Below are 217,182 nucleotides of genomic sequence, written 5' to 3' on the forward strand. Positions count from 1 at the left end.
GCGTAGCGGCGAACAGTGCGAAGAAGGCGCTCTATAGCAATGTGTTGGCCCCTGTCGGCACTGAGGGCACCTATCGCATACTCATCGCCGGTGGCATGATCGAAAGTTCGAGCTATCCCAACGGCGGGATCATGACGGACAAAACCGATGCCGGCACCAGCGGACTCATGACCGATGGCGTCGTCGCCCTGGTCAAGTTCACCGTTGCCAACACCGCCAGTGGTGCAGTCACGGTACAGACCACTCCCGGCGCTGTCGATCCCCTGGCGAACGCGGTGACCGTCACCGGGGCCGTCGTCGACATGGTGGCCGGGGTAGCCGGCGATTGCAACGGGGACGGCAATGTTAACGTCTTCGACATAGTCAACACCGTCAATATCATTTTCAACAAGCCAGGTTTCACCTTCAACAAAAGATGTGACATCAACATGGTGAACGGCGTCTGGAACCCGGATGGCGGGGCCAACATTTTCGACATCGTCGCACTTTCCAATGTTATCCTCGGCAAGTGGAATCTCCCCGACCCCAAACCTTAAACGGAGGTTATAAGATGAAAAGATGGCTTATTCTGCTGTGTGCGCTGTTCTCTTTATACAGCCCGCAGTCATTGCTGGCGGCTACCGCAGCCTTGACCATTGGCACTGTGCAGGGCACTGCTGGCCAGAGCGCCTCTGTGCCTGTGAGCATCAACAACGGAGGAGCGCAGGTAGGCGGCCTTCAGTTGCAGATCGCTTTCGACCCGACGAAGTACTCCGCGCTGCCTACGGTAACCAAGGGCGCGGCTGCCACCGTTTCGGGTATCGCATTCTCCTCGAACGTGTCCGCTGCCGGGACCATCACCATCCTGGCTTACGCGGACGGCTCTGTTGACGGCGCCGTGATCGCCAACGGGACCGTTGCCAGTCTGAGCTTCCCTGTGAAATCCGATGCCGTCGGCACCTTGCCCATCACCTTCGGCACTGCTCCCCTGGTGAGCGACCCGCTTGGCGCCGCTGTCAGCGTCACGGCCACCAACGGCGCTATCACCGTATCCGATACGGCGGCCCCGACGGTTTCGGCCTTCACCATCCCGGCGACCTCAACCTCCAGGACCATTACCAACATCGGCATCACCGCGACCGACAACCTTGCCGTCACCGCATACAACGTTTCCGAGAGTGCCACCGTACCCACAACCGGCTGGAGCACTACCGTTCCGACGCAGTACAACGTTACCGCGAGCCTGTCGACCGGCGTGGCCAAGAGCGTCACTCTCTACGGCTGGGCTAAGGACGCCGCAGGCAACGCCGCGTACAAGACAGCCGCGGTCACCATCACGCTGCCCGACACCACCGCTCCGACGGTCACCGGCGTAACCATCCCCTCGACCTCGACCACGCTTCAGGTTGCCGTCTCCGGCTTCACCGCGACCGACACCGTTGGCGTTACCGGCTACCTGCTGACCGAGACCTCGAGCACCCCGGCTCTGACCGACACCGCCTGGAAATCCACCGGTAGCGCATGGACCAGCTTCACCTTCTCCTCGGGCGGGGCCAAAACCCTCTACGCCTGGGCCAAGGACGCTGCGGGCAACATCTCCACCCCGCTGACGCGGAACATCACGATCACCCTGCCGGACGCAGAAGCGCCGGTGGTCTCCGCCTTCACCGTCCCGGCTACCTCCATCACGACTGTCATCCCGGTCAGCACCTTCACGGCGACCGACAACAAGGCGGTAACCGGCTACCTCGTGACCCAGAGCTCCACCAAGCCCACCGCCGCCACGGCCGGCTGGACCACCACCGCGCCCACCAGCTACACCGTGACCGGCACCATATCGCAGGGCGTAACCACGAACGTGACCCTTTACGGCTGGGCGAAGGACGCAGCAGGCAACGTCTCCGCCGGTGTGAGCGACGTAGTCGCCATCACCCTCCCCGACACCACTAAGCCGGTGGTCGGCACCTTCACCGTTCCTGCCACCGCCACCAGCGCTACCGTGACCGTCACCGCCTTCACCGCCACCGACAACCTCGCCGTCACGGGCTACCTGGTCAACGAGAGCGCTACCGCTCCGGCGGCCGACGCGACCGGCTGGACCGCAAACGCCCCGACCAGCTACACCTTCACCGGCCTGCCGCAGGGGACCAGCAGCAAGACCCTTTACGCTTGGGCCAAGGACGCCGCAGGCAACGTGTCGCTCAGCAAGAGCGCGTCGGTTTCCATCACCCTGACCGGCCCGACCCTGACCCTGACCGGCATGCTCGCCGACGGCGCGACGACCAAGAACCCGGCCCTCACCGTGGCCGGCACCGTGACCGGCACCTCGCTTTCGGGCCTCACCGTCAAGGTGAACTCCGGCGCGGCGCAGAACATCACCTACGATCAGAACGGCGCGTTCTCCACCGCGGCCACCCTCGCGGAAGGGGCTAACACCGTCGTAGTAACCGCCACCGATGCCAACGGCCAGACTTCGGTGACCAGGAACATCACCTACAACCCGAACGCTGCCGACCTCGCGGTGACCACGCCGGTTTCCGACAGCTTCGTCAAGAGCTCTCTCGTCGACGTGACCGGCACGGTCGGCGCGCCGCAGACCACCACGCTGACCATCGCGCTGAACGGCGGCACCCCCGCTACTGTCGCCCTGAACGGCGGCAACAGTTTCACCTATCAGCTGACCCTCGTTAAAGGGGTCAACACCATCGTGGTCACCGCTACCGACACGGTGAACGGCCCGCACACCCAGTCCATCACCGTCACCTACGATCCGGATGCGCCGGTCCTCGCGGTCACCGCGCCGGCCGACTCCTTCGCCACCGCCAAGTCGAGCGTAACGCTCAGCGGTACCGTGACCGATGCACTCACCGCCCCCGCTGTCGTAGTCAAGCTCGACGGTACGAACATCCCGACCCAGCCCGTGGTGGGCACCAACGGCTCGTTCAGCGCGACCATCGACCTGCCGACCGTGAAGACCTACTCCGTCACGGTAACCGCCACCGACGAGTCGGGCAACAGCTCGACGGTGACCCGCACCGTGATCAGGAAGAACCCGAGCGGCAACCTCACCGACGGCGTTTCGGCTCCGACCATCACCGACGTTCAGAACGTGCTGAAGTTCGCCCTCGGGCTCGCAACCGCAACCGCCGATCAGAAGACCAACGTCGACGTAGCCCCGCTCGTCAGCGGCAAGCCGGCCCCGGACGGGGCGGTGGACGCAGGCGACGCCCTGGTGATCCTCGAGAAGATCACCGGTACCGTCAGCTGGCAGTAGGCCATCAATAACTAACAGGAGAGAAACCTATGAAAATCTGGAAAGGACTATTCGTCGCAGCTCTTCTGATGCTCACTGCAGCCTGCGGTGGCGGCGGTGGGGGAAGTAAATCCACCACGGTCACCGGGGTCGCTGCCGCCGGTGTCATCAAAGGGGGCACCGTCAAGGTCTTCGCCCCGTACAGCAGCGCAACCGGAGCCGATAAGAAACAGCTTGGCACCACAGCCACTACCGATGCCAACACCGGTGTCTACTCCGTGAACATCGGGAGCTACACCGGCCCGGTGATCGTCGAGGTGTTCGGCAACTACACCGATGAGGCGACCAACCAGACCGCCACCATCCCGTCCACCGCTCCGCTGCGCGCCATGGCGGTCACCACCTCGGGTAAGGTCGATGTCGCCGTCACGCCGCTCACCGAGCTCGCCGCGCGGCAGGCCGTCACTCTTTCCGGTGGCGCCGGCAACAAGGTCACTGCTGCCAACATCGACACCGCCAACGCCCAGATCTCGGATCTGTTCAAGGTGAACGACATCATCGCAACCCAGCCGCTTGACGCCAGCGCACCGCTCACCGGGACCTCGGACCAGAAAAACTACACCCTGGTGCTCGCCGCGCTTTCACAGTTGGGGGTGATCAACAGCACAAGCCTCTCCGCGACGCTCGACACGGTGGCCGCCGGTATCAACACCTCCGGGGTCATGACCGCTCCCGTGGCGACCAGTATCACCGATGCGCTCGACGCCTTCGTGACTAACACCAACAACAAGACCGGGATCACCGCCACGACGCTTCCCGGCGAGCTTGCCGACATCGGCACGACCACGGTGACGCTTACCATGGTACTTACGGGAACCGGCGTGAAGAGCGTGCAGACCGACATCACGCTCCCCGCCAACGTGAGCGTTGAGACTGACAACACCGGCGCCTTTGCCTCCGGCGTGCTGACCAACCTGATCGGCGGGACCAACGTCTCCCTCGTTGGGAGCGAGCTCACCGCGAGCAGCGTGCGCGTGATCTTCAACCGGGCAGACGTGACGCCCATGCCGGCCGGTGATATCGCCACCGTGAAATTCCTGGTGGCCCCCGGTGTGGCCGAACCCGCCGCTACCGCCTTCACCACCGCCAACACCATGCTGAAGGACGCAAATGGTGCGGTAGTGACCGGCGCAAGCCTCGCCCTCGTCAAACGCTAGCGAGGCGGCCTTCGGGCCTGAACCTGCCGTAGTACAAAAAAGGACCTTCCCTGCCGGGAAGGTCCTTTTTTATTGGTTCTTCGATGGAAGTGGGGACACGGGTGAATTGTCTTTGTTCCCATCAGCCAAGTGGCAGGCATCTCGCGTCTGATCCCGCTGCGTGTGCCATGGGCTTTTCAGTTGGTGCTTGTTTGGAATGACAAGGCTAAATCCCCCCTGTCCCCCCTTCGCAAAGGGGAGAACGTGATGCCATGCTCACCGCTTCGAAACTAAGCGCGCATGCTTCCCCGAAATCCCCTGAAGAACCTTCGCAAAGGTGAGGCGTGATGCCATTCACGGCTTCGAGACTAATGCACAGACGCTTCCCCGGATTTCCAGAAGAATCTTTGCAAGGGGGGCGCGGAATGGCAACGGAATTCGGAAACAGCGATCCTTACGGAGCCAAAAAAAAGAGGGGCCTGATGGGCCCCTCCTTGGTGCTGCCGTGATGCCTTGCGTCTTTACTGGTCTTCGTCGAGCACCAGTCCCCTGGAGAACACGATGTTCTCGAAGGTGCGCTTCAGGCTCTTGCTGGTGAAGCTCGGCATGATGTTGCCGGGGAAGATGCTGATTTCGGCACCGTTCTTCAGTTTGGTGACGGGAATGGCGGCCCAGGTCTTGCGCCCGTCCTTCTCAAGGCAGACGTAGGTGTAGCCGTTGGAGTCCAGGGTCTCAACGACCTTCCCGGAGAGAACCGGCTGGTATGCCGGCTTGGCCTCCGCTGCGGGCTGTCCCATCGGCGGGTGGTTTGCCGGCATCGCGCCGGCAGCCTTGGCGTCACCCGCAGCCTGGTTGAGGGCAGGGTGGTTGGAGGGCATACTAGCGGTCTGCCCAGCATGGTCCTTTTGCTGCGGCACTGCGTAGGGTTTGCCACCTTTGACCCCGGCGGAAAAATGGATGTACGGGAAAGTGCGCCCGAGCGTCATGCTCTTGAAGTTCACCATGTCGATCCCCGGAACCAGGGCGATCTGCTCACCGGTCTTCACGTCGGCCAGTGGGATGGCGGACCACGTGCTGCGTCCGTCCTTCTCGATGAGGAGGTAGGTGTAGGAATCGACGTTCACCATATCAACTACTTTCCCCTCCAGCACCGGTTCCGGTACCGGTGCCTCTGCCGGCGCACTCTGCGGCTCCGGTGCCATGCGTGCATTCTTGGTGGTCCCTGCGCAACCGGTCATTGCAGCCACGGCCACAAGGCCTACGGCGATTCTCATAGCAGTTTTCTTCATTCAATGCTCCTTCTCTGGTTAAATGGGACCGGCCGGTGGATGTACCGTAAGCGACGGGTGACCGGCGACACGCCCACTATTTTTACCTCATTTCCACTATTTTTAAAAGATTATTGTGCCGCCGAAATTATTCTGATGCCTGCTCTTTGCTGCCTCCATCTCCGGCGCTTCTGTCACAGCGTTCGTTCCTTCTGAAGCAGATCATTTTCCAGAATTTTATGACAATTTTCTCGCCAGCCATGCAGCGACCTCGTGGCGAGGGGGGCGACGGACCGGGCAGTTCAGATTTTGCTCACCACCGCCCCGGCGGCTGCACACCCACCGTTACCGGCACTGCCAGCCACTTGAATAGCCACCCGTCCCGGGCCGGAGCGCCTGCTGTTGCAGACTCCCCGTGCTGAGGCAGGCGTGGCGACGGGCTCCTGCCGGGTGGGTCGGAGGATAGGGGAGATTCCCTTGCCTCACGGGCTTGAGAGCGGGAAGTGAAAAAATAGGTCGGGTAAAAGTGTGCAGCTCTTGAACAGGAGGTTTTTGAAAACAGGATTCATCAGAGTCAGACTGGTGCATGAAATAATGAATAATTTGAAGCGCTTATAAAATTTTGATCGGCATCCCATGTTCCGGTATCCCCCTTGTAATGGGTAAGACAAACACCCAAGGAGGTAACGGAACATGCGAGCTAACAAAAGAACAAACAAGATCGTGTTGACGGCCGCTGTTGCGATGACCCTTTGCTCTGCCATTACCCAAGTGAAGGAATCAGCGGCTTTCCAGCCCATCGGTGTGGCCTCCCGCGGTAACGGCGAAACCTGTGCGCTGACCGTGCAGATGCAGAACAAGCAGTTCCGGGCGCGTTACATGCAGAAGGTGGCGCAGTATCAGGACGGCGCGGCCCCGAAGGTGGCGAGCGTCGAGGAAATGTACCAAAACATCGAACCGGCCTCCTTCTTCCCCGACGACAACGAGCCCGTTTCCAACACCATCGGTGTTGATCCTCTGAGCCTCGACTGCCTCGGTTGCCACGACGGCTCCAGGGCAAGCGACGTCACCATCAACCTAAGAAACGACCCCTTCCGGCGCCAGCAGATGCAGGGCACTGCGAAGGATCACGCGATAGGGATGGATTACGCAGCCTATGCATCCAACCCCCGCGATTTCAAGCCGGTCTTCGGCAATTCGAAGATGGTCTTTGTGGACGGTAAGGTCGGCTGCCTCACCTGCCATGATCCCGCCAACCAGGAACGCGGCCACCTCGTCATGAGCGACCGTCGCAGCGCGCTCTGCCTCACCTGCCATAACAAGTAACGAAAAAAAGCGGCGCGGGAATTTCCCGGCGCCGCCTTTTATCTGCAATTGCTTCCCCTTTTAGGGCGGGGTCACCTCGATGGTGGCCCTTCTGTTTTTCGACCTTCCTTTTTCCTCTCTGTTGCTCTCGATCGGCAGACGGCATCCAAAGGCCTGCTCGGTAAGCTTCACCTTCACCCTGCCGATCTTCTTGACGAGCGCCTGCCTTACACTGATCATGCGCGCTCTCGATAGGTCGACGTTCTTGTCTGAAATACCGTTGCGGTCGGTGTGCCCTTCGATGTGGACCTCGCTTCCGGGGTGCTTCTTTACATAGGCGGCGATCCTGTTGATTTCGGGCATGAACTGCGGCTTTATCACGGCACTGCCGTTGTCGAAGAAGATGGTCGTCGACGGTTTCTTAAGTACCCTCTGCTTCTGCGTCGCCGGAGGATCGAGGGGGCATAGGATGGATTCGATCATCTCCTGGGAGGACGCTTCGGGAAGCGGCGCCGCGAACGGCTCGGCAAGCTCGACCTTCACCGGCACCTTCGTCTGCGGGGCGGGCTCGGGCTGGGGCTGGGCCTCGACCGGTTTCGCAGCGGGGGCTACCGCCTCCTGCGGCGCTGCAGTCTTTGGTTGCTCCGGCTGGCTCAACAGACCGGTGACCGCGGCGACCGGTGCCGCGATAACCGCAGCGGGAAGCGGAACCTGCGCCGGTGTTTCCGGCTCGGCCGGTTTCTCAGGTGCCTTCTTACCCGGCTCCTGCTGCTTGTCGAAGTCGATGACCGGGACGGCGGGTGCCGCGGTCCCTTTTCTCTCTGCCGGTGGGGGAGGAGGCAGCGGCAAGCGCCTGATCTTCGTGTCGCGGTCCATGAGGAAGCTGAGGCCGAGCATGTACTGGAAGTCGTTGCGGCTTCCGACGTTGAACAGGATGTTCTGGCGCACGTCCAGCCTCAGGGCCAGGTACTCCGTGAGGAAGTACTTCATCCCGCCGCCCCAGGCCAGTAGCGGTGATCCCTCGGTTGCGGTCGGGCGCTCGATCACCATACCTCCTGCGCCAACGGCGAGAAAGGGGACCAGGCGCTTACGGGGGAGAAACGGATAGATGGCGTCGATCCTCATCAGGTAGGCGCGGGCCTTCGTGTTGTCCTTGGATGAGGTGGAGGAGGCGTAGGAGAGCCCCCCCTCGATGCCGAAGCTGTCCACAATGCTGGTGCCGACGATGTCGTAGCCGAACCTGATGTCGTACACGAGGCTGTGGCGCAGTTCATCCTGCCCGGAGAACTTAAGGCCGCCGGCGGAGACGTTCAGGGTGTAGTCGTGCGGGGTCTCAGCCGCCAGAACCTGGGACGTGTCGGCCAGCGCAGCGAGGAAAAGCAGGGCGCACGCCGCGGCCCTGATCCTTGATACCGGTTTTCTAGCGGTTTTTTGCATAGGTGGCACTCTGTGGATGGTTATCTGCAAAAAATGTCAAGGCGCGTTGCCGCGCTCCATGTCACACGTATTTCTCGATGAGCTCCTCGAGGATCTCGCCGATGGTGGTTCTGCGGTAGGCGGAGGCGATCTTCAGCTTCAGGTGCAGGTCCTGGCGGATGTTGGCGGTGAGCCGTACGTCCCCCTCCGGTACGAGCCCCGAGACACCCTTTGGCGCCGCTTTCGAGAGGGGGGCCTTCTTCCGCCCGGGGGCGGCACCCTTTCTGGGGCGGGAGGGCTTAACGAGCGCCTCTCGTACCGTTGAGGCCGGGCTATCCTCCGGCGCCTTGGGAGCGGGTTGCGCTGCCTGCATGGCCGGAGCAGGGGGAGGGACCGGCGCCGGGGCAGCCTCGAAGAGTCCCATCTGGTTTTCCATGTCGGACATAGGTGTTCCTTTGCGAAAAATCCCCGGCACTATAGCAAGCAACCCCTTGCCGGGGCAACTGTTTTTCCGTATCCAACGGCACCGGATCAAGGCCTCCCGCGTCGGCAGCAGTCTCGCCCCGGGAGAAAGGAGGGGCGTGCGCGTCGCGTCGACCTCAAAGAGCCTTTGACCGGGTGCTTTCGCTGCTGTGTGTGCCGGGATACGGCTAAGGGGACTGGCGCCGTTTCTGCAGCTCGGCGTAGGCTGACTCGATGCGCTCCAAAATCGCCTCCATGCTGAAGTTGGCGGTGACGAAGTCGTGGCCGCCTTGGGCCAGGCGCCCCCTTTTCTCTTCATCTTGCAGCAGTGAGATCACCGCGTCGGCGAAAGCCTCAGGGGTGTCCGCCACCAACAGATGCGCTCCCGGAGAGGCGTTGATCCCCTCGTTGCCGATGCTGGTGGTGACCACCGGGGTGCCCGCGGCCAGCGCGTCGAGGATCTTAACGATGATGCCGCCGCCGGTAAGTATGGGGGCGACGAATACCGAGGCACTCTTGTAAACCGGATCGGTATCCTCGACGAAACCGGTGACCTTGGTGCCGGGGTCGGTCTCTGCCAGCCGCAACAGCTCGTCGGGAGGGCCATAGCCTGCGATGACGAATTCCGCCCCTGGAAACTCGCGGCGCACGAGCGGCAGCACGCGAGAGTGGAACCAGAGCGCGGCCTCTACGTTCACCGGCCGGTACCGGTACGAGGCGAGGAAGAGCAGGCGCTCGGGGATCCTCGGATAGCTGACATCGGTCACGTCCATTCCGGCCGGAATGGGAACGGTAGAGACGTCCAAGCGCGGCGCGAGTTCCAGCAGGTAGCGCCGATCGAATTCGGACATGGTGAAGATCCGGTCGAAGCGGGACATGATGGCGCGTTCCACGCCACACACCAAGCGCCAGCGCAGGGCGTGCCAAAGTCTTGCCGCACCGCGGGAGCGCTCGAAGGCGCGCTGTGCCGGCTTGGTGATGACGTCGTGGGCATCGAGTACCATAGGGGTTCTTCCACGCCGGATGAAGAGGGCGGTCTCCACCCATTCGACCTGTACGAGGTCGTAGTCGCCGGTGCGGATGAGCCGGTCGGCGAAGCGGCTGAAGGCGAGGTAGTTGGCCACAAGGCGCAGTGACCCAAAAATTCCCCTGCGGGAGATGCGCGGGTAGCTGAAGGGATGGATGCGGGCGCAGTAGGGGGCCAGCTCGGCGAGGGATGCTTCCTCCCCCTCTTCGAACCGGGTGGCGAGGTGGATCTCGTGCCGCTCCGAGAGCCGGCGCAGCAACTCATTGACGTAGCGTCCCCCGGCATGGTAGGCGTTTTGCTGCGGCAGGAACAGGGAAACGAACAGGATCTTCATGGCGGGGCGTGCTCCGCTTGCGGGGCGGCGCGTGGACGCCCGGGTGATGTTCTCTGGGGCAACAGAGTAACCCGATTGCGGCGCATTGGTAAAGCTAAATCTCTGAGGGGAGAGCGTCGGAGTTGTTGACACTCTGGGCTCCCCATTTAGAATGTTTAATCATGCAGGCAAGTCACAACGACGCGGAGCAAGACATGAATCCGGATCTGACAAGGTTGACCCCGGGACAGAAGCTGATGAAGCAGGCGATCCACGAGATCGACGATTATTTCGGCGAGGGAGTGGCCTTCAAGAACATCGATTTCCTGGGAGAGTACATGCAGGCCCTTGCCATCCTCGAGCTCAAGGAGACGCTCAGGAACAAGCTGTAGGGCGCCACCTCGCGGGGTCACACGGACGGCGGGGGTGTTTTCGGAAGCGAGAACCAGAAGCTCGCGCCGCCGTCCACGGTCCCTTCGGCCCAGACGCGTCCTCCGTGTCTCAGCACGATGCGCTGGACGATGGCAAGCCCGACACCGGTACCCTCGAACTCCTCGTTGGCATGCAGGCGCTGGAACAGCCCGAACAGCTTGTTGGCGTAGGCCTCGTCGAAGCCGACGCCGTTGTCCTTCACGAAGATGTCGGTTTCCCCTTCCAGTTCCACCGAACCAACGGCGATTCTAGCCACCTCTCTCCCGCGCGTGAACTTGACGGCATTGCCGATCAGGTTGATAAGCACCTGCCGCAGCATCGCCGCGTCGCCTAGCACCACCGGAAGCACGGTCACGTCCCACTCGATCTTCCTGTCCTGCGCGTCCGCCTGCTGGTCCGCCACGATCTCCCGCACCAAAAGACCCAGGTCAACCCACCCCTTCATCATGTCGCTGCGTCCCATGCGGGAGAAGGCGAGCAGGTCGTCGATCAGCATCCCCATCTTCGTGGCGGCGCCGCTGATCACGTTGAGGTAGTGCCTGCTCTTGTCGTCGAGATTGGTCCCCCCCTTCGCGGTCAACAGGTCGACGAAACCGATGATGTGCCTTAAAGGCGCGCGCAGGTCGTGGGAAACCGAGTAGCTGAAGGATTCCAGCTCCCGGTTGGTCGCGGCGAGCTGGTCCAACTGGTTCCTGAGGGTGAGGTTCAGTTCCAGGATCTTCGCCTCCCCCTGCTTTTGCAGCGTGATGTCGCGGATGACGGCGAAGACCCAGGTGGCGTCCTGCGCCGCGATCGGGTTCAGCATGATGTCGACCGGGATCTCCGCGCCGTTTTTGTGGCGCCCGTAGAGCTCGAGGCCGATTCCCATCTTGCGGGCCCGCGGGTCGCCGAAGTAGTTGCGCAGGTGCTGGCGGTGGCGTTTGTGGAAGCGCTTCGGGATGAGGAGCTCGATGCGCTGCCCGAGCATCTCCTCGCGCATGTAGCCGAAGATCACCTCGGCCTGCTGGTTCACCTTGCGGATCACCCCGCCGCCGTCCACGACGACGACGGCGTCCGGCGCCGTCTCGAAGAGGCGTTCCAGCATGTTGCGGCTCTTCACCATCGCTTCTTCCGAGGCGCGCCGCTCCGTGTTGTCGTGGAGGATGAGGGAGTAGCCCAGAATGCTGCCGGTATCGTCCTTGAGAGCGGTGAGCGCGATGGAGGCCCAGAAGCGGCCGCCGTCCTTGCGAAGCCGCCAACCCTGCAGCTCCAGGCTCCCCAACGACCCCGCTACCGTCAGTTCCCGCTGCGGTGCGCCGGACTTCACCTCTTCCTTTGGATGCAGCAGGGAGTAGTGCCGTCCCAGTACCTCGTCCGGTTGGTACCGGGTGACCCGCTGGGCGCCACTGTTCCAGGAGGCGATATCCCCTTTGGCGTCCAGAAGGATGAGGGCGTAGTCCCTTACCTGATCTGCCATCAGACGGAAGAGCTGGTCCCTTTCCGGCGTAGGTGCCTGGGATGAGCCAGCGGCTTTCATTTCCATGTCGTCTTTGTCTTTCATGACGTCCGCCCCGCCGTTTCTTGCCGCCGCCTGTGCGCGCGGGCTTTTGCTACCTTGCCGGGACCACCGTGACGAAGCTCTGCATCCAGTTCATGCCATCTCCCTTGGCGTCGCCACCGTCGCTTCCCCAGTACTTATAGGTGAAGCGCAGCCGCTCGCCCGCTGTGACGGGGACGGGGAGCTTGACGGTGAAATCGGCGCTCTGGTCAAGAGGCAGGTCGTTCGGGATGATGTAGGTCACGCTGCGCGTGATTTCCTTTCCGGCCGGGTCAAGGGGCACCACCCAGATCTCCAGTCCGCGCATCATGAAGTAGCGTACGTTTTTCACCATTCCCTGCACGATGGTCCCGCCGTCGGAAGGTTTCACTTCCCATCCCATGACGAGATCGAACTGGCTGTACCGCTGCGGCATGGACTGCAGGCGCTGCTGCTGCGGATCCGGGTAAGTCGCGCAGGCGGAGAGGAGGGCGGCTGCTAATAAAAGAATCGCTGTCGGTCTTCTCATGACTTTGGCCTCCTTTTTACCAGTGCCTATTTTACGCTAGGGGATGGTAATGCACAATGCGGGGGGGCGCAATGAAAGGCCGAAAGAGGTGATGGGAGTGATGGGAGTGATGGGAGTGATGGGAGTGATGGGAGTGATGGGAGTGATGGGAGTGATGGGAGTGATGGGAGTGGCCTGGAGTGGCCTGGAGTGGCCGGGAGGGGAGCTCTCATCCGGTCCCCTCCCGGCTCCCCCCCAGTGGAGAAGTTGCACGAGCGGCGTGCCTCGTTCGGGGCTAGCGCTCCTGCTCGAGGCACATGCCGCCCATGCCGCGCCCATTCTTCAGCTCCTTGAACTTCGCTGCCTGCTCAGGCGTCAGCAGGGCCAGGACCTGTTTGGCGACCGCCGCACGGGCCACGGCGAGGTCAGCCTGCAGAGCGGCGACCTTGGCGGACTGGGCTCTGATCGCCCCCTCATCGGCACTGCCTGAGTGCACGAGGTCACGGAGCGCGCGACGCTCGGTGCCGAGTGCATTGAAAAGCGGAGCATTCTTCTTCCGCTCTGCCTCTAAGAGCGTACGCACCTGCTGTTTCTGGGCGTCGGTCAGGCCGAGCTCGCGGGCCATCTTTCTAAACATCCCGCCTTGCCCCCTGTGTTTTTGCTGTTCGCACCCCCCCATGCGCCCTGCTCCCCCCGCGCCATTGCCGGCGAAGGCACTCTGACTTCCGAGGACGGTGGTGGCGGTGATGCAGGCGAACAGGACCAGGCGCTTCATTTGTCTTTTCATCTCGGACTCCTTTTGTATTTCGTTTGGTGCTAAGACTCTCGGTTGCTGTCGAAGATGGAAATACTCTACCTCCCGAATGTGTAGACAATGAGGAAGAAGTGAGGAAATGACGGGAAAGGTCACAGGAGGCTGTCCTTCGCTCAAAGGCGGCAGCACTCGTACTCACGGCGGTTTTTTTTGCCTGTGGGGTTCTTGCCATCGCCTCGCGTATTGCTAAGATGTCTTAACGATGCGTGCGCGGGTGCTAGTACTCTCAAGGAGGGAAGCTATGAAGATTCCGGTTGTGTTTGCAGATGAAAGACGCGGGCTGGTAAAGGCGGAGGAACTCCAGAAGCTGATAGAACAGGCGGCGATCGTCTCCTTCCTGCGTAGTGACGGCGAGTGCGTTCAGGTCGGCGTCGACAGCGTGCGGGGGATGGGGGGCAGGGTCTATCGCGGTCCCGAACGCAGGGGTAACGTGCTGTTCTGTTGAACCCTTTCAGGCGCCGCACGGCACCGGGCCGGCCCCCACGGGAGCCGGCCTTTGCTTTTTCTTCAGTCACCGTCTCACCACACACCTCTTTACCTGTTATACGAATCCGCCAATATTTTCAATTTTGCAAAACATGGTGCGCCCCTTTCGCATATTTGCGAAGCGCCTCGGCGGGTCCGTCTCTCCGGACCAAGCTGCTGATATCACGCATCATACTGGGAAAACAGTACCGGAAACGGGCGCGAACCGCTTTCGCCGTTGTGCGAAAAGGGGACGCGATGAAAAATCGCTCCGTGACCATGCGCTCCGCCGTAATGTCCCGTAAACGCAGCGGAAATGAAAAATATACAAAACTTTAAAACATTGGTATGCAGGTTGCTAAGGTCTGTGGCAAGAGTCGTAAATCCAACTATGGAGGTATAAAGGCATGGCACAAGCATCATCTAACAAGGGCTGGCAGGTAGTCTCCGCCGGAACCGGTATCAACCTGGCGCTCGGGGTGTTGTATGCCTGGAGTATCTTCAAGGGGGCCATCAAGTCGTCCATCGAAAAGGGCGGCCCCGATGCCTTCCAGTGGAGCTTGAGCTCCATCAACGATCCCTACGCACTCTGCTGTCTCGCGTTCGCCTTCTCGATGATCCTCGCGGGCAAGTGCCAGGACAAGATCGGTCCGGCCAAGACCGCGCTGATCGGCGGCATCCTCGTCGGGGCGGGCTTCACCCTCATGGGTTACTCGAACAGCTACGCCGCCTGGGTCACCGGCTTCGGCGTCCTTGCCGGCTCCGGCTTCGGTTTCGGCTACTCCGCCGCCACCCCGCCGGCACTCAAGTGGTTCTCCTCCAAGAAAACCGGCCTCATAGCAGGCATCGTGGTCGCCGGCTTCGGTCTGGCACCGGTCTACATCGCCCCGCTCTCAAGCTACCTCTTGGGCGCCTACGGCATCCAGCAGTCCATGTACATCCTCGCCGCCGGCTTCGCCGTCATCGTCTGCGGCCTCTCCTTCGCCCTGGTCAACCCGCCCAAAGGGTACGTCCCGGCCGAGCCGGTACTGAAGGGTGAGGGGCAGGCGGCTCCGGCGAAGAAGTCCGGTTACGACGCAACGGTCAGTGAAATGCTCAAGTCTCCCAAGTTCTACATGCTGTGGGCCTGCTTCTTCATCGGTGCCGGCGCCGGCCTCATGGTGATCGGTTCAGTGGCCGGTCTCGCCAAGCACAGCATGGGCTCCATGGCCTTCGTGGCGGTAGCCATCATGGCGATCGGCAACGCCTCCGGCCGCGTGGTCGCCGGTGTCCTCTCCGACAAGATCGGCCGCCGCGCCACCCTGACCATCATGCTCGGCTTCCAGGCCATCCTGATGTTCGCCGCGGTCCCCGTGGTCGGCTCCGGTTCCGCCGTGATGCTCGTTATCCTTGCATCGCTGATAGGCTTCAACTACGGCTCCAACCTGACCCTCTTCCCCTCCTTCGCGAAGGATTACTGGGGCTTCAAGAACTACGGCCTCAACTACGGCGTGCTCTTCAGCGCCTGGGGCGTGGGCGGCCTCGTCATGGGCCGCGTCTCCGAGATGATGAACGCCCAGCCGGGTGGCCTGAACAAGTCCTTCATCCTCGCCGGCTCCTGCCTGGCCCTTGGTACCGTGATCACCTTCTTCCTGCGTGAGAAGAAAGCGGTCGAGGTCGAGGCAGCCGAGGTGGCGGGCGAGAAGGTCGCCGTCAAGGTTTCCGCCTAGGATGCTTTTCAACTGATGTTGTAAAAAAGAAGGGCCATGCGATTTCCGCATGGCCCTTTTTCGCGCGATGATGCTATTATGTCGCACCCGGCTGTAACAAAACACCGCCCCATCTGGAGATCCCCGTGTCCGGAGAAGATTCAGCCTTCGATACCAGCTACGTCACCATCATGCTGGTCGTCTTCCTCGTGGTGACAGGTCTTGCCATCGACATCGGCTACATGTACGTAAGCGAAGAGGATCTGCAGCATTCCGCCGAGATGGCGGCGTTGACCGGTGCCCAGAACATCAAGCAGCGCTACCTCCAGCAGGCCCAGACCGACCCCAGACTGCTTGCCGGGGTCGCGAACGACCTGGTGCAGGCGCAGGCGCGCAGCGCCGCGGTCGATCTCGTCACAGGCAAGCACGACGCCGCGGCCCTCGTGGGACTCCTCAACAACAACGGCAACGCGCTCACCGGCGACAACGACATCACCGTCGGCTTCTGGAACATGAGCAGCCGCAGCTATACCCCGGGTGCCACCCCCGTGAACGCCGTGCAGGTTAGAACCAGGCGCACCGCCGAGAGCAGCTCGGTAGGCCTTGGCACCCTCGGGACCTTCATCGCAAAGATCAGCGGTACCGACAGCTTCGGTACCACCCCGGTCGCCACCGCGGCCCTGGTCCCCGGGACCCGCGCCAACATCGCCATCTGCGCCGAGGCGACCCCTGCCTCCTGCACCTTCCCGGAGATCTGCAGCATCCCGGAGCGGCGCATGAGCCACGCTCCGTGGGACGCGCAGGAAAAAGGCGTCCTCGCGAACCGTTATCTCTACACCTCCCTTTTGCATCCGGTCACCATCACGAACGCCATGTCCGATCTCGTTTGCCAGGAGATGCCGGTCCAGGAGGTGTGCGGTCTCCCGATCTTCACCGCGGCAAGCGGCAGCGATGCGATTCTGCGTGACATCAAGGCCATGATGTACGATCCGCAGGTGGACCGCTCCAACAAGGAGTACGACAAAAACGGGAGGCTTGTCGGGTGGTGGCTCATCGTTCCCGCTACCGACTGCTCCGCCTTCGAGCCCGGCGGCAGCTATCAGCAGCACACCGTGACGCGGTATGCGCTGGTGCGTATCAGCAGGATCTGCACGACGGGAGCACCGGGATGCGGCAAGGCGCAGGCACAGGCGGACCAGCCGGCCAACGCCTGCACTCCCGGCGGGGAAGGGCTCTACATCGACCGGATCTCCAGCGTCGCCTGCAACGATCCCAATAAGCGCCTCCTCCCGGGGTTGCGTCCGGTGCTGGTCGATTAGCAATGGTTGCCAAGGCGTGAGGTGCCCCATGGATCCGTGCCGGGAAGAAACCCCGCAGGAACTGCTTCAGGCAATCGAGGAGTTCAACTCCGGCGCCTGGTTCGAGTGCCACGAGACGCTCGAAGAACTCTGGGTGGGGTCCAAGGGGGAGATGAGGGACTTCTACCAGGGGGTGCTGCAGATAGCCGTAGCGCTGCACCATTGGCGTAACGGCAACTTCAAGGGGGCCGAGGGGCTTTTGGAGCGCGCCTGCGACATGCTGCGCCGGGTCTCCGCGGCTTGCCAGGGGGTGGACGTGGCGCGGCTTGTGGAGGACGCAGGGGTGATGCGCGCGGCGCTTGTCTCCCTGGGGGCGGAGCGGATGGCCGAACTGGACCCCGTCCTGGTCCCGACGCTGCACCCGCCGCCCCGCGCCGGGGACGCACCCTGACCAAAGCGGCAAGACGCAAAAGAGCCGCCCACCTTTAAAGTGGGCGGCTCTTTGATTTTCAACGTGCTGGGCTACTTGAGCAGGGTGACCTTGCCGTCGTCGAGGTCGTACTTGGCGGCGACGATCTTGATCTTACCTGCCTTCACTTCCTTGGCGAGGAGCTTCGACCGCTTGGGAAGCTGGGCGGCAACCGCCTTCGCGTTGATCTCGGAGGCGCACTCGATGATCTCCTCCTTCGCCTTACCCTTGCACTGCTCCTTCGCCTTCTTGGCGGCGGGGGCGATCTCCTTCACGATGGCGCCGATGTTTCCTTCCGGCTTGCCGCCGGCCACGGTCGCGGTGACGGCGCCGCAGCGCTCGTGCCCGAGCACCATGATGAGCGGGGTGCCGAGGTGCTCGGCGGCGTATTCGACGCTCCCCAGCACGAGCGGGTCGGCCACGTTGCCGGCGACGCGCACCACGAAGACCTCGCCCAGGGCCTGGTCGAAGATCAGTTCGGGGGGGACGCGGGAATCGGAGCAGGAGAGGATGATGGCGTAGGGGTGCTGGCTCTTCGCCAGCTTGCCGCGCGCCGAAGCGTCGCACAGCGTCCCGGCGGTCATCTTGCTTTCCACGTAGCGGGCGTTGCCGTCCATCAGTTTCTGCAGGGCCTGGTCGGCGGTGACGCCGCTTCCCTCGCTGGAGGCGAAGGCGATACCGGCCATTGCCGCCAGGGCCGTTGCCGCGATTGCGATCCTGCGTGCTAGCTTGCTGCTTTTCATGTGAACTCCTCCTTTTGATGTGTCGGGTAGACCCCGAAACTATTTCAGCCGCCGGCGGACCGGGGCAATTGCAGATCATTGGAAAAAGGGGTGGCCTATTTTACATGAAACTAAGGATTATGCCACTCCAATATGGCGGCTCTAAATGAGCCGGATGCCACGCGATATGTTCGCTAAGCGGCGGGATGGTTGACAAGTGGGAGCGCTTTGGGGCAGAGTGGGGCGGCAAATCAACGCAGCGAGGTGAGGATGTTCCTGTTGAACCTGTTGGGTATCGGGATACTGGTGACGGTCGGCATCGCGGCCATCGCGTTTTTGGAAGAGAAGCTCGTGAGCGGGCCGCGCCGCAAGCAGATCGCCGAGCGGGCGAAGCAGAAGCTGGCCGCCTCGAAGGAAAAGAGGGAAGGCTAGTCCCCCTTGCCGAAGTAGATGCCGGCGGCCATGGCGCAGAGCACCACGATGGAGAAAAAGGCGAAGTGCCAGTCCCGCTCCTTGGTGAAGATGATGCTTGCCGCCACCACGCGCATCACCGGGGTCCCAAGCAGCACGAGCAGCCCGGCGGTGATCAGTTTCGGTGCGAGGACGGTCATCCCCATCGTCATGAGCGCTATCCCCACCGTGAGAAGCGCAGCGGCGATCAGGGAACCCAGCCGCAACAGCCGCGCGAGAACCAGCTCGATCGGGTGCACCTCCGCGCCCGCCTCGTGATCGTTTCCTACCACCACTTCACCCCCTTGTAGATCATCTCGATCGCCGTATAGGCCAGGATCGGCATGAAGAAGAGCCTGATCTTGCTCGCCTTCATGTGCACCATGAGGCGCGCGCCGAGGATCGCCCCGATCAGCACCCCCAGAACGACCGGCCCCGCCACCAGCGGCTTCACGTCGCCGCGCGCGAAGTAAACCACCGCACCCGATGCCGCGGTAACCCCGATCATGAAATTGGACGTGGCACTCGAGGCCTTGAACGGCATCCCCATCACCTGGTCCATGGCCGGGACCTTGAAAATCCCCGCCCCGATCCCCAAGAGTCCCGCGGCCGCTCCCGAGAAGTACATGATGATGAGCCCCGGTATGGTGCGGCTCACCTGGTAGTCGACCCGGCGTCCGAGCGCCTTGTCGTAGTAGGAACCCCTGAGCCTCAGCCGCTGCGAGATGGCGTCGGGAGTCACCTCCTCCTTGTGCTCCTCCTTCCTGGTGCGGAACATGTTGTAGGCCGAGTAGGCGAGGAGCACTCCGAAGAGAATGAACAAAAGGCGCTGGTTCACCCAGCCGGCCAAGAGTGCGCCGGTCAGGGCGCCGGTGGCGGTCCCCATTTCGAGCCAGATGGCGACTCGGGTGTTGGTGAGCCGATCCCTCAGGAAGGCGACCGCCGCTCCCGTCGAGGTGGCGATGATGCAGACCGTGGAGGCCGCCACCGCGGTGCGCATCGGCATGCCGAAGCCGAGAGCCAGGGCGGGAACGATGATGATGCCACCGCCAAGGCCGAGCATGGCCCCCACCACCCCGGCAACGATCCCTAATACGAAAACGAGTATGAAGGTGATGACCACTTTTAAACCCCTCCGACCCGGCAACCGCCGGCGCGTTGCAACCGGCACAATCTACCTTTTCCGCGCATCCTTTACAAACAAAAAAGGCTAACAGCAACCCAATGTTACGCGCTCCGAGCCCCGCTCCTCACGGGCGCCGGTGCGCAGGTGAGACTGCTTAAACATTGGGCTTCTCTGCCTCTTTTTTGCCTTCGTCCGGCGCTGGTGCCACATCTGCGCCTAATGATTACTGGTGGTTAGCCGCATGGATAGAAACTGGCACGGCTCCTGCTAATTACAGCGCACGGTACGAAGCACAGCGTAGTGCACGTGGCCGAAGAATGACAGGCAAAGGCGCCTCTCCATTACGGGTGAGAGGCGCCTTTTTTTATGCAAATTCAGTGAAAGGGGGAGGTTCAGTCGGAAGGCTGAAAGTCTGAGAGAGTTTGTTGCAAAGAAGATAGAACAAAAAACAATTACAAAGGAGTAACGACATGAAAAGAATCACCAAAAGCCTCATCATGGCAACGGCGCTGACCATCGCAACCACCGGGATCGCAATGGCGACCCCCTCCACCCAGATCTGGATCCCGTCCACCGACGTGCAGGCCTTCAAGTCGCTGCACCTTGGCATCGACAACTACACCCGGACTTCCTCCGGCGGTTCCGAATTCCGTCCCAACGTCTACGACCTTGGGCTCACCGCCGGTGTGCTCCCCTTCGAGAAGGTTCAGGCCGAGGTCGGCGTGGACTATATGACCTACGGGATCAACGCGCTTGACAGCAACCCCCTCTCCTTCAACGCCAAGCTAGGCACCCCGGAAGACTCCCTCTTCTCCGGCTCCCCTGCGCTCGCTTTCGGCGGTTACGGCTTCGGCACCAAGAAGGACCTGACCGACAGCAACATCGTGTACGGTCTCGCCGCCAAGACCCTTCCGGTAGTGGGGCGCCTCTCCGCCGGCTATTACGTCGGCAACGACAAGGTGATCGGCGACAAGAACGACGGCGTGCTCCTCTCCTGGGACCGCACCATGAGCGAGATCTCGGACAAGCTCTGGGTTGCCGCCGACTATCAGGGTGGCGACAACACGGTAGGCGCTTTCAGTTTCGGCGCCTCCTGGGCCTTCACCAAGAACGTCTCGGTGATTCTGGGCTACGACATCTACAACGACCAGTCGATGGCCGGCAAGAACACCTTCACCACCCAGTTGGACATCAACTTCCCCTAAGCCGTGACGGCGTGGAAGGCTGCAGCATAGGCGGGGGAGGTGCCGTGGCATCTTCCCCGTCGCTTTTTGTGCAGGGTGCCCGACTGATGTTTTCGGCATCGTCGAATTTTTTTTTGACAAAAGGGTTGACTCGGCTGTGAAGGCTGTGTTACAAGTTGGGACTCAATGACGCGGGGTGGAGCAGTCTGGTAGCTCGTCGGGCTCATAACCCGAAGGTCACAGGTTCAAATCCTGTCCCCGCAACCAAAACATACAAGGGGTTAGCTGAATAGGCTAACCCCTTTTTTGCGTTCTGTGTGTACCAGTCTGCTCGTAGCGCTAAACGTTGTGCGGTTTTATTGATGCAGATCAAGGAAATGTCACTGTCAAAGTGCTATTCCTGTAATCATGAGCGTCATTCGCATGACCATACGGAACGTTGCCATCATTCTCCTGATGCTTGTTCTGACTGTGCCTGCCACTGTTCGTGCATACACTCTGGAAATGCCGGCAGCGCAAACGGCGCACGCCGACTTGTGTCATGATGCGGACAGCGGCGCCGATCACGGCTCGACCGGCGATCATCAGTCCGATATCCGCTGCTGCGAACTTGATTCCCCTTACCTCCTGCCATCTTCCCCATCCCTTGTGACCCCAGCCGTGACCGGCATGCTTGCCTCCCCTTTCTACTGCAGGCAACTTGACGGTTACGCCCGAAGGCTATATAAGCCTCCTCGATAATCCGGTTGTTGCAGTTAATTTCCTACCTAAAAGGCATAACTAACGTGCAAAACAACAGGAGATATTCGACATGAAAACCATGCATATTCTTAAGATGACCTTGGCAGGAGTCGCCGCAATCGCGGCGGTTTCCTTCGGATTGCCCCGTTATGCGGCGGCGCACTGTGACACGCTTGATGGTCCCGTCATACAGGACGCGCAGAAGGCGTTGGAGGCAAAAGACATCACCCCCGTTCTCAAATGGGTAAAAGTGAAAGATGAGAAGGCGGTCAAAGCTGCCTTCAACAAGGCGCTGGCAGCGAAAGGCGCTCACAGTGAAGCCGCCCACCACAAATTCTTCGCCACTCTCGTGAAGATCCATCGTGCGGGGGAGGGCGCCCCTTTCACGGGACTGAAACCTGCGGGGGAGGTGGAGCCTGCGGTAGCGGAGGCTGACAAGGCTCTTGCCGGCGGTTCAGCTGATGCCCTCGTGAAGCTCGTTACCGATGATGTTACGGCGGGCATCAAGAAGCGTTACGACCGCGCCGCCGACGCCTACAAGTACAAGGACGAAAGCGTTGCCAAGGGGCGCGAGTTCGTCGAGGCGTATGTCGAGTTCACGCATTACGTGGAAAAGCTTCACATGGACGCTACCGGCAAAGGCGCCCATGGCGAACATAAGGAACATGAAGAACATAAAAGGCAGCACGGCGGCCACGCCGAGCACGGCACCGACAAGCATTGACGTATAGACGTAATAGGCGACTAGCCTGAGATGAAAAAGGAAGTGCCAGTTGCGATCCCCGCAACTGGCACTTTTCTGTATACGACCAGCGTTCTCAGCCCGGGCCTGTCGCTCAATGAGTTCGGGCCAGCTCGGTGAACCCGCAGCGATTAGCGCTCCTCGAACGGAATTCCTCGAGGTGCAGTGAAGAGGAGAGTTGTCGGCGGACTATGGAGCCTTGCACGGCTGGAGTGGACATCATCCCCATCAGAAACCGCTCGAAAGCCTTGTCGTGGGTTCCGATGTGGTGCAAGACGACTTCGCGCAACTCATAAAGATCGTCCATCCTCTGCTGGGAGCGGGACCACCGCCAGCAAAGAGCGGCGATGGTTTTGCAGATCACCATATGATCAAGTTCATGTCTCGTCCTCTCAGGATAGTAGGTAGCCAGCATGGCCGCATTTTCGGCGCGGGCGTGGTCCAGGGTGTTGCTCAGTAGACGCTGGAGCCTCTTTCCCGACCTTTCCGCACAACCGTGCTCTGCATCGAAGATGACGTCGTCCATGACTTCGAGGATATTGGCGTATCTGCTGTCGTATCCGTACCCGAGGTTATCGCGTAGCTGCAGCTGCTGTTCCATGACTTTCCCGTCTCCATAGTATTTCCCGACATTCGCCAGGTACGTCGTCCCGCCCTGATGCTTTACAAAAGGTCGAAGGTCTTGCTCAGTTTCAACTCGATGCGGTACCCCTCGGACGGAGTATTGGCTTCATACCAGCGGGCGAAGGGGAACATGGCCGCCAGTCCCGCCGCGAAGCCGCCGGGCTTGTACTTGAACGCCACCTTGGGCCCGGCATACCACTCGTTCTTGGAGTCGTTCTGACTCTTGCCGTCCTTCTCGCTGCTGGCGTTCCAGTCGAACTGCGATTCAGCCCCCATGTCGAAATACTCGTTCACGGCATAGCCCCAGGCGCTGGTGCTCCTTATGTAGGTCGGCTTGCGGTAGGAGTGGGAGCCTTCGGTGAAGGTGTAGACGTGGATCTCCTGGTCGAGGCGGTGCGACCCGGTCGAGTAGGTGAGGCCCACGGCGCCGCCGGTGCCCCAGGCACCGTTGCCGACAAAGTCGACGCTCTTGCTGTTGACGTCCGTCGTCGGCACCACGAGGCCTACGTCGACCGCCAGGTCGAAAAGCGACCCTTTGGATTGGTTCATCAGCACCTTGTGCAAGGCGATGGCGGTGTCGCCTATCCACCCCAGATGCTCCCCTGCGCCGGTCACGTTGTTCTTCTTGTAGACATCGTAAAGTGGGGTTGCCGTGCGGACGTCGAGACCTTCGATAATGCCGTAGCGCAGTTTCACCACCCCGACATTCTTGGTCAGCTTCACGTTTTCGTTCACTTCGTTGCTTCCCTTGCGGATGCCGTCGGTCTCACAGTACTGGTAATTGAGAAGGACGCCGAGCTTCCCCACCGGGAACCCGGTGCCGGCGGGGCCGAAGGCCGAGATGGTCGGCCCGAAGGGGCGGGGGGCGGCGGGGGCATCGGCGCCCCAAGATAGGCCGGCGCAGGTGCAAAGTGCCACGAGGGAAAGCGGGATGATGCGCTTGCTGAATTTCATGACTTACTCCTTCGATCTGTGTCGCGTCGGTTGCTTACCGAACTGCGGTGAATGAAGCGTTGTCCTGCGGAAAAGGCACCAGCCTGACGCCTGCCTCTTTCGCCCTGGTCACCCCGCCGTCGACGTTCGTCACCGAGGTGAAGCCGTGATGCGCGAGGTACCGGCTGACCTTGTCGGAACGGTTCCCTGTCCTGCAGATGATGGCGATCCTATCGTTGGGGGTGACGTAGCGCTTGAGCTTGGCCAGAAAGGCCTCGGCATCGTAGCTCTTGTCCTCCCGGAAAAAGGTGAGGCCGAGGGCGCCCTTCACGACGCCGGTTTCCCGCCATTCTTTTTCCGTGCGGATGTCGATGATTTTCACTCCTGACGAGAGAAGCTCCGGAGTGAGGGGGGCGTAGCGGACCTGGTTGGCGGCCTGGGCGGCCAGACTGCTGAGGATCAGGAGGGAGACGGTAAGGATGAAAGTTCTCATGGTGATATGCCTCTTTACGATGGATTCAGACGCCGGCCGGGAGCCACTGGTAGAGCACGGTGCTCATGGTGTTGAAGAGGCCGAAGAAGAGCAGGATCCCCACGACCATGAGCAGCAGCCCGGTGAAGAACTCCATCTTCCTGATGTGCGTCCTGAAGCGTTTGAAGAAATCGAGAAAACTGTGGAAGAGCAGGCCCGAGACGATGAACGGGATGCCGAGTCCCGCGGCGTAGCTCCCCAAAAGGAACATGCTTTTGCCGGCCGAACCGGAAGTGCCGGCGGCCATGGCGAGGATGGCGCCGAGGATCGGACCGATGCACGGGGTCCAGCCTGCGGCGAAGGCGATCCCGACGAGGAAGGTGCCCACAAGTCCGCTTGGTTTGCTGTGCAGCTGGATCCGTTTGTCCCCGAGGAGGACTCCGAAATGGAACAGCCCTGACATGTGGACCCCGAAGAGGAAGATCAGCAATCCGCCGGCGCGCTGCAGCCAGACGAGCCCGTCCTTCATGACCGACTGGAAGGTGGTGGAGGCGACCCCGGCGATAGCCCCCATGCCGATGAAGACCGCGGAGAAGCCGAGGACGAAGGTGACCGAGTGGAGGAGGACGGTCAGGCGCACCTTCCTGGCCGGGTGGGCTTCCTGCAACTGCCCGAAGGAGAGTCCCGTTATGTAGGTGATGTAGGAGGGGATCAGCGGCAGCACGCATGGGGAAAAGAAGGAGAGAAAGCCCGCCGAGAATGCGATCCAGAAGGTGATGTCCGAGCCGAAAAAGGTCATGGCTGTCCCTCCGCTACAGCGACTTCAGGTAGCTTACGACCTGGGAAGAATCCCACGGGATCCCGCCGGTCACCCGTTGCCGCAGCACTCCCTTGCGGTCGACGATGAAGGTTTCGGGCAGGCGGTTCGCGCCGTAGCGCTGCTGCACGAACCCGCTCGCGTCGCTGAGAAAATCGAAGGCGAAGGGGAGCTTGCGAAACCTTTCCGGGACCTTTTTCTCGACGTTGACCGCGAGGATCACGAGGTCCCCCTTGGGGAAGGACTTGACCAGCCGGTCCATGGAGGGCATCTCGTCGCGGCAGTAGGGGCACCAGGACGCCCAGAAGTTCACGAGGACGATCTTGCCGCGGTACTGGGCGAGGCTTTTGCCTTCGCCGGCGAGGCCGGGGAGCCTGAAGTCCGGGGCCGGCGCGCCGATCCGGACCGAAGCGTCATCCTGGGCTTTGCCCGGTGCCGGCACGGCAAGCACCGTCAGGGTCATGAGGCAGGCGCAGATGTAGCGGACCAATCGTTTCATGGTGACAACCTCTCTGATGCGGTTTCCGGGGTGGTGGAGTTGTGCGGTGCCTCAGGCTGAAGGAGATCCTTCAACCTGAGGCGTTTTTGCAGGGTGATTACTTGTTGGTGAAGGCCTTGTCCACGCTGAACGGCATGGCCTGGTAGCCGGTCGTATCTTTAAGCTGGATCTCGACCGCCGGCTCTTTCTCGCCGTAGTTGAACTCCATGATGTACGGGTTCGGGTCGGTCTTGAATGCGCCGGTGGTGATGTCGAAATCGGCGCCGGCGGTCGCCGAGTAGACGAACACGGAGTCCTTGTCGGTCTGGTATTCGGTGAGCGAGGTCACCGGGCTGTACCAGCCGTTGCCGCGCTCTTTGCCGAATTCCCAGATCTGCTCGACGGTCATCTTCTTCTGGTCGATCTTGTAGATGACGGCGCGGGAGTATTTCATGCTCGGCAGGGCGGGCTGCTCCATGCCGCGGCTGTCGCCGTTGTCGAAGACGCTCACGTAGATGATGTCACCCTTGGACTTGCTGTCGATCTTGAACGCGGTGTGCTGCGTCCAGGTCCAGTCGAAACCACCCTCTTCGTTCTCGTAACCGGGGCACTTGGAGCCGCCTGCCTCGCATACGATCTTGTTACCCTTGGAATCGACAGGGGTCAGGAACTTGCCCTGGTATTCCTTCTTCCACCCCTCGGGGCTGCCCATGATCCACTTCACCTGCTTGTCACGGCCGATCTTGACGACCGCCGACTGGTGGCGGGAGCTGATGATGATGGAATCGTCCTCGGCGTCATGGTCGACGCTGTTCACGTGCGCCCAGTTCCTGCCCGGTCCGACGCCGACGATGTCGCCGAACTTGTCGCTCGCGTCCTGCTTGGCGAGTTCCTCGGCGCTCATGGTGTGGCCTGCCTTGCTGGCGTCGATGTTGAGGCACACGGCACCCTGGTCGAGCACCTTCATGTTGACGTCGCGATACGGGTCGAGAATGTCGAAGAGGCGCCACTCGTCCTTGACGAGGCCGGTGTCAGGCTCGACCTCGATGATCACGTCGCGCACGGTGCGCACGTTTCTGCCGTCGGCGCGCTTCAGGTTGGAGCTCGCCACGCGGAGGAAGTAGTTGCCGTTGGGGGAGTTGTCCATGGAGTGGGAGAAGTCGTTGTAACCGGCGGGAAGCTCGCGGTTGAAGACTTCCTTGCCCATGATGTCGTACTTCACGTAGCGCTGGCCGAAGCCCCAGCTCATGGCACCGTCGTTGTTCTGCTTGAAGCCCATCATGACGCCCGCGTTGTAGATCGACTTCAGATCGTAGATGGTGTCGGGTTTCATGTACCAGCGGACTTCGCCCTTGGTGTCGACGATGAAGTTCTGCGGGTAGTAGTTCCACTCAAGTGCGCCGCCGGTCGGGTTGTTCCAGACCGCCCTGGTCCCTTTGCCCGCCTTGTGCAGGAAGTTGTTCACGAAATAAAGTCGGTCGCTGAACTTCTTGTCCACCTTTTTGACGTTAGCCCCGGAGAAGAGGGCGGCCTTCAGCGTCTTGGTGGCGTTCGGCTCGGAATACACCGGGGGGGCGTAGAGGGTGTAGCTTTCCTTGGCGTGCTCCCACTTGCCGTTGAAGAGCTTCGAGTACTCGACCTCGACCGTATTGACGTAGTCCGCATATAGACCGAAGACCGGGATGCCGCCGTGGGTCAGAAGATGCTTGTTGGCGACGCGGTACTTGATTTCCTGCCCGTCCGCCTTCGGGACGATCCGTACCGTGACGTCCTTGAGGACGTACCCGCCGTTTTTGATGATCGCGGTCAGGGGCGCGAGATCATAGGGGTTCATGACGACCTCGCCGAGTTTACCCTGAACCTGGTAGTCGACATGCGGGCCGCTCGCACCGCCGATGGCGAGCGCCATGGTCGGTACCGCCGCTCCGAGCATGGCGGAGCACAACACGAGCCGCGCCACTCTTCCGGTTTTCACCAATGCTGCTTTTCGACAGTTCATACTGATCTCCTTTTTTGTTGTCGGGGGCGGACATGCCGCCCCTCACGCCGAGATTGTCGTTACGCCAAGTTGCCGGTGTAGCTGGACGTTTCTACGTGTGCTGCGGCTTGGCGCTTGCGCACCAGGGTGATGATCCAGCAGCCCGCCGCTACCAGAAGGGCCAGTAGGATGACGCCGAAGGTGATGACGGTGCACTGCGCCATGTTCATGAAGTGTGCGGGCGGCCAGAGGTACCACCCTTCGGAGTAGAAGTCGGTGATGGCCTTCTGCATGGAGCTCAGTTGCGCGCCGTCGGGAATGATCGGGTTGTCGTAGCCGCAGTCGCCCGTCGGCTTGAACCATTCCGGAGACCACTTGTCGAGCGGCAGGTGGAACGGGAAGGTGGGCTCCGGGGAGCACCCCTGCACGCCGAAGAGGTCGTCGCTGTGGGCGGCGTGGTGGATCTTGTTGAGCTTTATGCTGTAGAGAACACCCTTGAAGCTTCCCCAGATGGCGAACAGGTAGCCGGCGATCTTCAAGCCGGTGTTCGAAGGCTTGATGGCGGCGAGGATGCCGCCGAAGGCCATGGCGAAGAAGGCGAGCCTTATGTAGACGCACTGCTCGCAGGGCCTCATGTAGAGCCAGATCTGGAACACCGAGTGGGCCAGGATAACCATGAAGAGGCTGAGCCCCGCCATGAAGATCCAGAGAAACCGCTTGTCCTGCCAATTGCTGATGGTACCTACCGGGTCCGACCTGAAGTTGCCGATCATTTCTGAGAGTTTCACGACGCGTCTCCTTATTTGGTCTTCAGCTCGTTGATAAGCTTCAGCATGCCGTCTATGGAGGTGATGTTCTTGGTCATGATGAGGTACTTGCCGTTGACGACGAAGCCGGGGACGCCCTGGACCTTGGCGACGTCATAGGACTGGTCCCACTCTTTCAGCAGCGCCTTGACCTTGGGATCCGCTTTTGCCTTGTCGAACTCGGCCTTGCTCATGCCGACTGCGTCGAGACCGGTCTTAAGGTAGGCGTCGGGGCCCGCATCCCAGCGCTCTTTCTTGTCGTGGTAGGCGGTGTAGTAGGCCATCTTCGCTTTTTTCAGCAGGGATTTTTCGGTGTAAAGATCGCGGTCGGAGAGGCCGGCCTTCTGGTCTTTCAGGAGCAGTACTGCGAAGAGCTCGCTACCTTGAACGCCGTATTTACCCTTGGTCTTCAGATGGAAGGGGCGGAACTTGAGATCGCTCGGCAGCTTGGGAACCAGGTTCGGAGTGATCTTTTTGTCGTACTTGTAGCAGAAGGGGCAGTCGTAGCTGAACACCTTGATCAGGGTGCCCTGGGCGTTCGGGATCGGTTTGGCGAGCTTCACGTAGTCGGTCCCTTCGGTGAAGGCGAAGCTGGTTGCGGCGAAAAGGGCTACGAGGGCAAAACTTGCGGCGATTTTTTTGACGAATTTGAACATGATCTCTCTCCTTTGTGACTGTGACGTATGGTTGTTAATGCTGTTCCTGGCCTCGTTCGGTATCGTTTGACATGCGGTTGCGGTGTCTCCCTCCTTTCCTCCTGGTGCCGGTTTGGTGATAGTGCTTGCCGTGTTTATACTGTTGTTGTGAACCTGACTGCTGATTTGTGCGGTTAGCTGGCCTTGCTGGTTTCTTTTGAGGTCATATTTTGCTTTTTGGTTTATTTAACAAAACCAAAAGCTGGTCGTCAAGCATTTTTTTTACGTTTTTTTTGCTGCCGCCGCTGCCGCTTCCTGCAGAAGCATTTCCGTGCTCTGCTGGTCCGCGAGCGAGAGGTTGGTAAGTCAGCTAAACTGAGGGGTTACGGGGAAATTGAGCTGTGTGTAAAGCTGGTTGGTAAGTGCAGTCGCGTGATGATGGGGGAGGCTTGAAGGGGATTAGGACTTTTCGGTTTACATCGTTTGTTATATTGAAGTAAACTAAATCGGCTTTCCGGCGCAGTCAGCTGTGGATGCGGAAGCTTTTGTGCAAGCCGGACATGCCGTTTCACGAACCAGCGAACAGTTTTGACGAGGGTGCCCTATGAAGCAATTTCTCGAAGCGAGCAAAAGCCGTATCGTTATCGTCACCTATGTGCTGCTCTTCTGCATGTTCTGCTTCTTTTCCTTGATGGATCTGCACAAGAGGACTTCCGACTACGCCTACTTCGCCAACAAGATCAATAGTTTCATCCAGCATGCGCATGACAGTGAAGCCGAGTACCTCTGCTCGCGCCTGGTCAACTACGTAAGCACCATCGCAAAAGAGAAACACTTCGCCGAACTGCTGAAGGCAGGCGATGCGAAAGCCCTGGAGAAGGCGGCAGAACCGGTTTTCTACGATTTCGGGAAACGCTACGTTCCGGTCATCTCGGTTCTGATCTATGACGGCAACGGTAAACTCAAATACCACATGACCCCGCCATCCATAGAACATGATCCTGAAAGCTTACGACCCAATGTGAGCAAGGATGTCTTCGCCACTAAAAAATACACCTACGGCTATGAAACCAACCTCGTTCCCCTCTACTTCTGCACCGTTCTTCCGGTGCGGGACGCTCGCTCGGAAGTGGTGGGTACGATCGAGATCGGTGTGGACCTGTCGTTTTTTCACTACAACCTGAAATGGTTTTTGCACGACGTGAAGACGGCCATCTTCTCCGACGGAAAATTCCTTGAAGTTGACACCGGGTACAAAACGGATTCCGCAGAATACGTCTATGACTATTACAAAAGACTAAAAGCCAACGACGCCGCGTTCTTCAACCAGATCAAAAAACAGATTGATTTCCGATGGACGAAAAACGATATTCAGATCGGGAACAAGTACTATCTGGTGAGCACCTCCCAGGTCCTGAGAGACAACGCAGGGCGTGAAGTCGGCAAGTATCTTGTCGCCTACGACATGACGGAACTGCGGAACCGGCACTGGGGCTATTTCTATGCATGGCTGCTGTTCTTCGCCATCACCGCCTGCGTCATGCTCTGTATCAACTTGGTCGGTTTCAGAAAGTATGAGCGTATCATCACGGATCAGAGTAAGATGCTGTCCCAGCGCTCGAAGCAGTGTGCACTCGGCGAAATGCTGGGACACATAGGTCACCAATGGCGGCAGCCTCTATACAACCTGTCTCTCATCGTTCAGAACATCGGGCTGCAGAACCAGTTCGGTAAACTGGATGACGCCATGCTCAACAAGCAGATCACCCAGGCGAATCAGAACATCGAGTACATGTCGAACATAATCGACGACTGGCGTTCGCTGCTTATGTCAGGCAGCAGCCGGACCTTGATCGAGCTGCAAAGTTCCGTCGAGCGTGCCATTGCTATGGTTGCACCGGTCATGGAGCAGAGCCGGGTCACCATCGAGAACCGTATCACGGCGCCGGTGTACACCATGGGCTTCGTGAACGACCTGGTTCAGCTGACCATTAACGTGCTTTTGAATGCGCGCGACCAGCTCTCTATGCTGCAAGGGGACCGCTTCATCCTGCTTTCCTCAAGCGAGGAGGCTGAAGGGGTGGTGACGGTCACCTTTCAGGACAACGGCGGCGGGATCCCCGATCACCTGTTGAAACGCATCTTCGAGCCTTATGTCACCACCAAGGACAAGGCCGACGGCACAGGACTTGGACTGTATCTGTGCCACCAGATCGTCGACAATCTCGACCATGGCAAAGTCTGGGCGGAGAACCGGTCCTTTGAACTGCATGGGGAAACGCGCTATGGCGCCTGCATCTGTCTGCAGTTCGCCAGAACAACCGAGGGAGGTAAATAGTATGAACGTCACCGCCTTGCAACAGATGACGGTGCTCTTTGTTGATGACGAGGAGACTGCGCGGGAGCAGATGAAGATGGTCCTGAGCAGTTTTTGCAAAAACACGATCTGCGTGGGTAGCGCCGATCAGGCCCTGACAGCACTGGAGGAGCATCACCCGGATATAGTGCTCACCGACATCCGTATGCCCGGCTTGTCAGGTATAGAGCTCCTCAATGCCGTGAAGCAGAAGGACCCGGCGGTCGCCGTAGTCATGGTTTCGGCCCACTCGGAGTCGGAGTACCTGCTGGACGCGTTTCGCTACAAGGCGGACGGCTACCTGCTGAAACCGTTCAACTTCCACGACCTGCTCGAGCTGCTTTCCGACATAGCGACAGAGAAGGTAGCCGCCGGCAAGGACTCCGGCAACGGCCCGGAAAAGAAGGAGTTCGTCCTCAGAATTCTCGATACCCTCGGTGGAAGACGCGCCGAGATCATGGAGTACGTCATCAACCATCTCGACGAGGAGAACCTGTTCCACGGCACCTACGACGAGGTTGCGGAGGCGCTGAGTGCCAGCAAGCCCACCGTGGTGGCTACCTTTCAGATCATGCTGGAAAAGAAGGTGCTGACCCGGCTCAAGTACGGAACGTACCGCATGAACGTGGAGGAGCTCTCCGACTGAGCTTGAACCTGCACCTTCCTGGTCACCCTCATATGAATGACACCGTCTATTCGACTTACAGCCACATCTACGCCGTGGTTGCCGCGATCCCGAAGGGGAAGGTGGCGACCTACGGCCAGGTGGCGCTTTTGGCCGGCCTGCCGGGGCGGGCGCGCCAGGTGGGCTACGCCCTGCACGCACTTGCCGACCCGTCGCTTCCCTGGCATCGCGTGGTGAACGCCAAGGGAGAGATCAGCCTGCGCTCCGGCGGAAGCGAGGGGGACCGTGTGCAGCGGCTGCGTCTTGAGGCGGAGAGTGTCGTTTTCGACCGGTGCGGGCGCATCGATCTTGAGCGTTACCGCTGGCGGCCATGATGCTCACCCCGTCTCGTTTCTTGCACGTGCTCTAACAACCCATCACGCTGTAACTGTCACGCCTGCAGAATGCAAATCTTTTCCCCCGCAATGACAGTAGCGTTACCTTTACCGCTAAGTCTTATCCCCCCTATGCCTTCCGCTGGCCCGCTTGCGATACATTCAATTTCTGCCGTTAGACAGGCACATACCTCGGCGCTATATTTCTATGACAGTAAATTCCCTGGTGAAAGGAGCCAATGTCATGAGTACGCAAGAGAAGTGCCCGGTAACGGGTAAGATCGGCAGGCCTGCCGCCTCCCGCGGCGCGTCGAACCGGGATTGGTGGCCAAACCAGCTGGACCTCAAGGTCCTGCATCAGCACTCAAGCCTGTCGAATCCGATGGACAAAACCTACAACTACGCAGAGGAGTTCAAGACTCTCGATATCGATACCGTTAAGAAAGATCTGTTCGAACTGATGGCCGATTCGCAGCAGTGGTGGCCGGCGGACTACGGCCATTACGGCCCGCTCTTCATCCGCATGGCGTGGCACAGCGCGGGCACCTACCGCATCGGTGACGGCCGCGGCGGTGCCGGGATGGGGGCGCAGCGCTTCGCCCCGCTCAACAGTTGGCCCGACAACGCGAGCCTCGACAAGGCGCGCAGGCTCTTGTGGCCCATAAAGCAGAAGTACGGCCGGAAGATCTCCTGGGCGGACCTCATCATCCTTGCCGGGAACTGCGCCCTCGAATCGATGGGATTCAGGACCTTCGGGTTTGCCGGTGGGCGCGAGGATGTCTGGGAGGCGCCGGAGGACATCTATTGGGGGATGGAGGAGACCTGGCTTGGGGACAAGCGCTACTCCGGGGAGCGGGAGCTTGAAAATCCCCTCGCCGCGGTCCAGATGGGGCTCATCTACGTTAATCCGGAAGGGCCAAACGGCAACCCTGACCCGGTCGCCGCGGCCAGGGACATACGCGAAACCTTTGCGCGGATGGCCATGAACGACGAAGAGACCGTCGCGTTGATCGCCGGCGGCCACACCTTCGGCAAATGCCACGGCGCGGGGCCGGCCTCACACGTCGGGCCCGAGCCGGAGGCTGCGGGTATCGAGGAGCAGGGGCTGGGCTGGAAGAGCAGCTTCGGCACCGGGAAAGGACCGCACGCGATCACGAGTGGCCTGGAAGGCGCGTGGACCCCGGATCCGATCAAGTGGGACAACGGCTATTTCGACGTCCTCTTCGGCTACGATTTCGAACTCGTCAAGAGCCCTGCCGGCGCCCACCAGTGGATCCCCAAGGACCCGGCGGCGCGAAGCACGGTCCCGGACGCCCACGACCCCGCGAAGCGGCACGCGCCCATGATGCTCACCACCGACCTTGCCCTGAAGGTGGACCCGGTCTACGGGCCGATCGCAAAGCGCTTCCACGCGCATCCCGACCAGTTCGCCGACGCCTTCGCCAGGGCCTGGTTCAAGCTGACGCACCGCGACATGGGACCGCGTTCGCGCTATCTCGGCCCGCTCGTTCCCTCCGAAGAGCTGATCTGGCAGGACCCCGTTCCCGAGCGCACCTATCCGCTGATCGATGCCGACGACATCGTGTCCCTCAAGGGAAGGATCCTCGCCTCGGGGCTTTCCGTCGCGCAACTGGTAGCGACCGCTTGGGCCTCGGCCGCCACCTTCCGCGGCTCCGACAAGCGCGGCGGGGCGAACGGGGCGCGCATCCGGCTCGCACCGCAGAAGGATTGGGAGGTGAACCAACCGGCCCAGCTCGCCGTCGTGCTGCAGGCCCTGGAAGGGATCAGGACGCAGTTCAACGGCGCCCAGTCGGGCGGAAAGCAGGTTTCCCTGGCCGATCTGATCGTCCTGGGGGGCTTCGCGGCGGTCGAGGAGGCGGCGAAGAGCGCCGGCTGCAAAGTCGCCGTCCCCTTCATCCCAGGGCGCACCGACGCCGCGCAGGAGCAGACCGACCCGGCTTCCTTCGCCGTGCTCGAGCCGGTCGCCGACGGCTTCCGCAACTACTTAAGGAAGAAGTACGCGGTTCCGTCAGAGGAGCTCCTGGTGGACCGTGCGCAGCTGCTGACCCTGACCGCGCCGGAGATGACCGTACTGGTGGGGGGGATGCGCGTCCTCGGCGCCAACGTGGGACAAGCGCCGCACGGGGTGTTCACGAAGCGGACCGGGGTGCTCAGCAACGACTTTTTCGTGAACCTGCTGGATATGGGAACGGCATGGAGTGCGGTGCCGGGGGACGACGAGGTCTTCGAGGGGCGCGACCGGGCGACCGGCGCGTTGAAGTGGACCGGCACCCGCGTCGATCTCATCTTCGGATCGAACGCGCAACTGCGGGCCATAGCCGAGGTGTACGGCAGCGCCGATGCCCAGGAGAAGTTCGTGCACGATTTCGTGGCGGCATGGCACAAGGTCATGAACCTCGACCGCTTCGACCTCGCCCGTCCTTGATTTAAGGGGAGCTTGCGGGACGCGAGGTTTCGCGAGCGCAGCAGCTGCCGCAGCGTACCCGCCCCCGGAGGGGGAGGGACGGGGAGGGGGAGCGTAGCGGCTTGATCCGGCTTCCGCCTCCCCCCCGGGGGGAGGTGCATGTAGCGTGCACAGCTGATCAGGAAAAAGAAAAGGCACTTGGGAAAGTCCCAAGTGCCTTTTGTCGTTTTATCGGAAAGGGCCGCTACGGCAGCTCGGTCTCTCCCATCAGGAAACGGTCGCACTCGCGTGCGGCACCGCGCCCTTCGTTGAAGGCCCAGACGACGAGGCTCTGGCCGCGACGGCAGTCACCGGCGGCGAAGACGCCCTCGACGCTGGTGTTGTAGCGGTTGAAGTCGGCTTTGATGTTGCTGCGGCCGTCACGCTCGAGGCCGAGCGCTTCGGGAAGCTCCTGCTCGGGGCCCAGAAAGCCCATGGCGAGCAGCACGAGGCTCGCTGGACGGACCTTCTCGGTGCCGGGCACCGGGACCGGGATGTACTGTCCCTTCTCGTTTTGCTTCCATTCCACCTCGACGGTGTGCACCGCTTTCACGTTGCCGTCGGCATCACCCTCGAACTTGGTGGCGGTGGTGAGGAACACGCGGGGATCGGCGCCGAACTTCGCGGCGGCCTCCTCCTGGCCGTAGTCGACCTTGTGGACCTTCGGCCACTCCGGCCACGGGTTGTCGGCGGAGCGGGTGTCGGGGAAACGGGGCATGATCTCAAGCTGGGTGACCGAGTTGCAACCGTGGCGCAGCGAGGTCCCGACGCAGTCGGTGCCGGTGTCGCCGCCGCCGATGATGATGACGTCTTTGCCTTTCGCCGAGATGAACTCGGCTCCCTCGTTCAAGACCGCCTTCGTGTTGGCGGTGAGGAAGTCCATGGCGAAGTGGATCCCCGAAAGCTTCCGCCCGTCGATCGGGAGGTCGCGGGGGAGGGTGGCGCCGGTGGCGAGGATGACCGCGTCGAACTCCTGCTTCAGCTTCTCGACCGGGTACTCGGCGCCGCCGATGGCGGTGTTGCAGACGAAGTTGATCCCCTCCTGCTCCATGAGCTTCACGCGGCGCAGCACTACTTCGCGCTTGTCGAGCTTCATGTTGGGGATGCCGTACATGAGAAGGCCCCCCGGGAGGTCGGCGCGCTCGAAGACGGTCACCTGGTGCCCCGCCTTGTTGAGCTGGGCGGCGGCGGAGAGGCCTGCCGGGCCGGAGCCGACCACGGCGACCTTCTTGCCGGTTCTCACCTGCGGCGGGTTCGGGGCGATCCACCCTTCGGCCCAGGCGCGGTCGATGATGCTCACCTCGATGTTCTTGATGGTGACCGCGGGGTCGATGGAGCCCAGGGTGCACGACCCCTCGCACGGGGCGGGGCAGACCCGGCCGGTGAACTCGGGGAAGTTGTTGGTCCTCAGAAGTCTCGCCAGCGCCTGCTTCCAGAGGCCGCGGTAGACGAGGTCGTTCCACTCGGGGATCAGGTTGTTGATGGGACAGCCGCAGGCCATGCCGCTCACCAGCATCCCGGTGTGGCAGAAGGGGATGCCGCAGTCCATGCAGCGCGCCCCCTGGGTGCGGAGGTGATCCTCCGGCAGATGCAGATGGAACTCGTTCCAGTCCTTGAGCCTCTCAAGCGGCTCGCGGTCGGCCGGGAGCTCGCGATTGTATTCCATGAATCCGGTAGGTTTTCCCATAGCTATTTCCTATCTGAAGAAATCAGTCGATCTTCTTTTCTAGTGCGCCGCCTGGCGTGCGTTCTCTTCGAAGGCTGCGGAGAGTGCGTCGTCGCCGGTAAGCCCGGCCGCCTTGGCACGCTCGATGGCCAGGAGCACCCGCTTGTAGTCCGTCGGCATGACCTTGACGAACTTGTGGGCGTGGGTTTTCCAGTCGTGCAGGATGCGGGTGGCGCGTGCGCTGCCGGTCCTTTTCGCGTGCTGGGAGATCATCTCCTTGAGGGTCTCGAGGTCCTGCTCTTCGAGCTGCTCAAGTTTCACCATCTCGGTGTTGCAGCGCTCCTTGAAGTCCCCCGCGCTGTCGAGGACGTAGGCGACCCCGCCACTCATCCCCGCCGCGAAGTTCCTTCCTGTCTCGCCGAGCACCACGACGGTGCCGCCGGTCATGTACTCGCAACCGTGGTCGCCGACGCCTTCCACCACCGCGCTCACGCCCGAGTTCCTTACGCAGAAGCGTTCACCGGCGATCCCGCTGATGTAGGCGGTGCCGCTCGTGGCGCCGTAAAGGGCGACGTTGCCGGCGATGATGTTCTCCTCGGCCTTGAACGGCGAGCCGTCCGGCGGGTAGACGACGATGGTGCCGCCGCTAAGCCCCTTGCCGACGTAGTCGTTCGCGTCGCCGGCAAGCTCGAGGGTCATCCCTTTCGGAACGAAGGCGCCGAAGCTCTGGCCTGCGGAGCCGTGGAACTTGAGCCTGATGGTGTCGTCGGGGAGCCCTTCCGCACCGTAGGTACGGGTGACCTCGTTGCCGACGATGGTGCCGACCACGCGGTCGACGTTGGTGATGGCGACCTCAGCGCTCACCTTCTCGCCCTTCTCGATGGCCGGCTTGCAGATATCGAGGAGCTTCGTCATGTCGAGGGACTTGTCGAGACCGTGGTCCTGGCTCTCGGTGCAGTAGCGGCTTCCCTTGATACCCATCTGCGGCTGGTACAGCACGTTGCTGAAGTCGAGTCCCTGTGCCTTCCAGTGGGCGACGGCCCGCTTGGGCTCCAGGCGGTTCGCGCGGCCGACCATGTCGTTGAAGGTGCGGAAGCCGAGTTCGGCCATGATCTCGCGCACTTCCTGCGCGATGAAGCGCATGTAGTTGACCACGTACTCGGGCTTGCCCGAAAAGTTCTTCCTGAGCTCCGGGTCCTGCGTCGCGACGCCGGCCGGGCAGGTGTTGCTGTGGCAGACGCGCATCATGACGCAACCAAGGGTAACAAGCGGCGCGGTGGCGAAGCCGAATTCCTCGGCGCCCAAAAGCGCGGCGATGGCGACGTCGCGGCCGGTCTTAAGCTGGCCGTCGACCTCGACGATGATGCGGCTTCTCAGGTTGTTGAGGACCAGCGTCTGGTGCGTTTCGGCAAGACCCAGCTCCCAAGGAAGCCCCGCGTGCTTGATCGAGGAGAGCGGGGAGGCGCCGGTGCCGCCGTCGTAGCCCGAGACGAGTACCACGTCGGCGTGCGCCTTGGCCACGCCGGCCGCGATGGTGCCGACGCCGACCTCGGAGACCAGCTTCACGCTGATCCTCGCGCGGCGGTTCGCGTTCTTCAGGTCGTGGATCAGCTCCGCCAGGTCCTCGATGGAGTAGATGTCGTGGTGCGGCGGCGGCGAAACGAGGCCGACGCCCGGGGTGGTGTGGCGGGTCTTCGCAACCCACGGGTACACCTTGTGTCCCGGAAGCTCGCCACCTTCGCCCGGCTTGGCACCCTGGGCCATCTTGATCTGCAGCTCGCTCGCGTTGGAGAGGTAGTTGCTGGTGACGCCGAAGCGCCCCGAGGCGACCTGCTTGATGGCGCTGTTCTTGGAGTCCCCCTCGGCGTTGGTCCAGGTGAAGCGCTCCGGATCCTCGCCGCCTTCGCCGGTGTTGGAGCGGCCGCCGATCCTGTTCATGGCGATGGCGAGCGCCTCGTGCGCCTCCTGGCTGATGGAGCCGTAGGACATGGCGCCGGTCTTGAAGCGCTTCATGATCTCCTCGACCGACTCGACCTCTTCGATGGGGACAGGGATGCGGATCTCGGTGTTGAAGTCGAGAAGGCCCCTCAAGGTGTAGAGACGCTCGTTCTGCTCGTCGATCAGCTGCGAGAAGACCTTGAACTCCTTGTAGTCGTTGGTCCTGGTCGCCTTCTGCAGCGCCTGGATGGTGAGCGGGTTGAAGAGGTGCTCCTCACCCTCCTTGCGCCACTGGTACTGGCCGCCCGGGTCGAGGGTCGGGTCGGCCGGGACGCGGTGCGGGTACGCCTTTTTGTGGCGCTGCAAAAGCTCCTGGGCGATGCCGGAGAGGTCGATGCCGCCGATCCTGGACGGGGTCCAGGTGAAGTACTTGTCGATCAGCGACTGGTGCAGGCCGACTGCTTCGCAGATCTGGGCGCCGCGGTAGCTCTGGATGGTGGAGATACCCATCTTCGCCATGGTCTTCACGATCCCCTTGATGGAGGCCTTGATGAAGTTCTTGACGCCGGTCTTGTAGTCGATGCCGGTGAGCATCCCCTCCTTGATCATGTCGTCGATGGACTCGAAGGCGAGGTAGGGGTTGATGGCGGTCACGCCGTAGCCCAAAAGGACGGCGAAGTGGTGCACCTCGCGCGGCTCGCCCGACTCGAGAATCAGGGATGCGTGGGTCCTCGTCGCGGTGCGGATCAGGTGGTGGTGCAGGCCGGCCACGGCGAGCAGGGCCGGCAGCGCCGCGTACTCCTCGTTCACGCCGCGGTCGGAGAGGATGAGGACGGTGGTCCCCATCTCGATGTGGCGGATCGCGCTGGAGAAGAGGCTGTCGAGCGCCTTCTCCATCCCTTCGGCGCCGTCGGCGGCCTTGAAGAGCAGGGAAAGGGTGGCGGTCTTGAAGCCGGGGCGGTCGAGGCTCCTGATCTTCTCCATGTCCTCGTTGGTGAGGATCGGGTGCTCGAGGCGGATGACGCGTGCGCTCGTCGCCGACGGCTTCAGAAGGTTCGACTCGGAGCCGATCCTGACCGCGGTCGCGGTGATGATCTCCTCGCGGATCGGGTCGATCGGCGGGTTGGTCACTTGGGCGAAGAGCTGCTTGAAGTAGCTGTAAAGAAGCTGCGGCTTCTCGGAGAGGACCGCGAGCGGGGTGTCGGTGCCCATGGAGCCAAGCGGCTGCACGCCGGAGGTCGCCATGGGGCCGATGATGGTCTCCTGGTCCTCGAAGGTGTAGCCGAAGGCCTTCTGGCGCTGCACGAGGGGGGATTCCTCCTCGCCCTGCGTCTTCGCCGCTTTCGGGAGGTCGGCCAGCAGGTGGTGGTTCACCTTGACCCAGTCGGCGTAGGGCTTCGCGGTGGCGAGGTCGTTCTTGATCTCCTCGTCCGGGATGATGCGACCCTGTTCGGTGTCGATGAGGAACATCTTGCCCGGCTGGAGGCGACCCTTCTTGATCACCTTCGCGGGGGATACCGGCAGAACGCCAGCCTCGCTCGCCATGATGACGAGGTCGTCGTCGGTCAGGTAGTAGCGGCAGGGACGCAGGCCGTTTCTGTCCAGCACCGCGCCGATGATGCGGCCGTCGGTGAAGGTGAGGGCGGCGGGGCCGTCCCACGGCTCCATGAGGCAAGAGTGGTACTCGTAGAAGGCACGCTTCTCACGGCTCATGGTCTCGTGGTTCTCCCACGGCTCCGGCACCATCATCATAACGGCGTGGGGGAGGGAACGGCCGGTCATGAGCAGGAGCTCGAGACAGTTGTCGAACATCGCCGAGTCGGAGCCGTTGGTGTTGATAACCGGCAGGAGCTTCTTGATGTCGTCGCCGAAGAGCTCGCTGTTGAACATGGACTGGCGCGCGTGCATCCAGTTCACGTTGCCGCGCAGGGTGTTGATCTCGCCGTTGTGGGCGAGGTAGTGGTACGGGTGCGCACGGTCCCAGGAGGGGAAGGTGTTCGTGGAGAAGCGGGAGTGGACTACCGCGATGGCGCTCTCGACCGCCTCGTCGCGCAGCTCGGGGAAGTACTGGTCCAGCTGGGCCGGCATCAGCATCCCTTTGTAGACTATGGTGCGGGTCGAGATGCTGGCGACGTACCAGTACGGATCGACCTCCTCGTCGCGTATCTCGTGGATCGCGCGCTGGTTCACGAGGTAGAGCTTCCTGTTGAAGGCGTCCTCGTCGGCGCACGAAGCGTCGCGTTTGAAGAAGATCTGGCGCACGAGCGGCTCGCCCGCCTTGGCGGTGTCGCCCAAGGACGAGTTGTCCGTCGGCACCTCGCGCCAGCCGATCACCTCGACCCCTTCCTCTCTTATGATGCGCTGGAAGACGTGCTTCGCCGCGCTCCTTTCGGTCGCCTCGGGGGAGGTGAAGAGCATGGCGACGCCGTATTCGCCCGGAGCCGGGAGTTCGAAGCCGAGCTCGGGGCATGCCTTGCGGAAAAAGGCGTCGGGGATCTGGATCAGGATGCCGGCACCGTCACCGGTGTTGTGCTCGCTCCCCACCGCGCCGCGGTGGTCGAGGTTTTCCAGGACGGTTATCGCCTGTTTGACGATCTCGTGGGATTTCTTTCCCTTGATGTTGGTGACGAAGCCGACGCCGCAGGCGTCGTGCTCGAACTGGGGATCGTACATCCCTTGCTTCTTGGGTAATCCGATTGTTTTCATGATGCAACCTTTTGCGAGGTAGTGATCGTGCGCTGCGTCTGCGAAAAGGAGCAGTTACTGTGCCAACTCGGCAGAAACAGGCGCGGAAAAAATGTTTACGGTGTAAGTGGCGGCTTTCCCGCCATCCCTGCGTGGCCGCTGGTGGCGAGGTGGCCGCGTGTTGTAATACAAAGTGACTACTCTTGCTACTCAGGAGTGTACTCATCTGCCCGATAGTAGTCATCCATCTGACGCAAGGAAGTCAGAAAAAAACGCCCTGCCTTGATAACGTGCTAAAGAAGGGGGCGATGCTTCCGAAGAGAATACAATGAAATGTAACACTGTTATTGTCGCGGCGCCGAATAAGAACAACAGTCGAGGAAAATCATGAAATTTCTCTTTGGTCTCTACCTGCACCTGCGCATCCGCACCCGCATCATCCTGCTCTGTGTCTGTTACAGCTTCTGCATTGTCTTCGCCGTAGGAGCGGGACGCTCCTTCTCCCTGTCCATCTCGGTCATATCCACCGCGCTCTTTCTCATTGCCGGAGCTTTCTTCAGTTCCCTGCTTTTCTGGTCGGTGAACGACGCACTGAAAAGGATCATCGGCATCCTGGAGACCATGATCAGCGGGGACCTCACCAAGCCGATCCAGGCCAAGCGCAACAACGAGATCAGCACCATCATCCGCTCCATCGACACGCTGCAGACCACGATGCGGGACATGATCCGCCGGATTCAGCAGAGCTCCGAGCAGGTGGCGCTCACCTCGCACCAGTTGCAGGACAACGCCGACCGCATCTCCGCGGGGACCGACGACGTCGCCTCCCAGACCAACGCCGTGGCCGTCGCCAGTGAAGAGATGGCCGCGACCTCAGGCGACATCGCGAGAAACTGCGTGCACGCCGCCGAGAACTCGACCCGTGCGAGCCGGACCGCGAGCTCCGGCGCCGACGTGGTGCGGCAGACGACGCTCGGAATGGAACGGATCGCAAGCCGGGTGCAGGGGGCGGCCAAGACCGTGGAGGAACTGGGCGCCCAGTCGGACCAGATCGACCAGATCATCGGTACCATCCAGGAGATCGCGGACCAGACCAACCTGCTCGCTTTGAACGCGGCGATCGAGGCGGCGCGCGCCGGAGAGCAGGGGCGCGGTTTCGCCGTCGTTGCCGACGAGGTGCGCGCCTTAGCCGAGAGGACGACCCGGGCGACCCGGGAGATAGGCGAGATGATCAAGGCGATCCAGGGGGGGACGCGCGGCGCCATCGCCGCCATCGAGGAAGGGGTTGCCGAGGTGGGAAAAGGGGCGGAGTATTCGGCGCGATCGGGCGAGGCGTTGGAGGAAATCCTGGCCCAGGTGGGCGTGGTGAGCGATCAGATCAACCAGATCACCACGGCTGCCCAGCAGCAGACCTCCACCACCGACGAGATAACCCGCAGCATCCAGAGGATCACCGACGTGGTGCAGCAGACGGCCCATGGCGTCACCGAAACCGCCGCCGCGGCGTCCACACTCTCCCATCAGTCGGAAGAACTGCAGCGCCTGGTGCGCCAGTTCAGGCTTTAAAGCCGGCCGCAGGCGGCCCTTTGCGGGCTTCGGAACGCTAGCCCGTACGCCTGACGACCTTTGAGAGTCAGGGCCGCAGCGCTCTTTCGATGGCCTCCTTCAAGCATCTGCTTGGTGAGGTCGGCCGCTCGTTGCGCGGATCTCGCAAAAAAAAGCCGCCCGAGTGGGGCGGCTTTTGCCAAAACAAGCGCGGTGCGTCAGGCCCGCACCCTGCGCCGGCCGTAGACGGCAAGTCCCAGGAAGCCGACTCCAAGCAGCAGGAAGGTGCCCGGTTCCGGCACTGGGGCCAGTTCCGCATCGAAGCTGGTGCTGGCGTGACCGGTATGGGTGATTTCCAGCGCCTGGGTCAGGGAGTAGGGAACGTCGAGGCCCAGTGCGGAAGCGGTGTTGACGTCGCTGAAGGCGAGGCCGCTGTACAGTTCCTCGGTCAAAACCGTGCTCATGGCAAAGGCGGTGTTGGCGGCGTCGAAATAGGTGCTGTACTTGACCGTTCCTCCCGTGGTCCCGCCGATGGCGGCCTGGAAGCTGGAAGCTGCGCCGGTAAAGCCGGTGTCGGTGAGGTAGATGTAGAGCTTGCTGGTGCCGCTCGAGCCGCTCGTCACGTCGACCGAGTTCAGCTCCAGCCACGGGGAGTCCAGGCTCCCGAGGATAGGGTAGGAAAGCCCGGTGCTCACGTTGGTGGTGAAGGCACCGATGCTGCCGATGTAGGTGACGGCGCCTGCCGCGGGGTTAACGTCCCCCACCCCGTTGTCCCCAATGGTGACGGTATTGACGCCGCCGTCCGTCAGTCTTATGGATAGTGCGTTTGCAGATGTGGTCATCAGCGTCAGGGTGAGCATGATGACCGCCAATCCTCCTCTTCTCATGCGCATGGGTTACCCTCCTTGAGGTGGTACTTTATGTAACGCCCATACGCTCAGCATCATGCATGCCAGTCTCTGGTAAAGCATAAGGTTTCAGATAGTTATGTCTGTGATGCCTGCTTGACTTGCCCCCCTTGTTTTACTGCGCATGCTGCCGTGACCGGCGTAAACTGCGTGAAATCAAGAGCTTGCCGGCCCGAGACCGTGCTGCTGGCAAGCGCGTCAGGCTGTCCGTGACCGTAGCGGCTTTACACACCTCCTTTACACTTTGAGGGAACCACACGAAAAAAATGAACCGTGACCGCTGTTTGTGCCTCTGAGAGTGGTGTCGGAAAATTAGACACGCTGTGTGTCCAAAAAGAAAGGGACCGCCTCTGGGCGATCCCTCGTTGGTGTGTGCCGCTGTTCCGGACCGGCGCACCCCTGCATCATTGACCGATTGCTTGTCCGACGCAGTAATCATGGGAGTCGCTCTTTACCCCCCAGCGCCGCAGGCCGAAGCTGACCGCACGCATGAGGTTGGTCCTGTTGTACGGCTTCTGGTTCAGGAAGAAGTGGGGATCGTCGCCAAGGCGCATGTAGAACTCTCCCGGAGCCTCGGGAGCCCCGGAGAGCGCGCATACCGTGGTGGCGGGGAAGCCCCGAGTTTTCCCCTCCTCCTGGCGGATGAGCTGCGCCGTCTTTGCGCCGGAAATGCCGGGGAGGTTGTAGTCCAGACAGACGAGCCCGTAAGGGGTCTGCTCGCCTAGGGCCGTCACGAACTTCTGCAACGCCTCTTCCCCGGTTGCCGCGCAGTCCACGTGGCAAAACGGCTTCAACACCCGTTCCAGAAGCTTGCGGTCCAGTTCGTCGTCGTCGACTATGAGCGCACGCATGGTTCCCTCCTCCGTGTCCGATTGCGTTATGGTGCGGGAAAGAGGCCCGTCGATGGTCTCGCTCCCTTGTGTAGTGCAGGTGGTGGCGCCGGCTGCATCGGGGCATCCTATCCCGTTCCTCGGGGCCGGGCCGGTTGCCTGCCTGATTGTGCCGATAGTTGATGTTTCGGGATGGCTCACGCCGTCGTGGCCTTGCGCGATGGTCTCGACCTGGGGCAAAAGCCGCGTGAAAGCGGCCACGACGTAGGGGTCGAACCGGACTCCGCTCATGGAGACGATGTAGGCGCTCGCACGCTTCCACGAAAAGGCCTTCTTGTACACCCGGGAAGTGGTCAGGGCATCGAAGACGTCGGCCACCGAGACGATGCGCGCGGCAAGCGGAATGGCCTCCCCCGCCAGGCCGTCGGGATAGCCCAGGCCGTCCCAGCGCTCGTGGTGCCAAAGCGCGATGTCGGCGGCCATCTGGAAGACGAGGGCGCCCTCCTCGGGATTGCAGCAGGCCCCGCCGCTGTCCCTGTCGGCTGCGGCGATGATGTCTCGGCCGATGCGGGTGTGGGTCTTCATGACCTCGAACTCTTCCCGGCTAAGCGAGGCGGGTTTGAGCAGGATGCGGTCCGGGATGCCGATCTTCCCGATGTCGTGCAGCGGGACCACCCTTACCAGGCGCTCTATCCACTGCCGGCTCAGCAGGGAGGAGTACGGTGAGTCGAGCTTCAGCGCGTTCCCCAGTGCCAGCGTGTAGTCCTGCACCCGCTTTACGTGGCGCCCGGTCTCCCGGTCCCGTGCCTCGGCGATGCTCGTCAGCAGGTCCACCGCCACCTCGCACGCGTGTCTTTTCTCACGGCGGTGGCGCTCGAGTTCGCGCAAAAGGCGCAGGTTCTCGGCCTCCAGCATCAGCATGGGGTGGTCCTTTGCGGCCTTTTGCCGCTCTTGCGATGTTGGTACCGGAGTAAACACCTGCGTCTCCTCATGCATACCGCCATGTGCGCAGGGGCACCGTTGAGGTTCCCTCTGCGTCTGCCCCGTTGCCGGGGGGTGGACGATGGTCTCATTAATAGCAGGGACTTGTTTTTTTGTATGTCGGGCGCGGGACGTTAAAGGTGAGAGACTTTTTCCGACATGCAGCGGGAGCGAGAGGGGAGGAGCGCGCTCCGCGGCGGGAGAGGCGAAGGGATCCGCCTCTCCCGCCGGGGGATCAGGCGTTGTCGCACAGAAGTCCGTTTTTTACGACGTAGGTGGTCAGTTCCGCGTTGTTCTTCATCCCCATCTTGAGCAGAACCCGGGTCCGGTAGGTGCTGATGGTCTTGACGCTCAGGGCGAGCTTGTCGGCGATGCCGGTCAGGGTGAGCCCGGAGCCGATCATGCACATGATCTGGTACTCGCGGTCGGAAAGAAGCGTGTGCGGCTCCGCTCCGCGGGGATTGGCGAGCTCGGTGAAGAGTCGCTCCGCGAGGTTCGAGCTCAGGTACTTGCCGCCGGTGTGGACCTTGCGGATCGCGTGCACCAGTTCCTGGGAGGCGGTCTCCTTGGTGAGGTAGCCGGCGGCGCCGGAGCGGATGGCGCGGATGGCGTACTGCTCCTCCGGGTGCATGCTGAGTACCAGCACCGGCGTCGTAATCCCCTCGGCCTTCAACTGCTTCAGGGCGTCAAGACCGCTTCTGCCGGGAAGCGAGATGTCGAGGACGATGACGTCGCAGGCCACACTCCCCAAACGGGCGAACAGCTCCTGGATGTCCCCCGCCTCGCCGACCACGGTGATGTCGTCGGTGTCGTGCAAAAGCCCCTTGAGCCCCTCGCGCAGTATCTTGTGATCGTCAGTGAGCAAAACCCTTATCATCTCTTTTTCCTCCTTCGTTCCACGGGCATCTCAACCCGAATCGTAGTTCCCTTACCGTGCACTCCCCTGATCTCGGCCGTCCCTCCCCAGCGCAGGGCCCTCTCCTTGATCCCTAGAAGGCCAAGCGACTGCAGGTTGTTGATCTGTTCCTCGTTGATGCCGCGGCCGTTGTCCTCTATCTGCAGCACGATGCCGTCCTCACTTATGTCGAGGAGGATCTCGGCCTTCGTCGCGCCGGAGTGGCGCATCACGTTGGTCATGCTTTCCTGGAAGATGCGGAAGAGGGAGTTGGCCCGTTCCGGGTCGACCTCGGCGTCGCGCTGCGGGACGATGAACCGGCAGTCGATCTGGCGCTGGCGGTAAAGCTCCAGCTGCTCCTCGATGGCGGCGACCAGGCCGAGCTCGTCCAGCATGCGGGGGCGGAGGTCCCGCGTGATGCGGCGCGCGCACTGTATGGTGACGTTCAGGAGCTCGTTCATCGCCTTCACCTTCGCGGCGTACTTTTCGTCCCCTTCCGGGATGCGCTTTTGGAACCAGGCGACGTCCATCATGAGCGCGGCAAGCAGTTGCCCCAGCTCGTCGTGGATCTCCTGGGCCACCGAGGCCCGCTCGTGCTCGGCTACCGTCTCTATTCGCTCCGCCAGTCGCCGCAGGTCCGCGGTCCGCTCGGCCACGGCGCGTTTCAGCTCCTCCTTCGCCTCGTGCTGCGCCGTGATGTCGCGGGCGATGCCCAAAATCCCCAGCTGGTTCCCGGCGCGGTCCAGCATCGGGGTTTTCTTCGTTTCCAGCAGGATGCGCCTTCCTCCGCTGCTGTCGGTCAGCCATTCCTCGTGAGCGATCTGACGGCCTGCCGCGAGCACCTCACGGTCCCTTTTTACGAAAAGCTCGGCCTCTTCTGCGTTCCAGATGTCGCGATCCGTCCGGCCGATGATCTCCGCTTCCGGGTGCCCCGCCATCTTCTGAAATGCCGGGTTTGCCGCGAGAAACACGCCGTTTACGTCCTTCAGAAAGATCAGGTCCGGGATGGTGCTGATGATGGTACGCAAAAGCGACCGCTCCTGCTCCAGTTGTTCCTCCATCCGGATGCGGTCGGTGATATCACGGGAGATGGCGAAGATCCCGGTCACGGCGCCGGCATGGTCACGGATCGGCCCCTTCACCACGTTGAAGACGCGGGACTGCCCCAGGTGGTTGCGGCGGGATTGTTCGAAGGAGACGATGGCGCCGGTTTCCAGTACGCGCCGGTCGTACGCGAGGATCACCTCTTCCTCTTCCGCCCCATAGATGCGGGTTTCCTCACTGCCGATCGCCTCCCGTCCGAGAAACTCCAGCCCCGCCTTGTTCATCATGAGGTAGGTCCCCTGGCGGTCCTTGACCGAGATCGGGTCGGGCGTCGTTTCGATGACTGCGTTTAAAAGCTGCCGGCTTTCCCTCAGTTGCGCGGTGCGCTCCTCGACGCGCTGCTCCAGGCTCTGGTTCAGCTGTTTGAGCGCCGTGTGCGAGAGCAACAGCTCCCTCGTCATCACCTGCACGTTGTCGGTGAGCCCCTTGAACTCGGTGGTCACCGGAGGAGGCCACTCGATGGTGGTTCCGGCCGCGATCTGGGCGGGAAGCTCGCGCGTCACGCGCTCGAAGTCCGAGAGGATGGAGGCGATCCTGCCGGCGAAAAGCCGTGAGCAGAAGACCAGTAACACGAGCAGCAGACCGATGCCGGAGAGCGCCGCGGTGATCTTTTCGGAGAGCGCGGTGATGGGGCGCTTGAGCGGAGACTCAACCACCAGCTTCCACCCCGGGTACCCGTCCAGCGGCATCTCCTTCACGTAAAACGAGGCAAGCCAGCGCTTGTACGGGCTCAACCCGGGTTTGGGGGCCGGGATCCAGTGGCGTATCCCTTTGGCCACCGGCATCAGGGAGCCCCCTGCGGGAAGGACGTAAGGGGTGAGGGGCCTTAACTCCTGCTTGGTACTCATGACCACCATCCCCCGGTCGTCGACGAGGGTCACCTGCACGGAGTCTTCGTGCACGAGCTTTTGCAGGAGCTCCGTCAGGCTGCCGAGGTCGGCGACGCCGAATACGGCGCCCCGGTAACCTTCCTTTTCAAGCACCGGCGCGACCAGGATGAGTCTCGGCCCCGGCGCGCCGATCCTCCCCTGGAAGAGCTCCATCACCTCGGGGTAGGGTGGGGTGGAGACCTTCTTCAGGTAACTGCGGTCCGACAGGTCCAGTCCGACGGTGGTCGCGCCGTTCTCGTCCACGGCCGGGGAGAAGGCCACCGTGATGCCTCGCTCGTCGGTCATCCCGAGGCGCCTGAAGTCGGTGAGCGACTGGCGCATGTTCTCCAGGTCGCGCCGCATGTGGGCCACCGGTCCGCTGCTGGAGGAGGCAAGGAAGCGGATCACCCCGAGGCTGCTGTCCAGCCAGGATGCCGCTCCGGTCTGGGCCGCGGTGGCGATACGAACCGTTGCCTCCTGGTGCCGTGCGAGGTCCTGGCGCATCGTGTGTCTTATGTCCAGGTAGAGGAAAAGCAGGGTCGGGATGGTGACAAAGAGCGATATGGCGACGAAGATCAGCTGGCGCAGCCCGGGAAGCCTTTCCTGGCGCCGCCGGTAGAAGCCGTAGCCCATGTGGAGCGCGGCCGCGATCAGCGTGTTGACGATGCCGTTGATCCCCTGCTTGAGCCCCATCACCATGGCGGGCAGGAGAGGGAAGTGCATGACACCGGCGTAGAAGAAGAGCACGAGGGCGATGCCGCCGCTGAACCAGTAGGCTAGGTTGTTAAGGACCGGGTCGCGGTCTTTGGAGAGGTTCAACCGCGCGGTGCAGAGCGTCTCGGCGCAGAAGATGATCACCGCCCAGGGATGGTGCCAGAGAAACCAGGTGCAGCTGGCGGCGATGAGCGTCGCCGTCATCCCGGCAACGAGACCGAAGCGCATCAGGGCGAACATGGAGAGGATGGAGCCGAAGATGAAATCGACGTTGAAGAAGAATTCCAGCTTGAACCAGTTCAGTACGAATCCGGCGAGGCCGAAGGCGATCCCGATGGCTGCCTGGTGCCGGCAGTTCGGCCGGGATGAGTACGTCTTTTGCGCTTTCTGGTCCGGCATGGCCTACTCCTGAGGCGGTTGAGCGTGTCGGCGTGGGCGTCGATGGATCATTAATAGCAGAAGCTCTCTCGCTTATGGATCGGCCTTCTTCCTTTTTTTCTGTAGTCTTTTTCCTACAAGCGGACGATGCCGGAAGGGGGCGTCTGTAGTCGCAACCCCTACGACACTTGCAGCCTCTTTCGGATTTACAGGGAAGCGCCCCGGGCGGTAAAGGTGGAGCAGGTGGAGAGTCACCGCTCAGAAGGAGGGGGAAATGGGTGCACCAGGGCAAGAGGCGGGGTGGAGCACGGTGGATGAGAAGGGGGACGGCGTCCCGGCGGGAAGGGGGGAGCGCGTCGACGCCAGGATCGCCATCTTCGAAGGTCCCTATCAGAAAAAGCTGGTATTGAACTATTCGGTCAACGTGAGCCGGGGCGGTCTCTTCCTCGAGACTTCCCACCTCCGCCCGGTGGACACCCTTTTGACCATCAAGTTCAAGCTCTCGGACCGTGACTCCGTCATCTCCTGCCAGGCCCGGGTGGCCTGGGTCCGCGAGCGGGGAAGGAAGAAACATAAGCTCCCCTCCGGCATGGGCCTTTGTTTCGTGGGGCTTTCCCTTGCGGACCTGCATGCCCTCAGAAGGTTTTTGGAGCGCTCCAGCATCATCCCGGTCTGGTAGTCACAAAGGGAGCGAGGTTCTGCTCACCACGGTGCGCAGCGCGAAGGACGACTGCACCCGTAAAACGCCGGGGAGCCCGGTCAGCTTGTTGTGCAGGCGCAGGTAGTCGTCCGTGTCCTTCACCGCGACGCGCATCAGGTAATCGACGTCGCCGGACATGAGGTAGCACTCCATCACCTCGGGAACCGTGGCGATCGCCTCCTCGAAGGCCGAAAGCCTCTCGCGCTGCTGCCCGTCAAGCGTCACCCGCACGAAGACGTTCCCCGGTTTGCCCGCTCGCCCCTGATCCACCAGCATCACGTAGCGGTCGATGATGCCGCTTTGCTCCAGAAGGCGCACCCGGCGCAGGCAGGCGGACTCGGAAAGCCCGACGAGCTCGGCCAACTGCACGTTGGTCAGCCTGCCGTCCCTCTGCAACTCGTTCAGGATGGCCCGATCAATCCTGTCTACGGCTGTTTCCGCAAGATTCCTCATCGATTGCCCCTTATAGTGAAACATCCTGCGAAAAAATACCGTTTTTGTCGCTTGTTCGCAAGAAAAAATCCCGGCCGATCTGGTATGCTGAGACGCCGGTCTAATGAACCCGGCCCGGACTGCGGTACAATGCTGACAGTCGGCACACTCATCAAGGGGAGAGGGAGCGCAGATGGTCGTCGGGATACTGAAGGAAATCAAGGTCGAAGAGAATCGTGTCAGCATGACCCCCGCCGGGGTCGAGGTCATGGTGGGGCACGGGCACACCATGCTGGTCGAGAGCGGCGCCGGCAACGGCAGCGGGTTCTCCGATGACGCCTATCGCAAGGCGGGCGCCGAGATCGTGGCTGAACCGGCCGAGATCTACGCACGGGCCGAGATGGTCATGCACGTGAAGGAACCGCAGCCAAGCGAGTACGAGATGATCCGCGAGGGGCAGATCGTTTTCACCTACTTCCACTTCGCCGCCTCGGAGGGACTCACCCGTGCCTTCATGAAGAGCGGGGGGGTAGCCGTCGCCTATGAGACCATCACCGGTCCCGGTAACACGCTCCCGCTGCTCACCCCGATGAGCGAGGTCGCCGGCCGCATGGCGGCGCAGCAGGCCGCCAAGTACGCGGAGCGGGCCCAGGGGGGGCGCGGCATCCTGTTGGGAGGCGTTCCCGGCGTCGCACCGGCCACCGTCGTCGTGATCGGTGGCGGCGTGGTGGGGACCCACGCGGCGCAGATGGCCTGCGGCCTGGGTGCCAAGGTCTACCTCCTCGACATGAACCTCGAACGCCTGCGCCACCTCTCCGAGGTCATGCCGAAGAACTGCTTCCCGGTCATGTCTTCTCCCGCCGTCATCCGCGAGCTGGTGCAGCAGGCGGACGTGGTGATCGGCGCCGTGCTCGTGCACGGGGCGAAGGCGCCCAAGCTTGTGACCCGCGACATGCTGAAGGGGATGAAGCCGGGCGCGGTCTTGGTCGACGTCGCCATCGATCAGGGGGGGTGTTTCGAGACTTCGCGCGCGACCACGCACCGCGAGCCGACCTACCTCGAGGAGGGGGTGCTGCACTACTGCGTGGCGAACATGCCCGGCGCGGTGCCGCTAACCTCGACGGCCGCCCTCACCAACGCAACACTCTCCTATGCCGTGTCGCTGGCCGAACGCGGCTGGCGCGAGGTCGCGCGCGAGAGCGCCGGCGTGCGTGAGGGGATCAACATCGCTTTGGGCCAGGTCACCTACCGCGGCGTCGCCGACGCCTTCGGGCTCCCCTACACCCCGGTGGAGGCGCTGCTGGGATAGAAGGGCATTCGAAAGTCCCCCTTTGCGAAGGGGGATTTAGGGGGATTTAGCTGGCTGGCAAAAGCAAATCCCCCGCCCCCCTTCGCAAAGGGGGGAGCCTATAAACCGAAAAAAAAAGAGGCCGTCCCGGAAGGGGCGGCCTCTTTTGCGTCAGGGGCGTTAAGGGGAGGGGGGCTTCAAGTGCAGTTTGCGCAGCACGCTCTCGTTGACCTGGAGCCGGACCTTGCGCGGGTCGACGATGGGGACCCGGTGCCCCCCGCTGGAACGCAGGAGGGACTGGGCCATTTCGCCCGCCTGCCATCCGAGGTCGTGTGGGTCGATGTCGAGAGCGACCGCGGCGCCGTTTTTCAGGTACTGCCCGGTGAAGCTCACCGCCGGGACCCCCTGGGTCATGGAAAAGACGAGGAGCGCCTCCAGGTTGACCGTGGTGATGGCGGTGCTGTCCGGCAACAGCCATAGAAGGTCGATGTCCCCCTTCAGTTGCTCCAGTTTCCCCTGCAGGTCGCGCGGGTTGCGCAGCGTCTCGGTGACGATGGTGACGCCGTAACCCTCCGCCTCGGTGACTGCTCGTTTGACGTAGAGCCCCGAGAGCCTCGGGTCGTAGAGCACCCCCACCCGCCTGACCCGCATCTGGGAGAAGAGTTCGAGGTAGCGCTCCGGCGCGGCGGTCATGGCGATGCCGCCTACATGATCCGGGACCGCCCTCTGGGTGAGCGCCAGGGATAGCAGGGCGAGCACCGGGACCTCCCGGGTCTTGCGGCATTCGCTCAGCGCGCGGTCCCCCAGCGCGATCAAAAGCCTCGGGCGCTCCTCCCTGACCAGGCGCTGCACGTCGACGTCGGAGTAGTCCGAGAGCACGAGGGTCTTCGAGTCGAGTTTGGCCGCGCCGTGCAGCCCGCGCAGCGCGTCGGTATAGACGGGGCTGCGGCCGCTTTGCAGGATGAGCACGTCCAGGGCCTCGGCCGGGCGTGGCGACACCAGCATGATGAGGAAAAGCAGCATTAAGGGGATCGGTGCGCGCATCAGAAGCGTAGCCTCCCCCCGAACTCAAACCACCGCGGTGCCGCGGGGCGGAACTCGTACTGGTACAGCTTGGTGTCCAGGATGTTGCGCACCGAGAAGAAGAGCTCCGGTGACCGGTCCGAGGACGACGCGAGCTTCTGGGTCACGTGCAGGTCCAGGAACGTTGCAGTCGAGTCGGCACCGGGCGTGGCGAGGTTCCAGTCGCTGTAGTTGGCGGTCAGGACCGAGGTGAGACCGATCTCCTCGTTCTGGTAGGTGAGTGCCCCCTTGACCGCGTGGCGCGGGCCGCTCTCGCCGCCGCTTAACTGCTTCCCTGTTTTTTTGTCGCGGGCGTCGGTGAAGGTGTAGCCGCCGCTTAGCATGAAGCCGTACAAGGAAGAGGTGCGCCATTCCATGTCGACCCCTTCGCGGCTCTGTTCGTCCCGGTGCAGTACGTTGTAGCGGTCGATGGTCTGGATGTTCCAGACCTCGTTGTCAAACAGCATCACCTTGAGCCACAGGTATGGGATCGCGGTGCTCTCGATCCCCGCTTGTACGGTCCGTATCTGCTGCAGTTTGTGCGGTACCTGTCCATCGGTGGAGCCGTAATTGCTGATGAGCGGCATGCTGTAGCCGTACGCCGCATAGCCGCGCAAAAGGGTATTGTCGGTCAGGCGGTAGGTGGCGCCAAGGGTGCCGCTCAGGGCGTCATCCAAAAGGTTGAAGCGGTCGAAGCGGGCACCGGGGAGCACGGAGAGCTTTCCGAGGGTGTAGGTGCCGTTCAGGTACGCGCTGTAGCGGGTGAGGGTTTTATCGATGTTGAAGTCGGGGATCGGCATGAGGAGTTCACGCTGCCGCACCTCGGTCTGCTCGTACTCCACCCCGGCCTTGAGTCCCCGGTTCGCGTCTCCCCAGTTGAGTGCCGTCTCGTACCCCTGGTACACTTCGCGCGCCGTTGCGTGGACGAAGGGGGCGGGTTCGGGGAAGAAGTTCCCGATGACGTGCGCGGTGCTGCGTCTCCCCCCGCGGGCGTTTGCCTCGAGCGATAGACGCTCGGCGAGCGGGTACTGCACCGAGAAGTAGCCGTTCAGATAACGGGCCATCCCGGTTTCCCAGAAGTTGTAGAGGTAGGACTCGCTGAGGCCCATGTCGGCATCGCGTGCGTCGACTGCGAGGATTGCCCTGCCGCCGTTTAGGAAGTCGTAGCTCAGTTTCCCGAAGCCGTGGTTGAAATCGACGTCGTTTCGGGGGATGAGGCCGTCTGAGAAGAGCTTTCCGCCGGTCAGGTAGTACCCGAGCTGCTCTACGGTGCCGCTGACCTCCGCCCTCAGGTCAGTGGTGGCGTTCTTGCCGATGGAGGCTGAGGCGAGACCGGTCGCCGGGGTATCCTGTGCGGGGAGCTTGGTGATGATGTTGATCACCCCGCCAAGGGAAGAGCCCCAGGCTGCCGAGGCTGGCCCCTTGATGATCTCGATGCGCTCGATCATCTGCACCGGGATGCTGCCGATGTGGGCGAAGTTGTCGGAGCTTACGAAGTTCTGGGGCACCCCGTCGATCTGAACCAGGACGTGCCGGCTCGAGCTGCCGAGGATGTCGTAAAGGACGACGTTGCCGGGAGTCTGCAACAGGTCCACCTGGGCGCCGGGGACCGTCTGAAGCACGTCGGCCACGGTGTGAGCGTTAAGCCGGGCGATCTCGTCGGCGTCTATTACGGTGACGTTTTCCGCGATGAGCGAAGCGGGACGGGGGGAATGGGGGACTGCGACGGCCTCTTCGCCGGACAGGCCGAGCGAGCGTGTCACCTCGTCCGTATCCTCGGCGCGAAGCTGGGTGACGGCCATCGGGGACAGGACCATCAGGGAGGCAAGCAGTATTGTGATGAGCTGTTTTGCTGTCAAAAGGGTTTCCCCGGAAAAGAGCCGTTGACAGTTGCAGAATTCTTAAAAGAACTGGCACAGAGATTGTTGCATACCTATCAGTTTGATGCTTCTCTGTCAAAGGAATTTCGGTAATACAGTGCTTATGCGGTTAATGATGGACAAAGTAGTTACTTATTACAGTTGAATCCCGCGACATATCTGGTATAGTCCTCCGACAGACTCCATGTAAAGCCTCGCGTACAAACATTCACACTGCCTCAGGTCCGCAGCCTGCAGCTCAGCTCCAAAGCTCGCCCTGCACGCAGCTGTTACACACAACAATGAAGCCGCCGTCTGCACCAACCGGCCACGATTCGGCCGCGGCGCCGACCCCAATAAAGGCCTTGCCATGGACACGCCTTCTCCCGCCGGACGCTTAGGCGCCCTTCGCTCGAGCTTCCAGTACAAGCTGTTCCTGCGTTTTACCCTCTTCTCCGCGCTGATCACCATCGTCTGCGTCACACTCTTCGTATTGCACCAGATCAACCAGAACAAGCGGCACGCCGCCGAGATGCTCCGCCTGCAGGCCCATGCCCTGGCCGACTCGGTGCGGCTTCCCCTTTACGCTGAGAACACCGACCTGCTTCAGTCCCACGCGCGCCAGGCGCTCACCCTTCCAGAGATCCGGGGCGTGGAGATAGCAGCCGCGAGCGGCAGGATCATGGTGCGCTTAGGGACCAACGCTGGGGCGGACCTGATCCAACAGAGCGTGCAGGTGCGGGGCAATCCGCTTACCGTGCTTCCCGAGCCGGGGCAAGGCGAGCAGCGGCCGGGTGAGCTTATCGGCGAGGTGCGCCTTTTCCGTGGCACCCGGGACCTGTGGCGAGAGGGGAGGCGGCTTGCCTTTCTGAGCGTAGTGCTGGCCACGGCGAGCTGGCTCTTCATCCTCTTCTCCTGCTACCTGATCCTGAAGAGGGTGACCGCATCGTTCAACTCGCTGATGCAGGGGCTGGAGAACGTCCACTGCGGCGACTACGTCTCACGCATCGCCGTCCTCTCCGATGACGAGCCGGGGAGGGCCTCTGCATCGCTCAACGATCTGGCCGAGTCGCTCAGGCAACGCGAGGAGGAGAACCGTCGGCTGCATGCGGAACTGCTGGCAGCCATGGAGTTCGAGATCGCCTCGAAGCAACAGCTGGTCACCATCAACCTGGATCTGGAGAAGGAAATCGAGCAGAGGACCCAGGCGCGCCAGGAGCTGAAGAACCTGGTGGAGCAGCTCCCCATGGGGATCGTCTGGTCCGACGAGCGGGGCGGTGTCGAGTACCTGAACGCCTTCATGACGAAGAGCTTCGGTTATCGCCAGGACGAGGTTCAAGATGTCGACCAACTGCTCGCCCTGCTTTGCCCCGAACCGGAGTACCGCGAAAAGGTCGCCGGCAAGCGCCGCGCCGCCATCGAGGCATGGGAGCAGGGGAACCGGGTCACCTTCTTCGAAGTGAACGCGCTTTGCAAGGACGGCACCGTCAAGCATCTGAACTGCAGCAACCAGCGCTCCGGCGCGCGCATCGTCGACATCATGATCGACATGACCGAACGCGAGCTTTTGCAGCAGCAGATCGTGAGAAACCAGAAGCTGGAGTCTATCGGCGTTCTCGCCGGCGGGATCGCGCATAACTTCAACAACGCCCTGACCGGCGTGCTCGGCTACATCTCCTTCGCAAAAAAGTTCATCGATCCGTCGCACAACTCCCACGAGCTTTTGCAGCAGGCCGAAAAGGCGACCATGCGTGCCGCCGGGTTCGCGAACCAGCTCCTTAGTTTCGCCAAAGGGGGAGCCCCCCTGAGAAAAGCCGTCCCGGTCGCGAGGCTGGTGGAGGAATCGGTGCAGCTTGCCACGCGCGGTTCCAACGTTACCTGCCTCCTTGATCTGTCGCCGGAACTCCCCCCGGTGTACGTGGACGACGGCCAGATCCGGCAGGCTTTCAACTGCATCTGCATCAACGCGGTGCAGTCAATGCCGGACGGCGGGACGCTGACCGTGCGCGGGAGAATGGTGTCGACCGACGCGGAAAGGCTTCCGGCCCCCCTGAGTGGCTGCTACGTCGAGCTCTCGTTCCAGGACGAGGGGTGCGGCATCCGCGACGAGCACAAGTCGAGCATCTTCACTCCCTATTTCACCACCAAAGCTGCACTTGGCACCGGGCTTGGTCTTGCGACGGTCCATTCGATCATCACCCGGCACGGCGGGGTGATCACCTTCGACACCCTCTTGGGAAAAGGGACCACCTTCACCCTCTATCTTCCCGTTTTCTGCATCGAATCGGCACAGCCGAAGCTGGAAGCCGACGCGGAGCGCGACGCGCAGCAGGCGCTTGTCGGCTGCAGCAGAAGAGTCCTTGTGATGGATGATGAGGAGATGATTCGGCTCCTCGCCGCCAAAGTCCTCGCGGCCAAAGGGTACGAGGTGACCCTCTGCGCGAGCGGCGATGAGGCCGTCGCCATGTACGGAAGGGCATCAAAGGAAGGGACGCCGTTTTTGGCGGCGATTCTGGATCTCACGGTGCCTAATGGGATGGGGGGTAAGGAGGCGGCGCGTCTTATTCTCGCACAGGACCCGGCGGCGCGGCTCATCGTGTCCAGCGGCTACAGCAACGACGAGGTGATGGATTCGTACCGGGATTACGGGTTTTGCGGGAGTGTGGTGAAGCCTTACGATTCCGACAAGCTCTGCGGGGTGCTGGAGGCGCTGTAAGAAGGGAGGGGGCGTGGCCACGTAGCGTGGCATTAGGCCTAGCGTTCCCCCTTTGCGAAGGGGGAGCCTGCCCCCCGTAGCATGCCTACGCGAAGGGGGGACAGGGGGGATTTCGTCTATATCAGAAGCTGCGTCTACTCGCTGAGTTTCCTCAAGATCCCCGCGAGTGAGCGCTTTTCATCGCAGTCGGCGCTGCAGGCGTCGTCCTCCACCTGGCAGCTCTTCTCAAGGATTACCCGTGCGTCGGGTGAGGCGGATTCGATCGACTTCAGGCAGTCTGTGTAGTCAGTGGTGCATTTATCCCTGCAGGAAGGGGAATCCTCCGCATACGCCGTAACGGCGGAAACCAGTACTGTCAGAGAAAACGCCAATACTCTGATGCTTTTGCTCATATCTTTTCTCCCACTGTCACAGCGAAAAGTGACGTCACTATATCACTTCCGCCTTTGCTTTACCATTTCAATGTCGTCCTACAACTGACATACCTTTAGTCTTTTTTCTCAAAAAATGTTGTTCCCTTCTCCGCCGCCTCGGCGTACCGCAAATGGATCATGCAAGTTAATGTAATTCCTTGGCGGAGTCCTTCGTGGAGTGCCGGGAAACGCGAAGCACTGCTTTCCGCGAAGCGCTGTGCGAGCCCTAATGTTCCCCCATTTGCGGGGGATTTGCTTTTTGTCGGCACTTGCAACTCCTCGGTGCTATGAACGGCGCGTGGCAGGGGGATGGGGTACCCCTCTCAATCGAGCTTGATGCGACAAAAAAAAGCCCGGAACTTTCGTTCCGGGCTTCGAAATTACTGCAATGCATCAATCAAGTTGCCTGCAAGAGACAGGACTTAGGGGACTTCTACAATGACAGACTGCGAGGAGACCAGGGTCGACCCGTTGAACAGCTGGATCGTGGTCTTGAAGGTGTACTTGCCGGTACCGGACTTGAAGTACTTCTCGTAGCGGTTGTACACGTGAGCCACGCCGCCTGCACCGTTGGCCGTTGCGAAGTCGGCAGCGGTAAGGGTGGTGGAGGAGCTGCCGTCACCCCAGAAGAACCTGACCTTGTCGTAGGTGGTGCCTGCGACGACGGTTACCGGCACCTTGGTTTCCTGCACGGTGTAGGTGTATGCCGGCCTGGTGGCGGTCGCCGCGATGGTCTTGACGACGGGGGCGGTGGCCGTGCCGGTTACGGAGATCAGTACCGGGTTTGTGACGTTGACGAGCTTGTAGCTGGTTGCGGTAGCGCCGTCGACGTTGGTCACGGTAAGGGCGACCCTGTAGGTGCCGGCCTTGTTGAAGCTGATGCTGGTGCTTGCTGCGGTTGCGTCGGTGATGCTCGCTGCGGTGCCGGCGTTGGTAGCCCACTGGAACCTGGCGCCTGCAGCCGGTGTGCCGGTGGCTGCGATGGCGTAGGAGAGGTCCTTGACCAGCGGAGCCGCGGTGGTGCCCGACTCGCCGTTCACTGCTGCGATGCCGGCTACCGGGGTGGCGCCGACGCCGAAGGCCGACGCGGTGATGCTGTTCAGGTAGGTTACGTACTGGGCGCGGGTTGCATAGCTGTTGGCGCCACGAACGATCGGGGCGGTTTTCCAGAGAGCGCCCTTCAGGCCGAACGGACCCACGTCGGAGAGCTTGTTGATGCGGATCTGGTAGCCGGCAGCGGCGTCCAGCTTCACGCCGCCGTTGGCGGCGGTGACGGTGAAGAAGGTGCTGCCGAATTTACCGGCGTTGTCAAGCAGGGTTACCAGCTGGTCAACGGTGGTCACCTTGTCGTCGGTGATCTGGACGGTGCGGCTGGTGATCACGCCGTTGCTGTCCTTCACGTCCACCTTGAGGGTCCAGCCGAGGGTGGAGGTGGCGCCCTTCTTGGCGGCGTTGAAGATGTACGCCGGATCTTCACAGTAGAACGGGCTTGCGGCGCTGCAGGCTGCCGCGATGGCACCGCCCTGGATGCTGGTTACCCAGTCCTGGTTGATGGTCTGGAAGGTGTTCTCGTAGAGAACCTCGCTGCGGTCGATGTTACGCAGGGTCTGCCCCGGGGTCGCGGTCTGAACGTAGGGACCGTCGAACTTGGTGAGGATCGGGATCGGCAGAGAGCGGGTGCCGTCTTTGGTCACGACGTTCGGGTGCGAATCGGTGATGTCGACGAGGCCGTTCACCTTGGTGAAGGTGGTCACCTGGTTGGAGTCGAAGCTGAACTTGCCGTCCATGTTGCCGTTGATCGGGTAGGCGCCGTTGTAGAAGCCTGCGTTGGCGGCATGGCACTCCTGGCAGCCGTTCTTGCCCCACGCCCTGTCGGCGGAAGCGATGTTGTGGCTCGCCTTGAAAGGAACCATGAGGAAGGAGACCTTCGGCAGGAACGCGTTGGTCGCCTGGGTGGTGGTGTTGCCGAGCTGCCCCCTGATGCCTGCCGAGAGGGCGGCTTGCTGGGTGGCGATTTCGGCGGCGTTCACCACGCCGTCAGCGGTGAGGGCGTGCAGGCCGTTTATGCGGTTGATGTTGGCCACATGGGTCTGCAGCAGCGGATCCATGCCGGCCTCGCGGCCGTCGTTGTTGGCGTCGAAACCGCCGTTGATGGTCTTAAGGCCGTTCATGTCGCGCCAGAAGAAGGAGGTCAAGAGGTTGGCGGCGTAGATCTTGCCGTTCTGCCAGTGCAGCGCGACGCCGTTGTTCATGTTGCCTTTGGCGACGTACTCGGTGTCGTGGACTGCCAGACGCCCTTCCTCGTCGGCGCCGGTGCCGTCGACGAACGCGCCGCCGCTGAAGCCGTCCTTACGGATGTGGCAGGCGGTGCAATCGATGAGGTCGATGTGGCTTACCTGTGCGCCCGCCTTATCGTAGGCGATCTTCGCGGTCAGGCCGGCCCTGTCGTGAGCGCCCTTGGAGTTCGGTGCGCCGAAGGTGGCGAAGGCCGGAGCGGTGGCGTACTCGTGGCAGCCGGAGCAGTCCTTGAACTCCACCTTGTCCATCTTGTTCCACATGGCGTCAAACGGAGAAGCGCCGCCCTTGGCGGGGTCGCACAGGCCGAGCTTGTTGTCGCCTATGTTGCCGCTCACGCCGACTTGGGCGGTGGTCCCTGCGGTAGCGCCGGTGCGCTCATGGCAGCCCATGCAGCCGATGGCGCCGTGGACGTCGAGGATGGTGCCGTTCTGGCTCCACATCTCGCCGCGCTTCTTCCAGTCGACCTGGTATTTCTCGCCGCCGGTCACGGTCACTACGCCGGTGATTGCATCCTTGGTCTCGATGGTGTTGCCGAGGTGACAGGAGGAGCACTGGTTGGAGGTCGGCTTGCCGACGATCTTGTACTCGAGGTTGGCGACCAGGCCGGCCGGGGTGGCGGTTACCGAGGTCGAGTTGTAGAAGACGTTCACGCCGTCCTTCGCGGAGAAGGCCAGCTTGGAGCCGACGGCGCGGGAAGCGTCGAACTCACCCTTGCGGACCGCGTCCTTGCGCTTTTCCCAGCTGTAGTCGTTCTGGTGGCAGATGAGGCAGTCCATCTCGAGAACGCCGGTCTGGGAGTAATCCTGCACCACCACGTTGCCGCGGTTGGCCGGGGTGTCGTTGAAGATGTCGATCAGGGCGTTGAAGGCGGTGACTGCGCCGCCGAAGACGTAGTCGCGGAGCGACTTGCGCTTGTTGGCGTCGTAGGTCCCGGAGGTGGCTGCGCTGTCGTCGACCATGTATTCCATGGCGCCGCCGCCGACGTGGCACTCGCCGCAGTCGCGCATCTCGCCGGCCACGGAGTTGTCCGCCTTCTGGGCGAAGGTGGTCGCGTCGGTGAAGTTGTACGGCTCGTAGTACTTGGTCGCGCCGCCAACGAGGTTGGCCACCCTGGAGGTGCCGGAAGCAACCTCACCGAAGAGAACGGTTTCAAACTGGGCCGTGGTCGCGTTGTAAACCGCACCTGCACCGTCTTTGTACATTCTCGCCAACTGGCGAGCAGACGGCGGTCACCAAGACCCCACATGCCCGGGGCTCTGCACCCAGTTTTTACCCTGGGGGCCTGCGCCGGTGCGGAAAGCGTCGGACGAGTCGATGTTGAACGGGTTGAAGCCGCGGATCTCGTTCGCGCCAAGCTGTGCGTGGTAGGAGTGCTTTTCGATGTCGTCGTAGGTGTACTTGAGGACGCTCGAGGTGCCGGCGGCAGCGTCACCGTGGCAACCGGCGGTGCCGAAGCAGGTCGTCTTGATGCTGTAGGCTTTTGCGGAGCCGTCGGCGTTCTTGGTGATCGCCTGGCCTGCCGGATCCTTGAGCGGGATCTGTTTGTGGGCAGAGACGGAAGCCATCGCCATCCCCGTGCCGACCCCGATAAGGGCGGCGCAGGAAGCGGCGGTAAGCAGCACCGTCTTCTTGGTGGGTTGTTTCATCATGGGTCTCCTTTGTCTCGATTCAATGGAAGTACGAATCACATCTTGCGTCCGGTATGGGGGTACCGTTCGCCATCTGCAGTCCTGCTTCAGCTTTAGAGAGCCTGGATTCATCATTAGCACGGGGTGTGCCGCTATTTTATTTTTCTCACTAAATTTTTAAAACAGTAGTAATTGCTAAAACTTCCGTGACGCGTTTCATTGGGACGACAGGGGGGGCGGAAGGGGATGGGGTGTTTGTTGGGGTAAATACCCCAAGTTCACCCAGTGACTGGGGGGCTTTTACCCCAATGTGGGGGTAGGGTGGTGTAAACGGCAAAAGAGCAGGTGGGGGAGCCCCTCCTGCTCTTTTGGTGTGTGTAAGTGTTTGCGATTCTTAGGCTTTTTCTATCTTTGCCTTTTCTCTGAGCTCCTTGAGCAGGGCGGGGATCTCCGCGCGTACCTTTTCGCGCTTCAGGTACTCCACGATTTTCGCCTTAACCTCGTCGAAGGGCTGTACGCTGGGCGGGAGGGCCTCGGTGAGTTTGATGATGTGGTAGCCGAACACGGTGGAAACGACCCCGCTGATCTCGCCGGGTTTCAGCCCGAAGGCCGCTTTTTCAAACGGGGGAACCATGTCCCCCTGGCCGAAGACCCCCAGGTCGCCACCCTTCTCCTTGCTGGGGCAGGTGGACTCCTTCCTGGCGATCTCGGCGAAATCTTCGCCTTTCTTGATGCGCTCCAACAGGGCCTCGGCTTTCGCCTTGGCCTCGTCCTTTTCCTTCTGGGAGGCGCTCTGGCTGACGCCCACGAGGATGTGGCTTGCCCTCACCCTGGCCCCCTGCTCGAAGTACTTGGTACGGTTGTCGTCGTAGAACTTCTTCGCATCGCTTTCCGCCACCTGCACCTTGGAGCCGAAGCGGACTTCGATCATGTTGTTGATGGCGATGTCCTTGCGGGTGAATTCCTCAAGGTCCTTAGGGCTCATGAGCAGCTCGTCCATGGCGGCCTTGTATTCGGCGTCGCTCTTGAACTTCGCTCGGTTCTCGGCGAGGGCCTTCTTCACCTGCTGGTCCAGGTCCTTCATCTCGACCCCCTTAGACGCCTGGTACAAGAGCTCCGAATCGGTGAGTTGCTCGAGGATGGTGTCCTGCGCCTTCTTGAGCGCTTCGGGGACGAGTTGCTTGGTGCCGGTCTGCTTCAGCATGATTTTCAGGGCGCGGTTGACTTCCTTGCGGATGATCGGCGTGCCGTTCACCTTCACCAGCGTCTCGTCGGGTGACGGCTGCGCCGCCTGCGCTGCCTTGGCCGCCAGGGCCGCGGCGTCTTTGACTGTGGCCTCTTCCGCAAACGATGCACCTGCGCCCATGGTCATGAGCATGATTGCGGCAACGGTGGACGATACGATCTTCTTCGGGTGCGGCATGGTTGATTCTCCTTGTCTTTGAGCTGCTCCAGGCGCGTCTTGCTCCCGACGTCGGCCCGAAAATCCTGTCCCTCTACCAAAAAGGGCCCGGAACTTTCGTTCCGGGCCATGGATTTACATCACTGCATGTTCATCGAAGTTCCATTGTTGCATTACTGTACTTCTACCTTCACAGACTGCGAGCTGACCAGGGTCGACCCGTTGAACAGCTGGATCGTGGTCTTGTAGGTGTACTTGTTGGTAGTAGCGTTCAGGTACTTGCTGTACCGGTTGTACACGTGCGCCACGCCGCCTGCACCGTTGGCCGTTGCGAAGTCTGCAGCGGTGAGGGTGGTGGAGGAGCTGCCGTCACCCCAGAAGAACCTGACCTTGTCGTAGGTCGGGGGGGTAAGCGTGAAGGTTACCGGCACCTGGGTCTGCTGTACGGTGTAGCTGTAAGCCGGCCTGGTGGCGGTGGCAGGGATGGTAGTGGTGACCGGTGCGGTGGTGGTGCCGGTTACTGCGATGTACACCGGGTTGGCTACGTTGACGAGCTTGTAGCTGGTTGCGGTAGTGCCGTCGACGTTGGTCACGGTAAGGGCGACCCTGAAGGTGCCGGCCTTGGTGAAGGTGATGCCGGTGTTTGCTGCGGCCGGTGCGGAGATGATCGCGCCCGGTACTGCAGGAGGAACTGCGGTGTCACCAGCGTTGGTTGCCCACTGGAATTTGGCGCCGGCTGCCGGGGTGGTGGCGGGGGCGAAGTTGTAGGAGGTCCCCTTGATCAGCATAGCTGCGTTGGTGCCGGTCTCGCCGTTCACTGCCGCGATGGTTGCGACCGGTTTCACGCCGAGGCCTGCTGCGGTTGCGTCGAAGTTTTGGGCGATGGACTCCATGTAATCGGCGTAAGCAATGCCGTTCACAGGGGTTGCGCCAGTCTTGATGCTGCCGTCGTCGTTGGTGTCTGCGATCTTGTAGTAGATGGCGCCGTCTTCGGGCGGATACAGGATGTCTGCACGCTCAAGATCGGTGGTCCAGGTGTAGTTAGCATCGCTCTTCTGGAACTTCACGGTGCGCGGCTGGCCGAGCTTGTTGAAGCCTTCGAATGCGGTGCGGAGGTCGCCGAGTTTCGCCTTGACGCGTACCGGCTCGAGCGGACGACCCATCAGGTTGCTGGCGGAGTCGAGGCTCGGGATGCCAGGGATGCGGGTGACGGTGCCGCTCGTCTGGTCGATGGAGACCTGCGAGGTCGGGTTGAAGGTGTGGTCGGCCGGGATAGCGGTGCCGACCATGTCGAAGCCGCCTTTGAAGAAGCCTGCGCCCGGTGCATGGCAGTCTGCGCAGCTCTTGCCTTTAACGTACTGCTGTACCGGCTTCACGCCGTGGGTGACCATGAACGGAGCGCCGATGTAGGCGAGTTCGGTCTTGGTCCAGTCCTTGCGCAGTGCTGCCGGTTTCATGCTCTCAAGCTGGTTGCGGTAGTTCTTGTAGTCGGTGATCTGGTAAGGCTCGGTGAAGTTCACCGCGCCGCTCCAAACGCTGACGTACTTCCAGTAGTTGGCCGGAGAGAAGGTGCCGTCCGGCATGAATGCGGAGCCGGAAGCGGTGCTCATCGGGTCGTTGAAGCCGATCGAGATGACGGAGAGGGCGGAAGGACCGAAGTTCATGCCGGCCTTCAGGTCGCGCTGGATCCACGGGTCGTAGATCGGCTCGCCGTAGCCCTGGGTGTTGTTCTCGTGCGGCGGCAGGCCGTCGAAGACGTCGGTGTAGCCGACCAGCGAGGGCTTGGTCGGGACCAGGTCGCCGCCGGGGACGGTGTCGCCGTTTGCATCGACGTTGGAGTCGGTGTTGTTCCAGATGACTGCGGAGATCGCGTTGCTCAGGTAGATCTTGCGGCGGAACTTCATGCCGCTCTTGTCGCTGTTGCCGAAGCTGAGCGGCGCTTCCATGTTGCCGAGTCTCTGCCAGAGGTTGAGCGGTTTCCACTCTTTGAGCGCGCCGCCCACCACGTGGGTGCCGGCCGGAATGGGCGCCTGGTAGCCAGGCATACCTTCGGTAAGGCCCATGGCCTGGTTGATTGCTGCGAACATCTGGTTGTACTGAGCGACTGCGCCTGCGTTGAACGCATCGGGAGCCGGATCCTCGAACAGGCCGATCATCCCCTTGGAGGGATCGGTGCCGACGATTGCCGGGAAGCGCATACCGGAGGTGGCGTCGAGGGCGCGTACCGCCATGCTCTTCTTCTGTACGTGGCAGACGGTGCAGTCCATGACGTCGAGGTGGTTGCCGCGGCCGAGCTTGTTCTTGTCGGAGGTGAAGTTGGTGTGCTCGGGTACGCCCTGGCCGCCGAAGCCGGCCTGCTCGGTGTCGAACTTGTCGACGATCTGGACGATGTTGTTGTTCAGGCCGTACTGGGTGTGTGCCGCATCCGGGTTCGGCGCGCCGAAGGTCTGGATGGGGTTGCCGTAGTAGTCCTTGCCGGTGATGTGGCAGAACTCGCAGCGCTTGACGGTGTTGCGGGTGTCGTGCTTCTGAACGGCTGCGGCAATCTCGCCACCTACGGCGAGGACCGGCTTACCTTCTGCGTCGTATTCCTTCACGACCTGACGCTTCCAAAGCGGCGGAACGCCGTCCTGGGTGGTGCTGGACATGTCGAAGCCGCGGCCCGGGTCGCACTGGTTCTTGTTGGTGCTGTTGCCGGTGAAGTGGCAGCCGGCGCAACCGAAGGAACCGTGGACGTCCTGGCCTGCCTGCCATGCGTCGCCACGCTTGAACCACTCTGCGCGCGGGAACGGCATGGTGGAACGCTTGAGCGCGTTCTGGTCAGGCATGGAGCCGTCGGAGTTGTAGTAGTAGAGCGGGCCGGACTGGGCCGGGTTGCCGCCGCCCATGAAGCCGGTAGCGCTCGCAGGGCTGTAGAAGGTCTGCTGCGCCTGCACGTACGGCATGCCGGGCATCATGTACTGAGTGTAGTTGTCCATGGTGATGACCGGGGAGGACCCGGTGGACATCCACATGGCGTTGATGTCGAAGGAGGTCATCCTCTTGCCGTTGGGGCCGACGCCGTTGTTCGGGTCGAAGATCATCGGCGCGGAGGAGAGGAAGCCGCTGCTGGTGCCGGTGACGCCGAACATCTCGGGGAGATTCTTCAGGGTCTTGGTGGCGTGGCACTGCATGCAGTTGTTGGAGTCCGGCGCGCCCTTGATGCGGCCGAGCAGGCTGGTGGAGAGCGACACGGTCTGCATCCCGTTGCCGGCATCGGCGAAGGTCACGTTGCCGTTGTACTGGCTGTAGCCCATGTAGGTCGGGCTGGCCGGGTTCATGTCGAAGAGCATGGCGCCGGCGGCCGGCGCGGCGTTCAGGCTTCCTGCCTGGGTCATCACGGAGGACATGACGTTGTCGTAGCCGGAGAGGTGGCAGAAGAAGCAGTCCATCTCCTTAACGTTAGGCACCATGAGCTGCTTGGCGTAGACCGGCATCGCTTTGGTCGCGTCGCCGGGGAAGTTCGGGTTCGGCATGCTCATCGGCTGGCCCCAACCGCTGGGGGCGATGATCGCGCCGTTGTTCGGCTTGCTCGGGTCAGGCCTGTTGCCTGCGTAGGCCGGGTAGACCCACGGAGCGATGGTTGCGAAGGAGGATTCGATCCCCTGCGCGCTGAAGTTCTCCCACACGGTGCTGGTGAAGGGGTTCACGTCGCCCATCGCCATGTCGGTGAGGGTCTTGTAGGGGAGCCTGTTGCCGTTTCTGTCCTCTTCGTAGGCGATGCCGCCCGGATGGCAGGTGCCGCACATGGTCGCCTGGTCCCACAGGGAGAGGTCGACTTTCGGGTACGGTTTGCCATCGGCGCCAGTGCCGCCGTTAAGGAAGAGGTAGAGGCTGGTGCCGGGGGTCTGAGAATCTCTTACCGCGTCGCCGGTGCTAGGAACGGTGCCCGGGTATGCGATGCCTTTGCCGTCTGCTTTTTTCTGTAAGTCCGCCACCTGGCGGAGCGAGGGGGTTCACCACTTGCCGTTGTGGCCGTGGGACTGCAGCCAGGGTTTCTGCGGGTTGAGGCCCGTCTGCTTGCCGTTCTCCATGAACAGGCCGCTGTCGGAGTTGTCCATCCACTCGGCGGTGCCGAGGGTGGCGTGGTATGCGCCCTTGGACATGTCGGTGTAGCTCTTGAGCCCGGCGGTGTTGCCCGGGGTGTGGCAGCCCATGGAGCCGCCGCCCATGCAAGTCTGTTTCGGGCTGTAGGGCATGCCCTGTTTGGAGGTCGGGTCCACCATGACCGGCATGGCGGGTGCGCCGTACTGCTGCGCTACCTCCTCATAGGTATAAAGCTGGATTGCCGGGTGTGCCGCTTGGGCAATCGTCCCGCCTACGGTGAGGCCGGCTACCGCCGAGGCCCCCGCCAAAAGCGAGATTTTCAATCCCCTTTTTTTCATAGGTTGTTTCCCTCTCAGTCTCTTGATTGGATTTGAAATAAATTGCACTGTGCTGCCTCTTTGTTGCTGCTACTTCGGACCTTCAGGTCGCCGTGTGAATGGGGGCACATGACGACTGCGCCGGACCAGGTTTAAGGCATCACCGGTACGGTGTGAAGAGAGCTTGTCAGGGTAATAGCAATTGTCGTACCTGTGATGCCGATCACTGCGTCTCCAGCCGCAAAAAAAACGCATGCGGTCGGGCTGATGAGGAGATCGTGCTTGGAAACTTATATAATAATTGATATATTGCACTCGACCTCCGCCTCAGCAATTTTCAGTATGGGCACAGCCCTGGTTCCCCCTTCCGTGGCAGGCTCTGAAAAAAGGTGCGAAGAGTGCGGTGATTTCCCCCGCATGGGGGAACGCTGGGGTGAAATCGCCCACGTTCGACAGGTGCAGCCGGCGGTGCGATGGTTTATGACGGCACGGCAAACCGGAAAAGCAGCGGTGGGGCGCATCTGTAACGCGGCGCTGCTCGCGCGGCTGGAAACGTTCAAGTTGGCAGAGAGGTTGCACGTTTTGCGTGCGGTATTTTATTCATATCAGGAGGTCAGATGATGAAGAGGGTTGGTTTGCTGGTTCTGGGCGCGTTTTTGGGAGGGTGCATGCATGCCGCACCCGGGGAAGTGAAAAAGGAAGCCGCGCCTGCTACGGTGCAGGCGCCTAAGAAGCTGGAGCTTAGCGAGGCTTCGCTTGCGGAACTGATCGTGAAGGATAAGACCACCAAGCAGGAGATCTTGGCGGCATTCGGCAGTCCTATTACCGTCGAACCTAATCAGCGGCAGCTTTCCAAGGAGATGCTGGCCACCATCAAGATCGCCCTGCCTCCCATTGCCCGCACCAAGGAATTCTGGAAGTACAACGCACTTCCCTTTAACGCCGACGGCTCGATGAAGAGTAAGGTTCTGAGCGCCATGATCTTCATTGACGACAACGGCGTAGTGGTCGACTACATGACCTCATACACCCACGTCGCTCCTCCCCAGTAGTCAGTCCATCCCGGGGAATGCCCCGCACTCGCCCTTCGGGCAAACTTCCCCCTTGCGGCGCGAAGGCCCCTAGGGGGTGAAGTCCGCGGTGCGAGAGACGAGGTCGGCGAAATAAGCGACGGCAACAAAAAAGGCTCCTCTTCGAAAGAAGAGGAGCCTTTTTTGTTGTATCCCGGTGCCGTTTAAAGCTGGGGACGTGACCGTTGGGGATGACAGCTGACGGACGCACCTCCCGCGCATCCTTGCATCATACCGACTGCCGCATCCGCGCCCCGGCCGGCGGGCGCGCTTTTCAGGCTCACCTGCCGCTCCACCCCCAACGGGGCCATCTCCACCCTTGGCGCAAGCCCGATCCCCGCTGCGAGGCAGGTGAGGGCGCCTACCAGGATCGCCGTGCATTTCTTGCTGAGTCTTTCCATTGCCGCTGCTCCTTACCCCTTTGCTACCGTGTCGGCAGGTTTTTTTGCACCTGCTTGAAGGTTGATAGCTCGTCCACGGGATAACCCGCCACCGGTTTGGCGAGGTTGTACGTCTGGGTCGGGTCGACCGTGGACATGATGTTCTTGTCGGTCACCGTGTTGCCGTCGAGTTCGAAGACGGTCCAGGTGTTACCGGACTTGTTGGGGACGGTGTAGCTCTTCACGAGGGTGGTGCCGCGGAAAAGCTTGAGCTGGGCGCCGGACTCGGCGAGGTAACCGGTGGCCGAGTTGTTGTAGACGTAGAAGCGGTAGACGCCTGCCTGCTGGGTCAGGATGGTGAAGGTCTCGCTGCCGTTGTCGACGCCGTGGTTTGCCTGGTCCTGGTCGAGGTATGCCTCGGTGGTCGCACCGGGGAGGTTCCTGAGGGTCGTGCCGGTGATGGCGCTGCCGTACGGGTAACTGGTCTGGGGGTCGGCGGTGCTGGTGCCGACGTGGAACCTCGGGGTGTTGTTGGACCCTATGGTGGTGAAGGTGTCGTCCGGGTTCAGGGGGCCGGTTACGTGGAGGTCGAGGTCGCGCTCGGCGCTCCCCCAGCTGAGGACGGCGCGGTAGGTGGTGGAGGGTGGCGTCCCGGTATCCACGGTGAAGTTCTGGCTGTTGTTGTAGGTGGACACCCCGGGGACGGAGTAGACGGTGAAGTAGCCGTAGCTGGTCTCCACCCCGTCAACGAGCTTCACCACCTCCGCCGTGTAGCACCCGGCGGGGAAGTAGTCCTTGTAGTAATACCCGTAGCCGTCGGCCGTCTTGGCCAGGTAGGTTCCGGTGGTGGCGCCCAGCCCCGGGCGGAACCTGACCGTCAGGGCCGCACCGGTGTTGTTGGAGGCGTTCAGGACATAGCCGTTGATCGAGGTGGTGAGCGAAGCCTTGTCGGTCGTGAGCATGAGGACGGTTTCAAGTGCGGTGGCTGCACTCTGGCTCGGCTTGACGCCGTAGTAGTTCACGTCGCCGTAGCCGGTTTTGCTGAACACGAGCTGATAGGTGCTGGCCGCCGAGAGTCCGGAGAGACTGTAGCTGCCGGTGCTTTGCACCGTGGCGGTTGCCGCGGGGGTGCCTGCGCCGTCGGCGTACGCCGTCACGGTCGCCCCGGTGACGGCCAGCCCGGAGATCGGGTCCTTCACCGTGCCGGTAACGGCGAGCGCCGGGATCATGACCGGGAGCCCGAGGTAGGCGTTGACCACGTTGCGCAGCTCTGTTATCGTGACCGCGCCGCTTTGGTCGGTGTCCACGCAGGACGTCGCGGTCTTGGTGCCGAGGAACATGTTGATCGCCCCCTGCACCTCGATCATAGTGACGCTTCCGTTCCCGTCGCAGTCCCCGGGTAGTGCGGTTGCGAACGCGGAAAGGTTGGAAATGAGGAGGGCGGCGCAGGCGAGCGCGACGATGAGTCCCCGTTTGTACAGGTCTGCCAGCTTCATGTAGTTTCTCCTGCTTTGCGGTGCGGAAAATGGCCCGCGCGGCCCCGCTGCGGCGCCACTGCGGCTGCCGTTTTCCAGCAAATACGGTGCCACTTGCCCCGTGCGCCGTCAGTGCCTCCCCCGCGCGGGTTTGCGTGTTTCGCCCCATGGGGCTATGGGGGATATGCCCCAGTTTTTGTCAGGCGTTGAGGTTATAGGTGGGGCAAATCGCTCGATTGTGCCCCGGGAGCGGGGCTCACCCCCGTCTGCAGGCACCTCCGGCGCTCTGGCGCAGGTTTTGCTCCGCTGCATTCATTTACGGCGAGGTGATCATGAGTACCAACCTTTTTACCAGCATCGTGCTTAACCTGACCGACGGGATCTACGTGATCCAGGAGGGGAAGGCTATCTTTTTGAACGACCGCTTCGGGGCGATTTTCGGCTACCCGAGCGTCGAAGGGCTGATCGGCCGCGACATGTACGCCGACGTCTATCCCGACCGGCAGAGCGTCGACCTGTTCCGCCACGTGCACGAGCAGCTCTTGAAGGGGGATCGCTCCGCGGTCTCCTGGGGGCAGCCGTCGGCGCGGCTTGACGGCAGCGTCTTCTGGATCGAGGTGGAAGCGCGTCTCATCGAGGTGGAAGGTAAACCCGCCATCTTCGGAACCTTCCTGGACCGCACCGACTGCAAGCTGATCGGCGAGGCGATGCATGCGACCCAGGAGACCCTGCGGCTTCTTTTGGACGCCATGGAGGACCGCGTTTACGTCGTCACCGACGACTACCGCATCGTCTACGCGAACCGCAAGATGCGCGAGGGGCTTTTGGGGGATCTCGAGCAGGACTTCTGCTACCAGGTCTGCCGCGGCCAGCAGACCCGCTGTGAGGACTGCTGCGTCGACGACGGGTTCTTCGACTCCGAGCGCCCCCTGCACAAGGAGTTCTACAACGAGGTGACCAAGCTTTGGTACTCGGTCATCGAGCTTCCCGTCCGGATGCCCGGCATCGAGCAGCGCACGAAGCTCGCCGTCGCCCGCGACATCACCGTGCGACGGGAGGCCGAGAACAAGGTGCGCGCTCTCACCCGGAAACTTCTGAGCGTGCAGGAGGACGAGAGAAAGCACCTCTCCAGGGAGCTGCACGACGACCTCGGGCAGCGCTTGAACGCCGCGAAGATCATCGTCGACGTTCTCGCCGAGGACCTCGCTTCCTCCCCGGGTGATGCTCCCGCCCGGATGCGTCATCTCTCCGAGGTGCTGAAGGACAGCGTGCAGTCGATCCGCACCATCTGCGCCGGCCTGCGCCCCTCGCCGCTTGAGAAACTTGGGCTTGTCGACGCCATCCGCCACGACTGCGACAGTTTCTCGACCCACCACGGGGTGAACGTCCGCTTTTCCGCCCATGGACTGGAAGGGGTGCGCCTCCCCCATGAGGGTGAAATCACCCTGTACCGGGTATTCCAGGAGGCGCTGCATAACGTGGTGAAGCACGCGCGGGCAAGCGAGGTGGCCATAAGCCTCGTCGTTTCCCACCCGGTGCTCAGGATGCGCATCACCGACAACGGCAGGGGATTCGATCCCGCTCGCGCGGTCCCCGCCGGAAAAGCGGGGCTCGGGCTCGTCGGCATGGCCGAGCGGGTCGAGCTTTTAAACGGCTCCTTCGAGCTCACCTCCCGCCCCGGGAAGGGGACGCGTATCGCCGTGGAGATTCCCATCGCCTAGCGCCCTCGCGGCGCCGGCTTCAATTCGAGGAGGTTTTTTGCATGGAAGGAAAAAGCAGGGTCATCATCGTTGACGATCACCCCCTGTTTCGTGAAGGGGTGAAGGGGCTTGTGGAGCGAACCTCCGAGTACACCTGCATCGGTGAAGCGGGAAGCGGCGCCGAGGCGCTGGCGCTGGCCAGGGAGCTGAAACCCGAGCTCATGACCATGGACATCTCGCTTCCAGATGTAAGCGGCATCGAGGCGGTGCGCCAGATCATGCGCGAGGTCCCGTCGGTGAAGATCCTCATGCTGAGCATGCATCCCAAATTCGAGTACGTGGCCGAGGCCCTGAGGGCCGGAGCGCGCGGCTACGTGATGAAAGAGGCGACCAGTACCCGACTAGTGGCCGCCATGGACGCCCTGCGGCGCGGCGAGTACTTCCTGGACGGGCAGGTCTCGCAGGACATCGTGGCGAACCTGGGGAATTCCGGTCAGGGGGAAGCCACGGTGTGCGACGAACGGTACGCGCTTTTGTCCCCCAGGGAGCAGCAGGTGATGCGACTGGTCGCCGAAGGCGGGGTGATACGACAGATAGCGTCGGATCTGGGGCTCAGCGTGAAGACGGTTGAGAACCACCTCACAAACCTCATGAAGAAGCTCGATGTGCACAGCAGGATGGAACTCGTGCGCTATGCGGCGCGTCTTGGGGTTATCGATCTGGAGCAGTGGAAATAGGTAGGAAGTTAGAGGGCCCTGCCGGCAGAGGATGGTCGCTGCCGGCAGGGCCATAGCGGTTGTTACAGCTTTGCGGTTGCGTCTTTCTTGCCCTGCTGATCCTGCATTTCCTGCTGTCTCTTGCGTTCCTTGAGGATCTCCTGGGCCTTGTGCTCCCTTTCCTCCGCCGCCTTGCGGTATGCGGCATCGTAGTCGACCCCCTTCAGCTTGCCAAGCCCGTAGACCCCGATCTTGTTCTCGCCGAACTGGTTCGCCACGAAGATCACCTCGGAGAGTTCGAAGTCCTTCTGGGCCAGTTTCTGGAAATAGTCCAGATCCCTTTTGCTGATGGAGATGTCGCTGGGGAGGTTCATCCCCCCGACCGGAAGCTTCGCCGAGCCGAAGTAGCCCAACAGGCGCCCCTTGTCGCTGAAGATCTGCACGTTCTGGTGCCCGGAGTCGACCACGTAGACGTAGCCGTTCTCGTCCGTGGCAATCCCCTTCGGACGGGCGAACTGCCCCATGCCGTCGCCGAACTTGCCGAAGGTGCCGAGGAAGTGGCCGTCGCGGTCGTAGGAGGTCACCGTCCCCCTGCCGGCGTTGGTGACCCAGAGGACCCCTTTGTCGTCGAGGCTCATCCGGGTGGGGAGGCACAGGGACTGGTTCGGGTCGTCCATCTTTCCGATCTCGCGGATCTGCGCTCCCGTCATCGGGTTCAGCACGCGGATCACGGATTTCCTCGTGTCGAGCACGTACAGGTTCTCGTCATCGACCGCGATGTCGGTCGGCGTGAAGCCTAAGTCCCCTCCGATGGATTTCAGGTACTCACCGTTGTTGTCGTAGATGAGGACCTCCTTGCGTTCGATGTCGGACGCGAACACGAAGCCCGTGCTGTCCACGGCAACGCCTACCGGTTTCTTCAGCTTGCCCATCCCGTCGTTCCCCTTTAGCTGTTCCATCTTCTTGTTGGGGAGGTCCACGACGAAGAGCTGACCGGCGATGTCGGTCACGTAGAGCTTGCCGTTTTTGGTGGTGATACCGCTGGGCTTTATGATCCTGCTCACCTTCTGCTCTTCCTGTTTGCCGAAAGAGACGAGCGACACCGTGTCGGCGGAGCTCCCTGTTACGTCGGCGGAGTTGCTGAAGCTGGTCAGGTACTGGAGCCTGGGAAGGTTCGGAGCGGGAGGGAAGAATACGGGGCCGTGGCTTTGCTGGGTCGGACCGGTCGCACAGCCGGCGGTTAGGGTGAGAACGGAGGCAGCGAGGAGCGCTACTGCGGAACGAAAAAGACGACCATGCATGTCTTGTACTCCTGTTTCTGTGTTGCTGTTGCCTGCTTCTCTATTTTTACCGTCCCGGGGTCGCCCCCGGGACGGTAGCCTGCTTGTTACTTGTCGTGGCACATCACGCAGAACTGCGAGTTCAGCTGCTTCTCGTAGAGGAACGCGGTGTCCTTGTTGTCCTTGTTGTGGACGTCGTGGCAGGAAGCGCAGGTCATGAGCATCTGCCCTTTGCCGTTGTTGAAGCCGAGGGTGGTGATCGCCTGGTTGTTGAGCGTGCTGTTGTTCGGGGCCTTCAGGTCAGCCCTGATGCCGGGGTCGGTGGTGTGGATGTTGGTCAGGTCGAACCCGATCGGGTGGTCGTTGGAGAGGTCGGAGAACTTGCCGATGGCGATGTCGCCGAAGCCGTCAGCGGTGATCTTGCCGCCCAGAGCGGTGCCGGTGTTGCCGTAGTGCTGGTCGACTGCGATGACGCCGTCATGGCAGCTCATGCAGAGGCGGCTCGGGCCTGCGAGCGGGTCGCCTGCGATGGTGCTGTTGAAGGTCACGGACTCGTACGGAGCGAAGCTCGTGTCAACGTTCACTTTGTGGGACCAGAGCGGGTTGTAGTCGAGCTCGGTAGCCTCGACCTTGTGGTGCGGGGTGTGGCAGAAGGCACAGACGCGGCCCTGGGAATCCGGTGCGGCACCAGAGAGCATGTTCATGTCGTGCTTGGAGCCGACTACCCCGCCGCCGTCGGCAGTGTAGCCGTAGGCGAGAGAGGCACCGAGGGTGAGACCGGCAATGGCGGTCAGGATGGTGATCTTCTTCATAGAGAGTTTTCCTCCGTCTTTTTCATTGAATGTAGAAAAGTTTTCAGCTTGCCTACGCAATGCTGCGGCTCTCTTCCGCTGCACCTGCCGACATGCCTCCCCCCCAGGAGACGCGCCGGTTGCCAAGCGGGATGCAATGTTGGTGCCCGCATCATGCCGTTTTTGCAAGACTCGGTAACCACTGGTGTTTTCCCTTCGTGTGACGGGAGTCCCCGGGAAAGCCGGGGCGGTTGGGGGGGATTTGCCCCCATCACCCTCGGCGTTGTGGGTGAAATGTCTCACACGGATCGGTGCATCCCGCTTCCCTCAAACCCGTTTGCCCGACTGCGGCGGGGCTGATGGGGTACTTTCCTCAAGGCGGCACGGGTGGCAAGGTCCTTGCTGTCACGGGAGAGACTATTTAAGAATCCTCGGGAGGTGACATGAAACTTGTAACACTGGCGGCGGCAGCGCTTCTGGCGGCCCTGGCCGCGGCGCCTGCATGCGGGTACGACGGCGTCGACATAGTGCAGCTGAAAAAGCAGGCCGCGGCGGGAAGTGCCGAGGCCCAATCCCGTCTTGGTGTGCTCTACGCGACCGGGGTGGGGGTCCCCCGGGACGTGCAGGAGGCGGCGCACTGGTATCGGAAATCGGCGGATCAGGGGTTCGTCCTCGGGCAGTACAACCTCGCCATGCTTTACCTGCGGGGGGAGGGGCTTGCGGAAGACCCGGTCAAGGGGCGCGAGCTCCTTTTGAAGGCGGCCGAGCAGTGGCTTCCCGCGGCCCAGTACGATCTCGGCGTTGCGTGTCTCTACGGCGTAGGCGGGGAGAAAAACCGGGACGAGGCGGAGAAATGGCTGCGCCGCGCCTCGACCCAGGGGTACCGCGCGGCGAAGAAGAAGCTCGAGGAGCTTGCCGACGCGCGCTAGTGGGAGAGATTTAACTTGCCTGCCTTTGTAAATGCCGCTAAGTAAATGGGGGGGATGGCCCGGTGCCGTTTTCCCCATTGCTTTTAGTGGCGGCATGAAGAGCGGGAGCGCGCATGACTGTTCGCCCCTGCAGGTAGCGCAGCCTGAGATTAGGGACACAAGGGTGTGCATATGAAGACGCGACAGTTCAAGAAGATCGAGTTGGCTGCTCCCAAGCGGGAAAAGGTCTGCACCCCTGCCCAGGACCCCGACGCCCCCCCTTGCTGAGGGCCGCGTACCTCCGCCGGTGGCGGAGAGATCACGGAAAAGGTGCCCGGGTTCGTGCGCTGGCTCAAGACTGGAGGAGGGCGTGTCCCGCAGGTCACCTCCCGCCTCACCCCGGCCGACCATCTGGGTGCCTGCAAGGCCCGCTGGGGCATCAACAGGATGCACTTCCTCGTTCCCCCCGGCCTCTACGCGGTGGGCGAGCCCGACGCACAGGCGCCGGTCGTGGTGACGGCGAACTACAAGATGACCTACGACATCGTCCGGCGTACTCTTTCCGGGCGCAGCGTCTGGCTCCTCGTGCTGGAGACCTACGGGATCAACGTCTGGTGCGCGGCCGGTAAGGGGACCTTCGGCACCGGCGAACTGGTGCGGCGTATCGAGGCGGCCAGGCTAAGCGAGGTGGTCGGGCACCGGCGCCTCATCCTTCCCATCATGGGGGCGGCCGGCGTCTCGGCGCATCGGGTGAAAAAACAGAGCGGTTTCGAGGTGGCCTACGCCTGCGCCTACGCCGCCGACCTCCCCGAGTACCTGGACAACGGCCAGGTCACCACGCCTCGCATGCGCGAGCTCTCCTTCAACTGGTACGACCGACTGGTCCTGATACCGGTGGAACTGGTTCTCGTGGTGAAGTCGATCGCCCCGGTTGCGGCCCTCGTCTTCCTCGCCGGCTGGCTCCTCTTCGGGAGTGCCGCCGCAACCGCCGCGACCCTTGCCTTCCTGGGGGCGGTCTTCACCGGGGTGGCGGTCGGGCCGGCACTCCTTCCCCTGCTTCCCTCGCGCAGCTTCGCCGTCAAGGGGGCCTTTGCCGGGCTTGTCTACTGCGCCCTGCTCCACCTTTTTTGCGGGGGGAACGGGTGGGGGGTGACGACGACGCTGGCCGCTTTCCTCGCCCTGCCTGCGGTCTCCTCCTTCTACACCTTGAACTTCACCGGCTGCACCACCTACACCTCGAAATCCGGGGTGAAAAAGGAGATGCGCCTGGGGCTTCCGGTCATGGCGGGGGCGCTTTGCGCCGCGCTCTTGGTCCTTATCGCCGGCCGGGTGCTCACCTGGGGGATGTCATGAAAGGATTCAGGTACCTGGCATCGGTGGTGACGCTCGAACTGAGCCCTCCGCTTTGCGTCGGCTGCGGCAGGTGCGTCGAGGTTTGTCCGCACCAGGTGTTCCGCATCGAGGAGAAAAAGGCGGCCCTTGCCGACCGCGACGCCTGCATGGAGTGCGGCGCCTGCGCCCTCAATTGCCCGACGTCCGCCATCAAGGTGGACGCAGGGGTCGGGTGCGCGAGCGGCCTCATCAACGAGTGGCTGAGGGAGAAGAAGCTCCCCGGCTTGAAGGGGTCGGGTTGCTGCGAGTAGCGGCGCCCCAGGCTCCGGCTTGACTATCCAAACCGGTCTGTTAAAACTCCCCATGCGCGAAGGGGGCCGAAAGGAGACAGACTATGGAAAAGCAGATGGTCAAGATCACTTCCTGCAACGTTACGCAGTGCGCCTACAACAAACACAATTCCTGCCACACGCTCGCCATCACCGTTGGCGGTCCCGGTGACACCTGCCCCGAGTGCGATACCTTCATGCAGGGCAGCCAGAAAGGGGGCATCATCGATGTCCAGGGGGGCATCGGGGCCTGCAAGGTGGAGACCTGCAGTTACAACCAGTCCCTCGAATGCACCGCCTCCGCTGTTGATGTCGGCATGCACGAATCGCATCCCGACTGCTTTACCTACAAACCTAAGTAACCATCGTCGCGGCGCTTCCACGTGAACCGGCCCCCTTCCGCATACCTATTGCAGCACGCGCCGCGATCGTTAGACTTTTCCCCGCCATCGTGTATCTTTTACCCGTTTTGATCATGGCAAGCGCGAGGGGGGAGACCATGGGGAGCGAGCCGTACGTGGATCAGGAGATATGTATAGGATGCGGGCTTTGCGTCAGCATCGCGCCGGAGGTGTTCCGGCTGAACGAAAGCGGCGTCTCCGAGGTCTACGCCAATGACCCGGGGGAACGTGAGAAGGTACAGCAGGCGATAGACAGCTGCCCGGTCAACTGCATCAGCTGGCGCTAGGCACCGGGAGGGGAGGGGGCGATGACGAACGAGCTGCGGGACGAGAGGCTGAGGGAGCTGGCCGAGAGCAACTACGTGATGCTGAAGCAGACCTACTGCTCGATGCGGCAGCTCAAGGATCTGGTGGACCGGCTCCACGAGCGGTACCTCCAGCAGGGGACCACCTTCGAGATGGATGCGGTGAGCGCGCTCAAGCTGACCGCCGATGGCGCTTTCGAGGAACTGGAGCGTTACCTGCGCCCGGAATGCGACCCGGACAGCGCCGACGACAAGGCCCGGGCCGAATGAGCAAGGCGCCCGTTTGCATGGAAAAAGCCCGCCGTTACGGCGGGCTTTTTTTTGTCCTGAACCTTATTTTCGCTACAGCTCCCTTAGGTTGCTGAACTCGCCCCATTCCAGGTAGGTCCTGGGCGTCTCCACGAAGGAGTAGATGTTCTCGATCTTCTCAAGATGCCGGCGCTCTTCCGCCGCCAGCACCTTGAGGGTCCTGCGGGTCTTCCGGTCGGGGGCCGCGGCCGCCAGTTCCTCGTAAAAGCGGATGTCCCGCTCTTCGTTTTCCACCGCGAAACGGTACAGGTTCGGATCCCGCTCGCACTCATCCAGGAGTTCACGCTGGCTGAGAAGCGGCCTAAAGCTGCAGGCTCCATGGTTGAGCCCCGTCACCGCTCCCCCTTCCATCCGTTTTTTCAGCCTCAACAGCCTGCTTTTGTGCTCCTCTTCCGAGGCGGCCAGCATGGAGAAGAGCATCTTCATCTCAGGCTCCATGGCCTCCTCCTTCAATCCCTCGTAATATTCCCTCGTCTCTTCCTCTATCTTGATCGCGCAATCGAAAACGTTCATCGTGTTCCTCCTTTTGCCGTGACAGTGCTCCAACCTGTCCATGCTTAATTATACCAAAACGAGCGCGATTAATGATAGATCAACGGCCTGTTGTGAGATGAGGTAAACACGGTGGAAAAGCTGGCGTGATTGAGGTATCTTTGTCCTCCACCGCGGCCGTGGCCGCGCAAAAGAGCAATTGCATCATCGGGAGGTCCCTTTCATGGCACAGGAAGAAAAAAAGGAGCCTTGGCTCAACTATCTCGCCCTCACCACCGTGGTCTTGGCCGTTTGTGCCACCCTGGCCACCTTCAAGGGGGGCGGCTATTCAACCCGGTCCATCCTGGTGCAGAACCAGGCCTCGGACCAGTGGGCCTTCTACCAGGCCAAGAGCATCAAGCAGTCGCTGGCCGAGATGGACCGCGGCCTTTTGGAGCGCGAAGCGCACCGCGCCGGGCAGGCCGATCCGATGCTGGCGGCGGGCCTTAAGGGCAACGCCGATCGCATCGCCAAGTACGAGCAGGAAAAGGCGAAGATAAAGGAAAAGGCGGAGCAGCTGGAAAAGGAGCGGGACGAGGCCCAGCGCCACGGGCGCCCGTTCGGGGTGGCAGTCATCTTCCTGCAGGTCGCCATCCTGCTCTCGTCGATCGCCGCTTTGTTGAAAAAGAAGTACGTCTGGGTCACCGGGGTCTCGGTTGGCCTCATCGGTCTCGTCGAGTTCGCGAACGGCTTCCTCCTATTCATGTAAGGGGACTTCCGCCGGAGTTAAGGAGTGCGGCAGCGCGGGCCTTGAACCGGGAGGAGGGAAAGTGCAGTTTTCATCCGGACAACTCTGCGCCGTTCTTGCAGCCGTCCTGTTCGGCGTGTCGCCTGTCTTCTGCAAGCTCGTCATAGGTGAGATGTCGCCGGCCCTCCTCGCCGGGCTTCTCTACCTGGGTTCCGGGCTCGGGCTGCAGGTGGTGCTCCTCGTACAGAAGAAAAGCTCACTTCACGAACTGCGCGGGCTCTCCCTGCGGCATCGGCTGAAGTTGGCCGGCGCCGTGGTCGCTGGAGGCGTCATCGCCCCGGTCTGCCTAGCCTTCGGCATCAAGCATGGCACCGCCTCCGAAGTGTCGCTGCTTCTAAACCTGGAGACCGTCGCCACCACCCTCATCGCCTGGCTCGTTTTCAGGGAGTACATAGGTCCATACGTCTGGTCCGGCAAGGTGCTCATCTTGGGCGGGGCGTGCCTCGTGGTCCTGAAGGCGCAGGGGGGGCTCGCCTTTTCCCTGCCTGGACTCCTGGTGGTAATCGCCTGTATCTTCTGGGGGATCGACAACAACTTGACCCGCGACGTCGATGAGATCTCCTCCACGGTGCTCGCCTCGGTGAAGGGGCTTTGCGCCGGTGCCTTCTCCGTGCTCCTCGCCCTCTTATTCCCCGGTGGGGCGGTCATGGCGGGACAGGTGCTTGGGGCGATGTCGATCGGCGCCGTGAGCTACGGGCTGAGCCTCGTTCTTTTCGTCGAGGCGCTGCGCAGGATCGGTGCCGCCAGGACCGCGACCTTCTTCTCCGTGGGACCCTTCTTCGGGACGCTCCTGTCGGTGGTCCTTTTGGGGGAGCGCCCTCCCGCTGCCTACTGGGTTGCCACCGCACTCATGCTTTCCGGGATCTTCCTGCTCTACTTCGAGGTGCACTGCCATCGCCACACCCATGAGGAACTGGCGCATGCCCATCCCCACGTGCACGACGAGCATCACTTGCACGAGCACGAAGAGGGGGAGGAAGACGAACCGCACCATCACTTGCACGTCCACCATCCCGTGACCCACTCCCACGTCCACGCACCCGACCCGCACCACCGGCACGGGCACTGAGCTACAGCCAGCCAAGCCGCTTCGATGCGCCGTAGACGAGGTAGATGCCGAGGCCGGTAAGGAAGACCCCGAACATGAGGCGCAAATGCGGTCCCTTCATCTGGTTGGCGAGGTACGCCCCCATCCACGCCCCGACCAGCATGGTCGCCGCGATGAGTAGCGCCGCCTTTATGTCCACGTTGCCGTGCCGGTAGTACTCGAGCGCCGCGGCGAGCCCTATGGGGGGGAGCAGGACTGCGAGGCTCGTGCCGGTCGCGCGGTGCTGGGAAAAGCCCGCCCAGTACACCAGCGCGGGGACGATGACGATTCCTCCCCCCACCCCGAAAAGCCCCGACGCCACCCCACCGCATATCCCGATAATGCAAAATAACACCCATTGAGGCATGTGTTCCCCCTCCCTGTGCTGACTCATTAGTCCCCGGCACAACCGCCTTTGAGAGTACCAGATGCGGTGACCTTTTCACCTCCGTGCATGCAGCCACCTACCGCGCGCACATCGGTTTGGTTGGAAAAATAAAATTAAAGTTTGTAAATTTGTATCCGATATCCCACCCATGCTCTTGAAACTGCGCGGGAGCGGCCGGCGTCCGCGCACCACGACAAAGCCAGGGAGGGTATATGTCGCTCGCTTCGAGGTATTCGTTGGCAACCAAGTTGGGAGTGGGGCAGGGGGTGGTGATCATCGCCGTTATGGCGGTTCTGACCGCGGTCATCACCGCCGCTGTGAGCAGGCGGGTCACCGGGGACGCCGAACAAAACCTCGCGCAGCAGACCGAACTACTGGTAAGCTCCATCTCTTCCTATCAGGGCGCGCTCAGCGACGGTGCCGTGAAACTAGGCGACCTCTTCCGCTCCGGTTTCCCCGGAAGCTTCGAGGTGGACCACTCCAGCACGGTCAGGACCGGAGAACGGGAGACCCCGGTGATGCTTTCCGGCACCACGGTGCTGAACGGGAACACCGGGATCGTCGACCGCTTCACCAAGGCGACCAGGGGCGTCGCCACCGTCTTTGTCAGAAGCGGCGACGATTTCATCCGCGTCGCCACCTCTCTTACCAAGGAGGACGGCAGCCGCGCCCTCGGGACCACGCTCGACCGCAACCACCCCGCCTATCGGCGCCTTCTTAACGGCGAGGACTTCACCGGCAAGGCGACCCTTTTCAACAAGGACTACATGACGCGCTACCTGCCGCTTAAGAACGGACAGGGGAGGGTGATCGGGACACTGTTCGTCGGGCTCGATTTCACCGACGGCCTGAAGGCGCTCAAGGAACGGTTCAAGGGGACCGTGGTGGGTAAATCCGGTTACGCCTTCGCGCTGGAGGCGAAAGAGGGAGCGGACCAGGGGAAGATGGTGATCGAGCCAGGAAGTGCCGCGGCACTTCCAGCAGAGGTCGGGAAGTCGGTCCGGGATATGGTGCTCAGGAAGTCGGGGGTGACCCGTTACGCCGCGGCCGGGACGGGGGAGGAGAGGGTTCTTTTCTTCCGGTACTTCCCCGAGTGGAACTGGATCGTATGCATCGGCGCCGCCGATGAAGAGCTCCACGCCGTGGCCCACGTGGTGCGAACCACCGTTGTCGGGTCGATCGCCGTTGTTTGCCTCCTGCTTGTCGGCGTATCCACCCTGCTCGTGCGCCGGTGGGTGACCCGCCCGGTTGTGCGCCTGCTCGACGGGACCGCCCGCTATGCCGCCGGGGACTTTGCCTCGGTGATCGAGGTGGCGGCGGACGGGGAAGAGCCGGTGGATGAAGTGGAGCGCCTCACCAGGGGGGTGGATGGCATGGCGCTTTCGCTCAGGCGGATCCTGGTCCGGGTGGCGGACTCCGCCAGTGAGGTGAGCGCGGCCGCGGCACAGGTGAGCGCTTCGGCCGAGCAGATCGCGACCGGCGCGGACGAGGTGGTGGGCAGGACCGCAGGTGTTGCGACCGCCGGGGAGGAGATGTCGGCAACCTCCAACGACATCGCCCAGAACTGCCAGATGGCGGTTGAGGAGGCCCAGCGGGCGACGCAGTCGGCGCATAGCGGCATGGAGGTGGTGGGGAGAACGGTTGCGGTGATGGACCAGATCGCCGCGAAGGTGCAGGAGTCGACGGCGACCGTGGCGAGCCTCGGCGCGCGCAGCGACCAGATCGGGGAGATCATCGGTACCATCGAGGACATCGCGGACCAGACGAACCTCCTGGCGCTGAACGCCGCCATAGAGGCCGCCCGTGCCGGGGAGCAGGGGCGCGGCTTCGCCGTCGTCGCCGACGAGGTGAGGGCACTCGCCGAGCGGACCACCAGGGCCACCCAGGAGATCGGGGTGATGATCAAGGCGATCCAGGCGGAGACCAAGGACGCCGTTGCGGTGATGGATCAGGGAGTGCAGGAGGTGAAGGCCGGGACCGACGAGGCCTCCCGCTCGGGTGCCGCGCTCGCCGGAATCCGGGAGCGCATCGAGGCCTTCACCATGCAGATAAACCAGATCGCCACGGCGGCCGAGGAACAGACCGCCACCACCTCCGAGATCTCGCAGAGCCTCCTGCAGGTGACCGACGTGGTGCAGGGGACGGCGTCGTCGGCTCGCGAGTCCGCCGTCGCCGCAGCACAGCTAAACGGCACCGCGCAGGAGTTGCAGCGCCTGGTCGGCCAGTTCCGACTCGCCTAATGCGCCGGCATCACGTGAGCGCGCCGTTGAAACGTAGACCATCGAAGGTAGCACTTTCCAGCCGCTGCATCTGAACACCCCCCGGATGTCTATAGTTGTTTGACACAGAAAACTGTATATGGTATTGAAGTACGCAAATACCATTATATTGGTTTCGTGGAGCAGCTACGGGGGGCGTTCAGAGGAAGCGGGCCATGAAAAAGGGGAAGGAAAAAACAGACTTCAACCGGAGCGTCATCCGGGCGCTCGACGTTCTGGAGCAGTTCCTCGGGGATGATCACGAGATCAGCTTGACGGAGTTGAGCCGGCGCCTAAGGCTGCCCAAAAACAACATATTCCGGTTGCTGGCCACGTTGGAACTGCGCGACTACCTCGGTAAGGACGCGTTGACCGAGCGGTACCACCTTGGCTTCAAAACGGTCGAACTCTCCCAAAAGGCCTTCAGGCAGCGAGGGCTCGGAAGGTCGCGGGCGGTGATGGAGCGGCTGGTCTCCGCCTGCAATGAAACCGCCTGCGTCTCCATCATGTCCGACTACAGCGTGATCAACCTTGATGCCGTGCAGTGCGATCATAACCTGCGCGTCATGCCTCCCCTCGGCGTGCAGCTCCCCGCCTACTGCACCGCGCCGGGCAAATCCCTCCTGGCCCACTTCGCCGAAGACGCCATCGTCAGGTACGCCTCCACCAACAAGTTTGAAAAGCACACCCCCCACACCATCGTCGATCCGGAGCGCTGGAAGCATCAACTGCGGTTGATCGCCCAACAGGGGTACGCGGTCGAGATGGAGGAATTGAACGAAGGCGTGACCAGCGTCGGTGCGCCGATCCGCGACTACACCTCGCGCGTCATCGGTGCGCTCAGCATCCTGGGACCTTCGCAGCGTTTCCCGCTCGAGCGGATGGAGCGGGAACTGGTGCCGTTGTTGAAACAGGGCGCCGCCGACATCTCCGCGAGGTTCGGTTATTAAACGCCCGGTTGCACGACGGGAACGCACGGTGCCGATTGGCATCCCGAAAGGAACAACCATGACGGAAACGAAATTTGCCGGAACAGAATCCTACATCGCGACGGACGACCTGAAACTCGCTGTCAACTCGGCGATGGTTTTGGGGCGGCCGCTGCTGGTGAAGGGTGAGCCGGGAACGGGCAAGACCATGCTCGCGGAGGAGGTGGCCCGCGCCCTAGACATGCCGCTTTTCCAGTGGCACATCAAGTCCAGCACCAAGGCCCAGCAGGGGCTTTACGAGTACGACGCGGTCTCGCGCCTGCGCGACTCGCAGCTTGGCGATGCGCGGGTGCAGCAGATCGCCAACTACATCGTGAAGGGGAAGCTCTGGGAGGCTTTCGAATCGGAGCGGCAGGCCGTCCTTCTGATCGATGAGGTGGACAAGGCGGACATCGAGTTTCCGAACGACCTGCTGCGAGAACTGGACCGGATGGAGTTCTACGTCTATGAGACGAAGGAACTGGTGCAGGCGAAGCACCGCCCGGTCATCATCATCACCAGCAACAACGAAAAAGAGCTGCCCGACGCCTTCCTGCGCCGCTGCTTCTTCCATTACATCCGCTTTCCGGACCGGGAGACGCTGGAGAGCATCGTCTCGGTGCATCATCCGGACCTGAACCGGACCCTGGTGAAGGAGGCGCTGGAGGTGTTTCTTGGGGTCCGGGAGATGCCCGGGATGAAAAAGAAGCCGTCGACCTCCGAGCTTCTCGACTGGCTGAAGATCCTGGCCGCGGAAGGGGTATCGCCGCAGGCGCTGCAGGCAGCAGCAAGGGAGAGGGGAATGCCTCCCCTGCACGGGGCGCTCCTGAAAAACGAACAGGATCTGCAGCTGTTCAATGCATCGTCCCGGCGCGTCGGCCTGGGATTCAGGGGCTGAAAACGTGCTGATCGAATTCTTCCTGGGGCTTAAGCGGGCCGGAGTGCCGGTCACGCTGTACGAGTTCCTCACCCTGCTCGAGGCTTTGGAAAAGCGCCTAGCCTTCGGCGACGTCGAGGAGTTCTACGATCTTTCCCGCCTCATCCTCGTGAAGAACGAGGTCAACTACGACAAGTTCGATCGCGTCTTCATGGGGTTCTTTCAGGGGGCTATTTTCGCGGCTGATGAGTTCTTCCCCGAGATCCCCGAGGAGTGGCTCCGCAAGATAAAGGAGAAATTCCTCTCCGAGGAGGAAAAACGCCAGATCAAGGCGCTGGGAGGGCTGGACAAGCTCCTGGAGACCCTGAGAAAGCGGCTCGCCGAGCAGAAGGAGCGCCACCAGGGGGGGAGCAAGTGGGTCGGCACCGGCGGCACCTCCCCCTTCGGCGCCTATGGCTACAACCCGGAGGGGATACGGATCGGCCAGGCGGAGTCGCGCCACCGTCGGGCGGTTAAGGTCTGGGACAAGCGTGAATTCCGCAACCTGGACGGCTCGGTCGAACTCGGCACCCGAAACATGAAGATGGCCCTGCGCCGGGTGCGCGATTTCGCCCGCGAGGGGGCACGGGAGGAGCTCGACCTTCCCGGCACCATCCGGGCCACCGCCAACAACGCCGGCTGCCTGGATCTGCGCATGGTCCCGGAGCGGCACAACAAGGTGAAGGTGCTTTTACTGCTGGACGTGGGAGGGTCGATGGATCCGCACGTCGACGGTTGCGAGCAGCTCTTCTGCGCGGCCCGCAGCGAATTCAAGCACCTGGAGCATTTCTACTTCCACAACTGCGTCTATGAAAAGCTCTGGCACGACAACCGGCGCCGTCATCAGCATCACCTCCCCACCTTCGACCTGATGCACCACTTCGGCCCGGACTGGAAGTTGATCTTCGTCGGAGACGCCACCATGGGGCCCTACGAGATCGAGTGGCCCGGCGGGAGCGTCGAGCACGAGAATGCGGAAGCGGGTTCGGTATGGATGTCCCGGCTGCTGGCCCAGTACCCGCGAGCGGTCTGGCTGAACCCGGCGCCGCAACGCGAGTGGGAGTTCAGCGCATCGGTCCGCATCATCCGTCGCCTGATGGGAAACCGCATGTTTCCCCTGACCCTTGACGGGGTGGGGGCGGCGGTGGAGTTGCTGAACAGGTAACGCGAGCCACAGGAGATCGTCATGCGAGCATACGCCGGATTCGAACAGGGTCCCATCCGTCCCCCAAGCGAGGCAGAAAGCCTTCTCATCCGCGTGAACCGGAACTGCCCCTGGAACCGTTGCACCTTCTGCTCACTCTACAAGAAACGGAAGTTCTCCATCCGTCCGCCTGTGGACGTCATCCGCGACATCGACTCCATTCATCGCTTCACGGAGAAGATAGCTGCGGGGGAACCGCTTCAGTCGCTGGTCGGGAACCGGCAGGAGGTGATGGCGGCCTGGAGCTGGTACTGTTCGGGAATGGAGTCGGTATTCCTGCAGGACGCCGACTCCCTCACCTACCGGCCTGAGCACCTCGCGCGGATCCTTCGCCACCTGAAAGAGCGGTTTCCGGAGGTGAAGAGGATCACCTGCTATGCGCGCTCCGCAAGCCTCGCCCGCACCCCGGACACCGCCCTTAGAGAGCTCGCCGCGGCGGGGCTGAACCGTATCCATGTCGGGATGGAGACCGGCTCCGACACGCTTCTCAAGCTGGTGCAAAAGGGAGGGAGCAAAAAGGAGCAGATCGTGGCGGGCCTGAAGGTGAAGGGGGCAGGGCTGGAGCTCTCCGAGTACTTCCTTGCCGGGCTTGGCGGGACGGAGCTTTCGCGGGAACACGCCGAGGAGAGCGCCGAGGTGATCAACAGGGTCAATCCCGACTTCATCCGCTTCAGGACGCTTCACATCCTGGAGGGAGTGGAGCTCTTCCCTGCAAGCGGCGGCGTCTTCCGCTTTGCGCCGGACCTGGTGCTCGCGAGGGAGATCCTCACCTTCCTGGAAGGTCTCGACGGCATCACCAGCTCGGTCAGAAGTGACCACGGCTATAACCTCTTCCAGGAGCTGAACGGCGCCTTCCCCGGCGGCAAGGAGCGAATGACCGCGGTGCCGAGGAGGTTCCTAGAGTTGGAGCCGGAGCAGCGGATGCTTTTCCAGGTGGGTAAGCGGACGGGGCACCTGCTGCGGCTGGACCAGTTGAAGGAGGCGGAGCGGGTTGCTGCCGTACGCGACATCTGCCTGCAAAACGGCGTCACTCCTGCCAATGTCGATGAGCGGATGCACGAGTTGATGCAGGAGAGGATGAGAAGAGGGATCTTTTAAAGAAAAAATGCCAGTCGCCCATTCGCACGTGTTTGGCCTGGTGCCGTCGCGAGGAGGAGATGTTTGAGGAGCTGTTCGTCCGGCAGACCACCGGGTACGGTGTTGCGAAGCCGGCCAAACACTGAGCGTTCCTTCCAGCGGTCCCGGTTGCCAGACACTCAATTCCCGATATGCTCATTAGCAATGCAGCAGCAAAACTTTGTGTCGTCAGAGAGAACGTCCCCTCCCCCCGAAGGGGGGAGGCTGGGAGGGGGGAAGATGGAGCGTACGCCCGCTCCCCCTCCCTGACCCTCCCCCTCCGGGGGAGGGGAACCACCGGCACGGAAAGTTTTTAATATCGGGAGGGGAACATGGAACTGGAAAACCTGTTGCTGGAAGTGACGGACCGCATCGCCACTGTAACGATCAACCGCCCCGCGGCCATGAACGCCATGACCCGGGGGACCCTTGAGGAACTAGAATGCGTGGTTGCCGAGATCGAGCGCGACTCCGAGATCAGGGCAGTCATCGTTACCGGGGCGGGGGCGAAGGCGTTCGTAGCGGGTGCCGACATCGCCGTTATGCGTGACATGATCTCGGCCGAGGCGCGGGAGCTGGCGCTGTTGGCGCACCGCATTTACGCGGCCATGGAGGCTTCCTCGAAGCCCTTTATCGCCGCCGTCAACGGCTACGCCCTTGGCGGCGGGTGTGAACTTGCCCTCGCCTGCGACATCCGCCTCGCCTCGCAAAACGCCAAGTTCGGCCAGCCCGAGATAAACATCGGTATCCTCCCCGGCTTCGGCGGCTCTCAGCGACTGCCGAGGCTTATCGGCAAGGGGAGGGCACTGGAGATGATCCTGACCGGAGAGATGATCGATGCGGAGGAGGCGCTGCGCATAGGGCTCGTGAACCGGGTGGTACCTCAGGAGGAACTGCTTGAAGAGGCGCGTAAGCTGGCGGCGAAGATCGCCTCCAAGGGACGCGTCGCCACGAGGCTTTGCAAGGAGGCGGTCGTGCACGGCATGGAGATGGACCTTGCGCGTGCCTGCTTCTACGAGGCGGAGCTCTTCGGCTACAGCTTCTCGACCTTTGATCAGAAGGAAGGGATGGGTGCGTTTTTGGAGAAGCGGCCGCCGGTGTTTCAGGACCGTTGACAGGCGGAGAGGGCGAGTGGGATCAGGCGCTTCTCTTGATCACGAAGAGAGCGCGGAACTCGGCGACCCTGGTCTCGCCGTTGTAGATGTCGGCCTCTCCGGCGATCTTCCTCTCGCCCTGACGCGCGGCACGCGCCTCGGCTCGGACCGTTCCCTCTTGTACCGGGGCGAGGAACTTCAGGTTCATCTCTACGGTGACGAAGTCGGTCCCCTCGGGGACCATGCTTTTGATGGCGATTGCAACGGCGGTGTCGGCGATCGCGGTCACCGCGCCGCCGTGCATGAGCCCCTTCCCCTGCGCGAGCTTCACCTTGAACGGCATGCTTAGTACGGCGCGGCCATCCCTCGCCTCGTCGATCCGCATCCCCAGGTATTCCTCGAAAGGGGCGCAGGCGATCCATCCCGGTAGCCGGAACCCCGGCCGTTCAGCGCTTACCAGCTCCTCGTAGTCGTACATCTATCGGTTTCCCCCGTTCGTCATCTCTCCCCACCGCCGCACATGTTCAGCACCTCGTCCATGGCTTTCTCGTCGATCCGGTGCCCGGTGTCGCAGACGACGTGGCGGTACTCCAGGGCGCGGCTGAAGCTGAGCCAGGCGTAGCAGTCGAGGATGTAGTTATTGGCGAAGATCTCGATGACGCGGCACCCCGGCTGCGACCAGACCACATTGGCAAGGCCGGCTCCGTGCGTCCCCACCACCATCTCCGCCTCGTGAAAGACCCGTATCTGCTCTGCGAAGGAAAGCTCCTCGCAGTGGAGGATGGTGAAGCCTATCTCCTTCAGCCGCTTTTCGAGCAGTTCCTCTCCGGCGAGCCGCCGCCTGCTTTTCCTCCTCGAGACGTAGAGCCTGACGCCTCTCCCGGTACGCGGTCGAGCCCCGTCTGCCGTTACCTTCTCCTTGACCGTGCTGTGCAGCAGGGCGATCACCTGGGGATCGGTGAATTCCGGCTGGGTGTGGTACTGCGGCACCACCAGTCGCTCGACCCGCACCGGCCCCGGGCAACGGATGAAGCGCTTCTTCGCGTCGGTGCCGAGCGCGGTGAAAAGCCCTTCGCTCACGTAGCGCGGCACTTCCTCCGGGAGCACGATCTTCACCTCGGGGAACATGGCAACCGTGAACAGCAGGTTCGGCAGCACCTCCATGAGCCAGTGAAAGTAGTTCGCGGGATGGCAAACCACCACCGGCTCCGCGCTCGCAAGTGCGGTCACCGGCAGGAGCGGCTCGTGCAGCATGTCTCCCCAGTCCATGATGCGGCGCAGGGAACCGACGCTCTCCTCGATGATCCGGTTCCCGATCCAGGCCATGCCGGAGAAGGGGGAAACCGTGGCGTCCTTTAGCAGGTAGAGCTTGCGCCTGTTGAAGACCGCCTCTGTTCTTATGAAGGGGGGATACGCGACGCCGGTCTCGTGTTTCACGATGCGCGCGTCGGTGACCGGGATGATGTCGAGGATGTGCCTGCGGATGTTCGGGAGGTAGGATGCCTTCTCAAGCGACTCGATGCTCGATTTCGGCATCTTGCCCACCACCGGCCCGAGCAGGTCCCTTGAGATGAAACGCAAAAGCTGCTGGCGCCTTTTTGCCGTTTTCTCGCTTGCCTTCATCGTCTAGAGCCTGTTCGCCTCGTTCTTGTGGTAGACGTCGAAGAAGATGACGCTGTTGTCGGAGACCTCGGAGCAGAAGCCGCATTGGGAGTGAAGCTTGTGCCCTTCCTTGCGGCAGAGCTCGCACCAGTGATAGATGAGCCGGTAGTCGCGCCGCCCCACGTATTTCTTCAGGCGGCCTTGGTACTCGCCGTGCATCCAGCCGTCGGCGTCGCTCGGGTTTAAAAGGAGCCGGTCGATGACCGACTGGATGCGCGCGTGACCGGGCGGGTCGTGCTTCTCGATCTTCGCGATCTTCGTCTTGAAGGAAGGGGTGGCGAAAAAACTAAAGGGCGTCATAACGACCTCTTCGGCATCGGGCGGCTCCTGGAGCCGTCGGGGATTTTCCTGACGTGCGGCCGGCCCGATGCTAGCACACCGTATCGCTTCTTTCAATGGCCTCCCTGCAGCCTGAAGGCGCCGGTTCCCTCCCGCAGGACGCCGACCTGGCCGGTAAGCTCCGCCGCCCCCGCCTCGAGAAGCGCCGCGGCCTGCAGGCAGCGGTCCGCATCGGCGTTGATCTCGGCCACCGCCGCAGCGATCTGGGTGCTCTCCTGGGCCTGCACCGCGCAGGCCTTTTCGATCTTCTGCGACATGTCTGAGACGTCCATGATCGAATTCGAGATGTCGCGCCCCACCTTGCTCTGCTCGCGGGTCGCCCACTGGAACTGCGCGGCCAATTCCTTCATCTGCTCCGAGGCAACCATGATCGCCTCCTTGGCGCCGGACTGCTCCCTGATGGCGCGCTCGATCCGCTCGGTCATGTCGGTCACCCGGTCCATCGCCTCCCTGATGAGGCTCGTCCCCTTCGCCTGTTCCGCCGTGGCCCGCGCGATGCCGCTTATGTGGCTTCTCGCGGTGGATACGCCGCTCACGATCTTTTCGAGGGCGTCACCGGAGCGTGAACTGAGCTCCTCTCCCGCCGCGATGCGCTGGTCCGTCTCCTTGAGCGCGTTCACCGCCCGCTCGGTCTCCTCCTGCACCCCGGCGATCAGGCCGGCTATTTCGCTCGTGGAGCGGGCGGTGCTCGAGGCGAGCATCTTGATCTCCTCGGCGACCACCGCGAAAGCCTTGCCGTGCTGGCCGGCCTGGGCCGCGATGATGCTTGCGTTCAGCGCGAGGAGCGAGGTCCTCTTGGCGATGTCGTCGATCACGGAAGATATCGCCCCGATCTCGTGCGTCCTCGCGGTGAGCGTCGCGATGACCTGGTTGGTGACCCCGGATGAGGCGCGGATCTCGCTTATCCCCTGGCGCATCGCCCGTACCGCCTCGACCCCCTTGAGGGCGTCTTGTTCCACGACCTCCGCCACCTCTGCGGTGAGCACGGCGTTTCCCTTCACCGTGTTGGTGGCCGCTTCCATCTCCAGGATCGATGACGCCGTCGACATGGAGGAGGAGACGAGTGCCACGGTGTGATCGCCGATTTCGCCGCTGGCCGTTGCGCTCTGCATGATCGAGGCGGTCACCTCGGCGATCAAAGAGGTGAGTCTCTCCGCATTCAGGGCGACCTCCTCCGTCGTCGCCGTCATCTCGAGGATCGATGCGGAGGACTCCGACGCCGCCCGGGCGAGTCGCTGCGTTTCGTTCTCGATCTCCTCTGCCTTGCCGGCGATGGTCGCAACGTAGGAGGACGTCTCGATAACTTTGCCCTGCTGGCGACGCGCGGCCGCCACAGCACCCGCGGCTTCTGCGGAGAGGTCGGTCGATATTCCCTGTACGCTTTCCGCGGACCCGCTCACCCTGCTGATCATGTCGCGCAGCTCGGTCACCATGGCCCGCAACGACTCGAGGAGCTTACCGGCCTCGTCGCCTCCACCCGCTGGAATCGCCACGGTGAGGTCCCCCGTCGCCACGGCCTCGGTGATGGAGACCGCCTTCTTCAGTGGGGCGAGCAAAAGGCGTGTGAACCAGGCGGCGATGCAGCTGGCGAAGAGGGTGAAGGCGACTGCCAGGGCGATCACCGTGGTTCGCGTGTGTTCGAAGGACTGGAGGAAATCCGCGGTCTTCACCCCTACGTATAAAGCGCCGATCACCTGGCCGCTGTTGTCACGGATCGGATCGTAGGCGGTGAAGTAGGGGGTGTTGAGGATCGGCGCGACGCCCCGGTACCCTTCCCCCTTCTTAAAGAGAGCATCATAGGCGGGACCCTCGAGCCTTGTCCCCACCGCTCGGCTGCCGTCCTCCTTCACTACGTTGGTGGCCACCCTCACGTCATTCATGAAGATGGTGGCCGTCCCGCCGCAGATCTTCGCCACCTTGTCGGGAAGTTCGTTGTTGCCGTTCAGGACGCAGTCCCCAGCCATCAGGCGGTTCCCCTCGACCCGGAAGGCTCCCTTTTGCCTGAGCAACTCCCAGAAGGTGTTGATCCTGCTTTCCTGTGACGCAGTGGCCACGCGCACCATCTCCCGCCTCATCTTGGTCAGGGAGACGTACGTGGTGACGCTTACCGCGGTAATGACGATGGTGACGGTCAGTATGGTGCCCTTCTTTACGATGCTCAAATTCACCTGTGATCCTTGTCGTAACTTTGAAAGCGGCAGTTGCCGGTATAAGAGTGGGGTATTGTCGTGCAGAAAAAGCTTTTTGATAAATTGTGCACCATTAACTATTTCACTTGATGAAGATCATGACGCAGATTGTAATGCACTATTCAGTAACGTGATTTTAAAATTACGTATATATCACACGCCGAATAACAAAATAAAGCGCGATCCGAGTGTTTAACGTATACGGTATCTCGCCTGTAACTAACTGTCAGTCAGTATGATTTTTCAATAACAGGTGTCGGCTGGTCAATAACTTCTTACATGACGAAACGAAGGAGCACTACGGGGTGGGGAAGGTACTAAGGTTCTTTAGGGGATTCCGGTAACGGGAGTGCAGTTGTCGACGAAGCACTGTACGAGCACAAGGTCCCCCCATTTGCGAAGGGGGAGCCTGGGGGATTTGATTTGAGGGGGGCCTAACTCAGGGGCTGCTTCTTCTCAGGCATCCGAGGGAGATCCCCGCCGCGATGAGAGAGGCTCCGGCCGCGCAGCGCAGCAGTCGGGAGACGCCCGAACCGACGCCGCAGCGACCTAAGCGCGCGGAAGACGCGGCGTAGATGATGAGCACACATGAAGCGGTGGAGAGGTGTATGAGCGCAAGCGCGGCAAGTTGGCCGGCAATCGGCTCGCCCGTCGTCACGAACTGCGGGACGAGAGATCCGAAGTACAAAAGCGCCTTTGGGTTCGCCGCGTGGAGGGCGAAACCACCCAGGAAGGAGCGACCAGTACCGTTGTTGGCAGTGGCAGCCTGCCGCGCCAGCGAAGCGGAGAGCCCCGAAAGTACGATCCGCACGCCGAGGTAGACCAGGTACACGGCACCGGCCCATTTCATTATGGTGAACAGTCGGTAAGATGCGGCGAGTATCGCGGAGAGCCCCGTTACGGAAAGGACGATATAGAAGGCGTCGGCGGCAAGGATGCCGAGTGCGGCCGGAAGTCCCGAGCGCATCCCCCCGCGCATCCCCTGCGTCGTCACGTACAGGACGGCGGGACCGGGGATGGCGGTTGACGCCAGTGAGACCAGAAAGAAGAGGGTGAGCAGTTTCATCACAGCACGCTCGTCAGTATTCCTTCGGGGGCTCGACGTAACCGCACTCGGGGTTTTCCTGGAGGTGGACAAAATGCGCGATGTGCTTGTCGCCCGCAGCGCGCGGTCGGACCGGTTTGCCGCACTTGTCGCATTCGAAAAGAAGAGAGTACTTCTGTTCTGCCGTAGCGCCGTCGCGTATGGCGAGCGCTTTGTCCACGCTGATGATGTGGCCGAAGAACTTGCACTGCAATGCCATGCCCATTTCCTGCTCCTTCACAAACTCGTTCAGTTTTTTCGGGTGGATAGCCCGGTGCTGCGAGCCATGCTCCCACCGGAACACCGCCTCTCCCGAAAAAGGGACGGCAGCCCCCCCGGAAAGCTAGAACAATGTATTATTTTTCGTTGGCATTGTCAACGGCTGTCACTCGCTCAGTTCCGATAGAAGTCCATGAACTGGTTTCTCAGCCGCTCATCCGGGTTCTGCTCGTAGAACTCTTCTTCCGTGAAGGAGAAGCGGTACCCGGCGACGTACTCCGACACGATCCGGTAGGCCGCGTTTATCAGGCGGATCCTTTCCGGGTCCCCCTGCGCACCGGCATCGGGATGATGGCACTTGACCAGCTCCCGGTGCCGGGCCTTTATCTCTCCCAGCGTCGCCCGCTCCCCCAGCCCCAGTATCCGCAGCGCCTCCTGCAAGTCCGCGTAGGTCATGTCAGTGCGTCCAGTCGATGATCTTTACTTCGGGCCCGACCTTCGCTTCCACTGCCGCCTTCATGGCAGCGAAGTGAGGGCAGGGGTAGCCGATGGGGTTTCCCTTCTTCATGCAGGAAGCGAAGACGATACCCTCCGCTCCGCGATCCACCATCATCTTGGCCCGGGTGACCGCCTTCTTTCCGGAACAGCCGCCGCAGGACAGAAAGCCAACGATCTCGACGGGGCCAGTTTCCTCGAATGCCTGCGTGCCTTCGCCGGCCACCTTGAAGTCCACCGTTCCCGGGCACATATCCTCAGTCAATTGACAACGAATGATTCCCACCTTCATGCTATTTCTCCTTGCCGTTCTTTATCGTCTTTACGACCGCGAACCCGCCACGCCCATGCCCTTCGCTGACGGACAACCCGGCGGGAGCCGGCAAAAGGGTCTGCCGGTAAGAGAACCCCGAGAATCCCGCCTCGGTCAGAAGCGCTTCAAGCTCGGCCGCGCTGCGAAAGGTAGCTTCGCGGTAGAAGTCGCTCCCGCTTTTTTCCCGCTCATAGCTTTCCCCAAGCGCACTCTCCCGGTCGATGAACCCTATGATGAGGGAGCCACCCGGCTTCAGTACGCGCCGTACCTCGGCCAGCACGCGTGAGACGTCCTCTACGAAACAGAGCACGGTGACGATCACCGCGTAGTCGAAGCAGGCATCCGGCAGCGGGAGGGCTTCCGCCGTCCCTGACAGAACTTCGATCCCCCGTTGCCGCGCAAGCTGCGCCATTCCCGGTGAAGGCTCGACGCCCAAGGCGATACCGAGCGGTGCCGCGAAGCGGCCGGTCCCGACGCCGATCTCCACGCCGCTTCCCTGCGCCGGGACGAGTTCCCGCACTGCCGCCAACTCCGCCTGATAGATGTCGACGTGCCTGTCGAACCAGGCGTCGTACTCCGCGGGATGGCGGTCGAACGCATTCATTTTTGCCATGACCTTCGCCTTGCTCTCGGCTTCACGATCTCTCCTTCGTTCAACCGGCAATCCCTCCGGTTACATTCGGATATTTAGATATCATCCGGTCAAGCGCGGGGCAAGGGAAAAGAGGCGGGGTCAGCGGCTCCGCAAGACGGCTTCCAGCGTCGCGTCGATCTCGGCCAACACCTCGTCTGGCAAGCGCTCTATGTGCACGATCCGCTGCACGAGATCGGCCTGGACGAAGTCGGGGAGGAGCTTCACGATCTCGCCGGCATCTTGCGCCGGGAGACGGGCTAAGAGGACCGCCATGGTCTGCGGCTGTTCCTGCAGCAGCTTTTTCGCTATGGCTCGATAGTTCATGCTCTGCTCCTTTGCGGCGGGGCTTCCGTCCGCTCAGCATCACACAAGCTCGGCCTCCCGGCGTGGCGCGTTCTTGAGGAAAAGCGCCGCGAGCAGGGGGAGGGTTAAAAGGAATGCGTAGAAGAGGAAGTAAAAACTGCGCGCCACGCCCGCCGCGTCGGCCAGCTTTCCCACCAGCGGACCGCTCACCACGAAGAGAAGCCGGAAGGAAACCGACTGCAGGGAAAGTGTTGCCGCGCGGTTGACGCTCGTCGACTCCTTCTGGGTGTGGGACAGCATCATCGGCCCCCTGAAACCACGCATGCAGGTCAGAAGGTAATAAAAGAGGAATCCCCAGATCCCGCCGCTCAAACCAAGCCCCAGATAACCGACGGCGACCAACCCCAGGAAGAGAAGGACCATGCCGCGGTCCCCCAGGCGGTTGTGCAGCCGGTGACTTGCCAGGGCGCAAAGCGCGACGGTCAGGTTCGCGCCGGCCCATACCGGCCCAAACCAGGTGACCGGCACGCGGGCGTGCTGCATGTAGGGTTGGATCAGCCAGACCGGGTAAAAGGAGGCGACCCCCAGCACCGTGTTGAGGAGGATGGTGTAGCGCAGGTGACGGTTCTCCCTGAAGGCATAGCGGGCCGTGGCGACCGCCTCGGCGAGATGCGAGCGCTGCGGCGCATGCTCGCGCGGCGTTTCCGTGAGCCGTGAGGTGACCAGGAGCCCGGCCCCCCATACCGCGACCTGCAGGACGAAGGGGAGCCTCGGCTCGAAGGCGTAGATCACGCCGGCCATCACCGCTCCGGCTGCCTCGCCGATCTGGGCGAAGCCGTGCATGCGCCCCTGGTGCCGGGCATAAGAATGCTCATCCCCCTGCGCGCGCAGCGTCTCATACAGAAGGGCGCTGTCCGAGCCGCTTATGAAGGAGAGCGACATCCCGAGGGTGATCTCCGCCAGCAGCACGGTAGTGAAGGAGTTCGCATAGATGTAGATGCCCCAGCCTGCCATGCCAAGGGCCGCAGAGATGTTGAGGGCGCAGCGGTAGCCGACCCGGTCGCTTATGTAACCCGCGGGGTAATCGAGTGCCAGGGTCGCCACCGAGAAGATGCTCTGCAAAAGCAGGATCTGGGTCAGCGACAGGCCGATGTGGTCCTTCCAGAAGAGGGTGATGATCGCCATCGGAAACAGCATCATCTGCAGGAAGGAGAAGACGTACAGTTTTCCTATGTTACCGGATAGACTTTTCATCACAGCATCCGTACCCGCTCGCGTGCGAATTTGCAAGGAGATTATGGAGGATCGGCGGCCTCCCTCGATCGTTGCGAGCACGAATCTGTTGACATTCAAGAAGTTGTATATATATGATTGGGCAACGGAAGTACCGGGGGGGAATAAGAAGCACTGGTCCCCACGAAGCGCTGCATGAGCCTGACGTCCCCCCCTTTGCGAAGGGGGGACAGGGGGGAGCTAGGAAGGACAGTTCTACGGGAGGGGCATGGCAGTTCTTATCTTCATCATGTGCTGCATCTGGCTTGCGATCGCGCTTATAGCGCTATTCTGCAAGTCAGATTGCTTCACCAGGTGGTAGGGGGCGTCATGGAGGCGTTACACGAGAAGATGGAGACCTGCTGCAGGGAGCTTCGGTCCGCACCGCTCCGCGTACGCCGCCTGATCGGCCTGCAGCGGGTGACTCCGGTCGCCATCGAGGTGCCCGCGTGGTACTTCCGGCTTGAAGAGGCACCCGGTGCGTACCTGCTGGAGTGTGTCGGTGCCGGGGAACTGGGTGGGAAGGGGAGCGTTTCCCTGGCCGGAAATTTCACGGTCCGTTTTTTCCCGACCCCCGGGGTGACACCGGTCGTGCTGAGCAGGAAGGAGTGCATCCTGCGCAGAAGCCGGGCCTTCGACGGGGACGGCTTCCCCCGCCCGGAGTACCTGGAGCTGATCAGAAGACGCGACTATTTCGCCGCCGGGGATATCTCCATCATCTTCCCGCCGCGTGGCGGTGCGCTGTTTCACCTCAATGAGGATGACCGTTCCGGCGCGGGCTCCGATCTGTTTCACACCCTGGTCCGCATGTTCGTCTTTCATCTGCATAGCACTCCGGCCGTCTGGACCGCGGGCACGGGATGGCAGGCGATCTCCTTTCTTCCCGCTCCACATCTAAACGGCGGTGCAGTCCGCGAGCCGCTCCCAGTCTGGCAGGAAATCCTTGTCGCACGGGCACGGGAAGCGGGTGAGGACTCCCCCGACTGCCGGACCGCCTCCCCTTGTTGACGCCCACATGCAAAGATGCTAGGGTTGGGGACCGTAACGACTAAAAGATTCGAGGAAAACATAGCCGTGATCTCAACCCGTCTTTTTCATGCCACCCTTTTTACCCGCCTGACCGCAGCCGCGTTGCTGCGCGGTCTCGCACGTTCTATGTCGGTGCCGGAGGGAAGGGTTTAGCTTTTATCGTACAGACCAACACCAAGACCCCCGCCGGCATGAGCCCGCGGGGGTTTTTTATTGCCCGAAAAAGGAGAAGAAAATGAAGCAAAGCGGAAAGGGTAGACAGATATTCATCACGGAGTTCGACCTGGAGCGTCTTGAGGAGATGATCAGCAGTGTCGAGCAAAGGTCGTCGCGCGACGGCAGATATCTCGCGGAACTGGAGCAGGAACTGACGAGAGCGGAAGTGGTCCCCTCCGCGGGCATCCCCCCGGACGTCATAACCATGAACTCGCGGGTGCGTCTGCAGGATCTCGATTCCGGCGAGGAGTTGGAGTATACCCTCGTGTTCCCGCCCGACGCCGATCTGGAAAAGGGGAAGATATCGGTGCTCGCCCCGGTAGGGACCGCGCTGATAGGCTACCGTGCCGGCGACCGCATCGCCTGGGCGGTGCCCGGCGGAAAGAAGAAGCTGAAGGTGAAGAAGGTCCTCTACCAGCCTGAAGCGTCGGGAGATTTTCACCTGTAACTGCGGTCAGAGCAAGCCCCGCCGGAGGCGCAGTCCCGGCGGGGCATGGCCCGGATGGGTCAGGCGGTGAGGCGTGTCAGCCAATAGACGGCGGGGATGGTTCCGAAAGAGAGGATGATGCCTATCCCTATCATGGCCACGGCGAGGTCGGCCTCCATCCCGGCAACGACGGCGAGCGCACCGGCCGTCACCATAGGCGGCATGGCCGCTTCGAGGATCGAAACGTCGACCACCATGCCGGCAACCCCCGCCATCCGGCAAACGAGGAGGGCGATGAGCGGTGCCGCCGCGAGCTTCAGCGACAGCCCGAAGGCAAGCGGCCCGAGCACCCGGCGCGGCAGTCTGAGCCTCATCTGCAGGCCGATCGCCGTCATGACCACGGGGACGAGGGTTAGAGAGACGTTTTGCAGCGCCTGGGCGAGCTTCTCCGGGTAAGGGAAGGCGCGGGCGACCAGGCCTACCAGCAGGGCGATGGTGGGCGGGAAGAGAAGCATCTTGCGCACCATCGCCGAGAGGCGCACCGACCCGTCCTTGCCGTACAGGGCGAGAATCATCGAGCCATAGGTCACCATGATGATCATGGTTCCCAACTGGTCGTAGATGATGAGGTAGGGAAGGCCCGCCGCCCCGAAGAAGGCCTGGACCATCGGGACGCCGAGAAACGAGGTGTTGCCGAGCGGCACCACGAGGAGCAGCACCCCAACCGATGCACGATCCCAGCGCCACAGCCGCGCCGCGCCGAGGACAGCGGCCACCGACAAGAAGAGCATCCCCCACGGCACGAGCGCGGCGGTGATGATGTCGCGCGAGAAGACGATCTGCGGCACCTTGAGGAGGATAAGCGCCGGCAGCGACACGTAGAGGGCGAACATGTTCAGTACCTGTGCCGAGTCCTTCGGGAAGGCCTCGAGACGGCGAAAGAGCATCCCGAGCAGTACGAACACGCCGATGATGATGAAATTTTCCATTCCTGCCTGATTCTCCTGCAATGCCGCAACCGGCAACTCAGATCCGGTTCACGTCTATCATCGCCTCGCCCATGACGTACTCCGTCTTCGCGTCCCGGGACGCTTCGGCCAGTCGCGCCACGATGCGGCGGATCTTGTCCAGCTCAAGCTGCATGTCCGACAGGTGCGCACGGACCTTTTCCTCATCGCTGACATCGCGGGAGGCGAGGCGAAGGTGCCAGAGGATCGCAGTGAGCGGGTTGTTGAATTCGTGGCTTATCGCTACCGCCATTTCCCGCAGCAACTTGAGCCTTTCGAGCTCCAGGGCCATCTGCTTCTCCCGCCTTGAAGCTAGGTGCAGTGAGACGCGCGCCAGGAGTTCCTCGGGATGGAAAGGCTTCACGATGTAGTCGTCCGCTCCTGCCTCGAACCCCTTCACCTTTTCCCCTCCGGAATCGCAGCCGGTGAGGAATATGATGGGGATCTCGCGCGTCCTCGCATCGCCTTTCAACTGCCGGCATACGTCATAGCCGTTCATCCCCGGCAGGTTCACGTCGAGCAGAATCAAGTCCGGGGGCATTTCCATCACGGCGGAGAGCGCCGATGCGCCGTTTTCTTCCACCGTGACCTCATATGCGCCTTCCAGGATGTCGCGCAGATGGGCCTGCGACACCTTGCTGTCTTCTACGGCGAGTATCTTTTTCATAGGCGCTCCCGAAAGACCCGATTTTCCGCTAGGCCAAGTACCATTTCATAAAAAGGGGCGTTTGCCAATGCAAAAAAGTCCGATGGTCAAGTGACTCTCGCTGGGGGACCGGCGCGTTGGAATAAAGGGAACGGCTGGGTCGGTCGGTACGGGCAGCGCCGAGACTTTTGCAAAGGCTGGAAAAGTGGGGGAAGAAAAAAGGAGAACCCGCCGCCGCGGGTTCTCCTTTAAGGTCTCTTGCGGGTGCTGTGGAGCTGTCAGGTGTCTAGATCTCCGGAGCGTAGCGCTTCTCGCACTCTGTTTTGAGTTTCAGGTACTCATCCTTTGAGATGGTCCCTGCTGCCAATTTGGAGTCAAGCGTGGCAATCTCTTTGTTGCGTTTCTTCTCCACCACCGAAACCGTGCTCATGTAGTTGAGCGTTTCGGCACCGTTGTAGCCGCTGACCGGGTCCCATACCACGGATATCGGCCAGCAAAGCAGGTTGACGATGCCTATGCCGTAGTTCCTGGTATAGAAGGAGCCACCCCCAGGAAGAATGCCCAGCCATGCCGCGGTAGCGGGATCCTTCTCCTGGACCGCTAGTCCGTTGTTGCGGTACCACTTGAGTTCCGCCTTTTGTGGTCCGCTCAGCTCCGTGGCGCAACCGGCGAGCACCGCGAGCAGCAAGATCACCGCTGTCGTCATTGAGGCAACTGTCCCTTTAGATCTCATGATCGTCCCTCCTTTTCCGATTTCGGTGCGGCAAAAGGGTGCCGGGTTTTCAGACCCGGTCGACGCCCCTTATTGCTTAAAGTCGGGGAGATCTGTATCAGTGGAGCAGCGCCTTGTATCTGGCAATGACCAAAGAGGACCATGCATCACAGACCTCTGTCAAAAGAGTATGTCTTAGTGAGATGAAGTCAAGCGACTTGATGTATGAAAAGGACGGTAAGCTTTTGATTACCGACATGAATCGCAGAGGGTGGGGCAGGAGATGGCATCAGGCCAGACGGCAAAAACCGGAGCTCCTCTGCGAGAGGCTCCGGTTTTTGCATCCGGTCACTTGACCAGCTCAGACAGCGCCCGTTGCGCGATGATGGAATGCACCTTCTCCGTTGGATGTATGCCGTCCCAGAAGAGGAAGGTGTTGGGATTGCTACAGGCGTAGGGGGCGAAGCCGGGCGTGACGCAGGTGGCGTCGACGACGCTGAGTCCGAATTCGGCCGGGTTGCCGGCGACCTCTGTCAGCGTGCTGAAAAAGTCGACCCTTACCACCTCCATGTCGGCGAGCTGGGAAGACATCGAGGTCACTAGGTAGTCGAGCAGGTAGTTGTAGTATTGCGACATCTGGCGGGCTGCGGTAGCCGCTCCCGGCATTATTTTGTCGGTAGCGATGAGCGCCGGGGTAAGAGAGAGATCCGGAGCGAAACACACCAGGAATTTCCTGGCTCCGGCGTTGTAAAGGGCGGTGATGTTTGACTGTATCGACGATATCGCCTGATTGATGACCCCGGGATCCTGCGCCTCGATGGCGTCCCTTATGTCATTGCCTCCAAACTCAATGACATAAAGGGCATCTGCCGGGGCGTGGCCGCCGAAAACGTTGAGGAAGGTGGTTACCTCGTAGGTCATGGTCGCCTTTTCTGCCCTGTCGCCTGCCCTGGCCCCGCCGATTGCGTAGTTGGTAGCGGCGCCACCGAATTCGCGGAAGGCCGGACGGGTGTTGCCCGAAAGCGAGAGCTGACGTGCCAACTGCTCGATCCAGGTCATACCGTTGCTGAAGTGGTGGCCGCCTCTTGCGTACGGCCTGTCGGGAATCAGGAGCTCGTCGAGGAACTGGTAGGGAGGTGTGTTTGCCATGCCGGAGATGGCAAACGCGTTGCCGGGGTCGGAGAGGCTGTCGCCGAACACGATGATCCGGTTGAACGATGTCTGTGCCCCGGCCCACGCAGGTACCATGAGTAACAAGACCAGAAAAAGCCCAAGTGTTGCCTGCAGTTTGGGACGAATCGTTGCCATAGAATCCTCCTTTTGAGTGACTGCTTATGATAGCAACCAGAGATCAATCTGCTTACGCCGCCTACCCTCCTTTTTGCAGGTGCAATGAGTGCAAGTCTATGACTTTTAGTTCTTCCTGCAACTTTCCCTGATACAGCAAGCCCACATCTTTTCTCCGGTCCGCCTGAGGCGGCACCACTTCCGTCCCTAGTTCGCCCCACGACCTGCCAGCCAAACCCCGGCTGCAGTCAGCATCGTTTCGATTCCGGTGCGCAGGGTCGGGTGCAAGGCGGGCGCCCAAAACGGCGAGTGAGGGCCTGGCAGTTGCTCGATCTCACCCGCCTGCAACGCCTTGTCGTACAGTTCCGGCGCGCACCCCCCCACGAACCAATAGGTGTAGGGGGAGTTCCAGGCTTTTCCGAAACGTCCGAAGTCCTCGCTGGCCCCTTGTGCCGGCATCTCAACGAACCGCTCTCCGAAGTAATCTTGAAAGGCCTCCCTTATCTTTCTGGTCGTCTCGGCGTCGTTCACCGTCAGGGGGAAGTTGTTGATTTCCTCAAAGGCGGGATCTCTCGGCGCGTTGGACGCGCGTGCCTCGGCGACGCAGATCCGTTTTATCGCCTGCAGTACATGGTTGCGCACCGCTTCGTCCGTGGTCCGGACGTTCAGCTTCAGGCAGGCTTCGGCGGGGATGATGTTCTCGGCGGTTCCGGCGTGAAACTCACCGACGGTCACCACCGTCTGTGTCTGCGGTGCGATCTCGCGGCTGACGATGGTTTGCAGCCGCAGCACCGCGGAGGCTGCCATCACGATGGGATCTATGCCGTTTTGCGGCATTCCGCCATGGGCGCCTTTGCCGAAAAAGCGCACCAGCAGGCTGTCGCCGGACGTCAGGACTTGACCAGCTCGGCATCCAACCGTCCCTGCGCGGCATTGCAGCATGTGCTGCCCCATGATGACGTCCGGGCGCGGGAAGCGCTGGGTCATGCCGTAGTCGAGCATCGCCTGCGACCCTTGGCCGGTCTCTTCCGCCGGCTGGAATACGGCCATGAGCGTGCCGCGCCAGGAGTCGCGCGCGAGCGACAGCACCGTTGCCGCACCGGTCAGCCAAGTCGTGTGCATGTCGTGGCCGCATGAATGAGCCACAGGGACCGTTTCTCCTTTTTCGTTCGCTACCTCGATGCGGCTCGCATAGTCGAGCCCCGTCTCCTCCTTCATCGGTACGGCGTCCATGTCCGCGCGCAGCATGACCGTGGGGCCGGCCCCGTTTTCCAGTACACCGACGACACCGGTGGCGCCGACCTTTTCCGTCACCTTGAAGCCGGCTTCATGCAACTTCCCGGCGATGATCTTAGACGTGCGGAGTTCTTGCATAGGGAGCTCCGGATGCTGGTGCAGATCCTTATAGAGATCCTCCACCATAGGCAGAACCGCTTCAACCGTTTTCAAAAGTCCATCGACGAACTGCGACATGTTCCCTCCATTCCTACGGCAATGCTTGCAAGGTTACCATAAACTCAACATCTGAGTCAGAGCACCTCCGTTACATCGCTTCTCCAGACGGGGGGGCGGCACAGTTCTATTACTGACCACCATTTCTCCTCAGCAGGTTTGGGGCGGGCGGAAGTTGACGTTTGTATCGCTTGACGGCATGGGATAATTTGATAAATTGGTAAAAATTAATCTTAAAGGGAGGAGAGAAATGAACGCTTCGGACCGATTCCTGATGAACCACGCCGCTATGGCCCCCTTGCAACTGGCGACATGGCTCAACGATGCCGCCACATTGCAGGACGCACATTCCAAGATCAGCACACAGATCGACCATTGGGTGCCGTGGTCCCCGCAATTCAGGAGCCACAAAGAGAGTATCGAGAGTGAATTACAAAAAGCTCTGGCGCTTGACGTGCGCACGACGAAAGAACTCCAGGCGGCCATCTCGGCGGCGGTCGACGACGTGAATATAAACGCCGCCTACCTGGTGATCAGGGCGAAGTGTGAGAAAGACGAAGCTTGGCTCCACAACAACGGATATACCCTGAAAGAAAAAGCGAAGAGGGTTTACGACAGGCCGGTTTCCACCTCTTCCCTGGCCCTTAGAGTGAAAAACGGGCCGAATGCCGGGCAAGTCATCCTCAGTTGGACCAGAGATCCCGGGGCAGGTTCCTATCAACTGCAGATCTGTAAGGGGCATCCGCAGGGGGAAGAGTCGTTTGTGGATTACGCGTACCTGACGAAAGTTCGGACCACAGCTGACAGCCTCGAGCGCGCAAGCTGGTATTACTTCAGAATAAGGAGTGTCGGGAACAACGAAAACGGCCCTTGGAGCGAGGCCGTCGGCATCATCGTGACCTAACCTGCAAAAAAATCCGGCTAACGGCCGGTCCCGTGGATGCGAGACCGGCCCCGCCTCTTTTTTCCGACCCCTCCCACGGCTTAAACCGACGAAACGCATCGAAGACGTGGGGATACGCTTCCCCGCAGCATGGATGACAAACTTTACGCAGCGATAGTGAAGCGCACCGCGGAGATCGCAAACTCCGCGCCGCGATAGCGAAGTGCGCTGCGGAGATCGCAAACTACGCGCGGCGATAGCGAAGTGCATCGCAGAGATCGCAAACTCCGCGCGGCGATAGCGAAGTGCGCCGCAAAGATCGCAAACTCCGCGCGGCGATAGCGAAGTGCGCCGCAGAGATCGCAAACTCCGCGCGCGATAGCGAAGAGCGCCGCAAAGATCGCAAGCTCCGCGCGGGGATAGCGAAGTGCGCCGCAGAGATCGCAAACTCCGCGCGGCGACAGCGAAGTGCGCCGCAGAGATCGCAAACTCCGCGCGGCGATAGCGAAGTCCGCCGCGAAGATTGCAAACCCCGCGCAGCGATCGCGAAGTTCGTGGCACAGGTCGTAAATCTCGCCCCTGAGTTAGCGACGTGCTGCATGTATGGCAACACGCCGACAGCACGCACCAACTGCGCGACCGGTTCCTCTGAACAACAACACGTTGAGACCCCGTTTCGTACAAAATTGCTGTAATTTCAACAATGCTTCCGTCTTTGTAGTAAATATTTAATGTTGTAATGCCTGTATGATCTGTTGTATTGAAATATCTTTACTTCGTTCGACCTATATCCACGAAGCTGCGGATGTGGGGGGGACGTTGGTATGAATTTCGATGTAAGAGGAGACTGCTACATGAAGAAAATGATTACGGCGGTACTGGGGGGAGTGCTTCTGACTGCGGCAACGGCCCATGCGGAGCACAAACTGCTCGTCACGGAGGTTCTCGATAAGAGCCAGGTTGAGGCACAGGCGCAGTTCGAGTATTCTCACGCAAGCGGCGACGTGAAAGGCGCTTTAGAATCAGGCAAAATTTTTACGAACACGACGGAATCCATCTACTCCCTCGGTCTCGGCCTTGGGCACGGCTTGGAAGTGTCCGCCTCCATGCCGTACGTATTCAGCGAGCGTGTGAAGGTGCAGGTTGACGGACTCGAGCCCGAGTATGAGAAACGGGACGGCTTCGGGGACTTCGCACTCCAGGCGAAATATCGCCTGCTCGGTGGGGAGGAGCAACCGGTCACCGTCGTTGCGGGCCTGGGCCTTAAATTCGACACGGCAGGCAACGATGACGCCGGCACCGGCACCACCGACGTGAGCCCCTTTATCGCCGCGAGCACCAACCTGGGTGACCATAACACTCCCTATGCCATCTATCGCGCCACCATCCGCAATCACGGGGAGCAAGACACCCACACCATTTCGTTGGGCCTGGAGAAGGAACTCAACCACACGGTGACCCTCGACGCGAAGATCGACGCCAATTTCAACACCTCAACGAGCAATCTGACAGCCAATGAGGAGTTCAACTTTGAACTCGCCAGCTACATCCAGATGGCGCACAACCTCTATCTGCTTCCGAGCGTTTCCTACGTAATCGCCACCGACCAAAAGGAAAAGAATCTGGACATCCGCCTCGAATCCATGGACGGTTACCGCGCCGGGCTTTCCCTGTATTACCTCTTCTAGCAGGAAGGAAGAATCAGGTAGTAGCCGCCCGCTTCAGAACATGCTGAAGCGGGCGTTTTTTTTAGCACCGCTGATCACTCATTACCTCGAGGTCTTACATTGCATGGCTTAGCTGGTATAGACTAATTGCTTCACTCACAAGTGGAAAATCTACCTTGTTGTACGCTGAGGTGTAGGGGGGGGCATCAGGGAGGAAGTGAATCGAGGGACTGGTTCGAAAACGAAAAGGGGGGCGCACATATTTGCGGCCCCCCTTCGTTTTTTGCTACTTCTTTTTTACTCTTTGCTCGGCGCGTCCTTTTAAGACCCCTCGCAATTATCTCCTTCAACTACCTCGCTACGCGCACTCGGAGTAGCCGCAGACGCGGCAGACGGCGCAGCCGCCTTCGTGCTCCACGACGCCGCCGCACTCGGGGCAGGCGCCTTTCTCGAAGGCGGGAGCTTCGATGACTTCACCATGGCCGGTGATCGCCAGGTGCGACTGGATCGCCTTGGCGACGGCGTCGGCGCAGGAAAGGATCTTGTTGTCGCCGAAACCGCTCGGGCTGTGGCAGGAGATGCCGAGGAGCTGCTTCACTACCTGGCGTGCCTGCACGCCGCTTCTCCAGGCAAGCGATACCATGCGCCCGATCGCCTCGGACTGGCTCGCGGCGCAGCCGCCGGCCTTGCCCATGGTGGTGAAGACTTCGAAGAGGCCGGTGGCGTCCTCGTTGATGGTGATGTAAAGCGGGCCGCAGCCGGTCTGCATCTGGTAGGTCCACCCCTTGAGCGCCTTCGGACGCTCGCGCTTGCTGCGCTTTTCTTCCGCGGTCATCGCTGCCACGACCTTCGGCTCTTCCTTCTTGCCGACGGAGAGAACCTGCTCGTCGCGGGAGCCGTCACGGTAGATGGTGACCCCCTTGCAGTTCAGCTCGTAGGCGAGACGGTACACCTTCTCGACGTCTTCGATGGTCGCTTCGCGCGGGAAGTTCACCGTCTTCGATACGGCGTTGTCGGTGTGACGCTGGAAGGCGGCCTGCATGGTGATGTGCTCTTCCGGGGTGATGTCGTGAGCGGTCATGAACACGTCGCGTACGTCATCGGGGATCGCGCTGATGTCCTGCACGGTGCCGTGCTCGGCGATCCGCTGCATCAGCTCGTCGCTGTAGAAGCCCTGCTCCTTGGCGATTTTTTCGAAGAGCGGGTTCACTTCGACCAGGATGTTCTTGTCCATCACCTGACGCACGAAGGAGACGGCGAAGAGCGGCTCGACGCCCGAGGAGGCGTTGGCGATGATGGAGATGGTCCCGGTCGGCGCGATGGTGGTGACTGTGGCGTTCCTGACCGGTGCGGCGCCGGGGAGGTCGTACATGCTCCCCTTGAAGTTCGGGAACGCACCGCGGATTTTCGCGAGCTCGCGGGAGGCGGCGTGCCCTTCATCGTTGATGAACTGCATCACCTTCTCGCCGAGCTCGACGGACTCCTCGGAGCCATAGGGGATGCCGAGCAGGATCAGCATGTCGGCCCACCCCATGACGCCAAGGCCGATCTTCCTGTTCGAGCGGGTCATCTCGTCGATCTGGGGTAAGGGGTAGTTGTTCACCTCGATGACGTTGTCGAGGAAGTGCACGGCGCTCTTCACCGTCTCCTTCAGCTTGTCCCAGTTAACCTTGCCCCCCGCGACCATCTTGCCGAGGTTGATGGAGCCCAGGTTGCAGGATTCGTAAGGGAGCAGCGGCTGCTCGCCGCAGGGGTTGGTCGACTCGATCTCGCCTATGTGCGGGGTCGGGTTGTCCTTGTTCAGACGGTCGAGGAAGATGATGCCCGGCTCGCCGTTTTCCCAGGCCTGCTTCACGATGCGCGCGAACACCTTCCGGGCGTTTTGGCTGCCGGCCGGCTTCTTGTCGCGCGGGTTCATCAGGGTGTAGTCGCGGTCCGCGTCGACCGCCTTCATGAACTCCTCGGTGATGCCGACCGAGATGTTGAAGTTGTTCAGCTGGCGCTGGTCGTTCTTGCACATGATGAAGTCCATGATGTCGGGATGGTCGACACGCAGGATCGCCATGTTCGCACCGCGGCGGGTGCCCCCCTGCTTGATGGTCTCGGTGGCGACGTCGAAGACGCGCATGAAGGAGAGCGGGCCGCTGGAGATGCCGGTGGTGGACATGACCACGTCGTTCGCCGGACGCAGGCGGGAGAAGGAGAAGCCGGTGCCGCCGCCGGACTTGTGGATGAGCGCTGTGTGCTTGACCGATTCGAAGATCTCCTCCATGCTGTCGCCCACCGGAAGCACGAAGCAGGCGGAGAGCTGCCCAAGCTCGCGACCCGCGTTCATCAGGGTCGGGGAGTTCGGGAGGAACTCGAAGTTGGTCATCATGGCGTAGAACTTGTCGGAGAGCGCGGAGAGGTCGGCTTTCTTGTCGAAGACGGCGTCGGCCTGGGCGATCGCGGTCGCCACGCGACGGAACATGTCGGCGGGGGTCTCAAGAGGCTTGCCTGACTGGTCCCTCTTCAGGTAGCGCTTCTCTAGTACGGTCTGTGCGTTCTTGGTGAGGCCCGGGATCTGTCCCTTTTCGGCGGTCTTCTTCATAACGTTTCGTTCTCCTTGGATAAATTATCATGTCGCCATGCGAATCGCTTAATACCACATTTAGTGGGCGGCGAGAAATAAACCACAAGATGTATGACGAAGTCAAGCGTTAATAGATTAAAATTTCGGGCCATCATAAAAAACGAAATTGCCGGTGTTTACACCTAAGGAGCATTTACAACGGGAGCCTCGCTGTGTTATTAATGACGGGTTAATTTTTCCTCCCGGAGCTTCCATGAGCCAGTGTGATTGCAATAGCCAAAAGGAGTCGCTTGAGTCCCAGGTAAAGGGGCTAAAGGATCTGATAGAGGTCGCCAAGGCCGTCGTCTCTACGCTGGATCTGGACACGGTGCTGCAGGCGATCCTGACGAGCGCCATGCGGTTCGCCGGCACCCCGGCGGGGAGCGTCGCGCTCTACTACGACGCGAGGCGCGAGCTTAGCCTGCATGCGCACTCGGGGCTCACCGCGGATTTCGTGAAGAAGGAGCGCTGGGAGGTGACCCCCGGAGGGCTCACCGAGCAGGTGCTTCTGGCCGGCGAGATCTTTTATATCGAGGACACCCAGCAAACCCCGTTCTTCAAGAACCCGATCGCCCTGAAGGAAGGGATCCGCTCGCTTGTGTGCGTCCCGCTCGTCTTCCAGGAGCGCATCGTCGGTATCCTTTATCTGGATGACTTCGAACCGAGATGTTTCGATCGTGATAAGTTGAACCTCCTCTCGATCCTTGCGTCCTTCGCCGCGATGGCGATCCACAACGCGACGTTGCACAAGCGGACCAAGCTTCTCGCCATTACCGACTCGCTCACCGGGCTGCACAACCACCGCTATTTCAAGCAGTACTTCCGGCAGGAGATGGCGCGCGCGAAGCGCTACCACAAGCCGTTCTCCATCATCATGATGGACGTGGACGACTTCAAGAGTTACAACGACAGCTTCGGCCACGCCACGGGCGACCGGCTCCTCGAACTCATGGGGGATTTGATCCTGCAGACGATCCGTTCGGTCGACGTCGCGTTCCGCTACGGAGGCGAGGAGTTCATCGTGCTTTTACCGGAGACCCGCCTGGACCAGGCGATCCTCGCTGCGGAGCGTCTGCGTGACAGCGTGCAGCAGGGGACCGCAAAGAGGCCCGTTGACGGGGCGAGCCGCGGCGTCACCGTGAGCATCGGCGTTGCGAGCTACCCGGACAACGCGGACAAGATGGACGAGCTGTTCAACATAGTCGACTCCCTGCTCTACCTGGCCAAGCGCCGCGGCAAGAACAAGGTCTATCACCAGGAAAGCCTGCAGATCCCAAAAAAATGAAGAGATATCACATACTACTTATTCACGGGCTGCTTCTGGCGGCCCTTTTTTGCCACCAGGCCGCGGCCGCCGATACTCCGTCCACCGCCGCGCCGTCCGCACCCGCTTCTGCTCCCGTTCCCGCTCCCGAGCGTGTCGAGGCGCCGTTCAAGCCGCAGAGCACCTTTGCCGATCGCGTTCTCGCCGAGGACACCGTCTGGAAGGGGGAGGTGCTTGTCGAGGGGGCGGTGACCGTGGCGCCACAGGCGACGCTCACCGTCGAGCCGGGGACCTTGGTCCGCTTCAAGAAAGGGGCGGGGGAACCGGTCCTCGTGGTGCAGGGACGGCTGGTCGCCTCCGGAAGCAAGGAGGAGCCGATCCGTTTCTCTTCGCTCTTCGCGGCGCCCTCTGCCGGTGACTGGCAGGGGATCGTCCTTCTCGGCAGCGACAAGAACAACCTTCTGGAAAACTGCCGCATCGAAGGGGCGGCGACCGGGGTCGAGGCGCTTTTCGCGAACCTGACCCTGAAGGGGGTGCGTGCCGAGCGCAGCGCCACCGGGATGCGTTTCCAGGATGCGCTTCTCACCATGGAGGGAGGGGGAGCCTCCGACTGCGACACCGGCATGAGCTTTATCCAGAGCGAGGCGACCGTGCGCGGCGTGAGCGTGGTCGGCAACCGGGTGGGGATCGAGGCGCGGCACACTTCGATCTACCTGCAGGACGTAAGTCTTGCCATGAACCGCTCCGCCTTTTCCTGCGACAGCTGTCGGTTGAAGCTTGCCGGCGGGGCGGCGCTCGACAACGGCCGCGGCGTGACCCTTTTCGAGACCGAGGGGAGCGTGACCGGGGTTAAGCTCGCGAGAAACAGCGACTACGGGCTGTCGCTGACCGGTTCGCGGGTGAGGGTGAGCGACAACGTGATCACCGGCAACGGTGCGCAGGGGGTGCTCGTTTTCGACGGCTCCGCCGTAGCGTGGGACAACGTGATCTCCGGTAACGCGGGGCATGATGTCTACAACGCAGGCAATGAGGAGTTCCGCGCCCCCAACAACCGCTGGGGCGAGGGTGGACCAAAGATCTACGACAACGGCGGACGGGGCAGGGTGAACGTGAACCCGAAGAGGTAGAGCCGTTCAAGGTTCAGCGTTCAACGTTACGGCTTTGACCTTTGCCGGAAGCAGGGGCGGCGTGGCGGCACGGACCGCTGCACGAGAAAATGATGATAACCGCGCTTATTCGAGCGGACATATAGGACCATGAAACAAGTAACGTAAATGCTGCAAGGTTGGCAAACGACACGTTGAACGCTGAACGTTGAACGTTGAACCGGTTTTAAAGGAGAGTCATGACACGCAGAAACGGCCGTGCGGCTGATGCATTGAGGGAAGTTAAAATCACGCGCAATTACCTGAAACACGCCGAGGGCTCGGTGCTGATCGAGTTCGGGGACACGAAGGTAATCTGCAACGCGACGGTCGAGTCGAAGGTCCCTTCCTTCCTGAAAGGGAAGGGGACGGGCTGGGTCACCGCGGAGTACTGCATGTTGCCGCGGGCAACGCACACGAGAAACCAGCGTGAGTCGGCAAAGGGAAAACTCTCCGGACGCACCCACGAAATCCAGCGCCTGATCGGCAGGTCGCTGCGCGCGGTGGTCGACTTGGAAAAATTGGGCGAGCGCTCCATCCTCATCGACTGCGACGTGATCCAGGCCGACGGCGGCACTCGCACCGCTTCGATCACCGGTGCTTACGTCGCGCTGGCCGACGCCCTGCAGACCCTGGTCGACGCCGGGGAGCTCTCCAAGAGTCCGCTGCGCGAGGCGGTCGCCGCGGTGAGCGTCGGCATCGTCGACGGCACCCCCTTCCTCGACCTCGACTACCCGGAGGATTCGAGCGCCGAGGTGGACATGAACTTCGTGATGACCTCTTCGATGCGTTTCGTCGAGGTGCAGGGTACCGCCGAGGCGGAGCCTTTCACCCTCGACCAGATGGACGCCATGCGCGGCCACGCCATGCTGGGGCTCACCCGTCTCTTCGAGATCCAGAAAGAGGCGCTTCAGGCATGAAAGAACTCCTGGTCGCATCGGGAAACAAGGGGAAACTGCGCGAGTTCGGCGAACTGTTGCGCGGCGTGGTGGATACCATCCTCTCGCCTGCTGACTTCCCCGATCTCCCGGACGTCGTGGAGGATGGGGCGACCTTTGAGGAGAACGCGATAAAGAAGGCGCTCTCCGCGGCGCGTTGCACCGGGCGGCCGGTTCTTGCCGACGACTCGGGGCTCTGCGTCGATTATCTCGGCGGACGCCCCGGCGTCTACTCGGCGCGCTTCGCCGGTGAGGGGGCGACCGACGCCGACAACAACGCACTCCTGCTGCGTGAGCTCGCGGGCGTTCCCGCCGAGAAGAGGGGCGCTGCGTTTCACTGCGTCATAGCGCTCTGCCTTCCCGACGGAACCTGCCGGACCTTCGACGGCGCCCTTGCCGGGGTGATCCTGGAGGCCCCGCGGGGGGAGGGTGGCTTCGGCTACGATCCCCTCTTCATGGTGCCGGAGTACGGGCAGACCTTCTCCGAGCTTCCCATGGAGATCAAGAACGCCATCAGCCACCGCGGACGCGCCATGCAGATGCTCAAAGAGGCGCTCACGCAAAGCCGCTAGGGCGCACACAACGGCCAAAGAACCAAGGCTTTAACGCAAAGACGCCAAGGCGCGGAGACGCAAGGAAGGCAGGATTGGGGGGCTTTTTGCGATTTCATCTTTGCGCCTTTGCGGCTCCGCGTCTTTGCGTTGAAGGGGGGGGTAAACGGCTCCGATAAAATCTTGGCGGGGATAAAAAAGGTGTTGCGCGGCTCCAGAGGCTATGCTATAAACGTGCTTCTTGAATCGGGGTGTAGCGCAGCCTGGCTAGCGCACCTGCCTTGGGAGCAGGGGGCCGGAGGTTCGAATCCTCTCACCCCGACCACTCAATTGCAGGCTTTACTTCTGCGCCTGTAGCTCAGTTGGATAGAGCAACGGCCTTCTAAGCCGTAGGTCAGAGGTTCGAACCCTCTCAGGCGTGCCACAACTGAATATGGTGGGTATGGTGAAGCGGTTAACACAAACGACTGTGACTCGTTCATACGTGGGTTCGAATCCCACTACCCACCCCAAATAAATCGTAACCTGTTGTTTCTGCAGGTGACCTTTAAAGGCTTGCTTCCGAATTAGCCCCATTGTGGACTACAGGAGTAAGCCTTTATGCGTTTCAGCTATCTGGTTCAAAGAGGCACAACTTTCTATTTCCAGTGCAGAATCCCCACCGATGTTAAGTGTCACTTTCCCTGCACACAAATTAAGAAATCGCTCAAGACCTCTAACTGGAAGCACGCTGTTTCCCTTGTGAAGGTGTTGACGGCGAGAACGGAGAGGGTTTTCTTTATGGCGCGTTCAGGTCTACTTACCGCGAAGGTGATCGAGAGTCTAGTCAAAGAATATTTGGCAACTCTGCTTGATCAAGACAAGGCAGAGCGCTACAGCATTGCCGAAACTCCTCTTGATGCTGCCGTGATGCAGATGGGCCAAGATTTCCGTGCACGATACCACATGGACTGCCGGAAAGATTATGAGCTGTTGAACGATGAGACTGGTGAGATTGAGGAGGTCTCTGGCGCTCGAAACCTCGCCTCCTATTACCGAGTGCTCGCCTCGCGGTATATGGAGCAGGCGCGCAAGCAGGACTATTCCGAAATAGCGCCTACTGCATCTGCGCTTTTAGCGTTAGAAAATGTCCAGGCATCAACAAGCTCGCCGGAATTTAAGATGCTGTGCGATGCCTTGCTTGCGAAGGAGATCGAGGCCAACGAAGTGCTTGCGCAAAGGGCAGAACGCGGCTTGAGCAACCCCTATGACGGTGGGTCCGCAACTGTCGCCCCTCGCCGTAAAAGGCTGAGTGCACTGATTAACAAGTACTCTGAGGTTCATAAAGAGAACTGGGACAGGGACAGCAAAAGGAAGATGGATAACCATTTTGAAAAAATTCTAGAGCTTACCGGCAATCCCTACACAGATGAGATTAACCAGGATATGCTCGTTCGTCTCTTTGCAAACTTGGAGATATACCCGACGTTCCGCAGCCATCCTCACATGCAAGGCCTGACCTTGGAGCAATGTCAGGAACACCCCAAATACAAGCCTCTTGGCTCAACGACCTTAAAACAAATTTGGTTTGCGCTAGGGGGATTACTGACATACGGCAGTGAAAGTGGTGAGTATGGCATCGCTAGAAATTATTGTAGCGACAAGGTGTTCACCGTTAAGAAGAAGGTTCATAAGAAAAAACGAAATGATACTTTGAAGCGGTTGCCATACAACCGCAACGATACTCAGCGCCTTATCAACGAGCTGGGGGCAATGAGTATGAGGCGCAAGAAACTCGACCCACACATGCTCTGGATTCCGTTAATAGGGTTGTATAGCGGGATGAGGGAAGAAGAAATATGTCAACTTTACTGTGACGATTTCATGGTCGTCGATGGACTTGATTGCTTCAGGCTACGGGACTATGAACCACGACACCAAAGTGTTAAGAACGAACAAAGTCGGCGCACTATTCCCATTCACCCTACACTTTTAGAATTAGGGCTTATGGACTTCATAGCTTCAAGGCGCAAGTTGAAATATAGTCGGCCTTGGGAGGGCGGTACTACACGAAAAGTGTTTTACTATGAAAATTCAGACAGTTATTCGCACTACTTTGAAAAATGGTACAATGGCACGTTTAGGAAGTATGTGATCGTTGACGAAGAAGAACGAGCAAAGAAACCATTCCACTCTTTACGGCACACATTCATAAACTGGTTTTTCCAGAACGTGAGGTCGCAAGACCGGGACAACTCCGCTGTTAAGGGGCTGGTAGGACACCTTGAGTCAGAGGAGCAGAGAATGATCGCTGCTTTGCTGCAGGGAATAACCTGGGAGACCTATAGCCAAGAGCTAAACCCCGTGCCCATGATGGAGACACTGAAGCTGCTGGATTATGGTGTTGATCTTACCCCTTTAAAGCTGCCGTTGACGTGGTAACTGAATGTTATGTAACGTAAAATTCCCCTCCACGGGTCGGTGCGGCCCATTTCTAGAATGAGTTTCCAGAATCAATTACGAAGGCCGGGTGGGATGGGCACTCGAACGTAAAAAGAAAGGTATGTAAGCCCCGTCACCTCTATCATGGGTAAGCAATCCCCAAACGCGCTTTTGGAAGTCGATCTCATTGCGCCTGCCGCCCCCACCTCTGAGGATCGCTTGTAGAGGGTGTTTAGGATTGGGTGAGGGGGGGAGGCCTCAATCAGAAGGTGTCCGGCTTAGGACTTGATACTTAGGATTGCCAGGGACTCGCTTAGCAGCTTTCTTGTTGCCAAAAAGGGAGCTGAGCAAGCAGTTCTGCGCTTCGACGCGCAAATCATGAATGTAACTACTCAAGTCCATGTTCACTTCAGTGCAGGCTCTTGAGAGAACTTTCATAGCGGAAAGCGCTTCTTTATCAGGCATAGGTGGACACACCACTTTTGCACCACCAAACTTATGTCTATCTGATTCCTCTATGTCAACCGGTAGAAACTGTAGCGCTAGACTGTTAAATTGGTTGGTCACGCCGTTAAGTTTTTTGCCAGTTTTAGATATTTCCTCTTTCATTCCATAGAACTCTGTAAATGCAATTTCATATTTATCCATCACTCCGATTACACCTGACAGCGTCCTGAGAATTTCTTGCTGATCGAACACAAGAGTAGGATACCGCTGGAGGATCGGATAAGAAGACTCAGTTTTCCCCTCTAACACCGCCTTTTGATCCTCGACTATTTTCATCTCGAAGAAAGATGGAAGTGTCAACACGGTAGCGTGTGCCTTTGACAAAGCAGACTCGCACATCTCTATCTTGTCCGCTATCTCTTTATAGATCGTCAGATGCAACTCATCCAACTTGTTCGTCCGTTGGGCCAGGATCGTCTTTGCGAACTGCCGATTAATCTGCCAGGCTGCGATACCCACTGTAACAGGCACCATCAGGAGGGTAATAATCCAAGAATGTTTGTCCAACATCTCAAAAAACGACATTGAGTTTCCCTTTCCAGGTGTTAGGTGTGGCAGACATAACTCCGGCAGCAACCTACGCTATACAGCCTTTTGCTTGATATGTCCACTTTGCTACACATCGGATGTGTAAAAACGGTATACCGTTAGGCCACGTTTTATGTACACACTTTTTATGTGTAAAAACGGTCCTTGTTATATTTTGTTGACACGCTGACTGAATGGTCTTAGAGTGTTTTTACACACTTTGTTGACTGGAGGGGATCAATGGGACGGGTAATCGGTTACAAGCGGGTAAGCAGCCTGGAGCAGAATCTGGAGAGACAACTTGAAGGCGTTGAGCTTGACGTTGAGTTCCTGGAGAAGAAGAGCGGAAAAGACAGGGAGCGGCCTGAGCTGCAGAACCTGCTGAAAACTGCCTGGAAAGGCGACCACATCATGGTCCACTCCATCGACCGTCTTGCACGCAACATGGTTGACCTGCTGGGTATCGTGAAAGAGCTGGTAAACCGGGGCGTGAAGATCACCTTCGTCAAGGAAGGGTTGACCTTCACCGGGGATGAGAACGACATCTTCAAGAACCTAATGCTGAAGATGCTGGGTGCGTTTGCAGAGTTTGAACGTGACCTGAGCAAGTCCAGGCAACGCGAGGGGATCGAACTGAAGAAGGCTGCAGGCGGGTACAAGGGGAAGGGCCGTAAGAAGTCGATCACCGATGAGATGGTGGCGAAGATCAAGGAGCGAGTGACGGCAGGCGAGAAGAAAACCAAGATCGCGGCAGACTTGGGCATCTCCCGGGAGTCGATATACAAGCTGCTGAAGGCGTAGTACCGAGGGGCTGGGTAATTCCCGTGCCTTTGTGCCGCCAGGGCTACGAAGGTAGACTTTATTTTGTTGCTCACCTTGACTGTTCCTCACAGCGTTACTATTTTTATCGAACATTTCAACGAGGAGGTGGCTATGGGACAGGCAAAGAAAGAGTTGGAGGACCACGAAGCCAAGATTGAAGAAGCGAGGATGTACTGCAAGAACCTTGGTGCCATCAAAGAGTGTGACATCCACGAAGGGGAGTACAGAGACACCTTACAGTATACCAAATACGAGGAGCTGACAGACGACATCCTCACCCACTACCCCGATGCCATAGAGACTTTTTCTGATCGCGACGACCTGGTGGAATGTGTAACGGATGTGATGACTACGACTGGGGATGATGACTGTGGCTACTGTGCGCGCTACAAGGAGGATGACTAATGAAAGAGAAGGAACCAAGGATCATCCAGATAATACCGGCGGCAGGCTGGTATGCAGTATATGGTGAGGGAACCCCTGCAGAGGAACGGTCGCCACTTGCGTGCTGGGCGCTGACCAGCGACGGGGAGGTGATCGGACAGGTTCCGATTGAGAACTGCATAGACAACGCGGAGGATTTCAACAATTTTAGCAGGTATCGGCATGAGTCAGAGAGACCTTCAACGGAGCAAGACTCTCAACTAACTGAAGAGGAGCTTGCTGCAAAGAGAGCCTATGAGGAAGAGGCGGTTGCTGCCGCTGAAAAAGCACTAGGTCTATAAATTTCCTAATACAGTCTGAACATCATCCACGAGGAGAGCATTGATGGAACACACTTTCAGGAGCCTGTGCGTAAGGCGTGCAGAATGCGGACGAGTAGAAGACATGGTAAAGAGCAAGTTGCACAACTTTCTGATCCCTACCCTTGCATCGATGTTGCAGTGCGGGGCTGACCTCCTAAAGGTCGAGGACTTAGCTTTTTCCCGCGTGGACGGAAAGGTTCTGGGAGCGTTCGACATCTCAATTAAGCTTCTTGACCCGATGACAAGCAACAGGCTAGATACGGCGACATTGACCGGGTTGCATGCTTCTGCCACCTCTGTAAGTGGTCCTGTCTTACTGGAACGTACAGGGTTTGAGAGTGCACCGTTTGCTCTTGGTGACCGGCTATCAGCGATCCTGGAGGACGCGATAGGAGAATATGCCAAAAATCTCGTACCCCCTCCAGGGGCGTGAGATGGTGATGCCTTACCGAACAATCGGGGAAGTTCCCAATGGAACGACCTATACCATAGATTAGATAGAGCCTACCCTGCGAGGACGTGTGCAATGAGGCTTCCTTCGGACCTGGAGATACTACGGCATATTTACGATACCTACCTGGAAGGCTTTCGCTCGTTTGATCCAGAGAACGCCACTAGGGGCAGCCGAACGTATGTTCCCATTGATATTCGGCAGATTGCTACAGACTTGGAGACTGACCCCTATATTCTGTTTGGACGGCTGTACTATCACCTGGATCACAAATATCGGTATACTCAAGAGGATGGCTCGCTTGTGTTTCTGTTCCTGTTCAGTGCTGGAGAAGATATACAAGCAAGGCACAGCATCCACTTCCCGTATCTCGCAAGCGTGGTATCTGAAAAGACGGTAGAAGATACACGAAGCAAAACAGCGATAGTGCTCTCCCTCCTGTCTCTGGGAGTTGCCATAGCATCCTTGTTCATCAAGCGATGACGGCAAAAGCCGCGCCCGATCAACGAGCGCGGCTTTTGCCGTCCCCCCCCCTTCCGCCTACAATCTGCCTCCACGTACCACCATACAGCCTGCCTCAAGGTAGGGGCACCATCCTTCCGCAACTGGGACAGGGAAGGCTCTCTGGTCAACTTCGTGGATGGCCTGAACTTGCACCGCAGTCACCTTACCGCGAGCCAGAAACCAGCGGTCCCCCTGGAGGTACGCATTAGAGGCGAAGGAGCGGCAGAGGTGGAAGAGGCAACAAGAAGGAAAAATCCCTAATCGAGGAGACTATCGCCAGGGAAGGGCGAAGAGGATCGAGCTGTCAAGATGACGGCCACGGAAGCTATACGGGAGGTGATGCCGCGAGGCACACAAACAGAAAACGCCTCACCTAGTCCATCGGGTGTGGCGTTGTCGTTTGGGACGAAAAAGCTCTGCTTCTCTGCTTCATGAGCACCGAAGCAGTCTCGGCCTTTTGGGAACCTCTAAGCCATCAGCTTCAATTTTTGCGAGTGAGATTCGATACGATCTCAAGTACGCTACCACGCAAAGATTCTGGCACCTGCTTGAATGCCTTGAGCAGTCCCATCTCCTCTTCGGAAAGGCGATACACAGTTAGAGAGGATTCCTCAAAGAAGGCCGATGCTGGTACGTCTAGAATGCCAGCGAGTTGCTGCAATCTCGTAAGGTTTACCTTGGTCGTTCCCTTTTCGTACTTCTGGACCTGTTGAAAAGTAATCCCCAACTTCTCTGCGAGCTGTTCCTGGGTGAACCCCGCCAGCAGCCGAAACTCCCTTATTTTTTTACCGATAGCAGCGCTGTCCTGAACTGTATGCATATTTTTAGCCCTTTGGGAGGGAGCATACAGCTGCAAGGTTGTGGGTGCCACGCACAAGTGGTAGATGTTGCCGTTGATTATACAGCCAATAGGGTGTATAAAGCTGATTCGCCCCCAACGGGTAGCTCCCATTTGAAGGGAATCTGCGGACACGGTATTTTAGCAGTTGTTCGGTCGTGCTCAATAATCGGGTTGGTGCTCAATGGATAAGAAAATAGAACTGAGGCAGAACAAGCCTACCATGCAGGCTTATAATGACGTAGTTGAGGCATATAACAGTTGTAATGATCCGATTTACCAGATGACCAAAGCATCTGCAGAAACCATAATGAAAGCTATCAATGATAATTTTTATTGCAAAAAAGCAAGTCATTACAGAAGCATTCTTTATGATTCAATGCTTGCTGTTGGAATGATTCCAGTTAATCCTGAAACAGGCAAACCATACATTTTGCGAGATACTGCCAATTTATTAGCAAATAAGACAAATAAATCTGTCGAATTAGTTAGATCGATTGGCAAGTTCTACCAAAATGTTAGATATATGATTGAAGATTATGAACGCCCTGCCCGCCCGACGTATTTGACTCTAGAAAATTTGAGTGCTCTTAAAAATTCAGCTCCAAATGATCTAAAATGGTATCAAATGGTAACAGAACTTGAACTATATGCTAGAAATAACAATATTCTTAGACAGCAAATAGGGGCCAAGATTACAATTAATGGCAAGGCCCCTGACGAGCAGTGTAATGTCTTTATCAACTTTCTTGCAAAGAAGCACCCAGTTGACAAAGAGATAGTCTATGTCTTTGAAAATCTTGACTACATCTCCTTAAATGGTCGTACCGGAACCGCTGTCATGGTGGCCTCTAACGTAGGCCCTGTCAAGATCAGGGTAGCAGCTCTGGCGATCAAGGCTAATATTGGTCTCAGAGGAGTTCTCCGAGCTTTGGCCCGTGAATATTGTCATGCCCTCCAGGAGTACCGAGACGGCCTGAATTATAAAGACCGCTTTGACATGAAGCTGATATTGGCTGCCGAACGTTTCAGTGAAGCAGAAATTGATGCTGCGATAGAAGCTGGATTACTCACTCTCGGTTGACATAAAGTCGGGGATTCGATGGCATAATTCGCAATAAGTCGTCAGTCAACCAACCAGTCACAGGCAAAAGCTCCGGCGCACACCCGTAGGAGATTTAGATGGTCGAGATCAAGGGCAACCCCGCAGACATAGCTCGTACATTCATAGCTTGGCTATCCGAGAAGCACCCGGTGGCCAAGGACGTGGTCTATGTTTTCGAGGAGAAAGAGTACATCAGGTACGGTGGCACCAACAATAAGGGTGTCGCGTACTACAATGAGACCGGCCCGGCAAAGATCAGGATCGCGAACGTCATCACCCAGAAGAAGTACGGTCTATTCTTCCACCTTCGGACCCTCGCTCACGAATATCGGCACATCCTCCAGCGCTACCGCGACAACCTGACCTACCGGGGAGGTCACGACCAGGCCCTTGAGATAGATGCCATCGAATTTGCCAACAAGGAGGTTTACGCCGCGCTTGAGGCCGGAATCGTTGATGTTACCCACTATTAGCAGTGGCTATCACTATGAACAAGCGTGCACAAGCGAAACCCACAAAAAAAAATTGACAGATTCGGAAAGTCGTGTTCTTCTAAAATAGTATCATGGGCGCCGCGTTGAGGCTCACCCCCCCCCCTCACACACACAAGTCACCCGAGGCGTGGCACATCAAAATCGAAGGTATCGTGGAGCGCCACCGCAAATGGCGCTCTTTCTATTTCTAAAGTACTAGTAATCGCTTCCGTTGTAGCGGCATAAATAACTGCAAACGTAAGGCGTGAGAAGCTGAAAAGCACACTCAGGCCTTTTTGCGTTCAAAATCCAAGAGGAGGTCAAATGTTGAGGTGTTCCAGTTTTACCGTGCAGTTGAATGTTTCTTGTCAGGTAGCGCCAACCGTGCAGACGGGGGTGCGTTTTGCTTAAACCCGTGTTTACGAAAGAGCATCGTTATGAGGTCTGTGTGCACGAAGCTGCACATGCTGTAGTTCATGCATTAGTAGGCACATACGTTCATAGCCTAGAAGTTCACCCTTTGGACGTTGAGATGGGAAGTTCCTTCAAAAGTATGGGGGAAGAACCGCTTGAAGCGGCTGGAGTTTGTCGTACAAGTCGAAATCCGGTATGGAGATTCCTGGAGTGGGATCAGGAGGAGTATTATATGAAGTCAGACGTTGATGGGTTCAGAGCCTACACAAAAATGATAGGGACCAATATTCCGAATGGTAGGAACGTGACAAGGCAGCTACGTCGGGAAATGCGAGGCTGGGTTTGTGCGGTAATAGCAGGGGATATTGCCACCCAGATTCTTGAGGGGGTAAAGGAAGGCGAGATTTACCTTGATTCTGCTGATGAAGAGTTTCCTTGCGACATTGACAAGGCATACGGTATATGTGGATTGCTTCCTTTCCGGTTTAGCAAAGAATTTGATAACTTGGCTGAACAGACAGAGAGGATTTTGAGAACGCCAGAGGTATGGGGGAGAGTGTTGAATCTTGCAAACTTGCTAGAGGACAAGGGAGTTGTCGGAGAAGAGGAGATGATACCTTTTTTACCCCATCGCCTAAGCGATTGGCCCAAGGCTCCTCACCGGCAGACTGCAGCATCACTGCAACCGGAGTTCAAGCTCGCGGCGTGATTCTCATGGAGACAACTACGAGTATCAAGAAGAGGTGCATTTTCTAAACCATAGCCGCTGTCAGCCCCGACACGACGTACAAAGCCCTGCCATGGAAGTTCATGGACCAGGGCTTTGTTGTATCTGAGTTCACCTTTACCCCGCAGCGAAGAGCCTGCGGTCTAGGAACAGAAGCGTAACCAATCTAACCAGAGGAGGATAACATGCAGCAAGAGTTTAAATTAGTAATGTCAGCAGTCGCTGAAACGGGAAGGATTTATCGAGAGCTACGGACACAGATGGATTTCCACCATGCAGCCATAGAACTGTGGCGCGACATAATAGGTCCCGCCAAGGAAGGTACTGCCTTGGCTTGGAAACTAAGTAGTCGGTGGGGCGTGAACGGGCTAGGGAGTGAGAAATTTAATGGTATGGCATTCCAGACGATTGTCGAGGCATACCGCCGTACCCTTGGCTACGAGCCTGGTTCGGTAGAAGGTGTCTCCGAAAATGAGCTTTGGTTTGATGTTTCTGAAATCACCCCGCATCAGCTATTGCAGATACTTGGGAATGGTCCGATCTACCTCGCCTTTAGGTGGTCCCGTGCACTACAGTGAGTTTGATAACTCAATGCCGCTAAATGTAGACCTCGACACGGATAACGACAGCTTCAAGGAGCTATTTCAACAGATAGAGGCTGACGTGAGTCCAGCCTTTGATCCGAAGAAGTATCTCTACGGAAGATATTCTCCGCACCTCAAGTTGGTCCTTCTCAATTTACTGCGCGCTTTCCGACAAAACAGAGGGCGATATGTCGCCTATCATCGCAGCAGGAAGTGGTTCTATCCTCAAAGGGTGGGGGCACAAGGGGTGAAACTCAGTTACGAGCCAATGATGAAGATTGTGGAAGCCTTGGCTGATAAGAGGTATATCGAGACCAAGCGAGGCGTTCATTTCAAAAATCGCAGTAGCATCTCCCGAATGAGAGCTACTGACAAGCTCCGTAAGCTATTACAGGCTGCTCGGGATACTTTCCCCGACGAGAACACAATCGTTCTTTCAAATATTGAAGGGGATCGCATCTCGTACCAGGAGACCCAGGAAACCAGACGAATGCGCGCGAATCTAGAGAAGATCAACCAGCGCCTCGAACATCATTTCATCGGTCTTTACGTCCCGGATGATCAGGATAAGGCCATCGCGAAGAAGCTCTTGAAGAAGAAGCTGGCCCTCGACTGCAGTAAGGTCAGGCTTCACCGCAGCTTCAATAGGGGGTCCTTCGATCTCGGAGGAAGGTTTCATGGTGCTTGGTGGATCACCCTCCCGAAAGAGTTCCGCCCTTTCATCCGAATAGACCACGAGGAGACGGTTGAACGGGATTTCACCGGGACGAGCATAAACCTCGCATACCTTGCTCTTTGCTTGGACCTACCTACGGACGACGTGTACATGATGCCGGAGGTGACACACGAGAGAGGGCGGGATTTCATGAAGGACATAGCGCAAGCTATACTGAATAGTTGCGACCGTGGGACTGCAATCAAAGCCATACAATCTGAGCTTAACCGAGGCGGGAGCGTCCACATTCCTTTAACCGCAGAGGAGGTTCTGGACAGGTTCGTCCTGAAGCACGCGCCGATCCGACACATGTTCTTGAGAGATGCCGGCCTCAGCCTTCAGCGGCGCGAGGCCGATCTGGCCGAGGCGATCCTGCTGCGTTTGGCAGATAAGGGGATACCTGCGCTCCCCGTTCACGATGCATTCCTGGTGAAGAAGTCGGACGCCAACTACCTGGAAACTACCATGATCGAAGAGGTAAAGGTGCGATACGGGAGGCCGCTGCCTTTCAAAGCCGGGAAAAAATCGCCGCTCGAATTTCTTCACCTCGGAGGGGAGGATGAACGGGTGAGGTACGCCGGATACTTTCAGTATTGGGATGAATGGCTGCAGGAGCATCCCTTGGCTTCTGACGGAATTGTTATGGCTGGGTGAACTCTCGTTCCCTTTTTTCTCTTCATATAACTAGTACTCAAAGGAGACAATAATGGTCTCTTTTGAGTCTAGTACAGGTGGGAACCGAGGTGCTAAGGGGGTACAGACTCATGCCGCAATCTCAAACCTGAGCATGAGCCGCACCCGTCGCTCAGACTGACCATGCCAGGTCATTTACTCGATAAAGTGGTTATCACACCTGCTCAGCTGTCACCACCACGTCAAACGGCACTCCAAGAGCATCGAAGTGCTTCTGTCCGCAGCGAACCCTGTCGGCTTCGCTCGTGCGCAATTTTAGGAAGTCCCGTGTCCCCTTTGTCTCACGAACTAGATACAGCGCCTCATCATCATGCTTGACGATTGCCCAGTCGGGATTGTAGGTGCCGACCGGTGTGTCGATCTTAAACCAGCCGGGCAGCTTAACGAAGAGCTTAATGTCTTCCCGCTCGTCCAGGCGTTTGGCGAACTCGCGCTCCACTTCCGAATCGTAGGAAATGTACTCGTAAACTGACTTCTTGACCTGCACCGCCGTCAGGTAATTGATCAACTCCTCGTTCTTGAACAGGAGCATCTCCCACTCGGCTTCCGATCCCACCCCGTCGATCTTCTCGTATTTAATGCCGTCCACCAGCAAGCGGTGCAGTTCGTATTTGAGCACGCCTGCGACGGAATCCAGGAACCGCTGCGGATTGTGGAAGAACTCGCTCAGCCGCCCTGACTCCTTGAGTATGCGAGTCAGCGTGGAACGAGTTAGTTCCGTTTCGTTTTGCAGATAAGCTAGAATGTCTGGCACGGGATGATCGCCGAACTCAATCTTCTCTTCGGCCACGCTGACAGCGGTGGCATCAACGCCGCCTTTCTTCACTCCAATCTGTCCAGCGGCAACACGTATAAGTGGGGTCTCAATGCGTTCCATACGTTTTAGACCGTCAACGGCCCTTTGCACTAGTACTTCGGTTTCAAACTCAACCCGGTATGTAGTCTTAGGCTTGAGGCGGTCCCAAAGAGCCTGGAACTCAGGGCTTAGGGTCACTTCTTTCTTGAGCTTGTTAGGACCATCGTCCTTGTCCCGACGAATATGCCGCTCTATCTGGTAAGACGACAGAAGGTCGATCACAGCTGGGGTCAAGTCGCGATACTCCTCTGGAAGGTCCAGTTTGAAGTCCTTTCCTTTTGGATCGAAGGCGGGCAGAATGCGCCCTTCCGCGCTCAGCATCTTCTGGGTGACCAGAGCAGATTGGATAACCTGCGCGGTCTCCGGTCCGATTGGCACCTCATTGCCGTCGACCACCTGTACCAGCTTCGCGAAGGCGGTCAGCGGCACCTTGCCAAAAGTCACGCCGCAGTCGTCCTCATACTCCGTCTGGAGTGCACGGGCGAACTCGTCATAGCTCTCGTTGGCCATGACGTACAGCTTGTTTATAGATTCATCGAAGACACGGAAGCCGTTCTGGTCTACCGGCAGGCGCAGACCTCGACCGATCTCCTGCCGTTTTTTCACGGCACTCCGGCTTTCGTTAAGAGTGCAAATCTGGAAAACATTGGGGTTATCCCACCCTTCTCGCAGCGCAGAATGGCTGAAGACAAAGCGCAGCGGTTCGTCCAGGGAGAGCAGAATTTCCTTTTTTGTCATGATGAGGTTGTAGACTTCGTCATCGGCTTGGGTGTCGCCGCGAGTATCTCTCAATACTCCCTTCTTGTCCTGCGCGAAATAGCCATTATGGAGCTTCTCCATAGGCTGTTTTAGCCACTCCAGCTCCTTGTAACGCTCCTCTTTTGCAAGAGCAGTCAGCTCTGCCTCGAAGACTTCGGCGAACTTCCCCTTAATGGGCTGCCCTTCCCCGTCATAGTCTCGGTAGTTCGCGACACGGTCGATGAAGAAGAGGCTGAGGACCTTAATGCCGTGCTCGCGAACCTGCAGCTCTTTTTCCAGATGCTTCTTGATGGTGTGCTTGATCTGGGTGCGCCACACATCGGTTCGCATTCCACCGATCTCTTCTCCCAAACGGAGGGTGCGGCCATTATTGAAACGGATGAACTCGCTGCCAGGCTCCGCATTAATTTCGGCAACGGAAAACCCATGGGCATAGCAGGCACGCTCGTCTGAGAGAGAGAAGAGGTCAGCACCATTCTTTACGGTAATTAGCTTCTCTTTTGGGCCGTCGTTGGTCTGAACATGGATGCGCAGCTTGGCCTTGATGCCCTTCTTGTACTCGATCTGCTCAACCCTGACGAACGCATCATTTGCCGATCCCTCGGAGACGGCACTGGCTACAACAATTTGTTTCACCAGCTTCAGCTCGAACGCACGCACCGGGTCGAGGCGATAAACCAAGTTGTACGGATTGCGGTGGGTGGCGGAGTAGCGCAGTGTGCAAAGAGGGTTCAGAGCCTTTATCGCCTCCTGCGCCTTATCTGTGGCGTCAACGCTCTGTGGCTCATCAATAATGACGATTGGCCTGGCGGCCTGAATAAACTCGATGGGCTGGCGGCCGGACAGTTTGTCACTTTCCTTGTAGATGACGTTGCTCTTTTGCTCGGCCTCGGTGCCGGTAAAGTTCTTGCGGAAGGCATCTATATTAATGACAAGAATTTGCAGGGTGTTGCTGGTGGCGAACTGGCGCAGCCGGTTCACCTTCTTTGCATCGTAGACGAAGTGCTCGAAAGGGAGGTTATTGTAGATCGCCTTGAAATGGTCGGCGGTAATCTTGATATTCTTGAGCACCCCCTCTCGGATCGCGACACTGGGCACTACGATAATAAATTTCTGGAAACCATACCGACTCGACAGCTCGAAGATGGTGCGAAGGTAAACGTAGGTTTTGCCGGTACCTGTCTCCATTTCAACTGAGAAATGGGGGCAGCGACGGGCTTCGTTAGCCGGAGTGTCAAACAATTCCCACGCTTCCAACGGCGCATCTAAGCCCGCAACCTCAATGTCGTTGGCGGATTGGATCGCTCTGGTATTGGCAATTAGCTTGTCTTCAGCTAGAAGCAGACGATTCCCCATGCCGAGTTCTGTCCCGTTCTGCCCCGCAAATAGTCCTTCCATGCTGCCCAAGGTTATAATTGCATACTCCGGTGCACCTTGCGGCTGTCCCTGGAACAGGTTTGTGATGGATGCTACAGCGGCAAGTTGGAATGGCTGTTTTGGGTCAAACTGTATCTTCATGTGTAGTCCCTTATACCGTTTTGAAACTGGTGACGCCTTTCGTCTTGAAAATCTGTACAGCGTTAGCCTTTAGTTGGTCATTTCCGGCAAAGCCTTCATCTAGGCACACAATGCGTTCTGGTCTTGCCTCTGCCATGGCACGAATCAGTTCCAACGTTAACTGTCGCTCCAAGCAGATGAAGAGGGCACCACCTGCAATAGCATGTACGGTCTTGCCTGCTAGGGAGATTTCTTCAACGCTAGTCGTAAGAGTGAAGCCGCTTTTGAGAAGGATTTCGTAGAGTATGTCGTCGGCAGTACGACCTTTGCGGATATGCTCTATATGCAATTGGAGTTGTTGCTCCAAGACACCGGCGTCGTGAGGCATAGAGGTATTCCAAGTTGTGAAGTTGGATTCGCTGAGCTTGAAAACCCGAAAACCACGGTCCTGTTTGGTTGCCCCCGCCAAGTCAAGTTTCCCTGCATCCTCATCATTCAGTTTCTTGATTACTCTCCGTAATCGTTCCTTGGTAATTTCTGCGATAGTTGGGTAGTCTTCACGTTCGGTTGGTTCGGGAAGTTGGACCAGGATGAACTTCCGATTGCCCCCATCCTGCTTGTTGAGATCGAGAACCGCATGACCGGTAGTGCCAGAACCCGCAAAAAAGTCGAGAATTACTGCATCCCTATCCTCTACAAGTTCACATATCTTCTTCAGAAGCTTAGTAGGCTTGGGAGTCTGAAAATATGCATCTCCACCGAAGAGTTGTTTTAATTCGAGACTGGCCTCCTTGTTAGACCCGAAATCTTCATGTTTCCACCAAGTGTTCGGAGTGAGTCCATCTTCAACTTCAGAAAGAAATTTTTTCAGCATCGGTCTGCCCGTTCCATCTTTTCCGAACGTAATCCTTCCATCAGCTAGCCATTTTTGGTACTGCTCCTGATTGCACCGCCAGAACCTGCCCGGGGGGGGCAGGAATTTTTCGCCAGTAGGACCAACAATCTCAAATTGCCCTGCTGAGTAAAATTTACCCGCTGACAAGTTTTCAGCTTTCCATGGGCCACGAGCATCGCTGTCAAAGTTTTTAAATTTTGCTTTCTGCTCTTCAGTTCGCGCGAAACGCCCCATCGCCGTTTCACCAGTATTTCTCCCATAAATCACTATGTAATCATGGGTGTTAGAAATGAATTGAGCGGTCATGTTCGAGGTATATGCCTTCTGCCAGGCAGCACAAGCAATAAAATTTTCCTCTCCGAAAATCTCATTACAGAGTTTACGCAGGTTTTCAACTTCGTTGTCATCAATACTTATAAATATTACTCCATTTTCCTGCAGTAGGTTCCGTGCAAGATACAACCTGGGGTACATCATATTTAGCCATTTTGAGTGAAACCTACCGTCAGCATCAGTATTAGTGCCAAACTTGCGACCTTCCGAATCGACCTGCCCAGTATATTCTAAGTATGTCTGAAGGCTCTCTGAGAAGTTATCGGGATAGATGAAGTCGTTGCCTGTGTTGTAAGGTGGGTCTATATAGATCATCTTCACTTTGCCGAGGTATGACTTCTGCAACAATTTTAGCGCCTCAAGGTTGTCTCCCTCGATAACCACATTTTCGCTGGAATCAAAGTTGACGCTTTCCTCACGGCAGGAACGCAGGGTGCCCATGCTGCCCGTCTGGATGGTCTTGAAGCATTCAGCCTTTCCTGGCCAGTTCATGCCGTAGCGCTCCTTGCCGACATCTACGGCCTCACCAAGTGTCAATTTCAGAAGGTCAATGTTGAGCTTTCCCCCTTCGGTGCGAATCTCCGGGAAAAGCCGAAGCAACTCCTGCCGTTTTTCTTTAGCAATATCACTTGAAGAAAGGTCAAGCTTTTCTACCTGTTCAGTCATTGTTTAATCCTCTCCGCCTGCAAATTGCAGGATGCTTCTGCAAAGGGTTGCTAAGGTCTGCGACCTCAGGTTTTCTGCACTCGCTGTAGAAACCCAGTCGGCGATATAGAGGTGGTTCTTGTCCAGACCACGTTCATGGAAATAATGGGTTCGTGCTTCTTCGGTGATTCGTAGATAGTCGCCTTCAGGGTAGTCGGCCCTAACAGTGTTGGTGAGGTTCGTCTGCCAGATGGCGTGGTTATCACCCAAGATGTTTGCCGCCGGGAAGGCGTCAGCAGCGATTCCTAAAAGGTTCATCAAGGCGACATTATCCCTCTCATGCATACCCCGGTGCTGTGGCTTCGCGTCACCGTCAGCATCGAAAATGACGAACACTGGCAGACCGAACTCGATTGCCATAGCAAGCGGCTGGATGAGTTTGTCTTTCCCGTTCACCGGGATGATGTGACACCCTAGACGCCGGAAATCCGACCACTGGCCGGACAGGTGCAATTCTGTGGTGAGGTAGGAGATTTCTTCGAGACCTTCTACGAGAATTGGGATGTGCGCGAAGAACATCTCGGCTATACCAGGCTGAAGCGCTTGATGTATCTTAGCCACAAGGCCCTCGATGGGACGTTGCGGGTCTTCACCTCTAGCTTCTCTTATCCGTTCGCAGAGGGCCTGGAACGTTATCGAGCTGACAGTGGTCCCGGCACCAGGCTCTCCCTTTCTCACCAGCCGCACATTCTCGAAGCCGTTACCGTTGACAAAGAGTGGTGAGTGGGTTGTAACCAGAATTTGATTGTTGCCGTGAGCAAGTTCCGAAAAGACCTCTGCAAGGTGCCGAGCCTGAGGTGGATGCTGGTAAAGTTCAGGTTCTTCACACCCCAAGATCAAAGTCGGCGCATCTGGCTGCTCCGAACCGGCAAGTTCCTGCAAGAGCGCGAGCAGATAGGAGCGTTGCAGCCCATGCCCCATTCGTGCTAGGTTCCCAAGGAAATCGCCGTCGCCTGTCTTGATTCCCGCCACAGGCTGCTGCACCGAAACAGCTTTGCTAGGGTCTGAAAGCCACTCCACTCCCAGGCGAACATTGGGATGTGCCCACGCCTCCAGCCGCCTCTGCAGGGACTGCGAAATATCTGTTAGGCTCTCCTGGTTCCTCTCCAGAAGCTCCTGGTATCTTTCCAGTGCCTCCGTCCTTAGCCTAGTAAGTTCTGTGTCGAAATTGGTCCGAGCACGGACGGCGCGGGCAATGAGTTTTCCAAGCGCTGTGTTCTTTGACTCTTGTCCTTCCTCGCCTGCATCCTTCACGGCAGGGACGTATACCCACTGAACAAACGGTGCCAGTTTGCTGGTGCCGCTCACCCCGTAGAAGTTGTCCTCGCTAGGAATCAGAATGCACCTTTCGGGGTGAGCCGCCTCATAGGTGCGAAGGGCTTCAGCCTTGTCATCCTTTGAGCGCGCGTTGGGCAGATCGGGAAACACCTGCCTCAGTTGCTCGAAGATCGGGTTAAGTTCACCGGCCTTGGCTCCGGCTTTATCAGCTTCAAAGAAAGGCGCAAATTCAGGCATCGCCAAACGCTGCCCGTAATGCTTAACCGTCCCGATCCCAGCCGCAGCATCGAATTGCGCCTCGGCGGTAACCACTAATTCATTATGACGCACGTATGCAGACATGGCCTCCACTGCTGCCGCGCTCAGGTCGTCAAAAGTAATTGTGACCCTAATAGGCTGAGTCGTGTCTTTGCAGAAATAATCCTCCTCGGCAAGCTTCGCCACATCCGTCGCAGAGGCGTTCTGTTCTCGGAAGAAGACATTTAAGGCGGTAAGAACCGTCGACTTGCCTGCCCCGTTGGGGCCGACGAAACAGGAGTACTGATTGAGGTCTATCGTCTCATCTTGAAAGCTCCGAAAATTTTCGAGGCGGATTGACTTGATTTTCATCTACATCCCTCCTGGGTAGTTTCATCAGATTCAACGGAACATATCACAAATCACCTACAGGCCCCATCTGTTTCTCCAGCGACTGACGCACCAATCCCATCACATGGGGTAACTCTTCGAGGGAAGAAAATCCAACTTCTACATCGCCGTTACCCCATCGGCCTACGTTTGACACGTCCTTACATAGGCCATGAGGGTCGTTGATCTCGTGGAATCGAAGATTTAACGATAATCGCAACCTTTTAGCCTGCGGTACAACATCTACAAAATTCGTCTCAGCCTTAAAAGCAACATAGAGCTTCAAATATTCTTCGGTAACGCACGGGTCAATAGCCAAGACTTCAGCCCGGAAAGCCTGGAAAAGGTCGCGCATGGTCCCGGAAAGCAAGTGGGGATGATCTTGGATGGTATAGGCACCCGCAGTAGTCTGAGGCTTATATGCCTCCAAGACAGATGGGTCAAGTTTTGGAGCAGCCCAGACACCCTTCGCCTGCTCCGCAAGTTTTTCCGCTCGTTCAAGGATCGTGATTTCATTCCACTGCTGAACGGCTCCTAGCCCTTGGTTTAGGCGCAACGGACTTTGAGCGAATCCCCCGGTCATGTCACGTTTTTGGGGGTAGGGGCGAGCGCTGTATTCCGAGTTATATCCGGTAAGTGTCAGGTTGCCGAGGGTGTGCAAGTAGGTTTGATGGATGTACTCCCAGTTCGGGCCGAGAGCTTTCCGCCATTCTTCCGTGAGGTTCTCCTTCTGAGGCATGATATGCTCAATCGTATAGTCCTCAACCAGCACCCGTTCCTTACGACCATGATTTTCCAGACGGCGCAGCCAATAGCTCCTGCTCCAAAAGTTGTACAGGTCTTTCAAGGTGAGAGCCTTCAGGAACTCATCGTCATTGGGGAACCGGCGATACGAGGGCAGGAGCATGAAGTGTGCTTCAATGCTCTCCAAGTACCGGTCCTTTTTTAATGACCGGCTGAAGTTAGCGAAGGTCTTGTTCATCGAGTTCGTGGGGATACCGCAAACAGCCCTGCGAAAGACGTAGCTTTCCACCAGCCGAGCTGCCTGGAGGAGTTCCTCCTTCGATAGCGTGTCCTGCGTGAAATCGTGATACAGCTCCAGAAGGAAGGGGTACGCTACATCAACCTTCAACTCGCGGATGTCTCGGAAAGCTGTTTTGAGGGTAGTGTCTTGCTCAGCGCCCAGCGCTATGGCACAGAAATAAGCGGCAAAGGCGCGAATATCTGCAACCAAAGACTCGACACTACCGGCCTTAGGTGACCGTGCGAACTCCTTGAACCCCGCATATACCTTGTCCATGTTGGGGATTTTGCCCGTCTTCACCGTGAGGTAGTGACGCATGAAGGCGTCGAAGTGGTCAGCGTAGGCTTGCTGGCCGAAGTCAACTTCCATTGGTCGCCAATACAGCTCGTAGAGCTTCGTTTGAAGTTGCGGTTCGAGTCCCATCAGGATAAAGTTGCGGATCAGGTCGGCCTGGCTCAACTCCTTGCCGGTGGAGTTGAGGCTCTCGAAGATCAGTTGGGGATTATCCTGATCGCGGTTGAGCGAGATGTCCACGATCACAAGCTTTGCCAAACCCTTGCACAATGCTTCCAAGTCGCCCTTTGCTCCCCCAATCCATTCCTTGAACAGGTTGAAGTTCTCCTCGATGCGCAGCGAGTGTTCCTTGGGCTTCGGGTGTTGGTCGAGCACCGCGATCATAGATGCCTTATCCGTCTGAGAGAGCACGAGCTTGTATCGCCGTTCCCCATCTTCCAGAGGGTTGAGCAGGTAATAGTTCCTGAGTTTTTTCGCGGAGAAACCATCCAGTGGTTCGGTGTCGCCGAGTGCCCTAGCCAGGGCCTCGATAAGTAGTGTTACTGTCGTTAAGCGCTGCTGGCCATCTATCACCAAGAGCGGCGACTGGCTGGATACGGAGTAGAGGCCCTTTTCCACATAGACAATAGACCCTACAAAATGGGCTGAAACAGCCTCATCACGCCCAGCACGGAGAATGTCATCCCAGAGCTGGCGACACTCAGACTCTCTCCAACTGTAGGTGCGCTGATAGATCGGTATGAGGAATTGTGGTGACTTCTTTAGGAACTCCAAGAGTTTGGCTTCAGTAGCTTTCACGGCGGCACCTCTCACTCATCTCAAAATTGCATCAAATAAATTTCTCAGGTCAGTTGCCAACGCAGAACAAATAATGCCTCTTGTTCCATACGGTGCTGCAATTTTGCGCTGATCTGGTCAAGCACGGCATCCTTCTGCCGGTCAACCTCGCGACTTGCCAAGTCATAAGCCCGCCACGCCTCGTCCCTCTTCGTTTCCAAGGTTCTCACCGCCCGCTGTCGTTCCAGCTTTTCCGGCAATGTCGGCGCGAGGCGCGCTGCTTTCTTCGCTTCTTTAAGTGCTTCGTCAAGTTCTGCCAGCTCCGCCTTTAAGGATGTCCGACGATCTTCCGCCCACCGATCCAGTTTATCCATTTCGGCATCGAACCAGACGGTGTTGCGGGCTGTCAACTCCTCCAGTAGCTCCTGGTGCTGGTGCTTCAGCTCCGCCTCTAGAGCGTTATTTATCTCTGATGGCACGGCGCAGGCCGCTCCCTGCCGGGCAGGGAGGTCGAAGAGTCGGCGACATTCAGCACCGTCAAGCTGCCTCCCGTCATTTGTTATTCCGGTCAATACAAGTTTGTCTTCAGTCTCCAAGGCGCTTATCGTGAGCCGTGTGCAGGCCAGCCATCCAGCTTGTCCAACAAGTGGCTCCAAAACAGCGATGTTTTTGCCGCTACCGCTGTAGTTGAACGCCACCTCTGAGGGGGCTACGGAAAGGGCCATGCCTTTACCTAATACTTTCTGCGCAAGGGGGTGGCCGACCCGATAAGTATTGGCATCCTCCACCCCCTTTCCCATGCGATAAGGTCCAGGGTGGATGTCTTTGCTGGTAAAAGGATTTGTATGGAGGGTGAAGCTATAGCTGTCATCTTGGAACAGTGCACAGCCTTTAAGTAGGTGACGGGTGATTTGCCAAAGCAGTTCGTTGAAACGGTCGAGGACATCGTGGCTCTGAATGCGGACCTTCTCGACCACTTCCTGGTCGAAGTTATCCAGCAGTTTCTCGCGGGCATCTCGCTGTCCGGCAATAATGTCGGTCTCCAACTCCCGTTGAAGCTGGTCGAACTCGAACTCGATTTGCTCTGGTGTGCGGCATCGTTGGTAGATGGTCGCAATCCTCTTCTCGAAATCAACTCCCGACTCCACTGCTCCGAGAACCTCATCGCTTGCACCAAAGACCCCGTTGAAGAGCCTGAACTTCTCATCAAGTAGTTCGTAGACCCGCTGGTCGGCGGCATTGCTCTTGTTGAGGAAGTTCACCACCACCACGTCGAACTTTTGCCCGTAACGATGGCAGCGACCGATGCGCTGCTCGATACGCTGTGGGTTCCAAGGAAGATCGTAATTGACCACCAAGTTGCAAAACTGGAGGTTGATCCCTTCAGCAGCAGCTTCAGTGGCGATGAGGATGGCGGCATTGTCGCGGAAGTTTTCTACCAATGCAGCTCTCATGTCGGCGGTGGGGGACCCGGAGATCCGGTCGGTGCCAGCGTGCTGCGCGAGCCAGCGTTGATAGATAGCCTTGGAAGTTGGATCGTTATTGGACCCGCTGAAAAGCATGACCTTGCCAGCAAACTCCGTCTCTTCGAGAAGGTGGAACAGGTAATCTTGGGTGCGACGAGACTCGGTGAAGATAACGGCTTTTTGTTGGAGGGTAGCGGCACCTTGGTTTCTTTGGGCCTCGGCGGAAGCGTGGAAACCGCGCCGAAGGGCGGTGAGCAGAACCTCTCCTTTGGAGTTCCTGGCGATGGAACGTGCCAGCTCGTGGAATTTATGGAGCTGCTCCTTCTCGTGCCGTAGCTCTTCGAGCTGCTCGGGCATCAGACGAGCACGCTCCTGAGCGGCAGAACCATTTTCGTTCTCTTCCCATTCATCGGCCAGTTCATCTAGTTCCTCCCAATCCTGTGGGAGTTCGTCTGGTGCAGCGTCCACGGATAAAGCAGCAGCTTCTGCAGATTCTAGCTTCTGGACGAGACCTTCCAGAGTACCCGAGATGGCAAAGGTGGATGAGGCAAGCAGCTTTCGGAGGATGAGCGTCATGAGCTGGCGCTGGCTTGCAGGGAGAGCATAGAGTGTCGGGCAGAGCAAGTATTCAGATACGAGATCGTAGAGTAGCTGCTCGTCCTCTGTCGGTGTGAACTCCTGCACCAGTGCGTGTCGGTTGGTGTACTTCACGTACTCCAGCACCTGGCGCCGAAGGGTGCGCTTGCAGAGAGGCCGTAGGCGTTCCTTCAGCTCGCCGAAGTCCGTTTCGTTACCGAGACGAGCGAATCGAGTGCGGTAGCTCTTCAGATCGCCGAACGCATAATCGTCAATGATGCTGACGAGACCATATAGTTCCAGCAGCGTGTTCTGGAGTGGCGTCGCAGTGAGCAGCACCTTCGGAAACGGGGCGATTGCCTGTTTGATGGCAATCGCTATCTTGCTGGTGTTCTTGTAGACATTGCGCAGACGGTGCGCCTCGTCGATCACAACCAGGTCCCAAGCGACTTGTCGGAGATAGGGTTCCTTAGCGCGAGCGAACTGGTAGGAGCAAAGGACTATTCCATCCTGCTGGAATGGGTTGAGATTCCCAGCGCGGATGGTGTCGTTGAAGCTGCGGGCTTCCAGGATGACCGAAGGCAGGAAGAACTTGTCCGCAAGTTCCTGCGACCACTGTTTTCGGAGGTTGGCGGGGACGATCACCAGCAGGCGGCGTTTACGTTCAGCCCATTTTTGGGCAAGGAGCAGTCCCGCCTCGATGGTTTTGCCCAATCCTACCTCGTCTGCGAGGATCGCTCCCTTTGAAAAAGGATTGCGAAAGGCGAACAGGGCAGCTTCCACCTGATGCGGATTCAGGTCCACCTGTGCATCAGCAAGAACGGAGGCGAGCTTCTCGACACTGTCAGATGCACAGCGCTTGGTCAGTTCGTAAGCGAAGTATTTGGCGTGATAATCGGTAATGCTCAACCCAAGTTCGCTCCTCTTCTGTGTAGGTGCTGGAACACTTGCCTGTCCTAAAGTAAAAAACGTCCAACCATACCACGTTTGTCCTTCCTCATAAACACTTATATTGCCGCACATACATTTGCTGCTAACAGACCACAACTAGAGAGTGGCTGGCTTAGATTTGGGGCCTAAGTCATTGGCTCAGACGCCTCAGACATCGAAGCCAGATTTTCATAAAGCTTTCAGTGTCGATGAACGGTTCGACTTCAGGGGCGCATCACAGATGCCTTGTCAACTTCGGTGTTCCACTAGCCCTTATATAGGTAATCACTAGGCAGAGGGTGGGCGTGGTTAACCCATTTTGGTTAAAGAGAGGAGGGGGGAGAGCCTATGTGAAGACGGAAACCAATATGCAATATCACTATTAATTAGACTATCAAACCGATAGACTAAGGCCCTGATGTTTTGGTGCTGGATTGTGCAGATGTGTATGCCTGTGCGGGAGGAGATGCGAGGCTAAGCCCTGATACTTCAATCATGGTCGAGATTCCACTTGAAACTGTGATACCAACTGTGCTACAAAACCTGACCACGGAATATGGAAGTAAGCCTCCTGTAATCGAAAAAGAATGGGATTTTATGGGGTTAGGTTTCATGCGCTTTTTTGCATGAAATGGGGGTCCGTCCCACTACCCACCCCAACCATAAAGGCCAACCCCGTTAAAAGCGGGGTTTGTCGTTTCAGCCGTTCGATATGCGAGAGTGGCGGAATTGGCAGACGCACCAGACTTAGGATCTGGCACCGCAAGGTATAGGGGTTCAAGTCCCCTCTCTCGCACCAGTAGTTAAATCAAGGGGTTATCCGGCTATGGGTAACCCCTTTCATTGTTGTTGAAGATCGTGCATCCTTTTGTGCACCTTCTGAGGGCCCCTGCCGGGAGGTCCAAACAAGCGGTTTGCCGGCTGGCTTACCTGCGGTTCTTCTGATGTTTTACGCCGGGTTTCCCCGCTTTCATCTTCATCTTCATGGGAGCCATCTTCATCATTTCCTTGAACTGTTGGTCCGTCAGGATGGCCCGCATCTCCTTCATCGCCGACAGCATTTCCAGGTGATGGGATGTCCTTATCCCCTCGATTTTTTTGACGGCCGCGTCGGCCTTCTCCAGATCGAAATCCTTCACCTCCATGATTTCAGCGAGTTCGATCTCGGCGATCTTCAGGTCCGCGATGAAGCGGGCCTGCTTCTTCTGCATTTCTCGGTGCAGAGGCTTCATCTTCATGGTCTGGTCATCGGTGAGGCCGAGCTTCTCCGCGTGTTCGAGGCAAGCCGCCATCATGTCCCCCATGCTGTCCGACTCCATCATCTGTCCATACCCGGGGGCGTGATCGTTCATTGGCATCATCGGCATTTGCTTCATCTGCGCAAAGGCCATGGGCACATTGAACGCTATCAACGCCACCGTTGCCAGCAGTATAGATACGGTTCTCGTCTTCATGGTTCGTTCTCCTCTCGTTTTGGTCACCCTTTGATCGGCAATAACGCATTTACATCTGGTGTTTTACAACTAGCATGCCAGACAACCCCGATTGAACCTGCCTGCAAGAGCTTGAATTCAGTGCCGTTTCACAGTCAGGGTTGGGGATGGGGGAGTCGGCGTCGCCATAAAACCGTCGCGTTTGGCGCAACCGCCGTATATGACGGAACGCTTGCGGCGGAAAGTGCGCCCGCCTTACGGCCCAGCATGCGGGCACACGCCGCCGGGTTCCGGACGCCTGATAAAAAAGAGCCTCGCTCCCAGGAGGAAAACGAGGCCCACAACAACCGGTGCCATGGTTGGACGTGCACGCTGTGCTGCAGAAGATGCGCAGGGACAGGAGCTAGCGGGGGATTTGAGGCTCCCTGATCCTCAGCCGGCCTCGGGGATTGTGCAGGTAGTTGGCCTCCTGCTTCAGCAAAGGAGTGAGCCGATCTACCGACAGCGGGCGGCTGAAGTAAAAACCCTGTGCCTCCTCGCTCCCCTCCGCCTGAAGCCAGGCGAGCTGCGAGGCGTTTTCCACCCCTTCCGCTATAACCTTGAGCTGCATGCTGCGACCTATGCTCATGATGGCTCGAACCACCGCCATGTTGTCGGTGTCGCACGCTATGTTGTGGATGAATGACTGATCTATCTTCAGCTTGTCGATAGGGAGCTTCTTCAGGTAATTGAGACAGGAGTAGCCCATCCCGAAGTCATCGATGGACAGTTGTACCCCGAGGGCCTTCATGGCGGCCATGCTCCCGAGGACCTTCTCGGGATCGCTCATCAGTGTGGCTTCGGTCAGCTCCAACTCCAGGCATTCCGGTGGCACCCCGGTCTCATACAGGGCCGACTCGATGGTCTCCTCGAAGTCTGCCTGCTGGAAAAAGGTTGCGGAGAGGTTTATCGCCACCGAAAGAAGGCCGATCCCCTGCTGTCTCCACTGACGCAACTGCCGGCAGACGGTCCTTATGGTCCATTTGCTGATTGGGGTGAGAAGCCCGGTCTCCTCCGCTATACCGATGAAGTTGCCCGGCAGGGTGAACCCTTTGGCGGGATGCTGCCAACGGATCAGTGCCTCCATGCTTCTGGATTTTCCGGTGATGAGGTCAACCTTAGGCTGGTAGTACAGCACGAACTCGCTCCGCTCTACTGCGTGCCGCAAATCGGTCTCCATGATGAACCGCTCGCGGGCGTGCTCGGTCAGCTTGCGTGTGAAGAACTGATGTCTCTTGCCACCGGATTTCTTGGCGTGGTACATCGCGACATCGGCGTGCTTTAGCAGGGTGAGGTAGTCCGTGCCGTCTTGGGGGAAAAGGCTTATGCCGATGCTGGCGTTCAAGGCGTAGCTCAATTCAGCGATGGTGAAGCCTGAAGCGATGATTTTATTCGCCACAACGGCGGCCTCGGCGGCCCCGCAATCCCAGAGCATGATGACGAACTCGTCTCCCCCAAGCCTCGAGACGATGTCGCAGTACCGCGTGCATTCCTTCAGGCGCCTTGCGACTGACTGGAGGACCCGGTCACCGACGTCGTGCCCAAGGGAGTCGTTCACCTGTTTGAAGCCGTCTATATCCAGAAAAAGCAAGGCTATGCCTTTGCCTGCTCTCCTCGCCACCGTCATGACCTGACCTATCCGCAGGTACAGCGTGCTGCGGTTTGGAAGCCCGGTGAGCGGATCGTGGTGGGCAAGGAAAAATATGCTTTCCTCTGCCAGCTTCAGTTCGGTGATGTCGAGGATGAAGCCGTCCAGCCGGGAAATCGTTACGGTCCCCTCGTTTTCCCTCCTCTGCACCGTACAGCTGTTCAGTATCCACCGTTCGCTGCCGTTTTTGTGACGGATGCGGTGCCTGATCGGCTCGGGGTTTTTGCCGGCATGTATGACGTCGAGAAAATGGGTGACCAGATCCCGGTCATCCTCATGAACCATTGAAAGCCACAAAAACGGGTCGCGTGCGTATTCCTCGGGGGAATACCCCGTGATGTCGATGCATTTGGGACTGTGGTAGGCGGAGACGATGACGTTGTTTTCATAACTCACACTGTAGACATACTCGTTTATGTTGCTCACTATGGCGCGGTATTGCTCCTCGCTCTTGGCCAGGGCCTCGGCGGTACGCTTTTGTTCCGAGACGTCAGAGACGGCAAAGCGGCATTCGATACCCGAGCCGCAGAGCGCGGCATCTATGCGCGCATAGAGAGGATCATGCCCTTGGGGGTGAAGCGCCGTCTCTAGGGATGCCTTCCTCCGCAACGCGAACACCGTCGCGAAAAATTCGGAGAACCTCGACCGGGCCTCTTTGGGCACGAATTCCAGAAACCTCCTGCCCAAAAGATGAGTGCGTTCGATGCCCAGAAGACTCGCACCGCCAAGGTTCACGGCGCGAATGGTCCCTGAGCGGTCCAGGGTGAAATAGCCAATCGGTGCGAAATCATAGAGATCGGTAAACTTGTCAAGCGTCGCCTCCAACTCACCCCTTACATGGCGTAGCTCAGCATTCTGCATCTCCAGTTCGACCTGATACACCTGCAGTTCGTGAAGTAGTCGCCGCGTTTCATCCTCCGTCCGGCAATCGTCTTTTCCCCTTTCGGATGCCATCATCGACCTCTGCTGGTGTATGGGGTCCGCCCCGCTTTAAGGGGCCATTGGCGTGTGCAATACTTCCTCGCATTCGGGACGGGGCGCATGACAAGAGTCTTTGACTCTCAGTATTCCTTCAGGTTACTGAACTCGCCCCAGGCTAGGAAGTTCTTGGGTGACTCGACGAAGGAATAGATGTTCTCTACTATGCTCAGGTGCCTGCGTTCCTCATCGGCGATGCCCAGTACGATTTTGCGGGCCTCATCGTCCTTTGTCCGGGCCGCAAGCTCCTCATAGCGTTCGATCGACTTTTGCTCCTGACCGATGACCAGCAGATAGGCGTCGGGGGCTTTTTTCAGCTCTGCAATATGTTCGCGCTTGGCGAGCACGGGTTTAAAAAGGCAGGCCGCCTCCCGCAGCGCCTTGAACCGGACTTTGGGGGAGTTGATTCCTGCTTTAAGTTGCACCAAGGCATCGTGGTGTTCCTGCTCGGCTTCGGCCAGCATGGTGAAGAGATTCTTCAGTTCCTGAGTGCCGCTCGACGCAGCCAGCTGCTGGTAATACATCCTCGCGTCCTCTTCCATCTTGATGGCGCAATCGAAAATGTTCATGGCGTTTCCCCTCCTTCCTTATCTTCCAGGCTTTCATTCCGGGAGCTCTTCCGCTCCGACTTTTCGCGGTACATCCTCTCGTCACTGAGCTTCAAGGCGTCCTCAAGCTGATCGCTGTCTTCCGCGGTGGCTATGCCGAAGGCGATGCTCACCTCGCCGTCCTTGACCTCCGGGCATTTCATGATCCTGCGGACGGTTTCCCTGGCCACGCTTGTCACCGTTTCCGGCAGGATCACGGCGAACTCGTCCCCGCCGATCCGGGCGACGATATCCTTGGTCCGAAAGGCGTGACGGATGACCCGCGCCGCCATCCGTATCAGTTCATCTCCCGCGGCGTGCCCCGCGGCGTCATTGACGGCTTTCAGGCCGTTCACGTCCGCCATCACCACGCTCATGGGAAACATCTCCTCCCGGGCCATCCGTTCCAGTTCCGCGTCGAAAAAGGCCCGGTTATAGAGGCCGGTCAACGCATCGTGGGTGCTTTCATAGCGTAGCGCCACCTCCAACTCCTTGTGCGTGGTGACATCGTGGGCGATTCCTATGGTGCCGATGACCACGTTGTTCTCGTCGAAAATGGGGGTCTCGACCTTTTCCAGGTACTGGATACTCTTGCGCGGTCCAGGGCTCGACTCCTCGAAGTACGCGCGGGTCCCGCTTGCCACCACCTCCCGGGAGTCGCTTAGATATTTTGCCGCAAGCTTCGGCGGGTAAATGTCGGAGTCGCTTTTTCCTATCAGTTCCTCAGGCGACATGGCGATGGCCTCGGTGAACGGCTGGTTCCCCGCAAGATACCTTCCCCAGCGGTCCTTCAGCCAGGCCATGTTCGGGATGTTGTCCAGTATGGCCTGCTGTTGCCGCACGATTTCGCCTATCCGCTTTTCCGCCGACTTCCGCTCCGTTATGTCTTCCATGGCCAAAAGGATGATGCGCGAGCCGGTTTTCGCCAGGAAGATCTCACGGGCGTTCAAAAGCATGATCTTTTTGCCGATATCGAGGAAGTCGTGCTCCACCTCGTACCCGGTCAGGACGGTGTCGTGGGGGAGGATCTCCTCGAAGAGCACCCGCAGTTGCGGGATGTCCCATTGCCGGTTGCCCAGGTCGTAGATGAAATAGCCGACCGTCTCCTCGGGGGTGACCTTGAACGTGTCGTAGAAGCTGTTGTTGGCCCTGATGATTTTGAGGTCGGAGGAGAGGACTACCAGTGGCTCGCGCACGGTCTGCACGATGCTGTCGGCGTACTCCTGCGCCTCCTGTATGTCCGCCTTCAGGTCAAGGCACAGTTGTGCCGTCAGCGCCAACGTGGCGCAACGCTCACGTAGTTCTGCGACCTCCCGGACCAATTCCGCCTTCGTGTTCCCCAATTCCTTCATGCCGTCCGCCTCTTTCTCTGAACAGGCAAGACTTAGCCGGCGCCTTCGGCGGAATCTGCAGCAAACGCGGGGGGGGGGGCGCCNCCGCCTTCAGGTCAAGGCACAGTTGTGCCGTCAGCGCCAACGTGGCGCAACGCTCACGTAGTTCTGCGACCTCCCGGACCAATTCCGCCTTCGTGTTCCCCAATTCCTTCATGCCGTCCGCCTCTTTCTCTGAACAGGCAAGACTTAGCCGGCGCCTTCGGCGGAATCTGCAGCAAACGCGGGGGGGGGGGCGCCTTGCCAGGGTACTTTTTCGGGGGCGATGATACAGGTTACAGCATCTTACGCCCCTGAATGACGCGTACCAGCAGGACGATTATGGCTATGATCAGCAGGATATGGATCAGCCCCCCCATCGTGTATGAGGTGACCATGCCCAAAAGCCACAGAACTATCAGGACCAGACAGATTGTCCAAAGCATGAGATCCCCCTTTGCATCTTGCGCACCGGCAAAACTCCCGATAAACGCTGTGGAGAGCCGGCTGGTTAAGGTGGGTTACGTTGAGGCGACGAACATATTGCCGCCGCGACGGTGCGGAAATGAAAACCGTATATGGTCAGCGTTATCGCCAGCGGCAGCAGTCGCGGTTTCCTCAGCAAAGTCCAGAAAAAAACCTTCCAGTAGTGCAGGCGTTCCCTGCCGAGAATGCCGAGAAACAACATGGAACGGACGAACGCCCGGACATCCCGCCGCTGCAGCAGGGGGAACGAAGATGTCCCCGAAAGCCGGTATTCTTTCAGAAAGGTCATCAGACGGTCGTAGAAATAGTTGGGGGAATAGAGCGTCCTTATCAGGCGCTGGTATCCGGCTATCAGGTCCTGTGGGGGCATCTTTGGGCGGTAATTGAGGAAGGCCTCCGTATTATTGCCGGTCGAGCCGTTGATGATTCTTCCCTCGTTTGAGAGTCGCCCATGCAGTTTGGTGCCCCGAAGGACCATCAAGATCCCCACCATGGCTACGACTATGCCGCTCTCCTGGATGAAGCGAAGTTGCTTGTCGAATATGGCCGGCGAGTCGCTGTCGAAGCCGACGATGAAGCCCCCTTGCACCTGGAGCCCGGCCCGCTGGATGCACCGCACCGAGGCTGCGAGGTCGCGGTTGCGGTTCTGGGTTTTCCCGGTCTCCCTGAGGGCATCCTCTTCGGGGCTTTCGATGCCGATGAAAACCTCGCGAAATCCGGCGGCGAACATCAGTTCCAGGAGATGAGGGTCGTCGGCGAGATTAATGGAGGCCTCGGTATAGAAGAAAAAGGGGTTCCCGTGCCGCTTCATCCACGCGATCATGGTGGGGAGGACCTCCTTTTTCAGTTTCGGTTTGTCACCGATGAAATTGTCATCGACGAAAAAGACCCCTCCACGCCATCCCGCGCGGTGCAGCGCTTCGAGCTCGGCGATCACCTGGTCCGTCGTCTTCGTTCTCGGCTTCCGTCCGAAGAGCTGGGTGATGTCGCAGAACTCGCAGTCGAAGGGGCATCCCCTTGAATACTGGATATTCATGGAAGCGTATTTGCGCAGATCGATGAGCTCCCATCGAGGAAGCGGCGTGCGGGTGATGTCGGGACGGCCGTTCGGAAGATACAGCCGCTGCGGCATCTTCACTTCCAGGTCCGCCAGAAACCTCGGGAGGGTCTCCTCAGCCTCACCGAGCACGAGGTGGTTTACCTGCGGGAATTCGTCATGGCAGGTGGTGAAAAGCGGGCCTCCGCCGACTGTCTTCACCCCGAAGGCGCGGCATCGGTCCAAGACCTCCTGTACCGAAGCCCTCTGGACCGTCATGGCGCTGATGAAGACGTAGTCGGACCACTGCAGGTCGCTGTCCGAAAGTTTTTCGACGTTCAGATCGACGAGCTTCAATTCCCACTCTTCAGGGAGCATCGCCGCCACGGTGAGGAGTCCCAGGGGAGGGAAAACCGCTTTTTTGCCGATAAAGGGCAGGGCATGGCGGAAGCTCCAGTAGGTGTCGGGGTACTTGGGATAAACGAGTAGAAGGTGCATCTCCGCCTCCTGTGGTCAGACCCGGGCTGGGGGGGGAGCCCGACACGTTGTTTGCAGGCAGGTAACCGCGGTTTTATGCCCCCATGGTGAAAAAAAAGGTCGCGCCTTCCCCCGGTTCGCTCTCGGCCCAGACCCGGCCGCCGTGGCGACTGACTATCCGCTCGACGGTGGCCAAGCCGACTCCGTGCCCCTGGACGGTGGTTCCGGGAAGGCGTTCGAAGCAGGCAAAGAGCCGGTCCGCAAACGCCATGTCGAACCCCGGCCCGTTGTCCCGGACGAAATAGGCTGTGCCCCCCGCCTGGTGCGTCACGCCGAACTCTATGAAGGTCTCTTCCCGATCGCAGCTATGCTTCCAGGCGTTGCCGATGAGGTTGTCCAGCACGCTGCGGCAGAGTCCGGGGTCGCCTTCGACGGTGACTCCACTGGCGATCCGGAAGGTGGCCCTGCGCCTTGGTTCCGAGAGCCGCAGATGCTCAATCACCACGTTAGCCATCGCGCTCAGGTCTATTTTCTCCCGACACAGCTCGACGCGGCTTACGCGCGAAAAGTTGAGCAGGGACTTGATGAGCTGTTTCATGTCCAGCGTCGCACCTTGAATGCTGCCGAGGTATGCCTTCCCCTGGTCATCGAGCTGGCTCCTGCACACCTCGGCGAGTAGTTGGCAATAGCCGCTTATGGCCGTTACCGCGGAGCAGAGATCGTGGGCGATGGTGGCGTTGAACGCTTCCAGGTTTTTGTTGGCCTCGGTCATGAGTCGCAACTCCTGCAGGATGCGCGGCGCATCTGCGTCTATCGGTGGCGGGTCGTTTCCAACCGGCGCGGCGCAGCTGGTCAGGGGTTTTCTCCGGGCTGATCCGTTCTGATCAGATCCTCCAGCAGGGCTCCGGAGGGGTCGCCCTGTACGGAAACCTGATGCGGGAGCCCTTTCCCCTCTGGCATCTCGACGTCGCGGTCCGCCGACCGATCGCTCACCCCGGCGGCACCGGCGTCAGGAGTGGAGGCTTCTCCCGGGGGATACGCTGCAACCGGTCCGCTGCGAACATGGGGCGCTTGTTCCGCCCCCCTCGACGCCATGGGGGTGATGGTCAAAACTGCTCCGGTTAGCGCCGCAGCCACGGCGGCCGTTATTCTTGTTGATCGCATGGTTTCTCCCTTGAAAGGACCGCAACGCGCCGATCTTTGCCGACAAGGGAGACCGCAACTTTCACGCCAGAGATGAACTAAGGGAAAACAAGAGCGGGAAATCAGTGAAATGAGGTGCCTGCCGGGCAACGTCTTCGTCCGCAGCCGAAATTCAAGCGTGTCCGAACCGTCAAGTTTGACATAACCGGAACATATGACGGGCTGCAGCCATCGATCAGCTGGTTGGCAACCAGCTCTGATGGGATGGCGTGGGATGCGGTTGGCGACGGCCGGGGCCATCGGAAAGCCATCTGCTTCTTCCCGTGGGAAATTTGCCGCCGATCAACCTGAGCATCAACGGTGTCGTCAACGGCGTTCTCCGCCATCGGCACGTGTACCGTCACGGTACCCGCCATTCCAGTGCCCGCCATCCCGGTAACCGCCATCCCGGTAACCGCCACGCCCTTCATCGCTCCAGTAAGGGACAAGGCAGCCGGACAGCATCATCGTCGCCACTAACAACCCAAGAGTTGCCATCGTGTTTTTCATCGCCTGCTCCTTTTCTCATCTGACATGGGGAAGTCTTGTCCGCGCCCGGGTTGACCACCCGGGCGCGCAGGTCGGATCCATGTCGTGCCGTGACATCGCTGCAGCTAGTGTGCCTATAGCCGGTAGCCTGGAGGCGGGGTTGCGCGAGAAAATCGCGAAGCTCGAGCAGCATTAAAGGCAGTCCGACGTGCTCCGTCATATATCGCAGTTACGGCAAACCTGACGGGTTCCCTTCGACGCTTTGGTTCCCCCCCTGTCCATTCCTTCCGCTTTTTCCCTTTGACAACCGGTCGTTTGCGCCCTTCACCCTCCGCCTGTTTTCTCCGGCACGCATGTTGCGGATCCATCGAAAGTATGCTCAAGAAGTAACGAATGTGATCCGCCATGCACTGCGTACCCCGTTGCGCCATACCGGGCTGGGAGCATCCGTTCATGCGACAAAGCCCGGTTCGCCTACCACCCGCTTCCACATCCGACATGCCCATTGAAGCGAAATCCCCGTGGGACGCCCCGTCCCGCATCGTCTACATTTCACACTGCGCCGGCAAGAGACGCGAAGCGTTGTGACAGCAACATTTACAAAGGAGACAGCCATGGCTTTCATCGGTAAGGACAAGGCGGAAGATGTAAGGGAAAGGAAGTATAAAGAATTCATCGGGTTCGTGCGGGGCATCGAGTCCAATATCGAGGAGCTGATGACCTCGAGAAGCGCTCGGGCACCTTTGACCGACGAGGATGAACGCACCTACGAGGTGGCCGTCAAGACCCAGAAACTCGCCTTGATCGAAGGGTGCAGGAGGTTGAAGGACGATCAGGAAACGGGTTGAACAGAGGTGGCGCTATTTGCGGACGATTCCGAATTTCCGCATACGGGCGCGCAGGGTGCTGGCATTGATCCCGAGGAGCCCTGCCGCGCCGCGGGCTCCCTCGATGCGCCAGCCGGTTTTCAGCAACACGCCGATGATATGGTCGCGTTCCAGGTCGACGAGGGGTTTGACCTCTTCCACCCCCTCCCGCGCTTTTTCCGCCGCAGGCCCTGTCCTGTCGGCGGCATCCTCTTTCATGCGGAAGCCGTCGAACCGGTCCAGCACCTGCAGCGTGCTCCCTTGGCTCGTGATCACCGCCCGCTCGATCACACTCTCCAGCTCGCGCACGTTGCCCGGCCAGTGGTATTGCTGAAGGGCGCGCATGGCCTCTTGCGGCACGGTGGTGATCCCTCTGCCGATCTTCTTATTGAACTTGGCGAGAAAAAAATCGACCAAGAGCGGTATGTCCTCGCTGCGCTCCCTAAGCGGCGGCATCGTGATGGGAAATACGTTCAGCCGGTAGTAGAGGTCCTCCCGGAACCTGCCGGTCCGGATTTCCTGCTCCAGGTTCCGGTTGGTGGCCGCGATGACACGTACATCGGTCTTGATGGTCTGGGTGCCGCCCAGCCGCTCGAACTCCCCGTCCTGGAGCACCCTCAGCAGCTTGCATTGCAACTCAAGCGGCATGTCTCCGATTTCGTCGAGGAATACGGTGCCGCCGTCCGCCAGCTCGAAGCGCCCGATCTGCCTGGCGAAAGCCCCGGTGAAGGCGCCTTTTTCCCTTCCGAAGAGCTCGCTCTCCACCAGGGTGGCCGGCAGCGTGGTGCAGTTGACCGTTATCATGGGGCGCTCTTTGCGGGCGGAGCTGCCGTGGATGGCGCGCGCCACCATACCCTTGCCGGTACCGGTCTCGCCCTGCAGAAGGACCGTCGCATCCATCGGGGCCACCTGCGCGATCCGGGCCATCACCTGCGACAGGGCCTCGCTTTGTCCGATGATCTCCCCGAAGTTGTACTGCCGGGCGGCTTCCTGCAGCAGGTAGATGTTTTCGGCCTGGAGCCGGTCCTTCAGCCGCTTTATCTCGGAGTAGGCCTCCTGGAGCGACTCCTCCGTCTTCTTGCGCTCCTCGATTTCACGTGCGAGCAGCTTGTTCGCCCTGGACAGCTCTCCGGTCCGGTTCGACACGGTTGACTCAAGGTTGTCATGGGACTTTTGCAGGTCCTCTTTCAGGCGCTTGGCCACGGAACCGTCGACCACCGAGCAAAAGATACGGACAGGCGCGTCCTTCTCACCGCCATCGTGGGCCCTCACGCTGCGAAACAGGGTGTGGATGATCGAATCATCTTTTCCCTTGAGCCTGATCTCGCACTGCTGTTGATTCGGCAGTTGCGCAACGCTCGCGAGGTGTCTGGAAAAAAGTTCCCTTCCCTGCGCATCGGCGATGCAGCGGGTGAAGGGGGTGTCGACCAGCTGGCGCCGTTCCACTCCCAAAAGGTTGGCACCGGCAAGGTTCACCTGCCGGATCAACCCGCCGATATCGAAGGTGAAATAGCCTACGGGGGCGAAGTCGTAGAGTTCCACGTAGTTGTTGCGCGAGACTTCAAGCTCTTCCCTGGCCCGGCGCAACTCCTCGTTCTGCGATTCGAGTTCGATCTGGTGGATTTCTAGCTGCTGAACAAGTACCTGCATCGCCTCCTTTGTCAGGGAAGACGATGAAACCGATTCCGTGCATAACCGATGCTGTGCGGTGGGGCGTGGTTTGCCTATAGCATTAAGTCGGCTCTTTTCTTTGTCAGTACCCATTCACACCTCTCTTGGCCCGATACTCTGAACAGGACTTTACGCACATGGCCGACCTGCCAAGCTCAGTCGGTAAATTTGCTAGGACACATTAAGCAAGAATCAGGTCTCTTTGGGGGGTAGCTCTTAGAGTAACACCTATTTCCGTATTGGCTAATGCCATATTTCGGGTCGCCATATATGACGGTTATGTCAATGATGACGGTGCTCAGTCACCCGCTGTTTCTTTAACGGTCGGCCGCGTTATTTCTTACGACCTGTATTCAGCTTGTTGCGCTGTTCCGGTCCATGGCCCGCTCCGGCACGCAAGTTGCGGGTCGGCTACCTGCATAGGACTGCGCCTCGGAGGTCAACATGTCCAGTAAGTAGGAATAGGATAATGAAACCATGCATATTTACATGCCTGGTTTTCGCGCTCCCTTTGAGCCACGTTTCCGGATGCGCGAGTTTGCCAGACGTATAAGGCATAATTATTCGGAGCTTCTTAAGGCGGGAGTGAGGCTGTACGAGCACGGCAGTTCCATCCAGCACGCGAAAACCGCGGTGATTGACGGAATGTGGTCCACGGTGGGATCGACCAATCTTGACTACCTGAGCATGTTAAGCAACAGGATGGGCGAGTGGTTTGTCAATCTGTTCCTGCGCTGGCTGTGACGTATTCCGGCGCGGCGCTGGGGCTTCCTGCGTGCCGTTGTCACGGATGGCCGGTGCCGGTCAATGGGGGGCGCTGCAGGACCTCAATTTTCCGTTTTCGAAGAGCGAGATCGCTTCAAACGGCGCGCAGCTCTTGCCGTCCATCGCCAGCGATTTGGAAAGAATGCAGGTATCCAGTTTGCCGTTTGCATGGAAGCTGACCCGGCTGTACTGGTTGCAGGTGATGTCTCCGTAATTGAAATAGTCGCTCGTAACACAACTTTGGAGCGTTCCGGTTTGGTAAAAGTCGGCGGGCGCGTACTGCTTGCATTTAACGCCGCCGATGATGACATCATCCTTGAGGGTGCAGGATTTCAATTGCCCGCCGGGGTAGTAGCTGATTTCTCCGGGGGTGCAGATCGATTGGTCGATGGCCCGGCAAACAACTGCCTGGGCCAGAAGTACCATGCTGAACGCAGCGATGGTGATGCTTGAAACCTTCATGTCCCACCTCTTCTTTGCAGAGCGCGCATCTTGGTTCGTCCGCCAATCACCTGAAAAGGCCGCCTCTCCTGGGCTTGGTTTGTCGGAAGGGGAAGCGCTCCACTGTTTCGCTTCATACCGGGGCGGATATTCAAAAGGGGGCGTTGAAGCCACCCCCTTTTCATCAAATCGCCGCCCTCGTGCCTTGGGCGACGACGTAAAGGGAACCGTGCCCCTGGATGAACCGTATCAGCGATAAGATGAGGGCGGTCATGAGCCGAAGGTGGATCGGGCCGCCCATCGCGCGTCATTTCACCAGCAGGTCGTTTTTCACCGATCCGACGCCCGGAACGCTCCTGGCGACCTCTCCCGCCTTGGTGACGCTTTGAGCCGAGTCGACGAAACCGCTTAGCTGAACCTGGTCCTTGTAGGTCTTGACGCTTATCTGCAAGGTTTTCAGCGAGGGTTCGTTGAAGATGGCTGCTTTTACCTTGGACGTGATGACGGTGTTATCGACGTATTCGCCGGTGCTCTCATGGGTCCGGGTAGATGCGCACCCAAAGGATGCTGTCACCAACCCGGCACACACCAACAGTCTCAACATACGCTGCGGTTTTAGCATGATGTCGTCTCCTTTTAAGGACCGATTAGATCCGTTGTAGTACCTTTGCATTGCAATCGACAAGCCAATCGCCAGGTAATGGTCACCCGGCGGTATTGATCCGTCATAGCGACTCCTTAGCCGCCATTGGGAGCCGCGGAATGACCCGGCAAGGGGGCGCCGGCGACCCGAGCTTTGCCCGCCACATATGACGGTTATGCCAAACATGACGGGTTTTTCTTGCGGTCTTTACCTGCACCCGTCCCGTTTTCTTCGATATTTCCCGTTCAATCAGACTCTTGTGCTCTAAAAGAAACTTGGATTAGTCGGGCACGCTAGTTGCGAATCAGGGGCAAGGGCAGCCTCTTTCTGGGAGAACCGGAAAAAATCAGCATTAGGAGATGGACCATGAAGAACACAGGCAGAGGATTGCTGAAGTTTGGGAGATTCGGCAGGGAAGAATTTCCCCGTCATATAAAGGTGTATCGTCCCATAAAGGAAGAACCATGAGCCGCACCGGGCCCTTTGCGGCCTTGGTAGCTCTTTGATAGCTTCCGTCTGGTTGGATCCTGGTTTGCCGCACGTGAAAGAGGAGGTGCGGACAGGCCGCAGGAGGACAGATGGCATGAGCAAAGTGACCAACGCCGGGGTGAAGAAACCCGAGGGGAAAAGGGGCGAGGGGATGGGGGCGACCCCCTACAGCGGGGGCGTCTGGTTCCGTGTCTGGGCCCCGCATGCGAGGCTCGTATCCGTCATCGGGTCGTTCAATGACTGGAACGGAGCTGAAAACCCCATGCGGGCCGAGGAGAACGGCAACTGGTACGCCGACGTGCCGGGCGCCAAAATCGGAGATCCATACAAGTTCCTGCTCACCACCGAAAAGGGCGAATTGAAGCGCATCGACCCCTACGCCCGCGAGGTGACCGGTTCGACCGGCGATGCGGTGGTCCACGATCCAAGCTTTTCCTGGGACGACGATTTCCACCTGGCTCCCTGGAACGAGTTGGTCATCTACGAGCTGCATGTCGGGACCTTCAACGATCAGGAGGATGACGACGCGGCCGCCCAGTTCGACTCGATATCGGCCCGCCTGGGGCACCTGAAAAAATTGGGAGTCAACGCCATCCAGATCATGCCGGTCGGCGAGTTCGCCGGCGACCGGTCCTGGGGGTATAACCCGGCCCATATCTTCTCAGTCGAACTGAGCTACGGAGGCCCCCTGGCCTTCAAGCGGTTCGTCAAGCGCGCCCACAGCCAGGGGGTTGCGGTGATCCTCGACGTGGTCTACAACCACTTGGGTCCAAGCGACCTTGATCTTTGGCAGTTCGACGGCTGGTCCGAGAACGGGCTGGGCGGCATCTACTTCTACAACGACGGCCGGGCCCACACCCCCTGGGGAGAGACGCGTCCCAATTACGGGGTGGGGGAGGTTCGCCAATTCATATCCGATAACGTCTTCATGTGGCTCAAGGAATACCACGTGGACGGGTTGCGCTTTGACTGCACCCAGTTCATAAGGAGTATCGACGGGGCGGTCGAAAACGACCTTCCCGAGGGGTGGAGCCTTCTGCAGTGGCTGAACGAACAGGTCGCCCGGCAGTTCCCCGGCCGCATCACCATCGCCGAGGACCTGCAGAACAACAGCTGGCTCACCAAGGCCGTGGGTGCCGGCGGCGCCGGTTTCGGATCTCAGTGGGATGCCAACTTCGTGCATCCCATACGCCAGGCGGTGATAACTCCTGACGACAAGGAACGCTCGCTTTCCGCCGTTCGCGACGCGCTCTGTTACCGCTACAACGACGACGCCTTCGACCGGGTCATCTACAGCGAAAGTCACGACGAGGTGGCCAACGGCAAGGCCCGCGTGCCTCAGGAGATAAATCCTGGGGATCCCAGGGGGGGGTACGCCCAGAAACGCTCGACCCTGGCCGCCGCCATGGTCTTCACGGCTCCCGGCATCCCTATGCTGTTCCAGGGGCAGGAGTTTCTCGAAGGGGAGTGGTTTCGGGACACGGTCCCGCTGGACTGGGATCAAAGCGACGAGTTCCGCGGCATCGTCCGGCTCTACCGGGACCTGATCCAACTGCGGCTCAACCGCGCTGGTTTCACACGGGGGCTTTGTGGGCAGTTCACCCAGGTGCATCACTTGAACGAGGAGGCCAAGGTGATCGCGTTCCACCGCTGGGACTTGGGTGGAGTGGGGGACGACGTCGTCGTGGTCGCCAATTTCCTCGGAGAGGCGCAGGAGGGGTACGTCATAGGCTTCCCGGCCGAAGGTGTCTGGAAGCTGCGCTTCAACAGCGATTGGCAAGGCTACAGCGAGGTCTTTTCGAACCATCCGAGCAGAGACGCCGGTACCGAACCGGGCGAGTGCGACGGCCTTCCCTGTCATGCCGCGATTTCTCTGGGGCCCTACAGCGTGCTGATCTTTTCCAGATGATGGCGTCATTACGGCCACAGTGGTTATCGTTACTTGTGAATCAGTTTCTCCAGCGGTCGGCGAATATCCTGTGGGACAAATCCGGATATTGAGACTCGTTGTTAAGGTCAAAGCCACAATAGATGTGCAGGAGGGGATAAAACAGAGAACGGATGAATCGGTGAGGGACGCTGTCAACCCTGAAGGGGGGAGGAGCAAAATGAAAAAGTTTATCTTCATGGTGGTGTTGATGGTTTGCGGTGTGGGTTTGTTTTCGGGATGTGCGACTATGCACACATGGCCGGATTCCGAAAGAAGTGCCGAGAGCAAGATGGGCGTAATCCAGAATAAAATCGGAGACGGCCTGAAGACCGGCGCCCTCTCGCCGGATCAATCCCAGATGTATCTGACGACGCTGAAAGGGATTCGGATTGATTATGAAGGACTGAGGGACAAAGTGGTCCTTAAGGAAGAATGGACCAGACTTCATGCAAGACTTGATGCGCTTGACGCTGAGATAAATACGGCAGCTGCCCGGACGACAACAATGGAAGGCCCAAGAAACGGTGACAGGATTGTCGCGCTTCAAAAGAGAATTGATGACGGAAGGATCAGCGGACGTCTGTCACCGACGGAAGAGAGGGAATTCCAGGCGAGACTGGACTCAATTCGAAGAGACTATCTGCGAATGACGGAAGGAGGCCGATCAACCACCCATGAGGAAAGATCAGACCTGTCCCGTCGGCTGGATTTCCTGGAAACTGATCTGAACAGATACCGATAGAATCCTTCCTGGAAATCGGATGATGATCGTATCAGTTCAGGGGAAGTCGAGGGTAGAGAGACTTCCCCTGAACCGCACGCCAAACGCTGGAGCGCCCGAAAGATATCACACCTCAGAACCGGGCCTTGCAATCGAGCCGCAGGTTGAGCGGCACCTACTATACCTCATCCACGCTCTACGAAATCCGGGCGATCCGTGATGGCGGAAGAACCGGCTCCCTTATCTGGTGCAATGTGCTCTGCTCGGTCCCCGAGCTGCGGTTCGCGGCAGGTATTGAACGCCTCGCCGCCGGCGTCATCCTGACTCTGGAATTCAAGAAATTTGTCCGCTGCTTTCAGGACAGCCTGAAACACCGATGACTTGTGACTGTGCCGGTTCCAAGGGGGATTGACATGAAAGACGGTTTATTCCCGGCATTCTTCAGGGCTTTACTGATGGTCCTGCTTACGGTGCCTGCCGGGGCTTCGGCTGGCGCATCGGCTGCCGTTTCCCGGTCACCTTGGGATACGCGGGACACTCGGCAACCGAGGCCGGCCAGAGCAGCAAGCTGGATACGGCACTGAAATATGTCACCTCGCCGCAGATCAACAAGGACCAGCTGTCTTGGCCGTGGGAAAACCGCTTTTTAATACTGAACCATGGCCGTTCAAGGCCTCCGTGTGTTACAGCATCGCCAAATACGACAGAGGTCGTTTTGTGCATTACCTGTTCCTGGGTGGGTAAAAGCGCAAGGCGTTTAAACTGGCATGTTCGTTGTAGCATAAGGTGAAAACATCCCGGATGTTCGATATGACAGGAGGTACACATGGACAAGCAGAGAGAGTACGTCGAAAAACTCTCGGCGCAGATGGTGGAATGGGACAACCAGATCGACCGGCTAAAGGACAAGGTCGCGGGCGCCACCGCCGACACCAAGTCGGATTACTATCAAGCCATCACGGCCTTGCAGAACAAGCGGGATGAGGCGAGTGAACGGTTGCAGAAGGTAGCGGTCGCAAGCGACGACGAATGGGAGGATCTGAAAGCGGGGGTGGATCAGGTGCTGGGTGAGGTCAAAACCATCCTGCATGATGCCATCATGAAGATAAAATGAGCATGCCCGCCAACCATTGCGATTCGGGTCCATCAGCTCGAACTGGCGATGCGGGAAAAAAGCAGCCGGACGAGGAACGAGTCGGGAATGGCGTCTTGAAGAGCGGGGGAGGCAATGCCGATAGTTGTAATAACTGGCAAGCTTTTTAGCGGTGCGCTTTTGCGGCCTTGGAAATGCCTGAGACACCCTTGAAAGGGTTACCTCGATACATACGGCATCACCGTCACGCCATGCATCTTTCTCGATTCCCTGAAGAACATCGCACAGGGGTGCTGGTGTCGTTGCTGGGTTGAAGGGCATGTAGAAAACAGCGGGCCGTCAGCGGACGAGAACATGTTGTATCGTCAAAGACGTGGTCCCGACCGGCAGCGCCTTAAGCGCAAGACCTTCATGGTCCTCGGCACCGGCGCCACGTTCGCACTTGCGGAAAACGGCACCGTGACCGGAAGCCGGAAAGCGAGAACGGCAGGCGTCCTCTGAAAGTGTAAACCAGTAATCTCATCCATGACGGAGAAGTAAAAACCGGGGGAAGGCCCCTCTTCTGCACCAACCATTTAAAAAGGGTCACCACTTCCGTGGTGACCCTTTTCCCGTTCCGCTCCCGATTCCTCCGCGTCGACGGTCAATACGCCTCGGCCATGGCGAGGGCACGCTCGACTTTGACGGCGAGGGTGGCTTCGCGCAGGGGCTTCGGGATGAAGTCGAAAAAGCCGCGTTTGAGCGCGGTAGCCTCCTCATCCACCGTGGCGGTGGAGGTGATCAGTATCACGGGAATCTTCTCCGTTTCGGGGAAGGTGCGCAGGCTCTCCAGGACGGCGTAACCGTTCAGCTTGGGCATCTCCTTGTCGGTGATGACCAGGTCGAAACGGTTCGACATGATTTCACGGAAGGCTTCCATGCCGTCGCCGGCGCATACGGCGTGATAACCCTTACGCCTGAGCGATGCGGAGATGAAGCTGCTCACCGCCTTGTCGTCATCGACGACGAGCACGGATTTCCTGTCTTGGGCTTCGGCCGGGGTCGATTTCAGGTAGTGCAGCTTGATGGCGGTCATGATCTCCCGCCGCGTGGAGACGTACGGCATTACCGTCACGCTGTGCTCTTTCTCGATGGCCTGCAGCACATCGCGCAGGGTGGGGTCGCTGGTCGCAATGGCAAGCCTGTTCCCCTGCAGCTTCAGCGGGAAGACGAGGTTCGCCATGGCCACCTTGGAAGGAACCATCCTGAGCAGTTCGTCGGAAAACCTGTGGCGGTGAAAGTCGCCAAGGAACTTCAGGTTGTGCTGCCGCGCAAGGGCCTCGGCCAGTTCGTCAGGCGTCACCAGTTCCAGTTCTTCGAGTACCGTCCCGAATCGTTTTCCCTTCTTGCGGGCGTACGCAACGAGCCTTGCCACCGTCAGGGCGGATAGTATCCCCTGCTCCACGAAAATTTCGCCCAGCTTCTTCCTGGAGCTCCCCTTGCTTTGCTGTGCCGCCTGATTCGATGGGTTCATCGGGGCCTCCCTGGTAGCTCCGGCTTCTTTTCTGGACACAAAAAAGCCGGGGCTGAATATCGCATTGGATATTTCGGCAACCCGGCTGTCTCTTGGAGACCCTTTAGGCTTTCCGCCCCACTCTCACGAATGGTTTAGTATTATCGTTTATCGCTGAAACTATTTTCATCCTCCTTACACTCACAGACCTTCCTTTGTCAAGATCAAACAAGCAACTGTGATGGCGCATGATCTTTTTGTCTTTGAGAACAACCGCAGCTGAGCCCTTCACGATGCTGGTAAGTTCGACAGAAGACATGCAACATTGAGGCGGCCGTCAGCGGGGCTTCCGCGTCGACCGTCACAACTAAGATATTGTCAGGACAGTGAATAGTTCTGTTTATCGAGAACTCTCACAGGCTGGAGTTTTTCTGATTCTATGTAATAGTTGTTAAACTTTCACTCAGGGAGGTCGCATCATGCAAAAGCTGATTCGCATCGAGCCGTCCAAGTGCATCGGCTGCAAGAGCTGCGAGATGGCCTGTTCCTTCAGGCACCGCGGCGAATTCGCTCCGAGCAAGTCCCGCATCATCAACGAAGTGTTCATGGAGGAAGCCCAGTTCATCACGGTGACCTGCATGCAGTGCAACGAGCCGTGGTGTATGAAGGCGTGCCCGAAGGGTGCCATAGAGAAGGACATGGCGTCGGGCATCGTCACCGTGGACGAGATGAAGTGCGTAGGGTGCAGAACATGCGTCAGCGCCTGCCCCTTCGGGATGATCCGGTACCTGGACGAGACCGGCAAGGCGGACAAGTGTAACCTCTGCGGCCCGGACTTCCCCGAGTGCGTCGCCTTCTGCCCGACCCATTGCCTGCAGTACTCCGAGGAGGATCTGCCGCTGAGGGAGAAGGTGCTGCGATTTGCGAGAACGATGAAAGACGGCCAGGGGGAGGTGTGATATGGGAAACGGCTGGCATGGCAAAGTGCTGCGTGTGAATCTGACCGACAAGAGCTGTACCGTTGAGCCGCTCAACATGGAGTGGGCGGCCGCCTTCATCGGGGGGCGCGGACTCGCTTCCAAATACCTGACGAGCGAGGTCGATGCGACCGTCGACCCATTTTCCACAGAGAACAAGCTGATCCTCGCCACCGGTCCGCTCACCGGGACCTACGGCGCCGCGAACGGAAGGTACATGGTGGTGACCAAGTCGCCGCTCACCGGGACCATCGCCTGTTCAAACTCGGGGGGGTACTTCCCCTGCGAGCTGAAGTACGCGGGGTACGACCTCGTCATCATCGAGGGGAAGGCGGATAGCCCGGTTTACCTTAAGCTCAAAAACGGCGAGGCTGAGCTCGCCGACGCCGGGCATCTTTGGGGAAAGACCACCGCCGAGACCGAGGACGCCATCCGCGCCGAGTTCCACGGCGACGCCAAGGTCGCCTGCATCGGCCCGGCCGGTGAGTCGCTCGTGCGCTACGCCTGCATCGTGAACGACAAGCACCGTGCCGCCGGGCGCAGCGGTGTCGGCGCGGTCATGGGGAGCAAGAACCTGAAAGCCGTGGCGGTGCGCGGCACCGGCGGCGTTGCGACCGCCGACAACGCCGCCTTCCGCGCCGCCGCCCGCGACACCCTGAAGATGCTGCGTCAGCACCCGGTGACCTCGGAGGGGCTCCCGGCGCTCGGGACGGCGGTCCTCGTCAACATAATCAACCAAAGCGGCGGGCTGCCGACGCGCAACTCCCAGTGCGGCACCTTCGACAAGGCCGAGGAGATCTCGGGCGAGCGCCTGGCCCAGACCTATCTGAAGCGCAACAAGGGGTGCATGGGGTGCGTCATCGCCTGCGGGCGGGTGACGAGGCTTGCCGACCCGCGCTTTTCCGGTGCCGGTGAGGGGCCGGAGTACGAAACGCTCTGGTCGCTCGGTGCCGCCTGCGGCGTGTCGGACCTCGCCGCCATCGTCCATGCGAACTACCTCTGCGACGAGTACGGCATGGACACCATCACCATGGGGTCGACTGTTGCGTGCGCGATGGAGCTCTACGAGCGCGGCCTTCTCGCGGACGCGGACACCGGGATGCCCCTTAAGTTCGGCGACGCGGACGCGATGGTCAGGCTCGTGGAGATGACCGGCAAGGGGGAAGGCTTCGGCGTCAGGGCCGGGCTTGGCTCCTACCGCCTCGCGGAAAGCTGCGGCGCGCCGGAGCTTTCCATGTCGGTGAAGAAGCAGGAGTTCCCAGCCTACGACGGCAGGGCGATCCAGGGGATGGGGCTCGAGTACGCGACCAGTAACCGCGGCGCGTGCCACGTGCGCGGCTATCTCGTCTCCCCGGAGATCCTGGGTGTCCCGGAGAAACTCGATCCCGAAGCGGTGGCGGGTAAGGCGGTTTGGGCGAAGGCGTTCCAGGACGTGACCGCGGTGGTTGACTCCGCCGGCGTCTGCCTTTTCACCACCTTTGGCATCGGCATCCCGCAGGTGACGCGCCTTTTCAACGCGGCGACCGGCAACGGCTATTCCGACGAGCAGATGATGGAGATCGGCGACCGGATCTACACTTTAGAGCGCCTGTTCAACCTGAAGGCGGGGATCGACCCGTCCCAGGACACCCTTCCGAAACGGATCCTCGAGGAGCCGCTGCCGGACGGGCCGATGAAGGGGGCGGTGTCGCACCTGCCGGAGATGCTGGCGGAATACTACGACGTGCGTGGATGGGAGAAGGGGATTCCGATGGCGGAGAAGGTGAAGTCGCTGGGGCTTGCATAAGGGGGCGAAGGGATGACCATGTTGCAGTTCGACATCGTGATCGTCGGCAACAGCGCGGCGGGACTGCAGGCGATAAGGACCATCCGCCGCCACAACCGCACGGTGCGCGTAGCCCTCGTGGACCGGGAACCGTGTCCCGCCTATTCCCGGGTGCTCACGCCGTACTTCATCGGCGGGAAGACGCCCAGGGAGAACCTCTACATCGTGGATCTCCCCTACTACGCCGAGATGGGGGTGACCACCTTCTTCGGCAAAAGCGCCTTGTCCCTCGACCCTGAGCGCCTCGAGCTCGGCCTTTCGGAAGGCACGACGCTCAGGTTCGGCTCGCTCCTGCTTGCCATGGGGAGCGAGGCGCGCCCCTTCAAAAACGGTTCCCGGCGCATCAGTACGCTCAGGCACATGGCGGACGCGGAGAAGCTCGCCTCCCTTTTGCAACCGGCCAAAAGCGTCACCGCGCTCGGCGCGGGGCTCGTCAGCGTGCCGGTGCTCTCCCACCTCCCGCGGGACGTGGAGCGTCACCTGATCGTCGCCTCGGGGCGCATCTTCAGCCGTCTGCTCGACGCGGAGTCGGCGGCGCTTTTGGAGGAGCATTTCGAGGCTTCCGGGGTGATCCTGCACAAGCGGGACGACATCACCGAGGTCCTGGAAGGGGAGCGGCTGCAAATCTCCCTCGCCTCGGGGAGGAGGCTTTCGACCGACGCCCTCGTCGTGGGCAAGGGGGTGGTTCCCAACACGAGGCTTGCCGCCGGGGCGGGGCTCGCCGTTAAGGACGGCATCCTCGTCAACGAGCGGTGCCGCACCTCGCACCCGGCGGTCTATGCCGCGGGGGATGCGGCGCAGGGGAGGGATTTCGTCACCGGGGAGACGACGGTGCAGGGTAACTGGATCACCGCCGTCGAGCAGGGGGAGGTGGCGGCCTGCAACATGCTAGGACTCGAGCACGTCTATGAAGGGAGCATGAAAAACAACATCACCGAGGTGTTCGGCCTCGAGGTGGCGGCGATCGGGTTCTGTTCCGACGAGGCGCCGCGCTGCATCGTGCACGGCTCGCTCGCTTCCGGCCGCTTCCGCAAGGTCTTTCTCGACGAGAGGGGGCGGGTGATCGGCGCCGTGGTGGTGGGGGAGACCAACGATTCCGGGCTCTACTACCAGATGGTGCGCGCGAGACTGCCGTTTCCGGGAAAGCGGGCGCTGCAGGGGGAGAACCGGTACGCGGGCTTCATGCGGCAGATCGCCTGAGGGGGCGCGCTCATGGTGCTTCTTCAGATTTACGGAACGCTGCGCATGATGCTCGGAGGAAGGGAGTCCGTGGAACTTCCCTGGCACGAGGGGGATACGGTGGGGGCGCTCCTGGAGCGCTTCCAGGCCGGTGAGCGGATTCCGGTGACGCACAAGCTCGTCGACGACCGGCGCATGCTGCACACGGGGACCATCATCCTGTTGAACCGGCGCAACGTCCTGCACCTGGACAGGCTGGAGACGCCGGTGCGGGACGGGGACGTCCTGGCGCTCTTTCCACCCGGTGCCGGAGGGTAGCATGGAGGGGCGTTACGCAAGACAGCGGCTTCTCTGGGGGGATGACCGGCAGCGCCTGATCGGGGAGAGCGAGCTTATCGTCGCAGGCGTCGGCGGTCTTGGCGCCACCGTCTGCCAGATCATGGCGCGTGCGGGGGTGGGGCGCCTGCATCTCTTTGATGACGGTGCGGTGGCCCTTGAGGATCTGCACCGCCAGAGCCTCTACGGGGAGTGCGATCTGGGCAGGAAAAAGGTGGTAGTGGCGCGGGAGCGCCTTCAGGCGATCAACTCTACGGTCGAGGTCGTGATTCACGAGGAGAGGATCGGCCGCGGTTTCGCCGTTCCCGGCGGTGTCCGGCTCGTCGCCGACTGTCTCGACAACTACGAAGGCCGTTTCGCGCTCTGGGACGCGCTGCCTGTTGGCTGCCGCCTGGTCCACGGCGGCGTGCAGGGGGACCGAGGGCAGGTGCTGACCCTGGTGAAAGGGGAGTCGCAGCCGCTTTCCGAGATCTACGCGGGGAGCGTGCAGCCGGTGGGGGCGATAGAGGTGAGCCCTTACAGCGTCTTCGTGATTGCGGGGCTCATGTGCAGCGAGCTTTGCCACGTCATCGGGGGCGCGCCGAAGCTTCTGGATCGGTTCCTGGTGGTCGATCTCGTCGACCTTTCCTTGTCTTTTCTCGACGTCTGATTTTGACAGAAGCCATTGTTTTGACAGCCGCCGTCGGCAGCTCGGACTGGTCGGACTGGTCGGACTGGTCGGACTGGTCGGACTGGTCGGACTTGCGGCTTGCGGCTTGCGGCTTGCGGCGGCTGGGCCTGCAGGCTTGCTAGCCCAGCAGGGCGTTCTAGCGGGCGAAGAACGCTGCCAGCAGCTTGTCGACCGCGTGGCGCCAGGTGTAACGCTCACGCACCCATCCGGCGGCCGCTTCCTTCACCTCGCGGCTCACGCCGCGCTCCATCGTCCTTGCCAGAAGCGCCACCAGGTGCTCGAGGCTCGGATCCAGCCCCATTACGCCTCCTGCGGCGTGCAGCGGAGTGCTCGCTATCCTGTCTGCAAAGCTGTCATCGATGAAGTCGTCGGTCGGGCCCCCTGCGGTGCATATCACGGGGAGGCCGCAGGCGGCCGCTTCCAGTACCGGCAGGTTGAACCCCTCGGCCATGTACGGGGAGGCGTAGAGGTCGCACGCATTGTAAAGGGCCGCCATCTCGTGGAAAGAGAGGGTTTCCCCGATATAGACGAGCGATGCCTGCAGCCGCGCGGCTTCCTCCCGGGTAAGGAGATCGCCGCATTCCTTGAGACACTTTTGCGACGGGTAGAGCCCGTCGAGCCCCTTCAGGCAGAGCTTCATGCGCGGATAGCGCTGCTGCACCACGGCGAACGCCTTCAGAAGATACCGGATCCCCTTGTTACCAATCATGGTCCCGATGCTCAGGACGACGAACTCATCGCCCCATCCCATCTGCTTTCGGACCGCGTCCCGGTCCGCCGCAGCAAACGGCCTGAAGATGTCTTCGCGCACCCCGTGGGGAACCACTATCACCCGCTCCTCAGGGGCGCCGCTTCGGAGAAAGCCGGCCCGGGACCAGTTGGACGGGGTGACGATGACCGCGTCCGACGCGGCCAACTGCGCAGGGAGGTCCCCATTACCCGCCAGCATCGTCGGCCGCACCACGCCGTGCTCGGTGGTGCCGAAGACGAAGTGGCGCTGCGCCTTGACCGGCGCTAAGTTGCAGGGGTAGTCGATCCTGTAAAGGACTTCGGGGTGGACGGCCGGATCGGGCGCCTTCAGCGCGCCGAGGGCGGCGGTCGACTCCGCGTCGAAGAGACGGTACGACGGCGTCCACTCCGCCTTGAGATAGGGAAGGTCGCGGTGGTAAAGCTCGACGTCATCACGCCGGATGAGCTCAAGGCACTGCCACATGTTGACGCAGGCGTAAGAGTGGGGTACGAAGCGCCAGCCTTCGGTAACGATGATTTTCTTCAATATCGACCTCGCCGTAGGTGCCCCTCCCGTGCAAGCGTCTGCCTTTCTTTTGACGCTTCGCATCGGGGCATGTCGGTCGCTGTTGCAATTGCTTTGCCAGCGGCGCCTGCCTCCCGAAGGGGGGTGACGTCAGGCGACTAATCCCTCCGGATGGGGAGGCGCATGGTGACCCTGGTGCCTTTACCCGGTCTTGATTCGAATTCCAGGCTGCCGCCATGCTCTTTGACTATGGAGGAGGAGATGTACAGCCCAAGCCCCGTCCCCCCTTGCTCGATCCGCATGGTGAAAAACGGCTCGGTCAACCGTGCGAGCACCTCCTCAGACATGCCGCTCCCCTGATCCTCTACGCTCAGGTTCACCGTCTCTCGCTGGGGGGCGCACCAGGTCCGGATCAGCACGCCGCTGTTCTTGTCGGGTAGCGACTGCAGTGCGTTCATGACCAGGTTTATCACCACCTGGTCGATCTGCTGCTGGCTCCCCTGCACGGCGGGAAGGTCCTGTCCAAGCTCCATGCGGCAGTTGTCCGTGTGGCGCTGGATATGGTGCCACAGGATCGAGCCGGCATTCTCCACGGACCGGTTCACCTCGACGGTTCCCTGCATGTCCAGCTCGGCGGGCTTGCTGAAGTTCTTCATGTCCCGCACGATCTTGTCGATCTGCAGCGACCCCTCCCTGATGCCGTCATGCAGCTTGGGGACCATCTCCAGTACCTCGTCGTAGGGGAAGCCCCCGAGGTTGAAGTTCCCCTCCGCCTCCCTTAGCGCCAGCAGACGGGCCAGGGCGTCCCTCACGATCTGGGTGAGCACGGTGTTGTTGATGGAGATGCAATGGTTAGGGTTGTTGATCTCGTGCGCCACGCTGGAGACCAGCATCCCAAGCGAGCTCATCTTGTTGGTCTGGATCAGCTTGGCCTGGGTGGCGCGTATCTCATCCTCAAGCCGGAGCTTTTCGGAGATGTCCCGGATGGAGCAGAGGACGAGCTCCTCGTCTTTGAGTCTGATCCGTGTTCCCCTAAAGGAGATGACGATCTTTTCGCCTCCTGCCTTGTAGCTCACCGCCCGTTGCAGGACCCCCTGCGAGCCGTCGTGGTGCGCGAGCGCCGCCCTGATCTTCTCCAGATCCCCCGCTTCAATCAGGGTCTTCACGTCGAGGTACGGCAGTTCTTCGTGGCGCAAGCCGTAGAGCGCCAGCGCCGCGGGGTTTGCGTCGATCACCTGCAAGGTCTCGAGCTTCATGAGGATTACGGGATCGTCATTTTGTACGAAGACCTGGTAGAAGCGCTCCTCGCTCTCCTTGAGCTCGCTTTTCGCCTGGGCGAAGTCGGTGATGTCGCGCCCCTCGGCAATCAGGTAGATCACCGCACCCTCCTCGTCGCGGATCGGGGAGAGTGAGAAGTCGATGTGGTGCACGTCTCCCTCCTGGTCCAGGTGGGTGGCCCCGAAGCGGGCCGGAACACCCTGCGAGCCGATCGCTATAGAGGTGCGCAGCCGCTTGCGCAGCCCGGCGTCATGTCTCCACCACGGGGTGTCCCAGTAGGGGAGGCCAAGGACCGTCTCCTTCTCGACTCCGACCAGGCCGAGGGCGGTGCGGTTCGCGTCGACCAGGGTCCCGTCGGGGGTGAGGAGCCCCTGGTAATGGAAGGCGTGGTCGGTGATGGAGCGCAAGAGCCTCTCGCTCTCCATGAGCTGCTGTTCCCTGTGCTGGATCTCGTCCGCCATGCTCTGCAGGTCTTCTGCCAACTGCTCGACCTCGGTGATATCTCCCTTTTGCCTGGGGGGAGGCTTCTCGCCGCCGGCCACCCTGCGGGCGAAGGCGGCCAATTCCTCCAGACAGCGCGAGAGGCGGCGGGCCAGAAAGAGCGAGGCCGGAAGGGCGAGGAGCAGGGCGGCAAGCGCCCCCGCTCCCACGTTGCGCGTGGTGATGGCCACGGAGCGGTAGGCGGTCTGCACCGGCTGGGTCACCAGGACGTACCACCCTATGTGCGTGGACTTCATGATGGTTCCGACCAGGGTGCGCCCATTGAGGGTGAACTCGCCGCTCACCGGCGTGTCCGAGAGGAGTCCGCGGCGCACCAGGGGGATGTCGCCCAGAAAGCGGGGAGGGGATGGGGCGGTCCCCTCCTTTGCGGCGATCACCTGGCCGTTGCGGTCGATCAGCACGATTTCCTGGCCGGTGCTTCCGGCTATGTCGCGCAGGGAACCGATCAGCTTCGCGAGGTCGATCTCGCCGATCACCACGAGGTCCCTGCTTGGGACCCCGACTGCAACCGACACGCCCCTGCCGGGTGCGGGAAAAAAGGTGTTGGACCAGACGGTGCTCGCATAGTGGCGGGTGTCGCGGAAGAGCTGATCCCCGGCGAGGCTCGTCCGCTCCAGGGCGTGGTGGTCCTGTTCTGTGTGGCGATGGTCCTTGCGGATACCTGCCGCCTTGATCGCTCCGTTTGGAAGTACGGCGTAAATCACGTTGAGCGATGTGGATGCCTCGACCTCGGCATCGAGGATCTCCTGGAGGTCCCCGAGGTAGCCCGGTTTGCGCAGGGGAAGGGCGGCTACCGCCTTGACGTCAGTGAGCGCGGCGGAGAGGTAGTTGTCCATGGCAACGCCGAAGGCGCGCGCCAGCTCCCGTTGCCCGGACTCAACGTCTTTCTTTATGTGGGGGAGCAGCAGGAAGATGTTCAAAACGGCGACCAGCAGGAAGGGGATGGCGGCCAGAAGGGTGGACTGCAGCGATAGTATCCTGCGAAAACGGTGCGTGGACACGGTGCTCCTTGCCGTTAAACGCCCCTGCGCGGGGCTTCGGCCATGGGAATGGTCATGAAAAAAACTCTTTTACTTATTAACATTTTGACGATAAGGTGGCAAACGGTCATTTGACTATTTGCATTAGCCGATAGCAACCTGCAACGGAGCACTCATGTCAGCACAGGGAAAAAAGAAGGGGGTGGCGGACCAGATACTTCTGGTGGACGACGAGCCCCACATCCTGTTCGGATCCTCGGTTATGCTGCGTCAGGCTGGCTTTGCGCGGGTGAAGACCCTGGACGACATCCGCCAACTGCTGCCGATGCTTTTGGAGGAAGAGCCCGGGGTGATCGTCCTCGACCTGCAGATGCCGCACATATCCGGCAAGGAGATGCTCGGCGAGCTCAACTGCAGTTACCCGGCCATTCCGGTGATCATCGTCACCGCGGCAAACGAGCTGGAAACCGCCATCGACTGCATGAAGCTCGGCGCCTTCGACTACATAGTGAAGCCGGTGGACGCCACCCGCTTCGTGACGAGCGTCAGGAAGGCGCTGGACAGAAACGCCATGCAGCGCGAGATAGAGTCGCTGCGCGAGTCGCTTTTGGGCGGGGCCCCCGCGAACGACAAGGCCTTTTCCGCCATCAAGACCAGAAGCCCCCGCATGAAGGCGATCTTCAGCTATCTGGAGGCGGTGGCTCCCACGGAGCAGCCGGTCCTGATCACGGGAGAGACCGGGGTCGGCAAGGAACTGATCGCCCGCGCCCTGCATGAGCTGAGCGGACGCCGGGGGGCATTCGTCCCGGTTAACAGCGCAGGTGTGGACGACCACGTCTTCTCGGACACCCTCTTCGGGCACAGGAAGGGGGCCTTCACCGGCGCCGACCAGGCGCGCGACGGCATGATCGTCCGCTCGGCCGGGGGGACGCTCTTTCTGGACGAGATCGGCGAGACGTCCCCGGCCACCCAGGTGAAGCTTTTGCGGCTTTTGCAGGAAGGGGAGTACTACCCGCTGGGGTCCGATCATCCCGCAGCCAACCAGGCCCGCGTGGTGGTGGCGACCAACCGCGATCTTCCCGCCGCCATCGCTGAGGGTAGCTTCCGGCGCGATCTGTACTACCGTCTCTGCGCCCACCAGGTGAACGTGCCGCCGCTGCGCGAGCGCACCGAAGACATCCCGCTTCTTCTGGAGACCTTCGTGGAGGAGGCGGCGCGCACGCTGCACCGGGAGGCCCCGGGCTACCCGTACGAACTGGCGAGCCTCCTGGCAGGGTACTCCTTCCCCGGGAATGTGAGGGAGTTGCGCGCCATGGTGTTCAACGCGGTGACGCTGCAGCAGGGTGGCAGGCTTTCCGTAGCCGCCTTCCGCGACGCCACCGGGGCGGGGCTCCCGGCAGTTGCCCCCGGCCAGGAAGAGGGTGGGCAATGGCTGGACCTCTCCGCAGGCTTCCCCACCCTGGCCGAGATCACCCAGAGCCTGATCCGGGCCGCCTTGAGCCGTTCCGGCGGCAACCAGCGTGCGGCCGCCGAACTGCTCGGGATCACCCGGCAGGCCCTCAATCAGCGCATTAGCAGGAAATAATTCCCCTTTTCCCCACGATTTTCCCCCCCAAAATAGGTTCCGCCCCCCGCTCGACGCCCCACGGCGACAAGAAACCTTGTCGCTGTCAACTTTTCTTGCTCGTCTTGTCAAACCCCGGTACTGCACGGGACAAACCTCTCCGATCGCCCCTTTGTCAAGAAACCTTGCTTCGCTCCTCCCGCCGCCGGATCGCCTCCGTTGGCGCAACTACCCGTATACAGTGACGGAATTCTTCCTACACCGGATGGCACGCCCTTTGCCTTAATGAGGAAGCTGCGGAGCCGTACCATCTGGAAGCGGCGCCGTTTCCCGCAAGAACAAGGATACGACGAGGTGTGTGATGCTTAAAAAAGTGCTGGTGGTTGATGATTCCGAGATGATCCACAAGATGTACCGCCTGGTTCTGAACCGTTACGAGTGCGAGATCCTCGACGCCATGAACGGTCAGGAGGCGCTCAACCTGCTGGACCTGCACCGGGACACCGGGCTCATCCTGCTCGACATCAACATGCCGGTCATGAACGGGGTGCAGTTTCTGGAGAAGGCGGGGGCGCTGGGGATCACCGGCAGGGTCCCGGTCATCATCATCAGCACCGAAGGGAAGGAGAGCGACACGATCCGCGGCCTCCAGCTCGGCGCCAAAGGGTACGTGAAAAAGCCCTTCAAACCCACCCTTTTGCACGACTTGATCGAGAAGCTCGTGCTCCCTTCGCCCGCGCCGCCCCAGATCGACGAGCGCCGCTGCGCCAACACCCTTTAACCATCGCCGCGGGGCTTGGCTTGCGCCGGTGCCCCCCTGCCGGGGCACCGAAAGGGAAAAGTAGATGAAACTGACAAAAATCCTCGTAGTGGATGATTCTCCCCTGATCCGCCAGATGTACCACTTGGTCCTGGCGCGCTACCGGTGTCAGATCCTGGATGCCGTGAACGGTCAGGAGGCGCTCGACATCCTGGCGCGGCAGGACGACGTGCAGCTAGTGCTTTTGGACATCAACATGCCGATCATGAACGGGGTGAAGTTCCTGGAAAAGACCTCGCTTTTGGGACTTACGCAAAGGATCCCGGTGATCATCGTCAGCACCGAGGGGAGTGAAGAGGATACCCTCCAGGGGCTGAGGCTCGGTGCGAGCGGGTACCTGACCAAGCCCTTCACCCCGAGCCAGCTCCATGAGGTGATCGTGAGGGTGCTTCAGGCGAGCGGGGCCTGCCCGGAGCCGGAGGAGATGGCCTTTGAACGGTGAATGCGATTTTTCAGCCCTCGCCCGTGACTTCGTAGAGGACGCGGGTGGACACCTGGACGCGGTAGAGGAATGCCTCCTCGAACTGGAGCGGCGCGCCTCGGGCGGGTGCGACACCGAGTTGGTCACCACGATCCAGGGGCACCTCCATACCCTCAAGGGAAACTCCGGGATGATGGGGCTTTCCCCCGTGCAGCAGTACGTGCACCGGCTTGAGGAAGTGATGAAGGAGCTGGGAGCCGGGCTTTTACCACCCGGCCCCGCCTTCTTCTCCGCTCTCTACGGCGGCATCAACGCGCTCCGCTCCGCCCTCTCCCGCTTCGCCGAATCCCCCGACGCCGGCTTCGATTTCACCGGCGAAGAGACTACGCTCGAGCTGCTGCGTTGCGCTCCCGGGCCGGCGGCCGTGCCCCTCCCGTCCCCTGCCGTCCCCGCAGCGGAGTTCGGCTACATCACGAAAAAAAGCAGCACCCTCAAGGTCGATTTCGAGAAGCTTGACGAGCTACTGAACCTCATGGGCGAGCTCGTCGTCCAGCGCACCGCCCTTGCCGCCATGGAGAAGCGCCTGCGCGAGCAGGTGTCCGACCGGGAGCTTTTGAGCGCCTTCAACGAGACGAGCCAGCTGATCGTCAAGAGCACCGACGACCTGCGCCAGTCCATCATGAAGGTGCGCATGCTCCCGGTGAAGAGCGTGTTCCAGCGCTTCCAGCGCCTGGTGCGCGACCTCTCGCTTGCCCAGGGGAAGAAGGTGCGCCTGCTCTTCGAAGGGGAGGAAACCGAACTGGACAAGACGGTCCTCGACGAGATCGGCGAGCCCCTTTTGCACCTGATCAGAAACGCCGTGGACCACGGGCTCGAGCCCCCCGCCGAGCGGCGCGGCTGCGGCAAGGATGAATGCGGCACCCTGACGCTCAAGGCGCGCCATGAAAGCAACCACATCGTCATCCAGGTCTGCGACGACGGTCGGGGGATGGACCATGAGGATATCCGCGCCAAGGCGATAGCCCGCGGCGTGCTGGAGCCGGAGGCGGCCCGCGGGATGGGGGAGGCCGAGCTGCAGCAGCTCGTGTTTCTTCCCGGCTTCTCGACGCGAAGCGAGGTGACCGAGACCTCCGGGCGGGGGATCGGGCTCGACGTGGTCAGAAAGATCGTCTCCTCCTTAAACGGCATCATCGAGATCGAATCAAGGGGTGGGCGCGGCACCACCTTCACCATGATGCTTCCCCTCACGCTGGCCATCATCACCGCCCTCATGGTGGAAGTGGCGGGCGAGACCTACGCGGTGCCGCTTTCCGGGGTCCTCGAAAGCGTCCAGGTGCAGGGGGAAGCTTGCCACGACACGGGAAACGGCGAGGTGATCGTGCTGCGTGACCGGGTGCTCCCCCTTTACCGGCTGGACCGCTTCTTCGGGCGGCAAGGCGGCGCGGGAAGGGAACAGGAGTACGTGGTGGTGGTGGCAAGCGGCGACAAAAGGGGAGGGCTCGTGGTGGACCGGCTGGTGGGCCAGCAGGAGATTGTCATCAAGGGGCTGGACGATTATCTCGGGGAACTCCCGGGGATCTCAGGCGGCACCGTGTTAGGTGACGGCCGGGTCTCGCTCATCGTGGACATCCCCTCGATTCTGGGGGCGTGACCCCGAAAGGCGTCAGAGTTTTCAAAAAGGAGAAAGGCATGGCAGAGCAATTTTCCCTACCAAGTTCCGGGCTCGCCGAGGACGTGCTGGCCCGGTTCATCGAACAGGCCCAGCAGGAGGTGGATCGGGACGTGACGATCTCTTCCGGCGCAGATGGGGAGGGGATGCTGCAGTTGGTCACCTTCAGGCTCGGCAAGGAGGAGTACGGGGTCGACATCCAAAGCGTCCAGGAGATCATCCGCGGGGGCGGCATCACCGAGGTCCCGGGGGCTCCCCCCCACGTGCGCGGCGTCATCAACCTGCGTGGCAAGATCATCCCGGTGGTGGACCTGCGCCGGCGTTTTTCCCGCCCGGAGATCGAGGCGAACGAGGAGCAGCGCATAGTCGTGGTGGAACTGGGCGAGAAGCGCCTGGGGATGCTGGTCGACTCGGTGCGCCAGGTGATCCAGTTCTCGACGAGCCTCGTCGAGGAGATGCCCGAGGACGCCACCACGGCCGAGGCGAGCTACATCCGCGGCATGGGGAAACTCGACGGCCGCCTCATCATCATTTTGAACCTCAACCGGGCACTGCTGCTCTAGTACGGGGCACTACCAGTAAAGGAGAAGGAGATGTTAAAGAACGTTCGCATAGGGGGCCGGCTCGGCCTTGGTTTCGGCATCATGCTGCTCATCGTCGTCGCCGTCGGCGGTACCGGTTACTGGGGGGTGAGGGAGAGCACCCAGACCACCATCGCCATGCTCCAGGGGGATGCCACCATCTCGGAACACGCCTCCCGGGCGCGGGCCAACGTGGTGGGCATGCGGCGCTACGAGAAGGACCTCTACCTCAACATCGGTGACCATGGCAAGGAAAAGGAGTACCTCGGCAAGTGGAGCGAGCAGCGCGACCACCTCTTGAACCGCCTGAAGGACCTCGAAAAGATCGTGGTCCTGCCCAAGGAGAAGGAGGCGATCAAGGCGATGCGGGAGGAACTCTCCGCCTACGAGGCCGGCTTCAACAAGATCTACCAGGGGATCGAGGCGGGTCGCATCAAGACCCCGGCCCAGGCCAACGCGGCCATTGAGCCGTACAAGACGGGGATCCACAAGTTCGAGGAGGTCTCCAAGGAGATCGCCGACGAGAGCAACCAGCGCATGGACAGCAAGGAGAAGGTCATGAACGACCTCGCCCGGCACGTGTCGCTCCTCGTGGTGGCGAGCATCCTGGTGAGCCTCATCGTGGGGATCCTGGTGAGCTTTTTGATCACCCGCAGCATCACCGTTCCCATCAACGCCGCGGTCGAGGTGGCGAAGACCGTGGCCCAGGGCGATCTCACCGTGGCGGTCGTGGTGAACTCGAAGGACGAGGTGGGCGAGCTTCTCTCCGCCATGCAGACCATGGTGCAGAGCCTTCTGGCCATGATCGGCAAGATCCGCGGTACCTCGGGCGAGGTCGCTTCCGCCGCCGGCCAGATCTCGGCCAACACCCAGCAGCTCACCAAGTCGGCCCACGGTCAGGCCTCGGCCACCGAGGAAACCTCGGCCACCATGGTGCAGATGGCCGCCTCCATCCAGACCGTTGCCGGCAACGCCGATTCCCTGGCCGCCAACGCGGATGAGGTCTCCTCCTCCATCGAGGAGCTTGGCGCCTCCAGCGAACAGGTGGCGAAAAGCGCCGACGTGATGGCGAGCGCGGTCGCCGAGACCTCGGCCACCATAGAGCAGATGACCGTCTCCATCGAGAACGTGGCGCAAAACGCCGAAGAGCTCATGTCCTCGGTCGCCGAGACCTCGGCCACCATAGAGCAGATCACCGTCTCCATCGACCAGGTGGCCGGCAACTCCCAGGAGCTGCAAAAGGTCATGGCCGACTCCTCCGCAACCATCGAGGAGATGGCCGCTTCGATCCGCCAGGTGGCGAAGAACGTGGAGGAGGCGGACCGCGTGGCCAAGGGTGCGGCCAAGGAGGGTGAGGCCGGCCTCGAGGCGGGGCAGCAGGCGGTCGCCGCCATGGGGCGCGCGGCCGAGGTGATCGAGAAGACCTCCGACTCCATCCTGAACCTCGGGCGTCGCTCCGAGGAGATCGGCAACATCGTCAAGGTGATCGGCGAGATCGCCGACCAGACCAACCTCCTCGCCCTGAACGCCGCCATCGAGGCGGCGCGCGCCGGCGACGCCGGGCGCGGCTTCGCCGTGGTGGCCGACGAGGTGAGGAAACTCGCCGAACGGAGCATGGCGGCCACCAAGGAGATCGCCCTGGTGATCCGCCAGGTGCAGGCCGACACCGGCGAGTCGGTGAAGTTCGGCGAGATCGCCTCGCAGGAGGCGAAGAACTCCATGGAGCTCATCACGCTTGCGGGGACGGCGCTTGATAACATCGTCACCAGCATCGACCGCACCAGCACCCTCATGTCCGACATCGCCCGCATGACCGCCGAGCAGTCCAACGCCTCCACCCAGGTGATGCGCGCGGTGGAGCAGATGAGCGGGGCCTCCGACGTGGTGGCCAACGCCGCCCGCGAGCAGGCGACCGGCGGCAGGCAGATCCGCATCGCCGTGGAGCGGATGAACCAGTTGACCCAGGAGGTGACCGGCTCGGCGAAGGAGCAGGCGCTGGGGAGCCGCCAGATCCGCATCGCGGTGGACAACATGAACCAGGTGACCAGCCAGGTGACCGTCGCCACCCGCGAACAGTCCCTCTCCGCGCGCCAGATCGTTTCCGCGGTAAACAGCATGACCGCCATGACCCAGTCGGTGGCCAACGCCACAGCCGAGCAGAAGAAGGGGGGCGAGATGGTGGTGGTCGCCATGGACAACATAAGCGACATCACCCGCGAGAACCTCTCCGCCGTCGAGCAGCTCTCGCGCGCGGCCCAGAACCTCACCCAGCAGGCCGAGGAGATGACGGCGCTGGTCGGCACCTTCAAGGTGGCCTGACATGGAAATGGCGGCAAGCCGGGCATACGGGGACGAGCTCCCCGACCCCTGCCTGGACAGGATACGGGAGCGGGTCTTCCAACTGAGCAGGCTCTACTTCGCCCCCCGCAAACTCTCCCTGTTCAGGCAGCGGGTGGAAAGCCGGCTGGCGCAGCTCGGGTTTGCCGACTGCTGCAGCTATCTGGACCACCTGGAGCGGACCCCGGGTGAGTACCTAACCCTGCTCGACCTGTTGACCATCAACGAGACCTTCTTCTTCCGCAACCCGGACCAGTTCACCCACCTGCGCCAGGTGGTGCTGCCGGAACTGGAGCTGGCCCGGGGACGGGAGTTGATGCGCTCGTGGGGGGGAAGCGGAGAGGGGGGGCAGGGGATCATGAAGCTGCGCATCCTCTGCGCCGGCTGTTCCACCGGCGAGGAGCCCTACTCCGTCGCGATGACCCTGCTCGAGGGGCTGCGCTATCCGAAGGCCTGGGACATCGAGGTCGTTGCCGGCGACATCAGCAAGAGCTGCCTTAAGTCCGCGCGGGAGGGGTTCTACGAGATCGAGCGGCTGCACAACATCCCGCCCCACCTGATCGGGAAGTACTTCACCGCCACGGCGGGCGGGGCCTTCGTGGGGGAGGAACTGAGGTCGCTGGTGCGGGTCATCCCGCTCAACCTGAACGACCTCATGGGGGGGGAGCTTCCCGCCGGTATAGGTACCGGCTGGGGGGAGTTCGACCTCGTCTTTTGCCGCAACGTGATGATCTACTTCTCGCCTGCCTGCCAGCAACTCCTCGTGGAAACCCTGTCCCGGCTGCTGGCGCCGGGGGGGCACCTTTTCACCGGTGACGCCGAGCCCCTGCACCTTTTCGACCACGACCTCGTGGCGGTCCCCAAAGCCGGCTGTCTCGTGTACCGCAAAGTGGAGAACATAGAACATGCTTCATCCTTATGAGCCAGTCGGCGAAGAATTGACCCGCTTGCAGGAACGTTCGCTATCGGAGCTCCTCGCGTTCGTCGGTGATGGCGAGCGCGGGCGCAAGAGCGAGGCTCTGGACATCATCATCGGTCGCGGCCTGGAAGGGATCTATGCCACCCTGGAGGCGGCGGTGCGCGACAACGACAACGCCGACCTGAGAAACGGCGCCATGGAGGTGCTGGTCAAGTTCGGCGGGGAGGCGGTGCCGCGCCTGAGCCGGCTCCTCTCCGACGGCGACGAGGAGATCCGCAACTTCAGCGCGGTCATGTTAGGCGACATCGGCAGCCGCGACGCGGTGAAAGACCTGATCGCGGCGCTCACCGACCCCGACAGCAACGTGAGTCATTCGGCGGCCGAGGCGCTGGGCAAGATCGGCGACCGCAGCGCGCTGGTGCCGCTATTGGAACTGTTGAAGGGGGATTTCTGGCTGCAGTACCCCGCCGTCTGCGCCATCGGTGAACTCAGGGACTACCGCGCCGTCCCCCACCTCCTGCCGCTCCTTGGTGACGAAATGCTGCGCGGCGCGGTGGTCGAGGCACTGGGGAAGGTCGGTGACCAACGCGCACTCTACGCCCTTGCCGGCATCCTTCCCTTCGTGGAACAGGAGCTGGCGCGCAGCGTGGCGTGCGCCATGGTCTCCATCATCAACATCCTGAACGAGCAGGAAAGCTACAAGAATCGCATCGAGGTGGGGACCCAGGAGGAACGGCTGCTCCGGCTGGTCTCCCCCCGCGGGGTGGACCGGCTCAAGTCGATGCTCCGGGAAGAGGGAGATCTGCAAGCGGCGCAGGCGGCTGCGATGCTGCTGGGGTGGATGGGGGAACTTTCGGCCCTGGAAGGATTATTCACGCTGCTGGCGGACGAGCGCAACATAGAGGTTGTGGAGAACGCCGTCCTCGCCATCGGGAGGCGGGCCGAGGGGGAGCTGCTGGCGGCGCTTGATCATGACAGCGCCGCCGTCCGACTGGTCGCACTGCGCGCGTTGCGCTCGCTTGGCCTTCCCTGCCACCCCGGAGAACTGGCGCGCCTGCTCGCCCATGAGGACGAACAGGGACAACTCGAGGTGTTGGAGACGCTGCAATCCTTCCCGGATGAGTCGTTCTTGCCGCAGTTGCAACTCCTGCTGGCAAAGGGGAGCGACGCACTGGCGCGTCAGGCGGCCCTCGCCCTGGCGCACCACCGCCTCGGGTCCGTGCTGGATCTTTTTGCACAGATGGTGCACTCTCCCGAGCCGCAGTCGCGCCGCCGCGCCGCCATGCTCCTTGGGTGCCTCAAGCAGGGGGGGGGGATCGAGAACCTGCGCCTGCTAAGCTTTGACGACGATGCCGAAGTGCGGGCGGAACTCGTGCGCTCCATAGGGAAACAAAAGGTGTTGCAGGCCGTGCCGCTTTTGTGCCGCGCACTGTGCGATCCGGAGGAGCTGGTGCGCGAGGCTGCGGTCCTGGCCGCGGCGGAACTGGGGGAGCCGATGCTCGTGGATGAGCTCCTGGCACTATTGGGGAACGGACGAGAGGATCTCGACTACTGTGTGATCCGGGCCTTGGGCGACATCGGGGCGCGTGAGGCGGGCGCCTTCCTGGTGGAGTACCTTTCCCGGGGGGTGTCGCGTCAGTTGGAGTACGCCATCGTGGAAACCCTGGGCAAACTGGCCTACCGGGAGGCATCCGATCTGGTCACCAGGCGTTACCTAAAGCATGACGATCCCGACATCAGGCGCCTGGCGGTCTACACCCTGGGCGAGTTGGCCGACCAGGAATCGCTCAAGGCGGTGGAGGAAGCGGTCGGCGACCCCCACTGGAGCGTGCGCATCGCGGCCCTGCGCGTCCTGGGCAAGATCGGCGGCGGCCGCGAGCTCCCTTTGCTGCTCAAAGGGGTGAACGATGCCGATGCCATGGTGCGCAAGCACGCCATCACGGTCCTCGGGGAGCTGCGAAACCCCGTCTCCGTTCCGGAACTGGTTGCGCTGCTTGAGGACCCGGAGGTGGGGAAAGATGCCTTCGATGCGCTGGTGGCGTTCGGGCGCGGCGGGCTCCCCTGGCTGCATCGTCTCATGAAGAATAACCACGGTGCGGAGCTGCGCGAACGGGTGATCGACGTCATCGGCAAGATCGCCGACGACAATAGCGTGGAGCCGCTGTTGGAGCTGCTTAACGACGAAAGCGAGATCGTCAGGCTCGCCTGCATCGACGCGATGTGCCACTGCTACGACACCCTCCCCTTGAAGCGGCTGATCCAGGTGAGAAAGGAGGATCAGAGCGCCGAAGTCCGGGCGAGGGCAGAATTGGCCCTGATGAGTTTCGCCCAGCGGGAATACCTCGGATGATGGCGGAGAAGAATGCCATGCAGGCCGAGGAGTTCAGGCTGTTCAGGGAGCACGTGGCCGAAACCCTGGGGCTCGTGCTGGAGGAGGGGAGCCAGAGGAACCTGGCGTCGAAGCTTGGGCCGCGGATGGAAGAGTTGCGGCTGAAAAGCTTCACCGAGTACTACTGCTACCTTAAGTTCTCCCCGGGAAGAGATGCCGAGTGGCGGCGCCTGGTTCCGCTGCTCACCAACAACGAGACTTACTTCTATCGGGAAGCGGCCCAGTTGTCGGTCCTCGCGCAGGAGGTGCTGCCGGTGCTCAAGGAGAGGAAGGTCGCCAGGGGCGAGCGCGCCATCCGCATACTCTCCGCCGGGTGCTCCAGCGGCGAGGAGGTCTACACCCTGGCGATGCTTCTTTTGGAGTCGGGGTGTTTCTCCTGGGACTGGGACGTGCGCATCACCGGCGTCGATATCGACACGCGGGTCCTTGACGCGGCGCGGCAGGGGCTCTACACCCAGCGCGCCTTCTGGGCCGCCGACCCGGAGCTGGTGCGCAGGTACCTGACCCCCCATGGGGACAAACTCGCCGTCAGGCCGATCCTGCGGAAATGGACCAGCTTCGCGCAGGGGAACCTGCTCGACTTGGGGGAGCGGCTGGCCGGGGAGTGCTTCGACGTCATCCTGTGCCGCAACGTACTGATCTATTTCGCGGAGGAGACCGTCAAACGGGTGGTGGACAACTTCGCGGCGCTGCAGGCGCCGGGAGATTACCTGTTCCTGGGGCATTCGGAATCCCTTTCCAGAACGGGTGCTTCCTATCTGCCGCTTCGTTTTCCGGGTGCCATCATCTATCAGAAAAGGACGTGACGCTTTGGGGGACTTGAACAGGAAAATAAGGGTGCTGGTGGTCGATGACTCCGCCTTCGTGCGGCGCGCCATCATGCGGATGTTCGAGGAGAGCCCGGAGATCGAGGTGATCGGTGTCGCGGCCAACGGCGAGAGTGCGGTGGCACTGGCGAAGAGCCTGCGCCCGGACGTGATCACCCTCGACGTGCAGATGCCGGTCCTGGACGGCCTTTCCGCGCTGGAGCTGATCATGAACGAGTGCCCCGCACCGGTGATCATGTTCAGCTCCCTGACCGGCAAGGGGGGAGAGAAGACCCTCAAAGCGCTGGAGATCGGGGCGGTGGACTTCATCGACAAGAGCTCGGCGGGGGGGGCCATGGACATAGGCGCCCTGGCCAGGGAGCTGACCGGGAAGATCAAGGTGGCGGCCTGCGTCGACCTGGAAAAGCTGCACGGCTCGGCGCACAGGCGGGAAGCCGCGCCCCCCTCGCCGGGTAAGGCGCGCAGCGCCGGCACCGACGTCGTGGTCATCGGGACCTCGACCGGCGGTCCCCCGGCGCTGCAACGCGTATTGAGCGGGCTCCAGCCCCCTCCTTGTCCGATCCTCATCGTCCAGCACATGCCGCCGGGCTTCACCACCTCGCTCGCCGCGCGGCTGGACCGCAGCAGCACCCTCACCGTTCGGGAGGCGAGTGACGGCGAGACGGTGAGGGCGGGAAACGTCTACGTCGCCCCGGCCGGCTGGCACATGCGGCTTCGGCGCAAGGACGGCGCCCTCCAGGTCTGGCTGGATCCGGAGTCCGGAGGGCACCTGCATTGCCCGTCCGTCGACGCGCTCTTCGAGTCGGCGGCCGAGGTTTGCGGCAGCCGCTCCCTTGGTGTCGTCCTGACCGGCATGGGCAAGGACGGTGCGGCCGGCGCCCGTGCCATCAAAAAGGTCGGGGGGAGGGTCGTCGTGGAGTCGGAGGAGACCGCGATCGTCTACGGGATGCCGAAGGCGGTGGCGGAAGCGGTCTGCGTCGACGCCGCGGTCCCGCTCTACCAGGTTGCCGATACCATAGCGGGCATGGTCCAGGGGACGGCGCGGGCAAAGCGTTAGTAATTGAGGGGCGGGAGCTTAAATTTCCCGACCGGCTGCCGATAAGGGTAAAGAGATCCGCACTCGGGAGCCAGCGCCACATGCCCAACACCACCAGAATACTCGCCGTCGATGATGAACCGGTCTTCCGTTTCCTTCTGGAGAAGCAGCTTCGCGACATCGGCTATACCGTCCATACCGCGGTGGACGGCCTGCAGGCGTTGGAGGTGCTGGAACAGCAGCCGATCGACCTGATCCTCTCCGACCTGGTCATGCCGAGGATGGACGGGCTTGCCCTGATCGAGGAGGTGCAAAAGCGCAAAGCGGCCCCTCCCATCATCGTCATAACGGCGCACGGCAGCGTCGAGAGCGCCGTGGAGGCGATGCGGCGCGGCGCCTACGACTACCTGGAAAAACCCTACCAGCCTGACGACCTGCGCATCACCATCAAGCGCGCCATCGATTATCAGCACATCGTTCGTGAAAACGAGCAGATCAAGGGGCTGCTCTCGGATCGGTACACCTTCCAGAGCGTCGTCACCGTGAACGCCGCGATGAAGCAGGTGCTGGAGTTAGCCGCGCGTGTCGCGACGGCGCGGCAGACCACGGTGGCGATCTACGGCGAGAGCGGGTCGGGGAAGGAGGTGCTGGCGCGCGCCATCCATTTCGCGGGGAAGGGGCTTCCCGCCGAGTTCGTGGCGGTGAACTGCGCGGCAATTCCCGAGCACCTGATGGAGAGCGAGCTCTTCGGACACGTGCGCGGCGCCTTCACCGGCGCGGACCGCGACCGCGAGGGGAAGTTCAGCCTCGCCCGCAAGGGAACCATCCTCCTCGACGAGATCGGCGACATGCCGCTCGCGCTGCAGGCGAAGCTTCTGCGCGTGCTGCAGGAGCGCGTCTTCGAGAAGATCGGCAGCAACACTCCGATCCCCGTTTCCTGCCGGGTCATCGTCGCCACCAACAGAAGTCTCGCCGAACTGGTCGCTGCCGGACGCTTCCGCGAGGACCTGTACCACCGCATCAACGTCTTCCCGCTCACCATCCCGCCGCTTTGCGAACGAAAGGACGACATCCCGATCCTGTGCGATCACATCCTTGAACAGCTGCGCCAGCACCTTGGGAAGCCCTTGCCCGGGATCTCGCCGCAGGCGATGGAGGTGATGCTCAACTACCGCTGGCCGGGAAACGTGCGCGAGCTGCACAACTGCCTGGAGCGGGCGGCGATCCTCACCGACAACGAACTGATCCGTCCCGAGCACCTGGCTCTCGCCGGTGCCTCCCCTGGGGCTGAGAAACCGGCAGCGGACGGAGATCGTGTCAGCTACCACCTCTCGCTCTCCCCGGACGAGCTCTCTCTCGAAGCCCTCACCGAACAGATCCTCGACGTCACCCTGCAGCGCTGCGGGGGGAACAAGTCGAAGGCGGCACAGCTTCTCAAGGTGAACCGGAAGGCCTTCTACCGCTCCTGACGGGATTCGATTCGCAGCAATGCCGTCGCCGTTTTCGCCCCGGCTCTCGCGTCTTGTCATATTCCCGTCCCCAATCCGTACAGGGTGTCCCTTTGGGGGACACTCCGGTACCCCTCTCCTTCAGCTAACTCCCCGAAAACACGTCCAAAACATTCTTGGCACCGGTCGTGCTACGTACTGCAGTACAGACGCCGCACTGTTCCGCAGGGAACAGGGGCAAACGGACCGGCCGTAGCGGTAGCCTTCAAGGCTCCGCGGCCACACAGCAGTCACGGAGGAATCACAATGAGAACGATAAGGGATCTGAAGGTAGGAACAAAGCTGGCGGCCGGGTTCGCCTGCGTTGCGGTCATAGCGGCGGTGATCGGCTTCATCGGAATCAGGGGCACCAACAACCTCAACGCGGAAGGGAAAAGGACCTACGAGAAAGTGACCGTCCCGCTCGGGCAACTGGCCGGGATGTCCGTCAGCTTCCAGCGCGTAAGGATCAACGTGCGGGACGCGGTCGAGGCGACCGACCCGGCACAGCGCAAACTCTACGTCGACACGGTGGCGACCTTGCGCGGCAAGATCACCGATCTGGCAGGCCAGTACGAGAAGAGCATCAGCAGCGAGGATGGGCGCCGTCTCTTCGCCGACTTCAGCAAGGCCCGGGCGAGCTACCTAGGGTACGTCGACAAGATCCTCAGCCTGGACGAGTCGGGTAAAGAGGCGGAGGCCAGGGAGATACTGCACGGCGTGGCGAAACAGGCGGCCCTCGAGCAGCAGGCGCTCCTCGACAAGATGATGTCGGTCAAGGAGGACCAGGGGAGAGTGACGGCGCACAACAACGAACTCGCCGCCGTGGCAGCCGGCCGCACCATCGCCGCGCTGCTGGTCCTGGGGTTGGTGATCGCCCTGGTCTTAGGTGTCACGATCACCCGCATGATCACCCGTCCCCTGGACAAGGCGGTCAAGGTGGCAAACCAGCTCGCCGAGGGGGATCTCACCGTCGAGGTGGTGGTCGATTCCAAGGACGAGACCGGGCAACTTCAGGCGGCCATGGGGCACATGGTGGCGAACCTCAGGGAACTGGTTTCCCAGACGGTGCACATCTCGAGCAGCATAGCCTCCGCCTCAACGCAACTGCAGGGGACTTCGGCACAGATCGCCACCGGCGCCGAAGAGGTCGCCTCGCAGACCGGTACCGTGGCGACCGGCAGTGAGGAGATGGCGGCGACGAGCGCGGACATCGCCCGCAATTGCGTGCTGGCCGCCGAGGCGTCGCGTCAGTCGACCGAGTCGGCCCAGGGTGGTGCCAAGGTGGTGCAGGAAACCATCGTCGGCATGGGCGAGATCGCAGTTCGTGTGCGCAACACCTCGAAAACCGTCGAGGCCCTCGGGGTTCGCTCCGAGGAGATCGGGGACATCGTCGGGACCATCGAGGACATCGCGGACCAGACGAACCTCCTGGCACTGAACGCTGCCATCGAGGCGGCCAGGGCCGGTGAACAGGGGCGTGGTTTTGCGGTGGTGGCCGACGAGGTCCGTGCGCTCGCCGAGCGCACCAGCAAGGCGACCAAGGAGATCGGCGCCATGATCAAGGCGATCCAGGGCGAGACCCGCGAGGCGGTGCGTGCCATGGACGAGGGGGTGAAGGAAGCCGAGAAAGGGGCGGTGTCGTCGCAGCGCTCCGGCGAGGCCCTGGAAGATATCCTCAGGTGCATCAGCGAAGTATCCCTGCAGGTGAGCCAGATCGCGACCGCAGCGGAGGAGCAGACCGCTACCACTACCGAGGTGACCAGCAACATCCAGCAGATCACGGACGTAGTGCACCACACGGCGCGCGGCGCCGAGGAAACGGCGATGGCGGCGGCGCAGCTCGCCCAGCAGGCCGAGGAACTGCAGCAGCTGGTGAGCCGCTTCAAACTCGCGGCCTAGGAAAAGGAGAGTGGTCATGGCTAACGATCTTCAGATAGTAGCGGGCAATGCGCAGCAACTGCTTCAGCTGGTCACCTTTCACGTTGGGGGCGAGGGTTTCGCGGTGGAGGTGGCGAGCGTGAGGGAGATCATGCGGCTTCCCGTCATCACGAGCCTCCCGAACGCCCCGGCATACGTCGATGGCATCATCAACCTGCGCGGCGGGGTGATCCCCATCATCTCCCTGCGCGAGCGCTTCGGTCTCTCCGCCGTGGAAAACGACAGCCACACGCGCATCATGGTGATGACCGTGGGGGAAAAGGTGGTGGGGTTCCGGGTGGACGCGGTTTCCGAGGTGATCCGGGTCCCGCAGGCACAGCTCCAGCCTCCTCCTCCGCTTGTCGCCGCAGGGGGCGGGCGTCAGTGCGTCACCGGCGTCATCGATCGCGGCGAGCGCCTCCTGATCGTCCTCGACACGGAACAGCTCCTGCTGCTGAGCGAGCTGGACTGGGAGGCGCACGCCGCCTAGCCGGTCAGTGGGCTGCGTGGACGGGCGGGACCAAAGGAACATGAGGGGACGCGTAATGAGTGTGGAGCGGAGCCGGGAAAAAATGGCGATGTGGGGTGAAGGGCAAGCGCTCCCCGCGGTGGACTTCGAGGCCGGAGTACGACTGACCGGCGGGGACCGGCGGCTTTACGAGGAACTGCTCGTGAGGTTTGAGGCCGAGTACCGGGAATGCGATGAGGAGATCGAGCGGGAGGCGGCTGCGGGAAGGGTGGATGAAGCGGCGCGTCTCGCCCACTCGGTGAAGGGGATCGCGGGGGTGCTGGCGGCCCAGCCGCTGCAGCGGGCGGCGCAGAGGCTGGAACGCGCACTAAAGGGTGAGGGGGATGCGGCGCAGGCGCTGGCCGATTTCCGGCTGGAGCTGAAGCTCACCATCACCGCCCTGCGCGCGGAAGGCTGGCCGCTCGCCTAAAGCGGCGGGCGCGGCGGGGCAGGGGAGGTGTTAGAGGAGTGGTCGAACGCCTGAAACGAACTGTCGGCGGGCTCTTCCATACCCTTAAAAGAAAAGGTGCGTCCTCTTGCGTGGACGCACCTTTTTTGTTTCGAATGTTTTGCTACCGAATGGGCGGGGCGCTGTGCCCGGCTCGGTTTCCGCTTTTGAAAATTCCCCCTGTCCCCCCTTCGCAAAGGGGGGAACGCCGGGGCTTGCGTAACGCTTTGTGGGAGTTTTCAGTTACTGCTTCGCCTTGATCATCTCGATCTCGAGGTTGATGTCGACATCCTCGCCTACCGCCACGCCGCCGGTCTCGAGGGCCGCGTTGTAGACCAGACCGAAGTCCTTGCGGTTGATCTTGGTGCTCGCCGTTACGCCGCTTCTCATGTTGCCCCACGGGTCCTTGCTCTCCTTAGCCGGCCCTTCGACGTTCAGCACCACCTGCTTGGTCACCCCGTGCAGCGTCAGGTCGCCGGTCACCTTGAGCTTTCCTTTGCCGGCCTTGGCGACGCTCTTGGAGACGAAGGTCATGGTCGGGTACTTGGCGACGTCGAAGAAGTCGGCGCTCCTTAAGTGCTCGTCACGCTTGGCGACGTTCGTGTTCACCGAGGCGGTGTCTATGGTGACGGCGACCTTGGACTTGGTGATGTCCTTGTCGTTGATCTCGACGGTCCCTTTGTGCTTTTCGAAGCTCCCCTTCACGTTGGATACCATCAGGTGACGGACCTTGAAGCCGACGTTGGAGTGGTCCGGGTCGATGTTCCAGGTCGATGCGGAGGCAAGGGCGGGAAGGGCAAAAGCTGCTACTGCGGCGATAGTTGCGATGGTTCTTTTCATGGCGTTTCTCCTTTTTCTCTGTACGAGTTCTTTTTCTTGTTGGTTTGAGTTGTTGTCTTTTGATGTTGAACTATTATCTCAAAAAAAAGCTTCTTGCTTCCTTCCCGTCATACCTCCCGCAATCCGAGTTTTTTGCAGATCCTGCCCAGGGTTTGTTGTTCTTCATCGGTCAGCACCCCCATCTCGGCGACGATGGCCGCCTCGACCTCGGCGAAGGTGGCCTCGATCAGCGTGCGTCCCTTTTGGGTGAGGACGACAGTGCAGAAGCGGCGGTCTTCCAAGGAGCGCTCGCGCAGGACGAGCCCCTGCTTTTCCAGGTTGTCGATGACGAGGGTGATGTTGCCGGTGCTTTTCAGTATCTTCGAGGCGACGTCGCGCTGGCACAGTGGACCCTTGTGCAGGAGGGCCTCGAGCACGCCGAACTGGCTTATGGTGAGACCCGCCTCGGACATCTTGCGTCCCACCCTTCCGGTTACGGATTCGGCGCCACGCATGAGCTTCGTGTAGGTGTTCAGCGCGAGTTTGGAAGTGCCGTCCTTTTTCATGATCTCTCTCCGTTTGCTCCCAACATCTTGTCGATGATCTAAAGCTACAACTGAAACGATTAAATGTCAAACTAATTTTTTTACGGGTTTGCAAAAAAAACGGTAAGTCATCGTTAGGCAAGGGTAACTGACGTGGCGATACTTGCCAACGCCGGCTTTTAATGGAAGAATAGCGCGGGTGTCCCAATGAAAAGGAAGGCAGAAGCGTTAACGCAAAGGCGCCAAGGCGCGAAGGCGCAAAGAGAAGACCCTAAGTTGCCTGGCAAGCCGGGTCGGTTTCACGGCTCTTCGCTTTGAGCCCCTTTAATCTTTGCGTCTTTGCGGCTTCGCGTCTTTGCGTTAAGAGGTTTCCGCCTGTTATTGCGGTACCGTGCCGAGGCTTCTACGGGAGGTGCACAGATGAAACGGTTTTTACTGGTCATGTTGATGCTTGCCCTGCCGCTCAGCCTCACTGCGCAGGAGCCGCAGGTGGGGCTCATCTCACTGCGCGGGCCGATCAACCCGGTGACCGCGGCCTTTTTGAAGGACAACCTGTCCCGCGCAGGGGGGCGGGGGGAGCGGCTCATCCTCGTGGAGTTGGACACTCCGGGAGGGCTCGACCTCGCCATGCGCGAGGCGGTGCAGGCGATCTTCGCGGCGCCGGTTCCCGTTGTCGTCTACGTCACCCCGTCCGGGGCGCGCGCCGCCTCCGCCGGGGCGGTCATCGGCCTTGCCGCGGACGTCTTGGCCATGGCGCCCGGCACCAACATCGGCGCCGCGCACCCTGTGTCGCTTTCCGGCAAACCCGATCCGGTGATGGAAGCGAAGATCGTGAACGATGCCGAGGCCTACGTGGAGGGGATCGCCGGGAAGCGGGGGCGAAACGTCCAGCTCGCCGGTAAGATGGTGCGGGAGAGCATATCGCTCACGGCCGAAGCGGCGCTCAGGGAAAAGGTGATCGATCTCCTCGCCCCAAGCAGGGAAGAGCTCCTCACCCAGTTGGAGGGGCGCACCCTACTACGCGGCGGCAAGGAGACCGTGCTGCATCTATCCGGTGCCCGCGTGGTGCGCCACGAGATGGGTACGCGGGACCGCATCCTGGACGCCATCAGTAACCCCGACGTCGCCTACATGCTGATGCTCCTGGGGATCCTGGGGCTCTTCTTCGAACTCTCCAACCCTGGCGTCATCCTCCCCGGGGTGATCGGCGGCATTTCGCTCCTGCTATCCTTTTTTGCGCTGCAGACCCTCCCGGTGAACTATGCCGGAGTCGCGTTGATACTTCTAGGCATCGTTCTCTTCATCGCCGAGATCAAGGTGGTCTCCCACGGGATGCTGGCGGTCGGCGGGGTGGTTGCCTTGGTCATGGGATCTCTGATACTCTTCCCGTCTCCCGAGCCGTACCTGCGCCTCTCCTGGGAGGTGATCGCGCTTACCGTCGGCGTCACCGCGCTCTTTTTCGCCGTGGTGATCGTCAAGGTGATCAAGGCGTACCGGGAGCCTCCCATCACCGGCATCGAGGGGATGATTGGCGCTGCGGCAGTGGCCGAGACCGACCTCGATCCGAACGGAAAAGTGGTGCTGCATGGGGAGTACTGGAACGCGACCAGCGCCGAGCCGGTGCTGCGGGGAGAAAAGGTGCGTGTGGTTGGGGTGAGCGGCCTGCTGGTCACCGTGGAAAAGGAGGAGCAAAAGCGTTGAGGCGGAAGGAGATGGGCCATGGCGGGGGGTAGCAGGCGGCAATCCGGTGACGTGAGGCTCGGCGACGCGCTTTTAGGGCTTCCCTGCCTGCAGCGGCAGCGGGCGAACTTGACCTCCGGGGTGCGGGAGACGGGGAAGGTGCTGCACGGCGAGACCTGTCCGGTGTGCGGCATGGAGGCGGACGGCCTCGTCTTAGAAGCGAGCTCGCTGGAAGATATGGGTGTCGTCGGACGTGTGCAGGAGAGGTTTCCGGGGTGGCAGCCCGAGGACGGCCTGTGCCGGCCGTGCCTCGAGCTGTTTGGTGGGACGGGAAGCTAGAAGTGCTTCGGCACCGGCAGGCACCCCTCATCGCTGAGCGCGTTCAAATAGGTCGTGCGCAGCTCGACGAAGGCCTGGGTGAGTCGGTCGATGAGGGCCGTGTTGCTGCAGCCGACCAGTTCTAGGAGCCCGTTTTGTTTGTTAGCGACGAGGCGCTCGATGTGCGCCGCCCTGCGGTTGATGTCCACGTGGGTGTGCCCCTGGGCGTGGCTTACCAGGCTCAGCATGGCGTCGGTCACGAAAACATCGATGGAGTAGATCGCCACCACCTGCGGGTGCTCTTTAAGCTGGAACACCACGCGGATGTCTGGGTGGGGAAATTCGATGCCTGGAAGCTGGTCCGGTCCCACGTAATGGGAGGCCGCCACCGGCAGCACTTCTATGTAGCAGTTGAGCAGTGTTGAGTCGATGTCGATGGGTGTCTGTACCGGCAGTTTGAGTGCTGCCCGTGAAAACTGTTCGCCGTGTTCGAGGTATAGTGAGAGCCGCATATGGTCACCTGTAAGTAGGAAGTTCAACGAACCACATGCTAAAAATAATACCGACACTCCGCAAAAAGCAAGTGACCGCCCGTAATTATCCTGTTTCTTCCGAAGGCTTTTGGTGCCTGTGTTTCAGGCGAAGTCGATTGACAGCGCCGCCCGGTCTATGTCATTAATTTCCCATTGTCTGCTCCGGTAATCCCCAGTAAAGGTACCCTCTCCTTGCGCTTTTTTACCTCCCATATGGAAAAGCCCTCCACATACGGTGCGAAGCGCCCCGGCGTAGTCGCGGCTATCTGGATTTTGCTGCTCTTCCTGCTGCTTGGCTTCGTCCCCGCGCTGCACGCCGACACCACGGGACGCGGTGGGGGAGGCAAAGGAGTGGTCGTAGTCGGCGGCGATTACAACTACCCCCCCTACGAGTTCGTTGATCACGAGGGGAAGCCGACCGGCTTCAACGTGGAATTGACCCGGGCCATCGCCGAGGTGATGGGGTTCAAGGTGGAGATCACCCTGGGGCCCTGGGACGGCATGCGCCGCGCCTTGGACCGCGGTGACGTCGACATCCTGCAGGGAATGGCCTTCTCTCAGGAGCGCACCAGCGAGGTGGACTTCTCCACGCCTCACGCGCTCCTGTTCCAGTCCATCTGGATAAGGCGGGACAGCCGGAAGATCAGGTCCATCGAGGACGTGCGCGGCAAAGAGGTCATCGTGATGAAGAACAGCATCATGCATGATTTCATGACGAACTACGCCCCCACCTCCAAGCTCATCTTGACCGACACCCTCGCCGATGCGCTGAGACTCCTGAACCAGGGGCGGGGAGACTGCGCGCTCGTCTCGCGGCTGACCGGCATGTACCTGGAGAAGGAACTGGGGCTGAAGAGGATCATCCCCGTGGCCGAGCCGATCATGACCCAGGCCTACGGCTACGCGGTGAAGAAGGGGAACGCCGAGGTGCTCGCCCGCTTCAACGAGGGGCTCGCCATCCTGAAGCGCTCCGGGCAGTTCCAGGAGATCCACAACAAGTGGCTCGGGGTGATGGAGTCGCAGCCGGTGTCGTGGGCGCGCGTGGTGCGCTACGTGACCCTGGTCGCGGCGCCGCTTCTCATCATCCTTTTGGGGACCGTGGTCTGGTCCCGGACCCTGCAGAAGAAGGTGGCGCAGCGCACCGAGGAGCTCGCACGCGAGGTGGCCGAGAAGCAGGAGGCCCTGGAGAAACTAAGGATGCACCAGGACCAACTGGTGCAGGCGGACAAGATGGCCTCGCTCGGGGTACTGGTCGCCGGGGTCGCCCACGAAATCAACAACCCGAACGGCCTGATCCTATTGAACCTTCCCCGCTTCGAAGAGGTGTTGCGCGGCTCGCAACCGATCCTCGACGAGTACCGCGAGCGGCATGGCGACTTCAAGCTCGGGCGGCACGGCTACGATCGGCTGCGCGAAGAGCTGCCGCACATGCTCTCGGAGACGCAGGACGCGGCGAAGAGGATCAAGCGCATCGTCACCGAGCTGAAGGACTTCGCGCGCCGCGACAGCGCCGATCTCACCGAGCTCGTGGATCTGAACCAGTGCGCCCAGGCGGCGTTGCGGCTGGTGGAGAACACCGTGGTGAAGAGCGCGCACCACATCGCCGTCAACCTCTCCGACGTGCTGCCGCCGGTGAAGGGTAACAGCCAGCGTATCGAGCAGGTGATCGTGAATCTGCTTCTGAATGCGAGCCAGTCGCTCGAAGGGAGCGGCAAGAGCGTCCACGTCGCCACGAGGCACGACCGTTTCCGCGACCTCGTGCTCCTGAGCGTACGGGACGAGGGGAGGGGGGTGGAGCCGGAGCACCTGGCGCGGCTTACCGATCCCTTCTTCACCACCAAGCGCGAAGAAGGTGGGTGCGGGCTTGGCCTCTCCATCTCCGCGGGGATCGTGAAGCAGCACGGCGGGACGCTCATGTTCGATTCGCAGCCGGGCTTCGGCACCACGGTCACCATGGAGCTGCCGGCGCTTAGGGAACGTGTCGAGGCTTAGGTGATGTGGATTTGCCTTACTTAGCTCACCTGAGTGCCCACGAAGCGCAGCATTGGGCCTCACGTTCCCCCCTTTGCGAAGGGGGGGCAGGGGGGATTTGCCTTGGTTATGAGGCAATCCGGCAAACAGCCTAGGCAGATGGCAGATGCTGAGGGATTTTTATTCGGACCTGCCGGCAATGAGCAAATCCCCCACCCCTTCGCCAAGGCTACGGGGAGCAGGCTCCCCCTTTGTGAAGGGGGGAGCTTCGAGAATAACCACGAAGAGGAGTTGCAATGAGCGAAGCACTTTATCCGGCCTTCGGCGTTCTTTTGGTGGACGATGAGGCGCCATGGCTGCGCAGCCTGCGCATGACCCTGGAGGGGCCGGGGGCGATCAGCAACATCATGACGCTCACCGACAGCCGCGAGGTGATGGGGGTGCTGGACAAGGGGCACATCGGCCTCGTGCTCCTCGACCTCACCATGCCGTACCTCTCGGGACAGGAGCTCCTGGCGCGCATCGCCGAGGAACACCCCGAGGTGACCGTGGTCATCCTGTCCGGTCTGAACCAGATCGAGACGGCGGTTTCCTGCATGAGGCTCGGCGCCTTCGACTACCTCGTGAAGACCGACGAGGAGGACCGCATCCTCGACTCGGTGCGGCGCGCGATCCGGATGCAGGAGCTGCAGCTGGAAAACAAGGAGATGCGGCGCCGCTTTTTGAACGACCGGCTGGAGTGCCCCGAGGCGTTCGCGCCGCTTGTGACGAACAACAAGGCGATGCGTTCCATCTTCCAGTACATCGAGGCGGTCGCGAAGAGCACGCAGCCGATCCTGATCACTGGCGAGAGCGGGGTCGGAAAGGAGCTCATCGCGCGCGCCGTGCACACCTTGAGCCGCGGCGACGGACCTCTCGTCCCGGTGAACGTGGCGGGGCTCGAGGACAACGTCTTCACCGACACGCTTTTCGGGCACAAGAAGGGGGCCTTCACCGGCGCCGACGAGAGCCGCAGCGGCATGGTGGAGCAGGCCGCCGAGGGGACCCTTTTCCTGGACGAGATCGGCGACCTGTCGCTTGCCTGCCAGGTGAAGCTCTTGAGGCTTTTGCAGGAGGGGGAGTACTACCCCCTGGGTAGCGACCAGCCCAAGCAGTTGCGGGCCCGCATCGTGGTGGCGACGCACCACGACCTCTCCAGGAAAAAGGATGCGGGAAGCTTCCGGAAGGACCTCTATTTCCGTCTGCGGGCGCACCACGTGCACATACCGCCTTTGCGCGAGAGAAAGGACGACATCCCGCTTTTGCTCGATTACTTCCTGAAGGAAAGCGCGGAGGTCTTCGGCAAGAAGGTGCCTAGCTACCCGAAGGAGCTCCTGACTCTCCTCGCCAACTACGGGTTCCCGGGCAACCTGCGCGAACTGCGCTCCATGGTCTTTGACGCGATGAGCGTCCACTCCTCACGCATGCTTTCCATGAACAGCTTCAGGCAGGCGATGGAGGTGAAGGGAGGAGAGCATGGTGAGACTGCGGTGCCCGATGGGGGTGTTGCGAGCGGTGAACAAAATGTCTTTGCCTCCCTGTGTGAGATCCCCACGCTCAGTTCCGCGGTTGAACAACTGGTGATCGAGGCGATGCGACGCGCCGACAACAACCAGAGCATGGCCTCCCGCATGCTCGGCATTTCCCAACCCGCGCTCAGCAAGCGGCTCAAGCTGCAAAGAAGCTGCAAGGATAAGGACGCTGACGATTGATGTGGATGAGTTAGGGTGTTTTCCTAGATGAGGTCACTAGTCCCCCTCTCACCTCCGGGAGAGGGGACGCTTCGGCGTCCTGCTTTCTTTTGACCGCCGCCCCTGCTGCTTAACTTCCAGGCAGCGTCCTTCCCCGTGTCGTTCTCCCGCACCTGGATGCAACCGCTGTTTTTGCCTCCTTTTTCAGCAATCCCTCCCGCGCCGCCACGGCACCGCCCGAACCTCCCGCCTTCCACTCTTTGGCATGGGGTATAACTTTTGTTAACTCTATGAGGATTGTTATACCTTTGCTAAACCTCCCTTTCTTCGCCTCTTTCGCATTTCGCCGAAACGTCTTTCTGATTGCGGTTATACCCCTTTGTTTCTAATGCAGCGTTTCAAAGTCCTGTATTCGGATATTAATCCGAGTTCTTAGCCGTTTACGCCCGGTTTGGCACCCCCCTTGCTATATATGGTGTCGCTTCATTAGCATACTGCCGAGGCCGGCGGTGAAACGGCGGTTCGCGCCGGGGGTAAATGGCGGAACTGCCCATATCCTGTGCAGCAGCTTCGACTGACCGATTGGCAACAAATAGAAAAGGAGCAGCAGATGATCAAGTTTGAAGGGGTCCACAAGTGGTTCAAAAAGCTTCACGTGCTCAACGGGATTGACCTCCACGTCAAGCAGGGGGAGGTGGTTGTTGTCTGCGGTCCGTCGGGGTCGGGCAAGTCCACCCTGATCCGTACCATCAACCAGCTGGAACCTATCGAAGAGGGAAGCCTCATCGTTGACGGCATGGACCTCAGGAGCAAGAAGACCGACATCAACAAGCTGCGCGCCGAGGTCGGCTTCGTGTTCCAGCAGTTCAACCTCTACCCGCACCTCTCGGTGATAGACAACATAACCCTGGCGCCGATCAAGATCCGCAAGAGTTCGAAGAAGGAGGCGCAGGAGCAGGCGATGGAGCTTCTCGAGCGCGTGGGGCTCGCCGTGAAACGCGACGCCTACCCGACCCAGCTCTCCGGCGGCCAGCAGCAGCGCGTCGCCATTGCCCGCGCACTTGCCATGAAGCCGCGCATCATGCTCTTCGACGAGCCGACCTCCGCCCTCGACCCCGAGATGATCGGCGAGGTGCTCTCCGTCATGCAGGACCTGGCGTCCAGCGGGATGACCATGGTCTGTGTGACCCACGAGATGGGCTTCGCCCGCGAGGTCTCCGACCGCGTCGTCTTCATGGACCACGGCGTGATCCTTGAGGAGGCCCAGCCGGAAGAATTCTTCCGCAACCCGCAGCACGACCGCGCCAAGCAGTTCTTGAAGCAGCTGCTGTCGCCGATGCACTAGAACTTGCCTGTCTTCGGGCCTGCCGGAGGCGCTTGTTAAATACCGAACATCAAAAGGAGATTCACTGTGAAAAGATTGGCTGCTGTTGTTATTGGTCTGGCTGCGCTCATGGGGACTTTCGGAAAGGCGATCGCCGCGGCTCCGGCCGACACCCTCGCCGAGGTAAAGAAGAAAGGCGTTCTCGTGGCGGGCGTTAAGGATTCCCTCCCTCCTTTTGGTTATGTAGATGAGAAAAGCCGCGAGATCGTGGGCTACGACGTCGATTTCGTCAAGGCCATCGCCAAGAAGCTGGGCGTGAAGGTCGAGCTGAAGCCGGTTACCTCCGCTTCCCGCATGCCGCAGCTCACCGAGGGTAACATCGACATCATCGCCGCCACCATGACCAAGAACCCGGAGCGCGCGAAGCAGATCGGCTTCAGCCACACCTACTTCGCCACCGGCCAGAAGTTCATCACCGTGAAGGGTAAGGTTAAGAGCCTGAGGGACCTCGCAGGCAAGAAGATCGGCACCGCCAAGGGTTCCACCTCCGAGCAGAACGTGAAGACCGCCATCCCGACCGCCACCGTGCTCTCTTTCGACGACTACCCGCAGGCGTTCCTCGCGCTGCAGCAGGGTAAGGTCGCCGCGGTGACCACCGACGAGGCGATTCTGGCCGGCATCCTCGCCAAGGCCCCGAACAAGGCCAAGTTCGAGATCCCGAACGTCCAGATCTCCAACGAGCCGTACGGCCTCGGCATGAGGAAGGAAGACGCCAAATTCATCGCCTTCGTGAACAAGACCATCCTCGAGATGGAGAAGAGCGGCGAAGCGAAGCGTATCTTCGAGAAGTGGTTCGGCAAAGGGACCCCGTTCGCCCTGAAGAGAACCTTCAAGATCGTAGCTGACAAGTAACAACAAATCAGGCCAAGGGGGAGGCCGTGGTTGAGAAAAGGTGTTGTGCTGATAGCCTTACTCTCAACCTCGTCCTCTACCCCTGACAGTAACAGCAATACGGATTATAGGGTGAGGTTGAGACAGTACTTCCATTTGGTTGTTCTTTCATAGCCAACCTCAACCTGCCTTCAAGGGGTTTTACGTGCTAAAGTACTCATTTGACTGGTCCATCGTCACTTCCGGCAAGTATTTCGAATGGCTGGTATCCGGGCTCAAGGTCACCTTGGAGCTCTCCGCCGTCGGTATCGTCTGCGCCTTCATCCTGGGGCTGATCATCGCGGTCTTAAGGATGAGCCATTTCCGTCCCGTGCGCTGGATCGCCACCGCTTACCTCGAGTTCTTCCGGAACACGCCGCTTCTGGTCCAGATCTTCTTCTGGTACTTCGGCTCCTACAAGGTGCTCCCGACCGTGGTGAACGACTGGCTGAACAGCACGAACTTCGAGTTCGCGGCGGCCGCCATCGCGCTCACCATCTACACCTCGGCCTTCATCGCCGAGGACATCCGGTCCGGCATCCTCTCCATTCCCAAGGAGCAGATGGAGGCGGCCCGAAGCGCCGGGTTCTCCTATCTGCGCTCCATGCAGTACATCATCCTGCCGCAGGCCGTGCGCATCACCGTGCCTCCCCTGGTGAACCAGTTCCTGAACCTCGCCAAGAACTCCTCGCTCGCCATGAGCATCGGCGTCATGGAACTCACCTACCAGGCGCGCCAGGTCGAGAGCTACACCTTCAAGGGGTTCGAGGCCTTCACCGCGGCCACCGTTATCTACCTGGTGCTTTCCGTGATCATCACGGCGCTCATGGACCTCTACAACAAGAAGGTGCTCAACCCGCACCGCGCCTAGGACGCGCTCGCTTCGGGATCAAGAACGGCAGATTTTCCTGCGGGAAATGGAGAACATAAATGGAAGAAGCACTTAACTTTCAGGTAATCATCGACAACTTGACCTACTTCATGATCGGGCGCTACCCCAACGGCCCGCTCGGGGGGCTTGGGCTCACCATGTACCTCGCCGTGGTCTCCTGCGTCCTCTCCTTCTTCGGGGGGCTGATCCTCGGGCTTTTGAGCCTGTCGCGGAACGCAATCATCCGCCACCCGGTGAACCTCTTCATCAACGCGGTGCGCGGCATCCCGCTTTTGATGGTCATCTTCTGGATGTACTTCCTGCTTCCGGCCTTGATGGGCAAGACGGTGCCCGAGGCCACCACGGTCATCATGGGGCTCACCATCTTCACCTCGGCCTACATGTCGCAGATCGTGCGCGCCGGCATCCAGGGGATTCCCAAGGGGCAGACCGAGGCGGCAATCTCCACGGGCCTCAAGCCCTGGCAGGCGATGCTCTACATCATCCTGCCGCAGGGGTTGAGGAACATGATCCCGTCCTTCGTGAACCAGTTCGTCTCGCTCATCAAGGACACCTCGCTCGCCTTCATCGTCGGGGTCTCCGAACTGACCCACGTCGGCACCCAGATCAACAACAGGACCATGGCCTACCCGACCGAGATCTTCATCTTCATCGCGGGGGTCTACTTCGTGCTCTGCTTCGCCTTCACCAGCTTCTCGCGCTGGCTCGAGGGAAGGCTCACCTGGAGAAAGTCGATCTAGTCCTGTCTTTCTCCCAACGTTTCCGAACGCCCCCCTTGGTTTGCCAAGGGGGGCGTTTTCGTTGGCCCCCCCTTCGCCCTTTGGGCTACGGGGGGTAAACCACCCTTCGCCTTGGGCTACGGGGGATAAACCAGTCCCCTTCATGGTTGCCATTCGGACCCGTCTGTCCTATCCTTTGCTCTGGCCGAAATCGGTTAATGTGACGGCAGGGGAGGGGAGATCATGAAGGCTGAGGTCGTTTCGGTGCGCTACCGCATCCCGCTTACCGAGGTGCAGGCGGAGAAACTCAGGCGCACCTGGCCCAACGGCGAGCCGTTCTACCCGTACGAGAAGATGGAGCGCTACCTGGAGCCGCTCCTCGTCGAGGACTTGAACTGGCACCACTACTCCGGGGACTACCTCTACTTCACCGTGTACGGCGACGACATCGAGGCGACGCTCGCCGATGCCCTCAAGGTTTTCGAGGAGCGGCTTGCACTTTTGGAGGGTAAAAGACGATGAGAAGGATACTGCAGGCTGTCATTTTCCTTTTTTGCGCGACCGCCGTTTTCCCGGTCGTAAGCGGCGTCGCTTTCGGCGCGCAGGCGGCTGGAGAAGCCGATCTCGCGCGGCAGGTGCTTGCCGAGACCAACCTGGCCCGCACCGCTCCGCAGCGCTACGCGAACTACCTGAGGGAGTTTCGGAAGAGTTTCGTGGGGAAGGCGTACCGGGTGCCGGGGACCTACAACATGGTTATGACCTCGGAGGGGACGGCGGCGCTCGATGAGGCGGTGCGTTATCTCGCGCGCCAGCGCCCGGTGCCGGCGCTTTCCTGGTCGGAGGGGCTTGCCGAGGCCGCGGCCGACCTGGTTCGGGAGCAGACCGCTTCGGGTGAGACGGGGCACGGGGCTGCGGGAGGACTTAAAGGGAGGATCGAGGGGCACGGTTCCTGGACCTCGACCATCGGAGAGAACATAAGCTACGGCCCCGACACCGCGCGCATGGTGGTGATGGGGCTCCTGATCGACGACGGGGTTCGGAACCGTGGACACCGCAAAAACATCTTCAACCGCGCCTTCGCCACGGCGGGCGCCGCGTGCGGGCCGCACCCGGTGTACCGCACCATCTGCGTCATGGACTTCGCGGGCGGGTTCAAGGAGCGCTAGCGCTACCCCCGGTTGATGAGGAGTGCCAGACTCAACCGGTTTCCGGCCGGCAACTTGCCGTAGATCGAGGTGAGGTGCGCTTTCACGGTGCGCTCCACGATGCCGAGTTCAGCGGCGATCTCGAGGTTGGTCCTCCCACCGGCGATCAATTCGGCGACCTTCCGCTCCATGGGGCTAAGCGGCGCCAGGAGCTCGTCAAGGCGCCTCTCCCTCCCCGTCGCGGCGTTTTGCGCCGCCTCCAGGATCAGTTGCTGGATCACCTGCTGCCCGAGCCATACCCCGCCCCCCTCAATCACGTTCAGCGCTTCCTTGAGGCGCTCCGCCGAGATGTACGTGTTGGCGTACCCCATTATCCCCACCTTCAAAAAGGCGAGACCCTCGTCCGGTTCAGGCCGGTCGGAGAGGAGAAAAAGTCTCGTCGCCGGCGACGCGGTGCGCAGGACGGCACACTCCGCCTGGTCCACCAGGTCGCGGTGCAGCATGGCCAGGTCGGGCCTTGCCGAAGGGACCGTCCGCCTCAGCTCGTCGAGAGTGCGGACCTGTTCGATCCTGTTTCCTTCGGCAAGCAGTCCCTGCCAACGGGTGAGGACGGTTCCGCTTGCGCTTGCCAGCAGGATGATCATGCGTTACCTCTCGCGCAGTGCGCTGTACTTCGCCTTCAGAATCGGTTTGAGGATGTACGAGAGGATGGTGCGCTTGCCGGCCAGGATGTCGACCGTGGCGACCATGCCCGGTATGATCGGGAGCGGCTTCTCCTTGGTTCCCAGGTAGTTGCGGTCCGTCCTGAGCGTCACCAGGTAGTAGCTCTCCTTCTTTTCGTCGGTGATGCTGTCGGCCCCGATCTGCTCCAGCCGCGCATCGAGCCCGCCGTAGATGGTGTAGTCGTAGGCGGAGAATTTCACCATCGCCTTCTGGTTCGGCTTCAGGAAGCCGATGTCGGCCGGCTTGATCTTCGCCTCGATGAGGAGGGTCCCCTCGTTCGGGACGATCTCCACGATGTTCATGCCGGGCTGGATGACGCCCCCTATCGTGTTAACGAGGATGCGGTTCACCGTGCCGTTCACCGGAGAGCGCACCAGGGTGCGGTCCAGGCGGTCCTTAAGGGCCATCGAGGAGGCGGCCTCCTCGCCCAACTGCGCCGCGACCTCGTTGTACTCGGTCTTCGCCTTGTTGGAGAAGTTCAGCTTCAGCTCCCGCATCGCGGAGTAGCTCTCGCTGATCTTCGACTGGATGCGCGGGATCGACTGCTTGATGGTCTCGATCTCTCCCTTCAACTCGCTCGCCTTGCGCTCGAGCTGCAAAAGTTCCATGTCGGAGACGGCACCCTTCGCGACCAGCGGCCGCGTGATGTTGATCTCCTTTTGATAAAGGGAGTAGGTCTGGTTGAGCTCCTTGAGCCTCGTGTTCAGCTCCCTTAATTCCCCCTGGCGCTGGTCGATCTGCGACTGTTTCACGTCGAGGGAGTTCTTCAGTTCGGCGCGGCGCGATTCGAACAGGGCGCGCTCGCTCGCGGCGATGGCGGGTGGGGCGTCGGCGGGTGGGGTGAAACTCATGCTACCCGCCGCCTCGGCGCGCAGACGGGCGGCCTTTGCCTTGTTCGCGCCGGATTTCGCCTGGCTCTGCTCAAGGGAAGAGACGAAACGGGTCTCGTCGATCTTCAAAAGGAGCTGCCCCTTCTTCACGGGGTCGCCCACCTTCACGTGCAGTTCGGAGAGGATGCCCCCCTCCAGGTTCTGGATCACCTGTACCTGGCTTGCCGGGATCACTTTCCCTTCGCCCCGCGTGGTCTGCTCCACCTCGGAAACGCCGGCCCAGATGAGGAAGATGACGAAAAGGAGCAGCGTCGACCAGAGGATGGCGCTCCCGCCGCGCGGGGACTGCACCAGGATCGAGGTCTTGATGTCCGTTACAAAATCGACTTCTTCATCGGGCATCCTGCGGAACACCCCGTTCGCCTTGTTCTTGTTTATCTCCACGACATTTCTCCGCTAGATGTTCAGATGCCCGCGTTGCAGCGCTTCGAGGACCGCCCCTTTCGGGCCGTCGGCCACCACGGTGCCGTTGTCGATGACGATGATGCGGTCCACGAGCTCGAGCAGCGAGGCGCGGTGCGTGATCAGGATCATGGTCTTTTCCTTCGCCCCCTCGGCCAGGTTGTTCTTGAGCCTCAGCTCGGAACGGCTGTCCATGTTGCTGGTCGGCTCGTCGAGGACCAGGACCGGCGGGTCGAGCAGGAGCGCCCGCGCGATGGCGACGCACTGGCGCTGCCCGCCGGAGAGCCCGCGGCCGAATTCCGCAACCTCCATGTCGAAGCCGAGCGGGTGTTTCTTCACGAACTCGCCGACCCCCGCAAGCTCGGCGGCCCGCATGATGGAGTGGTCGTCGACGTCGTCCGCGCCAAGGGTCAGGTTCTCGCGCACCGTCCCCTTGAAGAGCGAGATGTCCTGCGGAACGTACCCCACGTAGTGGCGCAGCTCGGCGGGGTCGATCTGCCTGAGATCGGTGTCGTCCATGGTGACCATGCCGCTTCCCGGCTCGAAGAGTCCCAGAAGCAGCTTGCCGAGCGTGGTCTTTCCGGAACCGATCGGGCCGATGATCCCCACCTTTTCCCCCGCCTCGATGTTCAGGGTAATGTTGTTGAGCGCGTTCACCGACTGGCCGGGATAGGCGAAGGAGAGCCCGCGAACGCCGATCCCCCCGTGGAAGCGGGTGCGGTGCAGGAAGGTCTTGCCGGCCGGGCGCTCCACCGGGAGCTTCATGATGTCGTCGAGGGTCTTGTACGCTTCTTTGGCGCGGTGGAAGCGGGTGGCGAGGTTCGCGACCTGGGCGACCGGGGCCAACACCTGGCGCGAGAGGATCACCAGTGCCACGAGCCCCCCCTGGGTGAGCTTCCCGACCGAGATGGCGTAGACACCGGCGACGACGAGGCCGACGACGGCCAGGTTCTGCACCAGGTAGGCGACCTGGTTCACCGAGGAGGAGAGAAAGCGCGAGCGCGCGCTCCATGTCGCGATGTAGCCTACCGCGTCCTCCCAGCTGCGCTGCACGTGGGATTCCGCACCGAGCATCTTCACGGTCTCGAGCCCGGCGAGCCCCTCGACCAGGATGGCGTTTTTCTGGCTGGAGGCGGCGAAGGTGTTTTCCACCGCACGGCGCAGCGGCGCCTGGATGCAAGCGGCGTAGGCGATCATTATGACGATGCTGACGATGAAGATGGCGAGAATGACCTCGCCGCCGATGTACCAGATCACCCCGAGCCCGAGGATGATGAAGGGGACGTCGATCAGGGTGGTGATGGAGAAGGAGGTGATGAAGTCGAGGATGGACTCGAATTCCCGCAAGTTATTGGAGAAGGAGCCGACCGACTGGGGCCTCACTTCGAGGCGCAGGTTGAGGACGCGCTGCAAAAGAACCGAGGAGATCCTGAGGTTCGCCTTTTTCCCCGCCTCGTCGATGAAGTAACCGCGCAGCCCCTGCATCAGCACGCCGAAGAGGTAGACGACGGTGACCCCGATGGAGAGCACCCAGAGCGTCTCAAAGGCGCTGTTCGGGATGACCCGGTCGTAGACGTTCAAGACGTAGAAGGTGCTGACGAGGCCGAAGACGTTGATGAGCAGGGAGGCGACGACGACGTCGCGGTAGATGCGCCAGGAGGAGGTGAGGGTGCCCCAGAACCAGTGTCCGGTCCCCTCGGCCTCGCGGGCGACGCCACCCTCCCTGCCTAGGCGGTACTTTGGGCGGACGAAGATGGCGAACCCTGCGTAAAGCTTCTCGAGCTCGGCACGGGTGACGCTCTTCTCGCCCGTCCCGGCCTCGGGAAGGAGGATCTTGAAGGTGTCCTCCTCGAGGTCGCGCTCCACGACCGCCACCGCCTGACGATTGTGCAAAAGAAGGACGGCGGGGAGCTGCAACTGGCTTATGCGTGCCAGAGGGCGCTTGACGACGCGGCTGGAGAGGCCGGCGCGCTCGGCGCAGCGGGGAAAAAGCTCCACCGTGACGCGGTTTTGCACGAGCGGCAGTCCCGCCACGATACCGGTGCGCGAGGCCGGAAGCCCGTGCAGCTTGGCGACCAGCAGCAGCGCGTCGAGAAGGGGGTCGTCGTGGCGATCCATGTCCTCGCCAAGGTTCCACTGTGTTTCAGGGGCAGTTCTATCTGTCTCTTGCACGTCGCTTCCTCTTTATGCAGACCAGCCATCAAAACAAAAAGGTGGATTATTGTAGCATAATAGGTTTCACATTGGTAATCGTTTTGCGTTATACTTGGGCCTGTTGTCCGGTGTCAATGATTTTCGATTAATGCCTTCGCCCGCAGATCACAGAGAGGAAAACGCATGCTCTACATAGAGAGAGGAGAGGACGGCAAAATCGTCGCCCTGCACAAGACCCCCATCACCCCGGACGCCGAGCAGAAGCCGCTCATGGACACGGAGGTGCTCGCCTTCCTGAACGAGAGCGGCGCCTGGGGCGAGTCGCTTGCCTTCTCCGACGCCGCCACGGTCCGCGTCATCGAGGACCTTGTCGACCTTCTGGTCAGAAAGAACGTGATCAACTTCACCGAGCTTCCCGAGCAGGCGCAGCAGAGGATCAAGACGCGCCAGAGCCTGCGCGAGAAGATCTCCTCCAGCGACCTCCTCGTGCACGACATCATCTAGCGGCGGTAAAGGAGGAGAGCGGCCGCGGCCTGCCGAAGAAGTACCCCTGCATCGCGTCGAGGTTCAGCTCCTTCAACACCGCAGCCTGCTCTTCGGATTCGACCCCCTCCGCCACCACGGCGATGTCGATGCTGTGCGCCACGCTGCAGAGCGAGGCGACGTAGAAGCCGCTGTCGTTCTCCCCGCTTAAGAGTTCGCCCGTGTAGGCGCGGTCGATCTTCACGTACTCGGGACGCAGCGACTTCAGATAGCCAAGCTTCGAGAAGCTCCTGCCGTAGTGGTCGAGGCCGATGCCGTGTCCGCACGCCCGTACCACGGCGGCGAACTCCCTGATCAGTTCCAGATGCTGCACCGCTGCGAACTCCGAGAACTCGAAGTTTATGTGCGGTGCGCCGGCCGGAAGCCCCTTCAGGTAGCCGTGGAGCCAGCCCCGGAACCCTTCGTCCTCAAGTGAAGTGGGGGAGATGTTGACGGCGATGCGCTCCACCCCGATGCTGCGGAAGTCAAAGCGCAGCGCCTCCTCGATCACCATGCGGTCGATGGCGGAAACCAGCTTCAGGCGCTCGGCGATCGGCAGGAAGAGGGCGGCGTCGAGTGCCGTGCCGTCCTCCTGCGCAATGCGGGCGAAGAGCTCCAACTGCCGCACGCCGCGCTCCTGGGTGTTCGCGATCACCGCTTGGGCGTCCAGGGTCACACGCCGTTCCTCGAGCGCCCTGACGAGCGATTCCTTCCACTGCTGCTGCCCCATGGGGAGCGCCGATTCCCCGCTCACCGCGCGCAGTTCCCAACCGTTCGCCCCTTTGCTTTGCGCCGCCGAGAGTGCAAGGTCCGCCTCGGAGAGAAGCCGCGACAGGGTGACGCTCCCCTCGTAGGCCGCAACGCCAAGGTTCGCGATGTTGTCGGAGAGCGACAGCCGCTCACGGGCGAGGCGCCCGAGCTCGCTCGCAATCTCGGTGGCGACGATTTCCGCTTCGGAAGAGGAGTGGTGCGGCAGGAAGATGCCGAAGTCGCCGCCGGTAAGCCTGCTCAGCACCGCGTCGCCGTAGCCGGAAACCGCTTCCTGCAACAGCAAGGCGACCCGCTTCAAAAGATCGTCCCCCGCCTGCAGTCCGCGTTCGGTGTTGAGCGCCTCCAGGGCATGCACGCGTGCGAGGATGAGCAGGCCACGCCCCTGTCCCTCGGTCAGATCGGCTCCCACCTGACTCTCGAAGAAGCGCCGGTTCCCGATGCCGGTCAGCGGGTCGTGGTAGGCCCGCTCCTGCAGCCCCTCGGCCCTCGCCGCCTGTTCCCCGAACATCTCCTTCACCTTCACCGTCATCCGGTTCATCGCCTCGGCCACGCTCTTGAATTCGCGGGTGCGCGGGAGGGGATCCTGCAGCTCGTATTCGCCGCGCCCCAGGGCGTCCGCCTGGCGTTCCACGGCGGCAAGCGGCTTTAGAAGGAGCTTCAAGCCGATGCCGACCGCGGCAAGCATGAAGACGGCGCAGCCGGCGAACCAGACGGTCATGGAGATCACCTCGTTCCAGAGCGTCTCGTAGGCGTAGCCCGGGTGGCTCTTCACCAGGATGGTCCCCCCCTGGTTCCAACCCGCCATAACGTCCGCCTCCGCCTCGGGGGTCTTGAGCGGCACGAGTTTCACGAACCACTGCGGCACGTCCTCGACCTTGACCGGAAGCGTCCTGTCGATGAGCACCTCGCCGCGCGGGTCGGTGTAGGTGATCTTCTGGTAGTAGCCGCGGTCGAAGAGGGCGTTGATCATCCCCTCCACCGTGGTGAGATCCTTTTGCGCCACGTGCGGGGAGATGGAGAGGGCGAGCGAGGTCGCGGTATCCTGCACGTGGGATTCCAACTGGTCGGTCAGGAAGGTGCGGGTGTTGGCGAGCTTCGCGTACCAGGTCCCGGTGAAGAGGAGCAGGAAAAGGACGACGGTGAAGATGATGAGCTGTCGATACAGAGTCATATGTTTTCCCTTTGCCCGTTACAGTTTGTTCTCGGACATCTTCTGCAAAAGATCCTGCCAGAGCCTGAGCCGGTTCGACTTGCCGGCGAGCTTTCCCTTACCCCTTTGCTTGGCGAGCCACAGCCCGGAGCCGTTGAAGCTCAAAATCGGCATGAGGTCGGTGCGTCTGGAGGCGTGGTCTATGGAGTCGACCAGGTTGTCGAGCACGAGCGGCTCGGCCTCCGGGTCGCTGTAGTAGGTGAGCACCATGTGATGGATGTTGTAGCGCAGCGCCTTGACGTAGGTGATGCGCAGCTTGTCGTCGTCGACCCCCATCGCCTTCAGGGTGAAGTACTTGGCGATGGCGAAGTCCTCGCAGTCGCCGGCTCCCTTCGCCAGGAACTCGACCGGGGTCGCCCAGTAGTCCTCGATGCCCCACACCTCGCGGTCGGAAGCGAAGCGGATCCGCTCGTTGAAAAAGCGGTTCACCTTCTCGAGCTTGTCGCGGTCGTGGCGGCTCCTGTCGTGTGCGATGAGCTCCTCCCAGGCGACCAGGCGCTGGTAGGCCTCCCGGCCGTACTTCTTTTCCGCCTGCTGCAGGAGCTGCCGGTCGACGCTGAAGTTGCCGGCGGTGAAGACGGTGCCGGCAACGCAAAGCGCCGCGACAAAGGCGGCCAGGGACAGCGATAGTAGTCGTTTAAGGTAGATGCCCACGGCGCTCCAGGGAAAGCCCCTTTTGTTAAAAAAAAGCCCGGACCGTCGGTAACTCGCGGCGATCCGGGACTCTGTGTCACGTCTGTTGGCGGGAGGCTACGGCGCGCTGCTTGCCGTGGTCACCTTCCCGCCGGCGTCGGGCGCCTGCAGGCCGAGGGTCGGCAGAAGGCGCGACATCCCGTTCAGAATCCGGTATTCGGCGTACCTCTGGTCGTATTGGGCGTTCACCAGGCTTGCCTTGGCGTTGATGAGCTCGGCCTGGGTGTCGAGCAGGTCGAACATGGTCCTTCTGCCGATGGACCACTGTGCAGCGAACGCCTCGGCGGTCTGGCCGGCCGCCTTGACGTAGTCGTCGAGGAATTTCAGGCGCTCCTGCGCCGACTTGTTGGCGTCCCAGGAGAGGCGGATGGACTGCACCGTCTGCCTTTTCGTGTTGTTGAGGATCTCCTCCGCCTCGTACACCTCGCTCCGGGTCTGCCCCAGGCGCGCCTTGTTCCAGCCGCCGTTGAAGATGTTGAAGGAGATGGTGGCGGTCCCGAGGAACTCCTCGCGGCGTCCCGGCAAGTCGTTGTAATCTTTTTGCCAGCGATAATCAAGGGCGAGATCGAGGGTGGGGTAAAGAAGGCTCTTGGCGGCTTCGTGTTGCGCCTTTCTCTCCTGCAGGTCGGCGCCTGCCGACTTCAAGGTGCGGTTACCCTGTACGGCAAGGTCTTCGGCCTCTTCCTTGGTCTTCGGGAGATCCGCAATTACCGAGGGCGGGTCGGCGAGTTCGCCGGGGAGATAGCCGACCACGGCCTGGTAATCGGCGAGGCTGTCGTCGAGGTTCGCTTGTGCTGCGGCGACGTTGGCCTGGGCGAGGGCCAGACGACCTCTCACCTGCTCGAAGTCGGCGCGGCGGTCCACGCCGGACTCGCTTCTGAGCCTTACCTGGTCATGGATCCTCAGGTGGTTGGTCAGGTTCTCCTGGGCGAGCGCCAGGAGTTTCTCGTTTCTGAGCACGTTCAGGTACACCCTGGAGGCGAGCAGGGCGTTGTTCTCGGCGGTCCCCCCGAGGAGGTACTCGCGGGACCTAGCCCGTGCCTCCTGGCGTTCCACCTCGTGCTGCGTGCCGAAGAAGCGGAAGACGTTCTGGCGCACGCTCACCACGGCGGTGGCGGGGGCGACGGTGTTGAAGGTCGGCTCATGCTGGCGCGATACCCCTGCCGACGCGGATGCGTCGATGGTGGGAAGGTACCCCGCCTTTGCCTGGCGCACCTCTCTCTCGCGCGCCACCTTGTTGTAGTACTGTGCCCGTACTTCGGGGTTGGATTGCAACATGTACTTCACGGCGTCCTGGAGCGTCTCGGCGTGGGCCGTGCCCGCCGCAGAGGTTAACATGCCAAGCGCCACAACAGTCATTAACTTCCTGGTCAGTGCCATAAACTACCTTCCTGTTCGTGGTATCAAAGTTAACCACCATTGCACATGCCTGATATGCCGGCACGATAAATGGATCACTCATGTTGATACACATATTATATGTGAATAATAAATTTGCAAATGGTAATTTTGTATGGTTAATTATATGCAAAGCGGCCAGTAGTCAAGTATAAAAATTTCTAAGAAATGGGAGCATTTGACATGGCAGAATTTGATAGTAGCTTAGTAGTACCTTATGGCAAGCCTATGAGGCAGGCACGCTATCCCAGTGACAGTGCGCCTCCGGGGCTCATTCAGAAACCGAAACGGAGACGTGACTTGAAAACAAATTCATTGGCCATCATGACTGCAGCACTGCTATGCGCCGCCTCCCTCCCCGGGACCGTGTCAGCAGCTACGACCTCACCCTTCTCCATCTCCCCGATGGTGGGCGGTGTTTCCTTTGCCGGAAAGGAACACCTGGAAACCTCTCCGGTCTTCGGGTTGCGTGCCGGCTACAACTTCACGAAAAACCTGGAGCTCGAGGCGCTCTACGACTACGCGAAGCTCAGAAACAGCCGCAACGGCAGCGAGTCTGACTTCAACCGCTTCGGCGGGGACCTCCTCTGGAACTTCCGCCCTAATGAGAAGTTCGTCCCGAATCTCGCCGCAGGTTACGCAGGCGTACAGCTTCCCCCCGGTACCAAGGGCGCCTTCGACCTTGGCGGGGGCTTCAAGTACTTCGTGACCGAGGATGTCGCCTGGCGCGGCGATGTACGCGGCATCTTCTACAACAACAAGTTTGAGGACTACGTGGTCGAGTACACCACGGGCCTGTACATCCCCTTCGGCGGAGCTCCTGCCGTCGCCAAGCTTCCCGAGCCGCCGCCCCCGCCGCAGTCGGTACCCCGCACCATGCCGCAGGCGCAGCCGACGCTGAACCTGACCGTTCCGACTCCGCCTCCGCCGGTCGTGGTCGCGGCTCCCGAGGTGGCGCTCGCCGCCTCCCCCACTTCGATCAAGAAGGGGGAGCGCTCCATTTTGAGCTGGAAGAGCAAGCGCGCCGACAACTGCGAGATGCGCCCGGATTTGGGTGACGTCGCCGTGAACGGCTCGATGACGGTGACCCCGGCGGTCGACACCGTCTACTCCCTGACCTGCACGGGCAAGGGTGGGACCGGTGCAGCCAACGCCGCGGTCATGGTGGCCCAGCCGACCAAGGCGGAGAAGAGGTTCTGCAACCAGCCCGCGGTGCTCATGATCAACTTCGACACCGACAAGTGGAACGTGAAGCCGCAGTACCACGCGGAACTGAAGTCGGTGGGCGACTTCCTGAACGAATTCCCCGAGGCGTACGGCGAGATCTCCGGCCATACCGACGGCACCGCCAGTGCCGACCACAACCAGAGGCTCTCCGAACGGCGCGCCCAGGCGGTGCGCGATTACATCGTGAAGAACTTCCACATCGATCCGAAGCGGCTGACCGCCAAGGGGTACGGCAAGAGCCGCCCCATAGCGACCAACAAGACCGCCGTGGGACGCGCGAAGAACAGGCGCATCGAGGCGAACCTCGTGTGCAAGAAGAAGGAAGCCGCAGCGGCGGCGACTCCGGAACCGGCCGCACCCCAAAAGGAGAGCTCGCTCGGAAAAAAGCCCTTAGCCCTGGCGACAGCGAAGGGTAACGCACCGCTTGACGGTGGCGTTACCCCGGCGCAACGCCAGGGTGAACCGGAAAAACTGTTTGTACCGCAGGTAGCCGCGCCCGGCGCGGCCCTGCCCGCAGCACAGCGCAAGGGGGAGACGGAAGCCGTTTTGCTCCCCTCAGCGCCGACAACCGCAGTAGCGGAGGGGGTCGTCCCCCCTCCGCTGCCTTCCGCGCAGCGCAAGAAGGAAATTGACTCCTCCTACGTGGACCGCCCCGTAGAGGCCGCCCCGCAAGGGGCCGCAGCACCCGCGGCGCTCCCCACGGCGCAGCTTGCACCGCAGCCTGCCCCGCTTCCGGAGGGAGAACCGGCCCCCGGAGAGGTTGCCGCGGCAAAACGGCCGCCTGAACTCCCCTCTGCACAAAGGGCAAAGGAAGTGGCAGCCCCCGCCGCAAACACTCCCGCCGCACCGGAGCCGACGCTCCCCGCTTTAGCCGCACCGGAGGTACCACTGCTCGTTCCCGTCCCGGAAGCCGAGCCGGTCTCGTCCGCGCTCAGGAAGCAGGAGCCGGTGCCGCCCGCCCCCGACGAGGAACCCTTCGTCCTCAAGGGCGCCCCATCAACGCCGACGCCCGAGGGAAAGATCGCCCTGACCGGGGTCACCATCGACAAGAACGGATTAAGCCTCTTCACCAACGGCAAGGTCAGCGACTTCCGCGTGATCACCATGGTGGAGCCCTACAGCCTGGTCATCGACCTCATCGGTGCGGTGAACGGCATGGGGGCCCAAGGCGCTGCGGTCGACAAATTCGACCTCACCAACGTCCGCTTCCGCGAATTCCCCGATTATCTCCAGATCACCCTCGACGCCGGCCGGGAGGAAATCATCCCGTACCGCACCTTCAAGATCGACACGGGGTTGAGGATCAACATCAAGCCTAGAAGCACCCATCACATAGGACCCTGACCGGCGCGGGGCGCGATGCCGCTCCGGGCAGTGGATCACGATACGTGGGCTCGCAGAGCTCATTCGTGAGAGGAGTCGGATATGAATCACAGCGTTGCATTGCGATGGAAAACAGCCGTCGTGGTGACGGCAGTGGTGTCACTTCTTAACGCCTCGGCCCTTTTCGCCGCCGAGCCGCAGGGCGTTGCCGCGCCCGTTCAGGAGCCGACCTCGGAGCAGGCGAACGACTTGGGGCTCGAACTGAGACTCCAGACGGTTAAGAAGGACCTCCTCGTCTTCCTCAACTTCGCCGAGCACTTCATCGCCAGCGGCGAGACCAAGACCGCGGCGCAGCTCCAGGCACCCCTCGACGACTACTTGAGAAGGCATGTCGACTACCTGGTCACCCAGGCGGTGGACGGCTCGAACATCGAGATGACGCAGCTCTCGGCCGAGATCGCCCTCGTCAAGACGCGTCTTCTCATCGTGCTCAACTACAGAGACGATGCAGGAACCGTACTCGCCGAGATGAAGAGGCTGTACGCCCCTTACCAGAAGATGTCCGTTCAGATCCAGGGTAAGACCACCACGCTGGACGAGGCCATCCGCCAGTTGGACAGCGACCTGGCGCGCATCGCCAAGAAATAACGCCAAGGAGCCGACGACATGGACATTCTGGGCCTCATCACCATCAACCCCATGAGCTTCAACATCTGGTCGCTCAGGATCTCGCTCACCCTGACCACCTGCATCTTCGTCATTGCCATGGTCCTCGCCGTGCGCGCCTTCATCCACGCGAAGTCCATGGACCACAAGCACCTGGACAGCGTGAAGGACAAGAACGCCTCGCCGCAGGACACTTTAGCTGAGAGCGTCGCGAAGATGCTCTGGGCGACGAGCCAGAGTGACGGCGCCGCCGGGCAGCCGGCTCCGAAGGAGTTCCTCTACGATGCCACGCGCGAGGTGGCGCAGAACAATTTCAACGGCCTCTTCGTGAACCGCATTTACATGTGCGCGAACCTGCTCCCCCCGATCGGGCTCTGGGGGACCGTGGCCGGGATGATCGTCATCTTCCTCTATACCGGCGATCCGGGGAGCGCCATCAACAACGGGGCCATCGGCGCGAAGCTCTGGTCCACCTACTTCGCCCTCATGTACTACGTGCTTTTGCAGGCTATCTGCGTCTGCCTCGACGTGGTCGCGAAGCGCTCGATCAACCGCGGCCTGCAGGTGAAGATCTAGGGGGACGCCATGCGCACCGTCGGAACATCCAGAAACCAGTGGCTCATCTCCTTCACGGATGTCGCCTTTCTGCTCCTTCTGGTCTTCACCCAGATGGCGAGGATGGACACCTCCAGCAGCCAGGTAGCCGAGATGAACCTCCCCGCCCCGGTGGTGGAGCGAAGCCCCGAGCTCGTGGCGATGCAGTCGAACCCGGATTACCATCAGCTTCTCGTGGACCGGCACGGCGCGAGGCCTTACTGCCTCGTGCACGTCCAACGCGGCAAGGAGGCGGCGAGGACCGCGCCGCTTTCCTACGACGAGCTTTGCTCCGCGCTGAAAAACCTCCAGGAGACGAACCGGGAACATCCGCGCCCGGTGGTGGTGCCGCTTCCCGAATCGTACAGCAGCGATCTGTTGTCCGCGGCGGCGGTGGTGAGCAAGTACTGGGGCTCCGACGGACTTGCGGTGGTGCGCACCTCGCGCACCGGTGATAAAAGATGAGCGCGCGCATCCAGAGCACCTGCGGCTATGGCGGTACGCGGCTGAAACGGATCCTGGTTTGCGCAGACCATGAGCTGCGCCCCCCGGTCCCGACTTGGCTGCGTCTCTTCGTCGCCTTCGTGCTCGCAACGGTCGCGCTTTGCGTGAGCCGGTTTCAGATGCCGGGCGTACCGGTGTCGAAACGCACCATCATGGACGTGAGCAAACTGGATTTGAAGGCCCCCCCGGTGCAACCGAAAAAGCTGGCGCCACCTATGCATCCGGTCGCGGAAAAGGTCCAGCGGCAGCGCACCGTGTACGCCCTGGATGTCAAGCCGCCCAAGTACAACGCGCCGGTGGAAGAGGGGAGACGCCCGGAGACGACCTCACCCGGCAAAGCCGCGCTGCGGCACGAAGTGAGCGACCCCTCCGAGGCGCCGTACCCGGTCGTCGCCCGGTCCTACGGATATCAGAGCGGGTCCGAAGTCTCTGTTTCTCCGGTGGTGACCCGCGAGCGTCAGGCCGCTGAGGGATTCGAGCCGGCCGCAGGCAGCGCCGGTACCCCGACGACGAGGCTTAGGAAGGAGGCGACCGCGGAGGTGGGGGCGCGCCCTTCGACGAAGAGCACCTATATCTACCGCGTGCGCGGCGGGCCGACGGCCGCGCTCCCCTCGGCCAGCGAGCCGGCCCTCTCGCCGCAGCGCCCGACTCGGCCGGTCGAGGTTGCAGCGAGCGCCCCGGCGCCTCGTGTCGCAGCGGTACGAAGTGCGCCCGAGGCGACCATCGAGGAGCCGAAGGCGAAAACGTCCCCGGCCGCCCGGGAGCGCAGCAAGAGCCCGGCGGGAAGTGCCGCTGCCGGTTCCGATGTCTCGTTGTCGCGCGGGGTGTCACTTATGAGCCTTAAGATCTGCGACAGCGCGTTACAACAGGAGGAAGCGATCAAGTCGGTGCTGAGCATTGTCGGCTCGCGCCACAGTTGCACCAGTGACAAGGGTGAGTTCCAGTTCAAGGGAACCAAACGGGTATCGTCCTTCAACCTCATCATCTTCCCCTCCAGGGGACGAGAGCCATCCCAGCGATGCGAGGAGTTGGAATATGCGTACGACTGCCTTAGGAAAAACTAGCCCGAAACGGATACTCTCATTCATCATCTTCTGCGCCATCTGCCTTATTCTGGCGGCTGCGCCCTCCTGGGGCGCCACCAAGAAAAAGGGGCACGCCGCGCCGGCGAAGAAGGAACACAAGACGGCCCCGGCCAAGGTTGCGGCCCCGGTTGCCGCCCCGCAGATCAGGGAGTGGGGCCCCTACCTCGACGTCGCCTACGAGCTGACCTATTGGGACAAGAACGAGATCAAGGATTGGCGCGAAAAACGCGACCAGGAGATCGGCGAGACCCTTGCCTCCTACATCGCCACCTGGAGCGGGAAACTCGCGCCCGGACAAAAGGGTGCCGAGCGCCCCGGGGAGCAGCCGCAGCTCTTTCGCGACCGCGACTACCTGAGGCTCGCCATCGCCCAGACCATCGATTACCTGCAAAGCGACAATCCGGAGAGCCTCGCAGCCGCGGCGAAGACCATCGAGAGCCTGAAAGGGAAGGCCTCCATGCCCGAGATCGCCTACTGGAGCGGTATGGTGAAGGCGCTGCAGGCCCTGGAGCGTGATGACGCCGATGATTTCGTAGTGCAGGTCTACGGCATCTGGAACGGCTCGGTCCTTTACATCGAGAAGAACGAGATCGCCACCGGGGCGACGAGCGGCGCGGTGCCGACCAACACCCCCTTCTACTATCGAAACCTCATCAACCTCGTGGTGAACCGGGCCATCATCGCCCGCAAGCTGGACGGGCTGAACGCGCTCGGGCCCCTGTTCGTCATGATGAACGACAGAAACCTCGGGGAGAAGGACAGCGAAGGGAAGTACACGAAGACGCTGGTGCAGCGCATCGTGGACGGGCTTGGCGCTCCCGACTCGGACCGCTATCATCTCAACTTCACCGTGGCGGCGATCGAGTCCAAGCGCCTGCAGCAGGTGGCAAGTTCCAAGCTTGACGCCGAGGGGATGACCGAGTCGGTGCAGAAGACCTACGAGCGGGCGAGGACCTTCAACGATCTCTGCTTCAAGTGGGCCGCGGGCCCGAGGTCGAGCGGCGTGGTCATGGCGGCGGTGGACTACCTGGACATGACCAGTTTTGCCATTCCGCGCCTTGCCGACAACGAGAACGCGGCCGCCTACAAGTTCTTCTCGACCCTCCCCGACCAGGAGGGGCGCACCGCCCTTTTGAAGTCGATGGCGATCTTCAACGACATCGCCCCGTACTCCTCGGGAGGGTGGGAGCGGGCCGGCTACCAGAGCAGGGAGCTTTACCTCAAGTCGACGCACCGTCTCTGGCGGGCGATCATGGAGCTCTCCCTTTGGACCGGCGACTATTACCTCGTGAAGCTCAACACGACGCAGGACGCACAGAACATCCAGAGCTACGCCACCTCGATGCAGATGGCGCTCAACTCCTACCTGAACTTCCTCACCGCGCAGCAGGGTAGGGGATTCAACGACGTCATCCCCGATTCGGCATATTTCGGTGCCTTCGAGGCCTCCGACAAGGTCTCCTACGCCTACCGCAGGGTGAGCGAATTCAGCACGGACAACGGCGCCTACAACCTGTGGTTCACGCACCGCCTGCTCTCCGCCGAGCTCTTCCCGCTCTCGCTGCGCGAGGTGCGCCAGACCTCGGCGTCACTCAAGAAGGACGGGCGTTACAACCTGTACCTCGACTACTTCCTGCCGCTGGCGAGCCGGATCAAGCAGTCCCCGGCGATAAAGAAATGGGTGAGCGCGCAGCGTCCCGAGACGGCGACGGCGAGCCTTGCCTACATAAACGCGGTCGACAAGCTATTCGCCGGGACGGCCCCGGCCGAGGTACCGACGGACACGCAGCTTGTCGCCTCGTTCCAGAGCATGCGCGAGGAGATGCAGAGAAACCCCGATCATCCGACGCACAACCTGTTGAAGCTCTTCTACCTGGAGGAGATCCAGAAGAACTCGAACTTCACGAAACTCGTCAAGGAGCCCAACCGGCTGGATCGGCCGTTCTGATTTTAGGCTGCGCCACGAAGCGCTTTTGGTGAACCAGAGGAAGTACAAGTATCAGTATTCATGAAGCGCAGTACGCGAACCCGCGTTCCCCCCTTTGCAAAGGGGGGGCAGGGGGGATTTGCCTTTCCCTCCCTCAATCATAAAAAAAGCCCTCTGTCTCAAGGAGGGCTTTTTTGTCTGTCCAAAGTCAGCCGTACTGGCTGACGAAATTTCCTTTGTCACGGCAGCAGATATACAGGACTAATGAAGGGAAATGAGCCCCGTGTAATCTTGATCACTATGTCAATCTAGTACCAAGGTACAATAGACATAGCCTTGCCTGAGAGATATGTTTACGCTAACCGAATTTGGATAAGCCCCCTTCAACCAATAAATAACAGTGGAGAATGGTCATGGCACAGAACACTCACGCAGCAACGGCAGGCGCCGGGAACCAGGTGGTTGGTAAGGTTGTGATTCTGTACGGGACAGTGAAAGCGATATCCCCGGATGGTGCGGTAAGGCTGCTCATGCCGAACAGCCCGATCTATGCGAACGATCGTATCGTCACCGAGAGTGACGGTAGCGCGTCGATCGTTTTTAACGGAGCGCAGGATAATCATATTGATCTGGGGCGTATGACCAATGTGACCATCGACCATGACGTATATGCGACGGTGACCCCCGAAGAGGTATCCGACGCGGTGTCAGAAGTAGAGCAGATTCAGCAGGCCCTTCTGACCGGCGATCAGCCCATCGAACTCGAAGCCCCGGCAGCCGGTGGTCCCGTCAGCGCCGGCGGTACCCATCCGCTCTTCGTCGTCGCCCCGACCGGCACGGAAGTCACCCCGACCAGCGGTCTGACCACCACAGGTGTCACCTTCGGGTCGACCGGGACCATTGAGGCTGCGGGCATAACTTTGCCGAGCACCCCTACGGGACCTGGTGTCGGCTCTGACCACGGCTCTGTCACGGAAGATAGTTCGAACCCCAATCTTTCTACGACAGGAACATTATCCGTCGTAGATGTTTATGGTAACCAATACGGAGTCAACACGGCCGTTGCCCCGGTTGCGAGCGAAGGCACACTCGGCCACATCACCATCGACAGCGCCGGTCACTGGACTTACAGCGTTGCCAACTCCAACGTCCAGTACCTCGGTAATGGCGAGACTAAAGTCGAAACCTTCACCGTCCAGAGCATTGATGGCACCAGCCATAACATAGTCATCACGATCAACGGAACCAATGACATTCCGACCTTCACCGGTGCCGACTCCGGTTCCGTGACCGAGGACACCCCGAATGCTCAAGCTGTCAACCTGACTACCGCCGGGACGCTGGTTGTCACCGATGCGGACCAGCACCAGTCTGCAATCAATACGGCCGTCGCCCCGGTCGCAAGCGAAGGCGCCCTGGGTCACATCACCATCGACAGCGCCGGTCACTGGACTTACAGCGTTGCCAACGCCGACGTCCAGTACCTTGGCAGCGGCGAGAGCAGGGTTGAGACCTTCACGGTGCAGAGCGTTGACGGTACCACCCATGACATCGTCATCACGATCAACGGCACCAACGACGTTCCGACCTTCAGCGGTGCCGACTCCGGCTCCGTGACCGAGGACACCCCGAGTGCTGAAACTGTCAACCTGACAACCGCCGGGACGCTGGTAGTTACTGACGCGGATCAGCACCAGTCTGCGATCAATACGGCCGTCGCCCCGGTCGCGAACGAAGGCGCCCTGGGACACATCACCATCGACAGCGCTGGTCACTGGACCTACAGCGTTGCCAACGCCGATGTGCAGTACCTCGGCAATGGGGAAACCAGAGTCGAAACCTTCACGGTCCAGAGCGTCGACGGCACCGGCCACGACATCGTCATCACGATCAACGGCACCAACGACGTTCCGACCTTCAGCGGTGCCGACTCCGGTTCCGTGACAGAAGACACCCCGAGCGCTGAGACTCTGACGTTGTCCACTAATGGGACCTTGGTTGTCACCGATCTTGATCAGCACCAGTCTGCCATAAACACGGCGGTCGCACCTGTCGCCAGTGAGGGCTCTCTGGGCCACATCACGATCGACAGCGCCGGTCACTGGACTTACAGCGTTGCCAACGCCGACGTGCAGTATCTCGGCAATGGTGAAACCAAAGTCGAAACCTTCACCGTGCAGAGTGTCGACGGCACCAGCCACGACATCGTTATCACGATCAACGGGACCAACGATGTTCCGACCTTCAGCGGCGCCGATTCCGGCTTCGTGACTGAGGACACCCCGAGCGCCGAAACTATCAACCTGACTACCGCCGGAACCCTGGTTGTTGCCGACGTGGATCAGCACCAGTCCGCGATCAATACGGCCGTCGCACCTGTCGCCAGTGAGGGCGCTCTGGGCCACATCACGATCGACAGCGCTGGTCACTGGACTTACAGCGTTGCCAACGCCGACGTGCAGTATCTCGGCAATGGTGAAACCAAAGTCGAAACCTTCACCGTCCAGAGCGTTGATGGCACCAGCCATGACATCGTCATCACGATCAACGGTACCAACGACGTTCCGACCTTCAGCGGCGCCGATTCCGGCTTCGTGACTGAGGACACCCCAAGCGCTGAGACCGTGACGTTGTCCACTAATGGGACTTTGGTTGTCACCGATCTTGATCAGCACCAGTCTGCCATCAACACGGCCGTCGCCCCGGTCGCGAGCGAAGGTGCCCTGGGCCAGATCACCATCGACAGCGCCGGCCACTGGACCTACAGCGTTGCCAACGCCGATGTGCAGTACCTCGGCAATGGGGAAACCAGAATCGAAACATTCACAGTGCAGAGCGTCGACGGCACCAGCCACGACATCGTCATCACGATCAACGGCACAAATGACGCTCCGACCTTCAGCGGCGCCGATTCCGGCTTCGTGACTGAGGACACCCCGAGTGCTGAGACCGTGACGTTGTCCACTAATGGGACTTTGGTTGTCACCGATCTTGATCAGCACCAGTCCGCGATCAACACGGCCGTCGCACCTGTAGCGAGCGAAGGCGCTCTGGGCCACATCACGATCGACAGCGCCGGTCACTGGACTTACAGCGTTGCCAACGCCGACGTGCAGTATCTCGGCAATGGTGAAACCAAAGTCGAAACCTTCACCGTACAGAGCGTTGACGGTACCACCCATGACATCGTCATCACTATCAACGGTACCAACGACGTTCCGACCTTCAGCGGCGCCGATTCCGGCTTCGTGACTGAGGACACCCCGAGCGCCGAAACTATCAACCTGACTACCGCCGGAACCCTGGTTGTTGCCGACGTGGATCAGCACCAGTCCGCGATCAATACGGCCGTCGCACCGGTCGCGAGCGAGGGTGCTCTGGGCAGCATCACGATCGACAGCGCTGGTCACTGGACTTACAGCGTTGCCAATGCCGATGTGCAGTACCTCGGCAATGGGGAAACCAAAGTCGAAACCTTCACCGTACAGAGCGTGGATGGTACCAGCCACGACATCGTCATCACGATCAACGGTACCAATGACATTCCGACCTTCAGCGGCGCCGATTACGGCTCCGTGACCGAGGACACTCCGAGCGCCGAAACTGTCAATTTGACTACCGTCGGAACCCTGGTTGTTGCCGATGCGGATCAGCATCAGTCTGCTATCAACACGGCCGTTGCCCCGGTTGCGAGCGAAGGCGCTCTGGGCCACATCACGATCGACAGCGCCGGCCACTGGACTTACAGCGTTGCCAACGCAGACGTGCAGTATCTTGGCAATGGTGAAACTAAAGTCGAAACCTTCACCGTACAGAGCGTGGATGGCACCAGCCACGACATCGTCATCACGATCAACGGGACTAACGATGTCCCGACCTTCAGCGGCGCCGATTCCGGCTTCGTGACCGAGGACACCCCGAGCGCTGAGACCGTGACGCTGTCCACTAATGGCACCCTGGTTGTTGCCGACGCGGATCAGCACCAGTCTGCTATCAACACGGCCGTCGCACCTGTCGCCAGCGACGGTGCTCTGGGCCACATCACGATCGACAGCGCCGGTCACTGGACTTACAGCGTTGCGAACTCCGACGTCCAGTACCTCGGCAATGGCGAAACCAAACTTGAAACCTTCACGGTGCAGAGCGTTGACGGTACCACCCATGACATCGTCATCACTATCAACGGTACCAACGACGTTCCGACCTTCACCGGTGCCGACTCCGGTTCCGTTACGGAAGACACCCCCACGGTTGAGACTGTGACGTTGTCCACTAATGGGACCCTGGTTGTTACCGACGCGGATCAGCACCAGTCTGCAATAAACACAGCCGTCGCCCCGNCATCACGATCGACAGCGCCGGTCACTGGACTTACAGCGTTGCGAACTCCGACGTCCAGTACCTTGGCAATGGCGAAACCAAACTTGAAACCTTCACCGTACAGAGCGTTGACGGTACCACCCATGACATCGTCATCACGATCAACGGTACCAACGACGTTCCGACCTTCACCGGTGCCGACTCCGGGTCCGTGACGGAGGACACCCCGAGCGCTGAGACAGTGACGCTGTCCACTAATGGCACCTTGGTTGTTACCGACGCGGATCAGCACCAGTCTGCGATCAACATAGCTGTTGCCCCGGTTGCCAGCGAGGGCGCACTCGGCCACATCACAATCGATAGCGCAGGCCACTGGACTTACAGCGTTGCCAATGCCGACGTGCAGTACCTGGGCAATGGCGAAACCAAACTTGAAACCTTCACGGTGCAGAGCGTTGACGGTACCACCCATGACATCGTCATCACGATCAACGGTACCAACGACGTTCCGATCTTCACCGGTGCCGACTCCGGTTCCGTTACGGAAGACACCCCCACGGTTGAGACTGTGACGTTGTCCACAAATGGTACGTTGGTTGTCACCGACGCGGATCAGCACCAGTCTGCTATCAACACAAGTGTTACCCCGGTTGCGAGCGAGGGTGCTCTTGGCCACATCACCATTGACAGCGCCGGTCACTGGACTTACAGCGTTGCCAATGCCGATGTGCAGTACCTCGGCAATGGCGAAACCAAACTTGAAACCTTCACGGTGCAGAGCGTTGACGGTACCACCCATGACATCGTCATCACGATCAACGGTACCAACGACGTTCCGACCTTCACCGGTGCCGACTCCGGTTCCGTTACGGAAGACACCCCCACGGTTGAGACTGTGACGCTGTCCACTAATGGCACCCTGGTTGTTACCGACGCGGATCAGCACCAGTCTGCAATAAACACGGCCGTCGCCCCGGTTGCGAGCGACGGTGCTCTGGGCCACATCACGATCGACAGCGCCGGTCACTGGACTTACAGCGTTGCGAACTCCGACGTCCAGTACCTCGGCAATGGCGAAACCAAACTTGAAACCTTCACCGTACAGAGCGTTGACGGTACCACCCATGACATCGTCATCACGATCAACGGTACCAACGACGTTCCGACNCACGGTTGAGACTGTGACGTTGTCCACTAATGGGACCCTGGTTGTTACCGACGCGGATCAGCACCAGTCTGCAATAAACACAGCCGTCGCCCCGGTTGCCAGCGAAGGCGCTCTGGGCCACATCACGATCGACAGCGCCGGTCACTGGACTTACAGCGTTGCTAACGCCGACGTGCAGTACCTCGGCAATGGTGAAACCAAAGTCGAAACCTTCACCGTACAGAGCGTTGACGGTACCACCCATGACATCGTCATCACTATCAACGGTACTAACGACGTTCCGACCTTCACCGGTGCCGACTCCGGTTCCGTTACGGAAGACACCCCCACGGTTGAGACTGTGACGTTGTCCACTAATGGGACCCTGGTTGTTACCGACGCGGATCAGCA

General features: G+C 60.5%; 189 protein-coding genes, 5 tRNA genes, 1 pseudogene and 1 riboswitch (2 of these 196 running past the window's edge). Of the genes and pseudogenes, 108 read left to right on the plus strand and 87 right to left on the minus strand.

Features of this window, described 5'->3' with window-relative positions; all coding sequences use genetic code 11:
* The 3 genes from E8L22_RS16305 to E8L22_RS16315 all read left to right on the plus strand — a co-directional run.
* Positions 1-536 carry the 3' portion of a cohesin domain-containing protein gene (locus tag E8L22_RS16305; protein WP_136526211.1) on the plus strand. The gene continues 220 nt to the left of window position 1, outside the view, so only the last 536 of its 756 coding nucleotides appear in the window; its start codon lies off the left edge, out of view; it ends in the stop codon at positions 534-536.
* A gap of 137 nt (positions 537-673) precedes the next feature.
* On the plus strand, positions 674-3,253 hold the full coding sequence (locus tag E8L22_RS16310; RefSeq protein WP_246044714.1) for a beta strand repeat-containing protein: 2,580 nt from the start codon (positions 674-676) through the stop codon (positions 3,251-3,253).
* A gap of 29 nt (positions 3,254-3,282) precedes the next feature.
* On the plus strand, positions 3,283-4,449 hold the full coding sequence (locus E8L22_RS16315) for a hypothetical protein (protein ID WP_136526213.1): 1,167 nt from the start codon (positions 3,283-3,285) through the stop codon (positions 4,447-4,449).
* 500 nt (positions 4,450-4,949) lie between these two features.
* Here the strand turns inward: E8L22_RS16315 and E8L22_RS16320 are convergent, their stop codons facing one another.
* Complete coding sequence (locus tag E8L22_RS16320; protein WP_136526214.1) at positions 4,950-5,717, minus strand: hypothetical protein; 768 nt, start codon at positions 5,715-5,717, stop codon at positions 4,950-4,952.
* Positions 5,718-6,389: 672 nt separating this feature from the next.
* On the opposite strand from E8L22_RS16320, the gene E8L22_RS16325 reads away from it, so the two are divergent.
* A complete protein-coding gene (locus tag E8L22_RS16325) occupies positions 6,390-7,022 on the plus strand; it encodes a cytochrome c3 family protein (RefSeq protein ID WP_136526215.1) in 633 nt (210 codons plus the stop codon).
* Positions 7,023-7,082: 60 nt separating this feature from the next.
* Here the strand turns inward: E8L22_RS16325 and E8L22_RS16330 are convergent, their stop codons facing one another.
* The 3 genes from E8L22_RS16330 to E8L22_RS16340 all read right to left on the minus strand — a co-directional run bounded on the left by E8L22_RS16330 (position 7,083) and on the right by E8L22_RS16340 (position 10,240).
* Entirely contained in the window at positions 7,083-8,438 is a 1,356-nt protein-coding gene (locus E8L22_RS16330) for an OmpA family protein (RefSeq protein WP_136526216.1), read from the minus strand.
* 61 nt (positions 8,439-8,499) lie between these two features.
* A complete protein-coding gene (locus tag E8L22_RS16335) occupies positions 8,500-8,862 on the minus strand; it encodes a hypothetical protein (protein ID WP_136526217.1) in 363 nt (120 codons plus the stop codon).
* Positions 8,863-9,067: 205 nt separating this feature from the next.
* A complete protein-coding gene (locus tag E8L22_RS16340) occupies positions 9,068-10,240 on the minus strand; it encodes a glycosyltransferase family 4 protein (protein ID WP_136526218.1) in 1,173 nt (390 codons plus the stop codon).
* A gap of 194 nt (positions 10,241-10,434) precedes the next feature.
* Here E8L22_RS16340 and E8L22_RS21625 point away from each other — a divergent pair, with 194 nt between their 5' ends.
* A complete protein-coding gene (locus E8L22_RS21625; RefSeq protein ID WP_198419478.1) occupies positions 10,435-10,611 on the plus strand; it encodes a hypothetical protein in 177 nt (58 codons plus the stop codon).
* Between the two features lie 17 nt (positions 10,612-10,628).
* On the opposite strand, the gene E8L22_RS16345 is transcribed toward E8L22_RS21625, so the two are convergent.
* The 3 genes from E8L22_RS16345 to E8L22_RS16360 all read right to left on the minus strand — a co-directional run bounded on the left by E8L22_RS16345 (position 10,629) and on the right by E8L22_RS16360 (position 13,462).
* Positions 10,629-12,191, minus strand: a complete 1,563-nt coding sequence (locus E8L22_RS16345) for a sensor histidine kinase (RefSeq protein ID WP_136526219.1) — start codon at positions 12,189-12,191, stop codon at positions 10,629-10,631.
* Positions 12,192-12,240: 49 nt separating this feature from the next.
* The gene (locus E8L22_RS16350; protein WP_136526220.1) at positions 12,241-12,696 is read right to left on the minus strand and encodes a hypothetical protein; all 456 of its coding nucleotides are present in this window, start codon (positions 12,694-12,696) and stop codon (positions 12,241-12,243) included.
* A 274-nt stretch (positions 12,697-12,970) separates the two neighbouring features.
* Entirely contained in the window at positions 12,971-13,462 is a 492-nt protein-coding gene (locus E8L22_RS16360) for a Spy/CpxP family protein refolding chaperone (protein ID WP_136526222.1), read from the minus strand.
* Between the two features lie 268 nt (positions 13,463-13,730).
* Here E8L22_RS16360 and E8L22_RS16365 point away from each other — a divergent pair, with 268 nt between their 5' ends.
* The 4 genes from E8L22_RS16365 (at position 13,731) to E8L22_RS16380 (ending at position 17,391) form a co-directional block, all read left to right on the plus strand.
* Positions 13,731-13,934 carry a GSU3473 family protein gene (locus E8L22_RS16365; RefSeq protein ID WP_136516141.1) on the plus strand — a complete coding sequence of 68 codons (204 nt, stop codon included), beginning with the start codon at positions 13,731-13,733 and terminating at the stop codon, positions 13,932-13,934.
* A 427-nt stretch (positions 13,935-14,361) separates the two neighbouring features.
* A complete protein-coding gene (locus E8L22_RS16370) occupies positions 14,362-15,663 on the plus strand; it encodes an L-lactate MFS transporter (RefSeq protein WP_136526223.1) in 1,302 nt (433 codons plus the stop codon).
* A gap of 125 nt (positions 15,664-15,788) precedes the next feature.
* Positions 15,789-16,961, plus strand: a complete 1,173-nt coding sequence (locus E8L22_RS16375) for a pilus assembly protein TadG-related protein (RefSeq protein WP_246044716.1) — start codon at positions 15,789-15,791, stop codon at positions 16,959-16,961.
* Between the two features lie 28 nt (positions 16,962-16,989).
* Positions 16,990-17,391 (plus strand): DUF309 domain-containing protein, encoded by a 402-nt coding sequence (locus E8L22_RS16380; RefSeq protein ID WP_136526224.1) that lies wholly within the window; start codon positions 16,990-16,992, stop codon positions 17,389-17,391.
* 71 nt (positions 17,392-17,462) lie between these two features.
* Here the strand turns inward: E8L22_RS16380 and E8L22_RS16385 are convergent, their stop codons facing one another.
* Positions 17,463-18,152, minus strand: coding sequence for a carbonic anhydrase (locus E8L22_RS16385; RefSeq protein WP_136526225.1), 690 nt, complete (start codon positions 18,150-18,152; stop codon positions 17,463-17,465).
* Between the two features lie 249 nt (positions 18,153-18,401).
* Between E8L22_RS16385 and E8L22_RS21630 the strand changes: the two genes are divergently transcribed.
* Positions 18,402-18,563, plus strand: coding sequence for a hypothetical protein (locus E8L22_RS21630; protein WP_198419480.1), 162 nt, complete (start codon positions 18,402-18,404; stop codon positions 18,561-18,563).
* Here the strand turns inward: E8L22_RS21630 and E8L22_RS16390 are convergent.
* Complete coding sequence (locus tag E8L22_RS16390; protein ID WP_246044719.1) at positions 18,560-18,874, minus strand: DUF1634 domain-containing protein; 315 nt, start codon at positions 18,872-18,874, stop codon at positions 18,560-18,562. The two genes, E8L22_RS21630 and E8L22_RS16390, sit on opposite strands and share 4 nt — an antisense overlap.
* Complete coding sequence (locus E8L22_RS16395; RefSeq protein ID WP_136526227.1) at positions 18,868-19,704, minus strand: sulfite exporter TauE/SafE family protein; 837 nt, start codon at positions 19,702-19,704, stop codon at positions 18,868-18,870. Before E8L22_RS16395 ends, E8L22_RS16390 begins: the two co-directional genes overlap by 7 nt.
* A gap of 473 nt (positions 19,705-20,177) precedes the next feature.
* Here E8L22_RS16395 and E8L22_RS16400 point away from each other — a divergent pair, with 473 nt between their 5' ends.
* The 3 genes from E8L22_RS16400 (at position 20,178) to E8L22_RS16410 (ending at position 22,356) form a co-directional block, all read left to right on the plus strand.
* A complete protein-coding gene (locus tag E8L22_RS16400) occupies positions 20,178-20,912 on the plus strand; it encodes an SRPBCC family protein (protein WP_136526228.1) in 735 nt (244 codons plus the stop codon).
* 169 nt (positions 20,913-21,081) lie between these two features.
* Positions 21,082-21,158 (plus strand) — tRNA-Met (locus tag E8L22_RS16405).
* A 544-nt stretch (positions 21,159-21,702) separates the two neighbouring features.
* Positions 21,703-22,356 (plus strand): DUF6448 family protein, encoded by a 654-nt coding sequence (locus E8L22_RS16410; RefSeq protein WP_136526229.1) that lies wholly within the window; start codon positions 21,703-21,705, stop codon positions 22,354-22,356.
* Positions 22,357-22,468: 112 nt separating this feature from the next.
* Here E8L22_RS16410 and E8L22_RS16415 read toward each other — a convergent pair whose 3' ends face one another.
* The 8 genes from E8L22_RS16415 to E8L22_RS16450 all read right to left on the minus strand — a co-directional run bounded on the left by E8L22_RS16415 (position 22,469) and on the right by E8L22_RS16450 (position 29,138).
* Positions 22,469-22,975 carry a hypothetical protein gene (locus E8L22_RS16415; RefSeq protein ID WP_136526230.1) on the minus strand — a complete coding sequence of 169 codons (507 nt, stop codon included), beginning with the start codon at positions 22,973-22,975 and terminating at the stop codon, positions 22,469-22,471.
* 62 nt (positions 22,976-23,037) lie between these two features.
* Positions 23,038-23,952, minus strand: coding sequence for a transporter (locus E8L22_RS16420; protein WP_136526231.1), 915 nt, complete (start codon positions 23,950-23,952; stop codon positions 23,038-23,040).
* Positions 23,953-23,986: 34 nt separating this feature from the next.
* Positions 23,987-24,424, minus strand: coding sequence for a rhodanese-like domain-containing protein (locus E8L22_RS16425; protein ID WP_136526232.1), 438 nt, complete (start codon positions 24,422-24,424; stop codon positions 23,987-23,989).
* 25 nt (positions 24,425-24,449) lie between these two features.
* A complete protein-coding gene (locus tag E8L22_RS16430; RefSeq protein WP_136526233.1) occupies positions 24,450-25,202 on the minus strand; it encodes a cytochrome c biogenesis CcdA family protein in 753 nt (250 codons plus the stop codon).
* 13 nt (positions 25,203-25,215) lie between these two features.
* Positions 25,216-25,719, minus strand: a complete 504-nt coding sequence (locus E8L22_RS16435; RefSeq protein WP_136526234.1) for a TlpA family protein disulfide reductase — start codon at positions 25,717-25,719, stop codon at positions 25,216-25,218.
* Positions 25,720-25,816: 97 nt separating this feature from the next.
* Positions 25,817-27,697: an aryl-sulfate sulfotransferase gene (locus E8L22_RS16440; RefSeq protein ID WP_136526235.1), complete on the minus strand. Its 1,881-nt coding sequence runs from the start codon at positions 27,695-27,697 to the stop codon at positions 25,817-25,819.
* Positions 27,698-27,756: 59 nt separating this feature from the next.
* On the minus strand, positions 27,757-28,464 hold the full coding sequence (gene dsbI, locus E8L22_RS16445) for a protein-disulfide oxidoreductase DsbI (RefSeq protein ID WP_136526236.1): 708 nt from the start codon (positions 28,462-28,464) through the stop codon (positions 27,757-27,759).
* Between the two features lie 11 nt (positions 28,465-28,475).
* Positions 28,476-29,138, minus strand: coding sequence for a thiol:disulfide interchange protein DsbA/DsbL (locus E8L22_RS16450; protein WP_246044720.1), 663 nt, complete (start codon positions 29,136-29,138; stop codon positions 28,476-28,478).
* Positions 29,139-29,721: 583 nt separating this feature from the next.
* Here E8L22_RS16450 and E8L22_RS16455 point away from each other — a divergent pair.
* The 4 genes from E8L22_RS16455 (at position 29,722) to katG (ending at position 34,918) form a co-directional block, all read left to right on the plus strand.
* A complete protein-coding gene (locus tag E8L22_RS16455; protein ID WP_136526238.1) occupies positions 29,722-31,455 on the plus strand; it encodes a sensor histidine kinase in 1,734 nt (577 codons plus the stop codon).
* Position 31,456: 1 nt separating this feature from the next.
* Positions 31,457-32,119: a response regulator gene (locus tag E8L22_RS16460; RefSeq protein WP_136526239.1), complete on the plus strand. Its 663-nt coding sequence runs from the start codon at positions 31,457-31,459 to the stop codon at positions 32,117-32,119.
* Positions 32,120-32,151: 32 nt separating this feature from the next.
* Positions 32,152-32,472 carry an MGMT family protein gene (locus E8L22_RS16465; RefSeq protein WP_136526240.1) on the plus strand — a complete coding sequence of 107 codons (321 nt, stop codon included), beginning with the start codon at positions 32,152-32,154 and terminating at the stop codon, positions 32,470-32,472.
* A 244-nt stretch (positions 32,473-32,716) separates the two neighbouring features.
* Complete coding sequence (gene katG, locus E8L22_RS16470) at positions 32,717-34,918, plus strand: catalase/peroxidase HPI (RefSeq protein WP_136526241.1); 2,202 nt, start codon at positions 32,717-32,719, stop codon at positions 34,916-34,918.
* Positions 34,919-35,141: 223 nt separating this feature from the next.
* On the opposite strand, the gene E8L22_RS16475 is transcribed toward katG, so the two are convergent.
* Both E8L22_RS16475 and gltB read right to left on the minus strand, forming a co-directional pair.
* Positions 35,142-36,623 carry a glutamate synthase subunit beta gene (locus E8L22_RS16475; protein ID WP_136526242.1) on the minus strand — a complete coding sequence of 494 codons (1,482 nt, stop codon included), beginning with the start codon at positions 36,621-36,623 and terminating at the stop codon, positions 35,142-35,144.
* A gap of 39 nt (positions 36,624-36,662) precedes the next feature.
* On the minus strand, positions 36,663-41,246 hold the full coding sequence (gene gltB / locus E8L22_RS16480) for a glutamate synthase large subunit (protein WP_136526243.1): 4,584 nt from the start codon (positions 41,244-41,246) through the stop codon (positions 36,663-36,665).
* Between the two features lie 366 nt (positions 41,247-41,612).
* On the opposite strand from gltB, the gene E8L22_RS16485 reads away from it, so the two are divergent.
* Positions 41,613-42,791: a methyl-accepting chemotaxis protein gene (locus E8L22_RS16485; RefSeq protein WP_136526244.1), complete on the plus strand. Its 1,179-nt coding sequence runs from the start codon at positions 41,613-41,615 to the stop codon at positions 42,789-42,791.
* Positions 42,792-42,988: 197 nt separating this feature from the next.
* Here the strand turns inward: E8L22_RS16485 and E8L22_RS16490 are convergent, their stop codons facing one another.
* The 4 genes from E8L22_RS16490 to E8L22_RS16505 all read right to left on the minus strand — a co-directional run bounded on the left by E8L22_RS16490 (position 42,989) and on the right by E8L22_RS16505 (position 49,470).
* Positions 42,989-43,663, minus strand: a complete 675-nt coding sequence (locus E8L22_RS16490) for a PEP-CTERM sorting domain-containing protein (protein ID WP_136526245.1) — start codon at positions 43,661-43,663, stop codon at positions 42,989-42,991.
* Between the two features lie 419 nt (positions 43,664-44,082).
* Positions 44,083-45,429 (minus strand): HD domain-containing phosphohydrolase, encoded by a 1,347-nt coding sequence (locus tag E8L22_RS16495; RefSeq protein WP_162604859.1) that lies wholly within the window; start codon positions 45,427-45,429, stop codon positions 44,083-44,085.
* 295 nt (positions 45,430-45,724) lie between these two features.
* Positions 45,725-46,366 (minus strand): response regulator, encoded by a 642-nt coding sequence (locus E8L22_RS16500; RefSeq protein WP_129127916.1) that lies wholly within the window; start codon positions 46,364-46,366, stop codon positions 45,725-45,727.
* Positions 46,363-49,470, minus strand: coding sequence for a sensor histidine kinase (locus E8L22_RS16505; protein WP_136526247.1), 3,108 nt, complete (start codon positions 49,468-49,470; stop codon positions 46,363-46,365). The genes E8L22_RS16500 and E8L22_RS16505 overlap by 4 nt, the downstream gene beginning before the upstream one ends.
* Positions 49,471-49,723: 253 nt before the next feature.
* On the opposite strand from E8L22_RS16505, the gene E8L22_RS16510 reads away from it, so the two are divergent.
* On the plus strand, positions 49,724-50,128 hold the full coding sequence (locus E8L22_RS16510; protein WP_136526248.1) for a PilZ domain-containing protein: 405 nt from the start codon (positions 49,724-49,726) through the stop codon (positions 50,126-50,128).
* Here E8L22_RS16510 and E8L22_RS16515 read toward each other — a convergent pair whose 3' ends face one another.
* A complete protein-coding gene (locus E8L22_RS16515; RefSeq protein WP_135872665.1) occupies positions 50,129-50,602 on the minus strand; it encodes an Lrp/AsnC family transcriptional regulator in 474 nt (157 codons plus the stop codon).
* A 172-nt stretch (positions 50,603-50,774) separates the two neighbouring features.
* On the opposite strand from E8L22_RS16515, the gene ald reads away from it, so the two are divergent.
* A complete protein-coding gene (gene ald / locus E8L22_RS16520; protein WP_136526249.1) occupies positions 50,775-51,890 on the plus strand; it encodes an alanine dehydrogenase in 1,116 nt (371 codons plus the stop codon).
* Positions 51,891-52,049: 159 nt separating this feature from the next.
* Here the strand turns inward: ald and E8L22_RS16525 are convergent, their stop codons facing one another.
* Positions 52,050-52,913, minus strand: coding sequence for an ABC transporter substrate-binding protein (locus E8L22_RS16525; RefSeq protein WP_136526250.1), 864 nt, complete (start codon positions 52,911-52,913; stop codon positions 52,050-52,052).
* Positions 52,913-54,790 carry a TonB-dependent receptor plug domain-containing protein gene (locus E8L22_RS16530; RefSeq protein WP_246044723.1) on the minus strand — a complete coding sequence of 626 codons (1,878 nt, stop codon included), beginning with the start codon at positions 54,788-54,790 and terminating at the stop codon, positions 52,913-52,915. Before E8L22_RS16530 ends, E8L22_RS16525 begins: the two co-directional genes overlap by 1 nt.
* Before the next feature lie 370 nt (positions 54,791-55,160).
* Between E8L22_RS16530 and E8L22_RS16535 the strand changes: the two genes are divergently transcribed.
* Positions 55,161-57,506, plus strand: a complete 2,346-nt coding sequence (locus E8L22_RS16535; protein WP_136526251.1) for a hybrid sensor histidine kinase/response regulator — start codon at positions 55,161-55,163, stop codon at positions 57,504-57,506.
* Positions 57,507-57,640: 134 nt separating this feature from the next.
* Here E8L22_RS16535 and E8L22_RS16540 read toward each other — a convergent pair whose 3' ends face one another.
* From E8L22_RS16540 to E8L22_RS16565, 6 genes are all read right to left on the minus strand, one after another.
* Positions 57,641-57,898, minus strand: a complete 258-nt coding sequence (locus E8L22_RS16540) for a hypothetical protein (protein WP_136526252.1) — start codon at positions 57,896-57,898, stop codon at positions 57,641-57,643.
* Positions 57,899-58,341: 443 nt separating this feature from the next.
* Positions 58,342-61,419: a cytochrome c3 family protein gene (locus E8L22_RS16545; protein WP_136526253.1), complete on the minus strand. Its 3,078-nt coding sequence runs from the start codon at positions 61,417-61,419 to the stop codon at positions 58,342-58,344.
* Positions 61,420-61,446: 27 nt separating this feature from the next.
* Positions 61,447-61,863, minus strand: a complete 417-nt coding sequence (locus E8L22_RS16550; RefSeq protein ID WP_246044725.1) for a cytochrome C — start codon at positions 61,861-61,863, stop codon at positions 61,447-61,449.
* 376 nt (positions 61,864-62,239) lie between these two features.
* Positions 62,240-63,268, minus strand: coding sequence for a peptidylprolyl isomerase (locus tag E8L22_RS16555; RefSeq protein WP_136526255.1), 1,029 nt, complete (start codon positions 63,266-63,268; stop codon positions 62,240-62,242).
* Positions 63,269-63,420: 152 nt separating this feature from the next.
* Positions 63,421-67,224, minus strand: coding sequence for a PKD domain-containing protein (locus tag E8L22_RS16560; RefSeq protein ID WP_136526256.1), 3,804 nt, complete (start codon positions 67,222-67,224; stop codon positions 63,421-63,423).
* Between the two features lie 18 nt (positions 67,225-67,242).
* On the minus strand, positions 67,243-67,671 hold the full coding sequence (locus tag E8L22_RS16565) for a cytochrome C (RefSeq protein ID WP_198420184.1): 429 nt from the start codon (positions 67,669-67,671) through the stop codon (positions 67,243-67,245).
* Between the two features lie 261 nt (positions 67,672-67,932).
* Between E8L22_RS16565 and E8L22_RS16570 the strand changes: the two genes are divergently transcribed.
* Positions 67,933-68,271 (plus strand): hypothetical protein, encoded by a 339-nt coding sequence (locus E8L22_RS16570; protein WP_136526257.1) that lies wholly within the window; start codon positions 67,933-67,935, stop codon positions 68,269-68,271.
* Positions 68,268-68,702, plus strand: a complete 435-nt coding sequence (locus E8L22_RS16575) for a hypothetical protein (RefSeq protein WP_136526258.1) — start codon at positions 68,268-68,270, stop codon at positions 68,700-68,702. The genes E8L22_RS16570 and E8L22_RS16575 overlap by 4 nt, the downstream gene beginning before the upstream one ends.
* A 182-nt stretch (positions 68,703-68,884) precedes the next feature.
* Here the strand turns inward: E8L22_RS16575 and E8L22_RS16580 are convergent, their stop codons facing one another.
* On the minus strand, positions 68,885-69,121 hold the full coding sequence (locus E8L22_RS16580) for a hypothetical protein (protein ID WP_136526259.1): 237 nt from the start codon (positions 69,119-69,121) through the stop codon (positions 68,885-68,887).
* A 23-nt stretch (positions 69,122-69,144) separates the two neighbouring features.
* Positions 69,145-70,596: a carboxypeptidase-like regulatory domain-containing protein gene (locus tag E8L22_RS16585; RefSeq protein WP_136526260.1), complete on the minus strand. Its 1,452-nt coding sequence runs from the start codon at positions 70,594-70,596 to the stop codon at positions 69,145-69,147.
* 311 nt (positions 70,597-70,907) lie between these two features.
* On the opposite strand from E8L22_RS16585, the gene E8L22_RS16590 reads away from it, so the two are divergent.
* A complete protein-coding gene (locus tag E8L22_RS16590; RefSeq protein WP_136526261.1) occupies positions 70,908-72,296 on the plus strand; it encodes a PAS domain-containing sensor histidine kinase in 1,389 nt (462 codons plus the stop codon).
* Positions 72,297-72,337: 41 nt separating this feature from the next.
* Positions 72,338-73,012 carry a response regulator gene (locus E8L22_RS16595; RefSeq protein ID WP_136526262.1) on the plus strand — a complete coding sequence of 225 codons (675 nt, stop codon included), beginning with the start codon at positions 72,338-72,340 and terminating at the stop codon, positions 73,010-73,012.
* Between the two features lie 62 nt (positions 73,013-73,074).
* Here the strand turns inward: E8L22_RS16595 and E8L22_RS16600 are convergent, their stop codons facing one another.
* On the minus strand, positions 73,075-74,292 hold the full coding sequence (locus tag E8L22_RS16600) for an NHL repeat-containing protein (protein ID WP_136526263.1): 1,218 nt from the start codon (positions 74,290-74,292) through the stop codon (positions 73,075-73,077).
* A gap of 86 nt (positions 74,293-74,378) precedes the next feature.
* Positions 74,379-75,083 carry a cytochrome c3 family protein gene (locus E8L22_RS16605; protein ID WP_136526264.1) on the minus strand — a complete coding sequence of 235 codons (705 nt, stop codon included), beginning with the start codon at positions 75,081-75,083 and terminating at the stop codon, positions 74,379-74,381.
* Between the two features lie 422 nt (positions 75,084-75,505).
* Here E8L22_RS16605 and E8L22_RS16610 point away from each other — a divergent pair, with 422 nt between their 5' ends.
* From E8L22_RS16610 to E8L22_RS16635, 6 genes are all read left to right on the plus strand, one after another.
* Positions 75,506-75,991, plus strand: a complete 486-nt coding sequence (locus tag E8L22_RS16610; protein WP_136526265.1) for a tetratricopeptide repeat protein — start codon at positions 75,506-75,508, stop codon at positions 75,989-75,991.
* A 171-nt stretch (positions 75,992-76,162) separates the two neighbouring features.
* On the plus strand, positions 76,163-77,323 hold the full coding sequence (gene hgcA, locus E8L22_RS16615; protein ID WP_281282995.1) for a mercury methylation corrinoid protein HgcA: 1,161 nt from the start codon (positions 76,163-76,165) through the stop codon (positions 77,321-77,323).
* A complete protein-coding gene (gene hgcB / locus E8L22_RS16620) occupies positions 77,320-77,613 on the plus strand; it encodes a mercury methylation ferredoxin HgcB (RefSeq protein ID WP_136526266.1) in 294 nt (97 codons plus the stop codon). The genes hgcA and hgcB overlap by 4 nt, the downstream gene beginning before the upstream one ends.
* A gap of 83 nt (positions 77,614-77,696) precedes the next feature.
* Entirely contained in the window at positions 77,697-77,993 is a 297-nt protein-coding gene (locus tag E8L22_RS16625; protein WP_136526267.1) for a DUF1540 domain-containing protein, read from the plus strand.
* A gap of 137 nt (positions 77,994-78,130) precedes the next feature.
* Positions 78,131-78,319: a ferredoxin gene (locus E8L22_RS16630; protein WP_135872700.1), complete on the plus strand. Its 189-nt coding sequence runs from the start codon at positions 78,131-78,133 to the stop codon at positions 78,317-78,319.
* Between the two features lie 21 nt (positions 78,320-78,340).
* The gene (locus E8L22_RS16635) at positions 78,341-78,607 is read left to right on the plus strand and encodes a hypothetical protein (protein WP_136526268.1); all 267 of its coding nucleotides are present in this window, start codon (positions 78,341-78,343) and stop codon (positions 78,605-78,607) included.
* 72 nt (positions 78,608-78,679) lie between these two features.
* On the opposite strand, the gene E8L22_RS16640 is transcribed toward E8L22_RS16635, so the two are convergent.
* Positions 78,680-79,159, minus strand: coding sequence for a ferritin-like domain-containing protein (locus E8L22_RS16640; RefSeq protein ID WP_136526269.1), 480 nt, complete (start codon positions 79,157-79,159; stop codon positions 78,680-78,682).
* A gap of 202 nt (positions 79,160-79,361) precedes the next feature.
* Here E8L22_RS16640 and E8L22_RS16645 point away from each other — a divergent pair, with 202 nt between their 5' ends.
* Both E8L22_RS16645 and E8L22_RS16650 read left to right on the plus strand, forming a co-directional pair.
* Positions 79,362-79,886 (plus strand): DUF4337 domain-containing protein, encoded by a 525-nt coding sequence (locus tag E8L22_RS16645; RefSeq protein ID WP_136526270.1) that lies wholly within the window; start codon positions 79,362-79,364, stop codon positions 79,884-79,886.
* 61 nt (positions 79,887-79,947) lie between these two features.
* Positions 79,948-80,994, plus strand: a complete 1,047-nt coding sequence (locus E8L22_RS16650; protein WP_136526271.1) for a DMT family transporter — start codon at positions 79,948-79,950, stop codon at positions 80,992-80,994.
* Position 80,995: 1 nt separating this feature from the next.
* Here the strand turns inward: E8L22_RS16650 and E8L22_RS16655 are convergent, their stop codons facing one another.
* Positions 80,996-81,406 carry a sulfite exporter TauE/SafE family protein gene (locus tag E8L22_RS16655; protein ID WP_136526272.1) on the minus strand — a complete coding sequence of 137 codons (411 nt, stop codon included), beginning with the start codon at positions 81,404-81,406 and terminating at the stop codon, positions 80,996-80,998.
* 230 nt (positions 81,407-81,636) lie between these two features.
* On the opposite strand from E8L22_RS16655, the gene E8L22_RS16660 reads away from it, so the two are divergent.
* The 6 genes from E8L22_RS16660 to E8L22_RS16685 all read left to right on the plus strand — a co-directional run bounded on the left by E8L22_RS16660 (position 81,637) and on the right by E8L22_RS16685 (position 88,977).
* A complete protein-coding gene (locus tag E8L22_RS16660) occupies positions 81,637-83,640 on the plus strand; it encodes a methyl-accepting chemotaxis protein (RefSeq protein ID WP_162604860.1) in 2,004 nt (667 codons plus the stop codon).
* A gap of 194 nt (positions 83,641-83,834) precedes the next feature.
* The gene (locus E8L22_RS16665) at positions 83,835-84,608 is read left to right on the plus strand and encodes an IclR family transcriptional regulator (protein ID WP_136526274.1); all 774 of its coding nucleotides are present in this window, start codon (positions 83,835-83,837) and stop codon (positions 84,606-84,608) included.
* Positions 84,609-84,666: 58 nt separating this feature from the next.
* On the plus strand, positions 84,667-85,524 hold the full coding sequence (locus E8L22_RS16670; RefSeq protein ID WP_136526275.1) for an AAA family ATPase: 858 nt from the start codon (positions 84,667-84,669) through the stop codon (positions 85,522-85,524).
* A 4-nt stretch (positions 85,525-85,528) separates the two neighbouring features.
* Positions 85,529-86,707, plus strand: coding sequence for a vWA domain-containing protein (locus E8L22_RS16675; protein ID WP_136526276.1), 1,179 nt, complete (start codon positions 85,529-85,531; stop codon positions 86,705-86,707).
* Positions 86,708-86,728: 21 nt separating this feature from the next.
* Positions 86,729-87,844: a radical SAM protein gene (locus tag E8L22_RS16680; protein ID WP_136526277.1), complete on the plus strand. Its 1,116-nt coding sequence runs from the start codon at positions 86,729-86,731 to the stop codon at positions 87,842-87,844.
* A gap of 350 nt (positions 87,845-88,194) precedes the next feature.
* On the plus strand, positions 88,195-88,977 hold the full coding sequence (locus E8L22_RS16685) for an enoyl-CoA hydratase-related protein (protein ID WP_136526278.1): 783 nt from the start codon (positions 88,195-88,197) through the stop codon (positions 88,975-88,977).
* 22 nt (positions 88,978-88,999) lie between these two features.
* On the opposite strand, the gene E8L22_RS16690 is transcribed toward E8L22_RS16685, so the two are convergent.
* The 11 genes from E8L22_RS16690 to E8L22_RS16740 all read right to left on the minus strand — a co-directional run bounded on the left by E8L22_RS16690 (position 89,000) and on the right by E8L22_RS16740 (position 97,448).
* Complete coding sequence (locus tag E8L22_RS16690; protein ID WP_136526279.1) at positions 89,000-89,434, minus strand: PaaI family thioesterase; 435 nt, start codon at positions 89,432-89,434, stop codon at positions 89,000-89,002.
* Between the two features lie 20 nt (positions 89,435-89,454).
* Positions 89,455-90,579 (minus strand): glycosyltransferase family 61 protein, encoded by a 1,125-nt coding sequence (locus E8L22_RS16695; protein ID WP_136526280.1) that lies wholly within the window; start codon positions 90,577-90,579, stop codon positions 89,455-89,457.
* A 3-nt stretch (positions 90,580-90,582) separates the two neighbouring features.
* Entirely contained in the window at positions 90,583-90,918 is a 336-nt protein-coding gene (locus E8L22_RS16700) for a type II toxin-antitoxin system RelE family toxin (RefSeq protein WP_135872719.1), read from the minus strand.
* 92 nt (positions 90,919-91,010) lie between these two features.
* Positions 91,011-93,125 carry a methyl-accepting chemotaxis protein gene (locus tag E8L22_RS16705; RefSeq protein ID WP_136526281.1) on the minus strand — a complete coding sequence of 705 codons (2,115 nt, stop codon included), beginning with the start codon at positions 93,123-93,125 and terminating at the stop codon, positions 91,011-91,013.
* Between the two features lie 460 nt (positions 93,126-93,585).
* A complete protein-coding gene (locus tag E8L22_RS16710) occupies positions 93,586-94,212 on the minus strand; it encodes a LysE family translocator (protein ID WP_136526282.1) in 627 nt (208 codons plus the stop codon).
* Positions 94,213-94,225: 13 nt separating this feature from the next.
* Positions 94,226-94,456, minus strand: a complete 231-nt coding sequence (locus E8L22_RS16715; RefSeq protein WP_136526283.1) for a hypothetical protein — start codon at positions 94,454-94,456, stop codon at positions 94,226-94,228.
* A 167-nt stretch (positions 94,457-94,623) separates the two neighbouring features.
* Positions 94,624-94,905 (minus strand): J domain-containing protein, encoded by a 282-nt coding sequence (locus E8L22_RS16720; protein ID WP_136526284.1) that lies wholly within the window; start codon positions 94,903-94,905, stop codon positions 94,624-94,626.
* Position 94,906: 1 nt separating this feature from the next.
* Complete coding sequence (locus E8L22_RS16725; RefSeq protein WP_136516202.1) at positions 94,907-95,236, minus strand: CGGC domain-containing protein; 330 nt, start codon at positions 95,234-95,236, stop codon at positions 94,907-94,909.
* A gap of 1 nt (position 95,237) precedes the next feature.
* Entirely contained in the window at positions 95,238-95,870 is a 633-nt protein-coding gene (locus E8L22_RS16730) for a class I SAM-dependent methyltransferase (protein ID WP_136526285.1), read from the minus strand.
* A gap of 120 nt (positions 95,871-95,990) precedes the next feature.
* On the minus strand, positions 95,991-96,215 hold the full coding sequence (locus E8L22_RS16735) for a hypothetical protein (protein WP_136526286.1): 225 nt from the start codon (positions 96,213-96,215) through the stop codon (positions 95,991-95,993).
* Between the two features lie 39 nt (positions 96,216-96,254).
* Positions 96,255-97,448, minus strand: coding sequence for an MFS transporter (locus E8L22_RS16740; protein WP_136526287.1), 1,194 nt, complete (start codon positions 97,446-97,448; stop codon positions 96,255-96,257).
* A gap of 348 nt (positions 97,449-97,796) precedes the next feature.
* Between E8L22_RS16740 and E8L22_RS16745 the strand changes: the two genes are divergently transcribed.
* Together E8L22_RS16745 and rnk are read left to right on the plus strand one after the other, a co-directional pair.
* Positions 97,797-98,474 carry a hypothetical protein gene (locus tag E8L22_RS16745; RefSeq protein ID WP_136526288.1) on the plus strand — a complete coding sequence of 226 codons (678 nt, stop codon included), beginning with the start codon at positions 97,797-97,799 and terminating at the stop codon, positions 98,472-98,474.
* A 256-nt stretch (positions 98,475-98,730) separates the two neighbouring features.
* The gene (gene rnk / locus E8L22_RS16750; RefSeq protein WP_136526289.1) at positions 98,731-99,159 is read left to right on the plus strand and encodes a nucleoside diphosphate kinase regulator; all 429 of its coding nucleotides are present in this window, start codon (positions 98,731-98,733) and stop codon (positions 99,157-99,159) included.
* Positions 99,160-99,218: 59 nt separating this feature from the next.
* Here the strand turns inward: rnk and E8L22_RS16755 are convergent, their stop codons facing one another.
* The 5 genes from E8L22_RS16755 to E8L22_RS16775 all read right to left on the minus strand — a co-directional run bounded on the left by E8L22_RS16755 (position 99,219) and on the right by E8L22_RS16775 (position 104,263).
* A complete protein-coding gene (locus E8L22_RS16755) occupies positions 99,219-100,127 on the minus strand; it encodes an AEC family transporter (RefSeq protein WP_136526290.1) in 909 nt (302 codons plus the stop codon).
* 37 nt (positions 100,128-100,164) lie between these two features.
* Positions 100,165-100,812 (minus strand): response regulator, encoded by a 648-nt coding sequence (locus E8L22_RS16760; protein WP_136526291.1) that lies wholly within the window; start codon positions 100,810-100,812, stop codon positions 100,165-100,167.
* A gap of 265 nt (positions 100,813-101,077) precedes the next feature.
* The gene (locus E8L22_RS16765) at positions 101,078-101,524 is read right to left on the minus strand and encodes a hypothetical protein (RefSeq protein WP_136526292.1); all 447 of its coding nucleotides are present in this window, start codon (positions 101,522-101,524) and stop codon (positions 101,078-101,080) included.
* A gap of 327 nt (positions 101,525-101,851) precedes the next feature.
* On the minus strand, positions 101,852-102,811 hold the full coding sequence (locus tag E8L22_RS16770) for an SGNH/GDSL hydrolase family protein (protein WP_136526293.1): 960 nt from the start codon (positions 102,809-102,811) through the stop codon (positions 101,852-101,854).
* 186 nt (positions 102,812-102,997) lie between these two features.
* Complete coding sequence (locus tag E8L22_RS16775) at positions 102,998-104,263, minus strand: amidohydrolase (RefSeq protein ID WP_136526294.1); 1,266 nt, start codon at positions 104,261-104,263, stop codon at positions 102,998-103,000.
* A gap of 229 nt (positions 104,264-104,492) precedes the next feature.
* Here E8L22_RS16775 and E8L22_RS16780 point away from each other — a divergent pair, with 229 nt between their 5' ends.
* Both E8L22_RS16780 and E8L22_RS16785 read left to right on the plus strand, forming a co-directional pair.
* Positions 104,493-105,146 carry a fibronectin type III domain-containing protein gene (locus tag E8L22_RS16780; RefSeq protein WP_136526295.1) on the plus strand — a complete coding sequence of 218 codons (654 nt, stop codon included), beginning with the start codon at positions 104,493-104,495 and terminating at the stop codon, positions 105,144-105,146.
* 833 nt (positions 105,147-105,979) lie between these two features.
* Complete coding sequence (locus tag E8L22_RS16785; protein ID WP_136526296.1) at positions 105,980-106,813, plus strand: hypothetical protein; 834 nt, start codon at positions 105,980-105,982, stop codon at positions 106,811-106,813.
* A gap of 337 nt (positions 106,814-107,150) precedes the next feature.
* Here the strand turns inward: E8L22_RS16785 and E8L22_RS16790 are convergent, their stop codons facing one another.
* Positions 107,151-109,382, minus strand: a complete 2,232-nt coding sequence (locus E8L22_RS16790; RefSeq protein WP_136526297.1) for a vitamin B12-dependent ribonucleotide reductase — start codon at positions 109,380-109,382, stop codon at positions 107,151-107,153.
* Positions 109,383-109,617: 235 nt separating this feature from the next.
* Between E8L22_RS16790 and E8L22_RS16795 the strand changes: the two genes are divergently transcribed.
* The 8 genes from E8L22_RS16795 (at position 109,618) to E8L22_RS16830 (ending at position 115,722) form a co-directional block, all read left to right on the plus strand.
* Positions 109,618-110,688: a sensor domain-containing diguanylate cyclase gene (locus E8L22_RS16795; RefSeq protein WP_136526298.1), complete on the plus strand. Its 1,071-nt coding sequence runs from the start codon at positions 109,618-109,620 to the stop codon at positions 110,686-110,688.
* Positions 110,685-111,794 (plus strand): right-handed parallel beta-helix repeat-containing protein, encoded by a 1,110-nt coding sequence (locus E8L22_RS16800; RefSeq protein WP_136526299.1) that lies wholly within the window; start codon positions 110,685-110,687, stop codon positions 111,792-111,794. Before E8L22_RS16795 ends, E8L22_RS16800 begins: the two co-directional genes overlap by 4 nt.
* A 218-nt stretch (positions 111,795-112,012) precedes the next feature.
* Complete coding sequence (rph, locus tag E8L22_RS16805; protein WP_136526300.1) at positions 112,013-112,732, plus strand: ribonuclease PH; 720 nt, start codon at positions 112,013-112,015, stop codon at positions 112,730-112,732.
* Positions 112,729-113,322 carry an XTP/dITP diphosphatase gene (locus E8L22_RS16810; protein ID WP_136526301.1) on the plus strand — a complete coding sequence of 198 codons (594 nt, stop codon included), beginning with the start codon at positions 112,729-112,731 and terminating at the stop codon, positions 113,320-113,322. Before rph ends, E8L22_RS16810 begins: the two co-directional genes overlap by 4 nt.
* 226 nt (positions 113,323-113,548) lie before the next feature.
* Positions 113,549-113,626, plus strand: a tRNA-Pro gene (locus tag E8L22_RS16815).
* Positions 113,627-113,648: 22 nt separating this feature from the next.
* A tRNA-Arg gene (locus E8L22_RS16820) sits at positions 113,649-113,725 on the plus strand.
* Between the two features lie 12 nt (positions 113,726-113,737).
* Positions 113,738-113,813, plus strand: a tRNA-His gene (locus E8L22_RS16825).
* An 88-nt stretch (positions 113,814-113,901) separates the two neighbouring features.
* Positions 113,902-115,722 carry a site-specific integrase gene (locus E8L22_RS16830; protein WP_136526302.1) on the plus strand — a complete coding sequence of 607 codons (1,821 nt, stop codon included), beginning with the start codon at positions 113,902-113,904 and terminating at the stop codon, positions 115,720-115,722.
* Positions 115,723-115,980: 258 nt separating this feature from the next.
* Here the strand turns inward: E8L22_RS16830 and E8L22_RS16835 are convergent, their stop codons facing one another.
* The gene (locus E8L22_RS16835; protein WP_136526303.1) at positions 115,981-116,754 is read right to left on the minus strand and encodes a hypothetical protein; all 774 of its coding nucleotides are present in this window, start codon (positions 116,752-116,754) and stop codon (positions 115,981-115,983) included.
* A gap of 243 nt (positions 116,755-116,997) precedes the next feature.
* Between E8L22_RS16835 and E8L22_RS16840 the strand changes: the two genes are divergently transcribed.
* The 5 genes from E8L22_RS16840 (at position 116,998) to E8L22_RS16860 (ending at position 119,259) form a co-directional block, all read left to right on the plus strand.
* Positions 116,998-117,558, plus strand: coding sequence for a recombinase family protein (locus tag E8L22_RS16840; protein ID WP_136526304.1), 561 nt, complete (start codon positions 116,998-117,000; stop codon positions 117,556-117,558).
* A gap of 132 nt (positions 117,559-117,690) precedes the next feature.
* Positions 117,691-117,984 carry a hypothetical protein gene (locus E8L22_RS16845; RefSeq protein WP_136526305.1) on the plus strand — a complete coding sequence of 98 codons (294 nt, stop codon included), beginning with the start codon at positions 117,691-117,693 and terminating at the stop codon, positions 117,982-117,984.
* Complete coding sequence (locus E8L22_RS16850) at positions 117,984-118,304, plus strand: DUF6253 family protein (RefSeq protein WP_136526306.1); 321 nt, start codon at positions 117,984-117,986, stop codon at positions 118,302-118,304. The genes E8L22_RS16845 and E8L22_RS16850 overlap by 1 nt, the downstream gene beginning before the upstream one ends.
* 43 nt (positions 118,305-118,347) lie before the next feature.
* Positions 118,348-118,758: a hypothetical protein gene (locus E8L22_RS16855; RefSeq protein ID WP_136526307.1), complete on the plus strand. Its 411-nt coding sequence runs from the start codon at positions 118,348-118,350 to the stop codon at positions 118,756-118,758.
* Positions 118,759-118,851: 93 nt separating this feature from the next.
* Complete coding sequence (locus tag E8L22_RS16860) at positions 118,852-119,259, plus strand: hypothetical protein (protein ID WP_136526308.1); 408 nt, start codon at positions 118,852-118,854, stop codon at positions 119,257-119,259.
* Positions 119,260-119,761: 502 nt separating this feature from the next.
* On the opposite strand, the gene E8L22_RS16865 is transcribed toward E8L22_RS16860, so the two are convergent.
* Positions 119,762-120,100 (minus strand): helix-turn-helix domain-containing protein, encoded by a 339-nt coding sequence (locus E8L22_RS16865; RefSeq protein ID WP_136526309.1) that lies wholly within the window; start codon positions 120,098-120,100, stop codon positions 119,762-119,764.
* Between the two features lie 202 nt (positions 120,101-120,302).
* Between E8L22_RS16865 and E8L22_RS16870 the strand changes: the two genes are divergently transcribed.
* The 5 genes from E8L22_RS16870 (at position 120,303) to E8L22_RS16890 (ending at position 124,790) form a co-directional block, all read left to right on the plus strand.
* The gene (locus tag E8L22_RS16870; protein WP_136526310.1) at positions 120,303-121,202 is read left to right on the plus strand and encodes a hypothetical protein; all 900 of its coding nucleotides are present in this window, start codon (positions 120,303-120,305) and stop codon (positions 121,200-121,202) included.
* 98 nt (positions 121,203-121,300) lie between these two features.
* On the plus strand, positions 121,301-121,696 hold the full coding sequence (locus tag E8L22_RS16875; protein ID WP_136526311.1) for a hypothetical protein: 396 nt from the start codon (positions 121,301-121,303) through the stop codon (positions 121,694-121,696).
* A 448-nt stretch (positions 121,697-122,144) separates the two neighbouring features.
* Positions 122,145-122,819, plus strand: a complete 675-nt coding sequence (locus E8L22_RS16880; protein WP_136526312.1) for a hypothetical protein — start codon at positions 122,145-122,147, stop codon at positions 122,817-122,819.
* 203 nt (positions 122,820-123,022) lie between these two features.
* Positions 123,023-123,415 (plus strand): hypothetical protein, encoded by a 393-nt coding sequence (locus E8L22_RS16885; protein WP_136526313.1) that lies wholly within the window; start codon positions 123,023-123,025, stop codon positions 123,413-123,415.
* The gene (locus E8L22_RS16890; RefSeq protein WP_136526314.1) at positions 123,402-124,790 is read left to right on the plus strand and encodes a hypothetical protein; all 1,389 of its coding nucleotides are present in this window, start codon (positions 123,402-123,404) and stop codon (positions 124,788-124,790) included. The genes E8L22_RS16885 and E8L22_RS16890 overlap by 14 nt, the downstream gene beginning before the upstream one ends.
* 193 nt (positions 124,791-124,983) lie before the next feature.
* On the opposite strand, the gene E8L22_RS16895 is transcribed toward E8L22_RS16890, so the two are convergent.
* From E8L22_RS16895 to E8L22_RS16915, 5 genes are read right to left on the minus strand one after another with little or no spacing between them, the layout of a single operon-like run.
* A complete protein-coding gene (locus E8L22_RS16895) occupies positions 124,984-127,962 on the minus strand; it encodes a restriction endonuclease (protein WP_136526315.1) in 2,979 nt (992 codons plus the stop codon).
* 10 nt (positions 127,963-127,972) lie between these two features.
* A complete protein-coding gene (locus tag E8L22_RS16900) occupies positions 127,973-129,835 on the minus strand; it encodes a site-specific DNA-methyltransferase (RefSeq protein ID WP_136526316.1) in 1,863 nt (620 codons plus the stop codon).
* 3 nt (positions 129,836-129,838) lie between these two features.
* Positions 129,839-131,761, minus strand: a complete 1,923-nt coding sequence (locus tag E8L22_RS16905) for an AAA family ATPase (protein WP_136526317.1) — start codon at positions 131,759-131,761, stop codon at positions 129,839-129,841.
* Between the two features lie 43 nt (positions 131,762-131,804).
* Positions 131,805-133,895: a GmrSD restriction endonuclease domain-containing protein gene (locus E8L22_RS16910; protein ID WP_136526318.1), complete on the minus strand. Its 2,091-nt coding sequence runs from the start codon at positions 133,893-133,895 to the stop codon at positions 131,805-131,807.
* A gap of 44 nt (positions 133,896-133,939) precedes the next feature.
* Positions 133,940-136,825: an SNF2-related protein gene (locus E8L22_RS16915; RefSeq protein WP_246044729.1), complete on the minus strand. Its 2,886-nt coding sequence runs from the start codon at positions 136,823-136,825 to the stop codon at positions 133,940-133,942.
* 735 nt (positions 136,826-137,560) lie between these two features.
* Between E8L22_RS16915 and E8L22_RS16920 the strand changes: the two genes are divergently transcribed.
* Positions 137,561-137,645, plus strand: a tRNA-Leu gene (locus E8L22_RS16920).
* Positions 137,646-137,772: 127 nt separating this feature from the next.
* On the opposite strand, the gene E8L22_RS16925 is transcribed toward E8L22_RS16920, so the two are convergent.
* The 9 genes from E8L22_RS16925 to E8L22_RS16965 all read right to left on the minus strand — a co-directional run bounded on the left by E8L22_RS16925 (position 137,773) and on the right by E8L22_RS16965 (position 146,592).
* A complete protein-coding gene (locus tag E8L22_RS16925) occupies positions 137,773-138,300 on the minus strand; it encodes a Spy/CpxP family protein refolding chaperone (RefSeq protein WP_136526320.1) in 528 nt (175 codons plus the stop codon).
* A gap of 382 nt (positions 138,301-138,682) precedes the next feature.
* Positions 138,683-140,923: a putative bifunctional diguanylate cyclase/phosphodiesterase gene (locus tag E8L22_RS16930; RefSeq protein WP_246044731.1), complete on the minus strand. Its 2,241-nt coding sequence runs from the start codon at positions 140,921-140,923 to the stop codon at positions 138,683-138,685.
* Between the two features lie 104 nt (positions 140,924-141,027).
* Positions 141,028-141,513, minus strand: coding sequence for a ferritin-like domain-containing protein (locus tag E8L22_RS16935; RefSeq protein ID WP_136526321.1), 486 nt, complete (start codon positions 141,511-141,513; stop codon positions 141,028-141,030).
* A complete protein-coding gene (locus E8L22_RS16940) occupies positions 141,510-142,883 on the minus strand; it encodes a sensor domain-containing diguanylate cyclase (protein ID WP_136526322.1) in 1,374 nt (457 codons plus the stop codon). The genes E8L22_RS16935 and E8L22_RS16940 overlap by 4 nt, the downstream gene beginning before the upstream one ends.
* 314 nt (positions 142,884-143,197) lie before the next feature.
* Positions 143,198-143,347: a lmo0937 family membrane protein gene (locus E8L22_RS16945; protein ID WP_136526323.1), complete on the minus strand. Its 150-nt coding sequence runs from the start codon at positions 143,345-143,347 to the stop codon at positions 143,198-143,200.
* 65 nt (positions 143,348-143,412) lie between these two features.
* On the minus strand, positions 143,413-144,921 hold the full coding sequence (locus E8L22_RS16950) for a B12-binding domain-containing radical SAM protein (protein ID WP_136526324.1): 1,509 nt from the start codon (positions 144,919-144,921) through the stop codon (positions 143,413-143,415).
* Positions 144,922-144,994: 73 nt separating this feature from the next.
* Positions 144,995-145,672 carry a sensor histidine kinase gene (locus E8L22_RS16955; RefSeq protein WP_136526325.1) on the minus strand — a complete coding sequence of 226 codons (678 nt, stop codon included), beginning with the start codon at positions 145,670-145,672 and terminating at the stop codon, positions 144,995-144,997.
* An 80-nt stretch (positions 145,673-145,752) separates the two neighbouring features.
* Complete coding sequence (locus E8L22_RS16960) at positions 145,753-146,064, minus strand: hypothetical protein (protein ID WP_136526326.1); 312 nt, start codon at positions 146,062-146,064, stop codon at positions 145,753-145,755.
* Between the two features lie 345 nt (positions 146,065-146,409).
* Positions 146,410-146,592, minus strand: coding sequence for a hypothetical protein (locus E8L22_RS16965; protein ID WP_136526327.1), 183 nt, complete (start codon positions 146,590-146,592; stop codon positions 146,410-146,412).
* Positions 146,593-147,185: 593 nt separating this feature from the next.
* On the opposite strand from E8L22_RS16965, the gene E8L22_RS16970 reads away from it, so the two are divergent.
* The gene (locus E8L22_RS16970) at positions 147,186-147,419 is read left to right on the plus strand and encodes a hypothetical protein (RefSeq protein WP_136526328.1); all 234 of its coding nucleotides are present in this window, start codon (positions 147,186-147,188) and stop codon (positions 147,417-147,419) included.
* A 12-nt stretch (positions 147,420-147,431) separates the two neighbouring features.
* Here the strand turns inward: E8L22_RS16970 and E8L22_RS16975 are convergent, their stop codons facing one another.
* Positions 147,432-149,087, minus strand: coding sequence for a sigma 54-interacting transcriptional regulator (locus E8L22_RS16975; protein ID WP_246044734.1), 1,656 nt, complete (start codon positions 149,085-149,087; stop codon positions 147,432-147,434).
* 498 nt (positions 149,088-149,585) lie between these two features.
* On the opposite strand from E8L22_RS16975, the gene E8L22_RS16980 reads away from it, so the two are divergent.
* Positions 149,586-149,852, plus strand: a complete 267-nt coding sequence (locus E8L22_RS16980; RefSeq protein ID WP_246044735.1) for a phospholipase D-like domain-containing protein — start codon at positions 149,586-149,588, stop codon at positions 149,850-149,852.
* Between the two features lie 60 nt (positions 149,853-149,912).
* Here the strand turns inward: E8L22_RS16980 and E8L22_RS16985 are convergent, their stop codons facing one another.
* The gene (locus tag E8L22_RS16985) at positions 149,913-150,335 is read right to left on the minus strand and encodes a hypothetical protein (protein WP_136526330.1); all 423 of its coding nucleotides are present in this window, start codon (positions 150,333-150,335) and stop codon (positions 149,913-149,915) included.
* Between the two features lie 286 nt (positions 150,336-150,621).
* Complete coding sequence (locus E8L22_RS16990) at positions 150,622-150,936, minus strand: BON domain-containing protein (protein ID WP_136526331.1); 315 nt, start codon at positions 150,934-150,936, stop codon at positions 150,622-150,624.
* A gap of 604 nt (positions 150,937-151,540) precedes the next feature.
* On the opposite strand from E8L22_RS16990, the gene E8L22_RS16995 reads away from it, so the two are divergent.
* From E8L22_RS16995 to E8L22_RS21410, 5 genes are all read left to right on the plus strand, one after another.
* Positions 151,541-153,355, plus strand: a complete 1,815-nt coding sequence (locus E8L22_RS16995) for an alpha-amylase family glycosyl hydrolase (RefSeq protein ID WP_136526332.1) — start codon at positions 151,541-151,543, stop codon at positions 153,353-153,355.
* An 88-nt stretch (positions 153,356-153,443) separates the two neighbouring features.
* On the plus strand, positions 153,444-154,118 hold the full coding sequence (locus E8L22_RS17000; protein WP_136526333.1) for a hypothetical protein: 675 nt from the start codon (positions 153,444-153,446) through the stop codon (positions 154,116-154,118).
* Between the two features lie 143 nt (positions 154,119-154,261).
* Entirely contained in the window at positions 154,262-154,477 is a 216-nt protein-coding gene (locus E8L22_RS17005) for a hypothetical protein (protein ID WP_136526334.1), read from the plus strand.
* A 446-nt stretch (positions 154,478-154,923) separates the two neighbouring features.
* Positions 154,924-155,211, plus strand: coding sequence for a sll1863 family stress response protein (locus E8L22_RS17010; RefSeq protein ID WP_136526335.1), 288 nt, complete (start codon positions 154,924-154,926; stop codon positions 155,209-155,211).
* 333 nt (positions 155,212-155,544) lie between these two features.
* Positions 155,545-155,691, plus strand: coding sequence for a hypothetical protein (locus E8L22_RS21410; protein ID WP_162604861.1), 147 nt, complete (start codon positions 155,545-155,547; stop codon positions 155,689-155,691).
* Between the two features lie 142 nt (positions 155,692-155,833).
* Here the strand turns inward: E8L22_RS21410 and E8L22_RS17015 are convergent, their stop codons facing one another.
* The gene (locus E8L22_RS17015) at positions 155,834-156,703 is read right to left on the minus strand and encodes a response regulator (RefSeq protein WP_136526336.1); all 870 of its coding nucleotides are present in this window, start codon (positions 156,701-156,703) and stop codon (positions 155,834-155,836) included.
* Between the two features lie 72 nt (positions 156,704-156,775).
* Positions 156,776-156,852: riboswitch (cyclic di-GMP riboswitch) on the minus strand.
* 309 nt (positions 156,853-157,161) lie between these two features.
* Between E8L22_RS17015 and E8L22_RS17020 the strand changes: the two genes are divergently transcribed.
* From E8L22_RS17020 to E8L22_RS17040, 5 genes are read left to right on the plus strand one after another with little or no spacing between them, the layout of a single operon-like run.
* Positions 157,162-157,641 carry a 4Fe-4S dicluster domain-containing protein gene (locus tag E8L22_RS17020; RefSeq protein WP_136526337.1) on the plus strand — a complete coding sequence of 160 codons (480 nt, stop codon included), beginning with the start codon at positions 157,162-157,164 and terminating at the stop codon, positions 157,639-157,641.
* A 1-nt stretch (position 157,642) separates the two neighbouring features.
* On the plus strand, positions 157,643-159,445 hold the full coding sequence (locus tag E8L22_RS17025; protein WP_136526338.1) for an aldehyde ferredoxin oxidoreductase family protein: 1,803 nt from the start codon (positions 157,643-157,645) through the stop codon (positions 159,443-159,445).
* A gap of 12 nt (positions 159,446-159,457) precedes the next feature.
* Positions 159,458-160,684 carry an NAD(P)/FAD-dependent oxidoreductase gene (locus E8L22_RS17030; protein ID WP_246044737.1) on the plus strand — a complete coding sequence of 409 codons (1,227 nt, stop codon included), beginning with the start codon at positions 159,458-159,460 and terminating at the stop codon, positions 160,682-160,684.
* 12 nt (positions 160,685-160,696) lie between these two features.
* Entirely contained in the window at positions 160,697-160,981 is a 285-nt protein-coding gene (locus E8L22_RS17035; RefSeq protein WP_136526339.1) for a MoaD/ThiS family protein, read from the plus strand.
* Between the two features lies 1 nt (position 160,982).
* A complete protein-coding gene (locus tag E8L22_RS17040; protein WP_136526340.1) occupies positions 160,983-161,648 on the plus strand; it encodes a HesA/MoeB/ThiF family protein in 666 nt (221 codons plus the stop codon).
* 157 nt (positions 161,649-161,805) lie between these two features.
* On the opposite strand, the gene E8L22_RS17045 is transcribed toward E8L22_RS17040, so the two are convergent.
* Complete coding sequence (locus E8L22_RS17045; protein ID WP_162604862.1) at positions 161,806-162,945, minus strand: glycosyltransferase family 4 protein; 1,140 nt, start codon at positions 162,943-162,945, stop codon at positions 161,806-161,808.
* 137 nt (positions 162,946-163,082) lie between these two features.
* On the minus strand, positions 163,083-165,704 hold the full coding sequence (locus E8L22_RS17050) for a PAS domain S-box protein (protein WP_136526342.1): 2,622 nt from the start codon (positions 165,702-165,704) through the stop codon (positions 163,083-163,085).
* A 154-nt stretch (positions 165,705-165,858) separates the two neighbouring features.
* On the opposite strand from E8L22_RS17050, the gene E8L22_RS17055 reads away from it, so the two are divergent.
* From E8L22_RS17055 to E8L22_RS17120, 14 genes are all read left to right on the plus strand, one after another.
* On the plus strand, positions 165,859-167,268 hold the full coding sequence (locus tag E8L22_RS17055; RefSeq protein WP_136526343.1) for a sigma-54-dependent transcriptional regulator: 1,410 nt from the start codon (positions 165,859-165,861) through the stop codon (positions 167,266-167,268).
* A 340-nt stretch (positions 167,269-167,608) separates the two neighbouring features.
* Positions 167,609-168,028 carry a response regulator gene (locus E8L22_RS17060; RefSeq protein WP_136526344.1) on the plus strand — a complete coding sequence of 140 codons (420 nt, stop codon included), beginning with the start codon at positions 167,609-167,611 and terminating at the stop codon, positions 168,026-168,028.
* A gap of 64 nt (positions 168,029-168,092) precedes the next feature.
* Positions 168,093-168,509, plus strand: coding sequence for a response regulator (locus E8L22_RS17065; protein WP_136526345.1), 417 nt, complete (start codon positions 168,093-168,095; stop codon positions 168,507-168,509).
* Entirely contained in the window at positions 168,499-170,139 is a 1,641-nt protein-coding gene (locus tag E8L22_RS17070; RefSeq protein WP_136526346.1) for a chemotaxis protein CheA, read from the plus strand. Before E8L22_RS17065 ends, E8L22_RS17070 begins: the two co-directional genes overlap by 11 nt.
* Before the next feature lie 38 nt (positions 170,140-170,177).
* Positions 170,178-170,720, plus strand: coding sequence for a chemotaxis protein CheW (locus E8L22_RS17075; RefSeq protein WP_136526347.1), 543 nt, complete (start codon positions 170,178-170,180; stop codon positions 170,718-170,720).
* A gap of 30 nt (positions 170,721-170,750) precedes the next feature.
* Positions 170,751-173,057 (plus strand): methyl-accepting chemotaxis protein, encoded by a 2,307-nt coding sequence (locus E8L22_RS21925; RefSeq protein ID WP_136526348.1) that lies wholly within the window; start codon positions 170,751-170,753, stop codon positions 173,055-173,057.
* 1 nt (position 173,058) lies between these two features.
* On the plus strand, positions 173,059-173,997 hold the full coding sequence (locus tag E8L22_RS17085) for a CheR family methyltransferase (RefSeq protein WP_136526349.1): 939 nt from the start codon (positions 173,059-173,061) through the stop codon (positions 173,995-173,997).
* Positions 173,981-176,344, plus strand: a complete 2,364-nt coding sequence (locus E8L22_RS17090; RefSeq protein WP_136526350.1) for a HEAT repeat domain-containing protein — start codon at positions 173,981-173,983, stop codon at positions 176,342-176,344. Before E8L22_RS17085 ends, E8L22_RS17090 begins: the two co-directional genes overlap by 17 nt.
* Complete coding sequence (locus E8L22_RS17095) at positions 176,344-177,189, plus strand: CheR family methyltransferase (RefSeq protein ID WP_246044739.1); 846 nt, start codon at positions 176,344-176,346, stop codon at positions 177,187-177,189. The genes E8L22_RS17090 and E8L22_RS17095 overlap by 1 nt, the downstream gene beginning before the upstream one ends.
* A 13-nt stretch (positions 177,190-177,202) precedes the next feature.
* Positions 177,203-178,267, plus strand: a complete 1,065-nt coding sequence (locus tag E8L22_RS17100; protein ID WP_246044741.1) for a protein-glutamate methylesterase/protein-glutamine glutaminase — start codon at positions 177,203-177,205, stop codon at positions 178,265-178,267.
* An 80-nt stretch (positions 178,268-178,347) separates the two neighbouring features.
* A complete protein-coding gene (locus tag E8L22_RS17105) occupies positions 178,348-179,715 on the plus strand; it encodes a sigma-54-dependent transcriptional regulator (RefSeq protein WP_136526353.1) in 1,368 nt (455 codons plus the stop codon).
* Between the two features lie 285 nt (positions 179,716-180,000).
* On the plus strand, positions 180,001-181,635 hold the full coding sequence (locus E8L22_RS17110) for a methyl-accepting chemotaxis protein (protein ID WP_136526354.1): 1,635 nt from the start codon (positions 180,001-180,003) through the stop codon (positions 181,633-181,635).
* A gap of 16 nt (positions 181,636-181,651) precedes the next feature.
* Entirely contained in the window at positions 181,652-182,143 is a 492-nt protein-coding gene (locus E8L22_RS17115) for a chemotaxis protein CheW (protein WP_136526355.1), read from the plus strand.
* 55 nt (positions 182,144-182,198) lie between these two features.
* Entirely contained in the window at positions 182,199-182,591 is a 393-nt protein-coding gene (locus E8L22_RS17120) for an Hpt domain-containing protein (RefSeq protein WP_198420185.1), read from the plus strand.
* A gap of 261 nt (positions 182,592-182,852) precedes the next feature.
* Here the strand turns inward: E8L22_RS17120 and E8L22_RS17125 are convergent, their stop codons facing one another.
* Together E8L22_RS17125 and E8L22_RS17130 are read right to left on the minus strand one after the other, a co-directional pair.
* Complete coding sequence (locus tag E8L22_RS17125) at positions 182,853-183,449, minus strand: YceI family protein (RefSeq protein WP_136526357.1); 597 nt, start codon at positions 183,447-183,449, stop codon at positions 182,853-182,855.
* A gap of 107 nt (positions 183,450-183,556) precedes the next feature.
* Complete coding sequence (locus E8L22_RS17130) at positions 183,557-183,994, minus strand: MarR family winged helix-turn-helix transcriptional regulator (protein WP_136526358.1); 438 nt, start codon at positions 183,992-183,994, stop codon at positions 183,557-183,559.
* Positions 183,995-184,393: 399 nt separating this feature from the next.
* On the opposite strand from E8L22_RS17130, the gene E8L22_RS17135 reads away from it, so the two are divergent.
* Together E8L22_RS17135 and E8L22_RS17140 are read left to right on the plus strand one after the other, a co-directional pair.
* A complete protein-coding gene (locus E8L22_RS17135; RefSeq protein WP_136526359.1) occupies positions 184,394-185,674 on the plus strand; it encodes an NfeD family protein in 1,281 nt (426 codons plus the stop codon).
* 18 nt (positions 185,675-185,692) lie between these two features.
* Complete coding sequence (locus E8L22_RS17140; RefSeq protein ID WP_136526360.1) at positions 185,693-185,992, plus strand: hypothetical protein; 300 nt, start codon at positions 185,693-185,695, stop codon at positions 185,990-185,992.
* Here E8L22_RS17140 and E8L22_RS17145 read toward each other — a convergent pair.
* Entirely contained in the window at positions 185,989-186,483 is a 495-nt protein-coding gene (locus tag E8L22_RS17145) for a hypothetical protein (protein WP_136526361.1), read from the minus strand. The two genes, E8L22_RS17140 and E8L22_RS17145, sit on opposite strands and share 4 nt — an antisense overlap.
* 213 nt (positions 186,484-186,696) lie before the next feature.
* Here E8L22_RS17145 and E8L22_RS17150 point away from each other — a divergent pair, with 213 nt between their 5' ends.
* From E8L22_RS17150 to E8L22_RS17185, 8 genes are all read left to right on the plus strand, one after another.
* The gene (locus tag E8L22_RS17150) at positions 186,697-188,496 is read left to right on the plus strand and encodes a transporter substrate-binding domain-containing protein (RefSeq protein ID WP_246044748.1); all 1,800 of its coding nucleotides are present in this window, start codon (positions 186,697-186,699) and stop codon (positions 188,494-188,496) included.
* Between the two features lie 275 nt (positions 188,497-188,771).
* On the plus strand, positions 188,772-190,226 hold the full coding sequence (locus E8L22_RS17155; protein ID WP_136526362.1) for a sigma-54-dependent transcriptional regulator: 1,455 nt from the start codon (positions 188,772-188,774) through the stop codon (positions 190,224-190,226).
* Between the two features lie 589 nt (positions 190,227-190,815).
* Entirely contained in the window at positions 190,816-191,550 is a 735-nt protein-coding gene (locus tag E8L22_RS17160) for an amino acid ABC transporter ATP-binding protein (protein WP_135872800.1), read from the plus strand.
* 66 nt (positions 191,551-191,616) lie between these two features.
* Positions 191,617-192,441 (plus strand): ABC transporter substrate-binding protein, encoded by an 825-nt coding sequence (locus tag E8L22_RS17165; protein ID WP_136526363.1) that lies wholly within the window; start codon positions 191,617-191,619, stop codon positions 192,439-192,441.
* A 184-nt stretch (positions 192,442-192,625) separates the two neighbouring features.
* On the plus strand, positions 192,626-193,330 hold the full coding sequence (locus E8L22_RS17170; protein WP_136526364.1) for an amino acid ABC transporter permease: 705 nt from the start codon (positions 192,626-192,628) through the stop codon (positions 193,328-193,330).
* A gap of 59 nt (positions 193,331-193,389) precedes the next feature.
* Entirely contained in the window at positions 193,390-194,091 is a 702-nt protein-coding gene (locus E8L22_RS17175; protein ID WP_136526365.1) for an amino acid ABC transporter permease, read from the plus strand.
* Positions 194,092-194,313: 222 nt separating this feature from the next.
* The gene (locus E8L22_RS17180; protein WP_136526366.1) at positions 194,314-194,592 is read left to right on the plus strand and encodes a hypothetical protein; all 279 of its coding nucleotides are present in this window, start codon (positions 194,314-194,316) and stop codon (positions 194,590-194,592) included.
* A complete protein-coding gene (locus E8L22_RS17185) occupies positions 194,589-195,236 on the plus strand; it encodes a CAP domain-containing protein (RefSeq protein ID WP_136526367.1) in 648 nt (215 codons plus the stop codon). The genes E8L22_RS17180 and E8L22_RS17185 overlap by 4 nt, the downstream gene beginning before the upstream one ends.
* 2 nt (positions 195,237-195,238) lie before the next feature.
* Here the strand turns inward: E8L22_RS17185 and E8L22_RS17190 are convergent, their stop codons facing one another.
* From E8L22_RS17190 to E8L22_RS17200, 3 genes are read right to left on the minus strand one after another with little or no spacing between them, the layout of a single operon-like run.
* Positions 195,239-195,859, minus strand: a complete 621-nt coding sequence (locus tag E8L22_RS17190) for a helix-turn-helix transcriptional regulator (protein WP_136526368.1) — start codon at positions 195,857-195,859, stop codon at positions 195,239-195,241.
* A gap of 3 nt (positions 195,860-195,862) precedes the next feature.
* Positions 195,863-197,212, minus strand: a complete 1,350-nt coding sequence (locus E8L22_RS17195; RefSeq protein WP_136526369.1) for an HlyD family type I secretion periplasmic adaptor subunit — start codon at positions 197,210-197,212, stop codon at positions 195,863-195,865.
* 12 nt (positions 197,213-197,224) lie between these two features.
* Positions 197,225-199,402 carry a type I secretion system permease/ATPase gene (locus E8L22_RS17200; protein ID WP_136526370.1) on the minus strand — a complete coding sequence of 726 codons (2,178 nt, stop codon included), beginning with the start codon at positions 199,400-199,402 and terminating at the stop codon, positions 197,225-197,227.
* Between the two features lie 165 nt (positions 199,403-199,567).
* On the opposite strand from E8L22_RS17200, the gene E8L22_RS17205 reads away from it, so the two are divergent.
* Positions 199,568-199,888: a hypothetical protein gene (locus E8L22_RS17205; RefSeq protein WP_136526371.1), complete on the plus strand. Its 321-nt coding sequence runs from the start codon at positions 199,568-199,570 to the stop codon at positions 199,886-199,888.
* Here the strand turns inward: E8L22_RS17205 and E8L22_RS17210 are convergent.
* The 3 genes from E8L22_RS17210 to E8L22_RS17220 form a co-directional block, all read right to left on the minus strand.
* Positions 199,881-201,848: a bifunctional diguanylate cyclase/phosphodiesterase gene (locus E8L22_RS17210; RefSeq protein WP_136526372.1), complete on the minus strand. Its 1,968-nt coding sequence runs from the start codon at positions 201,846-201,848 to the stop codon at positions 199,881-199,883. The genes E8L22_RS17205 and E8L22_RS17210 overlap by 8 nt on opposite strands.
* A gap of 18 nt (positions 201,849-201,866) precedes the next feature.
* Positions 201,867-202,541, minus strand: coding sequence for a transglutaminase-like cysteine peptidase (locus tag E8L22_RS17215; protein WP_136526373.1), 675 nt, complete (start codon positions 202,539-202,541; stop codon positions 201,867-201,869).
* Between the two features lie 96 nt (positions 202,542-202,637).
* Positions 202,638-203,960, minus strand: coding sequence for a TolC family outer membrane protein (locus E8L22_RS17220; protein ID WP_136526374.1), 1,323 nt, complete (start codon positions 203,958-203,960; stop codon positions 202,638-202,640).
* 318 nt (positions 203,961-204,278) lie between these two features.
* Between E8L22_RS17220 and E8L22_RS17225 the strand changes: the two genes are divergently transcribed.
* The 9 genes and pseudogenes from E8L22_RS17225 to E8L22_RS22030 all read left to right on the plus strand — a co-directional run.
* The gene (locus E8L22_RS17225) at positions 204,279-206,549 is read left to right on the plus strand and encodes an OmpA family protein (RefSeq protein ID WP_162604863.1); all 2,271 of its coding nucleotides are present in this window, start codon (positions 204,279-204,281) and stop codon (positions 206,547-206,549) included.
* Positions 206,550-206,630: 81 nt separating this feature from the next.
* Entirely contained in the window at positions 206,631-207,176 is a 546-nt protein-coding gene (locus E8L22_RS17230; protein WP_136526376.1) for a hypothetical protein, read from the plus strand.
* Positions 207,177-207,194: 18 nt separating this feature from the next.
* Entirely contained in the window at positions 207,195-207,770 is a 576-nt protein-coding gene (locus E8L22_RS17235) for a hypothetical protein (protein WP_136526377.1), read from the plus strand.
* Between the two features lie 9 nt (positions 207,771-207,779).
* On the plus strand, positions 207,780-208,253 hold the full coding sequence (locus E8L22_RS17240; protein WP_136526378.1) for a hypothetical protein: 474 nt from the start codon (positions 207,780-207,782) through the stop codon (positions 208,251-208,253).
* Positions 208,250-209,356 carry a hypothetical protein gene (locus E8L22_RS17245; protein WP_136526379.1) on the plus strand — a complete coding sequence of 369 codons (1,107 nt, stop codon included), beginning with the start codon at positions 208,250-208,252 and terminating at the stop codon, positions 209,354-209,356. Before E8L22_RS17240 ends, E8L22_RS17245 begins: the two co-directional genes overlap by 4 nt.
* Positions 209,328-211,325: a hypothetical protein gene (locus E8L22_RS17250; RefSeq protein ID WP_136526380.1), complete on the plus strand. Its 1,998-nt coding sequence runs from the start codon at positions 209,328-209,330 to the stop codon at positions 211,323-211,325. The genes E8L22_RS17245 and E8L22_RS17250 overlap by 29 nt, the downstream gene beginning before the upstream one ends.
* A 392-nt stretch (positions 211,326-211,717) precedes the next feature.
* A pseudogene (locus E8L22_RS17255) lies at positions 211,718-215,365 on the plus strand (retention module-containing protein); the annotation flags it as partial.
* Positions 215,366-215,652: 287 nt separating this feature from the next.
* Positions 215,653-216,801 (plus strand): VCBS domain-containing protein, encoded by a 1,149-nt coding sequence (locus tag E8L22_RS21790; protein WP_407925360.1) that lies wholly within the window; start codon positions 215,653-215,655, stop codon positions 216,799-216,801.
* On the plus strand, positions 216,749-217,182 hold the 5' portion of the coding sequence (locus E8L22_RS22030; RefSeq protein WP_407925354.1) for a VCBS domain-containing protein. It continues 130 nt past the right edge of the window; the window shows 434 of its 564 coding nt (coding positions 1-434); the start codon lies at positions 216,749-216,751; its stop codon lies beyond the right edge, outside the window. The genes E8L22_RS21790 and E8L22_RS22030 overlap by 53 nt, the downstream gene beginning before the upstream one ends.

This window comes from Geomonas ferrireducens (assembly GCF_004917065.1).
GTDB lineage: Bacteria > Desulfobacterota > Desulfuromonadia > Geobacterales > Geobacteraceae > Geomonas > Geomonas ferrireducens.

What these genes read in the sequence shown, in the direction of transcription:
- E8L22_RS21410 (WP_162604861.1), top strand. Translation starts at nt 155,545, where the DNA reads ATGTTGTATCGTCAAAGACGTGGTCCCGACCGGCAGCGCCTTAAGCGC.
- E8L22_RS21625 (WP_198419478.1), top strand. Translation starts at nt 10,435, where the DNA reads ATGAATCCGGATCTGACAAGGTTGACCCCGGGACAGAAGCTGATGAAG.
- E8L22_RS16985 (WP_136526330.1), bottom strand. Translation starts at nt 150,335, where the DNA reads ATGAAGGTTTCAAGCATCACCATCGCTGCGTTCAGCATGGTACTTCTG.
- E8L22_RS16730 (WP_136526285.1), bottom strand. Translation starts at nt 95,870, where the DNA reads ATGGCAAAAATGAATGCGTTCGACCGCCATCCCGCGGAGTACGACGCC.
- rnk (WP_136526289.1), top strand. Translation starts at nt 98,731, where the DNA reads ATGAAGCAAAGCGGAAAGGGTAGACAGATATTCATCACGGAGTTCGAC.
- E8L22_RS16490 (WP_136526245.1), bottom strand. Translation starts at nt 43,663, where the DNA reads ATGCGCATGAGAAGAGGAGGATTGGCGGTCATCATGCTCACCCTGACG.
- E8L22_RS16605 (WP_136526264.1), bottom strand. Translation starts at nt 75,083, where the DNA reads ATGAAGAAGATCACCATCCTGACCGCCATTGCCGGTCTCACCCTCGGT.
- E8L22_RS17210 (WP_136526372.1), bottom strand. Translation starts at nt 201,848, where the DNA reads ATGACTCTGTATCGACAGCTCATCATCTTCACCGTCGTCCTTTTCCTG.
- katG (WP_136526241.1), top strand. Translation starts at nt 32,717, where the DNA reads ATGAGTACGCAAGAGAAGTGCCCGGTAACGGGTAAGATCGGCAGGCCT.
- E8L22_RS16700 (WP_135872719.1), bottom strand. Translation starts at nt 90,918, where the DNA reads ATGACGCCCTTTAGTTTTTTCGCCACCCCTTCCTTCAAGACGAAGATC.
- E8L22_RS17245 (WP_136526379.1), top strand. Translation starts at nt 208,250, where the DNA reads ATGAGCGCGCGCATCCAGAGCACCTGCGGCTATGGCGGTACGCGGCTG.
- E8L22_RS16535 (WP_136526251.1), top strand. Translation starts at nt 55,161, where the DNA reads ATGGACACGCCTTCTCCCGCCGGACGCTTAGGCGCCCTTCGCTCGAGC.
- E8L22_RS17095 (WP_246044739.1), top strand. Translation starts at nt 176,344, where the DNA reads ATGGCGGAGAAGAATGCCATGCAGGCCGAGGAGTTCAGGCTGTTCAGG.
- E8L22_RS17010 (WP_136526335.1), top strand. Translation starts at nt 154,924, where the DNA reads ATGGACAAGCAGAGAGAGTACGTCGAAAAACTCTCGGCGCAGATGGTG.
- E8L22_RS16515 (WP_135872665.1), bottom strand. Translation starts at nt 50,602, where the DNA reads ATGAGGAATCTTGCGGAAACAGCCGTAGACAGGATTGATCGGGCCATC.
- E8L22_RS16665 (WP_136526274.1), top strand. Translation starts at nt 83,835, where the DNA reads ATGAAAAAGGGGAAGGAAAAAACAGACTTCAACCGGAGCGTCATCCGG.
- E8L22_RS17110 (WP_136526354.1), top strand. Translation starts at nt 180,001, where the DNA reads ATGAGAACGATAAGGGATCTGAAGGTAGGAACAAAGCTGGCGGCCGGG.
- E8L22_RS16460 (WP_136526239.1), top strand. Translation starts at nt 31,457, where the DNA reads ATGAACGTCACCGCCTTGCAACAGATGACGGTGCTCTTTGTTGATGAC.
- E8L22_RS16950 (WP_136526324.1), bottom strand. Translation starts at nt 144,921, where the DNA reads ATGCACCTTCTACTCGTTTATCCCAAGTACCCCGACACCTACTGGAGC.
- E8L22_RS16735 (WP_136526286.1), bottom strand. Translation starts at nt 96,215, where the DNA reads ATGAACTATCGAGCCATAGCGAAAAAGCTGCTGCAGGAACAGCCGCAG.
- E8L22_RS16725 (WP_136516202.1), bottom strand. Translation starts at nt 95,236, where the DNA reads ATGAAGGTGGGAATCATTCGTTGTCAATTGACTGAGGATATGTGCCCG.
- E8L22_RS16335 (WP_136526217.1), bottom strand. Translation starts at nt 8,862, where the DNA reads ATGTCCGACATGGAAAACCAGATGGGACTCTTCGAGGCTGCCCCGGCG.
- E8L22_RS16930 (WP_246044731.1), bottom strand. Translation starts at nt 140,923, where the DNA reads ATGATGGCATCCGAAAGGGGAAAAGACGATTGCCGGACGGAGGATGAA.
- E8L22_RS16425 (WP_136526232.1), bottom strand. Translation starts at nt 24,424, where the DNA reads ATGAGAACTTTCATCCTTACCGTCTCCCTCCTGATCCTCAGCAGTCTG.
- E8L22_RS17035 (WP_136526339.1), top strand. Translation starts at nt 160,697, where the DNA reads ATGGTGCTTCTTCAGATTTACGGAACGCTGCGCATGATGCTCGGAGGA.
- E8L22_RS16795 (WP_136526298.1), top strand. Translation starts at nt 109,618, where the DNA reads ATGAGCCAGTGTGATTGCAATAGCCAAAAGGAGTCGCTTGAGTCCCAG.
- E8L22_RS21925 (WP_136526348.1), top strand. Translation starts at nt 170,751, where the DNA reads ATGTTAAAGAACGTTCGCATAGGGGGCCGGCTCGGCCTTGGTTTCGGC.
- E8L22_RS21630 (WP_198419480.1), top strand. Translation starts at nt 18,402, where the DNA reads ATGTTCCTGTTGAACCTGTTGGGTATCGGGATACTGGTGACGGTCGGC.
- E8L22_RS16925 (WP_136526320.1), bottom strand. Translation starts at nt 138,300, where the DNA reads ATGAAGACGAGAACCGTATCTATACTGCTGGCAACGGTGGCGTTGATA.
- rph (WP_136526300.1), top strand. Translation starts at nt 112,013, where the DNA reads ATGACACGCAGAAACGGCCGTGCGGCTGATGCATTGAGGGAAGTTAAA.
- E8L22_RS16800 (WP_136526299.1), top strand. Translation starts at nt 110,685, where the DNA reads ATGAAGAGATATCACATACTACTTATTCACGGGCTGCTTCTGGCGGCC.
- E8L22_RS16585 (WP_136526260.1), bottom strand. Translation starts at nt 70,596, where the DNA reads ATGAAGCTGGCAGACCTGTACAAACGGGGACTCATCGTCGCGCTCGCC.
- E8L22_RS17160 (WP_135872800.1), top strand. Translation starts at nt 190,816, where the DNA reads ATGATCAAGTTTGAAGGGGTCCACAAGTGGTTCAAAAAGCTTCACGTG.
- E8L22_RS17175 (WP_136526365.1), top strand. Translation starts at nt 193,390, where the DNA reads ATGGAAGAAGCACTTAACTTTCAGGTAATCATCGACAACTTGACCTAC.
- E8L22_RS16760 (WP_136526291.1), bottom strand. Translation starts at nt 100,812, where the DNA reads ATGAAAAAGATACTCGCCGTAGAAGACAGCAAGGTGTCGCAGGCCCAT.
- E8L22_RS16980 (WP_246044735.1), top strand. Translation starts at nt 149,586, where the DNA reads ATGCATATTTACATGCCTGGTTTTCGCGCTCCCTTTGAGCCACGTTTC.
- E8L22_RS16315 (WP_136526213.1), top strand. Translation starts at nt 3,283, where the DNA reads ATGAAAATCTGGAAAGGACTATTCGTCGCAGCTCTTCTGATGCTCACT.
- E8L22_RS16720 (WP_136526284.1), bottom strand. Translation starts at nt 94,905, where the DNA reads ATGACCTACGCGGACTTGCAGGAGGCGCTGCGGATACTGGGGCTGGGG.
- E8L22_RS16995 (WP_136526332.1), top strand. Translation starts at nt 151,541, where the DNA reads ATGAGCAAAGTGACCAACGCCGGGGTGAAGAAACCCGAGGGGAAAAGG.
- E8L22_RS16870 (WP_136526310.1), top strand. Translation starts at nt 120,303, where the DNA reads ATGGATAAGAAAATAGAACTGAGGCAGAACAAGCCTACCATGCAGGCT.
- E8L22_RS16710 (WP_136526282.1), bottom strand. Translation starts at nt 94,212, where the DNA reads ATGAAACTGCTCACCCTCTTCTTTCTGGTCTCACTGGCGTCAACCGCC.
- E8L22_RS17155 (WP_136526362.1), top strand. Translation starts at nt 188,772, where the DNA reads ATGAGCGAAGCACTTTATCCGGCCTTCGGCGTTCTTTTGGTGGACGAT.
- E8L22_RS17085 (WP_136526349.1), top strand. Translation starts at nt 173,059, where the DNA reads ATGGAAATGGCGGCAAGCCGGGCATACGGGGACGAGCTCCCCGACCCC.
- E8L22_RS16495 (WP_162604859.1), bottom strand. Translation starts at nt 45,429, where the DNA reads ATGCTGATGCTGGAGGCCGAGAACCTGCGCCTTTTGCGCGAACTCGAG.
- E8L22_RS16715 (WP_136526283.1), bottom strand. Translation starts at nt 94,456, where the DNA reads ATGGGCATGGCATTGCAGTGCAAGTTCTTCGGCCACATCATCAGCGTG.
- E8L22_RS16865 (WP_136526309.1), bottom strand. Translation starts at nt 120,100, where the DNA reads ATGCATACAGTTCAGGACAGCGCTGCTATCGGTAAAAAAATAAGGGAG.
- E8L22_RS16975 (WP_246044734.1), bottom strand. Translation starts at nt 149,087, where the DNA reads ATGCAGGTACTTGTTCAGCAGCTAGAAATCCACCAGATCGAACTCGAA.
- E8L22_RS16565 (WP_198420184.1), bottom strand. Translation starts at nt 67,671, where the DNA reads ATGAAAAAAAGGGGATTGAAAATCTCGCTTTTGGCGGGGGCCTCGGCG.
- ald (WP_136526249.1), top strand. Translation starts at nt 50,775, where the DNA reads ATGGTCGTCGGGATACTGAAGGAAATCAAGGTCGAAGAGAATCGTGTC.
- E8L22_RS16540 (WP_136526252.1), bottom strand. Translation starts at nt 57,898, where the DNA reads ATGAGCAAAAGCATCAGAGTATTGGCGTTTTCTCTGACAGTACTGGTT.
- E8L22_RS17180 (WP_136526366.1), top strand. Translation starts at nt 194,314, where the DNA reads ATGAAGGCTGAGGTCGTTTCGGTGCGCTACCGCATCCCGCTTACCGAG.
- E8L22_RS17030 (WP_246044737.1), top strand. Translation starts at nt 159,458, where the DNA reads ATGACCATGTTGCAGTTCGACATCGTGATCGTCGGCAACAGCGCGGCG.
- E8L22_RS16640 (WP_136526269.1), bottom strand. Translation starts at nt 79,159, where the DNA reads ATGAACGTTTTCGATTGCGCGATCAAGATAGAGGAAGAGACGAGGGAA.
- E8L22_RS16485 (WP_136526244.1), top strand. Translation starts at nt 41,613, where the DNA reads ATGAAATTTCTCTTTGGTCTCTACCTGCACCTGCGCATCCGCACCCGC.
- E8L22_RS16860 (WP_136526308.1), top strand. Translation starts at nt 118,852, where the DNA reads ATGAGGCTTCCTTCGGACCTGGAGATACTACGGCATATTTACGATACC.
- E8L22_RS16850 (WP_136526306.1), top strand. Translation starts at nt 117,984, where the DNA reads ATGAAAGAGAAGGAACCAAGGATCATCCAGATAATACCGGCGGCAGGC.
- E8L22_RS16685 (WP_136526278.1), top strand. Translation starts at nt 88,195, where the DNA reads ATGGAACTGGAAAACCTGTTGCTGGAAGTGACGGACCGCATCGCCACT.
- E8L22_RS16875 (WP_136526311.1), top strand. Translation starts at nt 121,301, where the DNA reads ATGGTCGAGATCAAGGGCAACCCCGCAGACATAGCTCGTACATTCATA.
- E8L22_RS16400 (WP_136526228.1), top strand. Translation starts at nt 20,178, where the DNA reads ATGAAAAGAATCACCAAAAGCCTCATCATGGCAACGGCGCTGACCATC.
- E8L22_RS16935 (WP_136526321.1), bottom strand. Translation starts at nt 141,513, where the DNA reads ATGAACATTTTCGATTGCGCCATCAAGATGGAAGAGGACGCGAGGATG.
- E8L22_RS16550 (WP_246044725.1), bottom strand. Translation starts at nt 61,863, where the DNA reads ATGAAACAACCCACCAAGAAGACGGTGCTGCTTACCGCCGCTTCCTGC.
- E8L22_RS17125 (WP_136526357.1), bottom strand. Translation starts at nt 183,449, where the DNA reads ATGAAAAGAACCATCGCAACTATCGCCGCAGTAGCAGCTTTTGCCCTT.
- E8L22_RS16840 (WP_136526304.1), top strand. Translation starts at nt 116,998, where the DNA reads ATGGGACGGGTAATCGGTTACAAGCGGGTAAGCAGCCTGGAGCAGAAT.
- E8L22_RS16775 (WP_136526294.1), bottom strand. Translation starts at nt 104,263, where the DNA reads ATGTCGCAGTTCGTCGATGGACTTTTGAAAACGGTTGAAGCGGTTCTG.
- E8L22_RS16670 (WP_136526275.1), top strand. Translation starts at nt 84,667, where the DNA reads ATGACGGAAACGAAATTTGCCGGAACAGAATCCTACATCGCGACGGAC.
- E8L22_RS16835 (WP_136526303.1), bottom strand. Translation starts at nt 116,754, where the DNA reads ATGTCGTTTTTTGAGATGTTGGACAAACATTCTTGGATTATTACCCTC.
- E8L22_RS16455 (WP_136526238.1), top strand. Translation starts at nt 29,722, where the DNA reads ATGAAGCAATTTCTCGAAGCGAGCAAAAGCCGTATCGTTATCGTCACC.
- E8L22_RS16415 (WP_136526230.1), bottom strand. Translation starts at nt 22,975, where the DNA reads ATGGAACAGCAGCTGCAGCTACGCGATAACCTCGGGTACGGATACGAC.
- E8L22_RS16365 (WP_136516141.1), top strand. Translation starts at nt 13,731, where the DNA reads ATGAAGATTCCGGTTGTGTTTGCAGATGAAAGACGCGGGCTGGTAAAG.
- E8L22_RS16350 (WP_136526220.1), bottom strand. Translation starts at nt 12,696, where the DNA reads ATGAGAAGACCGACAGCGATTCTTTTATTAGCAGCCGCCCTCCTCTCC.
- E8L22_RS16990 (WP_136526331.1), bottom strand. Translation starts at nt 150,936, where the DNA reads ATGCTAAAACCGCAGCGTATGTTGAGACTGTTGGTGTGTGCCGGGTTG.
- E8L22_RS16340 (WP_136526218.1), bottom strand. Translation starts at nt 10,240, where the DNA reads ATGAAGATCCTGTTCGTTTCCCTGTTCCTGCCGCAGCAAAACGCCTAC.
- E8L22_RS16370 (WP_136526223.1), top strand. Translation starts at nt 14,362, where the DNA reads ATGGCACAAGCATCATCTAACAAGGGCTGGCAGGTAGTCTCCGCCGGA.
- E8L22_RS16435 (WP_136526234.1), bottom strand. Translation starts at nt 25,719, where the DNA reads ATGAAACGATTGGTCCGCTACATCTGCGCCTGCCTCATGACCCTGACG.
- E8L22_RS16630 (WP_135872700.1), top strand. Translation starts at nt 78,131, where the DNA reads ATGGGGAGCGAGCCGTACGTGGATCAGGAGATATGTATAGGATGCGGG.
- E8L22_RS17205 (WP_136526371.1), top strand. Translation starts at nt 199,568, where the DNA reads ATGCTCTACATAGAGAGAGGAGAGGACGGCAAAATCGTCGCCCTGCAC.
- E8L22_RS16545 (WP_136526253.1), bottom strand. Translation starts at nt 61,419, where the DNA reads ATGTACAAAGACGGTGCAGGTGCGGTTTACAACGCGACCACGGCCCAG.
- E8L22_RS16385 (WP_136526225.1), bottom strand. Translation starts at nt 18,152, where the DNA reads ATGAAAAGCAGCAAGCTAGCACGCAGGATCGCAATCGCGGCAACGGCC.
- E8L22_RS17040 (WP_136526340.1), top strand. Translation starts at nt 160,983, where the DNA reads ATGGAGGGGCGTTACGCAAGACAGCGGCTTCTCTGGGGGGATGACCGG.
- E8L22_RS16410 (WP_136526229.1), top strand. Translation starts at nt 21,703, where the DNA reads ATGAAAACCATGCATATTCTTAAGATGACCTTGGCAGGAGTCGCCGCA.
- E8L22_RS16810 (WP_136526301.1), top strand. Translation starts at nt 112,729, where the DNA reads ATGAAAGAACTCCTGGTCGCATCGGGAAACAAGGGGAAACTGCGCGAG.
- E8L22_RS17120 (WP_198420185.1), top strand. Translation starts at nt 182,199, where the DNA reads ATGAGTGTGGAGCGGAGCCGGGAAAAAATGGCGATGTGGGGTGAAGGG.
- E8L22_RS16955 (WP_136526325.1), bottom strand. Translation starts at nt 145,672, where the DNA reads ATGACCGAGGCCAACAAAAACCTGGAAGCGTTCAACGCCACCATCGCC.
- E8L22_RS17135 (WP_136526359.1), top strand. Translation starts at nt 184,394, where the DNA reads ATGAAACGGTTTTTACTGGTCATGTTGATGCTTGCCCTGCCGCTCAGC.
- E8L22_RS17145 (WP_136526361.1), bottom strand. Translation starts at nt 186,483, where the DNA reads ATGCGGCTCTCACTATACCTCGAACACGGCGAACAGTTTTCACGGGCA.
- E8L22_RS16380 (WP_136526224.1), top strand. Translation starts at nt 16,990, where the DNA reads ATGGATCCGTGCCGGGAAGAAACCCCGCAGGAACTGCTTCAGGCAATC.
- E8L22_RS16420 (WP_136526231.1), bottom strand. Translation starts at nt 23,952, where the DNA reads ATGAAATTCAGCAAGCGCATCATCCCGCTTTCCCTCGTGGCACTTTGC.
- E8L22_RS16900 (WP_136526316.1), bottom strand. Translation starts at nt 129,835, where the DNA reads ATGACTGAACAGGTAGAAAAGCTTGACCTTTCTTCAAGTGATATTGCT.
- E8L22_RS16625 (WP_136526267.1), top strand. Translation starts at nt 77,697, where the DNA reads ATGGAAAAGCAGATGGTCAAGATCACTTCCTGCAACGTTACGCAGTGC.
- E8L22_RS16360 (WP_136526222.1), bottom strand. Translation starts at nt 13,462, where the DNA reads ATGAAAAGACAAATGAAGCGCCTGGTCCTGTTCGCCTGCATCACCGCC.
- E8L22_RS16645 (WP_136526270.1), top strand. Translation starts at nt 79,362, where the DNA reads ATGGCACAGGAAGAAAAAAAGGAGCCTTGGCTCAACTATCTCGCCCTC.
- E8L22_RS16695 (WP_136526280.1), bottom strand. Translation starts at nt 90,579, where the DNA reads ATGAAGGCAAGCGAGAAAACGGCAAAAAGGCGCCAGCAGCTTTTGCGT.
- E8L22_RS16320 (WP_136526214.1), bottom strand. Translation starts at nt 5,717, where the DNA reads ATGAAGAAAACTGCTATGAGAATCGCCGTAGGCCTTGTGGCCGTGGCT.
- E8L22_RS16655 (WP_136526272.1), bottom strand. Translation starts at nt 81,406, where the DNA reads ATGAGTCAGCACAGGGAGGGGGAACACATGCCTCAATGGGTGTTATTT.
- E8L22_RS17250 (WP_136526380.1), top strand. Translation starts at nt 209,328, where the DNA reads ATGCGTACGACTGCCTTAGGAAAAACTAGCCCGAAACGGATACTCTCA.
- E8L22_RS16940 (WP_136526322.1), bottom strand. Translation starts at nt 142,883, where the DNA reads ATGAAGGAATTGGGGAACACGAAGGCGGAATTGGTCCGGGAGGTCGCA.
- E8L22_RS16785 (WP_136526296.1), top strand. Translation starts at nt 105,980, where the DNA reads ATGAAGAAAATGATTACGGCGGTACTGGGGGGAGTGCTTCTGACTGCG.
- E8L22_RS16450 (WP_246044720.1), bottom strand. Translation starts at nt 29,138, where the DNA reads ATGTTCAAATTCGTCAAAAAAATCGCCGCAAGTTTTGCCCTCGTAGCC.
- E8L22_RS17025 (WP_136526338.1), top strand. Translation starts at nt 157,643, where the DNA reads ATGGGAAACGGCTGGCATGGCAAAGTGCTGCGTGTGAATCTGACCGAC.
- E8L22_RS16510 (WP_136526248.1), top strand. Translation starts at nt 49,724, where the DNA reads ATGGGTGCACCAGGGCAAGAGGCGGGGTGGAGCACGGTGGATGAGAAG.
- E8L22_RS17240 (WP_136526378.1), top strand. Translation starts at nt 207,780, where the DNA reads ATGCGCACCGTCGGAACATCCAGAAACCAGTGGCTCATCTCCTTCACG.
- E8L22_RS17075 (WP_136526347.1), top strand. Translation starts at nt 170,178, where the DNA reads ATGGCAGAGCAATTTTCCCTACCAAGTTCCGGGCTCGCCGAGGACGTG.
- E8L22_RS17230 (WP_136526376.1), top strand. Translation starts at nt 206,631, where the DNA reads ATGAATCACAGCGTTGCATTGCGATGGAAAACAGCCGTCGTGGTGACG.
- E8L22_RS16965 (WP_136526327.1), bottom strand. Translation starts at nt 146,592, where the DNA reads ATGAAAAACACGATGGCAACTCTTGGGTTGTTAGTGGCGACGATGATG.
- E8L22_RS17235 (WP_136526377.1), top strand. Translation starts at nt 207,195, where the DNA reads ATGGACATTCTGGGCCTCATCACCATCAACCCCATGAGCTTCAACATC.
- E8L22_RS16770 (WP_136526293.1), bottom strand. Translation starts at nt 102,811, where the DNA reads ATGGCAACGATTCGTCCCAAACTGCAGGCAACACTTGGGCTTTTTCTG.
- E8L22_RS16895 (WP_136526315.1), bottom strand. Translation starts at nt 127,962, where the DNA reads ATGAAGATACAGTTTGACCCAAAACAGCCATTCCAACTTGCCGCTGTA.
- E8L22_RS16525 (WP_136526250.1), bottom strand. Translation starts at nt 52,913, where the DNA reads ATGCGCGCACCGATCCCCTTAATGCTGCTTTTCCTCATCATGCTGGTG.
- E8L22_RS16905 (WP_136526317.1), bottom strand. Translation starts at nt 131,761, where the DNA reads ATGAAAATCAAGTCAATCCGCCTCGAAAATTTTCGGAGCTTTCAAGAT.
- E8L22_RS16325 (WP_136526215.1), top strand. Translation starts at nt 6,390, where the DNA reads ATGCGAGCTAACAAAAGAACAAACAAGATCGTGTTGACGGCCGCTGTT.
- E8L22_RS16740 (WP_136526287.1), bottom strand. Translation starts at nt 97,448, where the DNA reads ATGAAAAGTCTATCCGGTAACATAGGAAAACTGTACGTCTTCTCCTTC.
- E8L22_RS17190 (WP_136526368.1), bottom strand. Translation starts at nt 195,859, where the DNA reads ATGATCATCCTGCTGGCAAGCGCAAGCGGAACCGTCCTCACCCGTTGG.
- E8L22_RS16765 (WP_136526292.1), bottom strand. Translation starts at nt 101,524, where the DNA reads ATGAGATCTAAAGGGACAGTTGCCTCAATGACGACAGCGGTGATCTTG.
- E8L22_RS16635 (WP_136526268.1), top strand. Translation starts at nt 78,341, where the DNA reads ATGACGAACGAGCTGCGGGACGAGAGGCTGAGGGAGCTGGCCGAGAGC.
- E8L22_RS17140 (WP_136526360.1), top strand. Translation starts at nt 185,693, where the DNA reads ATGGCGGGGGGTAGCAGGCGGCAATCCGGTGACGTGAGGCTCGGCGAC.
- E8L22_RS16970 (WP_136526328.1), top strand. Translation starts at nt 147,186, where the DNA reads ATGGCTTTCATCGGTAAGGACAAGGCGGAAGATGTAAGGGAAAGGAAG.
- gltB (WP_136526243.1), bottom strand. Translation starts at nt 41,246, where the DNA reads ATGAAAACAATCGGATTACCCAAGAAGCAAGGGATGTACGATCCCCAG.
- E8L22_RS17060 (WP_136526344.1), top strand. Translation starts at nt 167,609, where the DNA reads ATGCTTAAAAAAGTGCTGGTGGTTGATGATTCCGAGATGATCCACAAG.
- E8L22_RS16830 (WP_136526302.1), top strand. Translation starts at nt 113,902, where the DNA reads ATGCGTTTCAGCTATCTGGTTCAAAGAGGCACAACTTTCTATTTCCAG.
- E8L22_RS16500 (WP_129127916.1), bottom strand. Translation starts at nt 46,366, where the DNA reads ATGATAAGGGTTTTGCTCACTGACGATCACAAGATACTGCGCGAGGGG.
- E8L22_RS17115 (WP_136526355.1), top strand. Translation starts at nt 181,652, where the DNA reads ATGGCTAACGATCTTCAGATAGTAGCGGGCAATGCGCAGCAACTGCTT.
- E8L22_RS16945 (WP_136526323.1), bottom strand. Translation starts at nt 143,347, where the DNA reads ATGCTTTGGACAATCTGTCTGGTCCTGATAGTTCTGTGGCTTTTGGGC.
- E8L22_RS16855 (WP_136526307.1), top strand. Translation starts at nt 118,348, where the DNA reads ATGGAACACACTTTCAGGAGCCTGTGCGTAAGGCGTGCAGAATGCGGA.
- E8L22_RS16745 (WP_136526288.1), top strand. Translation starts at nt 97,797, where the DNA reads ATGGAGGCGTTACACGAGAAGATGGAGACCTGCTGCAGGGAGCTTCGG.
- E8L22_RS16845 (WP_136526305.1), top strand. Translation starts at nt 117,691, where the DNA reads ATGGGACAGGCAAAGAAAGAGTTGGAGGACCACGAAGCCAAGATTGAA.
- E8L22_RS16600 (WP_136526263.1), bottom strand. Translation starts at nt 74,292, where the DNA reads ATGCATGGTCGTCTTTTTCGTTCCGCAGTAGCGCTCCTCGCTGCCTCC.
- hgcB (WP_136526266.1), top strand. Translation starts at nt 77,320, where the DNA reads ATGAAAGGATTCAGGTACCTGGCATCGGTGGTGACGCTCGAACTGAGC.
- E8L22_RS16505 (WP_136526247.1), bottom strand. Translation starts at nt 49,470, where the DNA reads ATGCCGGACCAGAAAGCGCAAAAGACGTACTCATCCCGGCCGAACTGC.
- E8L22_RS17065 (WP_136526345.1), top strand. Translation starts at nt 168,093, where the DNA reads ATGAAACTGACAAAAATCCTCGTAGTGGATGATTCTCCCCTGATCCGC.
- E8L22_RS16475 (WP_136526242.1), bottom strand. Translation starts at nt 36,623, where the DNA reads ATGGGAAAACCTACCGGATTCATGGAATACAATCGCGAGCTCCCGGCC.
- E8L22_RS16575 (WP_136526258.1), top strand. Translation starts at nt 68,268, where the DNA reads ATGATGAAGAGGGTTGGTTTGCTGGTTCTGGGCGCGTTTTTGGGAGGG.
- E8L22_RS16885 (WP_136526313.1), top strand. Translation starts at nt 123,023, where the DNA reads ATGCAGCAAGAGTTTAAATTAGTAATGTCAGCAGTCGCTGAAACGGGA.
- E8L22_RS16440 (WP_136526235.1), bottom strand. Translation starts at nt 27,697, where the DNA reads ATGAACTGTCGAAAAGCAGCATTGGTGAAAACCGGAAGAGTGGCGCGG.
- E8L22_RS16595 (WP_136526262.1), top strand. Translation starts at nt 72,338, where the DNA reads ATGGAAGGAAAAAGCAGGGTCATCATCGTTGACGATCACCCCCTGTTT.
- E8L22_RS16465 (WP_136526240.1), top strand. Translation starts at nt 32,152, where the DNA reads ATGAATGACACCGTCTATTCGACTTACAGCCACATCTACGCCGTGGTT.
- E8L22_RS16430 (WP_136526233.1), bottom strand. Translation starts at nt 25,202, where the DNA reads ATGACCTTTTTCGGCTCGGACATCACCTTCTGGATCGCATTCTCGGCG.
- E8L22_RS16330 (WP_136526216.1), bottom strand. Translation starts at nt 8,438, where the DNA reads ATGCAAAAAACCGCTAGAAAACCGGTATCAAGGATCAGGGCCGCGGCG.
- E8L22_RS17055 (WP_136526343.1), top strand. Translation starts at nt 165,859, where the DNA reads ATGTCAGCACAGGGAAAAAAGAAGGGGGTGGCGGACCAGATACTTCTG.
- E8L22_RS17185 (WP_136526367.1), top strand. Translation starts at nt 194,589, where the DNA reads ATGAGAAGGATACTGCAGGCTGTCATTTTCCTTTTTTGCGCGACCGCC.
- E8L22_RS17130 (WP_136526358.1), bottom strand. Translation starts at nt 183,994, where the DNA reads ATGAAAAAGGACGGCACTTCCAAACTCGCGCTGAACACCTACACGAAG.
- E8L22_RS16580 (WP_136526259.1), bottom strand. Translation starts at nt 69,121, where the DNA reads ATGGAAAGACTCAGCAAGAAATGCACGGCGATCCTGGTAGGCGCCCTC.
- E8L22_RS16960 (WP_136526326.1), bottom strand. Translation starts at nt 146,064, where the DNA reads ATGCGATCAACAAGAATAACGGCCGCCGTGGCTGCGGCGCTAACCGGA.
- E8L22_RS17020 (WP_136526337.1), top strand. Translation starts at nt 157,162, where the DNA reads ATGCAAAAGCTGATTCGCATCGAGCCGTCCAAGTGCATCGGCTGCAAG.
- E8L22_RS16790 (WP_136526297.1), bottom strand. Translation starts at nt 109,382, where the DNA reads ATGAAGAAGACCGCCGAAAAGGGACAGATCCCGGGCCTCACCAAGAAC.
- E8L22_RS16555 (WP_136526255.1), bottom strand. Translation starts at nt 63,268, where the DNA reads ATGCCGCACCCGAAGAAGATCGTATCGTCCACCGTTGCCGCAATCATG.
- E8L22_RS17090 (WP_136526350.1), top strand. Translation starts at nt 173,981, where the DNA reads ATGCTTCATCCTTATGAGCCAGTCGGCGAAGAATTGACCCGCTTGCAG.
- E8L22_RS16610 (WP_136526265.1), top strand. Translation starts at nt 75,506, where the DNA reads ATGAAACTTGTAACACTGGCGGCGGCAGCGCTTCTGGCGGCCCTGGCC.
- E8L22_RS17015 (WP_136526336.1), bottom strand. Translation starts at nt 156,703, where the DNA reads ATGAACCCATCGAATCAGGCGGCACAGCAAAGCAAGGGGAGCTCCAGG.
- E8L22_RS16780 (WP_136526295.1), top strand. Translation starts at nt 104,493, where the DNA reads ATGAACGCTTCGGACCGATTCCTGATGAACCACGCCGCTATGGCCCCC.
- E8L22_RS17220 (WP_136526374.1), bottom strand. Translation starts at nt 203,960, where the DNA reads ATGGCACTGACCAGGAAGTTAATGACTGTTGTGGCGCTTGGCATGTTA.
- E8L22_RS16680 (WP_136526277.1), top strand. Translation starts at nt 86,729, where the DNA reads ATGCGAGCATACGCCGGATTCGAACAGGGTCCCATCCGTCCCCCAAGC.
- E8L22_RS16755 (WP_136526290.1), bottom strand. Translation starts at nt 100,127, where the DNA reads ATGGAAAATTTCATCATCATCGGCGTGTTCGTACTGCTCGGGATGCTC.
- E8L22_RS17105 (WP_136526353.1), top strand. Translation starts at nt 178,348, where the DNA reads ATGCCCAACACCACCAGAATACTCGCCGTCGATGATGAACCGGTCTTC.
- E8L22_RS16690 (WP_136526279.1), bottom strand. Translation starts at nt 89,434, where the DNA reads ATGTACGACTACGAGGAGCTGGTAAGCGCTGAACGGCCGGGGTTCCGG.
- E8L22_RS16590 (WP_136526261.1), top strand. Translation starts at nt 70,908, where the DNA reads ATGAGTACCAACCTTTTTACCAGCATCGTGCTTAACCTGACCGACGGG.
- E8L22_RS16345 (WP_136526219.1), bottom strand. Translation starts at nt 12,191, where the DNA reads ATGAAAGACAAAGACGACATGGAAATGAAAGCCGCTGGCTCATCCCAG.